General features: G+C 54.3%; 213 protein-coding genes, 2 pseudogenes and 2 riboswitches (2 of these 217 running past the window's edge). Of the genes and pseudogenes, 174 read left to right on the top strand and 41 right to left on the bottom strand.

The genetic code is table 11. The features are described 5' to 3' along the window. From ACI48J_RS09785 to ACI48J_RS10105, 65 genes are all read left to right on the top strand, one after another. Positions 1–787: the 3' portion of a FapA family protein gene (locus ACI48J_RS09785; RefSeq protein WP_326055837.1), read on the top strand. 626 nt of this gene lie to the left of the window's left edge; the window shows 787 of its 1,413 coding nt (coding positions 627–1,413); its start codon lies off the left edge, out of view; its stop codon occupies positions 785–787. Positions 788–838: 51 nt separating this feature from the next. Beyond that, positions 839–1,159 carry a hypothetical protein gene (locus ACI48J_RS09790; RefSeq protein WP_326055839.1) on the top strand — a complete coding sequence of 107 codons (321 nt, stop codon included), beginning with the start codon at positions 839–841 and terminating at the stop codon, positions 1,157–1,159. Positions 1,160–1,190: 31 nt separating this feature from the next. After that, on the top strand, positions 1,191–1,814 hold the full coding sequence (locus ACI48J_RS09795; RefSeq protein WP_405082610.1) for a DUF6115 domain-containing protein: 624 nt from the start codon (positions 1,191–1,193) through the stop codon (positions 1,812–1,814). Continuing rightward, a complete protein-coding gene (locus ACI48J_RS09800; protein ID WP_405082611.1) occupies positions 1,801–2,313 on the top strand; it encodes a hypothetical protein in 513 nt (170 codons plus the stop codon). Before ACI48J_RS09795 ends, ACI48J_RS09800 begins: the two co-directional genes overlap by 14 nt. 291 nt (positions 2,314–2,604) lie before the next feature. Further along, positions 2,605–3,303, top strand: coding sequence for a 30S ribosomal protein S2 (rpsB, locus tag ACI48J_RS09805; protein ID WP_009676777.1), 699 nt, complete (start codon positions 2,605–2,607; stop codon positions 3,301–3,303). A 101-nt stretch (positions 3,304–3,404) separates the two neighbouring features. Beyond that, the gene (tsf, locus tag ACI48J_RS09810) at positions 3,405–4,061 is read left to right on the top strand and encodes a translation elongation factor Ts (RefSeq protein WP_009676775.1); all 657 of its coding nucleotides are present in this window, start codon (positions 3,405–3,407) and stop codon (positions 4,059–4,061) included. 108 nt (positions 4,062–4,169) lie between these two features. Beyond that, positions 4,170–4,895: a UMP kinase gene (gene pyrH / locus ACI48J_RS09815; RefSeq protein ID WP_009676779.1), complete on the top strand. Its 726-nt coding sequence runs from the start codon at positions 4,170–4,172 to the stop codon at positions 4,893–4,895. A gap of 4 nt (positions 4,896–4,899) precedes the next feature. Then, positions 4,900–5,454 (top strand): ribosome recycling factor, encoded by a 555-nt coding sequence (frr, locus tag ACI48J_RS09820; protein ID WP_326055846.1) that lies wholly within the window; start codon positions 4,900–4,902, stop codon positions 5,452–5,454. 63 nt (positions 5,455–5,517) lie between these two features. After that, complete coding sequence (locus tag ACI48J_RS09825) at positions 5,518–6,288, top strand: isoprenyl transferase (protein ID WP_217557507.1); 771 nt, start codon at positions 5,518–5,520, stop codon at positions 6,286–6,288. A gap of 24 nt (positions 6,289–6,312) precedes the next feature. After that, complete coding sequence (locus ACI48J_RS09830) at positions 6,313–7,110, top strand: phosphatidate cytidylyltransferase (protein ID WP_326055849.1); 798 nt, start codon at positions 6,313–6,315, stop codon at positions 7,108–7,110. Positions 7,111–7,167: 57 nt separating this feature from the next. Then, positions 7,168–8,313: a 1-deoxy-D-xylulose-5-phosphate reductoisomerase gene (locus ACI48J_RS09835; protein WP_405082612.1), complete on the top strand. Its 1,146-nt coding sequence runs from the start codon at positions 7,168–7,170 to the stop codon at positions 8,311–8,313. Between the two features lie 198 nt (positions 8,314–8,511). Beyond that, on the top strand, positions 8,512–9,762 hold the full coding sequence (gene rseP, locus ACI48J_RS09840; protein WP_326055853.1) for an RIP metalloprotease RseP: 1,251 nt from the start codon (positions 8,512–8,514) through the stop codon (positions 9,760–9,762). Between the two features lie 109 nt (positions 9,763–9,871). Then, positions 9,872–11,320, top strand: a complete 1,449-nt coding sequence (proS, locus tag ACI48J_RS09845; RefSeq protein WP_405082613.1) for a proline--tRNA ligase — start codon at positions 9,872–9,874, stop codon at positions 11,318–11,320. Between the two features lie 117 nt (positions 11,321–11,437). Beyond that, positions 11,438–15,742, top strand: coding sequence for a PolC-type DNA polymerase III (locus ACI48J_RS09850; protein WP_405082614.1), 4,305 nt, complete (start codon positions 11,438–11,440; stop codon positions 15,740–15,742). 203 nt (positions 15,743–15,945) lie between these two features. Next, complete coding sequence (gene rimP, locus ACI48J_RS09855) at positions 15,946–16,404, top strand: ribosome maturation factor RimP (protein WP_009672012.1); 459 nt, start codon at positions 15,946–15,948, stop codon at positions 16,402–16,404. Positions 16,405–16,452: 48 nt separating this feature from the next. Continuing rightward, complete coding sequence (gene nusA, locus ACI48J_RS09860) at positions 16,453–17,550, top strand: transcription termination factor NusA (RefSeq protein WP_009672008.1); 1,098 nt, start codon at positions 16,453–16,455, stop codon at positions 17,548–17,550. 26 nt (positions 17,551–17,576) lie between these two features. Continuing rightward, positions 17,577–17,888: an RNase P modulator RnpM gene (rnpM, locus tag ACI48J_RS09865; RefSeq protein ID WP_042233058.1), complete on the top strand. Its 312-nt coding sequence runs from the start codon at positions 17,577–17,579 to the stop codon at positions 17,886–17,888. Further along, the gene (locus ACI48J_RS09870; protein ID WP_016423451.1) at positions 17,854–18,180 is read left to right on the top strand and encodes a YlxQ family RNA-binding protein; all 327 of its coding nucleotides are present in this window, start codon (positions 17,854–17,856) and stop codon (positions 18,178–18,180) included. The genes rnpM and ACI48J_RS09870 overlap by 35 nt, the downstream gene beginning before the upstream one ends. 13 nt (positions 18,181–18,193) lie before the next feature. Then, positions 18,194–20,947 carry a translation initiation factor IF-2 gene (gene infB / locus ACI48J_RS09875; protein WP_405082615.1) on the top strand — a complete coding sequence of 918 codons (2,754 nt, stop codon included), beginning with the start codon at positions 18,194–18,196 and terminating at the stop codon, positions 20,945–20,947. A 6-nt stretch (positions 20,948–20,953) separates the two neighbouring features. Continuing rightward, the gene (rbfA, locus tag ACI48J_RS09880; RefSeq protein ID WP_009672009.1) at positions 20,954–21,310 is read left to right on the top strand and encodes a 30S ribosome-binding factor RbfA; all 357 of its coding nucleotides are present in this window, start codon (positions 20,954–20,956) and stop codon (positions 21,308–21,310) included. Beyond that, positions 21,307–22,320: a bifunctional oligoribonuclease/PAP phosphatase NrnA gene (locus ACI48J_RS09885; RefSeq protein ID WP_405082616.1), complete on the top strand. Its 1,014-nt coding sequence runs from the start codon at positions 21,307–21,309 to the stop codon at positions 22,318–22,320. The genes rbfA and ACI48J_RS09885 overlap by 4 nt, the downstream gene beginning before the upstream one ends. Beyond that, positions 22,317–23,252 carry a tRNA pseudouridine(55) synthase TruB gene (truB, locus tag ACI48J_RS09890; RefSeq protein WP_405082617.1) on the top strand — a complete coding sequence of 312 codons (936 nt, stop codon included), beginning with the start codon at positions 22,317–22,319 and terminating at the stop codon, positions 23,250–23,252. The genes ACI48J_RS09885 and truB overlap by 4 nt, the downstream gene beginning before the upstream one ends. Before the next feature lie 86 nt (positions 23,253–23,338). Further along, positions 23,339–24,283 carry a bifunctional riboflavin kinase/FAD synthetase gene (locus tag ACI48J_RS09895; RefSeq protein ID WP_016423449.1) on the top strand — a complete coding sequence of 315 codons (945 nt, stop codon included), beginning with the start codon at positions 23,339–23,341 and terminating at the stop codon, positions 24,281–24,283. Between the two features lie 153 nt (positions 24,284–24,436). Next, on the top strand, positions 24,437–24,706 hold the full coding sequence (gene rpsO / locus ACI48J_RS09900) for a 30S ribosomal protein S15 (protein ID WP_009674959.1): 270 nt from the start codon (positions 24,437–24,439) through the stop codon (positions 24,704–24,706). A 251-nt stretch (positions 24,707–24,957) separates the two neighbouring features. Continuing rightward, entirely contained in the window at positions 24,958–27,063 is a 2,106-nt protein-coding gene (pnp, locus tag ACI48J_RS09905) for a polyribonucleotide nucleotidyltransferase (RefSeq protein WP_405082618.1), read from the top strand. A 160-nt stretch (positions 27,064–27,223) separates the two neighbouring features. Further along, entirely contained in the window at positions 27,224–28,285 is a 1,062-nt protein-coding gene (locus ACI48J_RS09910) for a polysaccharide deacetylase family protein (protein ID WP_405082619.1), read from the top strand. A gap of 90 nt (positions 28,286–28,375) precedes the next feature. Further along, positions 28,376–29,632, top strand: a complete 1,257-nt coding sequence (locus tag ACI48J_RS09915; protein WP_326052358.1) for a pitrilysin family protein — start codon at positions 28,376–28,378, stop codon at positions 29,630–29,632. A 67-nt stretch (positions 29,633–29,699) separates the two neighbouring features. Further along, positions 29,700–30,101, top strand: a complete 402-nt coding sequence (gene dut / locus ACI48J_RS09920) for a dUTP diphosphatase (RefSeq protein ID WP_231392056.1) — start codon at positions 29,700–29,702, stop codon at positions 30,099–30,101. Positions 30,102–30,413: 312 nt separating this feature from the next. Then, on the top strand, positions 30,414–31,313 hold the full coding sequence (gene dpsA, locus ACI48J_RS09925) for a dipicolinate synthase subunit DpsA (RefSeq protein WP_326052361.1): 900 nt from the start codon (positions 30,414–30,416) through the stop codon (positions 31,311–31,313). Beyond that, positions 31,310–31,906 (top strand): dipicolinate synthase subunit B, encoded by a 597-nt coding sequence (locus ACI48J_RS09930; protein ID WP_009674970.1) that lies wholly within the window; start codon positions 31,310–31,312, stop codon positions 31,904–31,906. The genes dpsA and ACI48J_RS09930 overlap by 4 nt, the downstream gene beginning before the upstream one ends. A 35-nt stretch (positions 31,907–31,941) precedes the next feature. Continuing rightward, positions 31,942–32,979, top strand: a complete 1,038-nt coding sequence (locus ACI48J_RS09935; RefSeq protein WP_405082620.1) for an aspartate-semialdehyde dehydrogenase — start codon at positions 31,942–31,944, stop codon at positions 32,977–32,979. Positions 32,980–33,073: 94 nt separating this feature from the next. Continuing rightward, the gene (dapG, locus tag ACI48J_RS09940) at positions 33,074–34,291 is read left to right on the top strand and encodes an aspartate kinase (RefSeq protein WP_405082621.1); all 1,218 of its coding nucleotides are present in this window, start codon (positions 33,074–33,076) and stop codon (positions 34,289–34,291) included. A gap of 29 nt (positions 34,292–34,320) precedes the next feature. Continuing rightward, the gene (dapA, locus tag ACI48J_RS09945; protein WP_405082622.1) at positions 34,321–35,181 is read left to right on the top strand and encodes a 4-hydroxy-tetrahydrodipicolinate synthase; all 861 of its coding nucleotides are present in this window, start codon (positions 34,321–34,323) and stop codon (positions 35,179–35,181) included. A 189-nt stretch (positions 35,182–35,370) separates the two neighbouring features. Further along, on the top strand, positions 35,371–37,047 hold the full coding sequence (locus ACI48J_RS09950) for a ribonuclease J (protein WP_372007756.1): 1,677 nt from the start codon (positions 35,371–35,373) through the stop codon (positions 37,045–37,047). Positions 37,048–37,751: 704 nt separating this feature from the next. Then, positions 37,752–38,426: a ClpP family protease gene (locus ACI48J_RS09955; RefSeq protein WP_170318685.1), complete on the top strand. Its 675-nt coding sequence runs from the start codon at positions 37,752–37,754 to the stop codon at positions 38,424–38,426. After that, a complete protein-coding gene (locus ACI48J_RS09960; RefSeq protein ID WP_326052367.1) occupies positions 38,423–38,653 on the top strand; it encodes a YlzJ-like family protein in 231 nt (76 codons plus the stop codon). Before ACI48J_RS09955 ends, ACI48J_RS09960 begins: the two co-directional genes overlap by 4 nt. Positions 38,654–38,717: 64 nt before the next feature. Then, positions 38,718–41,315: a DNA translocase FtsK 4TM domain-containing protein gene (locus ACI48J_RS09965; protein ID WP_405082623.1), complete on the top strand. Its 2,598-nt coding sequence runs from the start codon at positions 38,718–38,720 to the stop codon at positions 41,313–41,315. A gap of 135 nt (positions 41,316–41,450) precedes the next feature. Then, on the top strand, positions 41,451–42,239 hold the full coding sequence (gene sleB / locus ACI48J_RS09970) for a spore cortex-lytic enzyme (RefSeq protein ID WP_326052369.1): 789 nt from the start codon (positions 41,451–41,453) through the stop codon (positions 42,237–42,239). A 135-nt stretch (positions 42,240–42,374) separates the two neighbouring features. Further along, on the top strand, positions 42,375–43,661 hold the full coding sequence (yfmF, locus tag ACI48J_RS09975; protein ID WP_405082624.1) for an EF-P 5-aminopentanol modification-associated protein YfmF: 1,287 nt from the start codon (positions 42,375–42,377) through the stop codon (positions 43,659–43,661). After that, positions 43,658–44,944, top strand: coding sequence for an EF-P 5-aminopentanol modification-associated protein YfmH (gene yfmH, locus ACI48J_RS09980; protein WP_405082625.1), 1,287 nt, complete (start codon positions 43,658–43,660; stop codon positions 44,942–44,944). The genes yfmF and yfmH overlap by 4 nt, the downstream gene beginning before the upstream one ends. After that, positions 44,941–45,696 carry an elongation factor P 5-aminopentanone reductase gene (gene ymfI, locus ACI48J_RS09985; RefSeq protein ID WP_009674962.1) on the top strand — a complete coding sequence of 252 codons (756 nt, stop codon included), beginning with the start codon at positions 44,941–44,943 and terminating at the stop codon, positions 45,694–45,696. Before yfmH ends, ymfI begins: the two co-directional genes overlap by 4 nt. A 124-nt stretch (positions 45,697–45,820) precedes the next feature. Further along, on the top strand, positions 45,821–46,072 hold the full coding sequence (locus ACI48J_RS09990) for a DUF3243 domain-containing protein (protein WP_326052372.1): 252 nt from the start codon (positions 45,821–45,823) through the stop codon (positions 46,070–46,072). Between the two features lie 80 nt (positions 46,073–46,152). Next, positions 46,153–47,019: a hypothetical protein gene (locus ACI48J_RS09995; protein ID WP_405082626.1), complete on the top strand. Its 867-nt coding sequence runs from the start codon at positions 46,153–46,155 to the stop codon at positions 47,017–47,019. A 91-nt stretch (positions 47,020–47,110) separates the two neighbouring features. Beyond that, the gene (locus ACI48J_RS10000) at positions 47,111–47,875 is read left to right on the top strand and encodes a DUF3388 domain-containing protein (protein WP_326052375.1); all 765 of its coding nucleotides are present in this window, start codon (positions 47,111–47,113) and stop codon (positions 47,873–47,875) included. 53 nt (positions 47,876–47,928) lie between these two features. Next, positions 47,929–48,813, top strand: a complete 885-nt coding sequence (locus tag ACI48J_RS10005) for a helix-turn-helix domain-containing protein (protein ID WP_405082627.1) — start codon at positions 47,929–47,931, stop codon at positions 48,811–48,813. 45 nt (positions 48,814–48,858) lie between these two features. Beyond that, entirely contained in the window at positions 48,859–49,350 is a 492-nt protein-coding gene (locus ACI48J_RS10010; protein ID WP_042233112.1) for a YajQ family cyclic di-GMP-binding protein, read from the top strand. 127 nt (positions 49,351–49,477) lie between these two features. Continuing rightward, on the top strand, positions 49,478–50,806 hold the full coding sequence (gene rimO, locus ACI48J_RS10015) for a 30S ribosomal protein S12 methylthiotransferase RimO (protein WP_326052378.1): 1,329 nt from the start codon (positions 49,478–49,480) through the stop codon (positions 50,804–50,806). After that, on the top strand, positions 50,806–51,393 hold the full coding sequence (gene pgsA / locus ACI48J_RS10020) for a CDP-diacylglycerol--glycerol-3-phosphate 3-phosphatidyltransferase (RefSeq protein ID WP_326052379.1): 588 nt from the start codon (positions 50,806–50,808) through the stop codon (positions 51,391–51,393). The genes rimO and pgsA overlap by 1 nt, the downstream gene beginning before the upstream one ends. A gap of 244 nt (positions 51,394–51,637) precedes the next feature. After that, positions 51,638–52,891 carry a competence/damage-inducible protein A gene (locus ACI48J_RS10025; protein ID WP_405082628.1) on the top strand — a complete coding sequence of 418 codons (1,254 nt, stop codon included), beginning with the start codon at positions 51,638–51,640 and terminating at the stop codon, positions 52,889–52,891. A gap of 286 nt (positions 52,892–53,177) precedes the next feature. Continuing rightward, a complete protein-coding gene (gene recA / locus ACI48J_RS10030) occupies positions 53,178–54,239 on the top strand; it encodes a recombinase RecA (protein WP_326052381.1) in 1,062 nt (353 codons plus the stop codon). Positions 54,240–54,348: 109 nt separating this feature from the next. Further along, positions 54,349–55,008, top strand: a complete 660-nt coding sequence (locus ACI48J_RS10035) for a RecX family transcriptional regulator (protein WP_405082629.1) — start codon at positions 54,349–54,351, stop codon at positions 55,006–55,008. A gap of 312 nt (positions 55,009–55,320) precedes the next feature. Then, complete coding sequence (rny, locus tag ACI48J_RS10040; protein ID WP_009674960.1) at positions 55,321–56,865, top strand: ribonuclease Y; 1,545 nt, start codon at positions 55,321–55,323, stop codon at positions 56,863–56,865. Positions 56,866–56,949: 84 nt separating this feature from the next. Continuing rightward, positions 56,950–57,744 carry a TIGR00282 family metallophosphoesterase gene (locus ACI48J_RS10045; protein ID WP_405083201.1) on the top strand — a complete coding sequence of 265 codons (795 nt, stop codon included), beginning with the start codon at positions 56,950–56,952 and terminating at the stop codon, positions 57,742–57,744. Between the two features lie 152 nt (positions 57,745–57,896). Continuing rightward, on the top strand, positions 57,897–58,157 hold the full coding sequence (locus tag ACI48J_RS10050; protein WP_005550495.1) for a stage V sporulation protein S: 261 nt from the start codon (positions 57,897–57,899) through the stop codon (positions 58,155–58,157). 118 nt (positions 58,158–58,275) lie between these two features. Continuing rightward, a complete protein-coding gene (locus ACI48J_RS10055; protein WP_405082630.1) occupies positions 58,276–59,214 on the top strand; it encodes a dipeptidase in 939 nt (312 codons plus the stop codon). Between the two features lie 223 nt (positions 59,215–59,437). Next, positions 59,438–61,189 carry a 2-oxoacid:acceptor oxidoreductase subunit alpha gene (locus tag ACI48J_RS10060; protein WP_405082631.1) on the top strand — a complete coding sequence of 584 codons (1,752 nt, stop codon included), beginning with the start codon at positions 59,438–59,440 and terminating at the stop codon, positions 61,187–61,189. Continuing rightward, positions 61,177–62,043 (top strand): 2-oxoacid:ferredoxin oxidoreductase subunit beta, encoded by an 867-nt coding sequence (locus tag ACI48J_RS10065; RefSeq protein WP_042233129.1) that lies wholly within the window; start codon positions 61,177–61,179, stop codon positions 62,041–62,043. The genes ACI48J_RS10060 and ACI48J_RS10065 overlap by 13 nt, the downstream gene beginning before the upstream one ends. A 121-nt stretch (positions 62,044–62,164) precedes the next feature. Next, entirely contained in the window at positions 62,165–62,734 is a 570-nt protein-coding gene (gene pduL, locus ACI48J_RS10070; RefSeq protein ID WP_326052386.1) for a phosphate propanoyltransferase, read from the top strand. Positions 62,735–62,888: 154 nt separating this feature from the next. Beyond that, entirely contained in the window at positions 62,889–64,373 is a 1,485-nt protein-coding gene (gene miaB, locus ACI48J_RS10075; RefSeq protein WP_009674948.1) for a tRNA (N6-isopentenyl adenosine(37)-C2)-methylthiotransferase MiaB, read from the top strand. 32 nt (positions 64,374–64,405) lie between these two features. After that, complete coding sequence (locus ACI48J_RS10080; protein WP_405082632.1) at positions 64,406–64,822, top strand: RicAFT regulatory complex protein RicA family protein; 417 nt, start codon at positions 64,406–64,408, stop codon at positions 64,820–64,822. A gap of 141 nt (positions 64,823–64,963) precedes the next feature. Next, on the top strand, positions 64,964–65,734 hold the full coding sequence (locus ACI48J_RS10085; RefSeq protein WP_405082633.1) for a DUF2087 domain-containing protein: 771 nt from the start codon (positions 64,964–64,966) through the stop codon (positions 65,732–65,734). An 88-nt stretch (positions 65,735–65,822) separates the two neighbouring features. Beyond that, positions 65,823–66,176 carry a four-helix bundle copper-binding protein gene (locus ACI48J_RS10090; protein ID WP_326052391.1) on the top strand — a complete coding sequence of 118 codons (354 nt, stop codon included), beginning with the start codon at positions 65,823–65,825 and terminating at the stop codon, positions 66,174–66,176. A 382-nt stretch (positions 66,177–66,558) separates the two neighbouring features. Next, positions 66,559–67,341, top strand: a complete 783-nt coding sequence (locus tag ACI48J_RS10095; protein ID WP_326052392.1) for a glycosyltransferase family 2 protein — start codon at positions 66,559–66,561, stop codon at positions 67,339–67,341. After that, complete coding sequence (locus tag ACI48J_RS10100) at positions 67,338–67,700, top strand: SMR family transporter (RefSeq protein ID WP_405082634.1); 363 nt, start codon at positions 67,338–67,340, stop codon at positions 67,698–67,700. Before ACI48J_RS10095 ends, ACI48J_RS10100 begins: the two co-directional genes overlap by 4 nt. A gap of 10 nt (positions 67,701–67,710) precedes the next feature. Then, complete coding sequence (locus tag ACI48J_RS10105) at positions 67,711–69,138, top strand: ArnT family glycosyltransferase (RefSeq protein ID WP_405082635.1); 1,428 nt, start codon at positions 67,711–67,713, stop codon at positions 69,136–69,138. A 191-nt stretch (positions 69,139–69,329) separates the two neighbouring features. Here ACI48J_RS10105 and ACI48J_RS10110 read toward each other — a convergent pair whose 3' ends face one another. After that, complete coding sequence (locus ACI48J_RS10110; protein ID WP_326052395.1) at positions 69,330–69,764, bottom strand: universal stress protein; 435 nt, start codon at positions 69,762–69,764, stop codon at positions 69,330–69,332. Between the two features lie 190 nt (positions 69,765–69,954). On the opposite strand from ACI48J_RS10110, the gene ACI48J_RS10115 reads away from it, so the two are divergent. From ACI48J_RS10115 to ACI48J_RS10130, 4 genes are all read left to right on the top strand, one after another. After that, positions 69,955–71,352 carry an LCP family protein gene (locus ACI48J_RS10115; protein ID WP_405082636.1) on the top strand — a complete coding sequence of 466 codons (1,398 nt, stop codon included), beginning with the start codon at positions 69,955–69,957 and terminating at the stop codon, positions 71,350–71,352. A gap of 153 nt (positions 71,353–71,505) precedes the next feature. Next, entirely contained in the window at positions 71,506–71,940 is a 435-nt protein-coding gene (locus ACI48J_RS10120) for a hypothetical protein (protein ID WP_405082637.1), read from the top strand. Between the two features lie 31 nt (positions 71,941–71,971). After that, on the top strand, positions 71,972–72,478 hold the full coding sequence (locus ACI48J_RS10125) for a type 1 glutamine amidotransferase domain-containing protein (RefSeq protein WP_405082638.1): 507 nt from the start codon (positions 71,972–71,974) through the stop codon (positions 72,476–72,478). Between the two features lie 105 nt (positions 72,479–72,583). Further along, a complete protein-coding gene (locus tag ACI48J_RS10130) occupies positions 72,584–73,198 on the top strand; it encodes a rhomboid family intramembrane serine protease (RefSeq protein ID WP_326052399.1) in 615 nt (204 codons plus the stop codon). Between the two features lie 153 nt (positions 73,199–73,351). Here ACI48J_RS10130 and ACI48J_RS10135 read toward each other — a convergent pair whose 3' ends face one another. Then, positions 73,352–73,915 carry an NAD(P)/FAD-dependent oxidoreductase gene (locus ACI48J_RS10135; RefSeq protein WP_405082639.1) on the bottom strand — a complete coding sequence of 188 codons (564 nt, stop codon included), beginning with the start codon at positions 73,913–73,915 and terminating at the stop codon, positions 73,352–73,354. A 270-nt stretch (positions 73,916–74,185) separates the two neighbouring features. On the opposite strand from ACI48J_RS10135, the gene ACI48J_RS10140 reads away from it, so the two are divergent. The 4 genes from ACI48J_RS10140 (at position 74,186) to ACI48J_RS10155 (ending at position 80,743) form a co-directional block, all read left to right on the top strand. Beyond that, positions 74,186–75,277: a M24 family metallopeptidase gene (locus tag ACI48J_RS10140; protein WP_405082640.1), complete on the top strand. Its 1,092-nt coding sequence runs from the start codon at positions 74,186–74,188 to the stop codon at positions 75,275–75,277. A gap of 130 nt (positions 75,278–75,407) precedes the next feature. Continuing rightward, positions 75,408–76,193 (top strand): TspO/MBR family protein, encoded by a 786-nt coding sequence (locus ACI48J_RS10145; protein ID WP_405082641.1) that lies wholly within the window; start codon positions 75,408–75,410, stop codon positions 76,191–76,193. A gap of 265 nt (positions 76,194–76,458) precedes the next feature. Continuing rightward, positions 76,459–79,467, top strand: coding sequence for a glycoside hydrolase family 10 protein (locus ACI48J_RS10150; RefSeq protein ID WP_405082642.1), 3,009 nt, complete (start codon positions 76,459–76,461; stop codon positions 79,465–79,467). Between the two features lie 223 nt (positions 79,468–79,690). After that, positions 79,691–80,743, top strand: coding sequence for a metallophosphoesterase family protein (locus ACI48J_RS10155; RefSeq protein WP_405082643.1), 1,053 nt, complete (start codon positions 79,691–79,693; stop codon positions 80,741–80,743). 129 nt (positions 80,744–80,872) lie between these two features. Here the strand turns inward: ACI48J_RS10155 and ACI48J_RS10160 are convergent, their stop codons facing one another. Next, positions 80,873–82,444 carry an FAD-dependent oxidoreductase gene (locus tag ACI48J_RS10160; RefSeq protein WP_405082644.1) on the bottom strand — a complete coding sequence of 524 codons (1,572 nt, stop codon included), beginning with the start codon at positions 82,442–82,444 and terminating at the stop codon, positions 80,873–80,875. Positions 82,445–83,054: 610 nt separating this feature from the next. On the opposite strand from ACI48J_RS10160, the gene ACI48J_RS10165 reads away from it, so the two are divergent. Both ACI48J_RS10165 and ACI48J_RS10170 read left to right on the top strand, forming a co-directional pair. Then, positions 83,055–83,915 carry a MurR/RpiR family transcriptional regulator gene (locus ACI48J_RS10165; RefSeq protein ID WP_042233173.1) on the top strand — a complete coding sequence of 287 codons (861 nt, stop codon included), beginning with the start codon at positions 83,055–83,057 and terminating at the stop codon, positions 83,913–83,915. Positions 83,916–84,259: 344 nt separating this feature from the next. Continuing rightward, on the top strand, positions 84,260–84,766 hold the full coding sequence (locus ACI48J_RS10170) for a hypothetical protein (RefSeq protein WP_405082645.1): 507 nt from the start codon (positions 84,260–84,262) through the stop codon (positions 84,764–84,766). Positions 84,767–84,870: 104 nt separating this feature from the next. Here the strand turns inward: ACI48J_RS10170 and ACI48J_RS10175 are convergent, their stop codons facing one another. The 3 genes from ACI48J_RS10175 to ACI48J_RS10185 form a co-directional block, all read right to left on the bottom strand. Beyond that, on the bottom strand, positions 84,871–85,842 hold the full coding sequence (locus tag ACI48J_RS10175) for an electron transfer flavoprotein subunit alpha/FixB family protein (RefSeq protein WP_405082646.1): 972 nt from the start codon (positions 85,840–85,842) through the stop codon (positions 84,871–84,873). 76 nt (positions 85,843–85,918) lie between these two features. Further along, on the bottom strand, positions 85,919–86,680 hold the full coding sequence (locus tag ACI48J_RS10180; protein WP_405082647.1) for an electron transfer flavoprotein subunit beta/FixA family protein: 762 nt from the start codon (positions 86,678–86,680) through the stop codon (positions 85,919–85,921). 54 nt (positions 86,681–86,734) lie between these two features. Beyond that, positions 86,735–87,319, bottom strand: a complete 585-nt coding sequence (locus ACI48J_RS10185) for a TetR/AcrR family transcriptional regulator (protein ID WP_326054541.1) — start codon at positions 87,317–87,319, stop codon at positions 86,735–86,737. Positions 87,320–87,588: 269 nt separating this feature from the next. On the opposite strand from ACI48J_RS10185, the gene ACI48J_RS10190 reads away from it, so the two are divergent. The 12 genes from ACI48J_RS10190 to ACI48J_RS10245 all read left to right on the top strand — a co-directional run bounded on the left by ACI48J_RS10190 (position 87,589) and on the right by ACI48J_RS10245 (position 102,824). Then, positions 87,589–89,757, top strand: a complete 2,169-nt coding sequence (locus ACI48J_RS10190; RefSeq protein WP_405082648.1) for a heterodisulfide reductase-related iron-sulfur binding cluster — start codon at positions 87,589–87,591, stop codon at positions 89,755–89,757. A 45-nt stretch (positions 89,758–89,802) separates the two neighbouring features. Then, complete coding sequence (locus ACI48J_RS10195) at positions 89,803–92,202, top strand: 3-hydroxyacyl-CoA dehydrogenase NAD-binding domain-containing protein (protein WP_405082649.1); 2,400 nt, start codon at positions 89,803–89,805, stop codon at positions 92,200–92,202. A 27-nt stretch (positions 92,203–92,229) separates the two neighbouring features. Then, complete coding sequence (locus ACI48J_RS10200; protein WP_405082650.1) at positions 92,230–93,414, top strand: acetyl-CoA C-acyltransferase; 1,185 nt, start codon at positions 92,230–92,232, stop codon at positions 93,412–93,414. A gap of 220 nt (positions 93,415–93,634) precedes the next feature. Further along, on the top strand, positions 93,635–95,416 hold the full coding sequence (locus ACI48J_RS10205; protein ID WP_326055153.1) for an acyl-CoA dehydrogenase family protein: 1,782 nt from the start codon (positions 93,635–93,637) through the stop codon (positions 95,414–95,416). Between the two features lie 30 nt (positions 95,417–95,446). Beyond that, complete coding sequence (locus ACI48J_RS10210) at positions 95,447–97,135, top strand: long-chain-fatty-acid--CoA ligase (RefSeq protein ID WP_405082651.1); 1,689 nt, start codon at positions 95,447–95,449, stop codon at positions 97,133–97,135. A gap of 106 nt (positions 97,136–97,241) precedes the next feature. Further along, complete coding sequence (locus tag ACI48J_RS10215) at positions 97,242–97,655, top strand: PaaI family thioesterase (protein WP_326055150.1); 414 nt, start codon at positions 97,242–97,244, stop codon at positions 97,653–97,655. 174 nt (positions 97,656–97,829) lie between these two features. Then, positions 97,830–98,171: a bacillithiol system redox-active protein YtxJ gene (gene ytxJ / locus ACI48J_RS10220; protein ID WP_326055148.1), complete on the top strand. Its 342-nt coding sequence runs from the start codon at positions 97,830–97,832 to the stop codon at positions 98,169–98,171. 264 nt (positions 98,172–98,435) lie between these two features. Further along, the gene (locus ACI48J_RS10225; protein WP_326055147.1) at positions 98,436–99,422 is read left to right on the top strand and encodes a DMT family transporter; all 987 of its coding nucleotides are present in this window, start codon (positions 98,436–98,438) and stop codon (positions 99,420–99,422) included. A 305-nt stretch (positions 99,423–99,727) separates the two neighbouring features. Beyond that, the gene (locus ACI48J_RS10230) at positions 99,728–100,456 is read left to right on the top strand and encodes an amino acid ABC transporter ATP-binding protein (RefSeq protein ID WP_405082652.1); all 729 of its coding nucleotides are present in this window, start codon (positions 99,728–99,730) and stop codon (positions 100,454–100,456) included. A 60-nt stretch (positions 100,457–100,516) separates the two neighbouring features. Continuing rightward, entirely contained in the window at positions 100,517–101,380 is an 864-nt protein-coding gene (locus tag ACI48J_RS10235) for a transporter substrate-binding domain-containing protein (protein ID WP_326055144.1), read from the top strand. Positions 101,381–101,458: 78 nt separating this feature from the next. Beyond that, a complete protein-coding gene (locus ACI48J_RS10240) occupies positions 101,459–102,115 on the top strand; it encodes an amino acid ABC transporter permease (protein ID WP_326055142.1) in 657 nt (218 codons plus the stop codon). Between the two features lie 55 nt (positions 102,116–102,170). Then, positions 102,171–102,824, top strand: coding sequence for an amino acid ABC transporter permease (locus ACI48J_RS10245; RefSeq protein ID WP_326055140.1), 654 nt, complete (start codon positions 102,171–102,173; stop codon positions 102,822–102,824). Positions 102,825–102,958: 134 nt separating this feature from the next. Here the strand turns inward: ACI48J_RS10245 and ACI48J_RS10250 are convergent, their stop codons facing one another. Beyond that, positions 102,959–104,131, bottom strand: coding sequence for a M20 family metallopeptidase (locus tag ACI48J_RS10250; RefSeq protein ID WP_326055139.1), 1,173 nt, complete (start codon positions 104,129–104,131; stop codon positions 102,959–102,961). Positions 104,132–104,355: 224 nt separating this feature from the next. On the opposite strand from ACI48J_RS10250, the gene ACI48J_RS10255 reads away from it, so the two are divergent. Next, positions 104,356–104,667, top strand: a complete 312-nt coding sequence (locus ACI48J_RS10255) for a hypothetical protein (protein WP_326055138.1) — start codon at positions 104,356–104,358, stop codon at positions 104,665–104,667. A 70-nt stretch (positions 104,668–104,737) separates the two neighbouring features. Then, positions 104,738–105,400: a GDSL-type esterase/lipase family protein gene (locus tag ACI48J_RS10260; RefSeq protein ID WP_405082653.1), complete on the top strand. Its 663-nt coding sequence runs from the start codon at positions 104,738–104,740 to the stop codon at positions 105,398–105,400. A 28-nt stretch (positions 105,401–105,428) separates the two neighbouring features. Here ACI48J_RS10260 and ACI48J_RS10265 read toward each other — a convergent pair whose 3' ends face one another. Further along, complete coding sequence (locus ACI48J_RS10265) at positions 105,429–106,064, bottom strand: hemolysin III family protein (protein ID WP_405082654.1); 636 nt, start codon at positions 106,062–106,064, stop codon at positions 105,429–105,431. A 324-nt stretch (positions 106,065–106,388) separates the two neighbouring features. On the opposite strand from ACI48J_RS10265, the gene ACI48J_RS10270 reads away from it, so the two are divergent. The 5 genes from ACI48J_RS10270 to ACI48J_RS10290 all read left to right on the top strand — a co-directional run bounded on the left by ACI48J_RS10270 (position 106,389) and on the right by ACI48J_RS10290 (position 110,516). Beyond that, a complete protein-coding gene (locus ACI48J_RS10270; RefSeq protein WP_326055134.1) occupies positions 106,389–107,204 on the top strand; it encodes a transporter substrate-binding domain-containing protein in 816 nt (271 codons plus the stop codon). Between the two features lie 147 nt (positions 107,205–107,351). After that, a complete protein-coding gene (locus tag ACI48J_RS10275) occupies positions 107,352–108,041 on the top strand; it encodes an amino acid ABC transporter permease (RefSeq protein ID WP_326055131.1) in 690 nt (229 codons plus the stop codon). After that, on the top strand, positions 108,034–108,756 hold the full coding sequence (locus ACI48J_RS10280; RefSeq protein ID WP_405082655.1) for an amino acid ABC transporter ATP-binding protein: 723 nt from the start codon (positions 108,034–108,036) through the stop codon (positions 108,754–108,756). Before ACI48J_RS10275 ends, ACI48J_RS10280 begins: the two co-directional genes overlap by 8 nt. Positions 108,757–108,803: 47 nt before the next feature. Further along, positions 108,804–109,652: a DegV family protein gene (locus tag ACI48J_RS10285; protein ID WP_405082656.1), complete on the top strand. Its 849-nt coding sequence runs from the start codon at positions 108,804–108,806 to the stop codon at positions 109,650–109,652. A 15-nt stretch (positions 109,653–109,667) separates the two neighbouring features. Then, complete coding sequence (locus tag ACI48J_RS10290; protein WP_009672769.1) at positions 109,668–110,516, top strand: DegV family protein; 849 nt, start codon at positions 109,668–109,670, stop codon at positions 110,514–110,516. 149 nt (positions 110,517–110,665) lie between these two features. Here ACI48J_RS10290 and ACI48J_RS10295 read toward each other — a convergent pair whose 3' ends face one another. Next, positions 110,666–112,858, bottom strand: a complete 2,193-nt coding sequence (locus tag ACI48J_RS10295) for a HelD family protein (protein WP_405082657.1) — start codon at positions 112,856–112,858, stop codon at positions 110,666–110,668. A gap of 291 nt (positions 112,859–113,149) precedes the next feature. Between ACI48J_RS10295 and ACI48J_RS10300 the strand changes: the two genes are divergently transcribed. The 4 genes from ACI48J_RS10300 to ACI48J_RS10315 all read left to right on the top strand — a co-directional run bounded on the left by ACI48J_RS10300 (position 113,150) and on the right by ACI48J_RS10315 (position 117,967). After that, positions 113,150–113,680 carry an MOSC domain-containing protein gene (locus ACI48J_RS10300; protein ID WP_405083202.1) on the top strand — a complete coding sequence of 177 codons (531 nt, stop codon included), beginning with the start codon at positions 113,150–113,152 and terminating at the stop codon, positions 113,678–113,680. A 33-nt stretch (positions 113,681–113,713) separates the two neighbouring features. Beyond that, positions 113,714–114,217: a metallophosphoesterase family protein gene (locus ACI48J_RS10305; RefSeq protein WP_009672688.1), complete on the top strand. Its 504-nt coding sequence runs from the start codon at positions 113,714–113,716 to the stop codon at positions 114,215–114,217. Positions 114,218–114,484: 267 nt separating this feature from the next. Further along, entirely contained in the window at positions 114,485–115,528 is a 1,044-nt protein-coding gene (locus ACI48J_RS10310; RefSeq protein ID WP_405082658.1) for a LacI family DNA-binding transcriptional regulator, read from the top strand. A 3-nt stretch (positions 115,529–115,531) separates the two neighbouring features. Continuing rightward, positions 115,532–117,967 carry a TIM-barrel domain-containing protein gene (locus ACI48J_RS10315; RefSeq protein WP_405082659.1) on the top strand — a complete coding sequence of 812 codons (2,436 nt, stop codon included), beginning with the start codon at positions 115,532–115,534 and terminating at the stop codon, positions 117,965–117,967. A gap of 240 nt (positions 117,968–118,207) precedes the next feature. Here ACI48J_RS10315 and ACI48J_RS10320 read toward each other — a convergent pair whose 3' ends face one another. After that, positions 118,208–118,555 (bottom strand): hypothetical protein, encoded by a 348-nt coding sequence (locus ACI48J_RS10320; protein ID WP_326055118.1) that lies wholly within the window; start codon positions 118,553–118,555, stop codon positions 118,208–118,210. 193 nt (positions 118,556–118,748) lie between these two features. Between ACI48J_RS10320 and ACI48J_RS10325 the strand changes: the two genes are divergently transcribed. Genes ACI48J_RS10325 through ACI48J_RS10350 form a run of 6 tightly spaced genes read left to right on the top strand, consistent with a single transcriptional unit; the run spans position 118,749 to position 123,150 of the window. Beyond that, positions 118,749–119,132 (top strand): FixH family protein, encoded by a 384-nt coding sequence (locus tag ACI48J_RS10325; RefSeq protein ID WP_405082660.1) that lies wholly within the window; start codon positions 118,749–118,751, stop codon positions 119,130–119,132. Then, entirely contained in the window at positions 119,129–120,496 is a 1,368-nt protein-coding gene (locus tag ACI48J_RS10330) for a nitrous oxide reductase family maturation protein NosD (protein WP_405082661.1), read from the top strand. Before ACI48J_RS10325 ends, ACI48J_RS10330 begins: the two co-directional genes overlap by 4 nt. After that, positions 120,493–121,059, top strand: a complete 567-nt coding sequence (locus ACI48J_RS10335) for a nitrous oxide reductase accessory protein NosL (protein ID WP_326056961.1) — start codon at positions 120,493–120,495, stop codon at positions 121,057–121,059. Before ACI48J_RS10330 ends, ACI48J_RS10335 begins: the two co-directional genes overlap by 4 nt. Further along, a complete protein-coding gene (locus tag ACI48J_RS10340; protein WP_405082662.1) occupies positions 121,056–121,874 on the top strand; it encodes an ABC transporter permease in 819 nt (272 codons plus the stop codon). The genes ACI48J_RS10335 and ACI48J_RS10340 overlap by 4 nt, the downstream gene beginning before the upstream one ends. After that, positions 121,867–122,607 (top strand): ABC transporter ATP-binding protein, encoded by a 741-nt coding sequence (locus ACI48J_RS10345; RefSeq protein ID WP_326056965.1) that lies wholly within the window; start codon positions 121,867–121,869, stop codon positions 122,605–122,607. Before ACI48J_RS10340 ends, ACI48J_RS10345 begins: the two co-directional genes overlap by 8 nt. Positions 122,608–122,613: 6 nt before the next feature. Then, entirely contained in the window at positions 122,614–123,150 is a 537-nt protein-coding gene (locus ACI48J_RS10350; RefSeq protein ID WP_405082663.1) for a peroxiredoxin family protein, read from the top strand. 162 nt (positions 123,151–123,312) lie between these two features. On the opposite strand, the gene ACI48J_RS10355 is transcribed toward ACI48J_RS10350, so the two are convergent. Continuing rightward, positions 123,313–124,302 carry a BadF/BadG/BcrA/BcrD ATPase family protein gene (locus ACI48J_RS10355; RefSeq protein ID WP_405082664.1) on the bottom strand — a complete coding sequence of 330 codons (990 nt, stop codon included), beginning with the start codon at positions 124,300–124,302 and terminating at the stop codon, positions 123,313–123,315. 296 nt (positions 124,303–124,598) lie between these two features. Between ACI48J_RS10355 and ACI48J_RS10360 the strand changes: the two genes are divergently transcribed. The 7 genes from ACI48J_RS10360 to ACI48J_RS10390 all read left to right on the top strand — a co-directional run bounded on the left by ACI48J_RS10360 (position 124,599) and on the right by ACI48J_RS10390 (position 131,574). After that, positions 124,599–127,064, top strand: coding sequence for a DNA topoisomerase 3 (locus tag ACI48J_RS10360; protein ID WP_405082665.1), 2,466 nt, complete (start codon positions 124,599–124,601; stop codon positions 127,062–127,064). 16 nt (positions 127,065–127,080) lie between these two features. Continuing rightward, the gene (locus ACI48J_RS10365) at positions 127,081–127,752 is read left to right on the top strand and encodes a uracil-DNA glycosylase (protein ID WP_405082666.1); all 672 of its coding nucleotides are present in this window, start codon (positions 127,081–127,083) and stop codon (positions 127,750–127,752) included. 342 nt (positions 127,753–128,094) lie between these two features. Next, positions 128,095–129,012 carry an alpha/beta hydrolase gene (locus ACI48J_RS10370; RefSeq protein ID WP_405082667.1) on the top strand — a complete coding sequence of 306 codons (918 nt, stop codon included), beginning with the start codon at positions 128,095–128,097 and terminating at the stop codon, positions 129,010–129,012. 251 nt (positions 129,013–129,263) lie between these two features. Further along, complete coding sequence (locus tag ACI48J_RS10375) at positions 129,264–129,809, top strand: TetR/AcrR family transcriptional regulator (RefSeq protein WP_405082668.1); 546 nt, start codon at positions 129,264–129,266, stop codon at positions 129,807–129,809. Positions 129,810–129,920: 111 nt separating this feature from the next. Further along, positions 129,921–130,400, top strand: coding sequence for a hypothetical protein (locus ACI48J_RS10380; RefSeq protein WP_405082669.1), 480 nt, complete (start codon positions 129,921–129,923; stop codon positions 130,398–130,400). A gap of 142 nt (positions 130,401–130,542) precedes the next feature. Then, positions 130,543–131,139, top strand: coding sequence for an NAD(P)H-dependent oxidoreductase (locus ACI48J_RS10385; RefSeq protein WP_405082670.1), 597 nt, complete (start codon positions 130,543–130,545; stop codon positions 131,137–131,139). Between the two features lie 54 nt (positions 131,140–131,193). Beyond that, entirely contained in the window at positions 131,194–131,574 is a 381-nt protein-coding gene (locus ACI48J_RS10390; RefSeq protein ID WP_405082671.1) for an ArsR/SmtB family transcription factor, read from the top strand. Positions 131,575–131,634: 60 nt separating this feature from the next. On the opposite strand, the gene ACI48J_RS10395 is transcribed toward ACI48J_RS10390, so the two are convergent. Together ACI48J_RS10395 and ACI48J_RS10400 are read right to left on the bottom strand one after the other, a co-directional pair. After that, positions 131,635–133,038: a hypothetical protein gene (locus ACI48J_RS10395; protein WP_405082672.1), complete on the bottom strand. Its 1,404-nt coding sequence runs from the start codon at positions 133,036–133,038 to the stop codon at positions 131,635–131,637. 258 nt (positions 133,039–133,296) lie between these two features. Then, positions 133,297–133,548, bottom strand: a complete 252-nt coding sequence (locus ACI48J_RS10400) for a hypothetical protein (RefSeq protein WP_405082673.1) — start codon at positions 133,546–133,548, stop codon at positions 133,297–133,299. A 196-nt stretch (positions 133,549–133,744) separates the two neighbouring features. On the opposite strand from ACI48J_RS10400, the gene ACI48J_RS10405 reads away from it, so the two are divergent. Further along, positions 133,745–134,821 carry a DUF3900 domain-containing protein gene (locus ACI48J_RS10405; RefSeq protein WP_405082674.1) on the top strand — a complete coding sequence of 359 codons (1,077 nt, stop codon included), beginning with the start codon at positions 133,745–133,747 and terminating at the stop codon, positions 134,819–134,821. Positions 134,822–134,888: 67 nt separating this feature from the next. Then, entirely contained in the window at positions 134,889–135,266 is a 378-nt protein-coding gene (locus ACI48J_RS10410) for a PH domain-containing protein (RefSeq protein WP_405082675.1), read from the top strand. Positions 135,267–135,350: 84 nt separating this feature from the next. On the opposite strand, the gene ACI48J_RS10415 is transcribed toward ACI48J_RS10410, so the two are convergent. Next, positions 135,351–135,482 (bottom strand): hypothetical protein, encoded by a 132-nt coding sequence (locus ACI48J_RS10415; protein WP_009672691.1) that lies wholly within the window; start codon positions 135,480–135,482, stop codon positions 135,351–135,353. Positions 135,483–135,700: 218 nt separating this feature from the next. Here ACI48J_RS10415 and ACI48J_RS10420 point away from each other — a divergent pair, with 218 nt between their 5' ends. The 3 genes from ACI48J_RS10420 (at position 135,701) to ACI48J_RS10430 (ending at position 138,477) form a co-directional block, all read left to right on the top strand. After that, entirely contained in the window at positions 135,701–137,422 is a 1,722-nt protein-coding gene (locus tag ACI48J_RS10420) for a L,D-transpeptidase family protein (RefSeq protein WP_405082676.1), read from the top strand. Between the two features lie 180 nt (positions 137,423–137,602). Beyond that, the gene (gene infC, locus ACI48J_RS10425; RefSeq protein WP_405083203.1) at positions 137,603–138,091 is read left to right on the top strand and encodes a translation initiation factor IF-3; all 489 of its coding nucleotides are present in this window, start codon (positions 137,603–137,605) and stop codon (positions 138,089–138,091) included. Positions 138,092–138,327: 236 nt separating this feature from the next. Then, positions 138,328–138,477: a hypothetical protein gene (locus ACI48J_RS10430; RefSeq protein ID WP_405082677.1), complete on the top strand. Its 150-nt coding sequence runs from the start codon at positions 138,328–138,330 to the stop codon at positions 138,475–138,477. 223 nt (positions 138,478–138,700) lie between these two features. Here ACI48J_RS10430 and ACI48J_RS10435 read toward each other — a convergent pair whose 3' ends face one another. After that, the gene (locus ACI48J_RS10435; RefSeq protein ID WP_405082678.1) at positions 138,701–139,816 is read right to left on the bottom strand and encodes an aminopeptidase; all 1,116 of its coding nucleotides are present in this window, start codon (positions 139,814–139,816) and stop codon (positions 138,701–138,703) included. A gap of 261 nt (positions 139,817–140,077) precedes the next feature. Here ACI48J_RS10435 and ACI48J_RS10440 point away from each other — a divergent pair, with 261 nt between their 5' ends. Then, entirely contained in the window at positions 140,078–140,626 is a 549-nt protein-coding gene (locus ACI48J_RS10440) for a hypothetical protein (RefSeq protein ID WP_405082679.1), read from the top strand. Positions 140,627–140,715: 89 nt separating this feature from the next. After that, positions 140,716–141,912, top strand: coding sequence for an MFS transporter (locus ACI48J_RS10445; protein WP_326052952.1), 1,197 nt, complete (start codon positions 140,716–140,718; stop codon positions 141,910–141,912). 271 nt (positions 141,913–142,183) lie between these two features. On the opposite strand, the gene udk is transcribed toward ACI48J_RS10445, so the two are convergent. After that, entirely contained in the window at positions 142,184–142,813 is a 630-nt protein-coding gene (gene udk / locus ACI48J_RS10450) for a uridine kinase (RefSeq protein WP_326052953.1), read from the bottom strand. Positions 142,814–142,935: 122 nt separating this feature from the next. Then, positions 142,936–143,253 (bottom strand): hypothetical protein, encoded by a 318-nt coding sequence (locus tag ACI48J_RS10455; protein WP_405082680.1) that lies wholly within the window; start codon positions 143,251–143,253, stop codon positions 142,936–142,938. Between the two features lie 667 nt (positions 143,254–143,920). On the opposite strand from ACI48J_RS10455, the gene ACI48J_RS10460 reads away from it, so the two are divergent. From ACI48J_RS10460 to ACI48J_RS10510, 11 genes are all read left to right on the top strand, one after another. Beyond that, the gene (locus tag ACI48J_RS10460) at positions 143,921–144,904 is read left to right on the top strand and encodes a metal ABC transporter solute-binding protein, Zn/Mn family (protein ID WP_405082681.1); all 984 of its coding nucleotides are present in this window, start codon (positions 143,921–143,923) and stop codon (positions 144,902–144,904) included. 21 nt (positions 144,905–144,925) lie between these two features. After that, a complete protein-coding gene (locus tag ACI48J_RS10465; RefSeq protein WP_405082682.1) occupies positions 144,926–145,693 on the top strand; it encodes a metal ABC transporter ATP-binding protein in 768 nt (255 codons plus the stop codon). A 27-nt stretch (positions 145,694–145,720) separates the two neighbouring features. Then, on the top strand, positions 145,721–146,671 hold the full coding sequence (locus tag ACI48J_RS10470; protein WP_405082683.1) for a metal ABC transporter permease: 951 nt from the start codon (positions 145,721–145,723) through the stop codon (positions 146,669–146,671). Continuing rightward, positions 146,664–147,551 (top strand): metal ABC transporter permease, encoded by an 888-nt coding sequence (locus ACI48J_RS10475; protein WP_405082684.1) that lies wholly within the window; start codon positions 146,664–146,666, stop codon positions 147,549–147,551. The genes ACI48J_RS10470 and ACI48J_RS10475 overlap by 8 nt, the downstream gene beginning before the upstream one ends. Positions 147,552–147,720: 169 nt before the next feature. Beyond that, positions 147,721–148,569, top strand: a complete 849-nt coding sequence (locus ACI48J_RS10480; RefSeq protein ID WP_405082685.1) for a patatin family protein — start codon at positions 147,721–147,723, stop codon at positions 148,567–148,569. Between the two features lie 74 nt (positions 148,570–148,643). After that, a riboswitch (TPP riboswitch) is annotated at positions 148,644–148,756 on the top strand. Between the two features lie 69 nt (positions 148,757–148,825). Further along, on the top strand, positions 148,826–149,863 hold the full coding sequence (locus ACI48J_RS10485) for an ABC transporter substrate-binding protein (protein WP_405082686.1): 1,038 nt from the start codon (positions 148,826–148,828) through the stop codon (positions 149,861–149,863). Positions 149,864–149,953: 90 nt separating this feature from the next. Next, the gene (locus ACI48J_RS10490) at positions 149,954–150,247 is read left to right on the top strand and encodes an MTH1187 family thiamine-binding protein (protein WP_009672780.1); all 294 of its coding nucleotides are present in this window, start codon (positions 149,954–149,956) and stop codon (positions 150,245–150,247) included. After that, entirely contained in the window at positions 150,244–151,005 is a 762-nt protein-coding gene (locus ACI48J_RS10495; protein ID WP_405082687.1) for an ABC transporter permease, read from the top strand. Before ACI48J_RS10490 ends, ACI48J_RS10495 begins: the two co-directional genes overlap by 4 nt. Before the next feature lie 13 nt (positions 151,006–151,018). Further along, positions 151,019–151,786 carry an ABC transporter ATP-binding protein gene (locus tag ACI48J_RS10500; protein ID WP_405082688.1) on the top strand — a complete coding sequence of 256 codons (768 nt, stop codon included), beginning with the start codon at positions 151,019–151,021 and terminating at the stop codon, positions 151,784–151,786. 82 nt (positions 151,787–151,868) lie between these two features. After that, positions 151,869–152,777, top strand: coding sequence for a TatD family hydrolase (locus tag ACI48J_RS10505; protein ID WP_405082689.1), 909 nt, complete (start codon positions 151,869–151,871; stop codon positions 152,775–152,777). 34 nt (positions 152,778–152,811) lie between these two features. Further along, positions 152,812–153,381: a DNA-3-methyladenine glycosylase I gene (locus ACI48J_RS10510; protein WP_405082690.1), complete on the top strand. Its 570-nt coding sequence runs from the start codon at positions 152,812–152,814 to the stop codon at positions 153,379–153,381. 192 nt (positions 153,382–153,573) lie between these two features. Here the strand turns inward: ACI48J_RS10510 and ACI48J_RS10515 are convergent, their stop codons facing one another. Continuing rightward, positions 153,574–153,873 (bottom strand): hypothetical protein, encoded by a 300-nt coding sequence (locus ACI48J_RS10515; RefSeq protein ID WP_326052965.1) that lies wholly within the window; start codon positions 153,871–153,873, stop codon positions 153,574–153,576. A gap of 443 nt (positions 153,874–154,316) precedes the next feature. On the opposite strand from ACI48J_RS10515, the gene gnd reads away from it, so the two are divergent. The 6 genes from gnd (at position 154,317) to ACI48J_RS10545 (ending at position 161,413) form a co-directional block, all read left to right on the top strand. Continuing rightward, positions 154,317–155,219: a phosphogluconate dehydrogenase (NAD(+)-dependent, decarboxylating) gene (gene gnd, locus ACI48J_RS10520; protein WP_405082691.1), complete on the top strand. Its 903-nt coding sequence runs from the start codon at positions 154,317–154,319 to the stop codon at positions 155,217–155,219. A gap of 184 nt (positions 155,220–155,403) precedes the next feature. Continuing rightward, the gene (locus ACI48J_RS10525; RefSeq protein ID WP_405082692.1) at positions 155,404–156,078 is read left to right on the top strand and encodes a GntR family transcriptional regulator; all 675 of its coding nucleotides are present in this window, start codon (positions 155,404–155,406) and stop codon (positions 156,076–156,078) included. A 149-nt stretch (positions 156,079–156,227) separates the two neighbouring features. Then, positions 156,228–157,589 (top strand): GntP family permease, encoded by a 1,362-nt coding sequence (locus ACI48J_RS10530; protein WP_405082693.1) that lies wholly within the window; start codon positions 156,228–156,230, stop codon positions 157,587–157,589. Between the two features lie 73 nt (positions 157,590–157,662). After that, positions 157,663–159,231, top strand: a complete 1,569-nt coding sequence (gntK, locus tag ACI48J_RS10535) for a gluconokinase (RefSeq protein ID WP_326052969.1) — start codon at positions 157,663–157,665, stop codon at positions 159,229–159,231. 212 nt (positions 159,232–159,443) lie between these two features. Then, positions 159,444–160,505, top strand: coding sequence for a Gfo/Idh/MocA family oxidoreductase (locus ACI48J_RS10540; RefSeq protein WP_326052970.1), 1,062 nt, complete (start codon positions 159,444–159,446; stop codon positions 160,503–160,505). Positions 160,506–160,534: 29 nt separating this feature from the next. Beyond that, positions 160,535–161,413: a sugar phosphate isomerase/epimerase family protein gene (locus ACI48J_RS10545; RefSeq protein ID WP_326052971.1), complete on the top strand. Its 879-nt coding sequence runs from the start codon at positions 160,535–160,537 to the stop codon at positions 161,411–161,413. Positions 161,414–161,489: 76 nt separating this feature from the next. Here the strand turns inward: ACI48J_RS10545 and ACI48J_RS10550 are convergent, their stop codons facing one another. From ACI48J_RS10550 to ACI48J_RS10560, 3 genes are read right to left on the bottom strand one after another with little or no spacing between them, the layout of a single operon-like run. Further along, positions 161,490–162,341 carry a MetQ/NlpA family ABC transporter substrate-binding protein gene (locus tag ACI48J_RS10550; protein WP_405082694.1) on the bottom strand — a complete coding sequence of 284 codons (852 nt, stop codon included), beginning with the start codon at positions 162,339–162,341 and terminating at the stop codon, positions 161,490–161,492. Positions 162,342–162,376: 35 nt separating this feature from the next. Continuing rightward, positions 162,377–163,036 carry a methionine ABC transporter permease gene (locus ACI48J_RS10555; protein ID WP_405082695.1) on the bottom strand — a complete coding sequence of 220 codons (660 nt, stop codon included), beginning with the start codon at positions 163,034–163,036 and terminating at the stop codon, positions 162,377–162,379. Further along, complete coding sequence (locus ACI48J_RS10560) at positions 163,023–164,051, bottom strand: methionine ABC transporter ATP-binding protein (RefSeq protein WP_326052974.1); 1,029 nt, start codon at positions 164,049–164,051, stop codon at positions 163,023–163,025. Before ACI48J_RS10560 ends, ACI48J_RS10555 begins: the two co-directional genes overlap by 14 nt. Positions 164,052–164,133: 82 nt before the next feature. Further along, a riboswitch (SAM riboswitch) is annotated at positions 164,134–164,254 on the bottom strand. Between the two features lie 126 nt (positions 164,255–164,380). On the opposite strand from ACI48J_RS10560, the gene ACI48J_RS10565 reads away from it, so the two are divergent. Continuing rightward, positions 164,381–165,160: an alpha/beta hydrolase gene (locus tag ACI48J_RS10565; protein WP_405082696.1), complete on the top strand. Its 780-nt coding sequence runs from the start codon at positions 164,381–164,383 to the stop codon at positions 165,158–165,160. 91 nt (positions 165,161–165,251) lie between these two features. Here ACI48J_RS10565 and ACI48J_RS10570 read toward each other — a convergent pair whose 3' ends face one another. After that, positions 165,252–168,401 (bottom strand): alpha-mannosidase, encoded by a 3,150-nt coding sequence (locus ACI48J_RS10570; protein WP_405082697.1) that lies wholly within the window; start codon positions 168,399–168,401, stop codon positions 165,252–165,254. A gap of 192 nt (positions 168,402–168,593) precedes the next feature. Here ACI48J_RS10570 and ACI48J_RS10575 point away from each other — a divergent pair, with 192 nt between their 5' ends. The 6 genes from ACI48J_RS10575 (at position 168,594) to ACI48J_RS10600 (ending at position 178,706) form a co-directional block, all read left to right on the top strand. Continuing rightward, positions 168,594–170,429: a sensor histidine kinase gene (locus tag ACI48J_RS10575; RefSeq protein WP_405082698.1), complete on the top strand. Its 1,836-nt coding sequence runs from the start codon at positions 168,594–168,596 to the stop codon at positions 170,427–170,429. Beyond that, positions 170,426–171,982 (top strand): helix-turn-helix domain-containing protein, encoded by a 1,557-nt coding sequence (locus tag ACI48J_RS10580; RefSeq protein WP_405082699.1) that lies wholly within the window; start codon positions 170,426–170,428, stop codon positions 171,980–171,982. The genes ACI48J_RS10575 and ACI48J_RS10580 overlap by 4 nt, the downstream gene beginning before the upstream one ends. Before the next feature lie 240 nt (positions 171,983–172,222). Then, on the top strand, positions 172,223–173,152 hold the full coding sequence (locus ACI48J_RS10585) for an ABC transporter permease (protein WP_405082700.1): 930 nt from the start codon (positions 172,223–172,225) through the stop codon (positions 173,150–173,152). 39 nt (positions 173,153–173,191) lie between these two features. Further along, positions 173,192–174,148, top strand: a complete 957-nt coding sequence (locus tag ACI48J_RS10590; protein WP_326052980.1) for a carbohydrate ABC transporter permease — start codon at positions 173,192–173,194, stop codon at positions 174,146–174,148. Between the two features lie 88 nt (positions 174,149–174,236). Further along, positions 174,237–175,730: an ABC transporter substrate-binding protein gene (locus ACI48J_RS10595; RefSeq protein WP_405082701.1), complete on the top strand. Its 1,494-nt coding sequence runs from the start codon at positions 174,237–174,239 to the stop codon at positions 175,728–175,730. A gap of 318 nt (positions 175,731–176,048) precedes the next feature. Next, positions 176,049–178,706 (top strand): endo-beta-N-acetylglucosaminidase, encoded by a 2,658-nt coding sequence (locus ACI48J_RS10600; RefSeq protein ID WP_405082702.1) that lies wholly within the window; start codon positions 176,049–176,051, stop codon positions 178,704–178,706. A 313-nt stretch (positions 178,707–179,019) separates the two neighbouring features. Here ACI48J_RS10600 and ACI48J_RS10605 read toward each other — a convergent pair whose 3' ends face one another. From ACI48J_RS10605 to ACI48J_RS10615, 3 genes are all read right to left on the bottom strand, one after another. Next, the gene (locus tag ACI48J_RS10605; protein ID WP_326052983.1) at positions 179,020–179,742 is read right to left on the bottom strand and encodes a DUF6483 family protein; all 723 of its coding nucleotides are present in this window, start codon (positions 179,740–179,742) and stop codon (positions 179,020–179,022) included. Between the two features lie 57 nt (positions 179,743–179,799). Beyond that, positions 179,800–180,789, bottom strand: coding sequence for a YpdA family putative bacillithiol disulfide reductase (locus tag ACI48J_RS10610; RefSeq protein WP_405082703.1), 990 nt, complete (start codon positions 180,787–180,789; stop codon positions 179,800–179,802). Between the two features lie 259 nt (positions 180,790–181,048). After that, positions 181,049–182,503 carry a SulP family inorganic anion transporter gene (locus tag ACI48J_RS10615; protein ID WP_405082704.1) on the bottom strand — a complete coding sequence of 485 codons (1,455 nt, stop codon included), beginning with the start codon at positions 182,501–182,503 and terminating at the stop codon, positions 181,049–181,051. A gap of 341 nt (positions 182,504–182,844) precedes the next feature. Here ACI48J_RS10615 and ACI48J_RS10620 point away from each other — a divergent pair, with 341 nt between their 5' ends. Continuing rightward, positions 182,845–184,074 carry an aminopeptidase gene (locus ACI48J_RS10620; protein ID WP_326052988.1) on the top strand — a complete coding sequence of 410 codons (1,230 nt, stop codon included), beginning with the start codon at positions 182,845–182,847 and terminating at the stop codon, positions 184,072–184,074. Between the two features lie 82 nt (positions 184,075–184,156). Here ACI48J_RS10620 and ACI48J_RS10625 read toward each other — a convergent pair whose 3' ends face one another. Then, positions 184,157–184,330 (bottom strand): hypothetical protein, encoded by a 174-nt coding sequence (locus ACI48J_RS10625; RefSeq protein WP_405082705.1) that lies wholly within the window; start codon positions 184,328–184,330, stop codon positions 184,157–184,159. A 206-nt stretch (positions 184,331–184,536) separates the two neighbouring features. On the opposite strand from ACI48J_RS10625, the gene ACI48J_RS10630 reads away from it, so the two are divergent. After that, on the top strand, positions 184,537–184,812 hold the full coding sequence (locus ACI48J_RS10630; RefSeq protein WP_326052992.1) for a Fe-S cluster assembly protein HesB: 276 nt from the start codon (positions 184,537–184,539) through the stop codon (positions 184,810–184,812). A 40-nt stretch (positions 184,813–184,852) separates the two neighbouring features. Then, a complete protein-coding gene (locus ACI48J_RS10635; RefSeq protein ID WP_405082706.1) occupies positions 184,853–185,554 on the top strand; it encodes a PIG-L deacetylase family protein in 702 nt (233 codons plus the stop codon). Positions 185,555–185,640: 86 nt separating this feature from the next. On the opposite strand, the gene ACI48J_RS10640 is transcribed toward ACI48J_RS10635, so the two are convergent. After that, positions 185,641–188,265, bottom strand: a complete 2,625-nt coding sequence (locus tag ACI48J_RS10640) for a PAS domain S-box protein (RefSeq protein ID WP_405082707.1) — start codon at positions 188,263–188,265, stop codon at positions 185,641–185,643. A 148-nt stretch (positions 188,266–188,413) separates the two neighbouring features. Further along, positions 188,414–189,937: an MDR family MFS transporter gene (locus tag ACI48J_RS10645; protein ID WP_405082708.1), complete on the bottom strand. Its 1,524-nt coding sequence runs from the start codon at positions 189,935–189,937 to the stop codon at positions 188,414–188,416. A 210-nt stretch (positions 189,938–190,147) separates the two neighbouring features. Between ACI48J_RS10645 and ACI48J_RS10650 the strand changes: the two genes are divergently transcribed. Continuing rightward, positions 190,148–190,636 carry a MarR family transcriptional regulator gene (locus ACI48J_RS10650; protein ID WP_326053092.1) on the top strand — a complete coding sequence of 163 codons (489 nt, stop codon included), beginning with the start codon at positions 190,148–190,150 and terminating at the stop codon, positions 190,634–190,636. Then, positions 190,623–190,916, top strand: coding sequence for an AzlD domain-containing protein (locus tag ACI48J_RS10655; RefSeq protein ID WP_405082709.1), 294 nt, complete (start codon positions 190,623–190,625; stop codon positions 190,914–190,916). The genes ACI48J_RS10650 and ACI48J_RS10655 overlap by 14 nt, the downstream gene beginning before the upstream one ends. A 112-nt stretch (positions 190,917–191,028) precedes the next feature. On the opposite strand, the gene ACI48J_RS10660 is transcribed toward ACI48J_RS10655, so the two are convergent. Then, positions 191,029–191,454 (bottom strand): Rrf2 family transcriptional regulator, encoded by a 426-nt coding sequence (locus ACI48J_RS10660; RefSeq protein WP_405082710.1) that lies wholly within the window; start codon positions 191,452–191,454, stop codon positions 191,029–191,031. Between the two features lie 104 nt (positions 191,455–191,558). Next, the gene (locus ACI48J_RS10665; RefSeq protein WP_326053003.1) at positions 191,559–191,873 is read right to left on the bottom strand and encodes a winged helix-turn-helix transcriptional regulator; all 315 of its coding nucleotides are present in this window, start codon (positions 191,871–191,873) and stop codon (positions 191,559–191,561) included. A gap of 147 nt (positions 191,874–192,020) precedes the next feature. Here ACI48J_RS10665 and ACI48J_RS10670 point away from each other — a divergent pair, with 147 nt between their 5' ends. Next, on the top strand, positions 192,021–192,788 hold the full coding sequence (locus tag ACI48J_RS10670) for a DODA-type extradiol aromatic ring-opening family dioxygenase (RefSeq protein WP_405082711.1): 768 nt from the start codon (positions 192,021–192,023) through the stop codon (positions 192,786–192,788). Positions 192,789–192,858: 70 nt separating this feature from the next. Next, on the top strand, positions 192,859–193,275 hold the full coding sequence (locus tag ACI48J_RS10675; protein WP_405082712.1) for a DoxX family protein: 417 nt from the start codon (positions 192,859–192,861) through the stop codon (positions 193,273–193,275). A gap of 204 nt (positions 193,276–193,479) precedes the next feature. Here ACI48J_RS10675 and cdaS read toward each other — a convergent pair whose 3' ends face one another. Then, the gene (gene cdaS / locus ACI48J_RS10680; RefSeq protein WP_326053008.1) at positions 193,480–194,097 is read right to left on the bottom strand and encodes a sporulation-specific diadenylate cyclase CdaS; all 618 of its coding nucleotides are present in this window, start codon (positions 194,095–194,097) and stop codon (positions 193,480–193,482) included. 172 nt (positions 194,098–194,269) lie between these two features. Continuing rightward, positions 194,270–194,476 carry a DUF1657 domain-containing protein gene (locus ACI48J_RS10685; RefSeq protein ID WP_326053010.1) on the bottom strand — a complete coding sequence of 69 codons (207 nt, stop codon included), beginning with the start codon at positions 194,474–194,476 and terminating at the stop codon, positions 194,270–194,272. A gap of 203 nt (positions 194,477–194,679) precedes the next feature. Here ACI48J_RS10685 and ACI48J_RS10690 point away from each other — a divergent pair, with 203 nt between their 5' ends. The 5 genes from ACI48J_RS10690 (at position 194,680) to ACI48J_RS10710 (ending at position 200,591) form a co-directional block, all read left to right on the top strand. Then, on the top strand, positions 194,680–195,540 hold the full coding sequence (locus ACI48J_RS10690; protein ID WP_405082713.1) for a DUF421 domain-containing protein: 861 nt from the start codon (positions 194,680–194,682) through the stop codon (positions 195,538–195,540). A gap of 166 nt (positions 195,541–195,706) precedes the next feature. Beyond that, positions 195,707–196,807: a lactonase family protein gene (locus ACI48J_RS10695; RefSeq protein ID WP_405082714.1), complete on the top strand. Its 1,101-nt coding sequence runs from the start codon at positions 195,707–195,709 to the stop codon at positions 196,805–196,807. 264 nt (positions 196,808–197,071) lie between these two features. Beyond that, positions 197,072–198,328, top strand: a complete 1,257-nt coding sequence (locus ACI48J_RS10700) for a multidrug effflux MFS transporter (RefSeq protein ID WP_405082715.1) — start codon at positions 197,072–197,074, stop codon at positions 198,326–198,328. 175 nt (positions 198,329–198,503) lie between these two features. After that, positions 198,504–199,100, top strand: coding sequence for a nitroreductase family protein (locus tag ACI48J_RS10705; RefSeq protein ID WP_405082716.1), 597 nt, complete (start codon positions 198,504–198,506; stop codon positions 199,098–199,100). Between the two features lie 207 nt (positions 199,101–199,307). Beyond that, positions 199,308–200,591 (top strand): N-acetylmuramoyl-L-alanine amidase, encoded by a 1,284-nt coding sequence (locus ACI48J_RS10710; protein ID WP_405082717.1) that lies wholly within the window; start codon positions 199,308–199,310, stop codon positions 200,589–200,591. 110 nt (positions 200,592–200,701) lie between these two features. On the opposite strand, the gene ACI48J_RS10715 is transcribed toward ACI48J_RS10710, so the two are convergent. The 5 genes from ACI48J_RS10715 to ACI48J_RS10735 all read right to left on the bottom strand — a co-directional run bounded on the left by ACI48J_RS10715 (position 200,702) and on the right by ACI48J_RS10735 (position 205,340). Further along, the gene (locus ACI48J_RS10715) at positions 200,702–201,811 is read right to left on the bottom strand and encodes a GerAB/ArcD/ProY family transporter (protein WP_405082718.1); all 1,110 of its coding nucleotides are present in this window, start codon (positions 201,809–201,811) and stop codon (positions 200,702–200,704) included. A 20-nt stretch (positions 201,812–201,831) separates the two neighbouring features. Then, positions 201,832–202,044 (bottom strand): hypothetical protein, encoded by a 213-nt coding sequence (locus ACI48J_RS10720; RefSeq protein WP_326053016.1) that lies wholly within the window; start codon positions 202,042–202,044, stop codon positions 201,832–201,834. Then, the gene (locus ACI48J_RS10725) at positions 202,041–203,234 is read right to left on the bottom strand and encodes a Ger(x)C family spore germination protein (RefSeq protein WP_405082719.1); all 1,194 of its coding nucleotides are present in this window, start codon (positions 203,232–203,234) and stop codon (positions 202,041–202,043) included. Before ACI48J_RS10725 ends, ACI48J_RS10720 begins: the two co-directional genes overlap by 4 nt. Further along, positions 203,235–204,857, bottom strand: coding sequence for a spore germination protein (locus ACI48J_RS10730; RefSeq protein WP_405082720.1), 1,623 nt, complete (start codon positions 204,855–204,857; stop codon positions 203,235–203,237). It abuts the gene before it with no gap. A 144-nt stretch (positions 204,858–205,001) separates the two neighbouring features. Beyond that, positions 205,002–205,340, bottom strand: a complete 339-nt coding sequence (locus ACI48J_RS10735; RefSeq protein WP_405082721.1) for a YrdB family protein — start codon at positions 205,338–205,340, stop codon at positions 205,002–205,004. 196 nt (positions 205,341–205,536) lie between these two features. Between ACI48J_RS10735 and ACI48J_RS10740 the strand changes: the two genes are divergently transcribed. Further along, positions 205,537–206,058 (top strand): DNA topology modulation protein, encoded by a 522-nt coding sequence (locus ACI48J_RS10740; RefSeq protein ID WP_405082722.1) that lies wholly within the window; start codon positions 205,537–205,539, stop codon positions 206,056–206,058. Positions 206,059–206,175: 117 nt separating this feature from the next. Beyond that, on the top strand, positions 206,176–206,415 hold the full coding sequence (locus ACI48J_RS10745) for a hypothetical protein (protein ID WP_326053021.1): 240 nt from the start codon (positions 206,176–206,178) through the stop codon (positions 206,413–206,415). A 336-nt stretch (positions 206,416–206,751) separates the two neighbouring features. Here the strand turns inward: ACI48J_RS10745 and ACI48J_RS10750 are convergent, their stop codons facing one another. Beyond that, a complete protein-coding gene (locus ACI48J_RS10750) occupies positions 206,752–207,591 on the bottom strand; it encodes a helix-turn-helix transcriptional regulator (protein ID WP_405082723.1) in 840 nt (279 codons plus the stop codon). 122 nt (positions 207,592–207,713) lie between these two features. On the opposite strand from ACI48J_RS10750, the gene fabF reads away from it, so the two are divergent. Further along, positions 207,714–208,952 (top strand): beta-ketoacyl-ACP synthase II, encoded by a 1,239-nt coding sequence (gene fabF, locus ACI48J_RS10755; RefSeq protein WP_405082724.1) that lies wholly within the window; start codon positions 207,714–207,716, stop codon positions 208,950–208,952. 121 nt (positions 208,953–209,073) lie between these two features. On the opposite strand, the gene ACI48J_RS10760 is transcribed toward fabF, so the two are convergent. Further along, positions 209,074–209,967, bottom strand: coding sequence for a DUF2268 domain-containing protein (locus ACI48J_RS10760; RefSeq protein WP_405082725.1), 894 nt, complete (start codon positions 209,965–209,967; stop codon positions 209,074–209,076). Positions 209,968–210,303: 336 nt separating this feature from the next. Between ACI48J_RS10760 and ACI48J_RS10765 the strand changes: the two are divergent. From ACI48J_RS10765 to ACI48J_RS10800, 8 genes and pseudogenes are all read left to right on the top strand, one after another. Then, positions 210,304–211,739, top strand: a pseudogene (locus tag ACI48J_RS10765) (FAD-dependent oxidoreductase). Next, the gene (locus ACI48J_RS10770; protein ID WP_326053027.1) at positions 211,740–212,297 is read left to right on the top strand and encodes an MFS transporter; all 558 of its coding nucleotides are present in this window, start codon (positions 211,740–211,742) and stop codon (positions 212,295–212,297) included. It begins immediately after the preceding pseudogene. Positions 212,298–212,364: 67 nt separating this feature from the next. Then, a complete protein-coding gene (locus tag ACI48J_RS10775; RefSeq protein ID WP_405082726.1) occupies positions 212,365–212,634 on the top strand; it encodes a hypothetical protein in 270 nt (89 codons plus the stop codon). A gap of 13 nt (positions 212,635–212,647) precedes the next feature. Continuing rightward, a complete protein-coding gene (locus tag ACI48J_RS10780) occupies positions 212,648–213,034 on the top strand; it encodes a VOC family protein (protein ID WP_326053029.1) in 387 nt (128 codons plus the stop codon). 86 nt (positions 213,035–213,120) lie between these two features. Further along, on the top strand, positions 213,121–213,378 hold the full coding sequence (locus tag ACI48J_RS10785; protein ID WP_405082727.1) for a hypothetical protein: 258 nt from the start codon (positions 213,121–213,123) through the stop codon (positions 213,376–213,378). Between the two features lie 160 nt (positions 213,379–213,538). After that, positions 213,539–213,922: a (2Fe-2S) ferredoxin domain-containing protein gene (locus tag ACI48J_RS10790; protein WP_405083204.1), complete on the top strand. Its 384-nt coding sequence runs from the start codon at positions 213,539–213,541 to the stop codon at positions 213,920–213,922. A gap of 272 nt (positions 213,923–214,194) precedes the next feature. After that, entirely contained in the window at positions 214,195–215,337 is a 1,143-nt protein-coding gene (locus ACI48J_RS10795; protein WP_405082728.1) for a zinc-dependent alcohol dehydrogenase, read from the top strand. Between the two features lie 209 nt (positions 215,338–215,546). Beyond that, positions 215,547–216,266 carry an AAA family ATPase gene (locus ACI48J_RS10800; protein WP_326053096.1) on the top strand — a complete coding sequence of 240 codons (720 nt, stop codon included), beginning with the start codon at positions 215,547–215,549 and terminating at the stop codon, positions 216,264–216,266. Between the two features lie 92 nt (positions 216,267–216,358). On the opposite strand, the gene ACI48J_RS10805 is transcribed toward ACI48J_RS10800, so the two are convergent. After that, complete coding sequence (locus tag ACI48J_RS10805; RefSeq protein WP_405082729.1) at positions 216,359–217,618, bottom strand: WD40/YVTN/BNR-like repeat-containing protein; 1,260 nt, start codon at positions 217,616–217,618, stop codon at positions 216,359–216,361. A gap of 255 nt (positions 217,619–217,873) precedes the next feature. On the opposite strand from ACI48J_RS10805, the gene ACI48J_RS10810 reads away from it, so the two are divergent. The 4 genes and pseudogenes from ACI48J_RS10810 to ACI48J_RS10825 all read left to right on the top strand — a co-directional run. After that, the gene (locus tag ACI48J_RS10810; RefSeq protein WP_405082730.1) at positions 217,874–220,318 is read left to right on the top strand and encodes a heavy metal translocating P-type ATPase; all 2,445 of its coding nucleotides are present in this window, start codon (positions 217,874–217,876) and stop codon (positions 220,316–220,318) included. Positions 220,319–220,568: 250 nt separating this feature from the next. Continuing rightward, positions 220,569–223,919, top strand: a complete 3,351-nt coding sequence (locus ACI48J_RS10815) for a DEAD/DEAH box helicase (protein WP_405082731.1) — start codon at positions 220,569–220,571, stop codon at positions 223,917–223,919. Between the two features lie 45 nt (positions 223,920–223,964). Continuing rightward, entirely contained in the window at positions 223,965–224,753 is a 789-nt protein-coding gene (locus ACI48J_RS10820; protein WP_405082732.1) for a MerR family transcriptional regulator, read from the top strand. 92 nt (positions 224,754–224,845) lie between these two features. After that, positions 224,846–225,211 (top strand): annotated as a pseudogene (locus ACI48J_RS10825) (zinc-binding dehydrogenase); the annotation flags it as partial. Between the two features lie 275 nt (positions 225,212–225,486). On the opposite strand, the gene ACI48J_RS10830 reads toward ACI48J_RS10825, so the two are convergent. Continuing rightward, positions 225,487–226,089, bottom strand: a complete 603-nt coding sequence (locus tag ACI48J_RS10830; RefSeq protein WP_326053039.1) for a nitroreductase — start codon at positions 226,087–226,089, stop codon at positions 225,487–225,489. A gap of 328 nt (positions 226,090–226,417) precedes the next feature. Here ACI48J_RS10830 and ACI48J_RS10835 point away from each other — a divergent pair, with 328 nt between their 5' ends. The 5 genes from ACI48J_RS10835 to ACI48J_RS10855 form a co-directional block, all read left to right on the top strand. Beyond that, complete coding sequence (locus ACI48J_RS10835; protein WP_405082733.1) at positions 226,418–226,591, top strand: hypothetical protein; 174 nt, start codon at positions 226,418–226,420, stop codon at positions 226,589–226,591. Positions 226,592–226,852: 261 nt separating this feature from the next. After that, on the top strand, positions 226,853–227,548 hold the full coding sequence (locus ACI48J_RS10840; protein WP_405082734.1) for a response regulator transcription factor: 696 nt from the start codon (positions 226,853–226,855) through the stop codon (positions 227,546–227,548). Further along, the gene (locus tag ACI48J_RS10845; RefSeq protein ID WP_405082735.1) at positions 227,539–228,939 is read left to right on the top strand and encodes a sensor histidine kinase; all 1,401 of its coding nucleotides are present in this window, start codon (positions 227,539–227,541) and stop codon (positions 228,937–228,939) included. The genes ACI48J_RS10840 and ACI48J_RS10845 overlap by 10 nt, the downstream gene beginning before the upstream one ends. A gap of 145 nt (positions 228,940–229,084) precedes the next feature. Then, positions 229,085–230,083, top strand: coding sequence for a TolB family protein (locus tag ACI48J_RS10850; protein ID WP_405082736.1), 999 nt, complete (start codon positions 229,085–229,087; stop codon positions 230,081–230,083). 30 nt (positions 230,084–230,113) lie between these two features. Then, positions 230,114–230,686 carry the 5' portion of a hypothetical protein gene (locus ACI48J_RS10855; RefSeq protein ID WP_405082737.1) on the top strand. The gene runs 450 nt beyond the window's last position, so 573 of the gene's 1,023 nt are visible here — the first part of the coding sequence; it begins with the start codon at positions 230,114–230,116; the stop codon falls past the right edge of the window.

A 230,686-nucleotide genomic window follows, 5' to 3' on the forward strand; every position in this document is an offset into this window, starting at 1 on the left:
CGTCGGAACTGTCGTCATTCGCGGAAACGTGAGTCCCGGTTTCAAGATCAAAGCTTCCGGAGATATCCGCATAGTCGGCGGCGTGGAAGCGGCCGAACTCGAAGCGAGCGGTTCCGTTGAAATAACCGCCGGTATCGTGGGCAGGAACAAAGCCGTAATCCGGGCCGGGAAGAACGTGAAATCTTCCTTTATCCAGGACGCGACAGTAGAAGCGGCGGACACGATTACCGTTTCCCAAAGTATTCTTCATTCGACAATACGCGCAGGTAAGACCGTCGCTTGCAACGGGCCCAAAGGGCTGATCGTGGGCGGGATCGTTCAGGCCGGGGAAAAGGTTATCGCCAGAACGATCGGAAACTCCCTCTCCAATGCGACTGCAATCGAGGTGGGAGTGCTGCCGGAGCTTCGCAATGAATTGATTCAGCTTCGTTCCCAGCTCAAAGCGCTTGCGGATAATCAGTCCAAGACGGACAAAGCCCTTATTTTGCTGGACCAGTTGGCAGCGTCCGGCCAGCTCGGACCGGACAAAGTAGCGCTGCGAATTAAGCTGAATCATACAAAGCGCCAGGCCGGAGAAGAACAGCGTGAGCTTCGTGAACGGATTTTTGAAATGGAGAAATCGCTCGAAGACAGCGAACGCTCCAGCGTAGAAGTGATCTCTACCGTATACGGAGGAGCCAAAATCGTGATCGGCCGCTACACGAAGTTCATCAAAGATCCGATGAGCCATGTCGTGTTCCAGCTTGTTGCAGGCGATATCGGGCACAGTGCCTATATGCCTAAGTAAAGGCTTCCCGGTCAAGCCAATAACCAGCGATAATGACGAGGTGGAACTTTTATGGATATGAAACCGGTCGATTTGCAGTTCGCGGTTCACAAGAACGATCAGGCCGGCATCCGGCAGCAGCAGTTGAACCACAAACCCGAGATGGATCAAGTCCTGTTGGGAGCGGAAAATGAGAAGACCGCCGAACATAACCGGAAGGCCAGCGAGAAAATCGGAGAGAGCGAAGAGGCTCAAATCCGTAAAGAGGGCCGGCAGAACGGCGGTCAGGGCGGTCAGGGCCGGCAGCAGAGGAAGGCCCCTTCTTCTCATGAAGCGGAGCCGCCAAAGGCGGTTCACCCTTTTAAAGGCTCGCATATCGACTTGAGTCTATAAAGGAAGATTTGAAAGTACAGGTGATGTTAAAATGGAACCTTGGCAGATGATTGTTCTCCTCGGCCTCGTTATTGTGGTGTTTGCGGGAGTGATTCCCCGATCGGCTGCAAAAAAAGGCGGGCAGGCGCCTTCGGCCCAGCTCGTGAAAGAGCTGGAAGAGAGCATGGCTCACTTTGCGTCCGATCTTGAGCTGCAGAACCAGGCGCTCATCGACCTGTTCAAAGAAACGCAGAGGGAGCACAAGCTCGAGGTCGCCAAATTGACCGCCAGGCTTGAAGTGCTGGAGCGCCGCAGCGTGGACGGAAGCGGGGCGGCGGAGCAGGCCGGCCGCCAGTCCGCGCCGGATCTTTCCCGGCACGGGTCCCGGAGCGCGGAACCTGCCGTTCAGGCGCACGGATCTGCACGGTCAACGCCCCGTCCTTCGCAGACGGAGGAGTTCCCGGCCCCGGATGCCGCCGCATCCGTTCGGCCGCAGGAAGCTCCCCGAACGGAGCCGGAGCTCTCCGTGCGCGCCCGGTATGCCGCTCTTTTTGAGCTGCATGACCAGGGAAAATCCACGGAGCAGATCGCCAAACAGCTCGGGATGAACAAAGGGGAAGTCATGCTGATCATGCAGCTGGCCAAACGGGAGGGACATTCCGATGAAAGTAAATAAAACGCTGCTGGCCGGAATCGGCATCGGCATGATCGCGGGCTCGGCTCTTCTTCAGTTGATGATATCGGCCGCCCAGCCCGTTCAGCCGTTGTCGCAGAATTCGGCCGTTTCCATCGAACAGATGGACATGAACAAGCTGAAAACCGAAGCCGGGAAGTACTATCAGGTTTTTGACAAAAACCAGCCCGTCTTCACGAAAGAGCAGCATGAACAGGAACTGCAAAAGCAGTTGGAGGCGGAGAAAGCGAAAGCGCCGTCCGCCCAGCCCGCTCCTTCGGCGCAGCCCCAAATAACCGCCGTCTACATCGCACCGGGAATGAGGTCCAGCCAGGTGGCCAAGATCGTTTCCGTGAGCGGGTTAGTCGAAAGCCAGGAGCAATTCGAGCAGGCGATGGCGGCTAAGGCGGCAACGGGTAAGATCAAGTCGGGCGTTCATAAATTTACAGGCAAACCGTCGCTGGACGAGATCATTCAGAATCTGACCAGTAAGCCGGAATAAAAATAGGGCTCTTGCATTGCGCGAGGGTCTTATTTTGCGTGCGGAAGGGAATAATGATAACGCCCGGCCGGAGCCTTTCCGCGGATTAAAAATGTTGCCGAAAGTTGTCTCCAAACGCTGTTGCATCCCGCATGCGACTTGTGGTATAGTTATTGACGGTGTTAAAAACACACGACAGTTAATTCGTATAACGGTGCTTGTCCGGGCCTTGCGCACGGCGAGTTTTATACGAAGATGCGGCTGTCGGAGGAGCATTACACTAAAACCATTTTATTGAGGAGGTGTGTGAGGATGGCAGTAATTTCCATGAAGCAGCTTCTAGAAGCTGGGGTACACTTCGGTCACCAAACCCGTCGTTGGAACCCGAAAATGGACAAATACATCTTCACTGAAAGAAACGGCATTTACATTATCGATCTACAAAAAACGGTTAAAAAGGTTGAGGAAGCTTACAACTTCGTTAAATCGGTCTCTGCTGAGAACGGTACGATCATGTTCGTAGGCACCAAAAAACAAGCTCAAGACTCCGTTAAAGAAGAAGCGGAACGTTGCGGCATGTTCTACATCAACCAACGCTGGCTCGGCGGCACGCTGACCAACTTCCAAACGATTCAAAAGCGTATCAACCGTCTGAAAGAGCTTGAGAAAATGGAGCAGGACGGCACGTTCGAACTTCTTCCTAAGAAAGAAGTTATCATCCTGAACAAGGAAAAAGATCGCCTCGATAAATTCCTCGGCGGCATCAAAGGCATGAAAGGCCTGCCTAGCGCCCTGTTCATCATTGATCCACGCAAAGAGCGTATTGCGGTTGCAGAAGCTCGCAAACTTGGTATCCCAATCGTAGGTATCGTTGATACGAACTGCGATCCGGACGAAATCGACTATGTTATCCCAGGTAATGACGACGCGATCCGCGCTGTTAAATTGCTGACCGGTAAAATGGCCGACGCTGTGATCGAAGCTAACCAAGGCGAACAAACAACGGCTTAATCGACATAAACGAACGTAACAGGAAAAGGGTGGTCTGAAGGCACTTAAGCCTATCACCGCCCTTTTTTTAAAATACTTACACTCTTAGGGAGGTCCCTATTATGGCAGTAACAGCTGCAATGGTAAAAGAATTGCGTGAAAAAACAGGCGCAGGCATGCTTGATTGCAAAAAAGCGTTGGACGAAGCAAACGGTGATCTGACGAAAGCAAGCGAAATCCTTCGTGAGAAAGGCCTTGCCGCTGCCGCTAGCAAAGCGGGCCGCGCAGCTACCGAAGGCGTTGTAGAATCTTACATTCATGCCGGCGGACGTATCGGCGTTCTTGTCGAAGTTAACTGTGAAACCGACTTCGTTGCCAAAACGGACAACTTCCGCGATTTCGTAAAAGGTATCGCGATGCAAATCGCCGCTGCGAACCCTTCCTACGTTCGTCGTGAAGAAGTTCCGACAGAAGAGCTTGATAAAGAAAAAGAAATTCTTCGCAACCAAGCGCTGAACGAAGGCAAACCTGCTCACATCGTGGACAAAATGGTTGAAGGCCGCATCAGCAAATACTACGAAGAAATTTGTCTGATGGAACAATCCTACATCAAAGATCCGGACAAAACGGTATCCGTCCTGCTGAACGAAATGATCAGCACGATCGGGGAGAACATCTCCATCCGCCGCTTTGCTCGCTTTGAGCTGGGTGAAGGTCTCGAGAAGAAAGTCGACAACTTCGTTGAAGAAGTAATGGCACAAGCTAAAGGCAACGCCTAATACCGAACGGACCAAAAGCGGGAACACATTGTGTTCCTTCTTTTATAAACAGAAACGGTACAAGAAAGATAGAAGCACGCTGATTTGTCAGAACGGAGGGTACCAAAGTTGGAGCGACCTTTGTATAAAAGAGTAATCTTAAAGCTGAGCGGTGAGGCTCTTGCCGGACAGCAAGGATTCGGGATCGAATCGGACATCATTTCTTCTATCGCCCTGCAGGTGAAAGATGTGGTCGATCTCGGGGTGGAAGTTGCTATCGTCGTGGGCGGAGGCAACATCTGGCGCGGGATTGCAGGCAGTGCCAAAGGCATTGACCGGGCTACGGCAGACTACATGGGCATGCTTGCAACGGTCATGAATTCCTTGGCTATGCAGGACGCGCTGGAGAATATTGGCGTGCCGACCCGTGTGCAAAGCTCCATTTCCATGCAGCAGGTAGCGGAGCCGTACATCCGCAGAAGAGCGATTCGTCATCTGGAGAAGGGCCGAGTCGTCATCTTTGCCGCAGGAACAGGTAACCCTTATTTTTCCACGGATACGACGGCTGCGCTTAGAGCAGCCGAGATTGAAGCGGAAGTTATCTTAATGGCCAAGAACAAAGTAGACGGAGTTTACTCCGCGGATCCTTTCAAAGACGAAACGGCCGAGAAATACGAGACCCTCACTTATCTAGAGGTGCTTAACAAAAATCTCGGCGTGATGGATTCAACCGCTTCCTCGCTGTGCATGGACAACAATATCCCGCTTATCGTATTTTCGATCACAGAAAATGGCAACATTAAACGGGTAGTCCTCGGCGAAAAAATCGGTACCATTGTCAAAGGGAGTGTATAATCGTATGCCGCAATCGATTAAAAAGAATGCAGAAGAGCGGATGAGCAAGGCTATCGACGCACTCAAGCGCGATTTGGCCACTCTGCGTGCAGGCCGCGCAAACCCTGCGCTGCTGGATAAAATCCAAGTGGAATACTATGGCGCGATGACTCCGGTTAACCAGTTGGCTAACATCTCCACGCCGGACTCCCGCACGCTGATTATTCAGCCATGGGATAAAAGCTCCATGGGAGCTATTGAGAAAGCTATTCTCAAGTCCGAACTGGGCTTGACTCCGGCTAACGACGGTACGGTGATCCGACTGGTCATTCCGCCGCTTACGGAAGAACGCCGCAGCGAGCTGGTTAAACTGACCCGCAAATACGGGGAAGAGGCCAAAGTTGCGATCCGTAATATCCGCCGCGATGCCAATGAGGACATCAAGAAGCTGGAGAAAAACGGTATTTCCGAAGACGAGTCCCGTCGTCACCAGGACGATATTCAGAAATTTACGGACAAATTCACGGCTGAAGTCGAGAAAGTCCTGACAGGTAAAGAAAAAGAAATTATGGAAGTGTAAACGGCTATCGTCGCCCCCTGAAATACCGGGGGCTTTTCATCTTTCCATAGTGGGGGAAAAGAGATGTTCAATCAACTGAAAAAATGGCTTGGAAACGAGTCTGCACAGGACGAGAAGTCTCCCCATTTGGAGTTGGACAACGTTCCGTCTCATATTGCCATTATCATGGACGGAAACGGACGCTGGGCGAAACAGCGCGGACTTCCCCGTGTGGCCGGGCACCATTCCGGTATGAAGAATGTGAAGAAAATCACCATTGCAGCCGACAGCATCGGAGTCAAGGTGCTGACGATGTATGCCTTTTCCACGGAAAACTGGAAGCGCCCTAAGGAGGAAGTCGAATTCCTCATGAAGCTGCCCCAAGAGTTCTTTCCGCTGGAGATTGAGGAACTGATCGAGCGTAATGTGCGGATCCGCATGACCGGCTGGAAAGAAAGCCTGCCGGATTATACACTGAATGCCATTGAAGATGCAATCGAGCGTACAAAGAATAACACAGGCCTCATCCTTAACTTTGCTCTGAATTATGGTGGCCGCAAGGAACTGCTCGCCGGCGTTCAGGATGTGCTGAGGGATGTCCAGGAAGGCAAACTTCGTCCGGAAGAATTGACGGAGGAAACATTTTCTTCGTATATGCTCACTTCCGGGCTTCCTGACCCCGACCTGCTGATCCGGACGAGCGGAGAGCTGAGGCTTAGCAATTTTCTGCTGTGGCAGCTCGCCTATACCGAATTATGGTTTACGGAAGCTTACTGGCCTGAATTCTCGGAAGAGCATTTTTACCGGGCCGTTGCCGAATACCAACGACGGGCAAGACGATACGGAGGCTTGTAAGCATCGGTTTGGAGGAATGAAGCGTTGAAGCAGAGGATTCTGACGGGAGCGATAGCCGGAGCCGGATTTTTGGGACTGCTGGCTGTCGGCGGCAACTGGTTTGCCGCCCTGATCGTACTAATGGCCATAATCGGCTATGATGAGTATGTGCGAATGAACAAGTTGAAAGACCACCGGATCACATGGCTGGTCGGCATGATCGCCTTGATTCTGCTTACACTACCATGGGAAATGCACCGGTTTACCTATGAGCTCAATGAGGTCGGCCTGATCTGGGGAGCCGTCTTCGTGCTGATGGCCGCTACGGTCTTGTCCAAGAACAAAATTACCATCGACATGGTGTCGCTTCTTTTTCTCGGAATCGTGTACATAGGTGTCGGATTTCATTATATGATCATGACGCGGTGGATACCTGAGCATGGTTTGTTTTGGACGCTTCTTATTTTTGTCTGCATTTGGGCGACGGATTCCGGCGCGTATTTTGTCGGATCGAAATTCGGCAAACATTTATTGTGGCCGGTAATCAGCCCTAAGAAATCGGTCGAGGGAGCCCTCGGCGGAGTACTGATTGCTATTGTAGCGGGACTCTGTTTTTCCCTGGCTCGTCCCGAACTTCTGTCTCCGGCTCGAGCGGTGCTGATCGGCGTCGTTATTGCCGTGTCGGGGCAGCTCGGCGACCTTATGCAATCCGCCTACAAGCGGGTGAAGGGAATTAAGGATACGGGAACCATCCTGCCGGGTCATGGTGGAATTCTCGACCGCGTGGACAGCTGGCTTATCGTTTTTCCGCTAGTCCACTGGCTTGCGTTGATTCCTTCCTAAATCCGTGTACCCGCCCATCAGACACAATCGGCTCAGGCTCATCCAACGGGGGAGAATATGAATAAACGAATAGCGATACTTGGCTCCACCGGATCGATCGGTACGCAAACGCTTGATGTCATTGCCCATCATCCGGATCAATTTACCGTAGAGGCTCTTGCCGGCGGACGGAACGTGGAGCTTCTGGCCGAGCAAATCCGCCGATTTAAGCCGAAGCTGGCTTCCGTGGCTACCCGGGAACTGGCGGATCGCCTGTCCGCTTTAATACCCGCAGGTACGCGTATTCTGTTCGGTGAAGAGGGTCTCCTGGAGACGGCAGCCGGAACCGATGCGGATTTTGTCGTAACGGCCGTAGTCGGCAACCAGGGTCTGGAACCGACGATCGCCGCGATTGAAGCGGGCAAAACGATCGGCCTTGCGAATAAAGAGCCGCTTGTGAGCGCGGGGCATCTGGTCACGGAAGCCGCGAGACGCAAAGGAGTGCGGCTGCTGCCCATCGACAGCGAACATTCCGCGATTTTCCAGTGTCTGAACGGCGAACGCCGGGAAGAGGTCAGGAAAATTACGATCACGGCTTCCGGCGGTTCTTTCCGGGATCGTACCCGGGGGGAGCTGGAAGGCGTTACGGTCGAGCAGGCGTTGAACCATCCGAACTGGTCCATGGGTGCTAAGATTACGATCGACTCGGCCACGATGGTCAACAAAGGGCTCGAAGTCATGGAAGCCCATTGGCTTTTTGACCTGCCCTACGATCAAATCGGCGTGCTTTTGCATCCGGAAAGCATTATCCACTCTTACGTTGAGTTCAAGGATAGCAGCATCATAGCCCAGCTCGGAAACCCGGACATGCGCGTGCCGATCCAATATGCGCTGTCCTACCCGAATCGGCTGCTTTCACCTGCGAAATCCCTGGATTTGGCGGAAATCGCTACACTGAATTTCCGGCCCATGGATTTCGAACGGTTCCCCTGCCTCCGGATGGCTTACGAAAGCGGCCGGACCGGAGGCACGGCGCCAACCGTGTTCAACGCGGCTAACGAACAAGCCGTTGCAAAGTTTTTGCAGGGAGAGATTCCTTTTCTCCGCATTGAAACCATCATAGAAGAATGCCTGCAAAGACACTCGGTCATGAGCAGTCCGCAGATCGGCGATATTTTGGAAGCCGACCGGTGGGCGCGTGAAACCGCGTCTCTGCTCGGCTGAGCCTTGATGAAGGATAAACCGACCGCTCTGGAAATTTTCCGGACGGCCGGTTTTTTAGTCTATGAGCTCCATGTTCCTGCGTATACTGACATAGGCGATTGCTTGTATTAGTCCGCTCAATAATGGTACATTAGGAACATACGTAAGCATAAACGAGACGGCTTTCAGAGAGAAAGCGCCGGAGGAGGCAGATGCGGGTTGGGAAGCATTGAGACAGGACTGAAAATCGTCCTTATGTTCTTCGTCCTCGTTACGATTCACGAGTGGGGACATTTTTATTTTGCGAAACGGGCCGGAATTTTGGTGCGTGAATTCGCTATCGGGTTCGGACCAAAATTGTTTTCATATAAAAAGGGCGAAACTCGTTACACGTTGAGACTGCTCCCGTTCGGCGGCTATGTCCGCATGGCGGGCGAGGATCCGGAAATCGTACAAATCCAGGACGGACAGACGATAGCCGTAAAGCTAAACAAGGACAATCAGGTCACTAAGCTTTATTTGGACCAGCTTGACCAGCGGGCGAATGTCATTCAAGGTGCCGTGCAGCAGATCGATCTGGAAAAAGACCTTTTTGTAAAGCTTGAAGTGGGAGACGAGCAGGTCCGTTACCCTGTTCAGCCGGATGCCCTCATGGTTACCCGCGGTGTGGAGACACAGATTGCGCCGCTTGACAGGCAGTTTGGCAGCAAGACGGTGGGGCAGCGTTTCCTGTCTATCCTGATGGGGCCGGTTATGAACTTTTTGCTGGCCGCGGTGCTGTTTCTAACCCTCGTTATTATGCAGGGAGTTCCGACGAACGTAAAAGTCGACAAACTGGAGCCGGGCCGTCCGTCCGAGAAAGCGGGACTTATGGCCGGAGACGTCATCGTTTCGGTGAACCAGGAAACGATCGGGGACAACCGCGAAAAGTTTATGAAAGTGGTCGGTTCCTCCCCCAACCAGAAAATGAACTGGGTGATCCAGCGGAACGGCGTAGAGAAGAAAATCGAAATCACTCCGGATGAGAACGGCAAGGTCGGGGTTTATATCACGGGAGACAAGCGCTCGGCTTCCTTCGGTGAAACGTTGAAGGGCACCTACAACTACGTTTCGACCTCGACGGTAGGTATTCTCGATGGGTTCAAGAAACTTGTGCTGGGGCAGTTCAAAATGGACGACCTGGGCGGTCCGGTGCGCATCGTGCAGGTAACCGGCGAATTCGCCAGCCACGGCAGCGAATCGTACATTTACTGGGTCGCGCTGCTCAGCCTGTATTTAGGGCTCTTTAATCTGCTACCGTTTCCCGCGCTGGACGGAAGCAGGCTCGTATTCCTCGCCATCGAAGCGGTTCGCGGCAAGCCGGTCGATCCCAACCGAGAAAGCATGGTTCACTTTATCGGGTTTGCCATGCTCATGCTATTGATGGTCGCCGTGACCTACAACGATATTTTACGTTTAATTAAAAGCTAATCTGTATTATGATAGATAGATGTAACCGTTAGGTGAAACGATGCCTGTCCGCCTGCGCGGGCGAACCTTGCGTTTGCCCCGCCGGACGGACTTCCGTAGGAGGATCCGTATGTCCAAAGATAAACAATTTGTCCGGGAAATCACGCCGCAGGGTGAAGATTTCTCCCAGTGGTACATTGATGTCATCAAAAAAGCCGACCTTATGAGCTATTCCCCGGTTCGCGGGTGCATGGTCTTCAAGCCGGACGGCTACGAGATTTGGGAAAACATCCAGCGTGAGCTGGACAAGCGGTTCAAGGAAACCGGTCACCGCAACGCCTACTTTCCGCTTTTCATCCCGGAGAGCTTTTTCCAGAAAGAGAAGGAGCACGTGGAAGGCTTCAATCCGGAACTTCCCTGGGTGACCGAAGCGGGAGGAGAGAAGCTCGAAGAGCGTCTGGCCATCCGTCCGACTTCCGAGACGATGATCGGCCATATGTACGCGGAATGGATCAATTCTTACCGTGATCTGCCGCTCCTTATCAATCAGTGGGCGAACGTCGTCCGCTGGGAGAAACGTACCCTGCCGTTCCTTCGTACGACGGAGTTTTTATGGCAGGAAGGGCATACCGCTCACGAAGACGAGGAAGATGCTCGCCGCGAAACGATGCAGATGCTGGAGATTTACAGAGACTTCGCCGAGAATTTCCTTGCCATGCCGGTCATTATCGGCCAGAAAACACCTTCCGAGAAGTTTGCCGGAGCGGTGGATACCTTCTCGATCGAAGCCATGATGAAAGACGGCAAAGCGGTACAAGCGGGTACCTCGCATTACCTCGGCACCAACTTTGCGGTAGCTTTCGATATCAAATATTTGAACCGGGAAAATCAGCACCAGTTCGTGCACACCACCTCCTGGGGAGTAAGCACACGTCTTATCGGCGCGACGATCATGGCCCACGGGGACGACCGCGGACTGGCACTCCCGCCTAAAGTAGCACCTACACAAGTGATCATGATCCCGATTGGTCCTCCTAAAACGAGGGAGCAGGTCGTGGCCCGCACGGACGAGCTGTTTAACGAATTGAAGCAGGCGGGAGTCCGGGTAAGAGTGGACGACCGTGCGGATCTGAGCCCGGGCTGGAAATTCAACGAGTACGAAATGCGCGGCGTTCCTATCCGTGTCGAGCTGGGACCGCGCGATATGGAGAACGGTCAGATCGTTCTCGTTTCCCGGATTACCGGAGAGAAGAAAATCGTCCAGCAGGTCAACTTCGTTCAGGAAGTTCAGCAGCTTTTGGAAGAGATACACCAGGAGATGTTCAACCGTGCGAAGCAGCACCTCGAAGAGCATTTGATCGCGGTAGACACGCTGGATGAGTTCAAACAATACTTGGAAACGAACCGCGGGTTTGCGCTTGCAGGCTGGTGCGGTTCGGAAGCTTGTGAAGCCCAGGTCAAAGAAGAGGCGGGAGCAACGAGCCGTAACATTCCGTTTTCGCCGCGGGAATCGAAAGAAACCTGTCTGGTTTGCGGAGATAAAGCTAAGCACACCGTCGTTTTCGGTAAATCTTATTAAGCACGATTACAATGAAGGGCAAACGAGATTACTTTCTCTCTTTGTCCTTTTCTTTTTCCGGCCGGGCGAGAGTAAGGTGGCCATCGGAGCAAACCGGAAGCTTGGGGGAGGGAAGACATGAGTCAGACACCGGATAAAAGGCAGCGGTTCGAGCTTCTGATGAAGCAGGCGGACATACCGCACGAGATGTCAACGGTTCATTTTGCGGACGGGTATATCGACAAAGTAGAAATCAGTCGGAAAAACCGGGAGTGGACCTTCCACCTTGTAAAGCAGGAGTTGGTTCCGCAGGACGTATACCGGTCTTTCTGCCGGAACGTTCAAGAAAAGTTCGCTCATATCGCCAAGACGCGATTTGTCATACACATGGAGAATGCCGAGCCGGGCAGGCTCGTGGAAGAATATTGGAGCCTTTTTCTGGAGTGGGTCCAGCGCGAAGCCGTTACGGTAAACGGGTGGCTGAGCAAAGCCAAAACCGAAGTGCAGGGAAATCAGCTTACTTTGATTTTGCTGGATCAGATCGGTTTCGAACTCGCGAAGAAAAAGAACATGGATAATTGGGTGAAATCCTTCTTCCAGGATTATTTTAAAACCGAGTTTACCGTGAAGTATGCGCTCAGCGAGAAAAGCACCGAGGAATTCGAACGGTTTGCCCAGCAGATCGTCGAAGAGGAGAAGCTTGTTACACAGGAGATTATGCAGTCCATCGAACAGGAGCTGCAGGCTTCGGCAATCCCGGATGCGGATGTCCGGCTGATGATCGGCTACGATATCAAAGATGCGCCCGTGCCGATTCAGGATATTGTGGAAGAGGAGAAGAAGGTCACCATTCAAGGGGCCGTCTTCAATCTGGAAGTGAAAGAACTGCGGAACGGCAGCACCCTTTATTCGTTTAACGTCACCGACTACACCGATTCCATTATGCTGAAATCGTTCGGGAAGACGAAGGAAGACGTGCGCATTCTCAATCTGCTCTCCAACGGCTGCTGGATACGTGCACGCGGACGCGTGGAATACGATCGTTTCATGATGGTGCCCGAGCTTGTCATGATCCCGTCGGATATCAACGAAGTACTGCCGCCCAAGGGAAGAACGGATGACGCCGAAGAGAAACGCGTCGAATTCCATCTTCATACGACGATGAGTACGATGGACGGAATCACTCCGGTGGACCAGTACATCAAGACGGCTGCAAAATGGGGCCACAAAGCGATCGCCATCACGGATCACAGCGGGGTGCAAAGCTACCCGGATGCGAACAAGGCGGGCAAGAAAAACGGCATCAAGGTGATTTACGGCGTTGAAGCGAATGTGGTGAACGATTCCGTTCCGATCGTCTTAAACCCGATTGATGCGGATTTGAAGCAGGCCACTTACGTCGTTTTTGATATCGAGACTACGGGACTGTCCGTTCTGAACAATAAAATTATCGAGATCGCCGGCGTGAAGGTACAGGAAGGCAAAGAAATCGACCGCTATTCTACATTTATCCAGCCGCATGAAAAAATTCCTTATCACATCCAGCAGCTCACCAATATCACCGACGAGATGGTAAAAGACGCGCCGGAGCTCGCGGACGAGCTTCCCAAGTTTATCGATTTTATCGGCGATTCCGTCCTTGTCGCTCACAACGCGCGGTTTGATATCGGCTTTATCCAAGCCAACTTGAAAAGGCTGGGCCACCCGCAGATGACGAATGCGGTTCTCGATACGCTGGAAATGGCCAGGCTGCTTTTCCCTTCCATGAAAAACCACAGGCTGAACACCTTGTCGGACAAATTTAAAGTAAGTCTGGAAAACCATCACAGGGCGATTGACGATACGATTGCGCTGGGACATGTTCTTCAGCATTTGATTAACGAGGCCTACGACCGGAATATCACGAATCTTGGACGTATGAATGATTTTGTCGGGAAAGACTTGTCCAACCAGCGTCCGTTCCACTGCTGCATTTATGCGACGAATGCGGTCGGAAAGAAAAATCTGTTCAAACTGATTTCCATTTCCCATACGGAATACTTCAACAAAGTGGCGACGATTCCGAAAAGCAGGCTCATCGAGCTTAGGGAAGGGCTGCTTATTGCTTCGGGCTGCGAGAAAGGCGAGTTTTTCGAGACAGTTCTGAACAAATCGCAGGAAGAGGCCGAGCAGGTTGCCGAGTTTTACGATGTGCTGGAAATCCAGCCCGTCAGCTACAACATGCATCTGGTGGATAAAGGGCTGGTCGGCAGCCGCGCGGATCTGGAAGACGCCGTGAAGCGGATTGTCGCCATCGGTGCCAAACAGGGCAAACCCGTTATTGCGACGGGGAACGTCCATTACCTGGAGCCCCGTGATAAAATCGCGCGCGATATTACGATCAATGGCATCACCGGCTTTAGTCCCCTCAAAGACATGAAGAAGCCGGACGCTCATTTCCGCACGACGCGCGAGATGCTGGAAGAATTCCGTTTCCTCGGTCAGGAAAAGGCCCACGAAGTCGTGGTGCGCAATACAAACGATCTGGCCGACCGCTTTGAAGAAATCGAGCTGTTTCCGACCAAGCTGTTCACGCCGATCATCGAAGGAGCGGACGACGAAATCCGCAACAAATGCTATGAAACGGCCCGTCAGATTTACGGGGATGAAGTTCCTGAAATCGTCGTGCAGCGGCTTGAAAAAGAACTGGTGCCGATCATCAAATACGGATTCTCGGCCAACTATCTCATTTCGGAACGGCTCGTTAAAAAATCGAACGAAGACGGCTATCTCGTCGGTTCCCGGGGATCGGTCGGCTCCTCCGTTGTCGCCACATTCCTGGGCATTTCGGAAGTTAATCCTCTTCCGCCGCATTATATTTGCCGCTCATGCAAATTCAGCGAATGGTTTACGGACGGCAGTATTCCGAGCGGGTTCGACCTGCCGGATAAGACCTGCCCGACCTGCGGCGACAAGCTTAAAGGCGAGGGCCAGGACATTCCGTTCGAAACGTTCCTCGGATTTAAAGGGGACAAGGTTCCCGATATCGACTTGAACTTTTCCGGGGAATACCAGCCTGTCGCTCATAACTACACCAAGGTTCTTTTCGGCGAAAAAAGCGTGTTCCGCGCAGGCACCATCGGTACCATTGCGGATAAGACAGCCTACGGTTATGTCAAAAAGTATGAGGAAAGCCAGGGCAAAAAATGGCGGAACGCCGAGATTGTAAGGCTGGCCTCCGGCTGTACCGGCGTTAAGCGAAGCACCGGACAGCATCCCGGCGGTATTGTCGTCGTGCCGGATTATATGGAAGTGGACGATATCACTCCCGTTCAATTTCCGGCCGACGATAAGAATTCCGAGTGGAAAACGACGCATTTCGACTATCACGCGTTTGACGCCAACCTGCTCAAGCTCGATATACTGGGGCACGACGATCCGACCATGATGCGTATGCTTCAGGATTTGACCGGCATTGATCCGACGACGATTCCGATGAACGACCCTAAAGTTATGAGCATTTTCCATTCGACGGATGCGCTCGGAGTTCCGCCGGAAAAAATCCGGACGCCTGTGGCCACCTATGGAGTTCCCGAGATGGGAACGAAGTTTGTCCGCCAGATGCTTCAGGAAACTCATCCGAGCAGCTTTGCCGATCTGCTGCAAATTTCCGGTCTTTCACATGGAACCGGCGTATGGCTGGGCAACGCGCAGGAACTGATCAAGAAAGGCATTTGCAACATTAAGACCGTAATCGGCTGCCGGGACGATATTATGCTCTATCTTATTTATAAAGCCGGCATGGATGCGGGCCTGGCCTTCAAAATCACGGAGAGCGTACGTAAAGGGAAGGGCCTTACCGATGAGTGGAAGGAAGACATGAAGAAGCACAATGTGCCTGCCTGGTACATTGAATCCTGCGAGCGGATCGAATATATGTTCCCGAAAGCACACGCTGCCGCTTACGTTATTTCCGCGGTGCGTACGGCTTACTTCAAGGTTTACCACCCGATCGCGTACTATGCGACCTACTTTACGGTCCGTGCGGAGGACTTTGATCTGGAGCTGCTCTGCCAGGGCTACGATGCGATCATGAAAAAGCTGATCGAAATCGAGGATAAAGGGTTCCAGGCTCTTCCGAAGGAAAAAGCGATGATTTCCATTCTCGAGATGGCGCTGGAAATGACCGCACGCGGGTTCAGCTTCAAGCCTATCGACTTATACCGCTCCGACGCCACGAAGTTTATTATTGACGGGGATTCGCTTATTCCGCCGTTCTCGGCCGTACCGGGAATCGGGGAGAATGCGGCCCGCAACATTGCCGCTTCCAAGGAAAGCGGGGACTTTCTTTCGATCGAAGATTTCCAAAACCGTTCGAAGGCTTCGAAGACGGTCGTCGAACTGTTGAACGGCATGGGCTGCTTCCGGGGACTGCCGGAATCCAATCAGCTGTCCTTGTTTTAGCGGGCCCGAAGCGTAGGGGTGACAAGGTGAGTAACTTTTTCTTACTATTGTCAACCTTTAGACGGTTATGGTATAATTTTTCTTGGCAATAATGAGGATATCGACTGTGAACCGGAGAGTGGGGAAACCCACTCTTTACATTTTGCTAAGACTTTTTGGCAGGTTCACCGGGAAGGTCATACAGGAGGGTAGAGAGAAAACATATGAATTCACCAATTAAATCCGTCGTGGAAGATATGCTGCTGGATTATTTCAACGAGCAAGGCTTTGAGCTTGTCGACATCGAATACGTCAAGGAAGGAAGCAACTGGTTTCTCCGTGTATTCGTAGACAAAGAAGGCGGCATCGATATCGACGATTGCGGCCGCATCAGCGAATTCTTAAGCTCGAAACTTGATGAGAACGATCCGATTCCGACGGCTTATTTCCTGGAAGTCTCTTCACCGGGTGCCGAGAGGCCGCTAAAAAAACCGGAAGACATTAAGAAGGCTGTTGGCAAACATGTATTTGTGACTACATACGAGCCAATTGACAATAGCAAGGAATTCGAAGGTGAGCTTCTATCGTTTGACGACGAGGAGCTTGTTGTGCAAACCCCGAAGAAACGCAGCGCCATTCCATACAGCAAAGTGGCCAGCGCGAGGCTTGCCATCGTATTCTGACGCGGTTAACCGCGTCTGCGAACCATTGAAAGGGGGAACTCGGTTCAAATGAACATGGATTTTATCGAAGCGTTGGCTGAAATCGAAAGAGAGAAAGGCATTTCCAAGGATCTGCTGATTGATGCGATTGAAGCCGCGATGATTTCCAGCTATAAACGCAACTTTAACACAGCGCAGAACGTGCGCGTGGATATTAATCGGCAAACCGGCACCATCCGCGTCTACGCACGCAAAACCGTCGTGGAGGATGTGCTGGACCCGAGGCTGGAAATCACGCTGCATGCTGCGCGGGAAATCAACCAGAATTATACGATGGACGATATTGTAGAGATTGAGGTTACACCGCGAGACTTCGGACGCATTGCGGCTCAGACCGCCAAGCAGGTTGTGACGCAGCGTATCCGCGAAGCCGAGCGTGGACTTATTTACAATGCTTTTATCGAGAAAGAAGAAGATATCGTTACGGGTATCGTACAGCGCCAAGATCAGCGCCACTATTATATCGATCTTGGCAAGGTGGAAGCGGTTCTTCCTCTCACCGAGGTCATGCCCAACGAGAAATTCAAGCAGGGCGAGCGTGTTAAAGCGTATATTACCAAAGTGGAAAACACGACAAAAGGTCCTCAGATCATTTTGTCCCGTACACATCCGGGGCTTCTCAAGCGCCTTTTCGAGCTGGAAGTTCCAGAGATATACGAAGGCGTCGTAGAAATCAAGTCCGTTGCCAGGGAAGCCGGATTCCGTTCCAAGATCGCCGTGCACTCCCGCAATACCGAAGTGGACCCTGTCGGTTCCTGCGTAGGTCCCAAAGGACTGCGTGTCCAGACGATCGTCGGCGAACTCCGCGGCGAGAAGATCGACATCGTGCGCTGGATGGAGAGCGTGGAAGAGTACGTCGCTAACGCGCTCAGCCCTTCGAAGGTATTGGAAGTCAACGTGTTCGAGAACGAGAAGATGGCCCGCGTCATCGTTCCGGATTATCAGCTTTCGCTGGCAATCGGGATCAAGGGTCAGAACGCGCGTTTGGCCGCCAAGCTTACCGGCTGGAAAATCGACATCAAGAGTGAGGCGCAGGCGGAGCAGGAATACGGCCGTCCGAGATCGCAGATCGAGGAAATGCATCAAGATTCCGTCAGCTTTGACTGACGCCGGCGGGGCGAGGTGAGGATGACGTGAAACAGCGGAAAATACCTTTGCGCAAATGTGTGGCCTGCCAGGAAATGATGCCGAAGAAAGAATTGATTCGGGTCGTTCGTACCCCCGAAGGGGAGATCCAAATTGATCTGAAAGGCAAAAAATCGGGCAGAGGCGCTTATTTGTGCGGCAAGGTGGCTTGCTTCAGGCTTGCCAAAAAATCCAAAGCGCTGGACCGTGCGTTGAAGCAACCGGTGGGCGCTCCCATTTACGATCAGCTTGAACAGGATTTTATCCAGGTGGAAGAAGAATTCCATGCGGGCAAAGATGGGATGGACGATGACGAATAAAAATTATTTTTCAAACTTAGGTCTCGCCATGAGAGCCGGCAAGCTTGTCACCGGAGAAGAGAGCGTGCTGAAGGCTATCCGCTCCGGTGATGCGAAGCTGGTCATTATGGCGGAAGATGCGGCTGACAATACAAGCAAGAAGTTTCAGGACAAATGCCGTTCATACGACGTACCTTTGCTGGTCCTGGGCAACCGTGAGGAACTCGGTTCCAGCATAGGGAAGGAAGCTCGAGTCACGATTGCCGTCGTTGACGACGGCTTCGCCAGGATGCTGAAAAAGTATCGGGTATAACCTCCGGAGGTGAATGGGTTTGACAAATAAACAAGATCCTAAGGATAAACTTCGGGTTTATGAATATGCCAAATCTTTGAATATGAGCAGCAAGGAAATTATAACGATCCTGAAGCGTTTGAATATCCCCGTGAACAACCACATGAGCGTTATGGAAAACAATGCAGTCAGCAGCGTAGAAAAGTTTTTCCGTGACATTAAAGCGAATGCGGCTGCCAAACGGGCAGGATCAGATGGAGGTAACGTGAGTCCAAATTCAAATCAACCCAAACAAGACAAACAGTCCAACCCTAAAGCAGAGGTAAGCGCTAAGCAGCCTGTGCAACAAGCGGGGTCCGAGCAAGCGAAGAAAGAGGAGCGTCCGGCTGCGGAAGCACGTCCGCAAGGCTCCCAGGATAACCGTGCACCGCGTCCGAGCGGTGACGGAAGAACGGGCGCGCCGCGCGGCGACCGTCCGCAAGGCCAAGGCGCACCGCGCAGCGGCGGCCAAGGCGGCGGAGCACGTCCGCAAGGCGGCCAGGGCGGATACAACCGCGGCCCGCAGAGCGGCGGCGGTCAAGGCCGTCCGCAGGGCGGTCAGCGTCCGCAGGGACAAGGCGGCGCTCCACGGAGCGGCGGTCAAGGCGGCGGCGGAGCACGTCCGCAAGGCGGCCAGGGCGGCGGTTTCAACCGCGGACCTCAAGGCGGCAGCGGCGGCGGCCAGCGTCCTCAGGGCGGCGGCGGTCAAGGCGGCCAGAACCGTGGCGGATCGGCCGGTGCCGGCGCAAGACCGGGCCAAGCGCCTCGCAGAACGGACGGACGTCCGGCTGCGGGTACGGATGCAGGCCGCAGCGGCCAGCGTACGGGCGACAACAGACAGGGTAACCGCGACGACCGCAGCAAGTCCAGCCGTTACGACGACGGACGCGGCGGACGCGGCGGCGCAGGCAACCGTGGCGGCAACAACCGCGGCGGGCGCAATAACGGGCGCGGACGCGGTCAAGAGCCGATGGTTAAGAAAGAAAAGATCGACAACACACCGAAGAAAATTATTGTGCGCGGCGCAATGACGGTCGGTGAACTTGCGAAACTTCTCCACAAGGACGTTTCCGAAGTCATCAAGAAGCTCCTGTTCCTCGGCGTGATGGCTACCATCAACCAGGAACTCGATCTCGATACGATTCAGCTCGTAGCCGGGGAGTATAACGTCGAAGTGGATCTGAAAATCCGTATCGAAGACGACCGTTTCGAGCTGGAAGAAGAAGTCGACGATGCGGCGGATCTGAAAGAACGTCCTCCGGTCGTTACTATTATGGGTCACGTTGACCACGGTAAAACAACCCTTCTTGACGCAATCCGTCATACAAGCGTGACGGAAGGCGAAGCGGGCGGCATTACCCAGCATATCGGGGCTTACCAGGTTGAAGCGAACGGCAAGAAAATTACGTTCCTCGATACCCCTGGCCATGAAGCCTTCACGACTATGCGTGCGCGCGGCGCTCAGGTGACCGACATCACGATTATCGTCGTAGCGGCGGATGACGGCGTTATGCCGCAAACCGTCGAGGCGATTGCCCATGCGAAAGCGGCAGGCGTGCCGATTATCGTGGCGGTCAACAAAATCGATAAGCCGGAAGCCAATGTGGAAAAAATCAAACAAGCTCTTACCGAGTATGAACTCGTACCGGAAGAATGGGGCGGTGACACGATCTTCTGCGAAGTTTCGGCTAAACAGCGGATCGGCCTGGAAAACCTGCTCGAAATGATTCTTCTCGTGGCTGAGGTTCAGGAATATAAAGCAAATCCGGATAAGCGCGCCAGAGGTACGGTAATCGAAGCGGAGCTGGATAAAGGACGCGGTCCTGTAGCCCGCATTCTCGTGCAGCACGGTACGCTCAAAGTCGGCGACAGTTTTGTTGCAGGCGTATGTTTCGGCCGTGTCCGCGCAATGGTAAATGATAAAGGCAAACGTCTTAAAGAAGCGGGTCCTTCGACTCCGGTTGAAATCACCGGCCTCACGGAGGTTCCGCAAGCGGGAGATCCGCTGCTTGCCTTCGAAGACGAGCGCAAAGCGCGCGATATTGCCGATAAGCGTGCTATCACGCTCCGCCAGTCCGAGCTTACGGCGAATTCCCGCGTTACGCTGGATGATCTGTATAAGCACATCAAAGACGGTGAAATTAAAGACCTGAACGTCATTATCAAAGCGGACGTTCAAGGCTCTCTCGAAGCGCTGCGCGGTTCCCTCGAGAAAATCGAAGTGGAAGGCGTACGCGTGAAGATGATTCACACGGGCGTAGGCGCCATCACCGAGTCCGACATCATTCTGGCATCGGCTTCCAATGCCATTATTATCGGCTTCAACGTTCGTCCGGAGCCTGCCGCTCAAGTAACGGCGGATCAGGAGAAAGTAGACATTCGTCTGCACCGGATCATCTACAATGTGATTGAAGAAATTGAACAAGCCATGAAGGGTATGCTCGATCCGATTTTCAAAGAAAACATTATCGGGCATGCGGAAGTCCGCAACACCTTCAAAATTACGGGCGTGGGCACCATTGCGGGTTGTATGGTTACCTCCGGCAAAATCGCGCGTAACGCGGAAGTTCGTCTGCTTCGCAGCAACATCGTAGTCTACGAAGGCAAAGTGGACGCGCTGAAACGCTTCAAAGACGACGCCAAAGAAGTGGCGCAAGGCTACGAGTGCGGTATTTCCCTGGAAAAATACAATGATATTAAAGAAGGGGACATCATCGAAGCCTTCGTCATGGAAACAGTAGAGAGGTGATCAGCTATGGCTAGAGTTCGTGTAGGCAGAGTGGGGGAGCAGGTCAAGAAAGAGATCAGCCAAATTTTGCAGAGCGAAATTAAAGACCCCCGCATCGGATTTCTTACGGTAACCGGGGTTGACGTAACGAATGATCTGTCTCAGGCCAAAGTTTATCTCAGTGTGCTTGGTACGGACGAGCAAAAGGAAGGAACTTTGAAAGCCTTAAGCAGTGCGAGCGGGTATATCCGTTCCGAGCTGGGCAAAAGAATCCGTTTGCGCAAAGTACCCGAGCTTATCTTTAAATTCGACACATCGATTGATTACGGAAGCCGGATCGAAAGTCTGCTTCATGATCTTAACGATGGGAAATCCGCTGAATGACGGCGGGCCAGTTTATAGGCGGCGGCGCCTCCGGCAGCTACTTGGAGCAGTTGGAGGCGGCAAAGCAATTCATGCACGATCATAATGATTTCCTGGTGGTATCCCATGTCCAGCCGGACGGGGATGCCATTTCCTCTACTTTAGCCATTGCTTGGCTGCTTGACCGGATGGGAAAGCGCTATACGCTTGCTAACGAGGGGGACATACCGGAGAAATTCGGCAGGCTTTGGGGGTTTGACGGCATTCGGACTTTGTCCCAACTGCCCGATCACCTGTCCTATGATACGATCATAAGTGTGGATTGCGCCGATTTTTCAAGAATTGGCCGGGTCAGCGAGAAATTCACCCCCGATGCCAAGCTGCTCAATATCGATCATCATGCGACTAACGACCGCTTCGGGGAATGTTCCGTCATACAGGCTTCCGCCGCGGCAACCGTTGAAATTATTTATGATTTATCCAAGCACCTTCAAATGGAAGCGGACACCGATTTCGGGACCTGTATTTATACGGGCCTGCTGACCGATACGGGAGGTTTTCGGTATTCCAGCACGACACCCAAAGTGATGAAGACAGCGGCAGACCTTTTGGAATGGGGAGTAAAAGGATCGGAACTCGCCGAAGCTTTTCTGGAGAGAATGACCTTCCAGCAGATTCGTATTCTTCAGCAGGGGCTTGCGACGCTTGATTTTCATAAAAACGGACGGATATCGACGATTGCGGTATCCACCGAAGTGATCGAAGCGACGGGAGCCACCAACGAAGATATGGACGGGCTGGTCAATTACGCCCGCAATGTCGAGGGAGTCGAAGTCGGGCTCTTGTTTAAACAAAGAAATGCATCGGCGGTTAAAGTGAGTCTGCGCTCCGCAGGTGCGGTGGATGTGGCTCAGATCGCACAGTCGTTCGGGGGCGGGGGTCATGTCCGCGCCGCCGGCTGTACGATTAACGGCTCCATTGAGGAAGCCATCCGACGGGTTGTAGAGGAAGTAGGGAATAAACTGCCATGACGATAGAAGGAATACTTCCAATCCTCAAGCCAAAGGGAATGACTTCCCACGATGTGGTAGCGAAAGCGCGCCGTTTTCTTGGGATTAAGCGGATCGGTCATACCGGTACGCTTGATCCTGAGGTTACCGGCGTGTTGCCGCTTTGTATCGGCCGTGCAACCCGCATGGTCGAATACATCCAGGAGCTGCCGAAACAGTATGAGGCAGCCATGGTTTTTGGATTGGCCACAGACACGGAAGATCTGAGCGGGAACGTGCTGGAAGAAGTTCCGATCGTTCAGCTTGCGGAGGACAAGGTCCGTTCCGTCATCCAGTCGTTCGTCGGAGAGATCAGCCAGGTTCCCCCGATGTATTCCGCCGTAAAGGTCGACGGAAAACGGCTTTACGAACTGGCGAGAGCGGGCGTGGAAGTCGAGCGTAAAGCCCGCAACGTAACCATTTACGAGATCGAGCTGCTCGAACTGGACCTGAACCGGGATCACCCGGAAGTCCGTTTCCGCGTACTCTGCTCGAAGGGCACCTATATCCGTACCTTGTGTGTGGATATAGGAAGAGCCTTGGGCGTTCCGGCGGCGATGAAAGAGCTGGTCCGCTCTTCCACCGGACGGATCGGACTGGAGCAATGCGTGGCACTGGAAGACCTCCCTCGTTTGCGCGAGGAGGGTCTTCTGGATACAAAAATTATTCAGGCGGACCAGGCTGTCGATTATTTGCCTTCTCTCGTGCTGAATGAGCAGCTGTCCGTTTTTGCCCTGCAGGGACGCAAAGTCCGTCTCCATGAGACGCCGGCTCTGCACGGCAGCCACGACAGCGAAACCGGAGTAGAGCAGACGGGAATTATCCGTGTCTATGATCCTCATAAACGGTTTATCGGTCTCTTCTCTTGGAATGAGACCGAAGGACATCTTGCTCCGGTCAAAGTTTTTAATTAGGATGTAAGTAAGCCGGCCCTCGGCCGGAATCTTCTAACCCCTGGCGGTATAAAGCGGTTCAAGGAATAGTAGGTGAACTCGTACCCATGCAAACCATTCATTTGTCTTATCCCATCGAAAATGCGGAGCTTCTTCCGCTGGCCGGTAAAAAGGTCATCGCCATCGGCGATTTCGACGGTGTGCATCTCGGACACCGTGAAGTTATCCAGCGCGCTGTCGAGAATGCCCGCGAGCTGGGAGTACCGGCCGCGATCATGACGTTCGATCCGCATCCGCGGGAGCTGCTCGGCCAGGAGAAGTATGCGCGGCTTCTGACGCCGACCTCCTACAAGATGGAGCTCTTCGAGAAGCTTGGCGTAGACTGCACGTACGTGCTCAAGTTTGATACGGCGCTGATGCAGGCCTCTCCGCAGCAATTTGTCGATCGTGTCCTCGAGGCGCTTGGCGTTGAAACCGTCGTAGTCGGATTCGACTTTACGTTCGGCTACAAAGGCCGGGGAACGCCCGATACGCTCTGCGAGCTGGGACATGGCCGTTTTGCGGTGGAGGTGATCCGCCCGTACCGGATGAACGGCGCCAAGGTCAGCTCCACGGCAATTAGAGAGGCGTTATTGACCGGCCATCCGCCGGCCGCTTCCGAACTGCTCGGCAGAGGTTACGGAATCCGCGGTGTGGTCGTATCGGGCGATAAGCGCGGACGTCAGCTCGGATTTCCTACGGCGAATCTGCAGATGTCCGAGAACTTTCTCGTGCCCGCTTCCGGCGTTTACGCCGTCCGTGCGTTTGTGGGAGGAAGCTGGTACCGGGCTGTTATGAACATCGGAACGAAGCCGACCTTCCACAGCGGTGAAGTCATGTCGCTCGAAGTGCATCTGCTTGACTTCGACCAGGACATTTACGGCAGCACCGTGTTTGTCGAATTTGTCGATTATTTGCGCCCCGAGCGCAAGTTTAACGGCATCGATGAGCTGATCACCCAGCTCAAAAGAGATGTAGCGACGGCTGAAGCGAAGTTTGCGCAGATTCTGTAGGCGTTGGCATTTACTTCTGTCCATCATGTATGCTATACTGATTTACGTTGCTTCGGCTTTGCCGTAAGCTTCAATTACGAACCTTGGCGCGGAGCCGCGCTTCACCGACGCACTCTGGGCCATAGGCGATTATATGAATAGGAGGTGATTGGGATGGCATTAACTCAAGAGCGTAAACAGGAACTGATTCAAACGCACAAAACGCATGAAAGCGATACGGGATCTCCCGAAGTGCAAATTGCTATCCTGACGGAAAACATCGTAAACCTTACGAGCCATTTCCGTACACACAAGAAAGACCATCATTCCCGTCGCGGACTTCTTAAAATGGTTGGTCAACGCCGCAAGCTGTTGGCATACCTTAAGAACAAAGACGTTAAACGCTACAGTGCTTTGATTGAAAAGCTCGGTCTGCGTAGATAAAATCCGCATTCAGAAAGCAACCCTGCTGTTCTCTGTGGTGGGCTCCGAGCCGAGCTTCCGCAGCGGCTCCGGGTTGCTTTTTGTGTATTTTAAATCGTTGCAAAGAAGGAAATACTGTACATACGCAGAATTATTAGGTGATGCGGGAGGCACGAGTTCCCGCAAATCCTGCCGTTTTTACCGAATCGGAACCATTTTGCGCGGTATAGTTCGATTCCCGCGTGTTTTGAGATAAAATTAGGAGGTTTAGTATGGAAAAACGTGTGCAAATGGACTTGGCCGGACGTCCGCTTATCCTTGAAACCGGTCGTTTAGCCAAGCAAGCCAACGGCGCGGTACTTGCCCGCTATGGCGATACAGTTGTGCTCTGCACCGTGACCGCTTCCAGCGAGCCGAAAGATCTTGATTTCTTCCCGCTGACGGTCAACTATGAAGAGCGCTTATATGCGGCAGGCAAAATTCCGGGCGGATTTATCAAAAGAGAAGGACGTCCGAGCGAGAAAGCGATTCTCTCCAGCCGTCTGACTGACCGTCCGATCCGTCCTCTGTTCCCGGAAGGATTCCGTAACGACGTACAGATCGTCGCGGTAGTCATGAGCGTGGATCAGGAATGTCCGCCGGAAATTACGGCTATGATCGGTGTTTCCGCGGCTCTTTCGATCTCCGACGTGCCGTTCAGCGGTCCGGTGGGCGGCGTCATTGTAGGCCGCATCGACGGTAACTTCGTCGTGAACCCGACGCCGGCGCAGGAAGACAAGAGCGACGTACATCTGGTTGTGGCAGGTACCAAGGATGCCATTATGATGGTAGAAGCAGGCGCCGCCGAAGTTCCGGAAGACGTTATGCTGGAAGCGATTATGTTCGGGCATGACGAGATCAAGAAAGTGATCGCCCTTCAAGAGCAGCTCGTTGCCGAAGCCGGCGTTCCTAAAATGGAAGTGAAGCTTCATACGGTGGCAGGCGATATCAACGCAGCCGTGCGCGAGTTTGCCGAGGCCCGTCTCGTTGAAGCGATTAAGGTACAAGAGAAGCATGCGCGCCAAGAAGCCATCGACGCGGTCAACGCGGATGCCGTTGCGCATTTTACGGCGCTCTATGAGGAAACGCCGGAGAAGCTGAAAGACGTCAAGGAAGTGCTTCACGATATCGTGAAAGACGAAGTCCGCCGCCTCATCACGCATGACAAGGTAAGACCGGATGGACGCGCACTGGATGAAATCCGTCCGATCGACGTGGACATTAATCTGCTGCCTCGCACGCACGGTTCCGGACTGTTTACACGCGGACAAACGCAAGCGTTAAGCGTATGTACGCTCGGGGCGCTCGGCGACGTTCAGATCCTCGACGGTTTGGATCTCGAAGAAACCAAACGCTTTATGCACCACTACAATTTCCCGCCGTTCAGCGTAGGGGAAGCAAGACCGCTTCGTCCGCCGGGTCGCCGCGAAATCGGACATGGCGCTCTCGGAGAACGCGCGCTTTCGTACGTGATTCCGAGCGAAGCCGAGTTCCCGTATACGATCCGTCTCGTTTCGGAAGTTCTGGAATCCAACGGTTCGAGCTCCCAGGCAAGCATTTGCGCTTCCACGCTGGCTATGATGGATGCGGGTGTTCCGATCAAAGCTCCGGTTGCGGGTATCGCCATGGGTCTTATTAAAGAGGGAGAGCATTTCTCCATTCTGACGGATATTCAAGGGATGGAAGATCATCTCGGGGATATGGACTTTAAAGTGGCAGGTACATCCAAAGGGGTTACCGCTCTTCAAATGGACATCAAGATTGACGGAATCAATCGCGACATTTTGAAGCAGGCCCTGGATCAGGCTAAGGCAGGCCGTACGTTCATCATGAACAAAATGCTCGAGCGCATCTCGGAACCTAAGAAAGAACTTTCCGCATACGCACCTAAAATTGTCGTGATGCAGATCAACCCGGATAAGATCCGTGACGTGATCGGAGCAGGCGGCAAGATCATCAACAAAATTATTGAAGAAACCGGCGTTAAGATTGACATCGAGCAGGACGGCAAAGTCTTTATCGCTTCGTCCAATGCGGAGATGAACGAACGTGCCAAGCAGATTATCGAAGGTATCGTACGCGACGTCGTTGTCGGCGAAACTTACCTCGGTACGGTAAAACGCGTGGAGAAGTTCGGAGCTTTCGTAGAAGTGCTGCCGGGTAAAGAAGGACTCGTCCACATTTCCCAGCTGTCTACCGAACGGGTTGCCAAAGTGGAGGATGTCGTTAAAGTCGGCGATACGATTACCGTTAAAGTCACGGAAATCGACAATCAAGGACGCGTTAACCTGTCCCGCAAAGCAACGCTCGTGAACAACGAAGTTTCCACTCAATCCTAATAACCGAATCGCAACAAAACATACAAAGAGCCAGATCATTCTGTCTCTTTTTTGCATGTTTAAACCGAATTTTTACGTGCGCGGCCGTATCGTCCAAGTCATAACCCTGTCCGGCTTTGCATAAACTCTGACATAATCTTTACGGAGGAGTCGGAATCTCATGCAAAAAAAGAAGCTGGCGCTGCTTGGCGGTATAACGGCCGGGTGTATATGGATACTGCTGCAAAGCGAAAGTGTACATACCTTTGTGGGAGAGATCCGGCAAGGAAAGCAGCCTTCCATCCAAACACAGACGAAGCTTTCCAATAATGCGGAAGGACCTGAGAATAACGGCAAGACCGCACAGCAGGCAGAGGACGCTTTGCTCGCAAGGATTAGGGAAGAAGCGAAAGGTTTGTACATCGCCCCGATCAATGCGAAAGTGGACAGAGTATGGAAAGCGGTGCCGGGTTATAACGGGTTGGAAGTCGACATCGACAAGACCTACGAGGCGGCCAAAAAGAATGGGGCGGGAGACAAACTGCCTTTCGTTATGAAGCAAGTTTCGCCTCAAGTCAACTTGAACGACCTTCCGCCGGAGCCTATTTACAAAGGCAACCCCAAAAAACCGATGGTTTCCTTCATGATCAATGTGGCCTGGGGGGAGGAGTTCCTTCCGTCAATGCTGGAGACGCTCCGCAAAGAAAATGTGAGAGCCACATTCTTTTTCGATGGAAGCTGGCTTAAGAAGCATGTGGACATTGCCAAAGAAATTCAGAAACAGGGACACGAATTGTCCAATCACGCGTATTCCCACAAAAATATGAGCACGCTCAGCCGCTCCAAAGCGTATGAGGAAATTGTGAAAACCGAGGAGCTGCTGAAAAAGGAACTTGGTGTCACCAATGTTCTTTTTGCTCCCCCCTCGGGAGACTTTGATGCCGAAACGGTGAAAATAGCCGCGGAGCTTAAGCTAAAGACCGTTATGTGGACGCTCGACACGGTTGACTGGAAAAACCCCGGCGCCCCCGCGATTCTTGCCAAAGTCCGCAAAAATATAGAGCCGGGCTCGCTCATCCTGATGCATCCGACCCAGTCTTCCAGCAGCGCGCTGCCCGAAATGATTTCAATTATCAAAAGCAGGGGGCTGCAGCTGGGATCGGTAAGCGAAACGCTGTCTCCGCAGCGGATATCGGCCCCTGCTCCGGGAGCGGGCCAAGCGGGTGACGAGCGGTCAGGTTGAGTCACTTCGACATTTTTGTTAAAATCAAAGTTGAACTTAAGGGCTCCTAAGCGGACCCCATTGTGCGTACATTTGAGGAGGAACAGCTTGGTGAATAAAACCCATTTAAATAACGGGCTCAGAGTCGTGACCGAGAAAATTCCGACCTGCCGTTCGGTAGCGATCGGAATCTGGGTAAAAACCGGTTCCCGGAACGAAACTCAGCTGAATAACGGAATCTCCCATTTTATCGAACATATGCTCTTTAAAGGCACAGAGCGTCATAGCGCGAAAGACATTGCGGAAGTGTTCGACGGGATCGGAGGGAATGTGAATGCTTTCACATCCAAAGAATATACATGCTATTACGCCAAGGTGCTTGACGAGCATCTCGGCATTGCGGTAGATATTTTATCCGATATGTTTTTTAATTCTGTCTTTAATGAAGAAGAGCTGGAGAAAGAAAAGAACGTCATTTTCGAAGAAATCGCCATGTATGAAGATACTCCCGATGATCTGGTTCACGATCTCGTTGCAAAAGCGGCCTACGGCAGCCACCCGCTGGGGTACACCATTTTGGGAACGCAGGCGCATTTGTCCGGGATGAAGCCAAACGATCTGCGGGCTTATATGAAAGAATGCTACACCATTGAGAATACCGTCATTGCCGTGGCGGGGAACATCGACGATAGCGTGTTCGAACTGCTGGAGAAGCATTTCGGTCATTTCAACGTTTCGGGTACGCAGCAGAACCAGGAAGAGCCCGCGTTTATGAGCGAGCGTGTTTTCCAGTCCAAGACGACGGAACAGAATCATATCTGCCTGTCGCTCCCGGGTCTTTCTCTTCGTGAAGAGAACCTCTACCCGATGGTGCTGCTCAATAACGCGATCGGCGGAGGCATGAGCTCCAGGTTGTTCCAGGAAATCCGCGAGAAGCGGGGACTGGCCTATTCGGTGTATTCCTATCATTCTTCTCATATCGACAACGGGGTATTTACGATCTATACGGGAACAGCTCCGAAACAAACGGAGGAAGTTCTGAAGGTGACGATCGAAATGCTGCACGATATCGCGGAGAAGGGCATGACGGATGCGGAGCTGAGAAAAGGCAAGGAACAGCTGAAAGGCAGCCTGATTCTCAGTCTGGAAAGCACCAACAGCCGGATGAACCGGATCGGCAAAAACGAGCTGATGACCGGAAGGCATTACACGCTCGACGAAATGATCAACCGGATCGAAAGCGTTGAAATGGAGCATATCCACGCCTTGACCCGCAAGCTGTTCTCCAAGCCATTCGCCATTGCGATGGTCGGCAGCCGCGACGAGGCTTTGCAGACAATCAGAGGAGATGAGCTTCTTGGAAAATAACATACCTGCATTCCCCGTCCGCATTAAACGCCTGCCCGGCAGCGAAGGTCTTCCGCTGCCGGAGAAAATGTCCGCCGCGGCGAGCGGCTTCGATCTGCACGCGGCGAATATCGAACCCCTCGACCTGGCCCCCGGCGAGCGGGCGCTCGTTCCGACGGGGTTCGCGCTGGCGATGCCCGTAGAGCTTGAAGCCCAGATCCGCCCGCGGAGCGGACTGGCCTACAAGCACGGCATCACCACGCTGAATTCGCCGGGCACGATCGACGCGGACTACCGCGGCGAAGTCAAAGTGCTCCTGATCAATCATGGTCAGGAGACATTCACGATCCGGCGCGGCGAAAGAATCGCGCAGATGGTGTTCCAGCTCGTGCCGGCCGTCCTATTGACGGAAGTGGACGAACTGGATGATACCACGCGCGGCGCCGGAGGCTTCGGGCATACCGGGCTGACCACCGAAGCGCGGAAATAACCTGCGTTCCTGCCGGATTACAGGCGGGAACCGGGAACGGTCCAGGCTTGGCCGCCACCGTTGGCGGACCGCGGATGTTCTTATCGGTCTAGATCATTAACCTTGCAAGGTAAAACTTTAATGAAGAAGAGCCTCTATCAGTTTGAAGCTGATATGAGGCTTTTTTTTTATGTCCGTTTGCCGGAGTGCGCCTTGAAAAAAGGGATAAGCCGTAAGGTGCGGATGCCCGGCAAGCGGATGTCACCCTTCGGTAGGCGGCGGCATACTGTATGTTATCGAGACGGATGCACGTAAGGGAGGAACGGAAACAGTATGCTCACCGGAGCGGAAGTAATTTTTATCGGCGGCGATGCCCGTCAGCTTGAAGTGATCGATAAGCTGATCGAGCTCGATGCGTCCGTGACTTTAATCGGATTCGACAATTTGCAGAAGCCATTCGCGGGAGCGGCAACCAAGCAGCTTTCACCCGAAGCGCTGGAGAAAGCCGACGCGCTCGTTTTGCCGGTTGTGGGTACGGATGAACAAGGGCGTGTGGAAAGTATTTTTTCCGGCAATGAACTGACGCTCACGCCGGATCTGCTGGGCGCACTCCCAAAACATGCCGTGATCTATACGGGTATGGCGAAAACTTATTTGAAGCAGCTTTGCGCATCGCAGGGTCTTAAACTGGTCGAGCTTCTCGAGCGGGATGACGTGGCGATCTACAATTCGATTCCGACGGCGGAAGGCGCTTTGATGTTTGCCATTCAGAATACGGACATTACGATTCACGGTTCGCAATCGATGGTTTTGGGGTTCGGAAGAACCGGTTTAACGATGGCTCGAACCCTTCAAGGACTGGGAGCAAAAGTGAAGGTCGGAGTGCGAAAACCGGAGCATTTTGCCAGAGCTTTGGAGATGGGTTTTACGCCGTTTTATACCCGCGAACTCTATCAGGAAGTGGCGAATATTGACTTGCTTTTTAACACAATTCCGACTATGATAGTCACAGCGCAAATAATAACGAATATCCCGCATCGCGCGGTATTAATCGACCTAGCTTCCAAGCCGGGCGGAATGGACTTCCGTTTTGCCGAGAAGAGGGGGATTAAGGCGATGCTCGCTCCAGGCCTACCCGGGATCGTCGCACCGAAAACAGCTGGTCGGATTTTGGCGAATACGCTGAGTCAGTTGATGGTGGAAGACATCAGGAATGGGAGTGGTCCGGAATGAACTGGAACGGGATAACGGTAGGGTTTGCGTTGACAGGTTCTCACTGCACCTTGGAAGAGATTATGCCGCAGATTCAAAGATTCATAGACGCGGGCGCCGCGGTTGTACCGATCGTCTCCCAATCCGTTTTGACGACGGATACGAGATTCGGCAAGGCCGTCGATTGGCAGAAGCAGCTCAAAGACATGACTGGCAGCGATCCCATTACGACAATTGTCGAAGCGGAACCGCTCGGGCCTTCCAAGAAGCTCGACGTCATGGTAATCGCCCCCTGCACGGGCAATACGACAAGCAAGCTCGCGAATGCAATGACGGAAAGCCCAGTCCTAATGGCCGCTAAAGCACAGATGCGCAATCATCGTCCGCTTGTACTGGCCATTTCTACTAATGACGGGCTCGGACTGAATTCCGCGAATATTGCGAAATTGCTCGTTACGAAGAACATTTATTTTGTCCCGTTCGGCCAGGATGCGCCGGAAGCGAAGCCGAATTCACTTGTCGCCCGAATGGATTTGATTTCGGAGACATGCGAAGCGGCCCTGAATGGCAAACAGCTCCAGCCGATGATTATTGAGCGATTTCAATATTCTTAATTATAGATCATTTAAATAATGGGGGAGCAAACGACATGTCTAATGAAAAAACTTTTAACGTAGCAGTAGTCGGCGCAACCGGCGCCGTCGGAGAACAAATTATTCGCTTACTCGATGAACGCAATTTCCCCATTAAGGAATTAAAATTTCTTTCGTCCCCGCGCTCCGCGGGTACGAAAATTCGTTTCAAAGACAGAGACATCACGGTTGAAGCGGCAACGCCGGACAGCTTTAAAGGGGTAGACATCGCCCTGTTCAGCGCAGGCGGCGACGTGAGTAAAGAACTCGCTCCGATTGCGGCTGCCGGCGGTACGATCTGTATCGACAACACGAATGCCTTCCGCATGGATCCGGAAACACCGCTTGTCGTGCCGGAAGTTAACATTGAAGAGGTTCACAAGCATAAAGGCATTATCGCCAACCCTAACTGCTCCACGATTCAAATGGTGGCTGCCCTGAAACCTCTCTATGATCGTTTCGGCATCTCCAAAATCATCGTATCTACATACCAAGCCGTATCCGGAGCAGGCAGCAAAGCGATTGATGAGATGCTTCGCCAATCCCGTGAATCGTTGGCGGGCAATCCGGTGAACCCGGACATTCTGCCGGTCGGTTCCCTTCCCGTTAAACATCAGATTGCGTTCAATGCGATCCCGCAGATCGATAAATTTCTGGATAACGGGTTTACGAATGAAGAAATGAAGATGATTAACGAAACGAAGAAGATTATGAACGACGAATCCCTTGAAGTTACGGCAACCTGCGTACGGATTCCCGTCGTATACGGTCACTCCGAATCGGTTTACGTGGAATTGAAGGAAGACTTCGAGCTTGAAGAAGTGCGCAGCCTTCTTGCGGGCGCACCGGGTATCGTACTCGTTGACAACCCGCAGGAGCAGCAGTACCCGCTTGCAACCGAAGCGGCCGGTAAACTGGAAACGTTCGTAGGGCGTGTACGCCGTGATCTTCACAACAAACGCGCGCTTAACCTGTGGATCGTATCCGATAACCTGCTGAAGGGCGCGGCCTGGAATGCGGTACAGATCGCGGAATATTTTGCACAGAACAAGTAAACTCACACAATCGGCATCGTCATCAGACGGTGCCGATTGCTCGCATCATGATTAAACATCGACAAGAAAAGCGAATAGGAAAAGAGGGAAGGATATGCGTATTCGAGTTCAAAAATTTGGCGGCACTTCCCTGTCCACGCCTGAAGCCAGAAAACATGTGCTGGAACATATCCAAGCTGCGCGCAGCGAGGATTGTCAGCTTGTCGTGGTTGTATCTGCGATGGGGCGGCAGGGAGAGCCTTATGCTACCGATACTCTGCTCGGTTTGATCCGGCAGAATGGAGACCTGCTCCCTGCAAGGGAGAGGGATTTGTTGATGTGCTGCGGAGAATGGATTTCCGCAGCCAATTTGTGCAGCCTGATTCAAGCGGAAGGCATTCCGGCGGTCGTTCTGACAGGCGGCCAGGCGGGGATCGAAACGAATGACGCCTACGGCAATGCCCAGATTGTTTCGGTTCAGCCGAAGCGGATTCTGGAGCATCTGGACCGGGGCGAGGTCGTAATTGTCGCCGGGTTTCAGGGACAGACGGCCGATCATGAGTTTACGACGCTCGGACGCGGAGGAAGCGACACGTCCGCTACCGCGATCGGCGGGGCGCTCAAAGCCGAAGTCGTGGACATTTTTACCGACGTTAACGGCATTCTGACGGCAGATCCGCGTATCGTTGAAGACGCCAGACCTTTAACGCGTGTAAGTTACGCGGAAATTTGCAACATGGCCCACAACGGGGCCAAAGTGATTCATCCTCGCGCGGTGGAAGTGGCGATGCAGGCGAACGTCCCGGTCCGGGTACGTTCGACTTTCTCCAAGGAGGAAGGCACGCTCGTGACCAACCCCGACTCCTTGTACGGGGCGGAGAAACGGGTCGAAGACCGTCATGTGACGGGTATCGCCCATTTCGGGAACATTACACAAATTCAAGTGCCTGCGGCGGAAGGCCAATACGATCTTCAGCTTCAAGTATTCAAAACGATGGCGCAGCACAGCATCAGCGTCGATTTTATTAACGTAAATCCTTCGGGGGTTGTTTATACGGTCTTCGATCACGTGGCAGAAAAAGCGCTTGAACTGCTGCGCGAGCTCGGCTATAAGCCCACTTCACTGAGTGGATGCGCTAAAGTATCCGTCATCGGAGGCGGTATGAACGGGGTTCCGGGCGTTATGGCCAAGATCGTCGAGGCGCTTACGGAAGAGAACATCCGTATCCTGCAATCCGCGGACTCCAACACTACTATCTGGTGCCTGGTGCACGGGGAAGATATGGTTAGCGCGGTAAGAGCACTTCATAAATCGTTCCAACTGCATAAATAGGCAAAAAGCACACGTAGGAGGCGGGAATTTTGGACTTCGGAAGAGTAATTACAGCAATGGTAACTCCCTTAAACGAACAGCTGGAAATCGATTGGGAGCAGGTGGGCCCCCTGGTCGATTACCTGATTGACGAGCAGGGCAGCGAAGGGCTGGTTGTTTGCGGAACGACCGGCGAATCGCCGACCCTGACGGACGAAGAGAAGCTAAGAATGGTTGAAGCCGTCGTTAAGCATGCGAACGGGCGGTGCAAAGTTATTGCGGGAACCGGCAGCAACAACACGAACCACACGATCGAGTTATCGCGGGAAGCGGCAAAGCTCGGCGTCGATGCGATCCTGCTCGTCGCTCCTTACTATAACAAGCCCAGCCAGGAAGGCTTGTATCAGCATTTCAAAGCCGTCGCCGAAGCCGTCGATGTGCCGATTATCCTGTACAACGTTCCCGGCCGCTCGATCGTCAATATCAATGCGGATACGACCATCAGGCTTTCCCACGTGCCGAACATCGTGGCTACCAAGGATTGTTCCGGTACCGACCAGCTGACGATCGTAGCCGCCGGAGCGGCCGAGGGTTTTACGGTATACAGCGGCGACGACAGCATGACACTTCCCGCTCTGGCTGTCGGCTGTCACGGCATAATCAGCGTAGCGAGCCATGTTGTCGGCAGGGAGATGCAGGAGCTTGTTGAAGCGTATACATCGGGTGATGTAAAACGCGCGGCCCTGCTCAACGCGAAACTGCTCCCGGTATTTACCGGTTTATTCTGCGCCCCGAGTCCCGCTCCGGTTAAGTACGCCCTTAATCTGAAGGGCGTGAACACAGGCAGCGTCCGCCTTCCTCTTGTCGATTTAAGTGAGCAGGAACAAGCTTTCGTGGCGTCGTTATTCTAATTCAATCGCAAAAATTTCCTTATTACGACCGGTGCCGCCTGGCATCGGTTTTGTTATTTTAGGAGAGACTACAAATCATATACGCACCAACTTGTAATCGGGTAGATCTTTCCTGTATAATGGTGGCAAGTGACTGGTTCGGTTTCATTATAAAAATCGTCGTCAAATGAATTCAAGGAGGTTACTTTTTTGTCTAAGAAAAATAACGATAAAGTTCTGATTTTTGCCCTTGGCGGCGTGGGCGAAATCGGTAAAAATATGTATGTGGTGCAGTATGCGAATGATATTGTGGTTATCGACAGCGGTTTGAAGTTCCCTGAAGAAGATATGCTTGGAATCGACATTGTCATTCCGGATATCAACTACCTGCTCGAGAATAAGGACAAAGTCCGCGGCATTTTGCTGACTCACGGCCATGAAGACCATATCGGAGGGCTGCCTTACGTACTGCGGCACTTAAATGTGCCTGTTTACGGTACGCGGCTTACCCTTGGGCTTGTGGAAAATAAGCTGAGAGAAGCCAATCTGCTTGGCGAAACCAAGCGGATTCTGATCAATGCGGATTCCGAGCTTAATTTGGGAACGATTACAGCCACGTTCTTCAAAACCAACCACAGCATTCCGGATTCCGTCGGGGTTGCTCTTGAAACCCCCGAAGGAGTCGTCGTGCACACCGGAGACTTTAAATTCGACCAGACACCGGTTAATGATCAATATGCTGACCTGCACCGGATGGCCGAAATCGGAAAGAAAGGCGTACTGGCCCTTCTTTCCGACAGCACAAATGCCGAGAAACCCGGGTTTACGGGTTCTGAGAAAAGCGTCGGCGTTACTATCGAGGAAGTATTCCGCAAAGCCAAGCAGCGCGTAGTTATCGCGACTTTCGCTTCGAACATTCACCGTGTTCAGCAGGTTATCGACGCAGCTGAGGCTACCCGCCGTAAAGTTACGGTAATCGGGCGGAGTATGGTTAACGTGGTGTCGATCGCTTCGGAACTCGGATATCTCCGCGTTCCGGACGGCATGCTGATTGAACCGGAAGAGGTAAACCGTATGGCGGCCGACCGCGTGGTCGTTCTCTGTACGGGCAGCCAAGGGGAGCCGATGTCGGCTTTGACCCGTATGGCTCGCTCCACTCATCGTAAAGTGGACATTCTTCCAGGCGATACGGTAATCATTGCAGCTACTCCTATTCCGGGTAACGAGCGCTATGTCGGCCGTACGGTAGACGAACTGTTCCGTTTGGGTGCGGACGTCATCTACGGACCGGGCTCCAAGACGGGCGTACACGTTTCCGGACACGGAAGCCAAGAAGAGCTCAAGCTTATGCTGAACCTCATGAAGCCGAAATATTTTATTCCGATTCACGGGGAATACCGCATGCTTCGTCTTCACGGTCAACTTGCCGAATCCGTCGGAGTGGACCAGGAAGATATCTTCATTCTGGATAACGGGGACACCGTTGAAATCCAGGGTGGTGTAGCTCGTAAGGGTGCAAGAATCCAGGCAGGCAACATTTTGATTGATGGACTGGGTGTCGGAGATGTAGGTAACATCGTCCTGCGCGACAGAAAGCTTCTTTCTCAAGACGGCATTCTGGTCGTTGTCGTGACACTAAGCAAACAGGATGGGACCATTCTTTCCGGTCCGGACATCATTTCCCGCGGCTTTGTATATGTCCGCGAATCCGAAGGTTTATTGGACGAAGCGAATCGTATCGTGACGAGTACGCTGAATAAATTAATGAATGATAACGTAAACGAATGGGCGTCTTTAAAAACACATGTGAAAGACGCGCTTGGACGATTTTTATATGAACAAACCAGAAGAAGACCAATGATTCTTCCGATTATCATGGAAGTTTAGTCTCTCAAACTAGTCACTTAACCCAACCGAAACCAAAGCTCTCTCCATTGCCGGAGAGGGCTTTTTTAAATGCTTCCGGACCTCATTCATTGCAGCCTGAGAAGAGGGGTGAATAAAGTAATAGCGTTCCTGCCCACACTAACCTCGATGATCAATTAGGAGGAATAGCCATGGGAAACGGAAATCGATATAAAGGACAACAGAATAGACCCGCCTACACGGGGGCGGATGTATCCTCGGAGCGCTATGCAGGCAGAAGCGAATATCCGTTTCAGCAAGCGAACGCGAATGTTTCAGCGGGCAGCGGCGGCTCTTTCAACAGAGGAAACGGATACAGAGGTCAACAGGGTGCCGGACAGAGTGCATTTTCTCAAGGCGGCAACACGAACCACACCTATACAAGCGGTGCTCCAAGAGGCTCTTACGGGCAGGTGACTGCCCATACAATTAGCCCGGCACCCTACGGCCTCAGACAAAGCGATTCCTCCTATACAGCGGAAGAAACGGCTAACGAAGCCGATAACGTTACGCTGCAGCAGGTTCATTTTGAAGAACCGGGAGAAGCTACGGCTGCGCTTAGAGCCGACGCTTCCGTTACAAGCGACTACAACCCGCGTCCTCAGGCGCCGTTTCCCAGCCCGGCTCCTTTTAACGAGCCGCCCGCTTTCAGAAGCGAAGAGCAGCCCACGGAGGAACAGAAGAAGCTGGCAGCGGTAGAAACAATCCAGCAGCTCGGGCAAATCAACACGCCGGCCGGTGAGTCGAATATCTACTGCATGAGCATCATCGGTCAGGTAGAAGGGCATATCGTACTGCCGCCGCAAAACAAAACGACGAAATACGAGCACCTGATTCCTCAGCTGGTAGCTGCCGAACAAAATCCGAAAATCGAGGGAGTTCTCGTCATTTTGAACACGGTTGGCGGCGACGTGGAAGCGGGGCTTGCTATCGCCGAGATGCTTGCAACGATTTCGAAACCTACGGTTACCCTTGTACTGGGCGGCGGGCATAGTATCGGTGTGCCGATCGCGGTAAGCTCGAACCGTTCTTTTATCGCCGAGACGGCTACCATGACGATTCATCCGATCCGGCTGACGGGACTTGTCATCGGTGTGCTGCAGACGTTTGAATACCTGGAGAAAATGCAAGAGAGGGTAACCCGTTTTGTCACGAAGCATTCCAAAATCTCCGAAGAGCAGTTCAAGGAGCTTATGTTCAAAACGGGTGAGCTCACCAGAGATATCGGAACTACGGTTATCGGCCAAGACGCCGTTAAATACGGATTGATCGATGAAGTGGGAGGGATCGGGCAGGCAATCGCCGAACTGAACCGCAGAATCGAGGAACGCCGAGGTTCCCGGGGAGGCGGAACGGCATGACCCACTACACGATCCTGCCGGATGAAGTCGTTTACGAAGGCTGGGATGAATACGAACCCCGCTTCCGGGATGTTGAAATCAGCGGCATCCTGATGCAGGTGGAAGCTGTCGACGAGAGCCGGGTGCGGATTGTGCGGCTTTACAGCCCGGAGCCAAAACATTACTTAAATCCGCTTTTTACGCCAGGAAGTCTGATTAATTACGTGCCCGGCCTCCAGGGGATCTAGGCACTGCCGCCCGTGTTCCGCCTACCGAAACTGTGGTATAATGATTTATCGGAGGTGGAATAGAGTGGCAAAACGCCGTAAGAAAAGCAAGACGGTCAAGACTAATCTCATGTTTGAACTGTACGGTATTTTAATCCTGATTTTCTCGGTGATTGCGCTGGCCAGAGAAGGTCATGTGGGACGTTCGTTTCATTACGTTTGCCGCTTTTTCATCGGTACGTGGGATTTTCTGATCCCGCTGATCTGCATATACATAGCACTGCATGTTATGGTGAAGCGTTCCTGGCCCTCACGATGGACAACCCGCAAAACCGGGGTTTTGTTAATTGTGACGGGTCTTCTTGTCATGAATCATATTAATTTATTCCAAGCTCTTTTTCCTGAAAAAAACTACGAAGCGACCACGATTCTATCCGTGACATGGGAAGCTCTGAAGCAGGGTCTGCAGCCCGCAAACGGCAAAATTCTTTTGAACGATGTGGGCGGAGGGATGATCGGAGCGATCGTCTACAGCCTGCTGTATTTTTTGTTCGACAACATGGGTGCGCGCCTTGTACAGTTCGCTTTATTCGCCATCGGGCTTATTATGGTTACGAACTTGTCTTACGTGGAAGCCGTTCAAAAGCTGCGTGCGCGCGTGAAACGCTTTTTTACGTTGCTGGAAAAGAAATTCCAAAATATGCAGCGCGGCAAAGGCAGAACTTCCTCTGCGGCTAAAACAAAGGGGAAGGCTGCCGTTTCCGCGAGCAAAAGCGAACGAACCTACAAAGAGCCTGACTTTCCTTATGACGACGAATTCGACGAGGAAGTATACCGTCCGGATCCCAAGAGGAAGAAACCCCGTTTCCTTCAGCTGTTAAAACAGCCCGGTCCGCAGCAGGAAGACGATCAGGACGAGGACGATTTGGCGGTTTCCGGCGGCGCCGGCGGTTATTCCGAGGAGAAGGTCGTATATAAGGTCGATTCCGATAGAGATCCTGCAGCGCCGGACAAGGACGATGAACCTCAAACCGACCGGGAGTTTTCCACCGTTTTCAGGGACTTTCAAGAGCAGGTGCAGAAGGAAGAAAAGGTCGTACCCTCCTCTTCGGTAACGGAAGGTGCCGTAGGACCCGCAGCTTTGGCTGTGAACGCTAAAGCGGCCCCTTCCGCAAGCGGAGAGCAGATTCCGGCCGATGAGCAGCTTGAAGCTGTGGATGAACTTCAACTGGTCGACACAGCCGTGCCGCCGGTTCTCCCGCCTTACGACCTGCCGTCTTTGACGCTTCTTACGAAACCGGCGGCGGGCAAGGGCTCCGAGATGGCGGATTACAAGGCCAACGCCCGCAAGCTCGAAGCCACGCTGGAAAGCTTCGGCGTGCGTGCGAAGGTGCTGGAAGTCGTCCGCGGACCTGCGGTGACCCGGTATGAAATTCAGCCCGACGTAGGGGTGAAGGTGAGCCGGATCGTCAGTCTGACGGATGACATCGCGCTGGCCCTGGCCGCCAAAGATATCCGGATGGAAGCGCCGATTCCCGGCAAATCCGCCATCGGCATCGAAGTGCCGAATTCCGAAGTATCCGTCGTTACGATGCGCGAGGTGATGGAAACATCGGCCTTCCAGGAAGCCAGCTCCAGATTATCCGTAACCTTGGGCAGGGATATTTCCGGACAGCCGATTGTCGGCAACCTGGCGAAGATGCCCCATTTGCTCGTAGCGGGCGCTACGGGTTCCGGTAAGTCCGTCTGTATCAACGGGATTATTACGAGTATTCTTTACAAGGCCAAGCCCAACGAAGTCAAGTTTCTGATGGTCGACCCTAAGATGGTCGAGCTCAATGTGTATAACGGCATTCCGCATCTGATGGCCCCGGTCGTCACTGATCCGCGAAGGGCATCGCTTGCCCTCAAGAAGGTCGTCGTCGAGATGGAGAAGAGGTACGAGCTTTTCTCCAAGAGCGGTACGCGGAATATCGAGGGCTACAATGCCATGCTGATCGAAAACGGTACGGAAGCGCCCCTTCCGTACATTGTGGTCATCGTGGACGAGCTGGCCGATCTGATGATGGTGGCTGCCAACGATGTGGAAGACGCCATCTGCCGGCTGGCTCAGATGGCGCGAGCGGCAGGCATCCATCTGATTATTGCGACCCAGCGCCCGTCCGTGGATGTCATCACCGGCGTTATTAAAGCCAATATTCCTTCGCGGATCGCCTTCGGGGTATCTTCTCAGGTAGACTCGCGGACGATTTTGGACATGGTGGGGGCCGAGAAGCTTCTCGGCCGCGGCGACATGTTATATCTGCCTGTCGGAGCCTCCAAGCCCGTCCGTGTTCAGGGAGCTTTCCTTTCCGATCAGGAGGTCGAGACGGTAGTCAATTTCGTTCGGACTCAGCAGGAAGCGAATTACCGCGAAGATATGGTGCCTCAGGTGGAAGATCAGCCGGAGCAGCAGGACGAGTTCGGGGACGAACTCTACGATCAGGCCGTTCAGATTGTCATCGAAGCCAAGCAGGCTTCGGCTTCTCTGCTTCAAAGGCGGATGCGCATCGGCTATGCGCGCGCGGGACGGCTCATCGATTCGATGGAATCCAATGGAATCGTCGGGCCGCATGAAGGAAGCAAGCCGCGTGAAGTTCTCATTTCATTGGAGCAATTCCAGCACAATCGCATGAGTTCCTGATCCAAGTTCAAGGACGCCCTGCCGGGTTTACGGCAGGGCGTTTTTCTTGCATAGAACGTTTCCTCCTTTCTCATAATAATCACTAACAGCCAGTCATCATGAGAGAAAGGTTGATAATGGAGCATGAATAAACGCATGAACAAACGTTTGATCGCCATCACGGTTTGCGTCGTATTTACACTGTTTGCGGCTCTGCAAATTAAGCAGAACTTCACGACTGAAGCCACATTCAGCAAGAATCTTATCAGTTATGGAGCCAAAGGCTCCGATGTCAATGAGCTGCAGGGAAGGCTCAAGTTTCTCGGATTTTACACGGGGAATGTAGACGGCGATTACGGCTGGAGAACACTCCGGTCTGTAAAATGGTTTCAAAGCGAGTTCGGTTTGAAAGTGGACGGCCATGTGGGCCCCAAAACCAAGCTTAAGCTGTGGGAAGCCACAAAGAACTGGAAGCCGACCGCGGCTGAAGCCGGCAACACAGGCAATGCGGCAGGACAAGCTAACCAGGGCAATCAAGGCGGCACGGCCGCTTCCGGATCGAATCTGACGCCGACGACGCACAAAGGATTTTCCAAATCCGACCTCGATCTGATGGCTAACGCCGTTTACGGCGAATCCCGCGGCGAGCCTTATATCGGTCAGGTGGCCGTTGCGGCGGTCATTCTGAACCGGGTGGATTCGGCCAGCTTCCCGAATACCGTTTCCGGCGTCATTTTCCAGCCCGGTGCGTTTACCGCTGTTGCGGACGGTCAAATCTGGCTTACGCCAAATGAAACCGCCAAAAAAGCAGTCCGGGATGCCATCAACGGCATGGACCCTACCGGCGGCTGCGAATATTATTTTAACCCCGAAACGGCTACGTCCAAATGGATTTGGACACGCCCGCAGGTGAAAACCATCGGCAAGCATATTTTCTGCAAATAACCTCAACTGAACAGAACGACAGAGGAAGTGACCGCTCGGTTGCTTCTTCTGTTTATCAAGGAATATAATGGGTATAGCCATTTGGAGAACCGAATAGTTTAGACCCAAGACGGTTGTGAAGGGAGAACGACAGCATTGAGCACCCAACAGTTTGAACGGAGTACACTGCGTCAGATAAGGCTGCATGTCCTGCCTACAGATCGCTATAAAACATTCGCCATATCCGCTTACATAGGACGTCCTCTTTCCGAGGAAGACGTAACGCAGACGGCATTGGTCCCTTTTGTTCTGAGAAGGGGAACGGAAAGTTATCCCGAAACGAAGCAGTTCCGAGAGCATCTCGACGATCTCTATGGAGCGGGCTTCGGTTTTGACATTTACAAGCGAGGAGACTACCAGATCGTTCAATTCCGTATGGATGTAATTAACGACCGGTTTGTATCGTCCCCGGAATCTCTTTTGGAGAAAGCCCTTTCGTTTCTGGGTGAAGCCATTACGAAGCCGGCAGCCGAAGGAGACGCTTTCCTCTCCAAGTATGTGGAGTCTGAGAAGGAAACGCTGCGCAAACGGATCGAATCCATTATTAACGATAAAATCCGCTTCGCCGCCGAACGCTGTATTGCCGAAATGTGCAAAGGGGAGCCGTATCGGCTGCATCCGCTGGGCGAGCTGAAGGATATTCCCGCTTCCACCCCGGAATCCCTGTTTGCCTATTTCAAAAAATGGCTGGCCGAAGCGCCTATCGATCTGTATGTGGTCGGCAATACGACGCTCCAGGAAGTCGAGAACATCGTGAGCCGTTCTTTCCGTCTGGAGAGGGAAGAGAATCCCGTCTACACGCGAACCGCGCCTCAGCGCCGGACAGGGGAGACCAACGTCGTGGTGGAACGATTCCCCGTCACGCAGGGCAAGCTGAACATGGGCCTGCGCACTCCGGTTACGTACGGAGACGATGCGTATCCCGCCGCGCTTATGTACAACGGCATTCTGGGCGGATATCCCCATTCCAAGCTGTTCTTGAATGTGCGCGAAAGGGCGAGCCTCGCTTACTATGCTTCTTCCCGCCTTGACGGGCACAAAGGCATCCTGACGATCCAATCGGGCATCGAGATGCAGAATTACGAGAAAGCGGTTGACATTATCCGCAAACAGCTGGAAGACATGAGAACCGGTTTTATCAGCGATATCGAGCTCAGTCAGACAAGAGCGATGATAGCCAACCAGCTGCGGGAAATGCAGGATTCCGCCTTCGAACAGATCGCGTTTGATTTCAATGCCGTTCTTTCCGGCAAAGAGCGCACTGTTCAAGAGCTGATCGACGGAGTGACGAACACAAGCATCGCAGAGATTCAGCAGGCCGCCGAGGGAGTATTCCTGGACACCATCTATTTCTTGAGGGATGAAAAGGAGGAAGCCAAGTGAATGTCATTCCCTATCCTCACTTAAACGAAACTTTATACGAAGAAAAGCTTCCGAACGGCCTTCACGTATACGTGCTGCCCAAGGAAGGCTTCCAAAAAACGTACGCGACGTTTTCCACCCGCTACGGGTCGATCGATAACCATTTTCAAGTGGAGGGCGGGCCCGAAATCCGCGTGCCGGACGGGATTGCCCATTTTCTGGAGCATAAAATGTTCGAGGAGCCTACCGGCGACGTTTTCGCCACGTTCGCATCCCGCGGAGCTTCCGCAAACGCGTTTACGAGCTTCGAGAGAACGGTCTATCTCTTTTCGGCTACGGGCCAGATTATGGAGAACATCACAACTCTGATCGATTTTGTTCAGAATCCTTATTTTACCGAAGAAAACGTCGAGAAGGAAAAGGGCATTATCGGGCAGGAAATCAACATGTATCGCGACAATCCGGACTGGAGAGCGTACTACGGCCTGATCGAGGCTTTGTACAGCAAGCACCCGGTGCGGATCGATATCGCCGGCACCGTCCCGTCCATTACGGAAATTACCAAGGATATGTTGTACGACTGCTACCACACGTTCTATCACCCGAGCAACATGACGGTCTTTATCGCGGGCGGCGTGAATCCCGAGGAAGTGATTTCGCATATCCGTGCGAATCAGGCGGCCAAAACATTCAAACCTCAGGGGGAAATCCGCCGGTTTTTCGAACCGGAGCCGGAAGCCGTGGAGACGGAACGCAAGGAAACGCTCCTGCCGGTATCGCTGCCTAAATGCCTGTTCGGTTTTAAAGAAAAAGCTCTGCATGAAGAAGGGGACGCGATCCTCAAACGAGAACTTACGACGAAACTCGTGCTGGAAGTCCTGCTGGGATCAAGCTCCCCGATCTACCAGAAGCTGTACAATGAAGGGCTTATCTCGGACAATTTCAGTCATGAGTACAACTCGTCTCCGGAGTACGCGTTTTCCGCGATGGGCGGGGATACGAAAGATCCGGATCTTCTGCTGAGCAGAATCCGTGAAGAGCTGGACCGTGTGATAGCGGAAGGGCTCGACGAAGAAGCTTTCGAAAGAAGCCGCAGAAAAAAAATCGGCGGATTTCTGCGGATGCTGAATTCCCCCGAGGCGATCACGAATGAATTTACCCGTTACCTGTTTAAAGGCGCCGATATGTTTGACATTTTAAAAACGTACGAATCCGTCACCAAGGATGAGGCGGAGTCCAGACTCCGTGAACATTTTGACTGGAGCCGCTTTGCCGTTTCGCTCGTGCGAAGCGAGCGTCCGTGACGGGGCTCCGGCCGTTTACCGAGCAGACGGTCCTCGTAACGGGCGGCAGCCGCGGAATCGGAGCGGCCATCGCCGAGCGGTTCGCCAAGCTGGGCATGAACGTGGTGATCCATTACCTTCAGTCCCACGAATCCGCCAACGAAGTGGCGCGCCGCTGCATGAATCATGGAGCGAAAGTCATGACGGTGTGCGCGGATCTGAATTCGAAGGAACAGATTGTGGCTATGCGCGACAAAATGGAGCAGCGGGGCTTTATGCCCGATGTGCTGGTCAATAATGCGGGGATTTCCCACTACGGTCTGCTTTCCGATGTGACGGAAGAGGAGTGGGACCGCGTTATGAACATTAACCTGAAGGGCACGTTTCTGTGCAGCCAGCTCTTCATGGACGGTATGATCTCCCGGAAATACGGCCGCATTATTAACGTCTCTTCCATCTGGGGAATTTCGGGCGCGTCCTGCGAGGTCATTTATTCAACGGCAAAAGGCGGCATCAACGCGTTTACGAAAGCATTGGCCAAGGAATTGGCTCCGTCGGGCGTCACTGTAAACGCCGTTGCGCCCGGAGCGGTCGATACCGATATGATGTCCGGCTTCGACCACGCGGAGAAAGAAGCGATCGCGAGCGAAATACCGGCCGGCCGTTTTGCGGCGCCCGACGAAATCGCCTCGCTGGTGTATTTTCTGGCTTTGCCCGAGTCCGGCTACATTACCGGCCAGATTATCAGCCCCAACGGGGGCTGGCTGACTTGAACGGAACTGCGCTATTCCCTTAATTACCAAGGGTTTTGAATAGCTTCCGGGGAATATTTGATTGTTCGGATGCAGATATTACAGGTGTTCCTCTCATCCTAACAAATCAAAGGAGGCCCGACCCATGTCTACGGTACTTACAGTGTTTGACAGATGGAAAGAATTTTTGGCTGAACGGGTGGACCAAGCCGAGAGAGCAGGCGTGAACGACGAGAAAATTTCTAAGCTTGCATTCCAGATCGGTGAGTTTCTGTCCGATAAAGTGGATCCGGAAAATCGCGAAGAGCGCCTGCTCAAAGAACTCTGGGACGCAGGTGACGAGAACGAGCGCAAGGTTATGGCACGTTTAATGGTCAAACTGGTGAATAAAGAGTAGAATAGATGATGTACATGCGAAAAGCCCCACTTCACTGCGGGGCTTTTCCATGCCATCATTTCAGGAAAGGATTCGGTATCATGAGTTTCTCGCGGGTAAAACTTGCACTTTTCCTGCCAGTCATCACGGTCATGCTTTCTTCATGCGGGACTCGCGGGCTTCCGACGATCACCGAACAGCAGCTGGCGTCCAAACATTCCGTTCTGGTCGTAACGGCCTCGGATGTATCACAGGACACGAAAACGAGCGTAGCGGCGGCACTCGCAAAATGGAGAAGCGCCAGCGGACTCACTTCGGAGTGGAAACAGGACGCGGCCTTTGACAGCGCTCTGGGCAAACAGCTGGAATCGAAACGCTATGATTATGTCGTTGTAATCGGCAGCAGTCTTGCTCCTCAAGCCTCTGCAGAGGCGGTCAGGCTCAAGAATCAGAAATTCGTCGTGCTTGCGGACCGTCTGGAAGATCCCGGTATGCAGGCAGAGAAGACGGCCCCTCCGAATACCGTTCTTCGCGGTGTAGATCATGCGATGATCGAACAGGCGATGAGCGGCTGGGTCAAAGAACAGGCGGACAAAAGAAAATCCATCGAATGGGTAACAAAATCTTCGGTTCCCATACCCTCAGGTTTATCCCCTTCCGGCTTATCCGGTCACACCGTAAATACGGACAGCAATCCCGAATGGTTCGACCAGCTGAAAAAACAGGCCGCCGAGCATCGTTCAAGCTGGATTATCCAGTATACGGCTCTTCAGAAGACGGAGCAGCAGAAAATCAAATCGCTCGGGATTCCCGTTGTGCCGCTGGATCAATCTTTTGCCGTACAAGTGAATTGGGAAGCCGTTATGGCGCAGGAGCAGAACAGGATGATTCAAGGGGATTGGAAGCCGGGTATACAGACCTATTCTGCGGAAGAAATGAAACAAGTCGAATTTCTAAAAAAGTCGTAGTTACAAAGAAGTTGGCAGGACTTTGTCAAACGTTGTAGAATAATAACTCGGAATGTCTAATTCGTGCCATGGCAAATGAGGTGCTTACGTTTTGGAAATTAAAGAATGGTACATGGAATATCGAATACATAAGAACCGTCCGGGGCTTCTGGGGGATATCGCTTCCCTCATGGGGATGCTCGATATTAATATTGTGACGATCAACGGGGTGGAGGACCGCACACGCGGAATGCTTCTTCAAACCAACGATGATGAAAAAATCGAGTTAATGGGTAAAATGTTAAAAAAGGTGGATAATATCACCATAACCGCCTTTAGAACCCCAAAACTGGTTGATATTCTTGCCGTAAGACACGGCCGGTACATAGAACGCGACTCCGACGACCGGAAAACGTTCCGTTTCACAAGAGACGAACTCGGACTCCTGGTCGATTTTCTGGGCGAAGTATTCAAACGCGAGGGCAATCAGGTGATCGGACTCCGCGGAATGCCGCGCGTAGGCAAGACCGAGTCCATCATTGCAGGCAGCGTATGTTCGAACAAACGCTGGACATTTGTTTCGTCCACGTTATTGAGACAGACCGTCCGCAGCCAGCTTTCGGAGGACGAGATGTCTTTGAACAACGTTTTTATCATTGACGGAATCGTTTCAACTATCCGTTCCAATGAGAAACACTTCTCGCTGCTGCAGGAGATTATGGCTACGCCGTCTACCAAAGTAATCGAACATCCGGATATTTTTATCAAAGAGTCCCATTACACGTATAACGATTTCAATTACATCATCGAACTTCGCAACAGCCCGGACGAAGAAATCAACTATGACAGTTTTACGTATAACACAGAACCATTTTGAGGTTTTGTTCGTCTAAAAGGGGAAGGACCCACTGAATTTACGGAGGTGAGAACATGTCGGAACTCGGTCAGCGATTGAAGCAGGCCCGATTGGAAAAGAGAATGTCTCTGGACGATTTACAGGAAGTTACGAAAATCAGAACCAGATACCTCGAAGCAATTGAAGAGGAAAATTATAAAGTTTTGCCCGGCAGTTTTTATGTGAGGGCTTTTATCAAAAGCTATGCGGAAGCGGTCGGTCTCGATCCGAACGAAGTTCTGAACATGTATCAGGGCACGGTTCCGGCAGCTCCGCCGGAGCCGACGGTCGAAACGATCCGCACACCCCGCCGGAGTTCAGCGAGAAGCACGGACAGACTCAGCAAGTGGGCATCCACCATTATGGTCGTTTCGTTCGTGCTGTTGATAGCGGCCATCGTGTATTACTTCGTCGTGGTCAACAACAAGGGAGACAGCTCGGGCGCGATCAACGAACCCAACAGGCTGACGGATACGGCGGATCCCAACGCGACGGCCGCTCCGAGCCCTGCTCCGGGCAACGGAGGGGGCACGGCGGCCACAACTACGCCGTCTCCTACACCGACGCCTAGCGCTACCCCTACGCCGACTCCGACGCCTGCAGGCGCATTGACGCTTGTGAACAGCAGCAGCAGTCTGGACAATTACACGGCAGTGGGCGGCAAACTCGACATTACCGTGACGGCGGCAGGGACACAGTGCTGGTACAGAGTCGACAGTTTCCCGAACAACAGCAAGAAAATGGAGAAGCAGGGAACTCTGAAACAGGGTGAATCGGAAACGTTCTCCCTGACGACTACCGCACAGATTCGTGTAGGCGCGGCCAACGCCGCTAAAATCACCGTAAACGGGCAAGAGCTCAACGTCGGAGATGCCTCCAACCCCAAAAACATTAAAATTACGCTGCAGCCGCAGCCTTGACCGTGAATTTAATCGTGTAAATACGCAGGAGAGGACGAAGCCAAAATGAGTTCGGAAAGCTCTTTCGATATCGTATCCAAGCTGGATATGCAGGAATTAAATAACGCCATTACGCAGGCCAAGAGAGAAATCGAAACCCGTTTTGATTTCAAAGGCAGCAAGAGCGAGATCACATTGGAAAAAGAAGAACTCGTTCTTCTTTCGGACGACGATTTCAAGCTTCAGAACGTGATTGACATTCTTCACGCCAAGATGGCTAAACGAGGCATTGCCCTTAAAAATCTCGAATACGGCAAAATCGAGTCGGCTTCTTTAGGCACGGTCCGCCAGCGCGTTAAGCTGAAACAAGGAATCGAAGCGGATATCGCCAAAAAGATTAACATCATGATCCGTGATTCGAAGCTGAAGGTGAAGAGCCAAATTCAAGGAGATTCTATCCGTGTAACCGGCAAAAGCAGAGACGATTTGCAGAAAGTGATTCAAATGCTGAAAGGCGCCGATCTTCCTATCGATCTGCAGTTTGACAATTTCAGATAAATAAAGACAGCCCTCCGGAATCCCGGTTTTCCCGCGGATATCGGAGGGTTTCCCTATTTTGACACTCGGATTAACGTTGTATTATACTTGTAACAATGGCTTTGCTACGACGTTTGGAGGTTTCAGCATGACGGAAAAGGTAAGGGTAGTAACGCTTGGATGTGAGAAAAACTTGGTGGATTCCGAGATCATGTCCGGACTGGTCGATCAGCGAGGGTACAGCGTGGTCGAGAACAACGAAGAAGCTACCGTGATCATTGTAAATACGTGCGGATTTATCGATGCCGCCAAAGAAGAATCGGTTACTACCATTCTGGATATGGCCGATCTTAAAAGAACCGGGAATTTGAAAGCGCTAATCGTTTCGGGGTGTCTGACACAGAGGTACAAGGAAGAACTGATGAAAGAAATGCCTGAGATTGACGGGATTGTGGGAACGGGCGATTTTCACAACATCAATGCCATTATTGACGAAGCCCTGAAAGGCAAAAAACCGGTCTATGTCGGGAATCCGGTGTTTAACTATGAGCAAGCGCTTCCGCGCAAGGTTTCTACCCCCCGGTATACCGCATACGTCAAAATCGCGGAAGGCTGCGATAACGCCTGTACGTTCTGCTCCATTCCGATTATGAGGGGAAAATTCCGCAGCCGTTCGATGGAGTCCGTTATTTCGGAAGCGCGGCAATTGGCGTCGCAAGGGGTCAAGGAGGTCAGCCTCATCGCCCAGGATTCCACCAATTACGGAACGGATCTGTACGATAAGTTCATGCTTCCCGAGCTGCTCAATCGGGTGAGCGAAGTGGAGGGCATCGAATGGGTCAGGCTGCATTACGCCTATCCCGGATTTTTTACGGATGAGCTGATCGAAACGATGGCGGCCAATCCGAAGATTTGCAAATACATAGATATGCCGCTCCAGCACAGCTCCGATGCTATTCTCAAGCGGATGAGACGTCCCGGAAGAGATAAGGACGCCAGGGAACTTATTCTCAAAATACGCAAAAGAATGCCGGAGGCGGCTTTGCGTACTTCGCTTATCGTCGGATTTCCGGGTGAGACGGAAGAAGATTTCGAACATCTTGTGCAGTTCGTAAAAGATGTTCAGTTCGACCGGCTCGGCGTCTTCACTTATTCGATGGAAGAAGACACACCGGCGTCACGCCTTCCCGGACAGGTGCCGGACGAGGTAAAAGAATACCGCGCCGCAGCTCTGATGGAGCTTCAGCGCGAAATATCCAACCGCCGCGGGGGCCGTAGACTGGGCGAAGCGGTGGATGTGCTTATCGAACGCTACGACGGCCGCAACGACGTGTATATCGGCCGTTCCCAATACGATGCGCCGGAAATCGACGGGGAAGTTTTCGTAACCGGCAATAATATCGGAATAGGCGGCGTTGTAAAAGTGCGGGTTACCCACTCCTTTGAATTCGACCTCTCCGGGGAGGTAATCGCATAATGAATTTAGCGAACAAGATTACACTTGCCAGGATTTTCCTGGTGCCGATTATTATGTTTTTCCTTCTTGTGAACATCCAGTTTCCACATATTAAAATTCAAACGTTTTCCATCACGTATAACCAGATTATCGCGGCGCTAATTTTCATTATTGCGGCGAGCACCGACAGTCTGGACGGATACATCGCCCGCAAAAACAAACTGGTTACGAACCTCGGAAAGCTGCTGGATCCGCTGGCCGATAAATTGCTTGTAACCGCCGTTCTGGTGTCCCTCGTTGAAATGGATAAACTCGGCGCATGGATCGTAATCGTGATCATCAGCCGGGAATGGGCCGTGACCGGACTCAGGCAGATTGCTTTGCTGGAGGGGGCTGTTATTCAGGCGAGCAAATGGGGTAAAGCTAAAACAGCGGCACAAATCACGGCGATTATTGCGCTGCTCATCAACAACTTCCCGTTTGCGTTTATCGACGTTCCGTTCGATTTGATCGCAAGCTGGATTGCCGCGATCATCACGGTGTACTCCGGGCTCGATTACTTCATTAAAAATAAGCATGTGATTGATTTTTCCGAGAAAACACAGTAGATACTGTGTTTTCTTCGTCTCCGGGAACAAGCCGGGGGAGGTTTAGGGATAAATGCGGCAGTGAATGTAACCGGTATGTTCACGCCAACTATATAATGAGTAGGGGTGTTCGCGGGACAAGCGTACTATCGGACAAGAGGACGGATTTGTCCGGCGTTCATTTTTCTGAAGTAAGAGAACAATCCCACCGGCAAAATGCAGTTCACATCATGCAAGTTTACATAAGTGAAGGAGGATCTATAGTATGAAAGCAGAATTGATTGCCGTCGGAACTGAGCTTCTGCTGGGGCAGATTTTAAATACGAATGCTCAGTACTTGGCGCAGGAATGCGCGATGCTGGGCATCGACTTGTACTTCCAGACCGTCGTAGGCGACAATCCCGCCCGTATCCGGGAAGCGTTGGAACAGGCCGGGAAACGGGCCGACCTGGTTATCACGACGGGAGGGCTCGGTCCGACGCTGGACGATTTGACGAAGGATGTTTTGGCCGATATGACCGGCCGCCGGCTCTATATCGACGAGATTTCCATGGCCAAGATCCGTGAGCTGTTCGATTCGCAGGGCCTTCATATGGTCGAGAGCAATTCCAGGCAAGCGAACATGATCGAAGGAGCGGAGCCGCTTCCGAACGATACGGGATTGGCCGTGGGGCTGGGCCTGGATCATGAGGGGACCCGGTATCTGCTGCTTCCCGGCCCGCCGAAGGAAATGAAGCCGATGTTTGAGCGTTACGCCAAGGACTGGCTGAGCGGCCTTATAACCGATGAGATGCCTTTGTATTCGAAGATGCTCAAGTTTGCCGGGATAGGCGAGTCCTCCCTCGAGCATAAGCTGTTTGACCTCATCGAGAAACAGACCGATCCGACAATCGCCCCATATGCCAAGGAGGGCGAGGTGACGATACGTCTGGCGACGAAGGCGCACACGGAAGAAGAAGCTCTCCGCAAGATGGAACAGGTTGAGAAGGAAATCCGCAGCCGCGTAGGGGAACATTTATATGCGGAAGAGGATATTCCGATCGAGGAAGCGGTGCTCGCGATACTTCAATCCAGAAATCAGACCCTGACGACGGCTGAGAGCTGTTCCGGCGGACTCCTGAGTGATTTGATCACATCCATTCCGGGGCGTTCCTCGGTGTTTCTGGGCGGTGTCGTCTCATATTCCAACGAAATGAAGCACAGTATGCTCGGCGTTCCTACGGAGCTGCTGGAAGGGGAGGAAGCTCCCGGAGCGGTGAGCGTCGAAACGGCGGAGGCGATGGTGCGGGGCCTGCTGGAGCGCACAAATGCGGATTATGCCGTATCCGTAACGGGAGTTGCCGGACCGACTACCTCCGAAGGCAAACCGATCGGGCTTGTCTATGTCGGAGTCGGCTGCAAGGACGGAGATATTCATGTTCAAAAGCTCCAGCTCCCCGGGCTGCGGGAGACGATCAAGTTGCGCGCGGCCAAAACGGCTCTGCACCAGCTTTGGAAACTTGTAAAAGCGGACGGCTGATCGGCGTTTTTTGTTGAAAAACCGCAAATTTTAAATTATAATAAGGATATGTTAACGGAAGAACCGTAGCGAAGAATTTGTCTTTGCTGCGGTTTTTATTTTTGCCGCGCAATGACCGAAAGGAGCGCGGTTCCCTTTAAATAAGAGAAACTTTCAGTCCGAGTTCCTCACCGGGCGGTGATAGAGGGCTGTCACAAAAAAAACGAATGTATGTTCGAAAAAATACTTGGCAACGGGTGAAAAAGAAGGTATGATATACCTATAACAGTTGAAGGAAGTGAGTGTATTGTCAGATCGTCGTGCCGCATTAGAAATGGCATTGCGCCAAATTGAGAAGCAGTTTGGCAAGGGTTCGATCATGAAACTCGGAGAATCGACACACATGCAGGTGGAGACCATCCCCAGTGGTTCCCTTGCTTTGGATATAGCACTTGGAACCGGGGGTTTTCCTCGCGGTAGAATTATCGAAATCTATGGACCGGAATCTTCCGGTAAAACAACGGTCGCTCTTCACGCAATCGCGGAAGTGCAAAAGTCCGGCGGACAAGCCGCATTTATCGATGCGGAGCATGCTCTTGACCCGCTTTATGCAAGCAAGCTCGGAATCAACATTGACGAATTGCTTCTTTCCCAGCCGGATACAGGCGAGCAGGCGCTTGAAATCGCGGAAGCCCTTGTACGCAGTGGAGCGGTGGATATTATCGTTATCGACTCCGTTGCGGCTCTAGTTCCTAAGGCGGAAATCGAAGGCGAGATGGGGGATTCCCACGTCGGTCTTCAGGCCCGTCTGATGTCGCAAGCGCTGCGTAAGCTTTCCGGTGCCATCAACAAATCGAAGGTTATTGCCATCTTTATTAACCAATTGCGTGAGAAAGTCGGCGTTATGTTCGGTAACCCTGAAACAACTCCGGGCGGCCGCGCGTTGAAATTCTATTCGACCGTGCGTTTGGACGTTCGCCGTGTTGAAACGATTAAGCAGGGCAACGATATGGTCGGTAACCGTACCCGTGTCAAGGTCGTGAAGAACAAAGTTGCGCCTCCGTTCAAACAAGCCGATATTGACATTATGTACGGCGAAGGCATTTCCCGTGAAGGCAGTATCATCGATATCGGAACGGAACTGGATATCGTGAATAAGAGCGGCGCCTGGTACTCCTACAACGGCGACCGACTCGGCCAGGGACGCGAGAACTCGAAGCAATTCCTCAAGGAAAACAAGGAAGTTGCCGATGTTATTGAACAAAAAATCCGGGAAGCGAGCAATCTCACGAATGTAGTTCCTCCGGCAGGCGTGGATGTGGACGATCCGGACGAAGAACTGGCACTCTTTACGGAAGACGAAGAATAAGAACAAGGGCCGCCTCTTACGTACAGCGCAGGATGCGGCCTTGTTTTAGCTCCCTGGGGAGCTTTTCTTTGTTTATGGACCCATAAGGTGTCGAAAGGGGAAAGAGCTTATGAAAGACGAAATAGAAGCTTCCGTCATTACAGGAATAGAACGGCAAAAGCGTAATAAGAAACGATACAATGTTTACGTCAACGATGAGTACGCCTGCTCCGTGCATGAAGATATTTTGATCAAGAACCGTCTGCTCAAAGGGGAACAGGTAGATGCGCAGCGCTTGCGGCAAGCACTGGAGGAAGACGAGAAGCATGAAGCTTACCTAAAAGCGATCCGTTTCGTGGCGGTCAGGCCGAGATCTGTCCAGGAAGTAAAGATGAAGCTTAAGGACCTGGGCTACGAAGCCGATCTGATTGATTGGACGGTAGGCCGTCTATTGGAACAAAAGTACCTGGATGATGCCGATTTCGCAAAGCTTTGGACGGAACAGCGCATTCAATATCAGCGTAAAGGCCGCAATGCGGTCCGCTACGAACTCGCCCAGAAAGGGCTTTCCCGGGACGAGATCTCCAAAGCGTTGTCTGCGGTCGATACCGAGGAAGAAATGGAAGGGGCCCTTATTGTGGGCCGTAAGAAATGGAAAACAGTGTCAGGCGAGAGGATGGACCGCAAAAGAAAAACGATGGCTTTTCTGCTTCGGAGAGGGTATCCGTCTTCGCTTGTTAACGATGTGATGCGCCGGCTTTCCGAAGAAGAGCTCGAAAATGAGGAATAGCTTCTCCGTGAAAGCGCACTCAGTCGCGGTTGACGAAGCCAATAGCTTGACAATGTTCTTTGTGAACAGATAAAATACAATTGTATATTTTCATAAAAAATCATCAGATTTTCTATGAGGTAACGGAAGCGATTTCCGCCAAGATTGCTTCTGCTCCATGCTGTTCCGAACAACCCCCGTTGTACGGACAAACAAACCGAACCATTTTCTAGCACGGAATGTGGTCCATACGGCTTGAACAAACGAATATCGGATTAAAAAAACCGAATCATCCCAAGCTAACACCTTGGAGGAACCAACGAGGAGGTGAACATGATGAATCCAATTATCTGGGTCCTGATCATTCTCGTTGTTGGCGTTATTTGCTTAGGGATTGGTTATTTTATCCGCAAGTCTCTTGCAGAAGCGAAAATTTCCAGTGCTGAAACTGCCGCTGCACAAATTGTAGAAAATGCCCGCAAAGAAGCGGAGGCACTGAAAAAAGAAACGGTATTGGAAGCCAAAGATGAAGTTCATAAGCTCCGGGCCGAAGCTGAAAAAGACATTCGTGAACGTCGAAATGAATCTCAACGACATGAAAGACGATTGTTGCAAAAAGAGGAGTCGCTGGATAAAAAATTAGAATCTCTTGAACGCAAAGAAGAGCAAGTCGCCAACAAAGAGAAGAGAATTGAAGAAACGCAGAATCAGATTGATGAGCTCTACCGCAAACAGGTTTCGGAACTCGAACGTATTTCCGGCATGACCATGGAAGAAGCGAAGACCATCATCCTATCCGGCGTTGAACAGGAAGTTCGTCATGAAACCGCACAACTTATTAAAGAAATAGAGCAGCAGGCCAAAGAAGAAGGCGACAAGAAAGCGCGTGAAATCATCACGCTCGCCATTCAGCGCTGCGCTGCCGACCATGTTGCCGAAACGACGGTATCTGTCGTGAGTCTTCCGAATGAAGAAATGAAAGGCCGGATTATCGGTCGTGAAGGCCGTAATATCCGAGCGCTTGAAACCTTGACGGGGATCGATCTTATTATCGACGATACTCCGGAAGCCGTTATTTTGTCCGGCTTCGATCCGATCCGCAGAGAAATCGCGCGGACCTCGCTTGAGAAGCTCGTGGCCGACGGACGCATCCATCCGGCTCGTATCGAAGAGATGGTGGAGAAATCCCGCAAAGAAGTGGACGAGCGGATTCGCGAGTATGGGGAACAAGCTACGTTCGAAGTGGGCGTACACGGTCTGCATCCGGATCTGATCAAAATTCTGGGACGTCTCAAATTCCGTACAAGTTACGGACAGAACGTTCTCAAACACTCGATGGAAGTTGCTTATCTTTCCGGTTTGATGGCTGGAGAACTCGGCGAAGACGTGACATTGGCGAAACGTGCCGGGCTTCTGCATGACATCGGTAAAGCGCTTGACCACGAAGTGGAAGGGTCACACGTTGAAATCGGTGTTGAAATCGCCAAAAAGTACAAGGAACATCCTGTCGTTGTGAACAGTATCGCTTCCCACCACGGAGACGTGGAAGCGACCTCGGTTATCGCCATGCTCGTCGGAGCGGCGGACGCATTGTCTGCGGCTAGACCGGGTGCACGCCGGGAAACGCTGGAAACCTATATCAAGCGTCTCGAGAAGCTTGAAGGCATCTCCGAATCGTTCGAAGGTGTGGAGAAATCGTACGCCATCCAGGCCGGACGCGAGGTTCGCGTCATGGTTCAACCGGAGAAAATCGACGATGCGGAAGCATTCAGACTTGCCCGCGATATTACGAAGAAGATCGAGAACGAGCTTGACTATCCCGGTCATATCAAAGTTACGGTCATTCGTGAAACCCGCGCGGTTGAATACGCCAAATAAAAGAAGTATACTTGTGAAAAGTGGCTGCGTAAGCCACTTTTCCTTTTTTTAGCCGAAAAGAGAAAGAGGCAGGAGTGATGGGTTATTAAGATCGTATTTATCGGAGATATCGTCGGATCAGTCGGCCGGAATGCAGTAAAAACAATGGTGCCTAAACTGAAATTAAAATATGCGAACGCGGTATTTATCGCGAACGGTGAAAATGCGGCCGCAGGCCGAGGAATTACTTCACAAATTACGAAGGAGCTTTACCAGCTGGGGATTCATGGAATAACGCTCGGAAACCATACTTGGGATCAGAAAGAGATCTTTGATTTCATCGACGATGAGGTTCAGATGGTGCGTCCCGCGAATTTTCCCGAAGGAGCGCCGGGGCGGGGGTATACCGTTTTGAAGGTGCGCAATCAGGAAATCCTGCTTATCAATCTGCAGGGGCGGACTTTTCTGCCTCCGATCGACTGCCCGTTCCGTAAGGTAGACGAGATTCTCGAGGCGGCGAAAGGAAAGTACAAGCATATCTTCGTCGATTTTCATGCGGAGACAACGTCGGAGAAAATTGCCATGGGCTGGCATCTCGACGGTCGCGTTTCGGCGGTCGTAGGCACGCATACGCATGTCCAGACGAACGATAACCGCGTACTGCCGCAGGGAACGGCTTATGTGACGGACGTAGGGATGGTAGGTCCCCGGGACGGCGTACTCGGAATGGAGCGCACAGCCGTTCTGCGTAAGTTTACGACGCAGCTGCCGGTAAGATTCATCGTAGACGAAGGGCAGTGGCATTTCCATGCGACCGTCATCGATCTCGACGATACGACAGGCAAAGCGAGCAAGATCGAACTCATTCGGATTAATGAGGAAGATCTTCTTTTCGAGTAAATGGGCTCAGCAACCGGCTATCTGCTGCAGATTTAACTTGTACCTCCCGGTTATGCAGGTTCAGGAATGTTTGATCACCTGTCCGAATAGGATGGAAAGAGGAAACCTTTATCCTTAATCCTTTATCCATCAACCCAAGGAGGTACTTTTCCATGGAAGTATTAAAAGTTTCAGCAAAATCCAATCCAAACTCCGTAGCAGGGGCGCTTGCAGGCGTGTTACGGGAGCGCGGGGCGGCAGAGCTTCAAGCCATTGGCGCGGGTGCTCTGAATCAGGCAATCAAAGCGGTAGCGATCGCAAGAGGATTTGTGGCGCCCAGTGGAGTCGATTTAATTTGTGTACCCGCCTTTACAGACATCGTCATTGACGGGGAAGACCGCACGGCGATCAAACTCATCGTAGAACCGAGATGATACACGAGCGCTCCTCGGGTTGTACATACATGAACGGACCTGTTTACATACTCTGTAGACAGGTTTTTTTCGCATCGTGCAAGAAAGGCAAGGTCCATTAAAGAGCCTGGAGGTAACCATGATTATCGATGCTCACTGCGATGCTTTGATGAAGATGTACCGGAATCCGCTGCTTGATTTTAACGCGGCCGAGCCTGTTTTGGACGTAAGCTATCCGCTTATGAAGCAGGGGGGAGTCAAAATCCAGTTTATGGCGGTCTACCTGCCGGAAGAAATCAAAAATCCGGATGTGGGACACATTCTGGAGTATGTGGACATTTTGTATAGAAGAGTGCTTTGCAATCCGGATATCGTCCTGATCCAGAGCCGCTCGGATCTTCAGCACGTGCTGACGACGGGAAAACGGGGTGTACTGCTGACTTTGGAAGGAGCGGAAGGGCTGAGGGGCAGCCTCGCTCAACTGCGTATTCTTTACCGGCTGGGGCTTAGAAGCATAGGACCCGCCTGGAATTTCGCCAATTGGGCGGTAGACGGGGCCATGGAGACCCGAAACGGAGGTTTTACCCTGCGGGGACAGCAGCTGATAAAAGAAAGTAATCAGCTCGGGCTGCTGCTCGATGCTTCTCACCTGTCGGAAAAAGCTTTTTGGGAAGCGGCCGACGTACCCGGCCTGCATCTGTTCGCTTCCCATTCCAATGCCAAATCGGCATGCTACCATCCGCGGAATTTAACCGACGGACAAATCCGCTGCCTTATCGGACGGAAAGGAATGATCGGCATCACCTTCGTTCCCTGGTTTGTGAAGAAGGCGGGTTCGGTTTTTATTACCGATCTTTTCCGGCATATCGATCATATCTGCTCGCTGGGCGGTGAAGACTGTATCGGCTTCGGATCTGATTTCGACGGGATAGACAAATATATCCGGGGACTGGAGAACGCCGGCATGTACGCGAACCTGGCCAATGAACTGTACAAGCACTATACGCCCGTCCAAGCCCAGAAATTTCTCTGGCAGAACGGGTACGCCTTCTTGGAACGAAGTCTGCCCGTGTCCTAGCGAGCGATCTCTTTTTGATATGGGTATGATCTAAAAAAGCTATCTGTCCCTTTTACGGAAAACCCTTGCAATTTGCGGGGTCTAGGAATAGAATTTGGATAGCTTGAAAAAATTTTTTTATATCCTACAATCTATCATACAAGCATCGTTCTAAGCAGGGCTCGTTTTGCAAAATGGTTTGCAAGAGGCGGAGCAGCTCACCATCAAAAGGAGTGGACGCAAGGTGATTAGTCAGTTATCGTGGAAGATCGGGGGACAACAAGGGGAGGGTGTAGAAAGTACGGACCGTATTTTCTCGACGGCGCTTAACCGTCTCGGATACTATTTGTACGGCTATCGTCACTTCTCTTCGCGCATCAAGGGAGGACATACGAACAACAAAATCCGTATCAGTACGAAACCGATTCGCTCGATTTCGGATGATTTGGATATTCTGGTTGCTTTCGACCAGGAGACGATTGATTTGAACTCTCATGAGTTGGGAGTCCACGGCGTGATCGTCGCGGACGCGAAGTTTAATCCCACCCTGCCGGAAGGCGTTAACGCGCGTCTGTTCCCGGTGCCGATTACGGCGATTGCGGAAGAGCTTGGAACTTCCCTGTTTAAAAATATGGCGGCTTCCGGCGCTTCTTGGGCGCTGCTGGGGCTGCCTTTAGACGTATTCAACAAAGCGGTCGAAGAGGAATTCGGACGCAAAGGCGCAGCCGTAGTCGAGAAGAATGTCGAAGCGGTGCGCAAAGGTGCGGAATCCGTGCTGGAGCTGGCAGGCGGTCCGATCGCGGAACTGCAGCTGGAGCCTGCGGACGGCGAGCAGAAGCTGTTCATGATCGGCAACGACGCCATCGCTCTCGGTGCTGTAGCGGCCGGCTGCCGCTTCATGCCGGCTTATCCGATCACACCCGCTTCGGAAATTATGGAATACTTGACGAAGGTGCTTCCCAAATTCGGCGGAGCCGTTATCCAGACAGAGGACGAGATATCGGCTTGTACGATGGCAATCGGCGCCAGCTACGGCGGCGTACGCGCCATGACGGCCTCGGCGGGTCCCGGCCTGTCCCTGATGATGGAAGCGATCGGTCTGGCCGGCATGACGGAAACGCCGGTCGTGATCGTGGATACACAGCGCGGCGGCCCGAGTACGGGACTTCCGACCAAACAGGAACAAAGTGACGTGAACGCCATGATTTACGGCACGCACGGCGAGATCCCCAAAGTCGTGCTCGCGCCGAGCACGATCGAAGAATGCTTCTACGATACGATCGAAGCGTTTAACATCGCGGAAAAACTACAGCTTCCGGTCATTCTGCTGACAGATCTCCAGCTTTCGCTGGGCAAGCAGTCTTCGGAAGTGCTGGATTATAATAAAATCGTTATTGAACGCGGCAGCCTCGTCGCACAGCCGGAGGAAGTCGAAGACAGCAAACAGCTTTTCAAGCGTTACGAGCTTACGGAGAACGGCGTATCGCCGCGCGTGCTGCCGGGCGTGAAGTTCGGTCTGCACCACGTGACGGGCGTTGAGCATGACCAGGAAGGCCGCCCGTCCGAGAGCCCGGTAAACCGGAAGAAAATGATGGATAAGCGCCTGGAGAAGCTCAAGCACGTGGAAGTAACCAATCCGATTCTCGTCAATGCGCCTCACGAAGAGCCGGATGTTCTGATCATCGGCATGAGCTCGACGGGCGGCACGATTGAGGAGGCAAGAGGAAGACTGGAGAAGGACGGTCTTGCAACGAACCACGTTCACGTTCGTCTTCTGCATCCTTTCCCTGCCGAAGAGCTGAAGCCTCATCTGGAGAAAGCAAGAAATGTAATTGTCGTCGAAAATAACGCGACTGCGCAGCTGGCGAATCTGATCAAGCTGAATGCAGGCAGTGCCGATAAAATCAAAAACATGCTGAAATACGACGGAACCCCATTCCTGCCGTCCGAAATTTATCAAGAATGCAAGGAGCTGACTGTAGCATGGCAACGTTAAAAGATTTCCGCAACAATGTAAAGCCTAACTGGTGCCCGGGCTGCGGAGATTTCTCCGTTCAGGCCTCCATTCAGCGCGCTGCCGCGAACGTGGGGCTGGAACCGGAGCAGCTTGCGATCGTATCCGGTATCGGCTGTTCCGGCCGTATCTCCGGCTATGTGAACTGCTACGGCTTCCACGGAATTCACGGCCGTTCCCTGCCGATTGCCCAAGGGCTTAAAATGGCGAACCGCGAGCTGACCGTTCTGGCTTCCGGGGGCGACGGCGACGGATTCGCGATCGGTATGGCTCATACGGTCCATGCGATCCGCCGTAACATCGACATGACCTATATCGTCATGGATAACCAGATTTACGGCCTGACTAAAGGCCAAACGTCTCCCCGTAGCGGCGAAGGCTTCAAAACGAAGAGTACGCCAAGCGGTTCCATCGAAACGCCTCTGGCGCCTCTTGAGATGGCGCTTGCTGCCGGCGCGACTTTCGTGGCGCAGTCTTTCTCCAGCAACTTGAAGCAGCTGACACACATCATCGAAGAAGGCATTAAGCACCAGGGCTTCTCGCTGATTAACGTATTCAGCCCGTGCGTCACGTTCAACAAAGTGAACACGTACGACTGGTTCAAAGAGAATATCGTGGATCTGGAGACGATCCCGGATTACGATCCGAGCAACCGGATCCAGGCTATGACGAAGCTGATGGAAACCGACGGCATGCTGACCGGTATTATTTATCAGAACAAAACGAAGCCGAGCTACGAGAACCTCGTTACAGGCTTCAAAGCAGAAGGTCTTGCCAAGCAGGATATGAAGCTGAGCCAAGCCGATTTTGACAAATTGGTTGCAGAATTCAAATAAGCCCGACAGAAAGGCGCGCAGAGTACTCTGCGCGCTTTTTTTTTCTCCGCGTAGAGGTTAAACTGAGGGGGAGAGCCTGCTATAGAGACAGAGAATGGACACAGGAAGGGATGAAGACACAATGAAACAGATACCTATCGGGATTTCCGCCCGTCACATTCATTTGAAGCCGGAGCACATTACCCGCCTGTTCGGCGAGGGCTATGAGCTGAGTGTTCTGAAGGACCTGTCCCAGCCGGGACAATTCGCCGCGGGCGAAACCGTAGCGGTCGTCGGTCCCAAAGGCCGGTTTGACAAGGTCCGCATTCTTGGGCCGGCTCGGAATATTTCCCAGCTGGAAATATCGCGCACGGATGCTTTTGCACTCGGCGTTAATCCCCCGGTACGCGAATCCGGAAATATCGAAGGGACGCCGGGAATCAAGATTGTGGGTCCCAAGGGCGAAGTGGAGCTGGAAGAGGGCGTCATCGTTGCGGCCCGCCACATCCATTTTCATACGGAGGATGCGAAGAAATGGGGCATCGAGGACAAGCAGCGCCTGCGTGTTCGCGTGGAGACGGATCGTCCCGTAATTTTCGAGGATGTTATTGCCCGTGTGTCGGACCAGTTCGCCTTGGATATGCATATCGATACGGATGAAGGCAACGCCGCAGGGCTTAAAACCGGCGATGTCGGAATTATTGTAGATTAGGAAGCGGGCCGGGACAAGTTGTCCCATGCACGCAGGGAGCCGGGTACGAGGAGCTGATTTCCTCTGTCCGGCTCTTTCTTCTTTTGTCCGGGGACCAGGCATGGTATAATCAGATTTATGAGTCTAGCATGGAATATTCAGGAGGAATGGCGAAATGACGGTGAAAACCGCTAAATCCGATAAGGATTTTTCGATCTATTTTCAACCTCCTTCTTATAAGGATGCGAAAAAACGCGGCAAGGAAAACATTGAAGTGCTGTATGATTTCAACATTCCGGAAGAGATGAAGGAGTTTGGCCAAGGCAAGCGGTACATGATCCGCACGTACGGCTGTCAAATGAACGAACATGATACCGAAACGATGAAAGGCATGCTCGAGGAGCTGGGCTATACCTCAACGGAAGAGAAGCAGGAAGCGGATGTGATCCTTCTGAACACCTGCGCGATCCGGGAGAACGCGGAGGATAAGGTGTTCGGCGAATTGGGGCATCTGAAGCACCTCAAACTGGAGAAGCCGAATCTGGTGCTCGGAGTCTGCGGCTGCATGTCGCAAGAGGAAGGCGTCGTTAAGCGGATCTTACAAAAACACGGGCATGTCGATCTCATATTCGGCACCCACAATATTCACCGGTTACCGGCCCTTCTGCAGGATGCTTACTTAAGCAAGGAAATGGTCGTGGAAGTGTGGTCCAAAGAAGGGGACATTATCGAGAACTTGCCCAAGAAGCGGGAAGGCATGCGCGCCTGGGTAAACATTATGTACGGCTGCGACAAGTTCTGCACGTACTGTATCGTGCCGTACACCCGCGGCAAGGAACGGAGCCGCCGTCCGGAAGACGTATTGGCGGAGGTGCGAGATCTGGCCCGTCAAGGGTTTAAGGAAATTACGCTGCTCGGACAGAACGTCAATGCTTACGGCAAGGATTTCGAGGATATCTCGTATTCCTTCGGTGATCTGATGGCGGATATGCGTAAAATTGATGTGCCGAGAATCCGGTTTACCACTTCGCACCCGCGTGACTTTGACGATCATCTGGTCGAGGTGCTCGCGCACAAAGGCAATTTGATGGAGCATATCCATCTGCCGGTCCAATCGGGAAGCACAGAAGTGTTGAAAAGAATGAGCCGCAAATACAGCCGGGAGCTGTATCTGGATCTTGTGCGCAAAATCAAGACGGCTATACCCGATGTGGTGCTCAGCACGGATATTATCGTCGGTTTCCCGGGAGAAACGGATGAGCAGTTTGAAGAGACGTTGTCTCTCGTGAAGGAAGTCCGGTTCGATTTCGCCTATTCTTTCATTTATTCTCCTCGTGAAGGAACGCCGGCTGCCGCAATGGAAGACAACGTTCCCGAGGACGTGAAGAAAGAACGTCTGTACCGGCTCAATGAGGTGCTCGGAGCTTTCAGTAAGGAAAGTAACGAGAAGCTTCGCGGTGAAGTGGTCGAAGTTCTTGTTGAGGGAGAGAGCAAGAAGAATTCGGAGGTCCTCTCCGGACGGACCCGGACGAATAAACTTGTTCTTTTTAGAGGATCCAAGAATCTCATCGGATCTTTCGCCCATGTACGCGTGACGGAACCGCAAACCTGGCTGGTAAAAGGCGAGCTGGTCGCGGAGCCTCTGCAAATGTTAAGCTAAGAACGCCATAATGAAGAAGCGGAGTGTGCAGGATGGAGCATTACACGAATACCGAAATGATCGTAAGAGAAGATATTTTGACGAAAACGAAAGAGCTGGCAGAGCTTCTTACCACATCTTCCGAGGTGCAGTTTTTTCAACAGGCCGAAAAACAGATCAACCAGAACGAGCACATTCAGTCTCTGATTCAAGCCATGAAGAAAAAGCAGAAAGAAATTGTCGCTTTTGAGAAATTCGACAACGAAATTATGGTCAAAAAGATCGAGAAGGAAATCGAGGACCTGCAGGATGAGCTGGACAATATTCCGATCGTCAGTGAATTTCAGCAATCCCAGGCGGATATTAACTACCTGCTTCAACTCGTTATGGGCGTGATCCGGGATACTATTGCGGACAAAATCACGGTGGAGTCCGGTTCGGCACAACCGCCTTCCAGTTGCAGCGAATAAGGCGTCCTTGTTACAGAAAGGCCGTTTCCGGTTGCGGGAGCGGCTTTTTTGCCGTGCATTCCTTTGAAAGTCAGTTGACAAAAAGTAAACAATACTATAAATTGTTTATATAAATACAGACGAAGATTGAAGGTGTTTGATTTGAAAGATGTTTCGGAACTTTTTTGGAATGCGTCGACGGATGAAATCAAACGGGGATATATTTTCTCGGATCAGGAAGAAGCTTATGTGTGTCTGGTTTGCGGGAAATCGTTTACTAAAGGGATCGTTTACCGCGAAGACGAGACGTTTTACGAAGCCGAAAAGTTTGCGTCCCGCCATATCGCCGCCGAGCATGGGTCCATGTTCCATTACCTGCTCAACTTGAATAAGAAACTGACGGGGTTGACGGATCTGCAGAAGCAGCTGCTCGGTTTTTTTTACGACGGCTTGTCCGACAAAGAGATTGTGGGAGAGCTTGGCGGTGGAAGCACCTCAACCATCCGTAATCATCGATTTACGATGAGGGAGCGGGAGAAGCAGGCTAAAGTGTATTTGGCGCTTATGGGGCTCCTGGACCAGCGGCCGGATGCCGGTAAAGCGCCCTCCTTTATTGCCGTTCCGAAAAGCGCTACGGTGCTTGATGAAAGATTCGCGATCACGGAGCAGGAGAACGAACAGTTTTTGAAGCTGTACTTTTCGGAAGGGATAGACGGGCCGCTCAACAAATTTCCGAAAAAAGAGAAGCGTAAGATCGCAATCCTGCGGCAGCTGGCAACAAGATTTGAAGCGGACCGGAAGTACACGGAAAAAGAAGTGAACGAGATTCTGGAAGAAGCGTGGCACGATTACGTGACCATCCGCAGGTATCTTATCGAATACGGTTTTATGAAGCGCCACGACGACGGAAGCGCGTATTGGGTAACCCGTTAAGACAAGCAGGCAGCATGGGTTGGGTCAAATTCACCCAAAAAGGTTAATATCCGTATAGCGACAGCTAGAGACAAAGGAGGATATAACCATGCCCTATGATATGACCCATGAAGGCGTTAACGAAGAAATTCAACGCTGTATCGAAGAATGTATAAATTGTATCAAAACTTGCAACTATTGTTTCGATGCCTGTCTGAAGGAAGACCACGCTTCCCATATGGCAACGTGCATCAGGCTGACCCGTGAATGCGCGGACATTTGTACCTATGCGGCATCGGCCATGACCCGTCAAAGCCCGTTCACTGTGGAAATTTGCAATCTATGCGCGACGGTTTGCGAAATTTGTGCCAAAGAATGTGCCGAGCATGAACATGAACACTGCCAAGAGTGCGCCAAAGTATGCCGCACCTGCGCGGAAGCTTGCCGCAGAATGGCTGCTTAATGCGTTTAAATAAACGGTCGGCTTGAAATGCGGTACGTAAAGCAAGCAAAGTACGGCTCGAACGGAAAATCGTTAGGAACATACGGATATTAAAATCCCGATAAAAAGGAACCCCGCATGGGGTTCTTTTTTAGTTGCCGCAAGTGAGGAACGAAGCAAAACAAGATGTAAAAACAATAAAGATATTCTAATAATTGGGTGACCGGAAAACGGAGGTTAAGGTTATAATTAGGTGAGAAGTCCCCCAAAGTGCAACCTTCCTTCCCGTATTACGTCTATGACTGAAAGCCTGTTTCAATCTGCGCTTATTTGGGTAAATGTTGCTGATGTGCCTGTAATCATAGAGAAGACCTAATTTTTGTTGCCTGAGGAGTTATCGTTTATGAAGGAAACTATTATTGTGGGCCTCCCGGCCTACAACGAACAGGATGCCTTGCCTAAACTGCTTCCGAAGATGGAACAATTGTCGGTGCAGTTTGGGGAGGCTTTTCGCGTGGTCGTGGTCAACGACGGAAGCTCGGACGGAACGGCCGGGTTCTTGAAGGAAGCATGCCGGACCTACGCATGGCTTCAAGTTATCGACCATGAGCGCAACCGGGGACTCGGGGAGGCCATGAATACCCTGGTCCGATTTGTAACTAGCGAGTACCAGTCGAGCGATGTGCTTGTGACGCTGGACGCGGACAATACGCATAATCCGAACCTGATTCCGGCGCTCGTCGCGAAACTGAAGGAGAACAAGCTGGATCTGGTTGTGGCGTCCCGTTTTGCCAGAGGGGGACAAGAGCTGGGCTTGTCGTTTATCCGGAGGCTCTACAGCCGCGGGGCGATGGTGTTTTTCAAGCTCTTTTTTCCGATCGAGGGGGTGCATGATTATTCGAGCGGCTTTCGCGCATACCGGATCGGGTATCTCAACCAGGCTATGAGCCTTTACAAAGAAAGACTGATCACGACCAGCGGTTTCGATTGCATGGCCGAAATGATGGCCCGGTTCAGTAAAATCGGAATTAAAGCGGGGGAGTATCCGCTCGTGCTGGAATACCATTTAAAAGTCGGCCGCAGCAAAATGAACGTAAAGCGGACGATTGCGGGCTATTTCCGCCTGTTGATGAAAGTTAAACCCCCTGTGCAGGGGACGCAAAAGAAAGTGAAGGGTACCGTATGAGCGCACTTTGGGTCATTCTATTATCGGTCGGTATGGGAGCGGTCGGGCAAGTTCTTCTCAAGGCGGGGGCGAACCGTCTGGGCGAACTCTCGCTGGCTCCGGCTACCTTGATTCCGGATATATTCCGGATGGTCAAAACTCCCGAAATCCTGATCGGACTTATTTTATTCGGAACGAGCTTTCTGCTGTGGGTCAAGGTTCTCACCAAGGTAGAACTGAGCTATGCCTATCCGATGATGAGCTTGAGCTACGTGATCGTGTTCGTCATGTCGTTTCTTTGGTTCCAGGAGACGTTTACGATGCAAAAGCTGGTCGGTATGGCCGTGATTATAATCGGAATCATTATCATTAATAAATAAGGAGAAGCGCATGGAACATAAGACGCGCATTCCTGCGTGGCTCATAACCGCCCTCTTGTTTATTGCGATTGCTGCGCTGAGAATTCCATACATAACCAATTCACCGTATGAAATCGATTCATGGAGACAGTCGGATACGGAATCGATCGCACGCCATTTTGTGGAGACTAAATTTAATCTTTTCTATCCGCAGTTCAATTATCAGGGGCCGCTTCCCAATTATGTGGAGCTGGAATTTCAGATTACCCCGTTTCTGATTGCGATTTTGTACAAACTGTTCGGGTACCAGTACTGGCTGGCCAGGCTAGTGCCTCTGGCATTTTTTATGGGCTCGGCATGGTTTCTATACCTGATCGCCCGCTCGTTCTATACGAAACGGACAGCCTGGATCGCGGTTTTGCTGTACGGGATCTTACCGGTTGCGGTGACGTATTCCCGCGCCATTATGCCGGAAGCGGCATCGCTGTTTTTTTACCTCGGCGCGTTCTATGCGTTCACGGTGTGGATTCGCAAGGGCGGCACCGCTTTTGTGCTTACCGCGGCGCTGTTTACGGCGCTGGCGATATCGCTCAAGGTCCCGACGATCTTCGTCGGCATTCCCATGCTTTTCATGGCGGCGGCGAAGTTTAAGGGGAAAATGGTCCTGAACTGGCGCTTGTGGCTGTTCGCGGTTCTGGCTCTCGGCCTTCCCGCGCTGTATTACGCCTGGGCCTCGTCCATAGCGGAATTCCAATTCGTATCGGGGATAGCGACGAAGCACATTTTCCCGAAAATGGCGACGGCTCTGTTTACCCCCGAAACCTGGGACTTTTTCCTGCGGGAGCTGCCGAAGGCCTTTTCCTGGCCGCTTCTGGCCCTGGCGGCCGCCGGTCTGCTTGCCGGTTTCCGGCAGAAGGATATCCCCGTCCGCGTGTGGGGGTGGGCGATGCTTCTGGAGCTGGCCACAATCGTGGCGGTGATCAAATTCGATTATTATTTGATCTTCTTTGCTCCGGTGGCGGCTTTGCTCGCCGCGAAAACGATCGGACGGCTGGCGGAGCTCCGGTTCGGCTGGATTCCCGCCGCAGTCGTCGTTGCGGGAATCGGCTGGGCCTGCGCCCTTATGATGAATCCCGATTACGGGAAGGAGAAAACCGTCATTCTGGAGCAGGCCCGGGCGGTCGAACGGCTGACAAAGCCGGGCGATCTCATTGTCGTCGGCACCGACGACCCCTCGCTCCTGAACGCCAGCCACCGGGTAGGCTGGAGGGTGCTTAACTCCATCCCGGACGATCCGGTGAAAGAGCTGGAATATTTCCGGGCGGGCGGAGCGGCCTATTTTGTTCCGCTCAAAGGGCAGATTGACGGAGATAAGGCCGGGGAGCTGCGCCGCTATCTTAACGCGAAGTTCGAGAAAATTCCCGTAGAGGGCGGCTATGACATTTACCGGCTGAACTGAAAAAGAAAGCAGGACCTGCATGCAGGTCCTGCTTTCTTTTGGTTTGCCGCTTAACGCAGCCGCTTAACGCAGCCGCTTAACGCAGCCGCTTAACGCAGCCGCTTAACGCAGCCGCTTAACGCAGCCGCTTAACGCAGCCGCTTAACGCAGCCGCTTAACGCAGCCGCTTATGTACTGCCGGCAGCCGGCGACTACTTGATCACGAGCACCGGAATTTGCGCATGCTGGACGACATAGTGGCTGACGCTTCCGAGCACCCACTCACGCACTCCGCTCAGGCCGCGGCTGCCGATTACGATCAGATCCCGCCCGGTACGCTCGGCATGTTCGAGAATGGCCCGGCCCGGATTTCCGTTCAGCAGATAAACTTCGGCCGGCTGGGAAAGTGAAACCAAACGCTGCTTGGCTTCGTCTTTAATTTGTTCGGCCAATTCGTAATATTCTCCGGACATGCCGGCAGGGGTGGAAATGAGGGCTTCACCGACGACAAGGTTAGGCATGTTTGCCACATGGACCACTTCAAGCTTGGCGGACGGGTTGCTTTTTGCAAGTCCGACGGCTTTCTCCAGCGCTTTTTTGGATACTTCAGAACCATCATATGCGCATAAAATATTCAAGAATTGCATGATCGTCACCTCTTTGGCATAATGAATTAGGGAAGCTGTCGAATTTTTAACTTATTTGTAACTCTTTACTTCGTATTTCTCACTATAATTATACCGTCTACCGAACTATAATGATATCGTCCGCATCATACTCCTGTCTATACAATTCCATGGAACTGTATACCATACTCAAGAATTGAGGTTTTTAATTATGTCCGACCCTATTAATCCGAATTCAACCCCCGTTTCCGGTACTGATTCACGTAAATCCAAACTTAAAAAGAAAGCCAAATGGCCCCTATGGAAAAAAATAGCCGTAACCGGAGGCATTATCGTTCTGCTTCTTGTCATCGGCATCGGGACCTACGCCAGCTTTCTCATCAGTAAGGCCAATAATATCATCGACACGGTAGGAACGAAGGAAGTCGTCGCTCCGAAGGATTCCGCCAAAGTCAAACCGATCAGCATTTTGCTGATGGGTGTGGATTCCCGGAAAGAAACCGGCTCGCTGAACAGCGACGTGATGATGGCCATTTCGATGAATCCCGAGACGAAGTCCGCAACGATCGTCTCCCTGCCGCGCGACCTTGAAATGAAGCTCAAGAAGAACGGCGATTCTCATAAGGCTAACTATTTTTACCCGCATTTTACGTTAACTGAACCGGAAACCGCGATGAAAAAGACGAAGGAGTTTTTCGGCAACTTTTTTGAGATTCCTTTCGACTACATGGTTACCATTGATTTCGAAGGATTTAAGCAGGTTGTCGACCAGCTCGGCGGCGTGACGGTCGATGTGGACCAGGATATGTACTATGTCGACAACTGGGACGGCACCAGAATCGATCTCAAGAAAGGCGTTCAGAAGCTGGACGGTAAAAAAACGCTCGACTTCGTGCGTTACCGGAAATCGAACCCGGGTTCGAAGTTCGAAACCCCGGAATCCAGCGATCCCGCGCGTAACGCGAGACAGCAGCAGGTTTTGAATGAAATTCTTAAGAACCTGAAAAGTCTGGGTGGCGTCACGAAAGCTTCCGGTATTCTGGAAGCCGTTGGGAACAATCTCAAAACGGATATCCCTTCCAGTCAGATTCATGATATGATTTCCCAATATATCACAATCGATACGCAAAATATCGAACTCATCCATATGGACGGAGATTGGATCAGCCCTTATATCGTGGTGAAGGACGAAGAAATTGCACAAGCCAAAAACGCCTTAAAGCTCCGCCTGGATCCGAATTGGGTGCCGAGCAGCAGCCCGAATTCCACAAATTCGTCTAAAAGCACGGATAATAGAGAAAACAATAACGATTCGGACGGGAAAATTACGCCGACGCGCACGCCGAAGTCGACGGGTGTCCCGACTCATACGCCGAAGGCGACGATCAAACCGACACCGACACCAACGCCGAAATCGTCCGTAAGGCCGAACCCGACTCCGGAAGACGATGATGTTGTACCGGGCTTGACACCGGAGCCGACCCGCAAACCGGGCGGAAGCGTCCCCCCGGTGCCGAGCACAAAGCCGACGACCACACCGAAAAATTCGGAGGTCCCTAAACCGACGCCGACTCCGCAAAACCAGGAAGCGGTACAAAAAGCAGGCTAACATCTTAAATCCCCGCACTTCTCGCTACGAGAGCTGCGGGGATTTCTTTTTCCGCGCAGAAGATTGTGAACTTTTTCCCCAGAGCTTGTGTAGGAAAAGAAAGTTGCGGGTAATATCAACAGGAGAGAAACTAAAAAGGATGAGGTGTTCGTGATGAGCAAACATATTCAAGCCTATTTCCGCACGGAAAACGATGCGGAGGATGTTCGTATCCGGCTTCAAACCTATTCCGTCGAGCAGCTTGAAGTCGGGGAGACTCAGGGACGCGTCTCACGGACCGGTCTGATTGCCCCTCCGGCCTTTGCTGGCGGGACGTCGGGAGCCGTTGGCGTACCGGGTGCTACGATCGGCACCTCTCCGAGTCCGGGCGGTTTCATACCGGTCCGGGCGGCGGAGGATCGTCACGATCCCGACCGAACCATCCGTGGCGAAGACGATGGGCCGCTGGGGGATCTTATTTTTGGCAAAGGCGACGATGACGCCGAAAATCTGCGTTATGTGCTGACGGCCAAGGTGCCGGATTCCGACTATACGGAAATCGTGGAGATCATCCGCAGCAACAAGGGATACGTTGAATCGATAGATTGAAACCGGATAAACGAAAAGGAGTGGAACAACCATGAGTAAAATCGCATTTTTGCTGGCACCCCAATTCGAGGATTCTGAAATGCAGGAACCGTATGAAGCCCTAAAGGCCGACGGACACGAAGTCGTCATTATCGGGTTGAAGCAGGGGGAACTGCTTACCGGTAAAAACAAGAAAGCCGAATATACGGCCGATCAGGGCATCAAAGAAGCCAAACCGGACGAGTATGATGCCGTCGTTATTCCAGGTGGTTCTTCGCCGGAAGGACTGCGTCTGGATGCGGACATTCAAACGTTCGTGAAAAAAATCGACGAGGCCGGGAAGCCGGTGGCCGCCATCTGCCACGGACCGCAGATTCTGATCAGCGCCGGTCTGATCAAAGGCCGGAAGCTTACGTCCTACCCGCCGCTTCAGGACGATGTGCGCAACGCCGGAGGGGAATTCGCCGATCAGGAAGTCGTGGTCGACGGCAACCTGATTACGTCGCGGACTCCGAAGGACGAGCCTGCGTTTATCGCCGCTATCAAAAAGGCGCTGTAAAAGGTGTTTCTTTCATAGAACAAGAACGTCTGCCGCGCAAGCTTGCAGGCGTTCTTGTTTTTCCTATATGATGGGGGTATCTCATCCGAAGGAGAAGGTACTGTTATGCTGTTCGTCCGTCAAGAAAGCTTCAAAGAGTACATACGCCGGTACCCGGTGACGAGTCTTCTGGTCCTTATCCATGTGGTGCTGTTTGTGCTGATGGAGATAAGCGGCTCGTCGACAAGCACGAGAACGCTTATCGAGTATGGAGCCTTATTTTCCGCTCCGGGTTTTGTCCCCGAGTGGTGGCGCTTTTTCACCGCCATGTTTTTACATATCGGCTTGTCTCATCTGCTGTTTAACAGCTTCGCCTTGGTTATTTTCGCGCCGCCGCTGGAACGGCTGCTGGGCAGTGTCCGGTACGCGGTCTTTTACTTAGCCAGCGGGGCGCTGGGCAGCGCGTTTTCCTATTGGCTGCACACGGACGCTTATGTCGCGGCGGGGGCCTCCGGCGCCATTTACGGAATTTATGCGGCCTATCTTTATCTGGCCTTATTCCGGAGGCAGCTTCTGGACCAGCAATCGAGACAGACGGTCATCATTATTCTAGTGAGCGGTCTGCTGTTTTCCGTGATTGTGCCGAATGTGGATCTATACACGCATCTGGGTGGTTTTCTGGCCGGTTTTATCTTGTTTGCCTTGTTCGTGGAATTTATCAAACGCAGCGGCAGGAGATAGAACGAGCCTCATTCGAAGGCAGTGCCGGATAACCGACAAAAGGAATCGGGATTTCTGACGCCCCGCTTCCGCTGAAACCGAAAGAAGACTCCTGCAAGGTTCCCTAGAACCGGACAGGAGTCTTTTCTATTTGCTTTTAAAGGATAAAATCAATCAAGATTTCAGCACATCGTGGTCCACATAACGCTCGCCGTTCAGCTCGCTGACGATATTAATGGCCGCCTTGGCGCCGTCGCCCGCCGTTATAATCGTATGTACGCTCATGCCGGCAATCGTGCCCGCCGCCCAGATGCCTTCCACGCTCGTTTTGTTGTTCGCATCCGTCTGAACGATCGTTTTGATCCGCGGCTCTGTGCCTGGAATCGTCGTGACTCCGATTTTATCGGCAAGATCGGCCAGGGCTCCGGTCGCGAGTAGGACGTGTCTGGCTTCGTAGCTGCCCTGATCCGAAGTGACGAGAAAGCCGTCGTCCTGCTTGTCGACAGATTCCACTTTGCCTTCGGCAAGTTCCGCTCCGAACTTGGCCGCTTGTTTCTTGCCCAGCTCCACCATGTCGGGACCGCTGATTTCGGCGACTCCGTAATGGTTTTCAATCCAGGCGCGTTTCGTCATGCTCTGCCCGCTGTCGATCAGAAGCGTCTTTTTACCAGCTCTGGCGGCAATCAGTCCGGCACTTGCACCCGCAGGGCCCGCTCCGATAATAACAAGATCGTACATGCTCTTCTCTCCTTCGTATGGCAAAATAAAGACTCTAATCCAGTATAGCGGATCGGCAGAAGGAAGAAAAGCAGGCGCTTACATCGTAAATAGGGCCGAGTTTCCGAGAAGCACGCCAACCTATTGAGGAGTTATACAGCCCTAGGGCAGACCCCAGACAGACCCTGAGGCAGTCCCGGAATGTGGGTTTTTATCTCCCCGCATGTTATGATAGGAAGAGGATTCATCCACAGTAAACAGCGAAAAACCTTGAAAAGAAAAGGTGATTAAATGAACAACCGGCTCAAACAAATCAGCGATCATATGGAACAAAACAACCTCGATGCCGTTATCATTACGGTTCCACGGCACGTGTATTATTTGACGGGATTCGCCTCCGACCCGCACGAGCGCTTCTTGGGGCTCATCCTTCCGAGAGGAGAAGAACCGTTTCTGCTCGTACCGGCTCTAGATGCGGAAGCGGCCGCGCAGGCCTCCTCGGTACAGCGGATTCATACGCACAGCGACACGGACTCGGCTTATGAAGTGCTTCGCGGATTGCTGCCGGCTTCGCTTGTCAGCATCGGCATCGAAACCGAGCACTGGACCGTCAGCCGCTTTGAAGAACTGAAGAGCTGCATGGGCGTCAGCCGGGTTTCTCCGGTAGACGAGCTGCTGAGGGATATGCGGGTCATCAAATCCGAAGGCGAAATCGGCCTGATGAAGGAGGCCGTAACGCTTGTGGAGGAAGTGCTGAGGCGCGGCCTGCAGAAGGTGGCTGTCGGGGTGACGGAAATCGAGCTGGTCGCGGAACTGGAGTTCCAGATGAAAAAACTCGGGGCCCAGTCTCCCTCTTTTTCAACGATGGTCCTGACCGGTCCGGCTTCGGCGCTGCCGCACGGCGTTCCCGGAACGCGTAAAATCAGCCGCGGGGATCTGCTTCTATTCGATCTCGGCGTTTATTTGAACGGCTATGCGTCCGATATTACGCGCACCTTCGCGGTGGGTGAAGTGTCGGAGGAACAGCGCCGCATTTACAATGCGGTCCTGGCCGGCAACGAAGCGGCCATTCAAGCCGTCCGCCCGGATGTTACCTGCGCGTCCGTAGACGCAGCGGCAAGAACCCGGATCGAAGCGGGCGGCTACGGCACTTATTTTAACCACCGGCTCGGCCACGGACTCGGACTCGACGTTCACGAGTATCCGTCTGTCCACGGAAGAAACGAGGCGATTCTGAAAGCCGGCATGACGTTCACCATCGAGCCCGGTGTTTATGTGCCGGGTGTGGGCGGCGTCCGTATCGAAGACGACGTTCTGGTTACAGCCGGAGGAGTCGAGGTGCTGACTTCCTTCCCTAAACAGTTGACGGTTCTCGGAGGCTGATCTGCTTCGGTGAAAGCCTGCCCTAAGTATTCCTAACGGAATAACGGGGCAGGCTTTTTTTGCATTCGATTAATTCCAGGCCCATGAGGTTAAACATACATAATGAACAAAAGGAGAGGATGTGACAGCCATGCATATATGGCGTAAAACCATGAATATTGCCGGCCTCCTCCTGGTTCTGCTCGTGAATACGCTGGCTCAAGTGCTGCCTATTAACGGAGTGACCACCGGGGAAATATCGGACCGACATCATACATATGTTACTCCGGCCGGGTATGTTTTCACGATATGGAGCGTCATTTATCTGGGGCTGATCGGGTTCGTCATTTACCAGGCCCGCAAGGAGACGGGGGACCGCCCGGCGGTGGAACGGATCAGCTATTGGTTCGTCGTCAGTTGTCTGCTGAACTCGGCCTGGATCTTTCTGTGGCATTATGAAAAAATCGGCTGGAGCACGCTGGTCATGGCCGCCCTTCTGCTGACGCTTATCGCCATCTACCAGAGAATCCGCTACGGCCGGGAATCGCGGGCGATCGGGGAGTACAGCTTCGTGCAAGTTCCCTTCAGCCTGTATCTGGGCTGGATCTGCGTGGCTTCCATCGTAAACGTCACGGTATGGCTGCAGGACTTGGGCTGGAACGGATGGGGGATCGATTCCCGGATGTGGGCCGTCATGCTGCTGACGGCCGCAGGTGTGATGGCTGTCGCTTTCAGCTACGGAAAGAAAGACGTGCCTTTCGCGCTGGTTTTTGTCTGGGCCTTCATCAGCATTGGCGTCGAACAGCAGGCAGACATATGGGTACGCAACGCGGCTTGGTCACTCGCCGCCATCGTCGGAGCGGCAACCTTATGGCTCCTGGCCAAAGTGATCCGGGACCGCAAAAGATGGGATCAGTCCTATATCAGCCGGTCATGAAAACCTATTTGGGGAGCTTCTCTTGAAAAAGAGAGCTTCTTTTTTTTGCAATCTGTCGAAATAAGATGAAAAAGGAGGTAATATCCAAAATAATGTAACATATAAGAAGAATATTCCAAAACGTCCAAAATGGTGCTACAATACGTGTAATCGGATTGGCAAACAGGGGAGAAAATAACAGGAGGTGATTAGCGGCTCAGCTTAACCTGCTCGGATGTTCTCCGTTTTTGTATGTCTGGAGCTAGTTTACACCTGAAGGAGGAAGATGACGGTGAAAAGATCTCTTCGCTCAAGCGGGCTGCTCCGCAGAACGCTGTTTGCTGTCCTGCTTTTGTCCGTTGCGGCTGCGGGCTGCCTTCCGCTGTACGGGACTGCCGGGGCCGCTTCCGGCTTGGCTGCGGCCCAGCCCTATTCGCAGCGTTCCGGACCTTACGGAGGAATCGCGGTTCCGCCAGACAGCCCGAAATCCGGGCCTGCCGATCAGGACCCTTTTCGTTCGGCGAACGGGCCCGGAACCCCTCTGCTTCCGCAGGCTTCTCTTGACGTGACGGTAAATGAATCCGTTTACGGTCCTCACATCAAGCTTCCCGACGGAACTTTGCACCCGGTAGCCGGAATGGATCAGGAGCGCAAAGAAGACGCTCTGACAGTGTATACAAGCACGTACGGAACGTATACATCTCCTTTCGATGACCGGACGATCGAGCTTATTGTGACGGAAGGCATTATCGTTGACAAAATCTCAGACGGCAAAAAAGGAACCTATCTGCCTCCAAACGGATACGTTCTTTCAGGTACCGCAAGTACCAAGGCGCTTCTGCAGCAGCTGAATGTGGGAGACAGCCTTACCGCCGTGAACATAAAAATTCCAGTCTTGCCGACGAAGTATGTGAAGGTCGGCGATTTAATTATCCCCGTGGACCGGGTTAACGGGCCGCGAAATCAGGGCGAAGCGGTGCTTTTCGACCCGGGATACGGAGCCTCCACCCGCACGAATCCTTGGGGAATCGAAGTGACTTTCCAGAACGGCCGGGTCACGGGAGTTAAAGGAATACTGATGGATTCCGGCGGAAAATTTATCGACAACGACTCGCCGATCCCCAAGGGAGGTTACGTTCTTTCCGTGCAGGCGGCAAATCCTTATTACGCCGATCTGCTGGCTCTGGCGGCTCCGGGACTGGCCGTATCGATGGAGCTGAATGCCTACCCCATGTATTTTGCGTCTAAAATGGCTTATGACGCGTTTAATCCCCGGACGAGGGAAGACAATCCGGCAGGATGGGACGATACGAACGACAAGCCGTATCCCGGGCATCGCGGAGCGGAGCAGCTGATCGTGTACGACAGCAGCTATGGTGCCGCCACCGGCACGAATCCGTGGGGAGGGGAGGCTGTCGTGAACGCGGACGGCAAAATCATAAGCAGCGGAGGCAACAACCGGCCGATTCCCGCAGGGGGATACGTCCTTTCCGGACACGGCTCCAAGATGGCCTGGCTCTCGCGTTATGCGGCGATTGGGGCGACCGTGAAGATCAACCGGACGGAAAAGCAGGTGCTGCTTATTTTTACGCCGCAGTCTTATCTGGATAAGGCGCGATTAACCGCCGGCTCTGCGGAGCAGGCAATGGAAGAATCCAAACGCCGGTTTATGGATGTTCCTTACGAGGAAATCTCCAAAGAAATTCGGCAGGTGAAGCAGCTGGAGATACAGGCGGGCAAGCATCTGGAGGAAAAAGGTGTCGAAGGGCTGACGGAAGTGCTGGCCGAACTGGATGGAAAAGCAACACGCGTTCACTACATGAATGTGGAGTCCAGAACCGTTGAAAACCGGGGAATCTGGATTCGGCCCAAAGAGAAGTCTCTTGAGGAAGTTAAACGGGCGCTGGATAAGATTAAGGCGGCTCACCTTAACTCCATATATTTGGAAACGTTCTGGAACGGATACACCATCTACCCGACCCAAAACAACATAACGGCTCATAATCCCATGTACGGCGGATTTGATGTGCTTAAAGCTTATTTGGAAGAAGGGAAAAAACGGGGCATCGAAATCCATGCCTGGGTCGAAAACTTTTTCGTGGGAGGGCCGGAACCCGGGCCGATCGTGGAGCGCAAGCCCGAATGGTCGCTGCTCAGCCGGAAAGGCCAAAATTATCAGGAAGATGCGTCCAGCGGATTCCGTTATTATTTTATCAATCCCGCTTTGGATGAAACGCACGATTTTCTGATCGACGTCTACAAGGAGCTGCTCTCCAACTATGACGTAGCCGGTCTGCACCTTGATTATGCGCGCTATCCCGGTTCGGGAGATTTTACGAACGATTTCGGATATGACGGATACACCCGAAGCTTGTTTCAAAAGAAATACGGAACTGATCCGCTCCTTCTGCACCCCGGTGATGCGCTGTGGGCACAGTGGGTGGATATGCGTGTCGGGTTCGTCGACAAATTTGTGTTCCGCCTGGCCAAGGAAGTGAAGAAATGGAAACCCCAAGTGAAGCTAACCGCCGCGGTATGGCCCGAATATGAAATTGCACGCAGAGACGTGCTGCAGGATTCGATGAACTGGGTGAGGCATAACCTGATCGACAACGTGTTCCCGATGTCCTATAAACTGGACACATCGCTCGTTGTGGCGGATGCGCGCAAAACGTTCGAGATCGCAAAGGATAAATCGTATGTGACGATCGGCGTCGGCTCTTTTATCGATCTGACCAAGGACGCGTTCATCGATCAGATCATTGCGAGCCATCAGCTCGGAATCAGCGGCAGCGCCGTGTTCGAGTATGAATCGTTTTTCGATCAGGGCTATGACAAAAATACCGTTCTCGGCGTGTACCGGAATGAAGCGGTCGTTCCCGACAGCGATCCTGCCCGGTCGATTGCAGCTGTACTTGCAGGACAGAAACGGAAAATAAAGGAGCTGTATCTCCCTCTTAAAGGGATGGATGCCCGCAAAGCCGGCCGGTATACCGATGAGATCGAAGAAATCGTTAAAAAACTGGGCGGCGAGAAAAATCCCCGGCTGAATCCCGGCCGTTTGAAGCAGGTAAAGAAATCGCTGGCATCCCTGGTTAAGGATATTTTGTCCGATAGCCGTCTGAATGCCGAAGTCAAAGAACGGATGCTGTACGATTTGAAGGGAGCCCTGCGGATTGCCGAAATTACGGCGGCCAAATCGGGGAAGGGCGGTAAAGAGGCCGATGAAGCGGATGAATTCAATGAAACCGGGGTGACTCATGCGGAAGATGAGACCGGTGAGGCACATGAGTAGGCAAGGGCAGCAAGGCGGGACATGATCTGATAACAGCGGCAAACTGCCGGATCGGGCTTTCGAAGAAGAATGAAGTCAGGCAGTGGATGACGCCGTTTTATCCGGATGCGACAACCGGAAGAACCGGAAGAATCGGAAGGTTAAACAGACCGTATGTGGTTTCAGAAAAGGCTGCAGACAGAAGCTTTTCAATCCTTTAGAGGAAGAGAAGAGGTGCAGATCCATGAAATTTACGTTTGCGGTATTGTCCGATATTCATGTGGTAGCATGGGACCCCGAGTCCCACCGCCGTTTGGAAGTTTGCCTGAAAGATTACGCATCCATGAAGCATCCGCCCGAGTTTATCGTGATTAACGGGGATTTAACCGAGGGATTCGCCGAGGATTATACGGTGTTAAAACGTATTCTGTCCGAACATGCCCGCGTTCCCGTCTATATGACGAACGGAAACCATGAATATTACCGCATGTGGTATAAGGACGGGAGTTTTAGCGTGGATACGTTCCCGAACGGATGGTCGACGGCGGAAGCGATGGCAAGGTTTCTCGGCTTTCTGGGAAGGCCCCTGCCCTATTACGACCTGCGCCTGAAGGGGCTGCGCTTTGTCTTTATGAGCGCCGAGCGCTACCGCGACACCGATCCGGTTATCCTGGAGGACGCCTGGATCAGCGACGAGCAGTTCGCCTGGCTGGAGCGGATTCTGCGGGAGGAATCGGGTCCTCGCCATGCCGAAGCGCAAAGCCGGGCCGAAACGGCCTCTGCGTCCGGGACGGACCTGGCAGCTCTTGAAGCCGACGGAGCCGCAAGCAGAGAAACGGGGACTGCGGCTTCCCCGGCAGAGGAAGAGGCCGGGCTGCAGCCGTCGGATCCCGCGGGGGAAGAAGCATACCGCCCGCATGGCCGGGAGCGGCCGGTGTTCGTTTTCCTGCATCAGCCGCTTCCTCACACGGTGGCGGGAAGCTACGATCCCGGCGAGAAGGGGGTCGTGCAGGATGTGCGGCTTAGAGAGCTGCTGGGCCGACACCCGAACGTGTGCTTCTTCTCCGGGCACACCCATTACACGCTCGCCAGTCCGGGGGTTTATTTCCAGGACGGCTGCTCTCATATGGGCACCTCCTCTGTCCGCAGGCCCATCGGAGACGGCATTGAACCTGCCGCGCCCGTTGAAAGCGAAAGCGTCCTCGTCGAGGTGGAGCCTCATTCGGTAACGATCCGCGGACGCAGGCACAATACGGGAGAGTGGCTGTCTTCGGCACGATTTGTTAAGCGATACTGACTAACCGCGGAGCCGGCCTGGAAATTCGGGAAACGGGCTGCCGCCGGGAAAAGGGGAAAAGCCGCCTTTATGCAGAACGCTCTGCTAAAGGCGGCTTTTCGGTTCAAGCCCGGGCTATTTCAAGGGAGGTTACAGCGGAGTGATGGTCGGCCATGCGAGCTCTACGCCGTTCCAGGACAATATATTTTGCAAGCCTTCCAGTTTCGTCTTGTCAGCATGCACTTCACGGGGCTGATACCCGTTCTGTATGCAGTAGCCGGCAAGGAAGCCCGCCGCTTCTCCGATATTCCATTCCACCGGATGGAGACGGTAGCAGCCGTTCGTAATATGAGTCGTGCCGAGGTTCTTGCACGCCGGCAGGAGATTGTTGACCCGAACGGGAATGAGGCTGCCGAGCGGAATCTGGAACGGAAGGGAGGACACGTCCAGATAGTTCCGTCCCGTCATGCTCGGATGGAGGTCGATCCGGTAAGCGCCGATCCCGACGGAATCGGGGAACACTTCCGCCCCCTTGTCGCCGCGGATCGCCGTGCTGACGTGCTGTTCCTTGACGGTGAATTCCGCCTTGATCCGGCGGGATTCCCGGATATACGGCGCTTGGGCCATACCGTCCTCGGTGCCGACGACGTCGGGACGCAGACGCAGACCGGGATAACCGGCTTTGCCGTCCGGACGCGGCGCTTCGGTCTGGAGCCAGTAGAGCAGAGAATAGCTGAGCTGCTTGGCCTGCTCGAGATTTTTCTTCGCTTCCGCTTCGGGAACGTCATAAATATTGCCGAGCCAGTAATCGTTCTGCGGCCAGTTTACGAGGGAAATATCGCTCGGGAACGTACCGGGCATAAAATTCGCCTTATCGATTACCCGGCGGTAATTGAACAGCGGATATTTCTCGGTGCCCGGAAACAGGGTATCTTCGGCAGGCTCAAGCGTAACCGGGTTCGGCGAAATCCAGCTGAGCTGCTTGTCCGGCCAGAAGTCCGCCTTATAATTGCGCCAGAAATTGTAATCTTTCGGTTTGTCGATGACATGATTCTCGCCTTCGAAATAATCCATCGCAAAACAGACGGTAAACGCCTGGATATCCTTCGGATCGGCGACTTCCGGCGCGCTCGGCTCCCCCGTATCTTTCCGGGATTCGGCACCTGTCACATACTCGACCTTGGCGAGAGGAAGAACGTCTCCGCACTCCGTCGCGTCCAGGAAATACGGAGCGGTTAACGTATGTTTATGACCCAGATCCAAGTGCTTTACTTTGACTGCCCTTATTTTATCCCCGTCTGTCTCGGCCGCTGTAATGCGGTGGCGCGTGAGAATAATCAATTTGCCGCTGTTTACGTAAGGAGCAAGCATCTGCTCAAGGACCGCAAGCATGGCTCTCGGTTCCGCGCACAGGCGGCTTACTCCGCCGTTGCCCGGATTCAGATTGACGATGGCGCGCGCCTCCGCCGTTAACGGGAAATAATCGCGGTAGTAAGAGCGCACACCGTTGCGGAACTGCCGGAAACTGCGGGTGCAGCCGAATTGCTCGATCCACTTGTGCTCGTCCGGCGGTACCGCCTGGCTGGTCAATTGTCCGCCGATCCAATCGGTTTCTTCCGTCATAATCACTTTCAATCCCATTTTTGCGGAAGCCAGAGCGGCCGCACAGCCGCCGACACCTCCGCCGATAATCACGACATCTGCTTTCAGTTCACGGTTCATAGTCGAATCCCTCCACAGTCTATATATTTTCCTGATATTGGAATCCTCTTTATTTTAGCAAACATATGTTCTTATTTTAATGCGCCCAAAGTCTCATTTTGAAGCAGGGCATGTGCGGATAAAAGGATGAGACCCCTTTTTTCCGGAGCCTGTTTACGTTTTTCCGCAACCTATTTCAAAAAATTTTTACAGCGGTCTTAAAAAAATAAAAGGACCTTTTAGTTTCTATGCGGGAACAAGAACGGCTATGCCTGCATGTCCTTCCGTTTGTTAACCGAAATAAAAATCAAGCATTAAAATAAGAGTTATTTAGGTCTTTATGCCCATATTAATTGTATAATATATTTCTGAAACTAGTAAATTATAGTAAATATAAGTTAAAATATAGTTGGGCTATCCATCCAAAAATCGACGGTTCTCAGCATGAAAAACCCTTTGTGTGACAGGAAACTACAGAAATCGACCGTTCGGGGGTACAGGCAAACTTAGAAAAATATGGAGATGCACTAGGCAAATCGCCTAGTTTCAAGTACTATTCATGTAGAGACTAGAAAAGAAAACCGTGAACTGATTGTCTGACCGCGCAGAATGACGAAAAGGAGTCCCATCTATGAGCAAAATCGCCGATTTGAACAATTCGCTGCTGCTCCTCAACAGTATTTATTCCTCGCTTACCAAGTCCGAGCAGAAAGTGGCCGACACCGTATTAAAGGATCCTGAAGCTACCGTTTTCTATACGATTACGGACTTGGCGGAAAAAGCGGAAGTAGGCGAAACCTCCGTCATCCGTTTGTGCCGCAAGCTCGGCTACAAGGGATATCAGGAATTTAAACTATCGCTCGTCCAGGTGCTGGCTACGCCAAGCGAGCAGGTGCACGGCAAGATTGAGGAAAGCGACGATCTCGACCAGATTATGAAGAAAATGACCTCCCAAAACTCGCAGGCGGTGCAGAACTCGACATCTTTGCTTAACGTCCAGGAGCTGCAGCAAGCGATCGACGCTATTCTGGCGGCACGAAAAATTTTGTTTTTCGGAGTAGGATCCTCGGGGATTACCGCGCAGGATGCCAAATACCGGTTCATGAGGCTCGGGTTTAATGTGGACGCCGGTTCCGACGGCCATATTATCGCCATGAACGCGTCTTTGGTGGAGAAAGGCGACGTCGTCGTCGGTATTTCTTCGTCGGGAAGCACCAAAGATCTTGTCGACGCTGTCCGCTTGGCCAAGCAGAAAGGCGCTTACATCATCTGCCTGACCAACCACGCCCGCTCGCCGATTGCGAATCAGAGCAATGTCGTTCTTCTCGCTACAGCGAAAGAAACACCTCTGCAGGGCGGAGCCTTCTCCTCGAAGCTGGCGCAGATCCATCTGCTGGATATTCTATCTACGGCCGTTGCCATGCAAATGAAGGATCAGACGTACCGGGCTTTGGAACACACGGCGAAATCTGTTCTGGATAAACTGTACTAATCGCTACTCCTGCGCGCAGCCGGGGCCTACGGGTCCCGGCTTTTTGCTGCTTCCGGAAGGATTGAAGCGCCAGGCGCATCCCGGCCCGGAATTATTTCCGGACACGCCTGTCCATCGGTCGGCTAGGCTCCGGCGGGTAATCCGGAATTTTTAAATCGAATCAAACAATCGGTCGGCAAAAAATACGGTAAGCTTTCTTCTTCAGTTTATAGCAGGATGGAAGGGGTGGCAAATGTTGTAAGGTGAAGTTGAGGTAAACCGTCGCTTGTCCTTATCAGACATGTTTCATGCAAAAAATCCGTATAGTGGTAGCGGAACCCTATTTCTTAGGCGGGGAGGAAACGATGTTGCCGGCTGAAAAACGGAAAGAGGCAGAGAAATGGAGGAACCGCATTTTTTCTTCGCTCCGGACAGACCGGATTATGAAAAGCAGGGCGTACCGGACGGCGGTCCCGGTCATACTGCTGATCGGATTGGCCGAACATGCGTATTGGATCTATCATCTGGGCAAAAACGAGCCGGCGGGCTTTGTTTCCAGGCAGGAGTGGGCTGCGGTTCTTCTTCTGACGGTGATCCTTTTTAGCGGCTGTATACGTTATATGGGCTATAAAAGAGCGGAAGGATTCGCGGAAAGCCTGAAAACGCTCCTGTGCATGCTTTTATTCGTTCTCTACGCTTTTTACTGCGGAGCGGGCTGGTCATCGGCAGCTGAAGCCGGGGGAGGTCCGGAGGCCGGCCAATCGTATTTGCTGGAAGCCCGGACAGCGGCATTTGCCGCAGCGGCGGGGACGGCGCTATATGCGATCTGGAAGTGGCTTGGGGCAAAACTTACACGTGAGCGCCGTGAATAACGCAAACCCGGTACGGCAGGCGAAAAGCCCCGGACACAGCCGGTTTACCGGCATGTTCGGGGCTTTTTTTGACGCTCCTAAGGGCGGGTTTCCGTGCCGCAAAGCTAAAGCGCTTTGCGGAATTCTTCCGTCAGCAGCGGCACGACATCGAACAGGTCTCCGACGATCCCGTAGTCGGCGACTTTGAAGATCGGCGCCTCCGGGTCCTTGTTGATCGCGATAATGACCCGCGATCCGCTCATCCCGGCCAGATGCTGGATGGCGCCGCTGATGCCGCATGCGATGTAAATCTCGGGCGTGACCACCTTGCCGGTCTGCCCGATCTGCATCGCATAGTCGCAGTACCCGGCGTCGCAGGCTCCGCGCGACGCTCCGACCGCTCCGCCGAGCACGCCGGCAAGCTCCTCGAGCGGCTTGAAGCCGTCGGCGCTCTTGACGCCGCGCCCGCCGGAGATGACGACCTTGGCTTCGGCAAGGTCGATTTTGCCCGAGGTCTTCTGAACGACCTCGCGGATGACCGTACGAAGGGATGGAGCTTCGTACGCCACGTTTTCGACCGCTGCCGAAGCGCCTTCCACAGCTGTGGGAGCGGCGATGTTGTTGGGCCGGACGGTGACGACCCACGGGAACGCGGTAAACGCTTTCTTTTCAAGCGCTTTACCCGCGTAGATCGGGCGAGTAAACACGGCCTTGCCGCCGTTCGATTCAACGGCCGTCACATCGGATATCTGCCCGGCCCCGAGCAGGGAAGCGATTTGCGGGGCAAGGTCCTTGCCGATGGCGGTGTGGCCGAACAAGACCGCGTCGGGCTCCGCTTGCCGGATAATGTCGTGAAGCGCTTTGCCGTAAGCTTCGGGGTTGTAGTCCTTAAGATCGGTATGGTCGGTCACGTAAACTTTCTGGGCGCCGTATGCGGCCAGTTCATCGGCCAGGCCGGACACGCCGGAGCCGATCAGAGCGGCGAGAACGGAATCCCCTTCGGCGGCAGCCGCCTTCGCCGCGCCGATCGTTTCGAAAGAGACCTGGCGAAGAGCGCCGCCTTTAGCTTCAGCTACAATCAGGTATGTGTTGGACATGATTCAGTCGCCTCCTATATGGACTCATAAAAGGAATAAGTGCGCAAAATGACCGCGGAAAAAATCAAAGGACCAATCAGATAACCTTTGCTTCCGTACGCAAAAGCCGTACAAGCTCCGCGGCCGTTTGAGCTGGCTCGCCTTTGAGCGTTTTTCCGGCTTTGCGCGGCGGCGGCAGGAACAGATCCACGCGTTCGGTGCGGGATTCCACCGTGCCGAGACCGATATCGTCCAGTGTGACTTCACGGAACGGCTTCTTCTTGGCCTTCATGATTCCCTGCAGGGAAGGATAGCGCGGCTCGTTTAATCCCTGCTGGGCCGTAAAGAGCGCCGGAAGCGTCACTTCCGCCACTTCCAGGTCCCCTTCGGCGTCACGGTGTACATTCGCTTTCCCGCCGGCAATCTCAAGCTTCGTAATCGAGCTGACGTGGGGGATGCCGAGCAGCGTGGCGAGACGGACGGCCACCTGGCCGGCGCCGTTGTCGACGGAGAAGTTTCCTCCGAGCACAAGATCGTACGCTTCCCGGGACAGGAAAGCATGAAGCGCCTGGGCCACGGCATGCTCATCGCCGCCGATGCGCTCATCGTTGATCAGGACGGCTTCGTCGGCTCCCATCGCGAGCGCGCTCCGCAAAGCCTCGGCGGAACGCTCCGGACCGGCGGAAACGACGACGACTTTGCCTCCCTGCTCGTCGCGGAGCTGAATAGCCTGTTCCACTGCATATTCGTCGTAGGGATTGATGACAAACTTGACGCCATCCTCCGAAATTTGTCCGTTCTCAAACACGATTTTTTCCTCGGTATCAAACGTTTGCTTCAGCAGCACGAAAATGTCCATCGCTGGTGTCCCCTTCCTATTTTGAAATGAGTATCCTCTGTGGATAATCGGCTTTTAAGCCTGAATTCCCTGAAGAAAGAACTGTACGGTGCCGTCCACCTGAGCGGACAACGAATATTTGCGTCCGGAAATGAGCCAGGAGGTGACGACTTCGTCCATCGCCCCGAACAGCAGCAGGCGGGTCAGCTTCACATCGAGATCGGCCCGGAACAATTTCTCCTCGACGCCCCGTTCAAGAAGTTTCTCGATTAATTCAATATATGGCTTAACGGCTTTTCCTATTTCTTTGCGCAGCTCAAGCGAACTTTGCCGAAGCTCGATCTGAGTGACGAAGGCGAGATCGACGTTATTTTCCAGCTCCGTATAATGGATCTCGCAAACTTTGCGAAGCGCTTCCTTAACGCCTGTGGTCTGCTCGATATGCATATGGAACTTGCCTACAAGCTCACCGAGCTTCTCGCGGAACAAGGAGATGAGAATATCCTCCTTTCTTTTGAAGTACAAATAAATCGTACCGTCCGCGACGCCGGCCGCTTTGGCAATCTTGGAAACCTGAGAGCGGTGAAACCCGTGTTCGGCGAATACTTTCAACGCAGCTTCGAGAATTAAATCATATTTTTCTTTTTTTTTACTTGTCATGGAATCACCTCGGTGCTAAAATACGAATTAAATAGTGAATGAATACTCATTCATTTTCTACAGCCATCATAAAATAGATCCAGGGCAATGTCAATGACTGAATGACCCGCTGTTAAGGCGAAGTTCCGAGGTTGTGGCACCATGAGAAAAGCATGTTTGATCCGAACGTTAGTCAGGAGAACCATGCTTTTGTTTGCCTGGGTCATGTAAACGCTTTATATGGTGGAAGTGATAAAAGATGTTAGCATCCGAGAAAGGGGTTGTTTCCGATGCCGGGAGCGATCGTGCAGTTGATTCTGTTTCTGGGCGTGACGGGATTCGGCGTTTACCTGTTCGCCAAAGCGGTGTACCACCGTTACCTATATGTGAAGCTCGGACAGCCGGTCGATTGGGGCGGGCAGATCGGGGAAAGGCTGAAAGATTTCACCGTTCAAGTGTTCGGCCAAACGAAGCTGCTCAAGGACAAGAAAAGCGGCATCATGCACATTGTCATTTTTTACGGGTTCATTATTCTTCAGTTCGGCGCGCTGGATATTATCGTCAAAGGCCTTGTCGGGCACGGCCTGCCGATTCCCGGCTACGAAGCTTTCGGTCTGATCCAGGAAATCACGGTAGCGGCTATTCTGATCGCCATGGGTTACGCCGCATACCGCCGGTACGGAGAGAAGCTGAAACGGCTGAAGAGAGGATGGAAGCCGAGCCTGGTCGTCTATTTTATTTTCAGTCTGATGGTTTCGGTGCTTCTCACGCTTGCTTTCGACCGGATTCGGGAAGGGCTGGAGCCTTCGGCCATGGCACCGATCTCGTCCGTACTGGCAGCTGCGTTCGGGTGGATGCCTCTAGGAGCGGCCGCCGTTCTGTATCACGTGTTCTGGTGGGCGCACCTGCTCATTCTGCTGGCGTTCCTGGTCTATGTGCCCCAGTCCAAGCATTTTCATCTCCTTACGGCTCCTCTTAACATTTTGCTGAAAAGACGGGAACCTGCCGGACGGCTGCGGAAGCTGGATCTGGAAGACGAGGAAGCGGAATCTTTCGGACTCAGTAAGATCGAAGATTTGACGCAGAAGCAGATGCTTGACCTCTATGCCTGCGTGGAATGCGGGCGCTGCACCAACGTGTGTCCCGCCTCGGGTACCGGTAAAATGCTTTCGCCGATGCACATGATCGTGAAGCTGCGCGATCACTTGACGGAGAAGGGGGCGGCGGTTACGAGCAAATCCCCTTGGGTGCCGGCTATCGCTTTCTCGGGAAGTTCGGTGCATGAGATGAACGCCGATGGACATGAGCTGGGCGCATGGAACGGCTCGGGCATCACCGATATCGGTCCGACGATGAACGCGCAGAAGCACTCCTGGGTGACGACGGGCAAAAAGCCGGAGGAGATGGAGCTGGTCGGCGATGTCATGACCGAAGAGGAAATCTGGTCCTGCACGACGTGCCGCAACTGCGAGGACCAGTGTCCGGTAGCGAACGAGCATGTGGACAAAATCGTCGATTTGCGCAGGCATCTCGTTCTGATGCAGGGCTCTATGCCGCATGACGGCCAGCGGGCGATGCAGAACATCGAGCGCCAGGGCAACCCGTGGGGAATTTCGCGCAACGACCGGGCCAAATGGGTGCAGGAAATCGATCCCGAAGGCGAACTCCGCGTTCCGACGGTCAAAGAAAACCCGGAATTCGACATCCTGTTCTTCGTCGGTTCGATGGGCTCTTACGATAACAGGAGCCGCAAAATCACGCGTTCGCTCGTGCGCCTTATGAATGAAGCGAATGTCAATTTCGCGGTTCTGGGCAACGAAGAGAAGAATTCCGGCGATACTCCGAGGCGGCTGGGAAACGAATTTTTATTCCAGCAGCTTTGCGAGGAAAACATTAAAATTTTCCGGAAATACGGGGTGCGCAAAATCGTGACCGCCTGCCCCCATACGTACAACACCTTAAAGAACGAATATCCCGAATTCGGACTGGAAGCCGAGGTTCTTCATCATACGGAACTTCTGGATGAACTGGTCCGCACCGGAAAGCTGACTCCGAGCCATGAGGTGAACGAACGGATCACGTATCACGATTCGTGTTACCTCGGCCGTTACAATAACGTTTACGATCAGCCCCGCAATGTGCTCAAAGCGATTCCCGGCGTGGAATTGGTTGAAATGACCCGCTCCCGTGAGAACGGAATGTGCTGCGGCGCGGGCGGAGGCATGATGTGGATGGAGGAAACGGCCGGCAAGAGAGTCAACCTGGCCCGGACCGAGCAGGCGCTCGAGGTTAACCCGACGGTGATTTCATCGGCTTGTCCGTACTGCCTGACCATGATGGAAGACGGTACGAAAATGAAAGAAGCCGAAGAAACGGTCAAAGCCCGGGATATCGCAGAAATACTCGAAGAATCCGTATTTGGTGCCAAGGCACCTGCGCCGTTCCAAACCGTTTCGTAAGAAAAAGCGGCCGGACGGCAGACGAAGATCAGGAGGGAATCCGACATGGTGAATCAGATTCAGAAAGCGGCCGTTATCGGCTCCGGCGTGATGGGGGCGGCCATTGCGGCACACTTGGCGGGTGCGGGTATTTCGTGCCTGCTCCTGGATATTGTTCCGACGGTTTTGACGGACGAGGAGACGAAAGCGGGTCTGACTACAGAGCAGCCGAAAGTGAGAAACCGCCTGGCGGCGGGAGCGATTGAGAGGCTGAAGAAAACGAATCCGGCACCGCTGTACAGCGAAGCGTTTGCGGCGCTCATCACACCCGGAAACCTGGAAGACGATCTGGCCCGATTATCGGGCGTCGACTGGATTGTCGAAGTGGTCGTGGAACGCCTGGACGTAAAGAAGCAGCTTCTGGCCCGGATCGAGCAGGTCTGGAAGCCGGGAACGATCGTTTCCTCTAATACGTCCGGTATCTCTATTCAAGCGATGGCGGAGGACTGCGGTCCGGAATTCAAGCGGCACTTTTTAGGCACTCATTTCTTTAATCCGCCGAGATATATGAAGCTGCTTGAAATCATTCCGGGAGAATCTACCGATCCCGAAATTCTCCGCTTCATGGCTGACTTTTGCGAGAAGAGGCTCGGCAAAGGCGTTGTAACGGCCAAGGATACGCCGAACTTTATCGCCAACCGGATCGGCACGTACGGGCTGCTCGTCACTCTCCGGGAAATGCTGGAGAAAGGTTATACCGTGGAAGAAATCGATGCCGTGACGGGCCCCGCACTTGGACGTCCGAAAAGCGCCACGTTCCGCACGCTGGATCTCGTCGGACTCGATACTTTCGTTCACGTAGCAAGGAATGTTTACGACCTGGTCGATAACGAAGCGGAGAAAACGATTTTCGACGTTCCTGCGGAACTGACCGGCATGGTGGAGCGGGGGTGGATCGGCGAGAAGAAGGGGCAGGGTTTTTATAAGAAGATAAAAAATGAAAAAGGAAAAGAAATCCAGGCCCTCCATCTCGGGACCATGGAATACTCGCCGTCGCGGAAAATTTCCTCTGCGTCACTGGAAGCGGCCAAGAACGCCAAAGGCACGGCCGGTAAAATCAAAACGCTGCTTTCTACACCGGATAAATATTCCGAGCTGGCCTGGAATGTAATCAAACCCGTTCTGCTTTATTCGGCCGGCAAACTGGGAGAAATCGCGGATTCCATCGTGGAGATCGACAATGCGATGAAGTGGGGCTTCAACTGGGATCTGGGGCCTTTCGAGCTGTGGGACGTCATCGGTCTGGAGCGCTCGGTCAAAAGAATGGAACAGGAAGGGGAGAACGTTCCCGCTTGGGTGAAGGAATGGCTTGCGGCCGGGCATACCGGCTTTTACGAAAAGCGCGAAGGCACGACGTTCTACTACAACCGGGGCGCGTATAAGGAAGCCGACACGCGTCCGGAGCATATTTCGCTAAAAGCGCTTAAGCAGCAAAATAAAGTGATTTTGAGCAACAGCGGCGCGAGTCTGATCGACATCGGAGACGGCGTGGCGTGCCTGGAGTTCCATTCGCCGAACAATGCGATCGGCGCCGATATTTTGACAATGGTGCAAAAAAGCACGGAAGAGGTGAGGCGCAATTACCGCGGACTGGTCCTCGCCAATGAAGGCCGTCACTTCTGCGTGGGAGCGAACGTGATGATCCTGCTTATGGAAGCGCAGGACGGGGAGTGGGATGAGGTGGACAGCATCATCCGGCTGTTCCAGAACTCCATGATGGCCCTGAAAAAGCTGGAGAAGCCGGTCGTCGCCGCGCCTCACAGCATGACGCTCGGAGGCGGTGTCGAAGCGTGCCTGCCTGCCGACCGGATTATTTTCTCTCCGGAAACTTACTTCGGCCTGGTCGAAGTGGGGGTCGGCGTCATACCGGCCGGAGGCGGCTGCAAGGAAATGGCGCTGCGGAGCAGCCAGCTTGCCGCGGGCGATCCCGAGGTGGACCTCCAGCCGTACATCAACCGTTACTTCGAAACGATCGGGATGGCGAAGGTGTCTACCAGCGGCTACGATACGAAGCGGCTCGGCTATATGGGCCCTAGAGATTCCGTCGTTCTGAACGGCGATCACCGGATTTATACCGCCAAGCAGGCGGTGCTGGCCATGGACCGCGAAGGCTATGTGCTTCCGCAGGAAGAGAAGATCCGGGTCGTCGGCGACAGCGGTAAAGCGGTGCTGCAAATCGCGTCGTATACGATGAAGCTGGGCGGTTACATCAGCGACCACGACCAGCTTATCGCGAACAAACTGGCGCACGTGCTCGCTGGAGGAGACGTTCCGGCCGGAAGCCTGGTGTCGGAACAGTACATGCTGGATTTGGAGCGGGAGGCGTTCCTGAGCCTGTGCGGCGAACCGAAAACCCAGCAGCGGATGCAGCATATGCTGTCCAAAGGCAAGCCGCTGCGCAACTAATTCAGGACGAAGCGAGGGGAGAACACAATGAAAGAAGCGGTCATTGTATCGATAGTGCGCACTCCGGCAGGCAAAGCGAAGAAAGGCAGTCTTGCCCAGACGAGGGCCGAAGATCTCGGGCGCATCGTCCTGGACGAGGCGGTCAGACGGGCGCCGGGACTGCGCAAGGAGGACGTGGAGGACATCATCATCGGCTGCGCCATGCCGGAAGGCGAGCAGGGGCTGAACTTCGCCAGGACGATGGCCCTGTACGCGGGCTTCCCGGCTGAGGTTCCGGCCGTCACGATCAACCGGTTCTGCTCGTCCGGTCTACAGTCCATCGCCTACGCGGCGGAAAGGATCATGCTCGGGCATGCGGACGTGATCATTGCCGGCGGCGTGGAAAGCATGAGTCATGTGCCCATGACGGGATTCAAGCTGTCGCCGCATCCGAAGCTGGCCGTGGAGATGCCCGAAGTTTACATGGGCATGGGACACACGGCGGAGAACGTCGCGCAGCGGTTCGGCATCTCCCGCGAGGATCAGGACGCCTTCGCGGCGGAGAGCCACCGCAAGGCGGCTGCCGCGATTGCCGCGGGCCGGTTCAAGGAGGAGATCGTTCCCGTCGAAACGAGCGTGAAAGGGGTGGATGCCGGCGGCAAGCGCTGGGAGAAGCCGGTCGTGCTCGACACGGACGAAGGCGTCCGTGCCGATACGACAACCGGCGTGCTCGCGAAGCTGCGTCCCGCCTTTGCGCTTAAAGGCAGCGTAACGGCCGGCAACGCTTCGCAGACGAGCGACGGCGCGGCCGCGGCTGTGCTGATGAGCCGCGAGCGCGCGGAGGAGCTGGGCTTGAAGCCGCTCGCGGCATTCCGTTCCTTCGCCCTGGCGGGTGTAGCGCCCGAGATCATGGGCGTCGGGCCGGTCGAAGCGATTCCGAAGGCGCTGAAGCAGGCCGGGATCACGCAGGATCAGGTTGAGTTGTACGAGATCAACGAAGCATTCGCTTCCCAGTGCGTGCACATTATCCGCGAGCTGAAGCTGGACGAAGCGAAGGTGAACGTAAACGGCGGCGCGATCGCGCTCGGTCATCCGCTGGGATGTACGGGCACGAAGCTGACGGCCAGTCTGGTTCACGAGCTGAGACGCAGAGGCGGCGGGTACGGTGTCGTGTCGATGTGCATCGGAGGCGGAATGGGAGCGGCCGGCGTGTTTGAGGTTTACGGAGAATAACGGGTCCCGGTCTTCCGGGCGTCAAAGCACGGTTTGCCGGCTCACGGGTCCGCGGATGAAGGAGCCGTGAGCCGATCTTTTCGAACCTTCGCGGCTCCAGAGACCGGCTTCGTCCTTGCGAGGGTTAACCGAACCATCCACCGGTCAGCCGGAGGCGGCGGAAACCGGAAATAAAGCAAGCTTATCTTCGCATATGAATCCATAAAAGGAGAGATTGTATATGATTGAAACGAGAAAGTTGACCAAAGGCGGAAGTTTTGTAATCGAAGATTTGGATGTAAACGCTCTCGTAACCCCGGAGGATTTCACCGAAGAACAGCGAATGATGATGGAGACGACCCGCGACTTCGTAGAAGGAGAAGTGCTGCCGAGAGACGAAGAAATTGAGAAGCTCGACTACGAGCTGACCGTCAAACTGATGCGCAAAGCCGGAGAAATCGGTCTGCTGGGCGCGGATGTGCCGGAGGAATACGGCGGACTCGGGCTCGATAAAATCAGCTCGACCGTCATTAACGAAAACTTGTCCAAAGCGTCCGCCTTTGCCTTATCCATCGGCGCCCACGTCGGAATCGGTACCCTGCCGATCGTCTTCTTCGGTACGCCGGAGCAGAAGCGGAAGTATTTGCCCGAGCTTGCCACGGGCGAAAAAATCGCGGCCTACTGCCTGACGGAGCCTACTTCCGGTTCGGATGCGCTGGGCGCGAAAACGACGGCAAAGCTGTCGGATGACGGACGGCATTATATTTTGAACGGTTCTAAGCTGTATATCACCAACGCGGGCTTCGCGGATATTTTTATCGTGTACGCCAAGGTGGACGGCAAAGATTTTACCGCCTTTATCGTGGAACGCGATCTGAAAGGGTTCTCCGTCGGACCGGAGGAGAAAAAAATGGGCATCAAAGGCTCGTCCACATGCCCGCTCTATTTTGAAGATGTGCATGTGCCGGTCGAAAACCTGCTCGGGGAGGTCGGACGCGGCCATATTATCGCATTTAACATTTTGAACATTGGTCGATTCAAGCTTGGAGCGGGCTGCCTCGGCGCCAGCAAGGAAGCCATCGAGCTCAGCGCCAAATACGCCAATACCCGTACGCAGTTCGGGCAGCCGATTTCTTCCTTCCCGCTGATCGGCAAGAAACTAGCGGAAATGAATATCCTCACGTATGTAACGGAAAGCATTGTGTACCGCACATCCGGCATGATCGACACGGCGCTTCAGAATCTCGACCACAATAGCGCGGAAGCGGGACAGCAGTCCGCCAAAGCGATCGCCGAGTATGCGCTGGAATGCTCCATTAACAAGGTGTTCGCATCGGAAGCGCTTGATTTCGTGGCCGATGAAGGCGTACAGATTCATGGGGGTTACGGCTTTATTCAAGAGTATAAAATCGAACGGATTTACCGGGATTCGCGGATCAACCGGATTTTTGAAGGAACGAACGAAATCAACCGCCTTCTCATTCCGGGAACGCTGCTCAAGAAAGCGATGAAGGGCGAGCTTGATCTCATGGGCAAAGCGCAGGCTCTGCAGTCCGAGCTGATGCAGCTTATTCCGGGCCAGACCTTCGACGAAACGCTGGAGCAGGCAGCCCATCTGACCGCTATGGCGAAAAAAGTATTCCTGATGGCGGGCGGCTCCGCCGTACAGAAATACGGCATGAACCTGGAGAAGCAGCAGGAAGTGCTCAGCAACCTCGCGGACATGATGATTCAGATTTACGCCATGGAAACGACGCTGGTGCGTACGCGCAAGCTCATCGCGAAATCCGGCGAAGAGAAAGCGAAGAACGCGATCCAAATGACGGACGTCTTCGTTCAGGAAGCGTTTGCCGAGATCGAGCGTCTCGCCAAGGATACGCTGGCCGCCATGGAAACCGGCGACGTGCTGCGCACTCAGCTCTCCGTTCTGAAGAAGCTCACGCGCAGCACACCGGTCGATGCGGTCGGACTGAAGCGCGAAATTGCGGCTCGTGTCATAGCTGCTGAGAAATACGTCATCTGACGATATGGCCCGCGAAAGGGATGATCTTGTATGGATTCGGCTAAGCCATGGCTGCATCACTACGAAAGTGAAGTCGCCTCGACTTACGAGTATCCCAGGCACAATTTAGCGTACTTCCTGGTGCAGGCGGCCGGGAAAAACCCGGAGCTGCCCGCCCTTTATTTTATGGGCAAGAAAATCAAGTACGGCCAGCTGATGGAGGCGTGCTACCGGTTCGCGAACGGACTGAGGCAGCTCGGCGTCAAGAAAGGGGAGCGGGTGGCGATTATGCTGCCCAACTGCCCCCAGAGCGTCATCGCCTATTACGGTGCCCTGCTTGCCGGCGCAGTGGTGGTCCAGACGAACCCGCTTTATATGGAGCGGGAGCTGGAGCATCAGCTTCTCGATTCCGGTGCCGTCGCGATCGTTACCCTGGATCTGCTGTACCGAAGAGTCGCCGCGGTTATGCCGAGAACACACCTGAGGCACATCATCGTTTCTTCTTTAAAAGACTATCTGCCCTTTCCGAAAAATATCCTGTACCCGATCAAAGCGAAGCGGGACGGGGCGGATCTGAGCGTTCCGTGGAGCGAGTCCGTCCGTTCCTTCCGCACCTTGCTTGACGCGTCTTCGGCGATACCCGTCATGGAGGAAGTGAATGCGGCCGAGGATGTGGCGCTGCTCCAATATACCGGGGGAACGACAGGGCTTTCCAAGGGCGTCATGCTCACGCACATGAACCTCATCGCCAACACGCTGCAGACGAAGTATTGGTTCTATAGGGCGGCAGACGGGCAGGAAATCTATTTGGCAGCGCTTCCTTTTTTTCATGTGTTCGGCATGACCGTGCTCATGAATCAGGCGGTCGTCCGCAGCGGCATGATGGTACTTGTGCCGAAGTTTGAAGTGGGCGAAATCCTGAGCCTCATTTCAAAGCTGAAACCGACGGTATTCCCGGGCGCGCCGACCATGTATATCGCCCTTATTAATCATCCCGACATCCGGTCGTACGATTTGTCTTCCATTAATGTGTGCATCAGCGGGTCCGCTCCGCTGCCTCTGGAAGTGCAGGAAAGATTCGAAGAGCTTACGGGCGGACGCCTGATCGAAGGCTACGGCTTAACGGAAGCGTCTCCGGTGACGCACGCGAATCCCATCTGGGGAAGAAGGAAGACCGGCTCGATCGGCATTCCGTTTCCGGATACGGAGGCTAAAGTCGTGGACCCCGCAACCGGAGAGGAGGCGGGAATCGGCGAAATCGGCGAGCTGGTCGTGAAGGGACCGCAGGTCATGAAAGGGTACTGGAACCGTCCGCATGAATCGGAGGCGGTGCTCAAGAATGGCTGGCTCTATACCGGAGACATGGCCCGCGTGGACGAGGAAGGCTATTTTTCGATCGTGGACCGGAAAAAAGATATCATTATCGCAGGCGGTTTCAATATTTATCCGCGGGAAATCGAAGAAGTTCTTTTCGAACATCCGTCCGTCAAGGAGGCGGTCGTGATCGGAATACCGGACCCTTATCGGGGAGAGACTGTGAAAGCCTTCGTTATCGCAAGGGAAGGAGAAATCCTTACGGAACAGGAACTCAATACGTGGTGCCGGGAACGTCTGGCGGCTTTCAAGGTTCCGCGCCGGTACGAATTCCGCACACAGCTTCCGAAAACGATGGTCGGCAAAGTTCTGCGCCGCAGACTGCTTGAGGAAGAACTCCAGCAAATTTCCGCCGCGAAGGAATAAGGGAACCGCTTTTCCGGCCCGCTCCATCGCTAAAGCCCCGCAGCGGGGCTTTTTCTTTCCGGAACATCCCGGTATAATGGCGCTAATAGAGAAGGGAGGGAACCCGATGGAACCAAAGAATGCAGTCAGCCCGCAGTTTCAGCATCTGATGGAACGTGCCCGAAACACGTTTTGGGAGTATCTCGGCTGTGAGATCGTGGAGGCCGCCGCGGACAAAGTCGTGGTCCGGCTTGTCGCCCAGCAGCATCATCTCAATCTGATCGGAATTGTTCATGGGGGAGTCACCTCTTCCATGCTGGATAACGCCATGGGTGTCGTGCTCATGCTGGCGAGACCCGACGACAAAATCGTAACGACGAATCTGAATGTGCAGTTCGTCGCGCCCATGCAGCCCGGCGAATTGTACGTGACGGCGGAAATTGTCCACCAGTCGCGGAAAATGCTGACGGCCATCGGCCGGGTCACGGATGCGGAAGGACGTCTGGGCACCTTAGGAACCGGAACCTTCCGGGTAATCTGAGAGAGCGGATTTAGTTGTAAAAGAACCTGAAGAGGCGATCTCTTCGGGTTTTTTGCATAAACGGAGGAGCACCGGCCGTTTGCGGAAGCGGGATCCGGTTGTGTACAATTGAAACATTCATTATACTGTTTATAATCCTTATAAACAGGAAGTATGGAAGGGAGCGAAATCAACATGGCAAATTGGACTGAAGTCACTACATTGGAACAATGGAACGAGATTTTCGATCAATCCGCGGAGAAGCCTTTCGTCATGCTTAAGCACAGCACAACTTGCCCGGTCAGCGCCAGCGCACTGGAAGAATTCGACGAATATTTGGGCAAGAACCCGAACGAGAAGGTAAACTACTACCTCGTCAAGGTAATCGAATCCCGTCCGGTCTCCAATAAAATCGCCGAGGATGTCGGCGTGAAGCACGCTTCCCCGCAAATTATTTACGTGAAGGACAAGTTTGCGGAATGGAACACTTCCCACTGGTCGGTAACGTCCAAGCACATTTCCGCCGTATTGGACTAACCGGATCAAATGGAAGTGCGGATGTATCTGCCTATTTAGTCAGACTGGTAATATATACACGTATATATACGAAGTGGTGTACGCTATACTGGTCTTACGGACGGGTATCGTGGAAAGTAGCCGTCCGTCGGATCTTTTTTTCATAACCTTTGCCCCGGCGGGCTCAGGTTATTTTTTTTGCTCCGAAGGATAGCCCTTCTTTTGCAAATCAGGTATACTGATCCGAGTACATAAATTGACCCTTGGTAAAGGAACACAGAAATCATGACGACACAATCGAACGACAAACCTTTGATTCCGGTGCCTCTCGCATTTATCGTCGGCATTATCGGCATCTCTTTCTCTGCCATTTTCGTCCGCTGGAGCGAGGCTCCCGTGGCCGTGACCGCCATGTACCGCCTGCTGCTGACCAATCTGATTATGCTGCCGTTTCTGTTCAAATACACGGCCGAGATCAAAGCGATCCGCTGGAAGTCGGTGTTCGGCCTGGTCGGCTCAGGCTTATTCCTGGCCCTGCATTTTCTGCTCTGGATGGCGTCTCTCAGCTATACGACCGTCGCTTCTTCAACGGCGCTGCTTACGCTGGAACCGATCTTCGTGATGATCGGGGCGTACTGGCTGTTCCGCCAGAAGAACAGCTGGGGCACGGTGATCGGCATGCTGATCGCGATGATCGGGGCCGCCATGATCGGCTGGGGGGACTTCCGGTTCTCCGGGGAAGCCCTGAAAGGCGATCTGTTGTCCATCGTCAGCGCCGCGGCCGTTGCCGTTCATATGCTGCTCGGCAAAACGATGCGGCAATCCATGTCCGCATTCGTCTACAGCTTCTTCGTCTTCCTGGCGGCCGCCGCCGCTCTCGGCGTCTACAATCTGGTGCAGGGCACGCCCCTTACGGGCTATTCGCAGAAGGACTGGCTGATGTTCCTGCTGCTCGCTATCGTGCCGACGATGTTCGGCCACTACCTCTTCAATTGGCTGCTGAAATATGTGAAGGCCGCGACCGTATCCATGAGCGTACTCGGTGAGCCGCTCGGCTCGACGGTGCTCGCATTCTTCCTGCTCGGCGAAGCGATAACCGGCATCCAGATCGGAGCGGGCTGCCTGCTGCTGTTCGGCATCTGGCTGTTTATTCGCAGTCAGGGCAGGAAGGGGAAGGACGAAATGGTGGCGACTCCCGCCGTGCCCGCGCCCCTGCCTGAAATGCCGGAGGAACGGACGGGCTCTTCCCGGCCTTCTCTGACCGACAGCTGAACGATCACGATTCCTGCTTAATAGAATTGAAAAAAAAGGTATAAAAATACGCCAGTGCGTAACCGAAAGTCCCTACAAAGGGGCTTTTTTTCGTATAAAACCGAATTTAGGTCATTTTGATCTTGTTTTGGTCATAAAGATTTCTTATAAAAGTTCCTAAATTTGGAGAATCCAGCTGTTTCAAATTTGTAAAATTAGTATAATGAATAGCAAACTACCCATATAAAAATAGCGGGTAATGTTAGGCGTTCCTATCGGTTCCTACATTAGAAGAAGGACGCCATGCTGACAAAGAGGGGGATGCCATGATTAATTTTACGAATGTCGACAAGTATTATGGATCATTTCACGTGCTGCAGAACATCAACCTCGAAGTGAAAAAAGGCGAAGTCGTCGTCGTCATCGGTCCTTCGGGATCGGGTAAAAGCACGATGCTGCGCTGCATTAACCGGCTGGAAACGATCCAGCAGGGGGAGCTGACGGTAGAAGGCGTTCGGGTGAACGACAAGAAAACCGACATCAACAAGCTCCGGCGGGAAATCGGCATGGTTTTCCAGCATTTCAATCTGTATCCTCACAAAAAAGTCATCGACAACATCACGCTGGCTCCCATTAAGGTGCTGGGGCTCTCCAAAACCGAAGCGGAGAAGCGCGCGATGCTTTATTTGGAAAAGGTAGGAATCCCGGATAAAGCGCAATCTTTTCCATCTCAGCTTTCCGGAGGGCAGCAGCAGCGCGTGGCGATTGCCCGCGGACTTGCCATGGAGCCGAACATCATGCTGTTCGATGAGCCGACTTCCGCGCTCGACCCCGAGATGATCGGAGAAGTTCTCGACGTGATGAAGACGCTGGCAAAGGAAGGGATGACGATGGTCGTCGTAACCCACGAAATGGGCTTTGCGCGTGAAGTGGCGGACAGGGTCGTTTTTATGGACCAGGGCCAAATCGTCGAGGAAGCGCTTCCGAAACAATTTTTCGAGAATCCGCGGGAAGAACGGGCCAAATTGTTCTTGAGCCGTCTGCTTGCGCATTAACTGATTAAGGGATATACGGTTTAACCCAATACAGAAGCGAGAAAAGGAAGGGGTCTACTTATGAAAGTTTGGAAGCCTTTTAAAATCGGCATGATTCTGCTTACCTTTATTCTGGTGCTCGGCGCCTGCGGCAAAGCCAAAGATTCGGGCGGATCGACAGGCGGATCGACCCCTGGGGGATCAAGCGCACCGACAACCGAAACGAAAACGCTCGATGCGATCAAGCAGCGCGGCAAATTCGTAGTCGGCGTCAAATTCGATACAAACCTGTTCGGTTTGAAAGATCCGGGAACCGGCCAAGTCAACGGTTTCGATATCGACATCGCCAAAGCGATCGCCAAAAAGCTGCTCGGCGACGAAACGAAAGTGGAACTGAAAGAAGTGACTTCCAAGACGCGGATTCCGATGCTCCAAAAAGGAGATATCGACGCCATCATCGCAACGATGACGATTTCGGAAGAGCGCAAGAAAGAAGTGGATTTCACCGACGTCTATTTCAAGGCCGGCCAATCTCTGCTCGTTAAAAAAGGCAGCGACATCAAGTCCATCGACGACGTGGTGAAGAAGAAGGGCGTTAAAGTCCTGGCCGTAAAAGGCTCCACTTCCGCGAAAAATATCCGTGCCAAAGCCCCGGACGCGCAAGTGCTGGAGTTTGAAAACTACCAGGAAGCGTTCACGGCTCTGAAATCCGGCAAAGGGGAAGCTTTGACGACGGATAACGCCATTCTCTACGGCATGACGAAGCAGGACACGGGCTATGAAGTCGTAGGCGGCACGTTCACGGATGAGCCGTACGGCATCGCGGTCCGCAAAGGCGACGCCGAGTTTACGAAAGCGGTCAACGACGTTCTGAAAGAACTGAAGGACAGCGGTGAATACGCGAAGATTTACGAGAAATGGATCGGCGAGAAACCGGCCGAGTAAAACGGAGCGGGATAGGCGGCTAGCCGGCCGCTTGTCCCGTTTTCTTCCAGGATAAGTTATCAGAAGGAACAGATCGGGGTGCTGCCGGTGGATTTAAGCGTAATTACAGAGAATTGGGACAGATATATCGAAGGATTCGGCAATACCGTGATGGTCAGTCTGCTTTCGCTCGTGCTCAGCTTTGTGCTGGGGACGCTGGTGGCCGTCCTTCGGATTTCGCCCTTTAAGGCGCTGCGGGCGATCAGTGCGGTCTATGTGGAATTCGTGCGGAACATTCCGCTGCTGCTGATTATTTTCTTCTTTTATTATGGATCGTCCGAATTCGGCCTGTCCCTGGACGGGTTTACCGCCGGAACGATCGGCCTGACGATTTACACGTCCGCGTTTATTGCGGAGGCGATCCGGGCCGGCATTCTGGCCGTTCCCGCGGGCCAGTCGGAGGCGGCTCGTTCCTCGGGTCTTTCCTACGGGCAGACGATGATTCACGTCGTTCTTCCCCAGGCGATCAAGATTGTGATCCCGCCTCTCGGCAACCAGTTTCTGAATTTGATCAAGAACTCTTCCATTCTTGGGGTTATCGCGGGTATGGATCTTATGTATTTCGGGGATCTGATCAATTCCGATACGCTTGATACGTTTAATGTGTATATCGGGGTCGCGCTTTTCTATCTGATCCTGACGATACCGCTCAGTCTGCTGGTGCAGTATCTCGAAAGAAGAATGGCGCGTGCCTAATCGGTTCCGGACTGGACAAGATCCGATCCGGTGAATGTCAAAGTGGGGTGTCGGAATGGATTTTTCAGGTGCTTACAGCGCGGATAATCTGATGTTTTTGCTCAAAGGTTTTCTTGTTACGCTGGAAATGGCCGTTATCGCCATTATTTTAAGTTTTGTCATCGGCAGTCTGGTCGGGGTCATCCGTTATGCGAAAATCCCCGTGCTCAGCCAGCTCATGGTGATTCTGGTCGAAATGATCCGGAACCTGCCGCTGCTGCTCATCATTTTCTTCGTTTATTTCGCCGTGCCGGAAGTGACGGGGATAGAAATGAGCATTCTGACGTCTGCGATCATTTCCTTGACGATTTTCGAATCGGCCATGATCGCCGAAATCATCCGCGGTGGACTTAACTCCATCGACAAGGGACAGATTGAGGCGGCACGTTCCTCGGGTTTAACCTATGTGCAGACGCTTTGGCACATCGTGTTCCCGCAAGCGGTGCGCCGGATGATTCCGCCAATCGTCAGCCAGTTTATTTCACTGCTGAAGGACACGTCGCTTACCGTTATCATTGCGGCGCCGGAGCTTATGCACAACGCGCAGATCATCAACGGTTCTTCCCAGAAGTTCATCGTTCCGATTTTCCTGCTCGCCGCGTTGATGTACTTCGTCGTCAACTACTGCATCTCGCTGTTCGCTCAGCGCTTCGAGCTGAAAAGGACGTGACGACGCACATGCCTTATGAGGCTCCATGCCTCGCATAGTTCCGGTTCCTGCCGGACGGCAAAGAACCCGCTGTACCGGTCCCGGACCGGTTTACAGCGGGTTCTTAGGTGTGCAGGCGGACGAACTGTCGGAGCTTAACGCGCCGAACGTGTGCGCTCGAATTCGGCTTTGATCTCGGCCAGCAGCGCCGGGTCCGTGATCACGTCGTAGGCGGTGGCCGCGAGCATTTTGGCGGCCAGAATCATGCCGTCCAGTGCCCGCTGCCGCATCGCGAGATCGCGGAACTCAGGCGTGTGAAGCAGGTGCTTCTCTTCAATGACCTTCATATACGGGTGAATCGTCGGGCAGTGAAGAGAGACGTTCCCGAGGTCGAGGGAGCCGTGGTCCTTGCCCGTCTGAATCATCTCTTCGGTAATGCCTACGGAAGCCAGGTTGCGGTTGAACACAGCGGACAGCGTCTCGTTCGTGTTCAGCTCGTCATACGAGTATTCGTAGTTCGATGTGGTGAGGGTGCAGCCGGTCTGCAAAGCGGCCCCTTCCGCGCATTTCAGCACCTTCGCCGCGACTTCGTTCGTGTACGCGCGGGAAGAGGAGCGGACATAGAACTGGGCGACGGCGTAGTCGGGAATAATGTTCGCGGCCTGACCGCCTTCCGTGATAATCCCGTGAATGCGCACATCGCTGCGGAGCTGCTGGCGCAGCGCATTGACGGAATTGAACAGCATGAGCACGGCGTCCAGAGCGTTCACGCCCTCGTAAGGGGAAGCGGCTGCGTGGGCCGCCTTGCCGAAGTATTCGAACTGGATGGCATCCAGCGCAAGGGATTCGCCTGATCGCTCATACGTATAATAAGGATGCGCCATCAGAGCGAAGTCCACGTCATCGAACAGCCCCGCGGCCGCCATGGGAACTTTCGCCCCTTTGGTTTCCTCGGCAGGCGTGCCGTAGACGCGGATAACGCCTCCCGTCTCGTCGATGACGGATTTAAGCCCGATGGCCGCGCCGATGCTCATCATGCAGATGAGATGATGACCGCAGGCATGGCCCAGCTCGGGGAGAGCGTCGTATTCCGCCAGGAAGGCGACAGTCGGCCCGGGCTTGCCCGAGTCGTACACGCCGAGGAAAGCGGTCGGAATGTCGAGCACGGCCCGTTCCACCGTGAAATCGTGCCGCTCGAGCTCTTCGATCAGCCGGGCGCAGGCCAGAAATTCTTCATGGCCGAGCTCGGGATTTTGCCCGATATAAGTTGAAATCGCTTGAAACTCCTGCGTGTGGAAATCGATGGTATTAAAGATACGTTCCTTCATGGCGCTTCTCCTTATGTATGTAATTGGTAGGGGCGGTGCCCCGTCGTTATCTTTCGGATGTAAGTCCATTGTAATACAAACTCGAACCCGCTACCACTTCCGGCTCCTTTGCGTTACAATAAAGCTCGGATAGCGCAAAGTCCGCGTTTACTGCAATTACTGCATCTTCCGAAGGGAAATTTCATTCGGCGAAGATGTTTACATAGCCCAGGAGGAGGATGTTTATGAATAAATACGGATCGGATAACTGGCAGGATCACCGCTTTACGCTGGCCTTCGAAGAAGTCGAGCGCAGAGGGCAGTGGCTGGACGTTCATCTGGAGCTTCACCCGGAAGAAGGAGAAACCTTGCCGGAAGAACTGCACGATCCCAGCGTGTACGTCATCTGTAATCTCGGAGGAGCGATCGTGCAGATCATCCTGCTGGATGAAGGTTGCGACTGCGAATACCAGTTTACCCCGGGCGAAAAAGAGAAAATTGCCCGTTTTCTCGAAGAGCATGGCTCGGCGGAAATGGATTCTCTCCTATTGCGGTAGAAAAGTAGAGACCGGCAGGCCGGCTCCGGAATATACTGTCTTATAGACGTAAGCGACAGGAGGGGCCGCCATGGGAAGAGCATTACGCTACATCGCGTTCGGAGATTCGCTGACCGTCGGTACGGGCGATCCGACGCGGGAAGGCTTCACCGCAAGATACCGCGGCATGGCAGAAGCGGCGCTGGGACGCGGCGTAGTTCTGCGCAATGCCGGCACGAACGGCGCCACATCGGGCGAGCTGCTGCAGTTCTTGCGCAACGAGGGCGATTTGCGGCGGGGGCTGGCGACCGCCGATATCGTGACGATTACGGCCGGAGGGAACGACCTCATCCGCTCGGCCATGCCGTATCTGAACAGCCGCGATACGGGCGTGCTGAAGCGCAGCCTGCGCACGTTCGGGGGCAACCTGCGCCAGATCGTGCGCTATACTCAGCTTCAGACTCCGGACGGCAAGTCGCCGCTGGTGATTCTCGTCGGATTGTACAATCCGATTTCCATGCTGCCGGAGGCGCAGTTCTGGATCAAGCGGTTCAACCAGCAGATGGTGAGGCTCCAGTCGCGCACGGTCCGGTACGTGGACGTGTATCCGGCTTTCAAGGGAGCGGAGAGCCGCCTGATTTCCGACGATCTTTTTCACCCGAATGCGGAAGGGTACAAGCGGATAGCGGAATGCATCGCTCAGAGCGTCCCGCTCACTTCCCTTGCGGAAGGCGCGGGCATTAAAAAACAGTGAAGCGGCCGCTTCACTGTTTTTTTTCGGTTTACGCGGGGACAGGCAGGACCTGCATCACAGCGAAGAAGTGACAGACGCTGCCTCCGATGACGAACGAATGCCAGATCGCATGGTGGTAGGGAATGCGCCGCCACAGATAGAACACCGTTCCGACCGTGTAGAGCAGTCCGCCCGCGACGAGCCAAATGATGCCGTTCGCCGATAATTGCTCGGTCAGGGGTTTAAAAGCCAGGACGATCAGCCAGCCCATGCCGATGTAACAGACCGTCGAGAGGACGATAAATCTTTTGACGAAGAAAATTTTGAGCACGATTCCGAGAAGGGCGAGCCCCCATACGATGCCGAGCAGAGTCCATCCCAGCACTCCCCGCAGCGTAACGAGCATAAAGGGGGTGTAGGAGCCGGCGATCAGTACATAGATAGCGGAATGGTCCATGATTTCGAAAATGTCTTTCAGCTTTCCTCCCGGAGCGCTGTGAACGAGCGTGGAGCACAGATAAAGCAGAATCAGGGAAGTGCCGAAAATGCTAAAGCTGACGATATGCCAAGTGTTTCCGTATGTGGTCGCCTGCATGAGAAGAAGGACCAGAGCGGCGATGCTGAGCAGGGTGCCGATTCCGTGCGAAACGGCGTTCGCGACTTCTTCGCGCGGTGAATATTCCATAGGTAATTCCTCCATGCTATCCGGGACTGTGTGCCCAATTTACTGGCTTCTGTACACTTAGACGCATTTCCTCGACAAAGCCCTTCAACGTTATTACCCGTTTTTGTGCCAATTTAGATGGAACTTTTAACCAACGGGCCTTTCCGGGTAAACCTGAAGACTCAGAATCTGCATAAATATACAGGTTTATTGCCCTACATGCGGCCGATAAAGCATTTTAATAAAGCATCTTGCATAAAAGAAACGATTTCGGTATACTAAAGCATGTTCTTTTTCGAATTGACCCTTCGTTAATAAACCACTTTGCATAAAGGAGCACACGACATGAAAAAATGGGGACTGACACTTATCGCCCTTGTACTGACTATGAGCCTCATAGCTGCATGCGGCAAAAAAACCGAAGCACCGAAAGACGCGTCCGGCGGCGCCCAGACAACGGCACCTGCCAAGAAGCTTATTCTGGGGACGAGCGCGGATTACCCGCCGTATGAATTCCACAAATCGACGAACGGCAAAGACGAAATTATCGGTTTCGACATCATGATCGCCAAAGAAATCGCGAAAGACATGGGAGCCGAGCTTGAAATCAAAGACATGAAGTTCGACGGCCTGCTGCCTGCGCTTCAATCCGGCAACGTGGATATGATCCTTTCCGGAATGACGCCTACCGAAGAGCGCAAGAAGAATGTTGATTTCTCCAAAACGTATTACACCGCCAAGCAGATGATCGTGGTCCGCGCGGAAGACAAAGACAAGTACAAGACGATGGACAGCCTGACAGGCAAACGGATCGTCGTACAGAAAGCTTCCATTCAAGAAACGGTAGCCAAAGAACAAATCAAGGACGCCAAAATCAAAACACTAAGCAAAATTACCGACATCGTGCTTGAGCTGAAAAACAAAAATGCCGACGCCGCGATTATCGAGCTTCCGGTTGCGACTTCCCACGTAAACCGCGACAAGAGCATCGTGATCGCCGAAGCGACACCGACTGTTGAAGAAGCCGGTTCCGCGGTTGCTTTCAAGAAAGGCAGCCAGGATAAGATCGATCTGGTAAACAAGACGATCGACCGTCTGATCGCGGAGAAGAAGATCGAGCAGTTCGTAACCGAAGCCTCCAACCAGGTGGAAGCCGAGTAAGCTCAGGGTTATCGGACCGGTAACTGCAATAAATGTGAGATAGCGGAGAACCCTCCGCTATTTTCTTTTTTCAGGGATGGTCACAGGGTGTATAGAAATTGTATAATTAGCGGTGTCCATCCGCACTTAAGGAGGAGTTAGCAGCCCATGAATTTTTCATTTTTAAACGAATACGGGCATTATTTTGTGGACGGAACGAAGGTCACGCTTCTTCTGTCCGTGATTACGGTCATTTTAGGCGCTATTTTCGGAACAGGGATGAGCTTGCTCCGTTTGTCGGGAATTTGGCCGCTCCGGTGGCTGGCTACCGCGTATATCGAGTTTTTCCGGGGAACTCCGATCATTATTCAAATTTTCCTCGTGTATTATGCGCTGCCGCAGTTTATCCCGGACTTTCATTTCCCTCCGTTCCCGTTTCTGGAAGAGTACGGCGGAGAATTTACCGCAGCCGTCATTACGCTCGGACTTAACAGTACGGCCTATGTGGCTGAAATTATGCGCGCGGGCATCCAGTCCGTGGACAAGGGACAGATGGAAGCGGCCCGTTCCCTCGGAATGAAGCCGTGGATGGCGATGCGTCTCGTCGTGATTCCGCAGGCGTTCCGCACCGTACTTCCGGCGCTCGGTAACGAGCTGGTCGTCGTCATCAAGGAAACGTCGATCGTCTCGGTCATCGGCCTCAACGAACTGATGTTCAACGCGGACACGGTCAAAGGAAGCCTGTCGCTTCCGTTCGAGCCGCTGATCATCGCCGCTTTTATTTATCTGATCATCACCCTGACGCTGTCCAAGCTCGTCGGAATGCTCGAAAGGAGGCTGACGAAGTCGAATGCTTAAAATCACGAATCTTCACAAACATTTCGGTAAGTTAAACGTGCTGAACGGAATCGACATCGAGATCGAAAAAGGCGAGGTCGTCGTTGTCATCGGGCCTTCCGGCTCGGGCAAAAGCACGTTCCTGCGCTGTCTCAACCTGCTGGAAGTGCCGACCGACGGCGAAATCCTCTTCGAGGGTATTTCCATTACGAACAAGAAAACGGATATCAATTCCGTCCGGCAGAAGATGGGCATGGTGTTCCAGCAGTTCAACCTGTTCCCCCATCTGTCGGTAAAAGATAACATTACGCTTGCTCCGCGCAAGCTGAAAAAAATGTCGGCGAGCCAGGCGAGTGAAACCGCAGCCGATCTGCTCCGTAAAGTAGGATTGGCGGAAAAAGCCGACGCTTATCCGGCCCAGTTGTCCGGAGGGCAGAAGCAGCGGATCGCGATCGCGCGCGCGCTTGCGATGTCCCCCGACGTCATGCTGTTCGACGAGCCTACCTCCGCGCTAGATCCCGAGATGGTCGGCGAGGTGCTTGACGTCATGAAAAAGCTGGCGAAAGACGGCATGACCATGGTCGTCGTCACGCATGAAATGGGATTTGCCCGCGAAGTAGGCGACCGCGTCGTCTTCATGGACGGGGGCGTCATCGTCGAACAGGGCAGGCCGGAAGAAGTGTTCTCGAACCCGCAGCATGCCCGGACGAAGGAATTCCTGGGTAAGGTGCTGTAAGCGAGATCGAACGCGAAATTGTTACTGCAGAGCAGGGAGGAAGTCTCGTGGCGCCCATTAAAATGTTTACGGACAGCACGAATGATTTAAATCCGCACTATTTGAAGGAAAACGAAATTGGCGTCGTTCCCCTTTATGTCGTCTTCGGCGACGATTCTTACCGGGACGGGGTGGACATCACACCGGAAGTCCTGTACCGGAAAGTCGAACAGTCGGGCAAGCTGCCCAAGACGGCGGCTCCGTCGCCGGCGGACTTCGAGAAAGCGTTCCGGCCTCATATCGAACAGGGCTTCGATATCGTCTATATCGGGCTTTCTTCCGAAGTTTCTTCGACTTATCAGAATGCCGTGTTAACGTCCGACCTCTTTCCGGAAGGACGGATAACCGTTATCGATTCCCGCAACCTGGCTACCGGCATCGGCATTCTGATCTGCAAAGCCGTGGAAGCGGCCAAGCAGGGACGCAGTGCGGCGGAGATCGAAGCCATGGTAAAATCGTTCATTCCGAAGGTGAGCACGGAATTCATTATCGATACGCTGGATTATTTGCATAAAGGCGGCCGTTGTACAAGCTTACAGGCTTTTTTCGGAAGCCTGCTCAAAATCCGCCCGGTCGTGCAAGTCAAGGACGGTTCCATGATTCTAACTTCCAAAGTGCGTGGTAAGAGGGAGAAAGCGCTGGAACAGCTGGTGGACAACGCGCTGGCCTTCAAGCACGAGATGGACCCGGATGTCCTGTTCGTCACGCATTCCATGGCGCAGGAGGAAGCGGAGCTTGTACGTGCCCGCCTTCTGCAGGAAACGGGTGTCAAACGGATTGAGATTACGGAAACCGGATGTGTGATTTCCAGTCATTGCGGTCCTCAGACAGTGGGCATCGTATTTATTAAATCTTAGAAATGAGGGTACTTCTTGACGATCAAGATTATTACGGATGGAACTTCCGATTTGCCTCAGGAGCTGGCCCGGGAATTAGACATCACAGTCGTTCCCCTGCTCGTCCGTTTCGGCGACAAGGAAATGACTTCAGACATGAGCAGGACTTTATTCTATGAGCTGATGAGGCAGGAGCCCAAGCTTCCTCAGACCGCGAGTCCCGCCCCGCATACTTTTATGGAAGAGTACCGCAAGGCTTCACAAAGTGACATTCTGGTAGTCTCTGTTTCGTCTAATCTCAGCAGTACCTATCATCATGCCCTCATGGCAAGGGAACAACTTATGGAGGACGGCTATACAGGCCGGATCGAAGTGCTGGATTCCCGCACGGCTTCTCTGGGACAAGGTCTTCTTGCCGTAAAAGCGGCCAAGCTCGCGAAAGAAGGCTTGCCGTTTGAAGAGCTGGTGGCCCGGATGAAGGAAGAAATCAAAAGCCATCATACGTATTTTTTCCTGGACACGCTTGAAAATGTCATAAAAGGAGGCCGCCTCGACCGCGTCCGCGGAGCTGTGGCTTCCGTGCTGAACATCAAGCAGATCATGAAAGCGAGCGAAGAAGGCACCCTGGAGCCTTTCGAGAAAGTGCGCGGGACCCAGAATGCGATCAAGCGTCTGATCGAACGGGTAAGCGAGAAGGTGAGCGAAACCCGCCACGATCTGGAGCGGTGCATTCTCGGCATTGCGCACAGCAACTGCGAGGACCGCGCCCGGGACGTGAGAGATCAGCTGCTCCGGCTGTTCCCGTTCGGTCAGGTCGTCATAACCGAGATGGGGCCGGTTATCGGCACCTACGCGGGAGAGGGCGGCATCCTTATCAGCTGCTAACGGCTGATAACAGCCGCTCCCGGCCGATGGTGCGAGCAGTTTCGGCCGGCTGACCGGTGCACACATACAGGCATGGACATACAAAAGGCTGTCTGCCGGTCCGCTGGACCGGTAGACAGCCTTTTTTTGTGCGCGTATGCGTGGATGCGTTATTCTGCCTGCCGGTCCGCGCTTTCTTCCACGGGAAGCTCCCGTGTGACAATCTCGGGATCGTCGACGTTCACGAGCGGGGAAGGCTCGCCGTCGTAGAGCACCCACAAATCGTGCAGGGCGCGGGTACAGCCCACGTAGAGCAGCTTGGCGTCCTGAGCGTCGGCCCCGTAGCGGAGCGGGTCCGCATCCGTCAAGATGGCGGCGTCGAACTCGAGCCCTTTCGTCAGGTAGACGGGCACGACCGAGATCCCGCCGGCGTACTGCTTCTGGTCCGCGGTGATTCTGCTGGCCGCAAGGCCCAGCTCTCCAAGCTGCGCGTGCAGCCGCACGGCGTCTTCCTCGGTGCGCGTGATAACCGCCACCGTATCGTAGTTCCGGCGGAGAAGCCGCTCGACCGCATCGCGGAGGAAGGCGCTTTCCCGCTCCTTCTCTACCCGGAGCACCTTGACCCGTTCGCCGGACCGGAATACGGGAACGGCCAGGAGACCGGCTCCGACTCCGGCGGAGAGGACGTGGTTCGCGAAACGGATAATTTCCATCGTGGAGCGGTAGCTCCGCTCCAGTTCGAAATATGCGGTTTCGTCTTCCCCGAAAAGCGATGTGAGCTCGGCCCAGTCCTGCGTTCCACGGTAGGCGTGGATCCCCTGGGACAGGTCGCCCAGTATCGTGAAGGAATGCTGCCGGGTGTATTGGTCGAGCACGGCAATCTGGAAAGGCGAAGCGTCCTGCGCTTCGTCGATGACCACGTGGTCGAACCGCTCCGAGCCTTCAATGCCGTGCAGGGAGGCATGGATAAAGACGAGCGCCGGAAGATCCTCGTGGCGCACCTTCTTGCGGCGGAAGGAGGCCAGCGTATCTTTCGCCACGGCTTCGGGAATCCGGCCGCGCAGTTCTTCCGTCATCCAGACGGGCCCGGCTTTGGGATCGAACACGGCTTTATAGAACGACAGCGCATCGAGCTCCGGCCAGCCTTTCAGGTATGCTTTCAGCCGCTGGGTCGATTTGGTTTTCCGTTCTTTTTTCTGCTTGGCGTCCCACACTTTGTCCAGTTCCATCGTTATCCATCGTTTGATACGGGCGACGACCCGCTCTCTGCGCTTGGCGGGAGGGAGATGTTTGTATTCTTCGTTGTACCAGACGCCGATCGTTTCGGCCGGGAGCGTTTTCCCGTCCCAAGGGTGAAACGGTTCCTGCGGAAGACAGGTCCGCGCGTAGCCGTCAAAGCAGCTTTCCAGGAAGCTCCTGAAGGCGACGGAGCCTTTCCAGCGGCCGGAAACGTCGTCGTTCAGCGGCGGGCGCTTGGAACCGAGGGCAAACCAGACGGCACTTTCGTCGGCGGGATTTTCCAGCGCGAAGGAAAGTCCGGTCAGCTCAATGGCCCAATCCGCAAACGTGCTCTGCCGGATATGTCCGACGCCGAGCTCCGGGAGAACCCCGGATATGTAATCGAGAAACATGGAGTTCGGTGCGAAAATCATCATATTTTCCGCTTTAACCTGGTCGCGGTATTGATAGAGCAGAAAAGCGAGACGGTGGAGAGCGACGGTCGTCTTGCCGCTTCCCGCGACGCCCTGGATAATAAGGGCCGAGTTTTTGGCCGAACGTATAATTTTATCCTGCTCCGCCTGGATCGTGGAGACGATATCGCGCAGCTTATTGTCTTTGTTCTCGCCGAGCCGGTACAGCAAAAACTCGTCTCCGCCCGCTCCGGACAGAAGATCGCTGTCCCGCTCGTATGTATCGACGACCCGCTGGAGAATCCGCTTGCGGATGACCAGGTTTCTTTTTAAATACACCAGACCTTCGACAAGGCCGTCGGGAGATTCGTACGACGCTTTCTCGTCCCCGCCCGTATAGGAATAAAACATGCTGGCCACCGGCGCCCGCCAGTCAATGACGTGAGGTTCTCCGCCGTTCTCGTCGTCGACGCCGAACTTGCCGATGTATAAAGCGGACTTGCCGGCAGCGTTTTCAGATTGAAAGTCGAGACGGCCGAAATAAGGTTCGTCCGATGCCAAGGCAAGCGACTGCCGGCTGCTTTCGCGTACGGCTTCCAGCGCCTGTTCCGTGAAATCCGGCCCCCGGTATACGGGAACGGCCTGCAGCTCCGCGAGTCTCCGGTTGACGTCCGCCAGGATGGCGTCCAGCCGGTTTTGTTCCTCTTGATAGGCACTTTGATTCTTATCCAAGATCAGTTACCCCCTAAGATCAGATTTTGAGCATGAAGAAACAATATATCATATCCGGCAAACAATGGCAACAACACCGGGCATGGCGGTCAAGTCTCGGCGCGGTCTATGCTGAAGGGAAAGAAAACGGACAGCCGAAGGCGGTAAGCCCCGAGTTTCTGGCAGGATCATCCTTGTGGTATAATGACTGCATATTTTCAGAGAACCGCATCATCTAGGATGAAGTTTAAGTTCTCCTAACCGAACCTGGAGTGAGCTGCCGTGAAAAAAGGAAACGAACAACAGGCCGTCATGACCGGCCTTCTTATTGCGGACAAGTCCGGGACGTTTATTACGCGTCATCTCGATTGGGCCGAGCTGCAGTTCGGGGGATTGGCCGGAGACCGGCATTTCGGTCTCATAAGCAAGGCCGACGTACGTCAGCCGATGTATCCGCGGGGAGCCGAAATCATGAACCGGAGGCAGATCAGCATCGTGTCCGAGGAGGAATGCGAAGAGATTGCGGCCGCTCTCGGCATTGAACGCGTCGCGCCCGAGTGGCTGGGAGCGAACATGGCGCTCAAGGGGCTGGAACGTCTGACCGCACTGCCACGGGGAACGAGAATTTTGTTTCCGAGCGGAGCGGGACTCGTGTGCGAAGGAGAGAACGAACCGTGCGTCCATCCGGGTAAGGTGATCGCCGAGCAGACGGGGAATCCCAAGCTTGCGGGCAAGTTCGTCAAAGCCGCCTGGAACCGCAGAGGAATCGTGGCTTCGGTCGAAAGACCCGGCATCGTTTCCGCCGGGGACGAGGTAAGGATTCTTTTTCCGGACGAATTGTAAGCTGATACTTGCCGTTTGAAAGGAGTTTTGCGCATGAAAATAGGAGTATTGTCCGATACGCATATGAGACCGAAGGCAGGCAAGCTGCCCGACGCCGTTCTGAAGGGTCTGGAGGGGGTCGATCTCATTCTTCACGCAGGAGACTGGACCAGCCCGGAAATTATCGGGTGGGTGGAGAAGATCGCCCCCGTGGAATCCGTCGCAGGGAACAATGACGGTCCGGACATCGTAAACAGATTCGGATACAGCAAGCTGATCGAGGCCGGCGGGCTCACCATCGGGCTCGTCCACGGGGACCGCGGCCGGGGAAGATCGACCGAGCAGCGCGCCCTGTTCACTTTTCAGGACGACAATCCGGATGTGATCGTGTTCGGCCATTCGCATATTCCGTACTCGGAGCGGATCGACGGCCTGCTTCTTTTTAACCCCGGCTCGCCTTGGGACAAGCGCTGGCAGCCCCGGTTTTCGTTCGGGTTGATCGAGACGGACGGGGAAAAAACCGAAGCGAGGCACATTTTTTTCGATTCCCGGGAATAGCCGGGCAGTTAGTGTGATTGAACGGCAGGGAGCATGACAAACGGATAGGAAAATAAGGACGGCTGCGGAAGATGCGGCTGTCTTTTTTTTGCGGAAACCGGGTATCTTAAACCGGATGGTTAAATAGGATGAAACGTTTAATCATTGATCTATCAAAACATTCCGGAGTACAATCATTTCGTAAGAAATACAAAGCAAGATCTACTTTACTTTTAGTTGTAAAACGATTAATCAATTTTCTGACAAATCGGCCGATTTGGGGGAACGATGAACAAAATAACGATTAAAGATATTGCGGCGTTGGCAGGCGTATCCATCGCGACCGTATCCAACGTGATGAACGGCACCGGAAGAGTCTCCGGTGAAACCGCCAAGAGAGTGCTCCAGGTTATCGACCGGCACGATTATGCGCCCAGCACGGCGGCCCGTTTTCTGAAAGAAAGGCGCTCCCAGCTCATCGGGATTCTAGTCCCGACCGGCGAGAGGGGACGGCTCGAAGACAACCCGTTTTACTGGCAGCTCGTAATGGCCGTCGAAGCGGAAGCGAGGGAAGAACGCCTGCATGTGATCGTTTCGGGCGTGACGGAAGAGGACCCGCTCACGTTTGTGCAGGAGCGGCAGCTCGACGGCATTATCGCTATCGGGATAACCGGCGATTCGCCGCTGCTGGGGCGCATCGCCCAGCTCGACGTTCCGTGCGTGTATCTGGACTGCTACCTCGCCGGAGGGGAGAACCTTCAGGTCGTCAACATGAACGACCGGATGGGCGGTTACCTCGGGACGAAGCACCTGCTTTCGCTCGGGCATGAGCGGATTGCCGTCATCGCGGGCGACATCGTCACTTCGGGCGTCTATGAAGAACGCTGGCTCGGTCATACCCGGGCGCTGGAGGAGAGCGGCATCGAAGCGGACCGCGCTTTGCTCGTCGAGACGCCGGTCTCTCTGCTCGGCGGCTATCACAGCGCCCAGCAGGTTTACATGCTCAGCCCGAAGGTCACCGCCGTATTCGCTTTTTCCGATGTGGCGGCAATCGGGCTGATGAAAGGGCTGCAAGAGCTCGGCGTACGCATTCCCGACGATCTCTCCGTCATGGGATACGACGATATCGACTACGCGGGCTTTCTGACGCCCTCCCTGACCACGATCCGGCAGGATATCGGCACCAAGGGGAAGACGGCGATACGCCGCATTCTCAGTATGATCCGCGGAAGCGTTCCGGCCGAGCTTTCGGTTACGCTGCCCGTTGAACTTAAACGCCGCCAGAGCACCGCCCGGCGTTTCCAACCCAACTCCATTCAGAAAGAGGAATAGGCCATGCAAACGAGCGAAACCATTCATCCCGACAAATCCATCGATACGGTGCTGGAAGTGGCCCCTAAAGCACCCGGACGCGCTACACACGTAACGGAGCTGGACGATTCATATCTTATTCACGGCCAGCACGCCAATGTGCTGCTGACTTTTTTGGAAAACGGGCTGTTCCGGATCAAATTGTTCCACGGGAATAAGCCGGAATTTAAGGCCGCGACCGTCGCTGTACTGGCGGAATCGTTTCAACCGGTTAAAGCCGACCGGACGGAAAGCCCGGAAGCGTTCGAATTCCGCACTTCCGCGCTGCGCCTGATCGTCGAGAAAGAAACGTTCGCTTTGACGGTTCAAACGCCGGAAGGCGAGCTTCTGATGAAGCAGCCCACGCTTTCGTGGACGACACGCGGTTCGCTGAGCGGCTCCTATGTGATGGGGACGGACTCTCATTTTTACGGCCTCGGGGAGAAAACGAGCTTCCTGGACAAGCGGGGAGAGCGCTATGCGATGTGGAACTCCGACGTGTTCGCGCCGCATGTGCCGGAAATCGAAGCGCTGTACGAATCGATCCCTCTGCTCATTCACATGCATCAAACCGGGACGTACGGGCTGTTTTTGGACAATCCCGGCCGCACTGATTTCGATATGCGCACGCATCCCGATCTTTTTACGATTCAATGCACGACCGGGGAGTACGATCTGTACTTCATTTTCGGTCCTCAGCCCAAAGACGTCGTCGGCCGTTACACGAAGCTGACGGGCCGCATCTCCATGCCGCCGAAATGGTCCCTTGGCTATCATCAGTCCCGTTACAGCTATATGAACCAGCAGGAAGTGCTGGAGCTGGCACGCACCTTCCGCGAGAGAAACATCCCGTGCGACGTCATTCATCTCGATATCCATTACATGGATCAGTACCGCGTCTTTACGTTCGACAAGGACCGTTTCCCGGACCCGGAAGGAATGATGGCGGAGCTGAAAAAGCTCGGCATGCGCATCGTGCCGATTGTCGATCCCGGCGTAAAAAAAGATCCCAAATACCCGATTTACCGGGAAGGGATCGAGAACGGCTATTTTTGCAAAAAGCTGGAAGGCGAGCTGTTTATCGGAGACGTATGGCCCGGTAAAAGCGCGTTCCCCGATTTCACCGAAGACGCCGTGGGCAAATGGTGGGGGGAGAAGCACAAGTTCTACGTGGACCTCGGCATCACGGGAATCTGGAACGACATGAACGAGCCGGCCGTGTTCAACGAATCCAAAACGATGGATCTCGATGTCATCCACGGCAATAACGGAGACAGTAAGACGCACGAAGAACTGCATAACTTGTACGGCATGATGATGTCCAAAGCGACATTCGAAAGCCTCCGGGAGCAGCTGGGCGGAGAGCGGCCGTTCGTTCTGACACGCGCGGGCTACAGCGGAATACAGCGTTATGCCGCCGTATGGACGGGCGACAACCGCAGCTTCTGGGAGCATATGGCGATGGCGATTCCGATGGTGCTGAACCTGGGGTTGTCCGGCATTCCGTTCACGGGTCCCGATATCGGCGGCTTCGCGCATCACTCCACGGGACAGCTGCTTGCCCGCTGGACGCAAATGGGGGCGCTGTTCCCTTTCTGCCGCAACCACAGCGTGATCGACTCCGTCCGCCAGGAACCGTGGTCGTTCGGCGAAGAGACCGAGGCCATCTGCCGCACCTATATCGAGCTGCGCTACCGCTGGATGCCGGTATTATACACGCTGTTCCACGAAGCATCTTTGACCGGGATGCCGATTCTGCGGCCGCTTGTGCTGGAATATCCGCGCGATCCGCAGGTGACGAACCTCAGCGACCAGTTCCTGCTCGGCAGCAGCGTCCTCGTCGCCCCGGTTTACCGTCCCGATACGGAGCACCGCGCCGTGTATATCCCGGAGGGCGAGTGGATCGACTACTGGAGCGGGGAGAAGCATGCGGGACCGAAGCATATCCTCGCCCACGCGCCGCTCCACATTATGCCGATGTATATCAAAGCGGGAGCTATTCTTGCGGAAGAGCCGCTTAAACAGCATGCGGACGAGGAAGCGGCACCGGCTCTGACGTGGAACGTTTATGCGTCCGGCGGCAGAGCCGAGGGAACCGTGTACGAAGACGACGGGATCACTTACGGGTACGAGCAGGGAGCGTACAATAAGATCCGCATGTCTACGGAAGCGGCGGACGGAGGCATGAAGCTGGCTTGGGTTTACGAGCACAGCGGGCTGCCAATCGCGGACCGCAGCTTCCTGATCCGCATCATGCACGCGGGATTCGCCCCTGCGGAGGTAGAAGGCCTCCAGCGTATGGATGCCGGCATGATCGGCGGAGACCGGGCCGCAAACGGCTGGGCTTACGACGAAGCTGCCGGAGAGATCCTGATCCGGACGGCGGACACCCCGCAGCAAGTTGTGCACATCCGCGCCTGATCGTTCAGCGCACGGTCAGACCGCTTCCGGCGCTAAAGCTCCGGCCCCTTCAGGGGTCGGGGCTTTTTAGTGCGCCCGTGTGTATGACCGCTGTATCGCGAATGAGCTGACGGGGCGGAGAGCAGCCCGGCAGCATCTGAGGCAGCTGTGCACAAAACAGGCGGGGATAAGCCCGAATCCACCCGCTTCTGTCCGATTCGTGCGGACGGTCCCTCTGCTGCTTAGTCCGCTTCGGGATCGCTATTTCAGCTTGGTGATCACAAAGCCGCCGACCACGATACCGAGGCCGACCCACGTTTTCCAGTTCGGAATTTCTTTCAGGAAGATGTAACCCATCAGCACGCAGATAAAAATCTCGATGCCTTTGGATATGCCTAGGGACAAGGTCAGGTTGCCCGTCGTCTTGTAGCAGAACTTCACGCCGTATCCGATCATGACATTGGCCGCAAATACCAGCGGGATCATTTTGCACTGAAACCACAAGGTTTGCCAGAGCGAAGGATCAATATGTTTGCTCTGGTACGAGAAGATGCTGTTGATCGTCAGAAGCCCCCCCAGAAGGAGGGCGATTCCGTAAACCATAAACATGTGCAGGTCTCCTTTGTCTGTTTCTTCCCGTTTAATGTTTCCGGCGCGCAACAAATTAACCGCAGTAAAACTTATTTGTTCCGGACAAAATAAACTATTCACACAATGTTAACGAGAATAGCCCTGTTGAGTCATATTAAAAAGGGCAGCCGCGTGTAAGAATAATGGAAGCGAAAGGAAAGGAGGCCTTGCCTTGCTAAAACCGATCAGCCGATTTCTGCTGGCCGTTCTTCTGGTGTTTGCCGTCACGGGTTGCTCGTCCGAACTTAAGGGACAGGACCCGGCCAAAGTCAAAGTCGATCTCGTCACCGATCCTTCACCGGTCAAAACAGGCGAGAAAGCGGTGGTCACGGCGCAGATTACCGGATTAACCACACAAGAGGGGGCGAGAGTCCAGCTCGACGTCCGCTTGGCGGACAACAGCGGGCTTCCGGAACTGCTGGATGCGAAAACAAGCGGGGACGGAAATTACTCGATAGAGAAAACGTTCGATCAGCCCGGCAAATATGCCATTTACGTGCATCTCTACCAGGGAGTGCTGCACATCACCAAGAAAAAGGTGCTTGACGTTTCATGAAGCCCCGGCTGATTCCCCTGTGGCTGTGCGTCTGTGCCGCGCTGGCCGCCGGGGTATGGCTGCCTCACCAGCGGGCGGAAGCGGCTCCGCCGGACGCGGGTGGGGCCCGGCCCGCCGCGCTGCAGCAGCTCATCGACCGTACGCCTTCCGGCGGTCTGCTCCGGCTCCCGGCAGGCTCCTACGAGGGCCCGGCCGTTATTGCCCGCCCCATCGCGATCGAGGGGCAGAGCGGCGCCGTCGTCAGGAACAAGGACGGTAGCGGAAAGCCCGCTATCACCGTCCGGGCGGACGATGTTTCCCTGAAAGGCCTGCAGATCGAGCAGGACGGAGAGGGGGCGTCTTCCGACATGCCCGCGGTGCTGGTCCAGGGAAGCGGAACCTGGCTTCATTCGCTGGATATCCGCACGGATGCTTTCGGCATTCTGCTGCGGGATACGGGGCATAACCGGATCGAGAATAATTCCGTCGTCCGGACCGGAAGCGGAGCGGCCAAGCTGTCCGAAAGACGCAATGGCATCGATCTTTTCAACGCGCACGATAACGTGATCTCGGGCAACCGAGTAAGCTCCATGAACGACGGCATTTATCTGGAAAGCAGCCACCGGAATATGGTGGAGGCCAACTCCGTCGAACGTTCCCGGTACGGGATCCACTGCATGTACACGAAGGGGACGGTCGTCCGGGGCAACACCGGCATGTACAACGTCACGGGCGCCATGATCATGGGCGTCAAGGAAGCCGAGGTATCCGGCAATTCTTTTACGAAACAAAGCGAGAGCGTCAACTCGCAGGGACTGCTGTTCTTCGACGTACATAACTCGAAAGTAACCGGCAACAAAGTGGAGGGCAACCGGGTCGGCCTTTATGTCGAGCAATCGGGCTCCAACGATTTCGCTAACAACGACGTGCTGCAAAATTTCGTGGGCGTCCAGTTTCTGGAGTCGGAAAATAACCGTTTCACCGGAAACCGCTTTATCGGCAACGTAATCGAGGCGGAAGCGGATGAGAGCGAGAGCAACGCATTCAGCGGCAACTTCTGGGAAGCATTCCGCGGTCTGGACAGCGACGGGGACGGAAGCAGCGAGCTGTCGTATGCGCTGAATCCTTTTTTTCAAAGATTGACGGGGGAGGTTCCCGCTTACCAGCTGTTTTTTCAGTCGCCGGGGATGCAGTTTCTCGAAAGTATGTACACCTCCGACCGTGAAGGCTGGACCAAGGACGCAGCGCCTATGATGAAGCCCGGAACAGGGCCGGAACAAAAGCCGCTAAGCGGAGAGGCGGGGAATACGACTTTAGTGTTCGGGCTTCTGCTGCTGCTGGCTTCGATCAGTACAATTTATTATGTGGGGGTTAGACGGGTATGAAAAGAAAAGGTTTGTTTTTGCTGAGTGTTCTGCTGATTTTGACGGTTTTGTCCGCATGCGGGAAAGCGAAGGATCAGGCGGAGCCCATCAACGAAGAAACGGATAAGTGCGCGATCTGCAACATGCAGATCAAAGACGACGCGTTTGCCGTCCAGCTCAAAACGAAAGACGGGAAAACCTACAAATTCGACGATCTCGGCTGCATGAACGAATGGAAAGGGAAAAATGCGGCGGACTCCATCCAAGTCCAGTTTGTCCGGGATTACAACAACAAAGAGTGGATCAAGTATGAGGATGCGACTTACGTGTACGATCCTTCCTTCAAATCCCCGATGGCTTACGGCATTTATTCGTTTAAGGACAAAGCGGAAGCCCAGAAATTCGCGGACAGCCAGAAAAAAGGCAAAGTGATGACGGCTGCGGATCTCGGCAAGCACACGTGGGAACAGAATAAAAGCATGATGAACATGGGCGGAAGCCATGATCACAGCGTCACGCCGGAAGGCGGAGATAAGGACGCTCACGGCGGCAAAGCCGGCGACCAGGGAATGCACGGCAAATGAACGTGCTGACGATCGCGCTGCGCGAAGTGAAAGTCGGGTTTAGAAACCCTTGGGCCTATTCGTTTATGGCCCTCTTTTCTTTATTCAGCCTGTCCTTGCTTCTTATTAACGCTCAAAGCTTCGTACAGGGCTATTCAAGCTCCACCTCTTCCATGCTCAATCTGATCTTATATTTACTTCCGCTTATGACGCTTCTGCTGGGCTCGTTTTCGCTAACGGCGGAGAAGGAGGAAGGAAGCTGGCAGCTTCTTTCCACGTATCCGCTCGCTACCTTTGCGTTTATTGCCGGGAAATATACGGGTTTGACCGTGGTCATGCTGACCATCGTTGCCTTCGGGTACGGCCTGACGGGCGTAGTCGGAGCGTTGACCGGAAGAGGGCTGCAGCCGGCCACGCTCGGATTGTTTTTCGCCTTTTCCACGGGGCTCGTTCTGCTGTTTCTTGCGATCGCGCTTGTGCTGGGCACGTTTGCCAGAAACCGCTGGCAGGCGCTAACCGCAGGTGTGGCGGTGTGGTTTTTCGCGGTGATCGGCTGGCCGACGCTGCTGATTGCCGTTCTCGGTCAGCTTCCTTACGTCTGGATCAAAAGCGCGCTTGTGGTGCTCACGTTTTTGAACCCGGCAGAGCTTGTCCGGCTGTTTGTCGTCGTGAAGCTCGGCGGCGGCGCGGCGCTGGGGCCCGAATATTACGAGTGGGTCCGCTGGATCGGCCGTCCGGAAGGATCCCTGGTATTTATGGGCTTGTGCCTGGTCTGGATCGCCGTATGCGCAGGCTTGGCCAACTGGATCTGGGAAAGGGGGCGCTCCCGTGGCTGAGAATGTCCTGCACGTGTCGGACTTGCACAAAAAAATCGGCAAGCAGCCGATTATCCACTCGGTCAACCTTCGAATAAGCAGGGGACAGGTGCTGACCCTCTGCGGCGGCAACGGAGCCGGGAAAAGTACCATTCTGCGCATGATCGCCGGTATTACGCAGCCCACTTCGGGGGTTATCGAGGTGAACGGCCGCAAGTGGAAAGAAAACCGCACGGCGTACGCGCAGCAGATCGGATACATGCCGGACGACTATTTGTTCGGACAAGGGTTGTCGGCGGAGGAAACCCTTCAATTCTGGGCTTCGCTGCGGAAGGTTTCCAAAGCGAGAGTGCTGGAAACCCTGGAGCTGGTCGGGCTGGCCGAGGTGAGACGCAAGCCGGTCAGTTCCTTCTCCAAAGGCATGCGGCAGCGGCTGCTGTTCGCCCAAGCGCTGCTGGCCAAGCCGGCGCTGCTCATCATGGACGAACCGACCAACGGACTCGATCCTTACTGGATGGACTCGTTCGTTGAGCTTGTCCGCTACGCGAAGCGGGAAGGTCATGCCGTTCTGTTCTCCACGCACCAGCTTGGCGTGGCGGAGTCGGCCGCCGATCATGTCGTGTTCCTGAAAGAAGGGCGCATAGCCGAAGAGGGAACGGCCGAGTCTTTCCGGGAAGCATACGGTCCTCAAGGGCTGCAGGCGGCCTTCTCCAAACTGTTCGGCTATCGTACCGGCGGGGACGGCGGGATTTAGCGGGAGGTGGGAGATTTGACACATAAGCTGCGGCGAGGAGCCGTCCTGCTGATCGCGGGGCTGATCGCGGCCGCTCTGGCGTACACCCTGTTCCATGCGGATTCAAAGGAGACTGCCGTTGCCGTCCGGGCCGGTGCGATGGCGCCGGATTTTACCGTTACCGGTTTGGACGGCCGTTCCGTCGCGCTTTCCGACTACCGGGGTAAGGGCGTGCTGCTTAATTTCTGGGCCTCCTGGTGCGGCCCCTGTACGCATGAGATGCCCCGTATGAACGAAGCTTACCTCGAAGGAATTCCGGACGTGGAAATAGTTGCCGTCAACGTAGGCGAATCGAGAGGAACGGCGAACGAATTCGCCATGCAGGGAAACCTTGCATTTCCCGTGCTGCTCGATCCGAGCGGCGAGGCCGCCCGGAAATACCGGGTCGTCGGCCTTCCGGCCACCTTCCTCATCGATCCCGACGGCAAAATAGCGGCGGTTCGTCCGGGTGAGCTGACCAGCTCTGCGGAAGTGAAGAAGCTGCTGCAAAGCCTGAGCAGATGAATGAAGGCTGGCTTCGGGTTAAGCCGGGAAGCCGTCCGTATATTTTTACAGCCGCCGCTAAAAAACTCCGGACCGCCGTAGGTCCGGAGTTTTTCGTTCATCCGCTTTATATCGCCGCTGTATACCGTCCGGCGCAGACCACCGGGGTGTCCGGCATCGGCATCAGCATCCGCAGGCGGGATGCCGCCGCAGATTATCCAGCAGCTCCTCCGTCAGGGGAATACCGAGGCTCCGGTAACCCATCAGGAGAGCACCGGCTGCGGGGGAGAAAGCGGACGGCTGCCAGCGGTAGGTCTTGCGGTTGCCGCCGCTTAATTTTTCCGCAAGTTTTTGCTTGAAATAAGAGCTGTTCACGACACTTCCGGCAGCCGCCACCGAAACCGTCTCTCCGTTAAAACGGGAACCCAGCAGCTCGATGCCGACCGAAATCTGGTGAACCGCGCGGTCGCAGACCGTCCGGGCCAATCGGCTGCCCTTCACAGCCTCTCCGGTGATCAGGGGAGCCAGTTCACCGAACTTTTTATTGCGCGCCTTGGTGTCGGCAATGAAGCCGGCGCACGCGAGCTCGGAGTAACTTTCCAGCGTTTCCAGCCCCCAGTGATCCAATATGCCGGCGATCAAATCCGCATCCGACTCGTCCGAATTGCCCGCAAGTGCCTCGTATGTGACGTCATAGCCGAGAAAACGCGCCGCGCTTGCCGAGTAATGATGCAAATCGTAATTGCGGATGTGCCTGTTGTCGTCCGTAACGGCCAGAATGATCGATCCGGTCCCGGAAATAACCATGATCCCCGGTTCGGACAACAAAGCGCCGCTGTGAGCGACAACGGCGTCGTTCACAAGCTGCCGGGGGCAGCTTAACCCTTCCACGTCGGTTAGCCCGCGAACCCAGGGAAGATCGGATTCGGAGTCGTATCCGGCCATTCCCGCGGTCAACGAGGCCGCTTGATCCAAAGTCCTGCCGGCTTGTGCGACCGCTTCCAGAATTGCACCATGGACATGTTCCCGCGCACGGTCGTCCTTGTGGACGGACGAAGCGCCTTTTTCCGCGTAGGCCAGCACGTTACCGGCCAGATCCGCCGCAAGAACCCGAGTATGCGTGCCGCCTCCGTCCATTCCGAGAAGAAACGTTTTCGTCGTTAATCCGGTCATGTTAACCCCCCCGCCGATAATAATCGTTCAGAAGGATCATAACCCAGATTCCAGACCCTGGAAATATGCCTTTATAAAATTTTTTTCCAGGACGGACAAGACCTGCCGCATACCATGATTTCGGAGGAATTTTCATCCCGAACATCCTTCTATCCCGTCTTCCGTTCTTGCAGGGATTCTCCCGGGCCGATATACTGAAGTGTACGAGAAACAAGAACCTGGCGCCGGAACGACAAAAAGATGGATGTCTTGCACTGCGGGAAACGCGGCGAGATACATAGATAGGAAGATAGCCTTTGAAAACACTTGTGATTGCCGAAAAACCGGATATGGGCCGGACGATTGCCGCTGTCATCGAACCGAAAGCGGCGAACAAACGCACGTATATCGAAGGATCGGATTATATCATCACCTGGGCCATTGGACACCTTATAGAGCTTGCGGAACCCGATAAATACGATGAAAAGTATAAGAAATGGCGCTTCGAGCATCTGCCGATTATTCCCGACGAATTCAAGCTGCTGCCGAATCCCCGGACGAAAGATCAGCTCAAAGTGATTAAGGAAGTCGCCAAACAGTGCGACAAAATCGTCAACGCATGCGACGCGGGGCGGGAGGGACAGCATATTTTCTCGCTCATTCAGCGTCACTTGAAACTGAAGCAGCCCGTCAAACGTCTGTGGATCTCCGACTTGACCGCGGAAACGATCCGCAGCGGCTTTCAGCAGCTGAAGGACGGCTCCGATTTCGAAAATCTGACCAGAGCCGCGCGAGCCCGGAGCGAAGCCGACTGGATCATCGGCATGAACGGATCACGGGCTTTTACGACCAAGCATAATGTGCTCTTATCCGTCGGGCGGGTTCAGACTCCCGTGCTGGCGCTCATTTACGACCGCCAAAAGTTGATCGAAGAATTCTCCTCCTTGAAGTTTTACGAGGTGGAGGCGTTCTTCGCCCAGGAGCAGACGGAATACCGCGGGTTGTGGCAGGGTGAGCGCATCACGGACCCGGCCAAGGCCGAGGGCATTGCGGCGAAAGTAAAAGGAAAACCGGCCCGCATCGCGTCTTACGAGGTCAAAGATACGAAGGAATATCCGTTCAAGCTGTATGATTTGACGCTCCTTCAGCGGGAGTCCAATGCCAAGCTCGGGTTTTCGGCGAAAAAAACGCTGGACGTGGCCCAGGCGCTCTACGAGAAGCACAAAGTCATTTCGTATCCGAGAACGAACTCGAATTACGTGACAGAGCAGAACATTCCCGAAATGCACAAAACGCTTTCGGCCCTCCAGGGAACGGCCTACGACGAGTGGGTCCGCCAGGCCAACCGGAATCTGGTCCACAAAAACAATAAAGCGATTTGCAACCCGGCCAAAGTGGAAGACCACCACGCGATTCTCCCGACGGGCAAACGGGCAAACGGTCTGTCGGCGGATGAGCAGAAGGTGTACGATCTGATCGTGCGCCGGTTTTTGTCGCAGTTTTATCCGGCCGCCGAGTATAAGGTGCACACCGTTCTGACGGAAGTGGAGAAAGAAACGTTCAAGACGACCGTCAAGGAGCTGCTGCAGCTCGGATGGAAAGTGCTGTACCCCGAGTCCAAGAAAGACGGCAAACGCGCAAAAACGAAGGACGATAAGGGAAAGGAAGAGGAAGAGGCCGAGGAAGAAGAAACGTCCGAGCCGTTTTCTCTGAACGCTTCTCTCGGCGCTCACTGCAGGGATGCGGCGGCCAAAGAGAAGGAGACCCAGCCGCCGAAAGCTTTTACGGAAGGCACGCTCCTGAAGGCGATGGAAAGCGCCGGCAAGCAGATCGAGGATGAAGAGCTGCGCGACGCGATGAAAGACTCCGGTCTCGGAACTCCGGCTACCCGCGCGGCGACCATCGAGCGCTTGAAGCACGTCGGCTATGTCACGATGCAGGGCAAGCGCATCACGCTGACGCCCAAAGGCCGGACGGCCGTGGAGCTGATCCGCGCGGCGGGCGTGGAGCTGCTTACTTCGCCGGAGATGACGGGCCAGTGGGAACGCCGGCTCAATGAAATCTCACGCGGACAAGCGTCCGATGAGACGTTTATGCGAAATGTCAAAAAATTCGCCACGCTCATCGTTGACAAAGTCCGCGTCCAGAACCGCGCGGCGAGAACCGCCTTCGAGGGCGACGAGCCCGCCGGGAAAGCGGGCGGACGGGCCGCGGCCGGCAAGACGCGCCGGAGCGCCAAAGCCTCCGGCACGGAAGGCGCAGCCGCGGGAACGGCGCCCAAGGCGCGCGCAGCCGCACGCAACGCGGCCCGCGGAAGCGGAGCGCCGGCAGGCCGGGCGTCTTCGGCCCGGAGCGATGCGGCCGGCGTCACAGCGGCACAGGCGCCCGGGCGAGCGGCTGCGGAAGCGGAGGCAGCCGCGCCGAACTCCCGGGCTGCCAGGGGGCAGACTTCCGGCCGGAGCTCCCGCGGGGCATCCGCCGCACAGGTTGCCGCTAGACCGGCGGACGGGCCGCGCGTGGTCGGCGGTTGTCCTCGGCCAGGCTGCGGCGGAACCATTTTTATGGGTAAGAAAGGATATGGCTGTTCCCATTACAAGACCGGCTGTACCTTCGTGATCTGGAAGGAAAGCTTCGGACGGAGCCTGACGGATGCCCAAGTGAAGGCGCTTCTGGAAAAAGGCAAAACCGCCAAGCTCAAACTGGAACGGCAGGGCGGAGAGGAAGTTTCCGCCAGACTTGTGCTTGCCGATCCGTCGACCGGAAGACTGGAAACGGAGGAATAGGAAGGAGAAGTAAGCGATGACGATCTTGAAAAACGACTGGGCAGAGTTACTGTCGGAGGAATTCGAGAAACCATACTATCTGAAGCTGAGAGAGTTTTTGAAGCAGGAATACGCGGAGCGGACGATCTATCCGGAGATGCACGATATCTTTAACGCCCTGCACTATACGGCGTTCAAGGATGTGAAGGCGGTTATTTTGGGGCAGGACCCTTATCACGGCCCCGGTCAGGCGCACGGCCTGAGCTTTTCCGTCAAACCGGGCGTACCCGCCCCGCCTTCCCTTAAAAACATGTTCAAGGAAATGAAGGAAGATATCGGTTGTCCGATCCCGAAAACGGGGTATTTGAAGCACTGGGCCGACCAGGGCGTGCTCCTCTTGAACACCGTGCTGACCGTAAGGGCCGGTGAAGCGAATTCCCACAAGGGAAAAGGATGGGAGCTATTTACGGATAAAGTCATCGAGACGCTGAACCGCAAAGAAACACCCGTTATTTTCATTTTATGGGGCAGCCACGCGCAATCCAAAACGCAGCTGATCGACTTGAACCGGCACGGCGTCATCAAAGCTCCTCATCCGAGTCCGCTTTCCGCCCACCGGGGATTTTTCGGCAGCAAGCCTTATTCCAAAGCCAACGCATGGCTTCGGGAACAGGGAATCGAGCCGATTGACTGGTGTCTGCCGGAATAATAGGGATCGGTATGAAGCACGGCACTTTTAGATTTATTTGTAAATAGGGCAAGTTTATCCGACTAATCCGTCATTCGAAAGCCGTGCGCATGCGCGGTTTTTTTTGTTTGTTCCGAAGGGCTGCATCTCTCGTGCCGTTTTACGGGCTTTCTTGAAAATAAGTACACACTTTTGCGTCGTTTGTGCGTTAGTGCACGAATCGCAGTCGATTAGCCATTGAAGATCTCCTACTTCCGATTATAATTAAACACAGGTGTTCCTTAATGCACAATAGTGCGATTACTTTTGTGGAATTATCTCATTGTTGTACGGAATACCAAAAAAACGAAAAGGAGAAAAAACATGAGAAAAACAGTATCCTTTAAACATAATCAGATCAATATGGCGGGGCATCTTTACCTTCCGGAAGGATTTGACGAGAACAAATTATATCCGGCCGTTGTCAGCGTACATCCGGGCGGGGGAGTAAAAGAGCAGACTGCGGGGCTGTATGCCGCTAAGCTTTCGGACCAAGGTTTTGTCACGCTGGCGTTTGACGCGTCTCATCAGGGAGACAGCGGGGGTGAGCCGCGTTTGCTTGAAGACCCGTATGCGCGGGTGGAAGACGTGCGCTGCGCGGTCGATTATCTGAGTGCTCTCCGGTTTGTCGATCAAGAAAAAATCGGAGTGCTCGGTATTTGTGCAGGCGGCGGCTATGCCGTAGCCGCAGCTCAAACCGAACGGCGCATTAAAGCGGTCGCGACTGTCAGCGCAATCGATATCGGTGCGATGTTCCGGGGGGAAGAAAGCATAGAAACACAATTGCAGACGCTTGAGGCGGTTGCGAAGCAGCGCACCGCAGAAGCGAACGGAGCGGAAGCGCATCTGCTTAATTGGGCACCCGATACGCTTGAGGACATGGATGAACATACCCCTGTGCTGATGCGTGAAGCTTATGGCTACTATAGAACGCCGAGAGCACAGCACCCTAATTCCACGAACCGGTTCCTGTTCACGAGTGTCGGCAAGCTCTTGTCGTTCTCGGCATCGAGTCAAATTAGCACATACCTGACTCAACCGATGTTAGTGATTGTCGGTACCGAGGCTGACACACGCGTTTACAGCGACCAATTCTACGCCTTGTCGAACGGACCGAAAGAAATGTTCCTGGTAGAGGGGGCCACGCATATTGCGATGTACGATATCCCGAAATATGTAGGCCAAGCCGTAACTAAGTTAACGGATTTTTTTGGTCAAAATCTGAAAAATTCAACGAAGTAATACGCAATGCGTTTCTAAAGAACAGCGATTATATCGGTTATCGTTAATTACAGAGCCGTTTTCCGAGAAGAGAACTTGGGAAACGGCTTTGTTTTGATTTCGGATCACGCGGGGAACCATACATCGAGTAAAAGTTGACGTCATCTAGTCCAGGATCCAGGATTTACATCCGGCACAATGTTTGTAATAATCAAAAAGAACAGGATCATTTCCTCCTTTTACAAGGTTTTTAGAAAGTCTGGTGACGCTTCGTGACTGTAGTGGACAGAAGAATACTCAAATCTCAAGAAGCCATAAAAAAGGCTTTTATTGAATTGTTGTCAGAAAAGAATTTAGATCACATTACCATACAGGATATTGCCGACCGGGCAAATGTAGGCCGAAGAACCGTCTACTCTCATTACTTGGATAAATATGATCTTTTGGATAAGCTCATTGACGAACATATCAGCGAATTGGAGAAACTCTGTAAGTCAACGGCCGAAATGAGTTTTGTCGATGCTTTTCTCGTATGGTTTGAATACTTTGAAAATCATTATTCCTTCTTTTCGATCATGTTGGCAAGCAAAGGCTCCCCGTATTTCCGCAGCCGGTTTCTTGCGCTTGTCATCGACGAGTTGAAGCGGGAAGTGGATGTGAAAGCGGGGAAAAATAAAGGCTTAAGTCAAGTGGTGCTTGTTCAATTTTTTGGAGCAGCTATAGTAGGAATCATTGAATCCTATTTCACGAACGGGATACCTGATCCGCCTCAGGTCGTCGCGGAACAAGTGGGAATTTTGTTGGAGCGGAATTTATAAGTGAAGGGGGCCTAAGTAAAGGCCGCCTTTTTTCTCGCGACAAATCCCTCAAATCCGCGTATATGTAAATAGATGGTTAACTAAAAGGCGAAGGCCGTAAAGGGGTGGAGCATGGTTAAAAAAATCGGGCTCGTGCTTCTGCTTGCGATTGCCGCTGGTGTCATTTTTTACAACTGGAACGAGTACAGGGAAAAAAGTATGACGGATGTAATTCCGCTTCATGCCGGTGAATGGACTTGGATGGCTTTTAGCAAGAACCGGCCTGCGCCGGATGCCAAACCGTTTGAATGGGAAACGAAAGAGAAGGAGCCGATGGAGGAGCTGCTCGCGTTTTTAAGCCAATATAGAGTGAAAAGAAAGCATGTCGGCTACGAAGCGCTGAGTCAAGAGGTTACCGCCTTAAGGAACTCCGGGTCCGCTTTCGAATTTGAACTCGTTCGCGATAAATCCGAAACGGTCTTGATTTATGCAAATAACGATACCGTTTATGTTTTGACGGACCGCTTGTACGAAATTAAAAACGGGCCGATTAACTCGGAGTGGATCGATACTTTCAATGAAAAATACCGGAAAATTTACGGGAATTCGTAAGCCTTCGCATGAAGGCTTTTTTTGTTGCGGATTTAGCGGCCGTAGTTTTGGGTTGACAAAAAGAGGAAGGGGAATTATCTTTGGATTAAAGGTTTAAAAGTTTAAACATATAAACCTAAAGATTATACGGAGGTTTTTTCTTATGACAACACAGGCACCGTCACGCGTTTTAATCATTCAAGGACATCCCGACCGGGAGAGCTACTGCACCGCTTTGGCGGAATCGTACCGCAAGGGGGCAACCGCCGCCGGAGCGGAAATACGTTTCGTCCAGATCAGCGATCTCGATTTCAATCCGAATCTGGCTTACGGGTACAGAAAGCGGACGGAGCTGGAGCCCGATCTGCTTGGAATCCAGGAGTCGATCCGCTGGGCCGATCACGTCGTGTTTGTGTATCCGACCTGGTGGTGGTCCATGCCCGCTCTTCTCAAAGGGTTGATCGACCGCGTATTTCTTCCGGGCTTCGCTTTTAAGTACAAAAGCAAGGATTCAATCACCTGGGAAAAGCTGCTTAAGGGGAAGAGCGCCCGCCTCATTGTGACGATGGACACTCCGGTATGGTATTATCAGACTATAGGCGGAAGTCCCGGCCACAAGGTGATGAAGAAGGGGACCCTCGAATTCAGCGGATTTAAGCCGGTACGCGTAACAACGCTCGGATCGCTCAAATTATCTACGGCGGACAAGCGGAAATCCTGGCTGAACAAAGCCGAGAACCTCGGCCGCAAGCTGATCTAGACGTCCTCCTCCGACATCCGCTTGGGCCGCATCGATGAAGAAAGATGTGATCGTATGAGCGGAACAACTGAACGGACTACGATGGAATACTTCGAGCAGTGTACGAATCTGTTCCGGACGTTGGGAGACCCGGCCAGACAGCAGATTATTCTGCTGCTCGGCAAGCACGGGCCCATGAACGTCAAAAGCATCACGGAACATTCGCACCTATCTAGACCGGCCATTTCCCATCATCTGAAACTGCTCAGGCAGGCGGAGATCGTAACGATCCGTCAGCAGGGCACGGAAAAATATTATGCGCTGGATGCGGGATCGGCCATGAAGCTCATGAAAGATCTTATCGCGGCGTTCGAAAAAGAATGCCCGCCGGAAGCGGGGGGCGGGGAAGAAGGGGAAGGGCAGCCTTGCGAAGGCGGCGCCGCTGCCGAACGTTAGATGCCGTCATGCTGCCGAAGGATGCCAAGAGTATTCCGGAGCGACATGTTCTCCGCCGGATCAGATCAAGAACATCGCGACGACGGTCGTGACGGCCAGGCCGAGCATTACCGGCTTCAGGTTCCGCCGGGCCAGCTCGAAAGGATCGACCCCGCAGATGGCGGCGGCAGGAATAAGCGCCCACGGGATGAGCGTGCCGCCTCCGACCCAGATGGCGGCCACTTGGCCGAGAGCCGTCAAGGTAGCGGCTCCCGCGCCGAGGGCGGATGAGAACAGGTGGGCGACCGAGCCTGCCAGCGAGATGCCGGAGAAGCCGGAGCCGTCCAGCCCGGTGATAGCCCCTACGGCTGTCAGGGTGACGGCGCTTGCGGCCGGATGGACGGGCACGGACTGGGCCAGCGCCAATCCGAGATCGTTCACGATCCCGTGTGAAGCGGCCGGGAGGACATGCCCGTACAGCTCGGTAAGAGCCGCGTCGCCAAGGTAAAAGAAGGCCGCGATCGGAATGACGGGACCGAACACCTTGAAGCCGAAATGAAACCCGTCAACCAGGTAAGCGGTCGTTTTACCGAACCCGCCCCGGCGGTGGGCCATGAGCGAGACGAGCAGCAGGATCAGGGCTGCCGTCCCGCCGATCAGAGCGGTCGCTTCCCCTCCCTGCAGGTTCAGCCGGAACATGGCCGCAATGTCGGCCGCGAACAGCAGGGGAATCGCGACCGCGAGAACCAGGCGCCGCCTGCCGGACAGCAGCTTCCCGCCCGAAGAAGCGCTCCCGATGAGGGGCGCCGGCGGCTTGATGGCGCTTTCCGGCTTCAATGCGCCGCTTCTCAAATCTCGCCGCAGGAACCAGAAAGCGGCCGCGGTCGTGACCGCTCCCATCACGGCGACGAGCGGGATGGAAGCTTCCATGACGCTGCCGACGGGAAGTCCGGCGGCGTCGGCGGTCAGCTTCGGGGCGGCCTGGATGACGTAGTCGCCGGAAAGCGCGATGCCGTGGCCGAACAAGTTCATGGCAACGGCCGCCCCGATGGCCGGCAGACCGGCCCGGACCGCCGCCGGGAGCAGCACGGCCCCGATCAGCGCAACGGCCGGCGACGGCCAGAAAAACCAGGAAACGGTCATCATAACGATGCCGATGATCCAGAAGGCCGCTCCGGGGCTGCGGATGAGCTTCGCCGCGGGTGAAATCATCGTGTCGCTGACGCCGGACAACGAAAGAACCTGGCTCATGCCGACGATGACCGAGATAACGAGTATGGTCGGCAGAAGCTCTTTCATGGCATAGATGAGGCTCGTGAAAATGCCTCCGACCGATTGGGGAAGAGAACCGGTAGCGGCGAGGCCAAGCAAGAAAATGCCGATCAGGCAAACCGGCGTCGTGTCTTTACGAAACAGCATAAACCCGATAATAAGGGCAATAAAACATACATAAACGACATGCAGTCCCACCAGTTCCACGCTCACGGGAATCCCTCCGTCTTGGGCTTACATCCTGTACTGCTACAGCTTATGCAGGTCCCGTACGAAGGTTCCGGGCCGATCCGGCCCGTCCGTGCAGCAAAAAGAAACCCCCTCGCCCGAGGGGGTTTTTAGCAGTTAATAAGAATAGTTATTTATCATCTAAAGGTTGTTCCTGCTATTTAAATAGGTGCAAATTTGTAAGGTATAGGTATGTAGGGTCGGCTTCATTTCATCTCTATTTATACGGGTTTGCTGGCTTGCTTACTTAGGCTGCTCCTCCGCGCTTTCTGTTTTGGCGCTGAATTCGCATTTTTCTCTGGAGTAAATCATTGTACAGCTATTGAGGCTCGAACGGATTTTCACCTGGTCCTGGTTGTATTTCTCGATAAAACCTCGTCCGATTTGGACATACACATCGTTGTGATCCATTCCCCAGATGTAGACTTCGGTCTGCGAAAGCGCTGCGGCGAACAATTCGATATCCATTTCCAACAACTTCGTTCCATAAATCATCTCATCGTACACCCCAACTCCATAGTAAATCGTTTTTTCTATCGTTCCTACCAATATAGACAGGTCGAGGCTTCCAATAATCACACGGCCTGGCAGTTTTTTTTGTCCGGAATCAGTTTCTTTTGTCAAAAATCGCGGGATTCGCTACAATCAGAGAAGGTTAGACAGCAGGTTAACGGATAAAGGGGAAAAAAGCATGAAATTCGAAGTGAAATTTATCTCATTTTTTGTCATACGCGAAGAAGGGACGGGCAAGGCTTACCGTCATTTTCAGACTTTGGACGGGGATGCCTACGAAGGCAGTGCGCTCGAACAGTTTCTGGGTGGCGAGTTTGCCCGGCTGGCCAAACGCAAAGTGGAGCGTAATCCGCAGTCGGAACAGGTTCCGACCAAAATCGGACGATTTATAACGGAACCGGGGTGCGGACTCGAAACGAATCCGAACTACAATATGTTCGCGAGACTTCGCAGTGCCTCGTCACGAGACGATTTTCTGAAAGAAAGCGACGAGCTGGCAAGAGCTTACATCCAGACGAGTTCGGTGCGCAGCGGAGCGTTCATTACGGCCAGCGCCAAGCTGCCGCAGTATTTCGACGAGCCGTTCGTATTCGTAATGAAATGCGATTTCGAGCCCAAAATAGCCCGCATTACGGATGAATCCAGTCTGCTGCATGAAGTGGAAATGGCCATCAACGCGAAAAATATGAAAGCGATCCAGTATCCGTATATGCCGGAGGTCGGCATGCTTGAGGACTGGGAGCTGAAAATTCATCAGCCGTCGCACGCCAAATATTTCGAGGATCTGCTTAAATTCGTGGAGTATGAAAAATCGATGCCGGAGCTGCTTAATCATCAGGTTGTCAATCTGGTTCAGCAGCATATCGAGCAGACGCTGGAAGCACATCCCGAGCAGAAAGAAGCGGAGGAGAGGGACCTTGAACTTTGGGCGGCAAGCGAGAAGCGCGAGCTGCAGGAGAAATGGGCGCCTGAGCTTGTCATGGAGGCTGCCAACTTTCTGGTGGAGCAGCAGCCGGATCTGGGCATGACGTTTAAGCTCGATCATTTGACCGTAAAAGGGAAGCTCGCGGATTACGGGAGAAAAGTACATTTTGCTAAGTTCGGCGATCAGTATGTCGTCCTGCTGAGCGGAAGCTCCCTCCATTTCGAGAAGGGAGTTTCACCCGTGGAGCTGCTTCAGCCCGAAGATATCCAGTCCGTTCTGGCACGGTTGGAACGCGAAGCCGCGCAGGACGCAGACGGCGGAGATTTTTAAAAAGGCGGCTCCTCCCCGGTACGGGGTGTGCTAAAATAAGAATTATGGGCAAGGGAGCTGATGAGCTGTGGGGATCTTGGACGGTTTATTGGGAAACGCTTCGGAAATGTCTCCGGAGAAGCTTCAGAAGGAACTGGAGCCGTTTCTTATTCCGGGCGAGCAGGTGCAGATCGCGTACAAAATCATCCGGGACGGGTTCGTTTTTACGAACAAGCGCCTCATTCTGATCGACAAGCAAGGGGTGACGGGCTCCAAGGTCGAATACATGTCCGTTCCTTACAAAAGTATTATCCGGTTCGCGAAAGAGAGCGCGGGAACGTTCGATCTGGATGCCGAGCTGAAAATCTGGCTGTCGAGCACCCACGAGCCTATCGTCAAGAAATTTAACAAAAGCGCCAACATTAACGACGTGTACGCGATGCTCAGCCGCTATGTATTGGGATAAAACGCATAAACAAAGAAAGCCTTCGGACCGAAAGGACCGGAAGGCTTTTTTCGTGTGAAGACGGAATCCTGCGGAGAAAAGAAGTTACTCCCCTAAAACGTTTTCGGGCTTCGGTTCTGGACCTTTGCCGTCGGCCAGCTTGTCGCCGAACTGGTCGAGTCTGCCCGGATGACTGGCCGGACCGCGATTTTTGGGCTTGCTGTTTCTTCCTGCCATGGAATCCACCTCCGGTTGTTAGTTTGCTTGCACGGTGAACAATTCATGCACCGAACGAAGGCGGAATAATGAGAAAAATAGCGAAGAACCGCGCGCAAAAATTGGCGTACGATTCTAACTATACAAATTGTATTTATGTTGATACAATATGTATCGAATAGCCTATTCATCTCTCATCAAAGCAAACAGGAGGAGCGACGAACCGGTTTTCGCATCCTTTGGAACCGCAGCTGGTGCGGGTCAACAAAAATTTGTACATCAGCCGGGGAGACCCGCAGTATTTCGATAAAGTGATCCGCTATGCCGATAAAACGTCTCCCGAAGCACATTTTCGCATGGGAGAGCGGGCAAGGGAGCAGGGGAACCTGCCCAGGGCGCTTTTTCATTATCAAGAGGTGATGAAAACGTACCCCTCCCCGTTTTACTCCGACGCCAACCGGGCTGTGCACGAGCTGGCGAAGCGGGAGGAAAACGATCTGGCGGGAGTCCGCAAAGAGCTGGAAGCGGCGACGGGAAGCAAATTCAACAAATTTTTGCGGACTTTCCTCTATGCGCTCATCGTCATCAATTTGGTCCTGCTGGTCGTTCTCCTCTCGGGAGCAGGAAACAAACAGACCGCTTCCGCCGCGGAAAACGGAACGCCCTCAAGCTACGAATCGCATGCGGTACAGCCTCAAGAAAGAAGCAGCTTCTCGCCGGAAGCTGCTTCTTTACGCCCGGAGGAATTTTCCGGCGTGAAACCGGATGAACGGCCTTATCTTCTGAGGGTTGCCCCTGACACGGACAACGCCCGGACGGAGACGATTCTCCGGGAGGAGATGGAGCTTCTTATCGGGCGGAATCCGCAGAAAAGCCGGGTTATTTACGTCGTCCGTCTGACCGGACAAGAGGCTTTCCCGGGTAAGGACGGGCAAGCGGTCCCGGTCAAGGACCCCGCCGAAGTGAAGGGCGCTTTCGCGGCGGCGGAATATGCGCCGACGCTCCGTAAAACCGCAGAGATCACCTATCTGGATGAAGGCGCGCCGCGCGCTCAGGTGCTGACGCGGGTAGGCGCCCAGCTCATCCGCACGGCGCTCGGGGCCTACGCGGCGGACCACGGAGGGGAATTTCCGGCAAGCCTGGACGAGCTGGTCCGCGATTATCCCGGAAATTACCTCAGCTTCGTGCCGCGGGAAGCCGTGACGGGCTCAACCCGGGTGAGCCCGTCTTACGACGGCGGAGGCGGGTGGGTCTACCGGCCCGCCGCCGGAGACGCGGGTTCGGCTTTGACGCCGAACCTGCCGGGGGCTTCGCTTGCGGGTATCATCCTTCCCGCAAGCGCTGCCGCACAGGCGAACGTCCCGTTCGAGCCTGTGCGGGTGACCGTGAGCAAGCGGGAGCACCGCTTGCTCTTAACTGCCGGAGGCGCGGTGCTGGAGGCCCGCGCCGGAATCGGCCGTCCGGAGTCGCCGACGCCGGACGGCACGTTCGCCGTGCGGGAGCGGGTCCTCGCTCCTGCGGGCAGGACGCCGGGCGTGTACGGCGCTGCGGCGCTGGGTCTGGGCGCCATCGCGGTGCACGGCACGGCCGATGCCGCTTCTGTCGGCGCCGGGCGCTCGCTCGGCTGCATCCGGGTCGGCGATGCCGACATGCAGGCGCTGTTCGCGCTCGTGCCGAAGGGCAGCGCGGTCCGCATCGCCGATGCTGCGCCTGCGGTCGGCGGATTGTCCGCGCCCGGACCTGCGCCCGCCGCCGATGCCCTGCACGCATCTGGGGCTGCGCCTGCGGCAGGAGCCGGGCCCGCAGCCGTTGCCGCCTCGGGCGGGGCGCCTGTAAAGGGCACGGCGTCCGTCGCCGGCGGGCTGGAACTCGCGGCGGCTGCCGAGGCGCTGCGCCCTCCGGGAGCGCCTGCCGTGCGGGAGCGAGCCCCGGCGGGGACCGTGTTCCACTGGCTCGGCTGACTGCATCCGCTATTTGATTACAAGCGTCCGGAGAGGGGAGTTTCCCTGCCGGGCGCTTTGTATTTCCTTCCCGTATCCCCTACAATAGGAAGAAGGAGAATACGGAAACGAACCGGTTCTATAGCGCAGCAATATAACGGCGGAAGTTTCCGGACACACAACATCCGGGAGGAACTTATGATGCTTATAATGAACGAGAAAATAAAAGCGGCCGAGGTGGAGCTTACGGGCTTGAACGGGGAAAAACTCGGAGTAATGCCGAGGGAAGAAGCGCTGAAACTGGCGAAGGCAGCGGACGCCGATCTGGTCTGCACGTCTTTGATGAGCAGCCCGCCCCCCTGCAAGCTTGCCGCCCGCGGCACGGCGAAACAGGCGGTCCAGAAAGACAAGCAGGCTGCCCGCCGTCAGGACAAGCCTCTGAAAGTGAAGGAGCTTAGACTCACCGTTCACATCGAGGACCACGACTACGAAACGAAACAGAGGCAGGCCGAGAAGCTTCTGGCTTCCGGGAACGCCGTACAGCTCGTCGTCCGCATCCAGGGCAAAGAAGGACCGAAAGCGAAGGAGCTTCTGGAACGGCTCGCTAAGGACTTGTCCGCCGCCGGCACGAAGGAGACGAACATCCAGGTCAGCGGCAAGCAGGCAGCAGTACGCGTCAATCCGTCATAGAAATTGCCTCCGGTATCCGGCTCAGAAGTGAACGCATGGTTTCCGGGCACTGAGTCAGGCACGAAAACTAAAAGCGCGGGATTGTCCTGTGACGAACCCCGCCATGCGGAAGCCGTACGTAAAATTACGCTGCATTTGCAGCGCAGACGGCGTCCCGCGCAATCCGGCGTGTTCTCTGCGTCCCGGCAAAAAAAACAAAAGAGCAGTCTCCCTTTCGAATCAGGGAGACTGCTCTTTTGCCGTTCACATCGCCCGATCCGGTCGTGACGGGCAATTTCCTTCCGGCGAGCGCGGATCGTTTCCGGTTCTCCCCGCGGAAGCGGGACCTGCCCGGCCGGGCGTTCTGCACCCAGCGGTCCGGTTTGCTCGTGCCAACGGCCGTCTAGCCGCCGGGAACCGACAAGATGAAGCCAAGCGCTTTTCGATTGGATTCTCCATCGCTTGATTGTGACGCCCAGGCCCCTTTGGGCCGCCGGGAGGCTGCTCCTTCCATCCTTTTGCATGTACGGGTTCAAAAAAACAGCTCCAACCCGGATGGGTGAAGCTGTCTCGTAATGCGCTGCGCAATCGCCGTATCGGCGCGTTTCGCCGCTGGGTTAAAGGTGCTGCTTATTTCAAGTTTTCGGGGTTCAGACACTCCAGCTCGGGAATAACGAAACGTCCGTCTTTGCGGATAAGCACGTCGTCGAACCAGATTTCGCCGCCACCGTATTCGGGACGCTGGATAAGCACGATATCCCAGTGAACGGAAGAGCGGTTGCCGTTGTCGGCGATTTCGTAAGCTTGTCCCGGCGTGAAGTGAATGGAGCCGTCGATTTTTTCATCGAATAGGGTATCTTTCATCGGGTGCAGAATGTACGGGTTCACGCCGATCGCAAATTCACCGATATAACGTGCGCCTTCATCCGTATCCAAAATTTCGTTCATGCGGACGGAGTTGTTGCTCGTCGCTTCTACGATTTTTCCGTTTTCGAATTTCAGGACGACGTTCTCGAAAGAAGTTCCGGAGTAAACAGTCGGCGTGTTATACGAAATGATACCGTTTACGGTGTTGAGCACGGGAGCGGTGTACACTTCGCCGTCGGGAATGTTGCGCTTGCCGCAACACTTGATCGCCGGAATGTCTTTGATGGAGAACGAAAGATCGGTGCCCGGAGAAACAAGGCGTACCTTGTCGGTCCGGTTCATGAGCTGAACGAGAGGTTCCATCGCCGTTTCCATTTTGCTGTAGTCAAGGTTGCACACCTGGAAGTAGAAGTCTTCGAACGCTTCGGTGCTTGTATTGGCCAGTTGGGCCATGGAGCCGTTCGGATAGCGCATGACGCACCATTTCGTATGGTTGACACGCTGGTTGGTCACCGGTCTGGAGTACACGCTCATGTACAGCTTCAAGCGGTCTTCCGGAACGTCCGCGGTTTCCGTCACGTTGTCGCCGGCGCGCACGGCCACGTAAGCCTGCATTTCTTTCATGCGGCTTAGTTCGATCTCGGCTTTTTTCTCGAGCGTTTCGCGGGTAGCACCGAGCATCATGCTGCGGTTGATCGCGGGATCGCGGAGTTCGACGATTGGATTGCCGCCGACCGCGTACACTTCTTCGATAAAGCACTTCGCGAGCTCCGGATCTTTAACGCCGATCAACTCGATCAGGATATTTTCGCCCTGCTGAAGTTCAACCGAATAGCGGATAATGTTGCGTGCAAATGTAACCATTCTTGGATCTCTCATGGACAGGAACTCCTTCTATGTAAAAAATGTCAGTACAGGGTACTGAAAGCATGCTTCTTCCCATTATAGTACATTTTGGGGATGTGTAGAAGACGGCTCCAAAAATAGTGTGAAATATGGAACATACATTCTTCTGGTGGTCAATTATTTCGTTAAATCTGCCGTGCGCCTGAGATTACAGTGTGTTCAGGGACCGTTTCGGGTAAAATGAAAGCAACCACGCAAGGCTAAACGAAAACGGCCACAAGGAGGCGTTCGCAAATGGCGAGAGGCAATACGATGGTGCCTTTTGGATACGAAGAAGAGCCGCCCGCTCAGCGCGGAACACTGCTCATTTTTGAAACGTTTGAAGACTGGTCGGAACACGAAGCCGGTATGGTGGAAGCGATCGCGGACGAACGCAAATTCCGAAAAGTCGTCTTTTATCCCCAGCATGAAGAAAGCTTGAAGCGGATGGGCGTACCCTGCGCGGCCGCGTATCACAAACGGGTAAAGCTGCTGGAAGAGCTGCTCCGGGACTTGCCCGCCGAGAGATACACGGTGGACACGTGGGAAGGCAAGCGCAAGAAATATACGCCCGTCGACACGTCGCTCCGGTTTCTGACCGACAAATACGCCAGCCCTTATTTTATCATGATGAACGATCGTTATGCAGCCATGTTTGCGGGGTACAAAGGCTTCGACGAATGGATCCGGAAGGTCCGGCTGCTCGTCTGGAGACGGTTCGGCGTACCGCTTCCGGGCAAGCTGCTGGCTTACGGAGACCGACTGGACTTTATCGGAGAAAACGGGGAAAGCGTTGAAGTCTAAAAAAAATTAACCGCAGGTCAATTCACAAGCGTCCCAGCCGATGGTACAATAGTCGAGGTGTTTTTCATTAGGCTGGGAGGTTTATCATCATGAACGTATCGTCGGTAAAGACGATGAGTCCGACACGCCGCCTGGTGCTTCTGCTGCTGGTAGTCATCATTTCAGGTTTAAGTCAAGGACTTCTGCTCCCGCTGCTTACCATCCTGCTGGAACAAACAGGGGTATCTTCGGGAGTAAACGGGTTTAACGCCGCCGCCATGTATATCGGCAGCTTCGCGTCCATGTTCGTAGTCGAACGGATTCTGCTCGCGCTCGGTTATAAGAAAATTTTAATTCTTGGAATCGCTATGGAAACAGTGGCTATTCTGCTGATCCCTGTATGGGGGAATCTTACGTTCTGGTTTATTTTGCGGTTTATTATCGGATTCGGAAATTCCATCCTGCATTACACGACGCAGCTTTGGATTCTCACCTCGGCTCCCCCGGAACGACGGGGCCGCTATATTTCTTATTACGGCATGGCCTACGGAGTCGGATTCAGCATCGGACCGGCGGGCATCAATCTGCTCGCGCTCGGTTCCTACGCGCCGTTTTTGACGGTCGCGGTGTTCTACACGGTTGTTATTTTGCTGCTGCAAAGGCTTCCCGACCAGCAGGTCCAGTCGGAAGGAAAGGAATCGCCCGCCCAGAAGCGGTACGGCACAGCGGCCAAAATCGCCTGGTTCGCGCTTATCCCGACCTTCCTGTACGGCTACACCGAAGCGGTGCTGAACAGCAGCTTCCCGCTCTACGGTCTCCGGCTCGGACTCAGCGATACGTCGGTATCCATGCTGCTTCCGCTTGTCGGTTTCGGCGGACTGATTCTGCAGCTGCCGCTCGGCATGCTGAGCGACAAAATCGGCCGCAAGCCCGTGCTTCTGGCGGCCGCCGCAATGGGAGCCGCGGCTTTCCTGGCCGTACCGTTCGCCGGGAGTTCCGTATGGGGAATCGGCCTTCTCCTGCTGACGGCAGGGGGGATGATCGGGTCCTTCTTCTCGCTGGGACTCGCATATGCGGCCGACCTGCTCCCGCGGGAGCTTCTTCCGTCAGCCAACGTGATCGGCTCGATTCTGTTCAGTATCGGCAGCGTTGTCGGGCCTAATCTGGGGGGACTGGGCATCCAGTATATCTCCCTCAGCAGCCTCTTCTTCCTGCTTGGCTCCGTGTATGTCTTGTTCGTTCTTACCGGGCTTGCGGTCCGGACCCGGAGAAAGGGGAGAGCCGACGGAGGAATCGGGCAAACGTAAACTGTCCGAGGTATGCCAGGCCGGTTTTGAGCCGCGGACAACCCGCAGCATCTATCTATCCGCTCGGCCGTCCGCCAGCAGCGTCTATCTATCCGCGCGGTTGTCCGCGTGTACTTGCAGCCTGCCGGCCGGATATGCCTGCTTATAGCAGTAAGCAGACATCCGCTTGCGAGGCAGAGATCCTTCTCCAACTTAAAAAGACCTGAATGCAGCCGAGGCTGTATCCAGGTCTTTTTTATGCGTCTGCGGGTTGCAGCCGTTGCTTAGGGAGTTAATGAAGATCCGTCAGCAGGGTATCCATGTAGCTTTCCGTTAAAGTGGTGAGCAGGCGTATGCCGATCTCGTTTTCTCCGCCTTCGGGAATAATGATGTCCGCATACTTTTTGGAAGGCTCGATAAAGGCGTCATGCATCGGTTTTACCGTCGTGATGTACTGATCGACAACCGATTCCAGAGAGCGGCCTCTTTCGTTCGTATCCCGCATAATGCGGCGCAAAATTCTGACGTCCGGGTCCGTATCGACAAACACTTTGATGTCGAGAGCTTTGCGCAGGTGCTCGTCCGTCAGGACGTGGATGCCTTCGATCACAATGATCGGCGTGCCTTGAATGTGCAGTGTTTCCGAGGAACGGGCGTGCTGTGTAAAATCATATATCGGGACCTGAATCTCACGGCCTTTCCGAAGTTCGCCGAGATGCTTCAGCAGAAGTTCATTTTCAAACGCGTTCGGATGATCGTAATTGATTTTGGCGCGTTCATCCATGGACAGCTCGCTGCGGTCCGCATAGTAATTGTCCTGGCAAATGAGTGTTACGTTTTTCGTTCCGAGCTCGTCTATGATCGAACGGGCGACCGTTGATTTCCCCGAACCGGTTCCCCCGGCTATCCCAATGACTAACATAAATTATGAAGGCCCTCCCTGTTCAGCGCCCTTTAAGATAAGGCCGGCGCTTTATATACCCTGAATAGTTTATCATACTGTAGAATTTTTTCAAAAAGAAAAAGCTCCTTTCGGAGCGTAATTCACCGGACTTGCTTCGGCGTATGGTAATGATCTTCGCTTACTTCCAAATCCTGCTTGGCTTGCTGCAGTTGTTCGATCGTCTGTTGGAGCTGCTGACCGTACCGGTCCCCGTCGAACGACCGGATTTGGGCGGCCGCTTCAGCTACCTGACGTTTGGCCGAGTCCAGTTTGGCCTGTGCCCGCTGGATCGCATTCGGATCGGCCTGTGTAATGGCCCCCTGGAGCTCGTGCTCCGCTTCCTGCGCCGCCAGAATGGCCGCGTCCGCCGCCTCGACGGCATGCCGGATAAACTGCTGGTGCTGCTGGCTTTCTACCATGCGTAACAACCTCCTTTTTCTATACGATGTACATTTGCGGACAGATTCATTCGGTTATTTCCTTGGCGGAACTATATTTCCTGGGTAAGCGCAAAACTCGATAAACCTGCCGAAATTTCGACATAATATTCTGACAATTCGAAAGATAATCTGTAATCGTTAAACAACCCGTTATGGAGCGACGCGATTTGGGCACCCTACGAAAGATAACGACAGCGGAGGTGAATGTGCGAATGCCGTTCAACAAATCGACCAAAATAGATGACAAACAAAACAAAAGCCGGTTGAAATCGGAAGCAGTAACCTTAAATTCACGCAAAGCATCGGAGTATCCGCCGAACTTAAACGAAATTAATAAAAACGAATCGTAAAACCTGAGGAGAGTTCGCCCGCTTGTTAAAATTCTCATGAATAGACTTGATCCGGCGCTGTTTCCGATAAGGGCAGCGTCTTTCTTTTGTGCGGCACCATATATTTTTCTTTTGGTTAAAAAAGTTTCCCTATTGCAATATTTATTATTTTAGGGAATAATAACAGGGAAAAGAGAACTTTTTTTTTACTCATTAACTTTCCCTAGGGAAACATATTTTCCTTACGGAAAGAATGTGTCTAATGAGGGGCAAACCGTTGAATAAGTTCGCTTACCAATGATCAGGAGGAGAACAAAATGAATCGATTGCATGAACGGGCTGCGAAAAGGCGCGGGAGATGGAAGCGCGTATCCCTGGTGGTTTTGATCGTCGGAAGCGTGATGGCTCTGTCGGCCTGCAATTCCAAACCCGCATCAGTGGCCGAGGATAAAGCCGGAGACGCAGGCAAGGTCCGCATTACGACCACGATCGGTATGATTGCCGATATTGCGCGCGAGATAGGCGGGGAACATGTAGAAGTAACCAGTCTGATGAAATCGGGGGTCGATCCTCATCTGTACAAAGCTTCCCAAGGCGATATCTCGAAGCTTGACAAAGCGGACATCATTTTTTATAACGGTCTGCATCTGGAAGGGAAAATGACGGAGATTCTGCAACAAATGGGCGGCAAAAAACCGACGGTTGCCGTGTCTGATCCCATTGACCGCAAGGAGCTCCGTTCGGGAGACGATGTCGGTACCCAGTATGACCCCCATATCTGGTTTAATGTGAAACACTGGATGACCGCTTCGGAAAAAGTCCGGGATGAACTGATCCGATTCGATTCCGCACACGAACAGGATTACCGCAGCAAGTCCGACGCTTATTTGGCGAAATTAAAAGAATTGGATACCTACACCCGGTCCGAGATTGCCTCCGTATCCGAAGGCGCCCGGGTCCTCGTTACCGCGCACGACGCCTTCGGCTATTTCGGTGACGCATACGGCATCAAGGTTATGGCCCTTCAAGGGATGAGCACGGCTTCCGAATACGGGTCCAAGGACGTGACCGATCTGCGCGATTTTCTGGTGGCCAACAAAATCAAAGCCGTTTTTATCGAAACCAGTGTTCCCCAGAAAGCGATAGACGCCGTTATCGAAGGCGCGAAGCAGAAAGGCCATGAGGTCAAGATCGGAGGTACTTTGTATTCCGACGCCATGGGTGAGGAAGGCACGAACGAAGGGACGTATATCGGAATGGTCCGCCACAATGTCGACACGATCGTGAAAGCTTTGAAATAAACGAACCAAGGAGGATGCATCATGCAGATTCAGCATCTCGCGCAGGAGAACCGGCATACGCCGCCCCTGCTCATTGAAGGAATGACCGTCGCTTACCGGAAGCAGCCGGTGCTCAGGCAGGTCACTTTCGCGGCTCCCGAAGGAAGTCTGGTCGGCATAGTCGGACCGAACGGCGCGGGAAAATCGACCCTGATCAAGGCTGCGCTCGGTTTAATCCCGCGGGTAGAGGGGCGGGTGTCCATTTACGGCAAGCCGTACCGGGAACAGCGCAAACGGGTCGGTTACGTTCCGCAGCGGGAATCGGTGGACTGGGATTTCCCGACGAACGCGCTTGATGTCGTCACGATGGGGACCTACGGCCGGCTCGGCTGGTTTCGCAGACCCGGCGGGGCCCAGCGGAAGCTGGCGCTGGAATGCCTGGAAAAGGTCGGGATGGCCGACTTTGCCTCCCGTCAGATCAGCCAGTTGTCGGGCGGGCAGCAGCAGCGCGTTTTTCTGGCAAGAGCTCTGGCTCAAAACGCGGACTTGTATTTTATGGATGAGCCGTTCGTCGGTGTGGATGCCGCAACGGAGCGTGCGATTATTACGCTGCTGGAAGAGCTGAAAAATCAGGGGAAAACGGTGCTGGTCGTCCATCATGACCTGTCGACTGTGGAAGAATACTTCGATACGGTCATGCTGCTGAATGTCAGTCTGATTGCCGCGGGTCCCGTTTCCGAGGTATTTAACCGAAACAATCTTCAAAAAACTTACGGGGGTCGTCTGGCTCTGCTAGACCGGCGTTTGTAGAAGCTAACGGAAAGGAGAGGGGTTGCTTTGCTGAATTGGTTAGAAGCCTTGAAGGATCCCAATACGCAGTGGATTCTCTACGGCAGTTCGCTCCTGGGACTCAGCGGCGGTGTGCTGGGCAGTTTCGCTTATTTGCGGAAGCAGTCTTTAATGGGAGACGCGCTGTCTCACGCGGCGCTGCCCGGCGTGTGCGCGGCTTTTATGGTGACCGGGTCCAAGTCCATCCTGGGCTTCCTTGCGGGAGCCGCTATCTCGGGTTTGTTAGCTACGTTAAGTATCGGCTGGATGACCCGGCACTCCAAAATAAAGCAGGATACGGCTCTAGGCATCGTTTTATCCGTCTTCTTCGGATTCGGCATTGTTCTGCTGACTCAGATTCAGCACAGTCCCAGCGGCAATCAGAGCGGACTGGATAAGTTCCTGTTCGGGCAGGCGGCATCCATGGTCATGAAGGACGTCTACACCATGGCGGGCGTCTCCGTCCTGCTTCTGCTCGTTTGCTCGCTGTTTTACAAAGAGTTGAAGCTTACCAGCTTCGATACGGGATTTGCCAAAGGAATCGGTTATCCGACCGCGCTGCTCGACCAGTTTGTCCTGCTGCTCATTCTGGTTGCCGTCGTTACGGGCATTCAAGCGGTGGGGGTCGTTCTGATGGCGGCGCTGCTCATCACCCCGGCGGTCGCGGCAAGATACTGGACGGAAAAGCTCGGAACCATGGTCGTTCTGTCCGGCTTGTTCGGTGCGATAAGCGGTGCGCTGGGCACACTGCTCAGCACGATCGGCAGCAATATGCCGACGGGTCCGCTCAGCGTTCTCGCGGCAACGGCCTGGTTCCTGGTTTCGCTCGTGTTCGGCACGCGCAAGGGACTCATGCCCAAACTTCTGCTGAAATGGTCGGTATACCGTTCGGTTCAAAAGGCGAAACTCCCGTATGGGGGCAAGGGAGCGCAGAGGGAAGGGGTGAGTTTCGGTGATTAGCGGATGGATTATTTTAACCGGCGTTCTTGTCGCTTGCGCCTGCTCTCTGGTCGGGTGTTTCCTGGTACTGAGGAATATGGCGATGATCGGCGACGCGATCAGTCATTCCGTTTTGCCGGGTATTGTGATCGCATTTCTGATCAGCAGCTCCCGGGATTCCTTCATCATGATGCTGGGGGCATCCGCGGTCGGCCTGCTTACCGTTTTTTTAATCCAGTTTTTTAAGCAGAGCGGAGTACAGGCCGATGCTTCCATCGGTGTCGTCTTTACGGCGCTTTTTGCGGTGGGAGTCGTACTTGTCAGCCTTTATGCGGGTCATATCGACCTGGATTTGGATTGTGTTCTGTACGGCGAAATTGCTTACGTGCCCTGGGATACCCTCACGATTTCCGGAATAGCCGTGGGGCCCAAAGCAGTCTGGGCGGTCGGCCTGACTTTTCTCCTCAGCCTGCTGCTTATCGGAATGTTTTTCAAACAATTTAAACTTTGTTCCTTCAATCCGGCTATGGCTGCCGCTTTGGGAATTCCCGTGGCGTTGTTTCATTACTTGCTCATGGGGCTAGTTTCGATGACGACCGTAGCTTCGTTCGAAAGCGTAGGCGCTATTCTCGTTGTCGGTATGCTCGTCGTGCCGCCCGCGACAGCCTATCTTCTGACGGAACGGCTGAGTGTCATGATTCCGCTCAGTATGGGGATCGGAGCGGCAAGCGCGGTTTTGGGTTACGGGTTAGCCTACCTGCTGGACGCATCCATAGCGGGCTGTATCATTTGTGCCGCGGGAGGGCTGTTCGTCCTTGCTTTTCTGTTTTCTCCCGGTCAAGGCGTCGCAGTCCGCAAGTGGAGCCGGCCCCGCCCTTCTGATATCCGGAAACCCGCATAAAAGCGGGTTTTTATTTTGCGTTCAGGAAGCGGATTTGATAGGGAAAGCTCGGGACGACCTCCAAAAGTAAGAAAATCCCCGTAAAATCACGATGCATACCGTTTTGTTTAGCGGTAAAATTGTAGTATGCTAATCATACTGGAACGATAGATATAAGGGAGGGGCGGAAATGGCTTCACTTGGTTTGGTGCTTGAGGGCGGAGGAATGCGCGGCGTTTATACCGCGGGGGTCCTCGAGTATTTAATGGAGAAGGACTGGTACGTTCCTTACGTAATCGGCGTTTCTGCCGGCGCATGCAATGCGGCATCGTATCTTTCCCGGCAGCCGGGGCGCAATAAGAAAGTCACGATCGGGTTCGTTACCGACCGCAGATATATCAGTTACCGTAATCTGATCCGGGAAAAGAGCATTTTCGGGATGGATTTTATCTTCGACGAAATCCCGAATAACTTGGTTCCTTTCGATTTTCAAACCTTTTACGGAGAAAGTCATGAACTTGTAATCGGAACGACGGATGCGCTAAGCGGAGAAGCGGTCTTTTTCCGGAAAAACGAAGCGCCCGAAATGTCGCTGTCGCTTATAAGGGCATCAAGCTCGCTGCCGTTCGTCTCCCAGCCCGTGCTGTATCAGGAGAGAACGCTGTTTGACGGCGGCATCACCGCGCCCATTCCGATTCATCAGTCGATGAAAGACGGGAACGAACGCAATATCGTGGTGCTCACCCGCCCGAAGGGCTATAGGAAGAAACCGTTCAAGCAGCAGTGGCTGGCTCAGCGGTTTTATCCGTCTTATCCGGGTCTTGTCCGCGCAATGGTGGAGCGCAGCCTGGTTTACAACCGGACGCTGGATGAAATCGAGCGGCTGGAACGGGACGGCCAAGTCATCGTGATCCGTCCGTCAGCCCCGTTCAAGGTAGGGCGGATGGAGAAGGATGCGTCCAGGCTCGAAGCGCTGCACGATCTGGGCTACAAAGATGCCTCGGAAGCGAAAGAAAAATTGCAGGAGTGGCTGTCTTAGCGGACAAGCTCTGCCCTTTACCTGGACAAACGGGGACCGTATGCTATAATAGACCCAGAAATGCACGACAACCGAATAAGACGCAGGGGTGCTGGAATCGGCCGGCTGAGATTGTATCCCATAAAGATACTGACCCTTACACCTGATCTGGATAATGCCAGCGTAGGAAACCGTACGGATACTATCGACTTTATGTGCGCTCCCGATCAGGGGGCGCTTTTTGGCTTGTCTGCAAGATAAAGAAGGAGAGAAGACAATGAAACGGGTCATACGTACAACAGCGCTTGCCGCGGCTTTTGCCGTAGCGCTTGCCGGATGCGGCAAATCAGGGGGAAAAGAAGGGGCGCAATCGTCGCCGGAAGCGGCTCAGACGCCTGCAGCGGTTCAGAAAACGGACATCAAAGTCGTTCTGGACTGGTCGCCCAACACGAATCATACCGGCCTCTACGTCGCTAAAGCCAAAGGCTATTTTGCGGAAAAAGGGTTAAATGTAGACATCATCCAGCCGGGAGCGGGAGGCGCGGACGCCATGGTCGCTTCGGGTGCAGCGGACTTCGGCGTAAGCTACCAGGAAGGGATTACGCAGGCCCGTACGCAAAGCGTGCCGATCGTTTCCATTGCGGCGATTATTCAGCACAATACGTCGGGTTTCGCCTCTCCGGCCGCTAAAAATATCAAGAAGCCCAAAGATTTCGAAGGTAAAACATACGGCGGGTGGGGATCTCCGGCCGAGAATGCGATGATCGACTCGCTGATGCAGACCGATAAGGCCGATCCGTCGAAGGTGAAAATCGTCAACATGGGCGACGCGGATTTCTTTACCGCCGTGAAGCGCGATATTGATTTCGCCTGGATTTATTACGGCTGGACAGGCATTGAATCCGAGCTTCGCAAGGAGCCGTTGAATATGGTGTATCTTACCGACTACTCGAAACAGCTCGATTACTATACACCGGTCCTCGCCACCAGCGAGAAAGTGATCAAAGACAAGCCCGAGCTCGTCAAATCGTTCCTGGAGGCGGCTTCGAAAGGTTACCAGTTCGCGATCGACAAGCCGGAGGAGGCGGCGGGAGTATTGTCCGAAGCGGTACCGGAGCTGGACAAAAATCTCGTGCTCGCCAGCCAGAAATGGCTGAGTCCGAAATACAAGGACGATGCTCCGCGTTGGGGCGAGCAGAAAAAAGAGGTATGGGAAAATTACGCGAAATGGATGCTGGATCACAAGCTTCTGGAGAAAAGCCTGGAAGCCGATAAGGCATTTACGAACGACTTTCTGCCCGCTGCCGGCAAGTGATGGCCAAAGCGGTGAAATTTTTCATCCGGTTTGCTTTATACGTTCATAGATGATGGCCGTTCTGCCAAGTGCGGCGAGGAGGATTTTCTTATGGCTAATGCACTCGTCAGTATTCAGATTATCCCGAAAACGAAAAACGGGGAAGATGTGATCCCTTATGTGGACCGCGCAATCGAAGTGATTCAGCAATCCGGTGTCAAGCATGAAGTTCATCCGCTGGAAACGACGATGGAAGGCGATTTGAACGAACTGCTGGACGTGATCCGGAAAATGAACGAAGCGATGATCGAGTTCGGCAGCCCCAATGTCATCTCGCAAGTGAAGATCTATTTCAATCCCGAGGGCGCATCGATGGACAAGCTGACGGAGAAATATCGTCCATGATCCGTTCCTTATGGAAGAAAGGATGGCCGCCTTTACTGACGGCCATCCTTCTGCTGCTTTTATGGCAGCTTGGCGTCACTTGGGCCGGCACGCCGGCCTGGAGGCTTCCGGCGCCCCTGCAGATCGTGGAGGAAGGCATCCGGCAGGCGCCCCTGCTGGGCAAGCACGTGAGCTTCACGGTTTCCATTACGCTGCTGGGCTTTGCAATCGGCTCGGCGCTCGGGCTGCTTATCGCCTGCCTGCTTCATGTGATCCCCGGAATGAAAGCGGCCTTCTATCCGCTGCTGGTCTTGTCCCAGAACGTTCCGACGATCGCGCTGGCGCCCCTCTTGATGATCTGGTTCGGCTTCGGACTGCTGCCGAAGCTTATTGTCATCACGCTTGTCTGTTTCTTCCCCGTAACGGTAGCGGCGCTCGGAGGGCTGTCAAACCCCGATCCGGGCATGCACCGTTACCTGGAAATGATCGGAGCACGGCGCAGCCAGCTGTTCTGGAAGCTGGAGCTTCCCTACGCGCTGCCGTCCGTCTTCTCGGGGCTGAAAATTTCCGCCACCTACAGCGTCATGGGCGGAGTTATCGCCGAATGGCTCGGTTCCGACAAAGGAATCGGCGTTTTTATGCTGCTGGCCAAGTCTTCTTTCCGCACGGACCGCGTGTTCGTGGCCATCTTCCTTATTGTCGTTCTGAGTCTCCTTCTGTTCGGAGCCATCGTGCTGCTGGAAAGATGGACCGTCCGCTGGAAACCCGATAAACATTAGGAGGAATGAAGCGATGAAAAAGCTGGAATTAAAAGAGATTTCCAAGTCGTTCTCCACAGGCGGGAGCGACACGAAAATTCTTAACGGGATTAACCTTTATGTAAACGAAGGGGAATTCGTCTCCCTGATCGGTCCTTCCGGCAGCGGGAAAACGACGCTGTTTCACCTCATAGGCGGATTGATCCGGCCTTCGTCGGGACAGATTGTTATGGAGGGCAGCGACGTGACCGGCAGGAAGGGGCTCGTCAGCTACATGCCCCAGCAGGCGTCTTTGTTTCCGTGGAGGAATGTGGAAGAGAACGTGATCCTCGCCCGGGAAACGGCAGGCCTGCCTAGAGCGGAATCGCTGGAGCTGGCCAGGGAATGGCTGTCTAAAGTGGGTCTGCAAGGCTATGAGAAGGAGCATCCTCATGTCTTGTCCGGGGGAATGCAGCAGCGTGTGTCATTTCTGCGGGCTCTGCTCAGTCCTCAGGAGCTGATGTGCCTGGACGAGCCGTTCGGTGCGCTGGATGCGTTGACGCGTGAGGAAATGCAGCACTGGCTGCTTAAAATATGGGAACAGAATAAGCGCTCCGTACTCTTCATTACGCATAGTCTGGAAGAGGCTCTACTGCTTTCGGACCGCATCTATCTGCTGTCGGATAAGCCGACCCGGATCGAAAGAGAGGTCATCGTTCCTTTCGAGCGTCCGCGTGCGCTCACGATTACGGAAGATCCGGCGTTTATTTCGATGAAAAGAGAACTGATCAATCTGATGAAGTCCGTAGGAAGCGGAAGCTGAAACATTCAGCTCCTCTGCCTGCGGGCTGTCTTGTATATCCGTACGCAAGTCACGTAGTAACCGGAAACGGAGGCCCGAAGAAATGAACAAAACGATGAGTGAATCGATCAAGGAACCGATGAATGAAATGAAGAGGGACGAACCCGGAGCCGTCGGTGATCGTAAGGTGCACGGTCCGGAAAAACTTCGCTATATCGATGCTCACATCCATCTGGAACAGTATGGAGAGCAGGAACGTTCCGTGATCTTCCAGGATATTGCGGACGGTATTCCCGTATCCATGCTGCTAGCCGTGTCCATGAACCTCCCTTCATGTCAGAGAACCCGGGAGCTTTACCGCCGGTATCCCCACCTAGTCCGGCCCGCTTACGGATTTCATCCCGAGCAGCCGCTTCCCCCGGAGGACGAGCTTGTGGAGTTGCTGGCTTGGATGGAGCAAACCGTTCACGAAGCCGCGGCAGTAGGGGAAGTCGGTCTGCCTTATTACATGCGGACGGAAGTTGAGCAGGCCGGGCAAGCCTTTTATTTACAGCCTTACATTGATTTGCTGGAGCGCTTTATAGCTTTTGCCGCTAAACACAACAAGCCTGTCGTTCTGCACGCCGTTTACGAAGACGCGGATCTTGTGCTTGACCTGCTGGAACGGTACCAAATAGAACACGCTCATTTTCACTGGTTTAAGGGTTCTGAAAAAACAGTCGAACGTATGATCGGTTTAGGGTATTATATATCTATAACCCCGGATATTTCCTACGAAGAGGAAATCAGACGGTTGGCGGTCCGCTATCCGCTGGAGCTAATGATGGCCGAAACGGACGGTCCATGGCCGTTCGAAGGAGCGTACGACGGCAGAATGACACATCCCCTGATGGTGGCTGACGTTGTGCGACATATTGCCGGGATTAAATCGGTAGCGGTAGAAGAAGCGGCTGCGCAAATATACGGCAACACATGCACCTTCTATAGGCTGCAGCCGCAGGCTTCCGGGTGACAGATCATGCAGGAAACGGGAGGAGTACATACAAATGGAGCTTGTACGATGCGGTTGGGTCAATCAGGACCCGCTCTACGTGAATTATCACGATCACGAATGGGGAGTTCCGGAGAGGGACGACCGGAAATTGTTTGAAATGCTGTGTCTCGAAGGCGCTCAGGCGGGTTTGAGCTGGTATACGGTGCTGAAGAAGAGGGAGCATTACCGGAACGTTTACGACGGGTTCGACGCGGAGAAAATTGCGGGCTACGGCGAGGACAAACTGGCCGAGCTGCTTCAGGACCCGGGAATCATCCGTAACCGGCTGAAAGTAAACGCGTTTGTCCGCAATGCGCAGGCGTTTCTGAAGATCAGGGAGAAAACCGGCAGCTTTGCGGACTATATCTGGAGTTTTGTGGATGGGCAGCCCGTACAGAATCATTGGGGTTCGCTGCAAGAAGTACCTGCAAGCACACCTCAGTCGGACGCGATGAGCAAAGCGCTAAAAAAAGACGGATTCACTTTCGTGGGCTCGACGATCTGCTACGCGTATATGCAGGCATCGGGGCTTGTCAACGATCATTTGACGACATGTATGTGTCATCCGGCCAACCGGAAATAAATGGGCCGTTCTGAAGCGGGCGGAACAAGCGGTGCTCGGCGTCACATGACGGTGATGATGCAGGGGAAAGGCCGGGTTATAAGCGGAATCATGCATAGTTTGGGGAAATCAGGATAAAGTACGAGAAGAAACAAAGGGAACCTCTAAAACCGGGGTTCCCTTTTGGTTTGTAAAGAGGGGATATCGGGCGGTTCAGGCGTACATCAGGATCTTCTCCTGCAGGCTCGAACGAATGAATTCGATGCGCTTGCGGATATAAAAATCGAGTGCCGCACCTTGAAGCTCTCGGGGAGAAACTCGGGTGTCCGTATCGTTATCTATAATGGTGACGGAGCCGTCATCAAAAAATTTAAAAGTCAAGTCATCCCATTGAGCATTCGTTTCGCCCAGCAGGTCGTCGATCTGCCATGAATGAAGAGCTTCCGTATCATTCAACATTTTCTGAAACCAAAAATCGCGTTCGATGAAGCGGACATTTTTCCACAGACTCACAGCAAAACCCTCCTTGGGTCGCATACGATAAGTATGCGAACGAATGTTTGTTTTTAGTATATCAAACGTTTGTTCCCGTGTGAAGTAGTTTTGCCATATTTTTTCTGAAAATGGCAATCATTTTTGTGAAAAATCCGTCATTTTCTATCCGAAAGCGGGAATAATAAGGCAAATGTCTGAATGGATCAATTGGAAAATACTTAAACCGCCTCGTAAATGACGCTTAAAATGGCGAAAACGGAAGCAGTCGGAAGCAAACAAGGCGTTCTGCAAAGCGGAAGGTTGAACAATAAGGAATTATTTTCAATATAAAACGTCCTGAAAAAAGTACAATTTTCCGTATTATAGAGCGCTTTCAAAAAGAGTATTTACAGAATCCGTGAACGGAGTTATGATAAAAACATATCTTGTATACAAGTATACCAGAAGGGAAATAAGACATCATGAGAATTGGTATGGTCGGTCTGGGTAAGATGGGTTACAATCTCGTTCAAAATTTGCTCCGTCACGGACATGAGGCAGTCGTATTCGATAAAGATCCCGCTCCGGGAAAGCGGCTCGCCGGGCTTGGCGCCGTTCCTTCGGAAAACTTGGAGGAATTGGTAGCTAACCTTCCCGCTCCCAGAACGGTGTGGATGATGGTACCCGCAGGGAAAATCGTCGACAGCGTAATTGATTCGCTGCTTCCGCTTCTTCAAGAGGGTGACGTGCTTATCGACGGCGGAAACTCCCACTATAAGGAATCGGTGGCACGTTCCGAAAAACTCGCCGCGCACGGGATTCATTACATGGATGTCGGAACTTCCGGAGGAACGGGAGGAGCCGAGCACGGCGGCTGTTTCATGATCGGGGGAAACAAGGACGCGTTCGAGAAAATCGAGCCCCTGTTCCGCGACATGGCCGTCGATAAAGGGTACCTTTATGGAGGCAAAAGCGGTTCGGGCCATTTTCTCAAAATGGTTCACAACGGAATCGAATACGGGATGATGCAGGCGATCGCGGAAGGCTTCGAAGTGCTGGACAAAAGCGGCTTCGACTTCGATTACGAGAAGGTAGCCGAAGTATGGTCGAACGGTTCCGTTATCCGGGGCTGGCTGATGGAGCTGGCCGGACAGGCTTTCTCCAAAGATCCGAAGCTGGAAGGAATCCGCGGCGTTATGCAGAGTTCCGGCGAGGGCAAGTGGACCGTGGAGACGGCGCTGGATCTCGGAGCGAATGCGCCGGTGATCGCGATGTCTTTGTTCATGCGCTACCGTTCGCTGGAAACGGACACGTTCCACGGCAAGGTTGTGGCCGCGCTGCGCAACGAGTTCGGCGGACATGCCGTCGTACGCAGCGGCGATTGAGACGAACGCACACGGCCCGCAGGTCGGCTGACCTGAAGCTTGTCCGGCATGGATGCTTCGGCTGAAGATATGCTACAATTGACATGACTTCGGAAGGCGGGAAAAGAAGGCTCTTTGGCCGGCTTTTCAACCGCCGGACAAGGTCAGCGTACCTTTAGCCCATCGGTAAGGAGAGTTGTGCATCATGCGTTATCCGTCTGCGTGGCTCAGAGGCGTTTCTTTGGGAGAGTCCATCGCCAGCGAATTAAGGCTGCAAATTATTAACGGGAGCATCAAGCCCGGTGAAGTGATTTCCGAAAACCGCATAGCATCCGATTTCGGCACAAGCCGTTCGCCCGTCAGGGAAGCCCTGAAAGCGTTGTCCATCGAAGGTCTGATCCGTCTGGAACGAATGGGAGCCGTCGTCCTAGGGCTAAGCCAGACAGATGTGCAGGAGTTATACGATGTCCGTTTTATCATCGAGAGCTTCGTGCAGGACAGGCTCGCACAGACCAATCAGGCATCTCTGATCGGTAAACTGAATCAGATTATCGACAGGATGGAGCTGGCGGTCAAGCATGGGGACCCCGAGGATTTCGCCTTTCAGGACATCACGTTTCACGAAACGATTATCGAAGCGGCCCGTCATAAAAGGGTGCTGCACCTGTGGACCAGCATCCGGCAAATCGTCATCACGGTTCTGCTGATTACAACCGATGAAATTTTTTCGCAAGGGGAAGAGAAGCTCCTGGACGTAATCGAGAAGCACCGAGCCATCGTGAGAGGGCTTGAAACTCATGATCCGGCTGTCATCGGGCAAGTGGTCCGCAATTATTTCGCCGATTCACGGCAAACTCTTGAAAACAGTTTACCTTCTTAAAAACAGAGGAAAATGTAAGCGGCCGGTAAAGGACGCTTGCACACGAACAAACTTGTCGACATGTATACAACACGCTTATGTCGGCGTTAACCAAATGAAAGCGCTATTAGACGATAAAAATTTTTGATTCAAACATCTGGAGGTCAGTCATGAACAGTATTTTCGGACTTAGTCATTCCGTCACGTTATTAGTCTGGACTCTGATTTCGATTGTATTTTTAGTGGTGTTTATCGCTAAATTCAAATGGAATCCGTTCGTTACGCTCATTATTTCGGCTCTCATGCTCGGCCTCTTGTCCGGGATGAAAGCTCAGGATGTCATTAAGGCGGTCACCGGCGGGTTAGGCGGCACTTTGGGCACGATCGCGATCGTCATCGCGCTGGGCACCATGCTCGGCAAAATGATGGCGGAATCCGGCGGCGCCGAAAAAATCGCGACGACCCTGGTCGACCGGTTCGGTGAAAAACGCGTCCACTGGGCCATGATGGTGGTCGGTTTTATCGTCGGAATTCCCGTATTTTTCGAAGTGGGGCTGATTCTGCTCATTCCGATCGTCTTTACCGTGGCACGCAAAACGAAAATGCCGCTTCTGCAGATCGGGATTCCGATTCTGGCCGGTCTTTCGACGGTGCATGGCCTAGTTCCGCCCCATCCCGCGCCGATGATCGCCATCGATGCGTACAAGGCGGATTTGGGCAAAACGATTCTTTACTCGCTGCTGCTCGGACTGCCGACGGCGATTATTGCCGGACCGCTGTTCGGTAAATTTATCGGGAAACGGATTCAGGCCGAACCGCCGGCCAAATTGGCCGAACAGTTTGCCGTAAGCGAGAACCGGAATCTGCCCGGCTTCGGCATTACGCTGTTTACGATTCTTCTGCCGGTCATTCTCATGCTGATCGGTTCCGTTGCCAACATTGTCGATCCGAAAAGCACGAGCGGCCTGACTGTTTTCTGCGAATTCATCGGGCATGAAATTATCGCACTGCTGATTGCCGTCGTGTTTTCTTTCTTCTCTCTCGGCTTTGCCCGCGGCTTCAAAAAAGAAGACATTTCACGCTTCACGAGCGAATGTCTGGCGCCTACGGCGACGATTATCCTCATTATCGGCGGGGGCGGCGCGTTCAAGCAGGTTCTGATCAGCAGCGGCGTGGGAGCCGCAATCGCCGAATTCGCCACGCAGGCGAACGTTAACGTGATCCTGTTCGCGTGGCTCGTGGCGGCGCTGATCCGGGTTGCCACCGGCTCCGCTACGGTAGCGATGACGACCGCGGCCGGTATTGTAGCGCCGGTGCTCGCGCAAACGCCGGGCGCCAATCTGGAGCTTGTCGTGCTTGCGACGGGCGCCGGCTCCATCGTCCTGTCCCACGTTAACGACGCCGGGTTCTGGATGGTGAAAGAGTTTTTCAACCTGACCGTTCCGCAGACCCTGAAATCATGGACGGTCATGGAAACCCTGCTGTCCGTTATCGGGCTGGCTTTTATTATGATGCTAAGCGTGATTATCTAAGAAACCGTTCCACAGACAGCCCGGACTCATGCGTCCGGGCCGTCAGTCTTAACAGAGAAAGAAGGAGTAGGAAATGAACAGCATGACCCGCTATATGATCGGAGTCGATATCGGAACAACGAGCACTAAAGCGGTGCTTTTCGAAGAAAACGGAAAGGTCGTCGCCAAAGCGGGCGGCGGCTATCCTTTATATACCCCGACCTCGTCTACAGCCGAGCAGGACCCGGATGAGATCTTCCAGGCCGTCCTGAAATCGGTGAGAGGCGTCATGGACCGAGCCCGGGTACTGCCTGGCGAGGTTCTTTTCGTTTCTTTCAGCTCGGCCATGCACAGTGTGCTTCCGGTAGACAGGGAAGGAAAACCGCTCATGCGCTGCATGACATGGGCGGATAACCGGAGCGCGGAGTGGTCGGAGCGGCTCAAAAAAGACCTGGGCGGCCACGAGCTTTACCTGCGCACCGGCACGCCGGTCCATCCGATGTCTCCGCTGACCAAGCTGATGTGGCTCCGCCACGAACATCCCGAGATTTTCGGCAAAACGGCCAAATTCATTTCGATCAAAGAATATGTATTTGCCAAGCTGTTCGGGACGTATCTCGTCGATCACTCGGTCGCTTCGTCCACGGGCCTTTTCAACCTGCAGGCGCTGGACTGGGACGCGCAGGCGCTCGAGCTTGCCGGGATCACTCCCGACAGGCTGTCCAGGCCCGTATCGACGACTCACATCGTCGAAGGCTTGAGCGCGTCTTACGCGGCCGAGATGGGACTTGCGCCGTCCACGCCGTTTGTCGTCGGAGCGAGCGACGGCGTCTTGTCCAACCTCGGCGTAAACGCGATAGAGCCCGGAGTCGTCGCCGCGACGATCGGAACCAGCGGAGCCATCCGCACGGTCGTGGACCGGCCCGTAACCGATCCGAAAGGGCGCATATTCTGCTATGCGCTGACGGAGTCGTACTGGGTGATCGGGGGGCCGGTCAACAACGGGGGAATGCTGTTCCGCTGGGTGCGCGACGAGCTGGCCGCCTCGGAAGTGGAGGCCGCCAAGCGGCTCGGCATCGACTCCTACGATCTGCTGACGCAGATCGCCAGGCAGGTTCGTCCCGGGTCCGACGGGCTTCTTTTCCATCCCTACTTAAGCGGGGAGAGGGCCCCGCTGTGGAATCCGGACGCGCGCGGGTCTTTCTTCGGCCTGACTTTGCACCACAAAAAGGAGCATATGATCCGTGCGGTGCTGGAAGGGGTCATTTTCAACCTGTACACGGTGCTGCTGGCCATGGAAGAGAAAATCGGACGCCCGGCGAGAATACACGCCACCGGCGGCTTTGCGCGTTCGGCTCTCTGGAGGCAGATGATGGCCGACATTTTCGATCAGGAGGTCATCATTCCCGAAAGCATCGAGAGCTCCTGCCTGGGGGCGGCCGTGCTGGGCTTGTACGCGACAGGCCGCGCGGATTCACTCGGTGTCGTTTCCGGAATGATCGGAGCAACGCATAAGCATGAGCCGGATAAGGCCAATGCTCGCATTTACCACAAGCTGCTTCCGATTTTCATCGGCCTGTCACGCAAGCTGGAGGATGAATATTCGGCGATCGCCGCTTTCCAGCAGGAAGTTTTTAAGGATAAAAACGGACCCGTCAATTAGATGGTAAAAATCTCTATAAAATTAAAGCATAACGGAAAATTCCGTTATGCTTTTTTGGTTTAAATAACTATTATTTTGATGTTTGATAAATATATTTAATCAATAGAATTAAAAAAGTGTTCACCTCTTCTTCAAATAAGCTTGAAGACGCTTCCTTTTCATGTAAGAATGGAATAGATTCAACCTTATAGATGTGGAGGAGAAGGAGAAGCATGTCAAAACTTAAAATCGGCGTTATTGGCGCCGGCTCGATTTCCGAACTGCATTTCGGCGCGTATGCCAAAAATGAGCAAGTCGAAATTCATGCCGTTTGCGATTTGAACGAAGAGCGGGCCAAAGAGAAAGCTAAACAATACGGTGCTGTGAAAACGTTTACCGATTACAAACAACTTCTGGCCGATCCCGAAATCGATGCCGTCAGCATCTGCACTTGGAACAATACGCACGCGGAAATCAGCAAAGCGGCCGTTGAAGCAGGCAAGCACGTGCTCGTCGAGAAACCGCTGTGCAAAACCGTGGAAGAAGCGCATGCCGTGCAGGAAGCCGTCCGCAAGTCCGGCAAAGTGCTGCAGGTCGGTTTCGTACGCCGCTTCGGCACGAATACGAAAGTTGCGAAACGCTTTATCGATTCCGGTGAGCTCGGTTCCGTTTACTATGCGAAAGCTACCGTGCTGAGACGCCTGGGCAATCCCGGCGGATGGTTTTCGGACGTGGAGCGTTCCGGCGGCGGCCCGGTTATCGACATCGGCGTTCATGTGATCGACCTGTGCTGGTACCTAATGGGCAAACCGAAGGTGAAATCCGTCTCCGCCGTTACATATGACAAGTTAGGCAACCGTTCACATATCGAGAATTTGAGTTTCTATAAAGCTGCGGATTACGATGCGGCCAAAAACACGGTCGAAGACATGGCATCCGCCCTGATCCGTTTCGAAAACGGCGCGGCGCTGTCCGTTGAAGCCAGCTTCACGCTGCATGCGAAGAAAGACGAGATTTCCGTTAAGCTGTTCGGAGACCAGGGCGGTGCCGAGATCGAGCCGGAACTGATGCTCGTAACCGAGAAGCACAATACCATTCTGAATGCGACGCCTCAGATCGATCATCTGACGTTCGACTTCGAAGCGGGATTCCGCCGTGAAATCGAGCACTTCGTGGACTGCTGCTTGGGCAAGCATGAAACGATTTCGCCTGTGGAAGACGGTCTGGAACTGATGAAAATTCTTTGCGGAATCTATGAATCCAGCGCAGCCGGCAAAGAAATTCAAGTGAATTAATTTATAGTTGAGGGGAGAACTCCAATATCATGAGTATCCGCGTTCCGAACCCGATCGGGGTTATCGTAGACAGCTTCGGGCTTCCCGTCCGCGAAGGCCTTCAGAAAGCGAAGGAAGTCGGCGCCGACGGCGTGCAGATTTATGCCGTTAAGGGCGAGATGTACCCGGACAACCTGACTGCCGCGCAGCGCAAGGAGCTTAAAGCTTACATCGATTCGCTCGGGCTGCAGGTTTCGGCGCTCGTAGGCGACTTCGGGGGACACGGCTTCCAAGTCCGGGCCGAGAACAAAGAAAAAATCGAGAAATCGAAGCGCGTCCTGGATTTGGCTCTGGAGCTCGGCACCAATATCGTGACGACTCATATCGGGATCGTTCCGTCCGAGAAGGACGACGTTTACGAAGCGATGCAGGAAGCGTGTGAAGAGCTGGGCCAATACGCCAAGAGCGTGGACGCTTACTTCGCGATCGAAACCGGTCCTGAGCCGGCCGCTCATCTCAAGAGCTTCCTGGATACTCTCAGCACGAACGGAGTATCCGTGAACTTCGACCCGGCCAACATGATTATGGTGACGGGCGACGACCCGGTTCAGGGCGTCTATACGCTGAAAGACTATATCGTTCACACGCACGTAAAAGACGGCCTGCGCCACAAAGAATTCGATCCGCGCATCCTATACGGTGCGGTCGGCTTCGAGCCGATGGCGCACGAGCGCATTGCCGAAATGCTGCGCGAGGGCGAGCTGTTCGAAGAGCTGCCGCTCGGAGAAGGCAAGGTCGACTTCGACCGCTACTTCCAAGCGCTGCGAGAAATCGGTTATGAGGGCTACCTGACGATTGAGCGCGAAGTGGGCGACAACCCTGCAGAAGATATCCGCAAGGCGGTCGAATTTATCAAGGCTTATCGTTAAACCGGCACGATGCCAATAAAAAAACCTTTCCGGCCGGTTATCCGGCGGAAAGGTTTTTCGTTCCTGTTCGTCGTTCTTAGAACGCAGGCAGGACGGAGCCCTGGTATTTATCTTCGATGAATTTCTTCACTTCAGGCGTTTGCAGAGCTTTGATCAGCTTCTGAATCGCTTCCGACTTCGCATTGTCTTCGCGAGCGGCGACAATGTTGGCGTAAGGGGAATCTTTGTCTTCTACGAAGAGAGCGTCTTTGGCAGGCACGAGCTTCGCTTCAAGCGCGTAGTTCGTGTTGATCAGAGCGAGATCGACTTCATCCAGTACGCGGGGAAGCATAGCGGCTTCGAGTTCTTTGATTTTGAAATTCTTCTTGTTTTCTACGATATCTTTCGCGGTTCCGGCAATGCCGACGCCTTCTTTCAACTTGATCAGGCCGTTCTTCTCGAGAAGAGCCAGCGCGCGTCCGCCGTTGGAAGGATCGTTCGGGATGGCGATCGTTGCGCCGTCTTTCAGTTCGCCGAGCGATTTCACTTTACGGGAGTAGCCTCCGAACGGTTCGATATGAACGGTGCCTACGCTGACAAGTTTAGCGCCTTTGCTCTTATTGAATTCTTCCATGTAAGGAACGTGCTGGAAGAAGTTGGCATCGAGCTGTTTTTCGTTAAGCTGCGTGTTCGGCAGAACATAATCCGTGAACACTTTAATGTCCAGGTTAACGCCTTCCGCTTTCAGCTTGTCCTTAACGGACTCCAGAATTTCGGCATGCGGTACGGCAGTAGCGCCGATTTTCAGTGTAACGGCGGCTTTCTCGCCGGTGCCAGCGCCGGAAGCCGGAGTAGGCGTAGCCGTTGGTTCGGCTTTTTGTTTGCCGCAGGCCGCAAGAGCCGTCAGCGCGACGATCAGAAACAAAACGAGCAGTGAACGTTTTTTCATCAGGGTTTCCTCCTTGGATTGGGTTATCTATCGCATCATTTGCGCGTGAAATAGAGAACGAGACGGTCTCCGATCATCTGCAAAATTTGCACGAGAATAAGCAAAATAACGACGGTCGCGATCATGACTTCCGTCTGGAAACGCTGGTAGCCGTATCGGATAGCCAGGTCACCGAGGCCGCCGCCGCCGACCATACCGGACATGGCCGTGTAGGATACGAGCGTCACGGTGGTGATCGTAATGCCGGCGATGAGGCCGGGAAGAGCTTCCGGCAGCAGAACGCGGCGGACGATCTGGAACCGGCCCGCGCCCATGGACTGGGCGGCTTCGATAATGCCGCGGTCCACCTCGCGCAAGGCCGTCTCGACGAGACGGGCAAAGAAAGGCGCGGCCGCGATGACAAGCGGCGGAATCGTTCCCTTGACGCCGATGGAAGTGCCCACGAGAAGCTTCGTCAGCGGGATCGCGGCGATCATCAGAATGATGAAAGGGAAGGAACGCAGCACGTTGACGATAAACGAGATGACGATGTTGAACGTGCGGTTTTCCAGCAGACTTCCTTTCGAAGTCAGATAGAGCAGCACGCCGACCGGCAGCCCGATCACGAACGTGAACAGGGCCGAAAGGCCGAGCATCATCATCGTGTCGTTCGTGGCGGTTCCGATTTCGCTCCAATCGATTCTAGACCAATCCATTCGAATACACCTCCACGTCCAGGCCGTGCTCGCGGAGGAGACGGATCGTATTCTCAGCCGCATCCCGCGGGCCCTGCAGACGGACAACGAGCTGTCCGTAAGGCGTGTTTTTCATCCGGGAAATGGTTCCCTGCAGGATGGAGAACGTCACGCCTGTCTGCTGAACCGTTCTGGATAAAATCGGCTCGTACGTAGTTTCACCGAGAAAGGTGATTTTCAGCACCGTGCCGTCCTGGGCGGGAACTCCCGCAGTATCCGGCTTGTCGATCTCAACCGAATCCGCAACCTGTTCGATGAACTGCCGGGTTACGTCATGCCGCGGCTTCAGGAAAACTTCCGCCACCGGCCCCTGCTCCACGATCTGGCCTTCATGAATGACGGCAACGCGGTCGCAGATGGAGCGGATGACCTGCATTTCGTGCGTAATGAGCACGATGGTGATCTTCAGCTTGCGGTTGATGTCCAGCAGCAGATTGAGAATAGAATTCGTCGTCTGCGGGTCGAGTGCGGAAGTCGCTTCGTCGCACAGCAGGACGTGCGGATTCGTCGCCAATGCGCGCGCGATGCCGACACGCTGTTTCTGGCCCCCGGACAGCTGGGCCGGGTACTTCTTGCCGTGCTCGGTCAGTCCGACCAGGGCCAGGAGCTCGGCAACGCGGCGCCGTGCTTCCGATTTGGCCGTGCCGGCCAGGCGAAGCGGGAATGCGATGTTCTCTTCCACCGTCGCGGAGGAGAGAAGATTGAAATGCTGAAAGATCATGCCGATCCGGCGGCGCTGATCTTGAAGCTTCTTCGTACTGAGTGCCGTCAGGTCAACGCCGTCCACGACGACGCTGCCCTCGGTCGGGCGCTCCAGGAGATTAATCGTCCGGAGCAGGGTGCTTTTGCCGGCGCCCGAGTGGCCGATAATGCCGTAGATCTCGCCTTTATCAATCGTGAGATTAATTTCTTGCAGGGCGTGTGTTATGCGGGATCCGCTGCCGTACTGCTTGCGCAGCTTCCTGATTTCGATCAATTGCTTCACCTTCTTTGCTTGAAAATAAGAAAAAGCCCATTTTGTAAAGACAAAAAGGGCTTTTCCGATATCGAAAACGACCTTCTCATCTGCCAGAATCCGCCTGGATCCTGAAGGAATTGGCACCATTGTCATCGCGCATATTGCTGCGATCGGTTGCCGGGCTTCGCAGGGCCTTGTCCCTCCGCCACTCTTGATAAGAATCGGTATAGTATGAGGTTGTCCTAAATTAGACGGTAAAACGACAATTCCGAGTATAACCTAAGGTTTTTTTGAAGTCAACGGTTATTTTACCCCTGGTAAATATAAACAAGTGGGAGATGTGCAGCATGGCTTTCATTCAATGTGATTTTTATTCCGAAGTACTCGGCATGTCAACTTCTATCCAAGTGATTCTGCCTCAGCAGACGACCGGTCAAATCGGGTTGGAAGGCAGTGCAGGGGGCCGCAGGCACCCGACCTTGTATCTGCTGCACGGGTTGTCGGACGACGATTCGATCTGGATGCGGAGGACGGCTATCGAGCGGTATGCCGCTCCTCTCGGGCTGGCCGTCGTGATGCCGAATGCGGCCCGCAGTTTCTATACGGACATGGAGAACGGGTACGATTACTGGACGTTTCTGTCCGTAGAGCTTCCTCAGGTATGCCGTTCCTTCTTTCCGCTGTCGGACCGCCGGGAGGACAATTTCGTGGCCGGTCTGTCGATGGGAGGCTACGGAGCTTTCAAATGGGCGCTGAAAAAGCCGGATCAGTTCGCGGCCGCCGCCAGTTTGTCGGGCGTCACGCAGGTGAAGGAGATTGAAAAACGGTTCCCGAAAGATTTCCGGCTCGTGTTCGGAAATAACCGGGAGCTGCTGGGAGCAAGCGATCTGTTTGCGCTGGCCCGTCATGCGGCGGAGAAGAAGACGGAGCTGCCGGCTCTTTACCAGTGCTGCGGGACGGATGATTTTCTATACGAGGAAAATATCGCCTTCCGCGACTATGTGCAAAGTCTGAATATTCCCCTCCTTTATGAAGAGGAAGAGGGGAGAATTCACGACTGGAGCTATTGGGATCAGCAGATCAGCCGGGTTCTGGAATGGCTTCCGCTCCAGCGTCAGACCGAATAGAACGCGTTGCCGCTGCACGGGCTGCGTGCCGCAACCGACAAAAAGCTTCCCTGCCGTATGGCTGGGAAGCTTTTTGTTTCACGCCGGACGCTTATGCTTCGAGTTCAATCTCGAACGTTTTGATTTCATAAGGCTGAAGCAGGAAAGAAATCGTTTCTTCATGGACGACAGGCCCATCGGGCTTCTCCATCAGGTTCGTTTCCCGCCACGAAAGGATGCGGAAATCGCTCGTCAATTGAAGCGCGTTGCGGCTTCCGGAGTAGTCGTGAACACGCACGATGACTTTGCCGGAATCCTCGGCTTTTTTGACGGCGGAGATCATGGCGGTGTCCCCCGATAAAGTGAACATCGAGCGGGACGGAACTTCCGCGGTTCCCGCCGAAGCCCGGAGCGGGCTGTTCAGCATCCAGGCCTGCTTTACGGTCTGGCCATGCAGCCAGTCTCCCCGGTGGGGCAGCAGGGAATAGGTGAAGGCATGATGCCCCTGGTCCGCATGGGTATCCGGATGGGTCGCGCATTTGATCAAGGTGAGGCGCATCACGTTCCCCTTGATGTCGTACCCATACTTGCAGTCGTTGAGCAGGCTGACGCCGTAGCCCCGGTCCGAAAGATCGGCCCACTGGTGCCCGACAGTCTCGAACCGCGCCCAGTCCCAGCTCGTGTTCCAGTGATTCGGACGCTTCACGTTGCCGAACTGGATGTCGAAGGTCGCTTCCGTTGTACGGATATCGACGGGGAAGGCCGCTTTCAGCAGCTGCTTCTGTTCATGCCAGTCGGCTTCCGTCACGAAATCAATGCGCGGGTGGCTTCCGTACACCACCAGATCTTGGCTGATCGACGAATTCCGGTACACCCAATAGAAGCGGATCACGGCACGCAGAGGCCCTTCCTCGACCAGTTCGGCGCCTTTGAAATCCCGGATTTCCTGCATGTTTTCCTGATAAAAGAGGTCGATGTCCCACGCCTCGTGAGCGAGCGGCTTATCCTCGAAAAGCTGAAGCACGTTGCCCCTTGCGCCCGGCGCCAATACTTCACGCCGCTGAGTTTTATCGTAGATGCGGGTCAATTGACCCTGCGCGTTCCATTCCAGCACATAAAACGGCGTCTCAATCCCGCTGGGATTCCACGCGAAAGGACTCGGTGATTCGGCTTGTTCGGAACCCGCCGCGAACTTGACAGTGGTGTAGCCCATCGGCGGAATGTTTGCGACTTCCACGGTCCACACCTCTTCGTGAAACTGCGCCTGAAGCACGCTGCCCTGCAGGTCGAGCCACTGCCCGGATGTTCCCTGCTGCGGAGCCGCAATCGTCACGAGCTCCGTTACCGCCCAGGGAGACGAATTCCAGACGGTGTAGACAGAAGCTCCGGAAGGGTCCTTGCCTGCCGCGATCGCTTCAACGGCCTGCGTGTCGACGGCGCGGCCGATCGCTTCCGCTTCTTCATACTCGATAACGCTGTCCTCGTACACTTCACGGATAGAAGAACCGGGAATGATGTCGTGGAACTGGTTGCGGAGAATGATTTTCCAGCCTTCGGTCAGCTCCTTGCCTTTGTACAGGCTCCAATCGTTATGCAGAACGCTCTGCATGGCATTCAGCCACTCCGCCTCGCGGTAGGCGAGCTCCAGCTTGCGGTTCATCCGTTTGTTGTAAGCCTGGCTTGTGTAAGTGCCCCGGTGATACTCCAGGTACAGTTCTCCATCCCACGTGTGCACGTATGCATCGGTGTCCGCCGCAGTTTCCTGCAGCCTTTCAAAGTAGGCGTCGGCGCGTCCCGTCTCCACGTTAGGCAGGCCCGGCAGGCTGTTCAGTCTCCGGCGCATCTCCAGCATATCGCGGTTGACACCGCCGCCTCCGTCTCCGTAACCGTAAGAGAGCAGAAGTTCCTGGTTCATTTCTTTATCGCGGTAGCCGTCCCAGATTCCTTTCACGGTTTTCGGGATAATCTGACCGTTGTATGTGTAGAACCAGGAGTCGGGCCCGGACCACGGCTCCGGCGTCGTAATGAAGTGAGTGAGCACCTCGGAACCGTCGATCCCGCGCCAATGGAACGTGTCGAACGGCATCCGGTTGTACTGGTTCCAGCTGATTTTCGTCGTCATAAACGTATGAATGCCGGATTTCTTCAAAATTTGCGGCAGGGACCAGCTGTAGCCGAAAACGTCCGGAAGCCACAAGTATTTGCATTCCGTGCCGAATTCGTCCGCGAGGAAGCGGGTGCCGATCAAAAGCTGCCGGACCAGCGATTCGCCGGAAGTGAGGTTGCAGTCGGCTTCCAGCCACATGCCGCCCCCGGCTTCCCAGCGGCCTTCCGCCGCACGCTCCTTGATCGCTTCGTACAGCTCGGGGTAATCCTCCTTGACGTACTCGTACAGCTGAGGCTGGGTCTGCAGGAAGGTGTAGTCCGGGAACATCTCCATAAGCCGCATCACGGTGGAGAAAGAACGGGCGCATTTCTCCCGGGTATGCTTAAGCCGCCACAGCCAGGCCACGTCGATGTGCGTATGGCCGACACAGGTGACGGTCACATCGGATCTTTTGTCCATCCGCTCGATCCGTGTATTCAGTTCGGTTCTCGCGGCATTTACCGACACGTAAAAATCTTCGGAACCGGGCTCGGTCCAGTCCATGAGCTTGAACGACTGATTCAGGGCATGAAGCAGCGCCGTTCTCTCGGGAGCGTTGGCATCCAGAATGCGGACGGTATCGAGTGCCGCCTGCGCGGTGAAGTACAGGTCGTCCGCGGCCTCGTCCAGCCAGCAAAATTCGGCCTGCCGGATGGTGTGCGTCTGATCCTGGGGCTGCCCGCCTCCCTCCAGTCCCGACCACAGGCGGAACAGGAGCTGACGGGAGGTGCCCGCCGCATCGTCCGGGAGGAACACTTCCTTGTGATTGGAATCGACGCCTTGATACGGCTTGCCGTTCCAGTAAAACAAGGATTCGAACCCGGAGTTGTTGCCGCCTCCCGTATCGCCGAAATCGAAGCGGCCGAGAATGCGTTTGCCGGACCAGTCTTGCGGGATATGTATTTCAGCGGACAGCCACAAATAAAGATCGCGGCCCGTCCACGTATTTCCGACGTTCATCGTCTTCCAGTCCTCAGCGGGAGCGGGAAGGCTCGGATTGATTTCTTTGCGTTTGTCTTCAAGGGAAAGAAAAGACGGAATGGGATGCTTATCCCGGTAGCGAAGCTCGGATAGTTCACGGATACGTGACTGTAGTTTGTGTTCGGTGAGGAACATGTCGAAGAAACCCCCTGTTGGAACCTGATTATAGGGAGCGAGTAAAGGAGGAAAATCCTGTTCTATGGAGCTGCGGATGATTATAGGGTAGCTCTATTATAGTCCGCGGAGGGAGGGGAATGCAATTGCCTAATTTCCCCCATCGGTGATAAGCTTATACGCGAATTGACCGAAAGTGACGGTGCCGACCTCATGCCGAGCTTAAAAACGTTTTACCGGATTCACCTGAAAAAACGGATGTTTAACAAAATTCTTCTTTTTTACTCGATCGTCATGGTGCTGCTGTTTCTGGGCGTGTCCATCCTGGCTTACCAGTACTATGAGCAGCGCAGCATGCGGGAGCAGACGGACCGCGTCCTTAAAGATCTGGATATTGTAAGCGTTAACTTGAATCAGCTGTACGAACGGATGTATTCGGCCATCCAGCAGCTGTACACGGACGCGGCGGTTAACGAGGATTTGACTTATTTTTTATCGCACGAGTATGAGGATTATTTGAAGAGGCGGCTGAACCAGTACATCCGGAGCAGCGGAACGGAGTCCAAAAATTTCGACAGCCAGCTCCGGTCGCTTCTCAAAGACGAGCCTTCCATCGCGAATATTCTTTTGTACAGCAAGGGGGAGCGCTTTTTTTATTTTATGAATCCCGGCAGCCAGCGGTTTTATTATCCGTCGGAGATTCCGCAGGACAGCCCCGGCTGGTTCGATTCCACCGTCAATCATCAGTGGCAGCTGACGGATAAACGATCCGTCCTGTGGGAGGCGCGGAAAGAGAGCGGACCGGTCTACTCGTACACCCATATTTTAAAAGATACCGTGTCGCTTCAAAAATACGGGGCCATTGTTTTCGATCTGAATACGGATGCGATCAAGCGCCTGGTAGAAAGCAAGTTGAAGGACCGGGGGGCTAAAATGCTGCTGATGACTTCCGGCGGGCAGGTCATTTACGATTCCGAGAATCGTTATCAGGGGCAGATCTATCCGTACTGGAGGCAGCTTCAGGAGCAGAAAGACTGGGTGGAGCTCGAAGAGCCGTCCAAGGTGAACGTGCTGACCGTCGGGAATACGGGAATGACGATTGCGGGGATTATCCCGAAATCGCGGATCGAGCAGAGCATGCACACAATCCGGCTGAGCCTGATCGGGATTACCGCCCTTTGCATTGCGGTGAGTTTTATGTTTACGTTTACGATCATCCGGCAGTATTCCAAAAAGATCCGCAAAATCGTGACGCACATCCGGCGTCTTCAGGAAGGCGATTTGAGCGCACGCATCGTGCTGACAGGCGAGGATGAGCTCCAGGATATTTCGCAAAATTTCAATTACATGTGCGACCGGCTCGAAACGTACATCGACCAGGTGTACCGCTCGGAGATCAAGCAGAAGAATGCCGAACTCGTGGCGATGCAGGCGCAGATCAATCCTCACTTTCTGTACAACACGCTGGAAAGCATCCGCATGAAGGCCATCACGTCCGGGGCGAGAGATGTCGGGCAAATGATCTATATTCTTGCCGCCCTGTTCCGGGACATGATCCGCAAGCAGACGAACGTGACTCTGGCGGAAGAAATGGAGATGAACGTCATGTACCTGAAGCTTTTCCAGTACCGCTTTGAGAACAGGCTGGAGGTCGAGACGCATCTGGATAAAAACGCGGCCAACTGCCAGGTGGTCAAACTGCTCATTCAGCCGGTGGTCGAAAACTATCTCGTGCACGGGTTCCGGCCCGAATCGGATTCGAACCGGATCGCGGTAACTGTCGTGCGCGAAGAGGAGAACATCGTCGTCCGTGTGGCGGACAACGGAAAAGGAATGCCGCCGGAGAAGCTGGCCGAAATCCGCAAGCGGCTGGCGAGGAAGCCGGATTCCGGTGCGCTTGGCGGCGGTTCGCTGGGCCTTCTCAACGTGAACGAGCGGATCCGGTCCCATTACGGAAGCGATTACGGCCTCACGGTAAACAGCGGCCCGGATCAAGGCTGCGAAGTGACGTTGAAGCTTCCGGCCATACAGGGGGAGATGCTGCCATGAGAAAACTATTTTTTGCCGACGACGAGCCGCTAATCGTCCAAGGGCTGTACAACCTGCTGCCCTGGGAGCAGTTCGGCCTGCAAATCGCCGGCTCCGCCCGGAACGGTCTGGAAGCGCTGGAGAAGCTGAAGGAAGAGCCGGTGGACCTGCTCATCACGGATATTATGATGCCGGAAATGACCGGTCTGGAGCTGCTGCGCCGGGTCAAACTGCTGAATCCGCGGACCAAGTTCATTATTTTGAGCGGCTACGACGAATTCAAATATGTAAAGGAAGGCATTTTGCTGGGCATTGAAAATTACCTGCTCAAGCCCATCAATATCGACGAACTGGAAGCGACGGTCAAGCACGTGTTGCGGGACTGGGAAAGGGAAGAAATCAGCCGCTTCCGCCTGGATGAAGACTGGAAAATATTGCGCAACAATATTTTGCACCGCTGGACGAACGGGACCATCGACAACAAGGAGTTCAGGGAGCGCGCGCGAATGCTCGGCATTCCCATCGACCACGAGGTCTACCGTTCGGCGGCGCTGCGGATCGTGGCGGAAAACGAGCCGGCCTTCCAGTTTTACCGTCTTCCCGGCCTGGCCGAGGAGTGCGAACGGATCGGCACGGAGGAGCTGCCGGAAAACTGCGAAGTGATCGCCTTTCCGGGGGACGGCGATGAAATTACGCTCCTGTTCGCTTTAAGCGGGAGCGAAGTAAAGGTGCTTCCGGCCCTGCGGAGAATGTCGGAGTGGATCGCCGGCTTCACCGGGTTTCGGGTCTGGTGCGCGGCGGGTCCTCCCGAAGAGCTGTACCAGGGCTATCCGGCTAGCGCCCGTGCCGTGCAAGCGTGGTATCGGGCACACTTGATGAACGAGCAGCCCGGTGTGATCGTCGACGACTTGGCGGCTTATGCCTTCCGGGAAGAAGACCGTCCGGCTCTCCAGGAGCCCGCGATGGACCGGTTCGTCAAGCTGCTGGCGGAGGGGAGACGGGATGAGATCGGCGAGTTCGCGGACACGTTTTTTGTCCGGGGCGACAGCGCTCATCCCGTACCGAGGCAGCCTTACTTCAATGCGGCCATCCAGCTTATGCTGGCGGTCAAGGAGATGGAGAAGCAGCCGGATTACAGCGAAGTTTTCGCGGCGCTCTTCCGGATTCAGACGCGGAGCGGACTTGCCTCGCAGGTCAAACGGGTGGCAGCCGGGATGCTGGACAGCCAGTCCGATGCGGCCCGTGAATACAGCCCTCATGTAGCGGCGATGCTGGAGCAGGTGAAAGAGCACTACTCGCGGGAGCTGTCGCTGAAGACGCTCAGCCAAAAGCTGCACATGCACCCGAATTATCTCGGGCAATTGTTCCAGCAGGAGATGGGGACCAGCTTTTCGGATTATGTGAACCAATATCGGGTGGAGCGGGCTACGCACCTTCTTCTCCATACGGACCGGAAGACGGCCGAAATCGCCCAGGAGGTCGGCTATTGGGATTCGTCTTACTTTTACAGGACATTTAAGAAATACGCCGGCGTCTCGCCGACGGAACTCCGTTCCATGTACACTAAAAGGTGAAAAAAGGAAAAAGCATGCGTGCGCAGCTGCACTTGCATGCTTTTTTTTATGATATCGCTAAAGATTTCTTTAATTTCTCCATCTTGGATTAGATTTTTCAACTATACGGGGGAGGCGGTCAGCGGGGATAATGAAAACGGGAGCGAGACGGAAAGTCCCGCGCGAGTTGCCGTTGTTGATTATAGGGGATTAACAACCGCAGAAGACAACCTAAGAAAAGGCAAAGGAGGGAAAAGCGCCGTGCCTGGCATCGTGAAAAGTTTAGTGAGAAACCGGGCGTTTCTCTTGTTGGTGCTGCCGGGAGCGATCTGGTTTATCGTTTTTGCCTACCTGCCCATGTTTGGTACGATCGTGGCGTTTAAAGACTTTCGTATTCATCCGGACGGCTTTTTTGCAAGCGTTTTTAACAGCGAATGGGTAGGTCTGAAAAACTTCGAGTTTCTGTTCTCCACCAATGACGCGTTTATCATCACACGCAATACGATTTTGTACAATCTGGCTTTGATTTTTCTGGGTCTGGTCTGTGCGGTCGGGTTCGCGATCGTTATGAACGAGCTGCTGAACAAACGGCTGACCAAAGTGTATCAGACGGCCATGTTTATGCCTTATTTCCTGTCCTGGGTTATTATCAGTTACTTCGTGCTGATTTTTCTCAATATGGAAAAGGGCGTGTTCAACCAGCTTCTCGCGTATTTCGGAGCCGATCCGGTCAACTGGTACAGCGAGCCGAAATATTGGCCGTACATCCTGATCTTTATGGGCATCTGGAAAAACATCGGCTACGGCAGCGTCGTCTATCTCGCCGCGATTGCGGGGATCGACCGTTCGTATTACGAAGCCGCAATGATCGACGGAGCCAGCAAATGGCAGCAAACCAAGTACATAACGCTTCCGCAGCTCAAACCGCTGATGATTATTTTGACCGTGCTGGCGCTTGGCGGCATATTCCGCTCGGACTTCGGCTTATTCTTCCAGGTGACGAAAAACTCGGGTGCTTTGTATCCGGTTACAGACGTGATCGACACATTCGTTTACCGCGGACTGACGGTTATGGGCGATACGGGAATGAGTACGGCTACCGGACTTTACCAGTCGGTTGTGGGCCTGATTCTGGTCCTGACGGCCAATTATGCGGTGCGGAAGATCGAAAAAGAATATGCCGTTTTTTAAACGTAAAAGCAGCAAGGTTCCGGCTAGGGGGTGCCAGCAATGTCAGACTTGAGCGGATCGGTTAAGGCAGGAACGACGGCGCAAGCCCGGAAGGGCAAGAAGCCGAAAGATTTGAATGCGATTTCGCCGTTCTGGAATTTCGTGTTCTCGACGGGCGTGGGTTTGTTCGCTTTGTCCTGCGTGTTTCCGTTTCTGTTTATTATCATCATTTCGTTTACCGACGAGAAAACACTCGCTATCGAAGGATTCAGCCTGGTGCCGAGCCAGTTGAGCACAGCTTCGTACCGGTTTCTGATGAACTCGGGGCAGCAGCTTCTTCAGTCGTTCGGAGTCACGCTTCTGGTGACGGTGCTCGGCACTTTGATCACGCTGTATCTCGTCGCCACGTATGCGTACGCATTGTCGCGGAAAAGCTTCGAGCAGCGGAGATTTTTCAGCTTTCTCGCTTTCTTCACGATGCTGTTCTCCGGAGGCTTGGTGCCTTCGTATATCGTGATTACCCAGTTTCTGCATCTGCGCGATTCGATCTGGGCGCTCATTCTGCCGTCGGTGCTGAACGCATTCTACATTCTGGTCATGCGGACGTTCTTCTCCACGACGGTCCCGGACGCCATTGTAGAATCGGCCAAAATCGACGGTGCGACCGAATTCGGCGTATTCACGCGGATCGTACTGCCGATTTCACTGCCGGGCATTGCGACGATCGGCTTGTTCAGTACGCTCGCGTTCTGGAACGACTGGTTCAATGCGCTGCTTTATATCGACAAGCCGACGCTGATTCCGCTTCAAACGATGCTGATGCGTATTCAGAACAACATGGATTTTGTCGTTCAGAACAGTTCCAAGGTCGTGTCGTATGATATTGCGGCCTCGCTTCCCACGGAGACGGTGCGTATGGCGATGGTTGTACTGGCAACACTGCCGATTGCGCTCGCCTATCCGTTTTTCCAGAAATATTTTATTCAAGGGCTGACGATCGGTTCGGTAAAAGAGTAGCGTTTACGGCCCTCTCATCCGAAGGGAAGGAAAGGTAACACCAATAAAGAAAGCGTTATCATTATGAGATTGTAAGGGGGAACAAAGCATGTCGGGAAAAAAAGCGCTTGTGTTCATGCTCGTACTGATGCTGGCATTCGGTTCTGTGCTCGCAGGCTGCGGAAGCAAGAGCGAGGGCGGAGACAGCAAGCAGGGGGCCGGCGATTCGACCGAGAAGGAAGTGAAATTGAAAGTGTACCTGATCGGCGGTCCGCAGCGGGATTTGCCTAAAGTCCAGGAAGAGATCAATAAATATGTGAAGGAAAAGATTAACGCGACGCTCGATATCACATTGATCGACTGGGGCGATTACTCCAAACGGATGCAGGTGCTTTCCGCTTCCGGAGAAAACTTCGACATCGCCTTTACGTCTTCGTGGGCGTTCGAGTACCGCACGAATGCGGCGAAGGGCGCGTTTATGCCGCTGAACGACCTGCTCGATAAATACGGCAAGGGAATCAAGGAAGAGCTGGACCCCCGTTTCCTCGAAGGAACCAAAATCGACGGAAAGAACTACGCCGTTCCGGTCAACAAGGAGCTCGGCGAGCAGTGGGTATGGCGCTTCAACAAGAAATACGTGGACAAATACAAGATCGATATGACCCAAGTACGCACCCTTCAAGACCTGGAGCCGTACCTGAAGCAGATTAAAGAAGGCGAACCGGAAGACATTACTCCGCTTGCCGTACCGAAAGGATTCAAGCCGTATATTCCGTACGACTTTATTCTCGGAGACGAATTCCCGGTCGGAATGAAAATCCAGGACAACGCTTCGGACTTCAAATTCGTCAATATTTTGGAGACCCCCGAGCTGAAAGCTTCTCTGGAAACGATCCGCAAATACTACCAGGCGGGATACCTGCGCAAAGATGTCGCCACGCTTGACGGCATCGACAATATCAAGACGGGCAAATGGTTCGTGGACCGCGAAATTACGCAGCCGTACGCGGATCTGGGCTGGTCCCGGAGCGCAGGCTACGACATCGTATCGACTCCGATGCAGGATCCGGTCGTGTTCACCGGCTCGGCTTCCGGCGCGATGCACGCGATCTCGGCAAACTCCAAAAATCCGGAGCGCGCCATGATGTTCCTGAACCTGCTCAACACGGACAAATATTTGCGCAACCTGTTCAGCTTCGGAATCGAAGGCACGCACTATAAGAAAGTGTCCGAAAATGTCATTGAAGACCTGCCTGCGATGAAGGACGGCTTCCAGATGCCGGGCTTCGCGCTCGGAAACATGTACCTGACGTACCTGCACAAAGAAGAACCGGCCGACAAGTGGGAGGCGTTCAAGAAGTTTAACGATTCGGCGAAAGTCTCGCCGACGTTCGGATTCAACTTCGACGTCGATCCGGTCAAAACCGAAGTGGCGTCCATTTCCGCCATCGCCCGCGAGTTTTACCCGGCTATTATGACAGGGTCGGTAGATCCGAACGAGTACTTGCCGAAAGCGATGGAAAAAATGAAAGCAGCCGGGCTTGATAAAGTCATAGCCGAAGCTCAAAAGCAATTCGACAAATGGAAAGCGGAGAAGAAGTAAGCGTACGTTCTCCTTATAGGAAGAAGCGGCCGGACGTGCGGCCGCTTTTTTACATGAATTCCGAACACAGCGAGGACGTGAAGGAAATTTCCGCCAAACGTATTTAATATGTACATGCAACCTTTAATTCGTCCACTAGGAACGGAATTTGTCCGGTTGTTATAATGAAAGCGTAATCATTACCAAGCCGTCGGCAAACGGGAGGGAAATTATTCGAAATTCTCAACCGGCAGGGAGAGTCGGTCCGGCGCCTCAATCTCTAGGCGCGATTGCCGCCCTGCCGAGCGTACAAGTCTCAACTTACATAGGAGGTCACAAATGAAAAAGATTGGCGTTAGTCTGGCTGTATCCGTCACGGCGTTCGCGGCGATGGGGTTATCCGCATCCGCAGCGCAGCCTCATTCCTCGTACTGGTATCCGGAGCAGCTGCTGAAATGGAGCCCCGGGGCCGATCCCGACGCGAAATTCAACCGCGGCTCGATCCCGCTGCAGGAGCGTTTTACGGGCGACAAGGTGAATGCGAACGCGTCCAAGGAGCCCAAAATCGTGGCGCTTTCGGCCCTCAACGCGGGGACGAGCGGCGTTCCTTCACAGGGCTCGGACAAATTCGCAGCCAACACGTTCGGGTATTGGCAGTATGTCGACAAGCTGGTCTATTGGGGAGGCTCGGCGGGTGAAGGCATCATCGTGCCTCCAAGCGCCGACGCGATAGACGCCGCCCATAAGAACGGCGTACCGATCATGGGCACCGTCTTTTTCCCACCGAGCGTGTACGGGGGCAAATACGACTGGGTGAAGCAGACGCTTCAGCAGAAACCGGACGGCTCGTTCCCGGTAGCCGACAAGCTGATCGAGGTGGCGAAAACATACGGCTTCGACGGCTGGTTCATCAACCAGGAAACCGAGGGCGGCACTCCGGCGGATGCCCAGAAAATGAAGGAGTTCCTGACATATCTGGAGGCCCGCAAATCCCCGTCCATGCAGATCATGTGGTACGACTCCATGACCAAAGACGGTGCGATAAGCTGGCAGAACGCGCTGAACGACAAGAACGAGATGTTCCTGCAGGACAAACAGCAGAAAGTCTCGGACAGCATGTTCCTTAACTTCTGGTGGAGAGATCTGGCGGGTTCGGCCGCCAAAGCGAAAAGCCTGGGCCGGAGCCCGTACGAGCTGTTTGCGGGCATCGACGTCGAGGCCAAAGGCTACGACACCGGCATCCAGTGGGACATGCTGTTCCCGAAAGGCAAACCGGCGGCGACTTCGCTGGGCATCTACCGGCCCGACTGGGCGTTTAACAGCGCGGAGAACATGAAGGACTTTTTCGCCAGGGAGAATAAATTCTGGGTCGGCCAGAACGGCGATCCTTCCCGCACGGATACGAATCAAGCCTGGAAGGGCATGGCCAATTACGTGACCGAACAATCTCCGGTCAACCGGCTGCCGTTCGTGACGCATTTCAACACGGGAAGCGGTCAGCAGTACTATACGGACGGCAAACTCGTACGCGACAAAGGCTGGAACAACCGGAGCCTGCAGGATATTTTGCCGACCTGGCGCTGGATGGCGGAGAGTAAGGGAACCGCGCTTAAACCGAGCCTCGACTGGTCGGACGCCTATTACGGCGGCAGCTCTCTTAAGGTGGAGGGGGTGCTGAGTCCGGCCAATGCCACGACGCTTAAGCTGTACCGGACGGACCTGGCTATCGAACCGGCCACTAAACTGTCGGTTACGTATAAAACTTCGTCTAAGCCGAGCATGAAAGTGGCCCTGACTTTTGCCGATCCGAAGGATGAGGCCGTTTATCTGGACGTAAAGGATAATGTTCAGCCGGGCTGGACGACCGAAACGTTTAATTTGACGCCTTATAAAGGAAAACGCATTTCGTCGATTTCGCTCGTGTTCGACTCGAAAGAAACGATCCCGGCCTACGCGATCAACGTCGGCAAGCTTTCGGTCGGCAGCGTGAAAGAGGAGAAGCAGGCGCCTCTGCCGGCCGTCAAGGACCTCAAGATCACCGGTTCCGACTTCCGAGACGGCATCTACGGTGATGCCCGCCTGGAGTGGAAGGCTCTGGACCAAGACGTGAAGCAGTACGAAATTTATCGCGTGCTTCCGGACGGTAAAGAGGAGTTCCTGGGAGCTACTCCCAACCACGTTTATTATGTCTCCGAGATGAAAAGAAGCAATAAAGAAGACACGACCGTGCTTAAGGTGGTTGCGGTCAACGGACAGTACCGGGCAGGGCAGGCGGCAACGGCGGCGATCAAGTGGCCGGCTTATCCGAAGCCGGCGGCCCGTTTTAAAACAGACAAAACGCTAGTCGCTCCCGGTGAGCCGGTAACGCTGATCGACCAGTCGACGGAGGTCGCCGAAGAATGGCTGTGGACGATAGATGGCGCGAGCCCTTCCACAAGTACGGACAAGCAGCCGGTTGTCACATTTGCCGAAGAGGGCGCCTACAGCGTGACGCTCACGGCCAAAAACAGCGCCGGTCAAGATTCCGTGACCAAGCAAGCGCTTATTACCGTCCGCAAAGACGCGGGCGCGGCGGTAAACCTGGCGCTGGGCAAAACCGCTAAAGCGGACAACGCCTGCGGTCCTGCCGAAGGAGCCGCTAACGCGGTGGACGGCAAAGTCACGGGCAACAGCAAATGGTGCGCCTTGGGCAATCTGCCTCACTGGCTTACAGTAGACCTGGGAGCGGAGAAGACAATCAGCGGATTCGTGCTGAAGCATGCCGAAGCCGGCGGCGAATGGTCAGGCTTCAACACGAGCGACTATACCGTGCAGGTGAGTGCGGACGGCGTTGCGTGGACGGACGTTCTGGAAGTAAAAGGAAACCGGGCGGGCGAGACGAACGACGCTGTTGCGCTGGTGAAAGCTCGCTATGTGAAGCTGAACATCGTTAAAGCGAGCCAAGGCGGAGATACGGCGGCCCGGATTTACGAATTTGAGGTGCGCGGACTCCAGTAAGCCGGAGTTTAACGGATTTGCAAAGCGTGCGGAAGAAATTGAGGTAAGTAAAAAGGTACCCGTACACGGAACACTTCCAAAAAAGTGTTTAGCGTACGGGTACCTTTTTGTATATAGGAGATAGCAGGGGGGGCGAACAAGATGAGATGAAACCATTTCAATCAAAACGCACGGAAACGATTAGCGCTGCCCGGTATTTCCGCTCCGGAACGGTTAATTCGCCGGTACGCGGTCAATCGGCAGGACGATCGGGCGTTCTCGGGTCCGCCGCTTTATGCACCGGACGTCCCGGCGCAACCCGCTCGCTCCGCGGTCAACCCGCGCTCTCCGCCCCTTCGGCGGCGGCGCCTGTCCCTCCGGCCGACAGCCGGGGCCAGGCGGCCTGCCACTCGCGGAGGCCCGCTTCGACTTCGTCGCGGGGAAGCTTGCCCGCTTGCAGCTTCTCGTCGCTGCAAGCGAGCAACCGCCTATAGAAGGCAAGGCCCCACTCGGGAAGCTCTCCGTCTCCCGAGGACTCTCTGCCTTTCAGCTCGTAGAGGAGGTTTTCCGCTTCGTCATAGCTTCCGGCAGCGGTGCAGTACTCCATGAGCTTGTACAGGACAGTTACGGGCTGGCGGTACGCTTTCAGCCGGTGGTTCAAGTAGGCGATCTCCGCGTGAAGGGACACGTCGTCCGATTCCGCGCCCAGCTCTGCCGCCGTCAAATAAAAGTACAGCGCATTGACCCTGCGCTGGTACGCCTCGCGATCCCCGGACATTTCTTCGTAAATGTCCGCTTCCTCGCGGAGCAGCTTGCCGGCCGCCAGAAGCTTTTCGCCGCTCAGCGAGGCTCCCGTCATCATCATGCGGAGGGCGTCCTCCTCCGGCACGGAGCCGAGCAGCTTGGACGGCGGAAGCTGCATCCGGCCGTACAGTTCGCCGAGCTCGGCCAGAGCTTCCGCATGCTTCTTCTCTTTGCGCAGCTTGAGGATGCGGGTTGCAATCGCTTCGGTCATCTGCGTGATCATCGTCAATAAGTAATCCTTCCGTTCGAACAAGCGGGTTCCTCCTTATCGCGGCGGCGCATGCTGCCAGGCAGCGGCAGCCGGGTTGATTTAGCTGGATGAAGCGTTTTGCCTCTTCGAGGCGATATGCTGCGCGATGGCCACGCCATGTTTGCGGCCCGTCTCGATGAAAATCTCGTTGGCGTTGTGGCCCGAGGCGATAACGCCGGCGACATACAGACCCGGCACGTTGGACTCCATCGTCTCCGGGTTATAAAGCGGCTTCAGATGCTCGCCCTGCAGCTCTACGCCCGATTCGATCATCAAAGTCCGGTCGGGCCGGAAGCCGGTGAGCGCCAGGACGAAATCGTTATCGAGCACGGTTTGCGTTCCGTTCGTGTCGACCGTTACCGTCAGATCGTCGATCCGGACGACACGGGAAGAGTAAAGCATGCGGATATGGCCCTTGGCGACCATGCTCTCGAAAATCGGTCTCACCCAGGGCTTGATGGACGGGGACATCTGCTCCTGCCGGTACACGACCGTAACTTCCGCGCCGACGCGCATCAGATCAAGAGCCGCATCGATAGCCGAATTGTTGCCGCCGATAATGACGACTTTCATATTCGTATAAGGGTGGGCCTCCCGGTAATAATGGGTGACTTTCGGAAGGTCTTCCCCGGGGATTCCGAGCAGGTTCGGCGTATCGAAATAGCCGGTTGAAATCACCGCATGCTTCGCTTCGGTTACGATTTGCCGCCCGCCGCGGTTCACGGACGTAACGACAAAATGGCCGTCCTTCTTACGGATGGAAGTGACTTCTTCGTAGCTCCGGATGTTCAAATCGTAATGCCGGGCAACGTTCCGGTAATAAAAAAGAGCTTCCTGGCGGCTGGGTTTGTCGCTCGGCGTCGTAAAAGGAATATCGCCGATTTCCAGCAGGTCCGGCGTGCTGAAAAACTGGAGATGGGTCGGGTACAAATAAATGGAATTCACGATACAGTGCTTCTCGATCACGAGCGCGGGGATACCCGCTTTCTTCAATTCGACGGCAGCCGAGATTCCGCAAGGGCCGGCTCCGACAATGATGACTTCTTCCATAAGATGGTGGCCTCCTTCCGTCACGGATGAAGACAGGCGTAAATATTCCTACTTGTGTCTGACAGTAAGCAGCGACGGTTTTTATTCCATAGTAACGCAATCGGAGATAAAAACACAACCTGCCGGCCTGATGCTTGCCCCGTGGTTCTTTACCGCTTAGTGGGCAAGAGCCGTCAGCGGGCAAAAAGAAAAAGCACGTCCCGGCGGGGAACGCGCCCCTGTACATGACAGGGACGGTTCTTACCGGAATATGCTTCTTTTAGCCGTGTCCGCCCGGGGCCGCAAGGCCGACCCGCTCTACGATCCGGCGGCTCTCTTCGTTGAGTCCCGTGATAGACACTTTTTTATGAAGAAGATCGTATTTCAGCATCACTTTGGAAATAGCCGTGACGGCCGAATGGTCCCAAATGTGGGAATGGGAAAAATCAATCGTGATCCGCTCCGGATCGTTCATGTAGTCGAACTGCTCGATGAAATGCGTCATCGTGCCGAAAAACATCTGGCCGGAAACCGTGTAAATCTTGGTTCCGTCCGCACTAACCTTGGATGTCGCACGGATTTTGGCCATTTTCCAGGCGAAAACGACGGCGCTGATCAGAACGCCAGCGAACACGCCCTTGGACAAGTCGTGAGTGGCGACGACAATCGCTACCGTGACGATCATAACGAGCGTATCGGACAGCGGAATTTTCGCCAGCTGGGGGATGGACTTCCAATCGAACGTACCGATGGAGACCATGATCATCACGCCGACGAGAGCCGCCATCGGGATTTTCTCGACGACGGGACCGAGAACGAGGATCAGGAACAGCAGGAACAGACCGGCAACCAGCGTGGACAAACGGGTCCGTCCGCCCGACTTGATGTTGATAACGGATTGTCCGATCATGGCGCAGCCCGCCATTCCGCCGAAGAAGCCGGTCACGATATTGGCGGCGCCCTGACCGCGGACTTCGCGGTTTTTATCGCTTGGCGTGTCGGTCATTTCATCTAGGATCGTAGCTGTGAGCAGCGATTCGAGAATGCCGACGAAAGCAAGAGATAGGGAATACGGGAAAATAATTTTGAAGGTATCCCACGTAAACAGAACTTGCGGCAGATGGAACAAAGGCAGCGAGCTTGTGATCCGGCCCATATCGCCGACCGTATTGACCCCAATGCCGAAAGAAATGGTGATGATGGAAATCAGGATGATTGCAGCAAGCGCGGACGGAACGGCCTTCGTGAATCTCGGCAGAATGTAAATGATGGCAAGCGTTACGCCGACGAGCGCGTACATGACCCAGCTTTGACCGGCAAAATGGGTGAGCTGCGCCGTGAAAATAAGAATCGCCAATGCGTTCACGAACCCGGTCATAACCGATTGGGGCACGAAGCGGACCAGTTTGCCGAGCTTAAGCAGACCGAGAATATATTGAAGGATTCCGGTCAGAACCGTGGCGGCGAACAAGTATTCCAGGCCGTATTCTTTGACAAGCGGAGCCATCACGAGCGCCATCGCTCCCGTGGCCGCCGAAATCATGCCCGGTCTGCCGCCGAAGAAAGAAATGACGAGCGCCATCGTAAACGAGGCGTAGAGGCCGACCATGGGATCGACCCCGGCGATAATCGAGAAAGCGATCGCTTCCGGAATGAGCGCCAGCGCTACCGTAATCCCGGACAAAATGTCGCTGCGCGGATTGGAAAACCAGGTTCTATTCAGTTGTCTAAGCAAGTTGATAATCCTCCTCTGGTATAGGTTCAGCTCATGAATAGGGTGACTTTCCACTCTCAGGAAAGTCGGGGCCGTTGATCACTAAAAGACATTATAACGAAGAGAGGGAAGCGATTCATTTCTTGAAAAGCCGATGATAGCGCTTTAATAACGAGTTTTCTATTGTTTTCTCACTTTTTCTTAAAAATAAGGGCTTCTTATAAGAGAGTTGTACGCAAGACGGCGGAAAGCGGAGAAATTCAAGAAGACTTTACGCAAATGGAGCGGACTTTCTTTTTTGGAGACGGAGGAGTAGAGTAAAAGGGTGCGTCAGTAATCATTTACATAGGGGGTTGTCAATCATGACATCATTCCAGAAACAGCTGGAGAAATATGCCGAACTGGTCGTAAAAGTAGGCGTTAACATTCAACCGGGACAGATTTTGTACATTGAATCGCCGATCGAAAGTGTGGAGTTTACGCGTCACGTCGTAAGAAAAGCTTATGAAGCGGGAGCCAAATTCGTCGAGGTGAACTGGAGCGACGAGCAGACGACACGCATCCGGTACGAATCCGCGCCTGACGAGTCATTTGATTTCTATCCGGAGTGGACGGCGAGAATGATGGAACAGCTTGCCGAAGGCAACGGAGCCCTGCTGAACATCAAGGTACCCGATCCGGAGCTGTTCAAAGGCATCGATACGGGCAAGATTTCACGTGCAGGCAAAGCGGCCTCGATCGCAAGACAACGCTTCCAGGGTTATGTCCGCAACCATAAATTCAGCTGGTGTCTCGTCAAAGCACCGACTAAAGCGTGGGCGGATAAAGTTTTCGCGGACCTGCCCGAGGACGAACGCGTTTCCGTCATGTGGGAAACGATCTTTAAAATGAACCGCGTCGATAAAGACGATCCGGTTGCCGCCTGGAAGGAGCACATTGCGCAATTGTCGGAGACGCATGATCGGCTGACCGCCAAGAAGTACCGCCGTCTGCACTATAAAGCGCCGGGAACGGACCTGTCGGTGGAGCTCCCCGAAGGCCACTTGTGGCTCGGCGGCGGGGGAGAAAACGAGCAGGGCGATTATTTCGTCGCCAACATGCCGACCGAAGAAGTGTTCACCATGCCGAAACGCGACGGAGTCAACGGTACGGTATCGAGCACGATGCCGCTGAATCTGGGCGGCCGTCTAGTCGATAAGTTCCAACTCACGTTCAAGGATGGAGTCGTGGTGGATTACTCCGCCGAAGTCGGACAGGAGCATCTCAAATCCCTGTTCGATACCGACGAGGGGGCGAAACGTCTCGGGGAAGTGGCGCTGGTGCCGCACGATTCGCCGATTTCGAACCTGAACCGGATCTTCTACAACACCGGTATCGACGAGAATGCCTCCTGCCACTTTGCCGTCGGAAGCGCCTATCCGTTCACCCTGGAGAACGGGACCAAGATGAGCCAGGAGGAACTTCTGGCGAGAGGAGCCAACGTGAGCCTGACGCACGTCGACTTTATGGTCGGCTCCGCCGATCTCGACATCGACGGGGAACTCGCGGACGGGACAATCGAGCCGATCTTCCGCAAAGGCAACTGGGTCTAAGGAGTTATTTCATGCAAAGAGCGCCGGGAACTTTTTAGTCCCGGCGCCTTTTTTACTTTTCCTGCCGTATAGGGTCCCGCTCTTACAGATTGCGGCTGTTCTCGTCCTGATGAGTGCCGCTGATCTTGTTGCGTGTGTTCCATTCCTCCGCCTGAGGCTCGATGTCCTGCTTGCGGTCCACCTTATGCTCCTGCTCGGGAGAATTGCGGTCGGGATTTTTCTCGTTGCGCACTTCTTGTCCTTTGGGCTGTTCCATGTCCATTCCCTCCTAAACGTGTGGGTTACCTATACATACCCGTCCTAAAGCCGGGGAAAACAACAGACACTTGCGCGGCACGGGCTCGTACGGTTTATAATAAGGAGGAAGGCGGACCGAAACCGGGTCCGGAACGGGACCGTTTACATAGCCGGACTCATCACGAACACGGGATTCAGAGAGTCAACAGAAGGAGGGGCCTGAGTATGCAAATTAAGATCACGGAAGCCGCATCGAATCTTTTCAGGAAAGATTGGGGGTTTGGCGGCGGGGATCATGTGCGCATTTTTGTGCGATACAGCGGCGGGGGCGAGGATGCCTTTTCATTCGGGATCATTAAAGATGCTCCGCATTATCCGGCCGTGACGGCCGAGGCGGGCGGCGTCACCTTTTTTATGGAAGAAAAAGACGTCTGGTATCTGGAAGGCAAAGATCTCCACATAGACGGCATTGCCGAAGAAATTGTTTTAAAACGGCTGTGATAACGGCTTTGAGTTAAAGACCGGAAGGAGACGGGTACCCATGGCCCCTGTAGTTGCTTTTATATACGCGCATCCGGACGACGAATCGTTCGCGAGCGCCTGTCTGATCCGCTCTCTGGCGGATCGGGGAATACGCAGCGTGCTGCTCTGCGCTACGCGCGGAGATGCGGGGAGACCGGGACCGCTCGGTCCCATGACCCCGGAGCAGTTAGCCGCCGCGCGGGAAATCGAGCTGCAGACCGCCTGCGATCTGCTGGGCGTATCGGCCGTGAAGCATCTCGGGCTGCCGGACGGCAAGCTGGCCGGGATGGACAGGCCGGCGCTGGCGGATGCGGTGGCCGAATTCCTGAACGAAACGGAAGCGTCCGTCGTCGTCACATTCCCGGAAGACGGAATCAGCGGCCACCCGGATCACATCGCCGTCCATCATGCGGTAAACGAAGCCGTTCTCGGCGGACGTTGTCCTCATGTTCAGAAATATTATTACAACCTGCCCTTTGCGGGCGTAAAGGCGGATGCGCCTTCCGTGCTCAGGCTCGAAACCGCGCCCTACTGGAAGGTCAAAGCCCAGGCGCTTCTGGCGCACCGGTCGCAGCGGTTTTCCGTGGAGAAAGCGTTCGGCCGAACCGAAGCGCTCCCGGAGAGCAAAGATTTTCCTTATGAAAACTTCGGGCTCGTCTGGCTGCGCGGCGAGAAGAACCCGGTCCGCAAAGAAGAATCGGTACTGGATGATCTGATTTAGTGAAAAGATACGCACAAAAGCTCCGTACAAGCTGCTGCATGCAGCCTGTAACGGAGCTTTTGTGTGTAAATTGCGCCATGCCGGTGTTACGCCTGCTGGAAGGAGAAAAACTTCTGGATCGTTTCGTTGACGGTCCGGCTGAATATCGGCTTGCTGATATAGTCGTCCATGCCGGCCGCGAGACATTTTTCCCGGTCGCCTTTGAGAGCGTTTGCCGTAACGGCCACGATGATCGGGTATTCTTCGGGCCTGAGCGCTTCCTTAATCATCCGCGCCGCATCCAGTCCGTTTATTTCCGGCATGTGCACATCCATAAACACGAGATCGTACCGTTCGGTCAGTGCCGCTTCGACGACCTCGCTGCCGTTGTCCACCACGCGCACGGTATGGCCCTGGTTGGTAAGCATTTTGACGAGCACGAGCTGATTGATCCGGTTGTCTTCCGCTACGAGGATTTTGAGGGAGTGGTCGTAAGCTTTCTCTGACGCCGTCTTGTCTTTAGGAAGCGGCAAAGCCTCCCGCACCGTTTCTTTCAGAACGACGGTGAAAAGGAAATGAGCGCCGGGTTCTTCCGGCTGCTCTACCCAGATATCGCCTCCCATTAGCTGGACCAGCTTCTTGCAGATGGCGAGTCCGAGCCCGGTTCCCTCCGTTTCGCGCGTCATGAAATTATCCAGCTGATAGAAAGGCTGGAACAGCTTGTCGGCTTTTTCCTTCGGAATTCCGATTCCCGTGTCTTTAACCTGGAACAACAGCTCGACGGTTCCCTGCGAATGAGCCTGCTTTTTGACGGAAACCGTGATGTTTCCCGTATTCGTGAATTTCACGGCGTTCCCGATCAGGTTAATGAGCACCTGCTTTAACCGTTTGGCGTCGCCAAGAAGAATAGACGGCATATTCTGGCTCATGGCGCAGGTCATCTCGAGATTTTTTTCTATCGCTTTGGGCGTCAGAAGATCGACGGACTCCAGGATGCAGGTGCGGATATCGAACGGTTCCTCGATCAGCTCGGTTACGCCCGACTCGATTTTGGAGAAGTCCAGAATATCGTTGATGATGACGAGCAGCGTGTCGCCGCTTTTGCGGATGATATTCAAGTATTCTCTCTGCTCCGAGCTGAGGGAGGTCGTTTCAAGCAGAAGATCCGTCATGCCGATCACCGCATTCATGGGAGTGCGGATTTCATGGCTCATCATGGCAAGAAACTCGCCCTTTGCTTTGTTCGTGGCTTCTGCGCTTTCCTTCTCGATCATCAGTTTTTTCTGTTCCCGGATATCTTTGGCGATAATGTAATACCCGACGTTCACTTCACTGATGATGATGGGGGCGATCGTTGTCAGCACTTCCACGGTGTTGCCGTACTTATCCGTAATTTTGTCGATGCGTTTCTCTGCGGAATTGTCTTTTAAGGAAGCCTCGAGGATATCCATAATCTCCTCCGTTCCGAGCAGCTCCGTGAAGCAGGCGCCGATCATCTCGTGAACCGCATAACCCGTCATTTCCTGGGCCATCAGATTGGTGTTCAGGATTTTTCCTTCCAGATCCAGCGAAAAAACGGCGTCGTGGTTGTATTTTTTCAGGGATGTATAGCGTTCAACCGTTTCCTGAAGCTTGCGTTCAACCAGCTTGCGGTCCGTAATATCTTGAATCGTGCCGTTGATTTTAAGGGGAATTCCCTGGTCCGAGTACGTAACAAGACCGCGGATATGCAGATATTTGTCTGCGCCGCCTTCCTTCCGGCTCCGGTACTCGAAACTGAGCTCCTTGTTCACCAAGGCTTTATCCAGCTCTTCTTTAAAAGCAGAGTGGAGGTCTTCGCTGACCAGGCTCAGGATGCCGTGAACAGCGGTGCTTTCCGGATCAATTCCCGACACCAGGAAGAACTGGTCCGAGAAAAGCATCTCGTTGCTTGAAATGTCCCATTCCCAGCTTCCCATCAGGGCGATGCGCTGAGCTTCCGCTATGAATTGTTCGTTCTTTTTGCGGTCCGAAATTTCTTGGCCGATTTTCAGAGAAAGTTCCTCGCCGTTGTCGCCGAGTATTGTCTTCACGGTTAAATCGAACCAGATGTGGCGGCCGTCTTTGTGAAGCAATTTGACTTGCCGCGTATATTCTTCATTTACGGCGGAAGCGGACTGCTGCGTTTGTAAACTGGGGGGGAAGGAGTAAAGCACATCCTCTGTGATCCCGATGAGCTCGTCCGGAGAATATCCCAGTATCCGCCGGGTGGAAGGCGCGCAGTCCAAAATCGTCCCGTCCGGAGCCGTATAATAGATGAGATCCCGGGAATGCTCGGACATCAGCCGGTACTGCTGCTTGATTCTTTTCCAGGTCCGTACGTCTTCCTGGACAGGCGAGAGCTCGGACGCCTGTAGGACGTAACAATCGGTTGTTTCGGGCGAATTCCCGGCCAGACGGCTTATTGTAAGCAGGACGGGGATTTCGCGCTTGAATTTATGAAAGAAGCGAACTTTTTGTACGTTACTGTCCGGTGCGGGTGCTTCCGGCCGTACATCCTTCCAATCGTCCGGGTGCACAAGGTCTTTTAAAGCCATGCGGGCGAGCTCCTCCGGAGAATAGCCGCAAAGGCGGCACCAGGGATCGTTTACTTTCATCCACACGCCGTCCGGGGAATACAAGGCAAGGCCGTCTGTCGTATGGGCAAATAAGTGGTCCGCTAGGGACTGAGGATTAATTTGCGGGCTGGTCATGTAAGTCACCATCTCCTTGAGACTGAATTTGAAGATTCAAAATTAATCCATTGGGGTTATATACCCGAATTTTAACGAATGAAACAGACAAATTTCAACAAAAAAGATGAACAGCCTTCCGGTTGTTCATCTTCGCATATTTACCCGGTCAGGAAGGCTGGCCGGTTTTTTCTTTGGCGGGTACGACCCGGGCGTTCCCCATAAGGAACACAATGATCACGGCCAGAACGATCGGAATGAGGGCGACCATGAAAGTAAAGGCGATCGACTCGGACAGGGCGTGAATAATTTTGTTTAAAATATCCGGCGGAATCAAGGCGCGTTTGTCCGCCTGGAAAATCTGCTGCGGATTGCTCATATCGATTCCGGCCATCCCGCCGCCGTTCATTCCCTGGAAGGCGGTTTTGATTTTGTCGGTGAAGACGTTCGCTTGAATGCTTCCGAAAATCGTAATGCCGATCGTCATCCCGAACGATCTCAGAAACGAGTTCGTGGAGGTCGCCGTGCCGCGGTACCGCGGTTCCAGGTTGAAGGTGGAAGCGGTAGGCAGCAGGGAGAAGGAGAAACCGACACCGAAACCGGCAATGATCATAAACACGGTCAGGAGAGCTCTGCTCGTCTCGGGCGTCAGTCCCCCGAGCAGGTACATGCCGGCGAGGAACGAGAAGACGGAAATAATCATCAGATTCCGGAAGCTCGTTTTCGTCTGGAAAATTCCCCCTATCGCGCTTCCCGCCACGCTGCCCAGCATCATCGGCGTCAGGATAAGGCCCGCGTTCGTTGCGGAACCGCCGAAGACGGCCTGCACGTAAATGGGGATATACACCGTCAAAATAATGAAGGTAGCCCCGTAAAGCAGCGCCAGAAGCTGGGAGGTCGCGAACAGGCGGCGTTTGAACAGCCAGAACGAGATGATCGGGTCTTTCGCTTTCCGTTCGATGATGAAGAACAGAATGAAGAATACGGCAAAGCTTGCAAACAGGCTTACGATGGGAACGGAGTCCCAGGCGTATTTCTTGCCGCCGAGCTCCAGGGCGAACATGAGGCTGACGACCGCGACGACGAGCGTAGTGGCACCCCACCAGTCGATCCGCTGCTCGACATGCTGCGGAGATTCTTTGTAAGCGCGCATAATAAGGTACAGCGATACCAGACCGATCGGCAGGTTGACGTAGAACACCCAGTGCCAGCTTATGTATTCCGTGATATAAGCCCCGAGCAGGGGACCTAGCACACTCGCCGAGCCAAACACCGCACCCAGCAGGCCGGTCATTTTACCCCGCTTCTCGGGCGGGAAAATATCGAAGACGATCGTGAAGGCGATCGGCAGCAGCGCGCCGCCTCCGATTCCCTGGATCGCCCGGTAGATGCTGAGCTGGACGATGCTCTGGGCAATCCCGCACAGGGCGGAGCCCAGCAGGAAGACGATCAGGCCGAAGATAAAAAAGCGTTTGCGGCCGTACATGTCGGACAGCTTGCCGAAGATCGGCATTCCGGCCATCGTCGTCACCATGTAAGCGGACGTGACCCAGACGAATTTGTCGAAGCCGCCCAAATCGGAAACGATGGTGCCCATGGCGGTAGCGACAATCGTGTTGTCCATGGCCGACATCAGGATAGCCAGCAGCAGCCCGGCTACGACCCGGTTAAGATTGTTGTCTTTCTGAATCAAGGGAAAATCCTCCTCTGAATAAGTTGCGGTTTCAAGTTTTAGCGGTCCTTCTCCGGCTCTGGAAGTCATCTCCTTTGCAAAAAAAGGTTTATTCGTTAAAATAAATAAACAATCCCGTCAACCCTATTATCTTGATTGTCAAGATAATTTCTAGTTTATGAGGAGGAATTTTACTTGTCAAGCGTTTCGCCCGAATCTGAAAAGAAAGTGATGGAGCTGATCGGTCATATGCGTAAAATGTCTACGCGAATCGTTCTTTTTCAGCAAAATGCGGCACATTCCCTAGGGGTCATACATACCGATTTGAAAACGGCGGACATCTTGAACGAAAAAGGTCCGGTTACGGCCGGTGAGCTTGCCAAGCTGACCGGGTTGACTACGGGAACCGTCACGGCTCTGATCGACCGGCTGGAGCAAGCGGGATTCGTGCGCAGGGAAAAGGACCCTCACGACGGCCGCCGCGTCATCATCGTTCCGGTCAAGGAGAATCAAAAGGCTATCGGGGCGCTTTATAAGCCGCTGGGAAATATGACCCGGGAAGTTTGCGAGGCTTATACGCCGGAGCAGCTGGATCTCATCAATACGTTCCTCTCGCGAATGGTCGGCGTATTCGAACAGGCGAATAGCGGCGTGAGCGGACCGAAGCCGGACGACCGGCGCTGTAAGAACGCCCGGTCCGAGAAACATGAATACGAATAGGCCGGTATCGGAAGCGGAGAAGCTTTCGGACGGCGGCAGCTTTTTCCCGGGCGTCGAAGACCGATGGCTGCGGCACGTGCCGGCCGCGGTTATGGCTGCGCTGCCGGCCCGGGAGCTTTTCTTGACAGACGGCCGGCTGTCCGCGGCGGATCATGCGCACAAGCGGCCGGGTGCCCTGTCCGCTCCGGCCGTTGCGGTTTATACGCGCAGCCTGTTCGGAACCGTGATCGCGGGGATGCTGTCGCTGGCCGCATACCGATTTTTTTCTAAGGCACGCTAAAAAGACATCAAGTTCCGCCTAATTGGCTGGTCCGGATGTCTTTTTTTGTTTGCTGAATCCGCTTTCGCGAATACGCAGGGGGAGAAGCCCGCCCGAACGGTCCGCGGGCGGGCTATTCGCAGGGGGCAAGGTCCGCTACGATATCGGCCAGGGTAACGCCGGCAAGCTCCTGCTCCATAGCGAGCTGAGCCCGGTTGAACCGGGTTTCAAGCGTGCTCTGGATGTTCTTGCCGACCGGGCAGTCCGGATTCGTATTCTCGTGCATCGCGAACAGCTCGTCCTGCATGTCCGCCTGAACCGCCCGGTAAATATCGAGCAGAGTGATTTCGGCAGGAGTCCGGCCCAGAGCGGCTCCGGCGACTCCGGGGCTCGTCCGGGTCAAGCCCGCTTTATTCAGCATGCCGGTAATCCGGCGGATAACGACCGGATTCGTATTGACGCTTCCGGCTATATATTCGGACGTGTTGCGTCCTTCTTTATTCAGCTCCAGCAGCGATAAAATGTGAACGGCTACGGCAAAGCGGCTGCTGATGGTCATGGGTCTCACCTCCGTCAAACAGATGCGGACGATAATCATTTACGCGCATGTGTGAACATCTAAATAGTATAGGTACGCGCTTTCCCGCTGTCAATCCTCGTGAGTCATTCGGGCTGAAGCCAGGCGGAAGACCATTGTTCCACTCCGCGGATTATCGGCTCCAGGGCAAGTCCTTTCTCCGTGAGCGAGTACTCGATTCTTACCGGCGTCTCGGGATACACATTCCGCCGGACAACGCCTTCCTGCTCAAGCTCTTTCAATCGTTCGGACAAGATTTTCCCGCTTAAAGGCAGATTCGATTCTATCGTACAAAAACGCTGCGGTCCCGATAAAAGCTGATACACGATAAGACCGGCCCAGCGTTTGCTGATGAGCTGCATTCCTTTTTCAAAGCGGGGACATAAGTTAGATTCTTTCATCAGGCATCCCTCCTTCCTCCAGTATACGCTCATTTAGCTAATAAAAATATAGTAACAGCAAATAAATAAATTGCTTGACATTATAAAGTTACAATCATACACTAGGTTACGAAAAGTAACTTAATAAACTTTAAAGGAGACTCGCACATGATTCCTTCGTTGTTTTTAGCCCACGGTTCACCTGCGCTGGCTATCCAAGATACGGAATATACGACTTTTTTACGAGAACTGGGACAGCAGTGGAAACCGAAAGCGATCGTTATTTTTACGGCTCACTGGGAGAGCGAGATTCTAACCTTGACTTCGACCGACGAGAAGTACGAGACGATTTACGATTTTTACGGTTTTCCGGACGAGCTCTACAGGATTGCCTATCCGGCGAAAGGGTCCGTCAAGCTGGCATCGCGGCTGGAAGGGCTTTTCCGGGAACGGGGGATCGAAGTCGCTGCCGATTCCAGAAGGGGACTCGACCACGGTTCGTGGACGCTGCTCTATAAAATGTTTCCCGAAGCGGACATTCCCGTGATCCAGCTTTCCGTCAATCCCTATCTTCCGCCGGATAAGCAGACCGCTATCGGCGAAACTTTGCGCGGGCTGGGGGAAGAAGATATCCTGGTCATCGGCAGCGGAGTAACGGTCCACAATCTGCGGATGGTTAACTGGGGACAGGAGGAACCGGAACCGTGGGCCGTCGAATTCGACGACTGGCTTATCCGGCACACGCTGGAGCGGGATACGGACACCCTGTTCCGCTATGAAACGCTGGCTCCCCACAGCCGTATGGCCGTGCCTAGAGCGGAGCATTTCGTCCCGTTCTTCCTAGCTCTCGGAAGCGCAAGCGAAGAACGGACGCCAAGGGTGATTTACCGCGGTTACGAATTCGGAACGTTGAGTTACTTGTGCTTGCAGTTTTGATTCTGTTTTCCGGGCGGAGTCCATATGAATAAACCGAAAACCAATTAAAACCATTAATGGGAGGATGTTAATGATGAACGGAAAAACAGAAATCGGTCTGCTGATCGTCAGACTGGTATTAGGGGTAACGTTTCTGGTCCATGGGCTGGACAAATTTCAAAGCGGGCTGGGGAACATCGCCGGCTGGTTTGAGAGCATCGGGCTTCCCGGCATTCTGGCGTATGTAACGGCTATTATCGAAACCGTTGGGGGTGCCGCAATCATTCTAGGCCTCGGAACCCGGATCGCTGCCGCGCTGTTCGGCGTGCTAATGGTCGGAGCGATGTTCAGCGTCAAGTTTTCCGCCGGGTTTACCGGCAACGGCCAATCCGCCGGCTTCGAGCTGGATCTGGCGCTTCTGGCTCTCTCCGTGCTGCTCGTATTGACCGGCAGCCGCTATTTGGCGGTAGACAGTCTGTTTCCGGGCTCCCGGCAGACGGAGAGCTGATGCTGCGCGGGGGCGAACCGGTCCCGCCGAGGAACTGGGCCCGGGCCTGGGCCGCAGCTCGAACCGGGCCGGCCCCTGGCTGCAAGAGCGAGTCCTGGCCATTGGACCGGTCCAGACTATAACGGGCTTTCCAAGCCCGATCCGAATCCGAATCCACCCGGCATCCTGGCGATGCCGGGTTTTTTTGGCGTGCGGAAGCAGTCCTTACCGGGGAACGATTGGGTACAAGTATCCCTTGGAAGCAAAAGAGACGCGCCCCGTTTCTTCCGAAACGACGAGGACAATGGCGTCGCTCAGCTCCGTGATGCCGATAGCCGCCCGGTGCCGCGTGCCGAGTTTAGGCTCGGCCTGGACGATATGGGAGAGGGGAAGGATGTTTTTGGCGGAGACGATCTCGTTGAACTTGATCAGGACGGCCCCGTCGTGAAGCGGCGTTCCGGGATAAAACAGCGATTCCAGCAGAGACTGCGTAACCGACGCCCCGATGGCGACTCCCGGCTGGATCAGCCCGTCGAGCGAGTCGTTGCGCTGAACGACGATCAAAGCGCCGTGACGCCGCTTGGACAAGTTTTGTACACTGACGGACAGTTCCGTATATTTATCGGTAAAAGGGGAGAGGTAGCAGTTCAAGTAAAAGGTGGACGCCCGGGACTCGATGCTCAGGAAATTTTCTTTGATGCCTTCGATTTCGCTCAGCATGCAGTGATTTTCTTCGTCCAAAGTTTGAATGCTGCGATGAAGACGGAGAATCAGCTTCTCCAGATCGTCTTTCAAATTCTGTTTCATCGGTGAAAAATCGCAATCGGCATAAGGGATCGCCAAAGGGTACACATCCTTTTCGCACAACGATAGTTGGTTTCATTGTTTGCAGACTTGCGCAATAATACACGGCAGCTCCGCAGCTAAGTCCTGCCACCCGCCCCGCGTTCCCGTAAACGGAATGACGCAAAAAAAGCTCTGCCGGCCCGAGCCGGCAAAGCTTTTGTGATCACGGTCAGAAGCCTTGATATTGCGGTTCTTCGTTTTCGAGCTGCTCAACGCGGCCTTGTACCTGGGTGACGACTTCCTGGGTGGTTTTGGCGGCATTTTCGAACAGCGATTTCGCTTCCTGGTTTTGTGTGCTCAGAGCAAACCCTTCCAGGCTCGCTTGCGCGCTTTTCAGGGAAGCCAGACAAGTTTTTACTTGGGAGCCGACTGTCATCGTATACACCTCCTTTTCCGTAAAATCCTTTGATGGACAAAAAGTAATCTAACCGGACAGCCCCGGTTTCATTCACGCGCGGGTCTGGAAAGCGGTCGGCCGAAATAGCCCGGCGGAAGAATAAAACGGCCCGGAAAAGGACAACTTTTTTAGGAACCGGAAAGATAAATTTAAGGAGACACGACAGAAGGAGGGACCGGGTCATGCCGGATTGGATCGTGGTTGTTTTACGGACCTTGATGGTCATCGTGATCGTACTGGCCGCAGCCAAGCTGCTCGGGAAAAGGCAGAACAGCCGGTTGTCGTTCTTTGAAGTGACAACGGGGGTCGCCGTAGCCGTCCTGGCCGTCTATATAACGCTGAGCCGCACCGACGATTGGTATTTGGGAATTATAGCTCTGCTCGTGTGGATTCTGGCCGCCGTCGGAATCGGATTTCTCCAGATGAAAAGCAAAGCGGCCCGGGATTTCATCGATAACCGGGAAACGATTCTCATCAAAAAAGGAAAGATTATGGAAGAAAACCTGAAGAAGGAACGGCTGACTACGGACGATCTGCTGCAAAGCCTGCGCAGGAAAAACGTGTTCCAGGCGGCCGACGTCGAATTTGCGGTGATGGAAGCGAGCGGGGAAATCAACGTGCTTCTGAAAAAGGAAAACCAGCCTCTGACCCCGAAGCACCTCGGCATTAAAGTCGGCCCGGCGGAAGAGCCGCAGGCCGTGATCATGGACGGCAAGGCGCTCGACGAGCCTTTGGCCGCCATCGGTCTCAACCGGGGCTGGCTCCAGACGCAGCTGGAAACGATGGACGCGACCATCGACAACGTTTTTCTGGGTCAGGTGGACTCCTACGGGGAGCTTTACGTCGATTTGTTCGACGACAAGCTTCAGGTACCCCAGCCTCAGAAGAAAGCGGCCTTGCTCGCCCTGCTCAAGAAATGCGAGGCCGACATTGAGATGTTCGGTCTTTCCACGAACGATCCGGAAGCCAAACGGATGTTTGAGGAATGCTCCAGGTCCATGGAGGAGATGATTTCCGAAATCAAGCCGCTTTTGTCCCGCTAGCAGGGGAGGAACGAAGGCGAGAAGTGTCCGGGCACCCGCGGGGGTTGAGCTTCCCTGCACGGGTGTTTTTTATTTTGGGGAACAAGTTTGATTTTTACGGCAGGAAGCGTGTACATTTAGAGGAGGAAAACGCAGCACTTACATAACGGTTGTTTCACGCATTTATATGGAGGAGGAATGTGTAGTGTCCGGTCAAGGAGAACGTTTGCTGGTCTTTGTCGGTTCTTATGCGGAACCGGAAGGCCCGGGTGTGTATGTGATGGAATTAAATGAAGAAACGGGTGCGCTTACGAAGCTGGATGAGGTGTCCGGCCTTAAAAACCCCACGTTTCTGAACCTGGATGTCCAGGGACGCAAGCTTTACGCCATTTCCGAGGGAACGACAAGCGAAGGCGCGCGGACCGGGTCCGCTTACGCGTATATCGTTGATCCCGGGCAGGGGAGCTTGACCGAGATGAACCATGCCGTCACCGTAAACGCGCCGACCTGCCATATCCAGAGGGATGCGAGCGGACGCCACCTCGTCGTGGCGAGCTATCACGGCGGCCTTGTCGGGCTTGTCGAGGTGCGAGAGGATGGCACGATCGGCAGACTGCTTGACGTGAAGCAGCACGAAGGCCATGGGCCGAATCCCGAGCGGCAGGAGCAGCCTCATCCGCACTCGGCGTTCTTCAGCCGGGACAACCGGTTCGTGTTCGTACCGGATCTGGGGCTGGACCGCATCGTATCCTACGTCCTGGATACGGAGAACAACGTGCTGAAGCCGCATGGCGAAACCGCCGTTCCTCCGGGAGCGGGCCCGCGCCATATGGCGTTCCATCCCGGCGGCAAGCTGGCGTTCGTCATCAACGAAATGGGCTCCACGGTGACGTCTCTCCGCTACGACGAAGAGACGGGTGTTCTGGAGCCGATCGAAACGGTGACGACGCTGCCCGAAGGGTTCACGGGCGAGAACAGCTGCGCCGAGATCCTGGTGTCGGAAGACGGCGCATATGTGTACGGCTCCAACCGCGGCCACGACAGCATCGTCGTGTACGCGGTGGATCAGGCAAGCGGGAAGCTCACGCTTGTGGAGCATGTGTCCGCGGAAGGCGAGCATCCGCGCAACTTTGCCTTGACGCCGGGCGGATCGTTCCTGATCGCGGCAAACCGCGACACGAACAACCTCGCGACGTTCCGAGTGGACCGCTCCAGCGGCCGGCTGCAGTATACCGGGCAGTCGGCCGCGGTGTCGAAGCCGGTCTGCGTGCGGCCGGCTTATCTGTAAGAGGCGGGGCGCGGCGGGAGTGCATGCTCCTTCCGGCGTGTTTACGCCGAAGGGATCGGCGCGGCGGGCCGCGGTAACGGGAAGGAAAAGAAAAGCGGAACGTCTGCATGCGGACGTTCCGCTTTTTTTGCGGCATTCCCGGAAGGGTGTTGACATCTTGTAACTTTATAAGTTACAGTAAACGTTGTTCTTTTTACGGGAGCTTTCGTTTATAGTAGGAATCGGACAAAGCAATCAAAATTTCACAAGATAGGGTTGAATCGGATGAGTAACCACAGTCTCGCCGCAGCGGAAGGGGCAGGCCGTTCGCGGAAATTTACGCTTGCCGTCATTCTCGGTTCTCTGTCGGCTTTCGGACCGCTGTCGCTGGATATGTATCTGCCGGCGCTTCCCAGGCTGGCGGACGATCTGCATACGACGGCTTCACTGGCTCAGCTGAGCCTGACCTCCTGTCTGCTGGGCCTTGCCATCGGGCAGGTGTTTGCAGGCTCCATCAGCGATATCAAAGGCCGCCGGGGGCCGATTATGATCGGGCTCGCCCTCTATACGGCCGCATCCTTGCTGTGCGCTGTCGTCCCCTCAATCTGGGGGCTTATCGTGCTCCGCTTCATACAGGGGATGGCCGGATCCGCGGGCATCGTGCTGTCACGAGCGGTTGTGCGGGATATGTACAGCGGACCCGAATTGACGCGGTTCTTCTCGCTCCTCATGCTCATTAACGGAGTGGCGCCGATCCTTGCGCCCATTGCGGGCGGGCAGCTGCTCCAGTTCACCTCCTGGCAGGGCGTGTTTATCGTGCTGGCTCTGATCGGCGTGGTCATGCTGCTGGCGTCCTGGAAGGGGCTTCCCGAAACGCTGCCCCCGGACAGGCGGACGAAGGGCGGCGTCAAGCAGACGGTCGCCACGTTCAAAACGCTGCTGCGCGACCGGATTTTCATGGGCTACGCGCTGTCGCAGGGCCTGGTGGCCGCGGCCATGTTCGCTTATATTTCGGGATCGCCGTTCGTGATCCAGAATATATTCGGTGCTTCGCCCCAGATGTTCAGCCTGTTCTTTGCCATCAACGGCTTGGGCATTATTCTGGCGGGTCAGATCGCCGGACGCCTGGCCGGAAGGGTGAGCGAGACGAAGCTGCTGATCAGCGGCCTGATCATTGCCGGTCTCGGAGGCGTCACACTCCTTGCGATGATTCTTGCCGGAGCCGGACTTGCGGCCATCTTGATCCCGCTGTTCTTTGTGGTGTCGAGCGTCGGGATCGTGAACACGGCGGGATTTTCCTTGGCGATGCAAAATTACCGGCATTCCGCAGGCAGCGCTTCGGCTCTGCTCGGCCTGCTGTCGTTTATTTTCGGCGGGCTTGTCGCCCCGCTGGTGGGGATCGCGGGGAGCGGCACGGCCGTTCCGATGGGAATCGTTATCGCGGCTGCGGACGTTGGCGCTATCCTTTGTTATTATTTCATGGTCAAGCGGCATACCGCACGTGCCGGACAGACGGCCGGATCGGCGGCGGACATGCACTGACGATTTACAGACGGTTGAATACTCCTTGCTTCAAACAGTTGAAGCGGGAGGTTCAGCCTTTTTTTGTGCTCAAATCAAACCTGTTCGCTATCCGTAAAAAAAAGATGCTTTTTTATTCGGAATAGGTTACACTATAAAAGTAGGTAACTTACAAAAAAGAGGTGGCTAAGAAATCATGGATTTCAATACTGCTGTAAAAAACAGACGCTCGATCTATGCGATCAGCAAAGACGCCGTCGTCTCGGACGAAAAAATTGTAGAACTGGTAAACGAAGCTGTTAAACATACGCCTTCTTCTTTTAACTCCCAAAGCGCGCGAGTGGTCGTTCTGCTGAACGAACAGCACGACAAGTTCTGGGATCTTACAACGGAGATTCTGCGCGGCATCGTCGGTGACGGCGAGAAGTTCGAAGCGACCGCCCAGAAAATGACTCTCTTCAAAAACGGCTACGGAACGGTGCTGTTCTTCGAAGATCAAGCAGTCGTGGAAGGGCTGCAGCAGCAATTCGCGGCCTATGCCGACAATTTCCCGATCTGGTCCCACCATTCTTCCGGCATGCTTCAATTCGTCGTATGGACGAGTCTGGAAGCCGAAGGTTTCGGAGCTACTCTGCAGCACTACAATCCGCTCGTCGACGAAGCGGTTCGCACCGAATGGAACGTGCCTGCGACTTGGAAACTCGTGGCTCAAATGCCTTTCGGCAAGCCTGCCGCAGAAGCCGGCGACAAACAGTTCCAGCCGCTTGAAGACCGCGTGAAAGTGTTTAAATAAGCTTTTCGGCTCCGCTTTAAAGACCTTCTCTTCCGGGAGAAGGTCTTTTTTGTCTGCCTGCCGGGTTCTGTTGACTTCTTTGCGGATTTATCTCGCGTGTACAAGGCATTTGAGCTATATTGGAGGCAGATGGGACATACACACTTACCGCCGGGAATAACCGGCATATTCTGTCATATCCTACATGATGTTGAAGAGGTGAGGAGAATGGCTGTATCCCAGCATCCGATCATGGGCACTTCAGTGGCTTCGCTTGATGTTATCACAGCATTCATTCGCAAGGTCAATCCGTCCTTCAACCCGGAAATAGCCAGGCAATTTCTAACCGTGGGAGCCAAATACGGCGTCCGCGGCGATGCAGCCGTCGCCCAGTCCATTCATGAAACGAACTGGTTCAGGTTCGGGGGAGACGTCAAACCCGAACAGAACAACTTTGCCGGTATCGGAGCGACCGGGGGAGTTCCCGGCAACAGCTTTCCGACGATCAAGGACGGGGTAACGGCGCAGATTCAGCATCTTTTCGCCTATGCGTCCAAAGATCCGCTTCCGGCAGGGGAAGCGGTCGTCGATCCCCGGTTCACGCTCGTCACGCGCGGCATCGCGCCGAACTGGGAGGATCTTGCGGGCCGCTGGGCCGTTCCCGGCTATGACCGGAACAAATACGCCAGCCTGCAGGCCGCCCTGGAAGCGGGGGAAACCTACGGGCACTCCATACTGAAGCTGTACGACGACATGACCTCGTCGGCTCAGGTGCCGGTGCCGACCGTTAAACCACTTATCGTGATCGACGCCGGTCACGGCGGCACGGATTCCGGCGCTACGGGCAGCGGTCTGCTGGAGAAGAACTTGACGCTTACGCTGGCGCTCCAGGTCCGGGAGAGGCTCGTTAACGAGTATGCGGCTAATGTCAAACTGACCCGGAGCACCGACGTTTTCGTCGCCCTGTCCGATCGCGCAAACCTGGCAAACGGCTGGGGAGCGGCTTATTTCGTTTCCATCCATATCAACGCCGGCGGAGGGGAAGGATTCGAATCGTATGTTTATCCGGGCACTTCCGGCGAAGTGACGGGACAGAAGCGCACGATTGTTCACGATACGATTGTGAAGTATTTGAGCTCGCTGGGAGCCGCGGACCGGGGCAAGAAGGAAGCGGATTTCGCGGTATTGCGGGAGACCGATATGCCCGCGGTGCTGCTTGAAAATCTGTTCATTGATAACGCTACCGACGGCAGTCTGCTCGGAAATTCCGGCGTGCTTCAAAATCTGGCGAATGCCATAGGAGACGGGGTGGCCAAAGCGATGGGACTGAACCCGGGAATTCAGCCGGAAGTGCCGGCTTGGAAAACGGAAGGCGTGGATTGGCTTTACGAGAAAGGACTTCTGACCGATCCGGCGTGGAAAGACAAACTTGACGAGCCGCTTCCTCTGTGGGCGGAGGCCGTTATTCTGAAGCGTTTGTACGATCTTCTCAGCGGAGACGGAACGGATTGACGCAGTGTAAATAAAGGCGGCGAACGGGCCGGTCCGGTGAACGGGCATGGCCTTTTTTTATTGTACGGAAGCAGTAAAGCAGTCTTTCCGGCCGGCGCCATCTCCGGCAATTAAGTGGAAGGTTCCGGGACGGGCTGCCGCTTTTTGAAGCGGGAACGAAGGGCGTCGACCAGCAAATATACGACGGGAACCAGCTCCGCCAGCAGGATCATGGGCACCTCGGTCGCGCCGGCAAACCGGTCCAGCGTCTCGGAGGACTTCACCATCCAGAGGCAGAGGAAAATGACTGTAACGCCGAACGGCAGGGTGAGCGGCCGGGTATCTTTCATTTTCAGGGTCTGGGTGACGGTGATGACCGAGACATACAGGAAGAGGCTGATTTTGACGAGCAGCATAAACAACCACATGAGGATGAGGATCGGGTCCAAGTTCTGGATAAAATTTCCTAGCTGAATGTACCGCGTCATTTCCAAATTGGCGTAGGTCAGATTGGCTGCCAGGGAAGGTCCGAAAAGGAGCACCATCGGGATCAGATTCCCCAGCGTCAGAACTCCGGCGGTGACGATAGCCCATACCAGCGCCTTCATTGTCCGGCCTGTTTCCTTAAACTTGGGGAAAATCAGCGCGATAAACGTCATTTCTCCGAAAAGTCCCGTAATCATAGCCGTTGCGCTAAGAATGCCGCGTCCGTCAAAGTTGGTAACCAGGGAAACGACCGAATAAGGGGCGATATCCTGGCAGGAAGCAACGGCGATAAGCACAATCAGAGCCAGTGTCACGAAAAAAACACCTTGGGTTGAACGGAAAATGTTCGTTACACCCGAGTGGACAAGCCTCGTCGTGCATAGGCCGAGCAGGCCGGCCACGGCCCAGAGGGGAGTGCCCGGAAGGTAAATTTCGACGATAAAATCGGTCAATTGCCTCAGCACCAGCGCCGCCGTAAACATATAGACGAACGTCATAAACAGGACCAACAAATAATGCAGAGGCCGTCCGATAATCTCCTGGCCATACTCCGCCATATAGCGTCCGGGTCTGCGGCAGCTTAATTTGTAAGCCAGGTAGGTGAGAATGCCTCCCAAGAGGCTGCCGGCAATAACAGACATCCAGACCGAATATCCCGCATTCTGGATAAGAGGAGCCGCGAGAAAGCTGACCAGCGTAGACAGAAGATACTGGGTGAACAGCATATAAGTCTGCAAAGGCGTTATTTTGTCCATAGTAGCCTCCTTCACCGGGTTTAAGACGTCACATGCATGGAACCGAATACGTTTTCAAGCCAGATGACTAGCGTTTCGCCGTTTCTCGTATAATGCAGAAGCAGAATGCAGACGCAGAGTACGCCCGTAACGCTCAACGAAAAGGCAAAGGTCCGTTTCTTTTTGCCGCAGCGCACCAGATATCTCCATTGGATGATCATGACAATCGCGTACGTCAGCAGAATCGCAATCATTTTGAAACCTCCTTTTCCCTTTGGGGATCTCCGGTAAACGTTTTCTTGACTACTCCGATCCGCCGGATGGTCGCGTCGGACGTGCATCTGATGTTGACTTTTTTGCTGAATATTTCATTCCACTCTTTACTCATCCGGTTCCATTCCTTCGGGTATTTCCATTCCAAATAGCGGTTCAGCTGAAACGCGTCGGTTCCCATCTGCTGAGTCAGCTGGATCGAGCGCTCGACATCCTCCCTGATTTTGTCTTCTACACTTTTTTCCATTTTTTTGAGCTGGTCGTGATTTTTTAAATCAATGGCGGAGTAAGAAGCGACGATATCCAGGTCCGTTTTGACATGAATGTTGTACGTGAGGGTGCCTCCCGTCAATTCGGGCCGGATTTGGGTCGAATTCCGCTCGACGAGCAGACTGACGACTTTGCCGTCCGTCGGGGAAGGCACCGTAATCTCCCGTGTTTCGGGCTTGCCCTGTATCCACAGCGCTCCTGCGGCTTTTTTGCCCGGCAGTGAACCGACCATCTTGTCCCCTTTGAATACAGCCGCTCCGTCGGGTCCCATCCAATATTCCTCTTTGGATTCGTTCAAAATGCCCATTTTACCGAAAACAAGGCGGGTAGCCAGAAAATCTCCGCCCATGTAATGGGCTTTCAAGATATCTTTGAAATTGATGGTCGTCGCTATTTTGCGTCTGCCGTAGGCATAGAAAATATCGGACGGGAAACGTTCCATGGTCACAGGGAGCTGGATAACCTGATCGACGCTGCCGTGCGTCACGAATAAGTTCGCATTGATGTGTATTCTCGGTTCCCGGGCTATCAGATCCAGCAGCGATCCGATACCTTCCTCGGCGTACCGATTTCCGATAATGACGACGCGAGTCTGTCCGAATGTAATTTTCCGCGAGAGATCGTTCTGGATTTTACGGAAGGCGTCGCTCAGGTTCGAATCGATTTTGGAAAAGTACGTAAACGGCTCGCGCCCCGATTGGGAGGCACCTCCCACTTCACCGGGAATCAACCGGTTCGCCAACGGCATGCCCAGCACAAGCTCGTATCCGTCATCGGTTTTGTCCACCATCACCATCCTCACGAATGCCCGGTCGTTCAGCTCAACCGAGGACCAGCATCCCGGAAGGAGAAGAAGGGAGAGAAGGATCCCCGCTAATCTTGCCGTCATTCGCATGCTCATTCAATCTCCTTCCTCGGCGGGATTCGCCCACTTGCGGCCGTTCGGCTTCTGCCTGTCAAGATTGCGGGAGGAGGTAAACTTGGGCCGCGTGATCATGGTCCACCACGGCGCTCTCACGAAAATGTCTTTCATATCCTTCGGAACCATCGGCACGACCGGAGACAGGTAGGGGATGCCGAACGACTTCAGCTCCGTGAGATGGATATAGATCAGGATCATGGCGCAGGCAATGCCCACCAGCCCGAATCCGCCCGCCAGGATCATGATGGGAAAGCGCAGCAGCCGGAACGAGAGCCCGAGATCGTAATGCGGGATAATAAAAGAGGCGATGCCCGTCAGCGAGACGATAATGACCATCGCCGCCGAGGCGATGCCCGCCTGCACGGCTGCCGTTCCGATAATGAGCGCGCCGATGATGGAGACGGCCTGTCCGACCGATTTCGGGATACGCGTGGCCGCTTCCCTCAGAGCTTCGAAGAAAACTTCCATGATCAGCGCCTCGACAAACGCCGAGAAAGGGACGACCTCTCTGGAGGAAGCGATCGTAATCAGCATTCTTTCCGGGATCGTTTCCGGATGAAACGTCGTAACGGCGATATAAAAGGAGGGCAGCAGCAAAGAAACGAACAGGAACACGTACCGGATCCAGCGGATCCACGAGCCCGCCCAGAAGCGCTGGTAATAATCTTCGGCGGACTGCATCATCATGAACAAGGTTGTGGGCGCCATAACGACAATGGGCGTTCCTTCCACAATAATGGCGATTCTCCCTTCGAGAAGGGCGGCGGCGACGACATCGGGACGTTCCGTATACTGCAGCTGCGGAAAAGGAGAGTACGGGTTGTCTTCGATAAATTCCTCCAGGTAGCTGGAGCCCATAACCGAATCGATCTCGATATCGGCGAGCCGCCTGGCAACTTCCTTGACCAGCGCGGGGCTGCATACGTCCTCCAGGTAGGCCGTGATGACCCGTGTGCGGGTCTTCGTGCCGATGATTTGTTCCGCGCATTTGAAACTGTGCGTCCGGAGCCGTTTTCGGAGCATGGACAAGTTGTCCTGAATACTCTCGACAAACGCCTCCCGAGGTCCACGGATAACGGTTTCGCTGTTCGGTTCGTCGACTTGCCTTTTGACGTAAGAGCTCAGCCCGAACGACATCATGCGGGACTCCCCATCGAGCAGAAGCACAGCGCTGCCTTCCAAAATATCCTGAAGCGCATCCGTCATCGTCAGAAGTGTTTTCTGGCGGTCGGCAGGAAGCATTTTGCGGTCGAAGAGGTTTCCGGCGAGATTTTCTTCTCCTTGTACGAACCGGTCGTCTAGAATCACTTTCAGTACGCTCTGCTGCAAATCATTCCGGTCCACGGACCCTTCGATGTAGACCAGGAGGCAGGGCGTATTTTTCCCGGCCGTAAAGGTGTGATAAACGACATCGGAACAATGGGCGAGCAGCGTTTTCAGCCAGCCCGTTCTTTCCGCCAGCGAAGCGCCGGCCGGTTCTTCTGCGGCGCCGGCCGCTTCGGGGGAACCGGAGTCCGAAGTATCCGGAGACGGCTGCTGCCGCGGCTGCCTTTTGGGAGGACGGTTTGCAAGTTTGGGAAAACCGCGAAGAAAGAATGCCATGGCGTATCCTCTGCCTTTACTCGTGAAGTCTACTTAGTTTGTCTTCAAGCGTTTTCTTTATTCTGGATGCGAAGGAATGAGAAGGAACTAGAAGGGATAAGGAGCAGCCAGGTAGGGGGATCGGATAAAGGGGAAGGCCGCTGTTTATTGCGACCAGACAGCCATCAAAAGGCGGTTTACAACCGCCGAGAACAGGAAGAGGAAACCAAGGCGCGTATGACCTGCCGCAAACAGAGAGGCCGTTCCCATACCGAAGATAGCCGCTTCCATAACCAAGTGCCACGGCTGAGGAAGGGAATAACTTGCTTTAGGAGACATGAACAGCCCCCAAACGACAGCGGTCAACAGCGGTGCCCCGGCACCCAGCAGCGTCTTCGTCATCCAGCCGTCTCCTTTCGTCATTCCCCAATAGCCGACCGCGACGAGAAGACAGCATTCCAGAACAAACCGAATGACCAGGTTACCAGCTAAAACGGCAGCCATAGAGACACTCCTTTCACCAAACTAATCTTGTTAGTTTTATAATAACTAATGACGTTAGTTTTGTAAACGAAAAGGAATTTACTTCCTCGGATCTCTAACTTTTTATTGCGCTCTGTGATCGAACCTGATAAAATTTTTCGGCTGTCTTAAAAAAACGGAAAATAACCGCCTATAGTGGGGAGAACAGGAGGACGGGATGAAATTATTACTGATCGGACCCGGCGGTTCGGGAAAATCCACCTTTGCCCGGGAACTCGGCGATAAGCTGGAGCTGCCTCTTTATCATCTGGACGCGTACTATTGGAAACCGGGATGGGTGCCGACCCCGAATGAAGAATGGGACGAATTCATCGGCAAGCTCATCCAAGAGCCCGCTTGGATTATGGACGGAAATTACGGAAGGACGCTGGATATGCGTCTGAAGGCTGCGGATGTCGTCATTTTTTTCGATCTGCCTTCCTGGCTGGTCGTCTACCGGGTGTTTAAACGCCGGATCATGTACCACAACCGGACGCGGCCGGATCTTAATGAAGGCTGTCCGGAACAGCTCGATTGGGATTTCGTCAAATGGGTGTGGAACTTCCGGAGGCACAAAAGACCGCAGCTCCTGAAACAGCTGGAGAACTGCGGAGACCACGTCCGTGTCTTCATCGTGAAGAACGGAAAGGACAAGCAAAACATTTTGGAAGAGCTGCTTTCCTTTCGTTCTTCCGTCTGACTCCATTAATTTTACGCGGGCAATTCCGGAGCTCTACGGCCGTTTTCGTGCGGATTTTGTTTGAGAATGTTCTGTTTGAGGTACTTATGGTATATCTACCGAAGGAAGGTGAGTCCCATGACGGAACCGAAAAAAACGAGCCATGAATTGGAACGCCAGACTCAGCAAAAGGGCAACCGCGACCATCCGGAGCAGTATCCGACCGAGAATGAAAGCCTGTTCGATCTTCACGAAAGCGAAAAACACGTCGATCCGATTCCGATGGAAGATTTAAATATGGAGCAGAAGGAAGAAAAGGACAAAAGCGCCACGAAGTCCAATTCTTCCAGCCCGGACAAGTATCATTCGGGCTTCTAAAGACGGGTTGCGGATGATTCCGGCAATCCGGACCTGACAAGAAAGCCGGTGTCCGCTTAACGAAGCGGATACCGGCTTTTTCGGCGCCAGGGACCGGTTGAGGGGTGCGCGCGCGGAAAATCCGATGAAACATCTCATCACGGGCGTTCCGGATTGTGCTGAAGGCCCCACCCTTACCCGTCCGCTTCGCACCGCGCTCAGTTCCCCCGGCGCAGTTAGTTAGGCGCAGGCATGAAGGTGGTCTACAGCATCGGTCGTGGGAGCGCTGCCGGCCGATTAAGTGGATGTTACGCCGGACGGTATTGCCGCGCGCAGCCGTTTGGCGCGCAGGGTCCGTCAGCTCCGGTCCATGAGCTGCATCAGCTTCATTTCCGTCGACGATTCCTGCGCGGGAGTATAAATGCTGCAGCGCAAATCCGTGCTGCCGTGCACCTGCAGGGATGTCAGGTCGAACAGCATTTTCCCCGCTTTGGCATGCCGGAACTCGATCAGAACTTCCGGTGCGGAACTCACCTTGCTTTGTTCCCACAGCCGGTTGAATTCGGGATAGGTGAGCTTCATTTCGGCCAGGAACCCGTTATACCACTCGTCTTCGAAATACTGGCCGTAATAGGCGCGGAAAATAGCCAGAAAGCCGCTGACGAAATCTTCCCAGTTTACCGCAAGACGGCGGAATTCCTTGCGCGCAAACAGGAGGGAGATCATGTTGCGCTGTTCGGGCGGAATCTTCTCGAAATCGAGGAATACGCGCGTGGCCGCCTCGTTCCAGCCGACAATCGTACACCTGCGGTCGGAGATGATGGTCGGGCAGTTTTTCAGCTCCTGCAAAATTTTCTGCAGGGAGGGGGAAATTTGCGGCAGCTCCTCCTGGAGCAGGTGAATGCCCGAGCTGGCTTCCAGCGCCAGGGAAGTGAGGTATTTCCGCTCATCTACCGTCAGCCGCAGCGCGGAAGCGATATTTTCCAGCACGGAGGCCGACACTTTAATATCCCGTCCCTGCTCCAGCCACGTATACCAGGTCGTGCTGACCCCCGCGAGCTGGGCCACTTCTTCTCTGCGAAGCCCCGGAGTTCTTCGCCTGGTTCCGGCGGGGAGCCCCATGTTTTGCGGGAGCAGCTTGGCACGCTGGCTTTTCAGAAAAGCCGACAGAGCCTCCAGCCTTTCTTCCTTGTTCATTCGCTCATCTCCTCGAATCCTTATCGTAGTAGTAATTATACTAGAATAAACTACAACTTGTAATAGGATACATCCGGTGACAGGATGAGGATATGGACAGCTTATATAGAGGAGGATCTACGATGGAACGAGTCGTGATAACAGGGATGGGCATAATTTCACCGCTGGGCAACGGGGTGGCCCCGTTTTGGGAACGTCTGGTGCAGGGGCAATCGGGGATCTCCCGGATCGACACCTTCGATACGACCCGCTACAAATCGAAAATTGCCGGACTTGTGCGAGATTTTGACGGAGAAGCGTTATTCGGACGCAAGGAAGCGAGAAAAATGGACCGCTTCTGCCAGTTCGCTCTGGCGGCCGCCGATCAGGCCCTGCTGGATGCGGAGCTGAATCTGGACAGGACGGACCGGGAGCGCGTCGGGGTGTACGTGGGCTCCGGCATCGGCGGGATCGGCACCCTGCTGGCGCAGAACCGGGTGCTGCTGGAGCGCGGGCCGGAGCGGGTCAGCCCCACGCTTGTGCCGATGATGATCTCGAACATGGCGGCGGCCACGATCTCGATCCGGCATCAGGCGCTCGGGCCGACGATGTCGCCGGTCACGGCCTGCTCCATCGGCAACACCGCCATCGGCGAAGCGTTCCGCACGATCCGCACGGGCGACGCGGACGTCATCATCGCCGGGGGCACGGAAGCGGCCGTCAGCGAAATTTCGCTGTCGAGCTTCGGCAATGCCACGGCGATTTCCACGCGCAACGAAGAGCCCGCGAAAGCGAGCCGGCCGTTCGATGCGGGAAGAGACGGCTTCGTGATGGCCGAAGGGGCCGGCATCCTGATTCTGGAGTCGCTGAGCCATGCGCAGCGCCGGAATGCCCGTATCTACGCGGAAGTGACCGGATACGGCGCAAGCTCCGACGCCTACCACATGGTGGCGACTCATCCCGAGGGAAGAGGGGCGCAGCAGGCCATGAAATCGGCCTTGGCGAGCGCGGGAATCGCTCCGGGCGAGGTGGATGTCATCAGCGCGCACGCGACGAGTACGGGAGTAGGGGACAAGTCCGAGACGGTCGCGATCAAAAGTCTCTTCGGAGAGGACGCTTACCGCATACCCGTCACAGCCAACAAATCCATGACGGGTCACATGCTCGGAGCCGCGGGCGGGGCAGAAGCGATCGCGCTCGTCAAAACTTTGCGGGAAGGCATCATTCCTCCGACGATTAATCTGGAGCAAAGGGACCCGGATTGCGATCTGGATTATGTTCCCGGAACGGCGAGAAAAACGGAGCTCGAAATCGGTCTTTCGAACTCGTTCGGATTCGGCGGGCACAATGCGGTCATTGTGCTGCGTAAATACAGGGAGTAGCCGGACGGACATCGGCCTCGGCTTATGGTTAACCACCGTCATGTGACGCCGAGCACCGAGCACCGCGCGCCGGGCTTCGGGCGGTGCGGAATGACAGCGGGCATGTTTCAAAAACAGCGTTTCAAAACAGCCCGCAGTTTTCGAGAATCTCTTCGGTACTCAGCAGAGTCGCTTCACCGATGGTCACATCGTTCGCCCCTAGAAAAGCTTGAACGGCGGCATAGCCGACCGAATACCCCGCGAAAGGGGACACGCCAGCAGGAGCATAACCCTGTTCCCAGGCATACAAGTCCCCGAACATGTAGCTGCTGACTTCGGCAAACCCTTTGAGGGCCAGGGCGTCTTTGAACACATGGAGCGAGTAGTCGAAGTCGTCCGGCTCCATGGAGGTGACCCAGGGGCCCAGCAGCTTCTCGCCGTAAAGCTCGCGGGCAAACGACTCGGCAAGGCCTTCGATGACGAGATAATCGCCCAGCGTCACGTTTCCGTGATCCCAGCCGAAATAGGAAAACCGCAGATTATGATGAAATTCGTGGGCGATGACGGCGGGAAGCCGGGGTAAATTCCATTCGGTCGGATGGAGCGTGACCTGGATGTACCCGGGAATGCCTCCGAACCCGCATGTTCCTCCTTGAAGCTGAAGCTTGAGGGGATCGGCGAGATACAGGCCGAACCGGAGCTCGTCCGCGCGGACCCGCAGCTTTGCCTGCTCGGCAAAGCTCATGCAGCGCCGCAGGGCGGACAGGGCTGTCTCCTCCGCCTTCGCCAGCCGGAGTTTCTCCAGCGCCGCCAGGCCGGTCTCCGTCTCGCGGACGGAGAGATAGCCGAGCATCCCCGAAGCGGTCAGGACGTCATAGCCTCCGGGCTGCCCTGCTTTAAGCGGAACCCCGATGAGGCTCCACATCGTTTCGAAAGGTTTCATCATCGTATAACGGAAATAATTTTCCCGTTTGTCCTCAGGCAGGTCATACAGGCTGGCATAGTGGTTCAATGTCGGTTCTATGGCAAGTTTCATATGAGATAGCCACCTCCTGCCGCCAGTCTAAACGATCACGTAACGTGAGGGTCAAGGGGGAAACGGAAAGAGATCCGGCGTTTAGAGACAGCTCACAGAGCTGTCTTTTATTTATCATATAAAAAGATAAAATCTTACATAGTCTTACATAAAAGGAAAAGGAATAAGATGGAAGTCTGTCGAATACATGGCTAAGGAACAACAGACGTGAGGCTGGAGGGGATTATGCGGGAGAAGAGCAAGACCCGAAACGAAGATTTCACAAGCAGCTCACCGGTCGCACAGGCTCCGCCGAACGATCCGGCATCTCCCGGCAAACGTGCCGTCAGCGGCTCTGTGGTAAGATCGGCGGCTCTTGTCCTGCTGGCTGTCCTCTGCTTACTGGCGTATATCCGGACCGGTACGCCGGACCAGGACCCGTACCTCATTACGGACTACAGCCGCCTGCACCCGGTTAAAGTGGAGCGTGTCGTGGAGGGCCGTGAGGAGGAACAGCTCGTCAAACTGCTGGAGGAAGCGAGGGCGAAGAAGCTGAGCGTATCCGTAGCGGGGCAGCGTCACAGTCAGGGCGGCCACACGTACTACAAAGACGGGATTGTTTTGGATATGACGCCGTACAATCGTGTCCTTTCATTCGATCCCGGGGCGCGCACAATCCGCGTCCAGGCCGGGGCGACCTGGAAAGACGTACAGGATTTCGTCCATCCTTACGGACTGGCCGTCAAAACGATGCAGTCTCAAAACCTTTTCACCGTCGGCGGCTCCGTTTCCATCAATGCCCACGGCCGGGATATCCGCAACGGCTCTATGATCAGCAGCGTCGAGTCGTTCCGGCTCCTTACCGCGGACGGCGTCGTCAAAGAGGTCAGCCGGACGGAAAACGCGGATTTGTTTCCCTTCGTGCTCGGCGGATACGGCCTGTTCGGCGTGATCCTGGATGTCACGCTGACTCTCGCGGAAGATGAGGTTTACCGGATGACCACGGAAGCGACCCGGGTGGATGCGTTCGGCGCCTATTTCAAGGAAAGGGTAAAAGGCAGCCCGGACGTCCGAATGAGCATCGCGCGGATTTCGGTAGCTCCGGAACATTTCCTGACGGAAATGTATGCGACTCTGTACACGGCCGATCCGTCGCTGAAGCTATCCGAATACAACCGGCTTCAAACGCGGGAGTATGGGGTTCTGCCGAGCAAGGTGCTGTTTCACTTGAACCGCGGCTCGGATTGGGGTAAAAATTTGTTCTGGTCGCTGCAAAAGAACTACTTTTCCTACCGTCAGGACGAGAATGTCTCCAGGAACAACGCGATGCGTTCGGAGTCCGCTTTCATGGAATACCGGGAGGCGGGGAAGAACGATCTGCTTCAGGAATATTTTATTCCGGTGGACGAATTTGCCGGTTTTGTGGACCGCCTGCGCAGCGTGCTGCTCGAAGAAGACCTGAATTTGCTGAACATTACAGTCCGGTATGTGAACCGCGATGAAGAAGCCGTGCTGTCCTACGCGCAGGACGATATGCTGGCCCTGGTGTGTCTGTTAACACTTCGCTTTCGGAAGAAGCGCAGACGCGTTTAAAAGCGGGTATCCGGCGAATTATCGACGAGGTAATCCGGAGCGGAGGGACCTACTATTTGCCTTATGCCGCTTATCCGAGCGTTGAACAGTTCCGCGCGGTTTATCCGCGGTGCGAGCAATTTTTCCGTAAAAAGGACGAGGTGGACCCCGGTCATCTGTTTATGAACGAATTTTATGAGACCTACAAAGGGGATAAATAGATGAATATCCAGTGGCTTATCCGCTTCCAAAGCGTTATCACGCTGGCATCCGGCATGATCTATCCGTATTACCTGCTTTTTCTGAAAAATCTGGGAAACAGCTATTCCAAGTACGGGCTTGCATTCGCGGTTTTTACCGTAAGCTCTGCGGCGGTATCCCGGTATTTGGGGCCGCGGCTGGATCGCTTCGGCAGGGAGATTCTGGCCCTCAGCTCGCTGGGGATGATGGCGTCCATGCTGGCTTTTCCCTGGGTCGGCTCTTATGCGTGGGTGCTCGTGCTTCAGGCGGGGATGGGCATATGCGGCGCCATGCAGAGAATGAGCGAGAGGCTGCTGCTGGCCGATTATACGGACCGTGGAGCAAGAGGGCCCGCTCTAGGGAACTATCAGTTCTGGACGTCGGTCTCTTCCGGATTCGCGGTTCTGGCCGGAGGTTATCTCATCGATTGGCTCACGATCGACGTGTTGTTTTATTTGAGCGCACTCTTGTATGCGGCAAGCGCCTGGATGGTCTGGCGGCTTCGCGGCGGAACGTCCCGTAAAAGGGCGGCTGGATAAACAGTTGTAACAGCCCACGATAAACCATATACTGGAAGAGGCTGATTTTTCTTCGGGAGCGAGTCTGATGAAGAAAGGAACTTATTTTGCATTCAGCCGTCTGCTATCGCCGGTGCAGCCGGGCGCTGTCCTGTTCCGAAAAGATTCATGGCTCTTAAACGGTGTCCGTCTTTTCGGATGGAGTTTACTGCTTTACATGAACACGCATCCCCAAGGATTCGGTTTGTACACTTGGTGGATGTATCTGGTTTCAAATCTCGTTGGATTGAATTTATTGGTGTGGATCGTGGGAATCATCCGGGAAAGACGCACAGACAGGCATCTGCGCTCACTATAATAAGGAGAAGAATATGAAGAAATATATTCAGCATCAAGCACCGGTACTGCCCGTTAAAAATGTACTGAAGGCGCTTGAATTCTACCGCGACGTGCTAAAGTTTGACCTGGCCTGGGTTCTGGAGGATACATACGGATCGGTCTACAATGGGAATATCGAGGTTCATTTTACGAAATCGGACAAGGTCGAAGTTCAGACGCTTTATTTTTTTGTCCGAAACGCGGATCAAGTCTATCAATTTTTGAAAACGCAGCAGGTGGATTTCATAGAGGAGATCGAGTCCAAGTCTTGGGGAATGAGAGAGTTCGTGATCCGCGATTTGGACGGGCATCGGCTCCGTATCGGGCACGGGGAGCGCAACAAACACGAGATTGAAGTGCTGTCGAGAGAAATCGGCTGAAAGCCGATAGACCGCAAGGCCGGAAGACGCAAGGACGGAAGCGGAAAGATGCAAGACCGATTAAATGAAACGAGGTCGAACAAAAAATGACGGACACGATCGGGTTCATTTCCTGGGCCAGTGTCATTAACTTGCTTGTTATCTTCGGAATTATCGCTATTTTTATTACCAGCTTATCGATGTTTATCCGGACCAGAGTCAACCGCAAGCTGTTCATGCTGACCAAGCTGCAAAGAATCGAGGAGAAACTGGACCGTTTGCTGGACATGCAGCCGCAGAACGTGCAGAAGAATCAGGATCGGGAGCGTTTAGTCAATGAGCCTGAGAATGAGCGGCGTTACTGAATCGGATATCGAATCACAAGGCCGTCTTCTCCTTGCGGGAAGGCGGTTTTTCGGATGGGTCCGTTGACAGATCCGGAAAATCTGTGTACGATACGTTTTATCGTAATGGTTACGAATAATTAATTATTTTCCAATTCCTATTTAATCAAAGGAGACCATGATGACAACTTGGAATCTGAACGGCATGAAACATCATCTTTTCTTCTGTAACGGGGGCAGCTGTACCAAAAAAGGCGCGGAAGAAGTCGTCGAGGCGATGCGCGATGAAATCAAGCGGCTGGAAGCGGATGGCCGGATCCATACGACCCGGACACGCTGTCAGGGCAGATGCGAAGATGCCTGCGTCATTACCGTGTACCCGGAGGGGGTATGGTACAAAGAGGTGACTCCTGAAATCGGAAGGCGCATTGTCCGTGAGCATCTGATCGGCGGAATCCCAGTGGAAGACAAGATCAGCTATACGTATGAAGACGGACTCACGGCCAGACGGGATACGAAAGAAGGCCAGAGCAAGACGAAACGGAAAGAAGCGCAGACGAAGTAAGCGGAAGCAGCATCGGTGATTCGGAAGCAGCATCAATCGCAGGCAAGCGGACACGGCTCTTACTGGCGAACCGTCCGGCCTGCAAAGTATCCGGCGGATTTTCCACAGATAGGACATCACCGCTGACGCCCTCCTTGCCGTCATTGCGCTATGGAATAGCTAAAGACCGGTTCTGCTCCGCAGAGTCCGGTTTTTTTCGTTTTTTTGGGGATGGATCCGTCATGCGGGGTAAGAAAGAAAGGTAAACTTTTAAACCCGAAAGGAGCCACTCCATGAAAGCCGTAACGTACCAAGGGAAAAAAGACGTGAAAGTCAAAGAGGTTAAGGACCCTATCCTCGAGAAAAAGGACGATATTCTCGTCCGCATCACGACGACTGCCATTTGCGGTTCCGATATTCACCTGGTGAACGGGATGGTTCCCGGCATGCCTGAAGGCTACGTCATCGGGCACGAGCCCATGGGGATTGTAGAGGAAGTCGGTCCGGAAGTGACCCGCGTGAAGAAGGGGGACCGCGTCATTATTCCGTTTAACGTTTCCTGCGGGGAATGTTTCTTTTGCAAAAACCAAATGGAGAGCCAGTGCGATAACTCCAACGATAATCCCGCTAAAGATACGGGCGCTTATCTCGGCTATTCGGAAACCTACGGGGGGTATCCTGGAGGGCAGGCCGAGCTGCTGCGTGTCCCTTACGGCAATTTCATGCCGTTCGTCGTTCCCGAAGATGCGGAGCTGGAGGACGAGCAGATCTTGTTCCTGTCGGACATTTTGCCGACCGCTTATTGGGCGGTAGAGAATTCGGGCGTCAAAAAAGGCGACACCGTCATTATTCTCGGAAGCGGCCCCGTCGGTTTGCTGGCCCAGAAAATCGCCTGGCAGAAGGGCGCCAAGCGCGTCATTGCCGTCGACCACATCGATTACCGGCTCCAGCACGCCAGACAGATCAACAAAGTCGAGGCTTATAACTTCAAGGAAAAAGACGATATCGAAGACTATCTGTTCGATTTGACGAGCGGCGGCGCCGACGTGGTCATTGACTGCGTGGGGATGGACGGCGAAAAATCCGTCGTGGAGAAGGTGGAGACGGCGCTTAAGCTTCAAGGAGGAACGCTTGGACCGATCCAGACCGCAACGAAGATTGTCCGCAAAAGCGGCACGATCCAATTGATCGGCGTTTACGGGATGACGTACAACATGTTCCCGCTGGGCGATTTGTTTTCCCGGAACATCACACTCAAGATGGGACAGGCTCCCGTCATTCATTATATGCCCGAGCTGTACCGCCAGATCAAGACAGGCGAGCTAGACACGACGGATATTATCACTCACCGGCTGCCTTTAACGGATGCGGAGCACGGGTACGATGTCTTTATGAACAAGCTGGAAGACTGCATTAAAGTCGTCCTGAAACCTTAACCGGTCTTGCATGGATTCTGTGTGAAAAAAGAAGAAGAGCTGCGATTCTTGGCGGAATCACAGCTCTTTCGTTTTTTTTGACGGGCGGGATTGCAGGGGATTGCGTGCCGGAAGGAGAAGTAGTCTGCAGGTAAAAAAAGCAGCGGATGAGTTTCTGCTTTGCCGCCGCACCGGCTTCAGATTCATCCGCAACGGAACGGAGCGTTACCATGTACCTGCACGAAGTGATCAAACTGAACGAGAAAATTCGGAATCCGCACGAGTACCCGTTTCATATTCCGGCGATCGACAAGCTCGACCGGCTGAAATTCCATAAAAACGTCACGTTTTTCGTCGGCGAGAACGGCTCCGGCAAATCGACTCTGATGGAAGCGATCGCTTACCAATGCGGGTTCAATACGGCGGGAGGCAGCCGGAACAATCTGTACGAGCTGGATTCGTCGGAGGCAAAGCTGGGCGATTATTTGCGCCTTTCCTGGATGCCGAAGATGAATCAGGGCTTTTTTCTGCGGGCGGAGTCGTTCTATAATTTCGCCAGTCATATCGACGAGCTGGCACGGGAAGACAGCAGGGCTTATGACAGTTACGGCGGCAGGTCGCTTCATGAGCAGTCGCACGGCGAATCCTTTCTGTCCCTGTTCAAGAACCGCTTCGGAAGAAGAGGCATCTATCTGCTCGATGAGCCGGAAGCCGCGTTATCTCCGGCCCGCCAGCTCGCTTTTCTGAGCATTATCCATGAACTGGCCCGGACGTCGCAGCTTATAATCGCCACTCATTCGCCTATTTTGCTGGGCTATCCCCATGCCGATATTTACAATTTCAACGAATCGCCGGTCCGCCTTACCTCGTATGAGGAAACCGACCATTACCGGATTACCCGCCGGTTTCTGGAAAATCGTTCGTTTTATCTCCATGAACTGCTGGATTGATCGGCGAGTTCAAACCTCAAAAAGCAATCCCGTCCGAAAGGAAGGATTGCTTTTTGAGGTTATGCGAGTGCAGCTGCGGGTCATGGGGAAAGCTACAACAAAATCCAATGCCTGCCTGCATCGGACGTCTTAAGCAGTTTCGATTTCTTGCCGTCTTCCGAGCCGAGCAGCAGCCAGCCCGTCTGCGGGCCGGCGAATCCGAGCCGGATCACGTTCGGATTATTTTTGAGCGTATCCGTCAGAACGGGATCGGATGAAACCGGGTTCCAGGTTGTGCCGCCATCCGAAGTGGCATGGAGAACCTTATCCTTGAATCCCCAGCCGTGCAAGCTGTCCGCGAAAGTGAGCGCGTTTTGCATGCCGGTTCGCTTAAAGGACCACGTTTCCCCGCCGTCCTTCGTCACGTAAGCGTCGCGGCTGTCCGTATTGCCGCTCACCGTCCGTACGGGGATCCAGCCTTTGTCCGGTTCATCTTTGAAAAATACGGGAGCCCCGTCCAGTGTGACCGGAGAATTATTCAACTCCTGCGGGATTTTCATCGGAACGTTGTTCCACGTTTTCCCGCCGTCCCTTGTGCGGTACAGGACCGGTTTTTCTTCATGGCCCGCCAGGGCAATCCAGCCGCTGGAGGCGTCCTTGAAAGTCATGCCGGATGCATGTCCCGACAGGGGCAGCGCTCCGGGCACGGGCTTATCCATGGAAACGCTCGTCAGCGGTTTCCAGTCTTGGCCGCCGTTGTCCGTGGCGTACAGCGTTTTCTCCGATTTGCCCATCGCGGCATCGGAAGAAGTGAGCATCCAGCCGTGCAGGGCATCGGCAAAGGAGAGACCGGCGGCATAAGTTGCCTTATCCAGCGTACCTTTGGTCCAGCTCTGCCCGCCGTCCGCGGTAAAAGCGGTCACGGTTTTACGGCCGTCATCCGCTGCGGCCGTCCATCCGTGCCGCGCGTCGAGGAAGTAGAGGGAGCCGCCCGCCACAGGCGCTCCGCTTTTGAGCGTGTCGTCCCAGGGGCTCAGAAGGGTCCAATTCCGCCCGCCGTCATCGGTGCGGTATAAGCGCAGGGAGCCGTTCGTTTCTCCCCAGGCGAAACCCGCCGCATCCGAGATCAGCTGAAAATCGGTCAACCGGGTCTGGATCTGATCCGGCTTAACCGAAGACACAGGCGCTGCGCTTGCCGGAGCAGCCGTTCCGGAAGCGGGACCCGGGCTTGCGGCGGCCGATGCCGCTGCACTGCTGCTGCCGGTCGGGTCCCCTGCCGCCGCAGGACCGATAGAGCTGCAGGCGGTAAGGGATACTGCGGCGAGAACCGCAAGGAAGGCGGTTTTTTTGACGGGAAGGTTCGTCGTGTTCATAGCGATCACTCCGTTTCGATACATGCATGTTCCAACATGCCGTAGTTGGTTCGTCTTTCGTCTTCTCTTCATTATTACCCTTTTGCGTGGTTTAAGGAGCACATTTCGAAGGATTGTTACTTTTTTGAAATAAAATGAAAAGATCTCTTGCTAAATATAGGGTAGGGGGGTATACTATAATTAATCGAATGAAAGAAGAGGGACTTTACTTATCTTATAAACGAAGATTTTCAGTGACGGAAAGAGGTGTTTCGAATGGCGGCAAACGTGAAAGCGGCCGGAGAAGAGGCAACGAAACAGGCAAACTTGCAAATAGCGGGAATGACCTGCGCGGCTTGTGCCAACCGGATCGAGAAAGGGCTGAATAAAGTCGACGGTGTGCAAACGGCTAATGTGAATTTCGCTCTGGAACGCGCGACCGTTACCTACGATCCTTCCCGGGTGAATACGGCTCAATTGGAAGAGAAAATCGGCAAGCTGGGGTACAGCACCGTGAAGGACTCCGTGGATTTTCAGCTGGAGGGAATGACGTGCGCAGCGTGCGCCAACCGGATTGAGAAAGGGCTTGCCAAAATGCCGGGCGTCGCGTCCGCAACCGTCAACTTTGCGCTTGAAACCGCGCATGTCGAGTACCAGGCGGGCGAGGTTACGCCTGCCGATATGCAGCACAAAGTGGAGAAGCTGGGCTACAAGGCTCTCCTCAAGCAGGAACAGGGAGACCCTGCGGTACACCGGCAGGAAGAGCTTAAGCGGCACAAGCGCAAGCTGATTCTCTCGGCTATTCTGTCCCTGCCGCTGCTCTGGTCGATGGTCAAACACTTTTCCTTTATGTCGTGGGTCTGGCTGCCCGACTTGTTTATGAACCCGTGGTTCCAGCTTGCGCTGGCCACCCCGGTACAGTTTTATATCGGACGCCAGTTCTATACGGGCGCTTACAAGGCCCTGCGCAACAAAAGCGCCAACATGGACGTGCTTGTGTCGCTCGGAACTTCCGCGGCTTATTTCTACAGCCTCTATTTGACCGTAGAGTGGGCGCGGCACGGCGGCAGCGATCACCACGGGCCGGAGATGTATTACGAAACGAGTGCCGTCCTGATCACGCTCGTTCTGCTCGGCAAATTATTCGAGTCGTTGGCCAAAGGCCGCACCTCGGAAGCGATCAAATCCCTGATGGGACTGCAGGCTAAAACCGCGCTTGTTATCCGGGACGGCAAAGAAGCGGCGGTGCCGGTCGAAGAAGTGATCGCGGGCGATATCGTCCTGGTCAAACCCGGCGAGAAAATACCGGTGGACGGAGAAGTGCTGGAAGGCAGCTCTTCGGTGGATGAGTCGATGCTGACCGGCGAGAGCCTGCCCGTCGGCAAAAAGGCCGGAGATCCCGTCATCGGAGCGACGCTCAACAAAAACGGCAGTCTGAGAATCCGGGCGACCAAAGTCGGCAAGGATACCGCTTTGGCCCAGATTATTAAAGTGGTCGAGGAAGCCCAAGGCTCCAAAGCGCCGATCCAGCGCGTGGCGGACGTCATATCCGGTATTTTCGTACCGATTGTCGTCGGTATTGCGCTCGCGGCCTTTGTGATCTGGTATTTCTGGGTAACGCCGGGCGATTTCGCGGGAGCGCTGGAAAAAGCGATCGCCATACTCGTCATTGCCTGCCCTTGCGCCCTCGGATTGGCGACACCGACGTCGATTATGGCGGGTTCCGGCCGTGCGGCGGAGCTGGGAATTCTTTTTAAAGGCGGAGAGCACCTGGAATCGACGCACCGAATCGATGCGATTATTCTGGACAAAACGGGAACCGTCACGAAAGGCAAACCCGAGCTTACGGATGTGTTGTCCGCTTCGATGGACGAGAGACGGTTCCTGGAGCTTCTGGGCGCCGCGGAGAAAAGTTCGGAGCATCCACTGGCGGAAGCGATCGTCAGCGGGATTGCGGCAAGAGGCGTCTCTGTTCCGGCTTCGTCCGAATTTGAAGCTATTCCCGGCTTCGGAATCCGTGCGGTCGTGGACGGACAGGAAGTCCTGGCGGGAACGCGCAAGCTGATGAGCCGCTATGAGGTGGAGGCGGGGCCTGCGGGCGAAACGATGGCACGGCTGGAGCAGGAAGGCAAAACGGCCATGCTCGTTGCGGTCGACCGCAGCTATGCCGGGCTCGTTGCGGTCGCCGATACCGTCAAGGAAACGTCGAAAGAGGCCGTTGCCCGTCTGAAGGGAATGGGCATCGAAGTCATCATGATTACCGGCGACAACGAGCGCACCGCTCAGGCGATCGCCCGCCAGGTCGGCATCGACCAGGTAAGGGCGGAGGTGCTTCCCGAAGGCAAAGCCGAGGAAGTGAAGAAGCTCCAAGCCCGGGGCAAGAAGGTGGCGATGGTCGGCGACGGCATCAACGATGCTCCGGCGCTGGCGCAGGCGGATATCGGTATGGCGATCGGCACCGGCACGGATGTCGCCATGGAGGCGGCGGACGTCACCCTGATGCGCGGCGATCTCAACTCGATCCCGGATGCGATCTATATGAGCCGCAGAACGATGGGCAACATCCGTCAGAACCTCTTTTGGGCGCTCGGCTACAACACGCTCGGCATTCCGGTCGCCGCACTGGGCCTGCTTGCCCCGTGGATCGCCGGAGCCGCCATGGCGCTCAGCTCGGTGTCCGTCGTACTGAATGCGCTGAGGCTGCAGCGGGTTAAATTGTAAGTCTCGCGGCTCCCGGTCCGGACGAAAGCACAGCTCTCGTGAGAACGGCTGTCCGCCCATCTACGGGCTGGCAAGGACCTGCTCATACGGGAGCCGGAATAAAAACACTTGTAAAGAGCTTTCCTGAAGTCTATGCGGCTTCGGGGAGCTCTTTCTTTTCTTTCCCGTCCATTCTGGTATCATAAGAGAACACGACGTCCGAACTAGGACGGACAAAAAAGAGATTTTTTTTGCCGGAAAGGAGTACCGGATGAGTTCTGCATTGACACGCAAAGCGATCCAGCTGTTATGCGGCCGGACCGCTTACGATAAAGGAGAGGCGCTAAACCGCTCCGGGAAAGTTGTTTTTACCTGCCATGATCCCGCCCTGCAGAGTGTGGAGGCGACCGTGGACGACCGCGAGAGCTACCTCGTAAAAGTGAGCGTGCTGTCCGGAGGCGGCATCAACGCGGAATGCACCTGCCCGTCGCTTCCTTCTTTCAGACAATCCTGCAAGCATACGGCGGCGGTGCTGCTCAAGCTGCTGGATTCAAGCCGGACGGACGAGGATTCCCGTGGCGCGGCTCTGCTTGAACGTTCGTCCGAAGGCCGGAGCGAAAGCGCAGCGGCGCCTTCCGGATTACCGGAGCCCGGCCGGGCGGGGGGAGCCCCCCTTTATGACACCGAATTGACCAGCAGCATGCTGGGGCTTTTCGGAGGAAGCCGGCGGCCGGGGAGCACCCGGTTTACGCGGGACGAGAGGGAACTGCTGGATCTGGAAATCGTGATCCGGCCTTTCGCCTACGGGTTTCGTAAAGTCATGTTCGCGGCCGAACTGAAAATCGGGCCGAAAAGAATGTATATCGTACAAAAAATAAGAGATTTTCTGGAGCGGCTCGACCGCAGGGAAGCGTACGAATTTTCCAGAGTGTTCACGTATGAGCCGAATCTTCACGGTTTCCGGCAGGAACATGATGACGTTCTGCGGCAGCTTATCAAGATTTACCAGAACGAGAGCTTGTACAGGGAAACCGGGTATTCGTCCGCATCCTCCGCGAAGGCATTTCCGGGAGGCGAGCGGATGCTGCCCATTCCGCCGTTTTCGTGGACGTCCCTGCTGCCGCTGCTGATTCAAGCACCGGGTGTCAAGCTGGAACTTGCGGACGGCGTTTACGACGGCATAAGGATGTCGGAAGAGCCGCTGCCGCTCCGGTTCGATTTTGACCGGTCGGAAACGGACGGCTACCGGATGGACGTAGAGGGCCTGGACCGCATTACGGTGATGGAAACGTACGGAATCGTCCTGCACAAAGGCGAACTGCTGGAGCTTCCGGCTCACCACTGCAAGCGGCTGGCGGAGCTGAAGCGCCTGATGGAGACGGCTCACCGGAACCGCCTGGCCATTACGCCGGGGCAGATGGAGCCGTTCATGGAGAAAGTGGTTCCCGGACTGATGAAGCTCGGGCAGGTCCGGATCGCTCCCTCCGTATCGGACCGGATTTACCAGACGCCGCTCAAGGCGAAGCTGTACCTGGACCGGGTCAGGGACCGGCTGCTGGCGGGTCTGGAATTCCACTACGGCAGTGTGGTCCTGAATCCGCTGGAGGAAGCCGGCCGGCAGCGCGGGACCGACTATATTGTGATGCGGGACACCGAGAAAGAGGAAACCATCATCCGCCTCATGGAGCAGAACTCGTTCGCCAAGACGGAAGGCGGCTATTTCTGGGACGACGAGGAAGCGGAGTACGATTTCCTGTATCATACGGTCCCCTTGCTCGAGAGGATGCTGGATATATATGCGACCTCCGCCGTAAAAGAAAGACTGTATACCGGCTTTCCGCCCCAGATTACGGTAGAAGTGGACGAGCGCACCGACTGGCTCGAGTTCAAATTCGAGCTGCTCGGTCTGCCGGAAGCGGAGATCCGGAATCTGATCCGGTCCATGCAGATCAAAAGAAAGTATCACCGGCTGCCGAACGGCTCCCTAGTTCCTCTGGAAAGCGCCGAGTTCCAGGAGATTATCGCACTGATGAACGAGGCCGGAGCGGGAAAAGGCGACATGACGGATACGGGGTTCCGGCTGCCGGTTAACCGCGGATTGCATTTGACGGACGCGCGGGAAAGAGGCAGCTCCGTTAAACTCGGCAAGTCGTTCCGGCGTCTGCTGGAAAATATGCGGAATCCGGACAACCTGGATTTCCCGGTGCCGGAGCGTCTCTCTCCCATACTGAGGGATTACCAGAAATTCGGTTACCAATGGATGAAAACGCTGGCTCATTACCATTTCGGCGGAATTCTGGCGGACGATATGGGGCTTGGCAAAACGATTCAGAGCATTGCCTTTCTTGTGTCGGTGCTGCCGGATATCCGGAAAAAGAAGCTGCCCGCGCTCATCGTTTCCCCGGCTTCGCTGGTATACAACTGGCTCCACGAACTCAAAAAATTCGCGCCGGAAATCCGAGCGGTTATCGCCGACGGGACGAAAACGGAGCGCAGCCGGGCACTGCGCAAAGGCTCGAAGGCGGACGTCGTTCTTACTTCGTACCCGCTGCTGAGGAGGGACACGGATCTTTACGCGAAAGAATCGTTTCATACGCTGATCCTCGACGAGGCGCAGATGTTCAAAAACTATACGACCCAGACCGCCCGGTCCGTCAAACAAATAAAGGCGGCCTACCGCTTCGCCCTGACCGGCACGCCGGTAGAAAACAAGCTCGAAGAACTGTGGTCGATCTTCGACGCCGTCTTTCCCGGGCTGTTTCCCGCCCGGCAGGCGTTTAACGAGCTGTCTCGGGAGGCGGTGGCCCGGAGAGCGAGACCGTTTCTGCTGCGCAGGCTCAAAACCGATGTGCTCAAGGAGCTGCCGGATAAAATCGAAACCGTGCAGGCGTCGGAGCTTCTGCCGGAGCAGAAGAAGCTGTATACCGCTTTTCTGGCGAAGCTCCGGCATGAGACGCTCAAGCATCTCCATGAAGAAAGCTTCCAGCAGAACCGCATCCGTATTCTCGCCGGCTTGACCCGGCTCCGCCAGATTTGCTGCCATCCCGCTTTGTTCGTGGACGGTTACGAGGGAAGCTCGGCCAAGTTCGAGCAGCTGCTGGAGATCGTGGAGGAATGCCGCAGCGCGGGCAAACGCATGCTGATTTTCTCGCAGTTCACCGAAATGCTCGGCCTCATTTCCCGGGAGCTCGGCTACGAAGGGGTGCCGCATTTTTACCTCGACGGCAAAACGAAGGGAAGCGAGCGAGTAGAGCTTTGCAGCCGTTTTAACGAAGGAGAGAAAGAAGTTTTCCTCATCTCGCTGAAAGCGGGGGGAACCGGACTTAATCTGACGGGTGCGGACACGGTTATTTTGTATGATTTGTGGTGGAATCCGGCTGTCGAGCAGCAGGCTGCGGACCGGGCTTACCGGATGGGCCAGAAGAAAGTGGTGCAGGTGATCCGCCTGGTCAGCCAGGGTACGGTTGAGGAGAAAATGTTCCAGCTTCAGCAGAAAAAGCGCACGTTGATCGAGGAAGTAATCCGTCCGGGGGAAGAATCGGTGTCCACGATGACGGAACAGGAGATCCGCGACATTTTGATGCTGGATGAGAAAATGGAAATAGGCTTAAGCGGGGATTGACCCTCACGTAACGTGATACTGTAAAGTTCATAACGAGGTGATGTTGTGGCGTATAAGGTGAAGGAAGTGGCGGATCTGGTGGGCGTGAGCGTACGCACGCTTCATCATTACGACGAAATCGGCCTGCTTGTACCCGACTCGGTCAACGCCGCCGGCTACCGGCTGTATACGGACCGGAATCTGGAACGCCTTCAGCAGATTTTGTTTTTCAAAGAAATCGGCTTTGCCCTTCAGGAGATTAAGGCTTTGCTGGAGAGTCCCGATTTTGACCGTAAACGTGCGTTAATCGGACACAAGGAGCTGCTTCTCCGCAAGAAGAAGCGGCTGGAAGACATCATCGAAACCGTGGACAGAACGATTGCTTCTGTCGAGGGAGGTATTCCGATGAGAAAAGAAGAGTTATTCGAAAGCTTCGACCGCACCCCGCTGGAAGAGCATAAGAAAAAGTATGCCGCCGAAGCGCGCGAAAAGTACGGAAGCGAAACGATGGACGCCGTGGAGAAACGCGCCGGCTCTTATACGAAAGAACAGTGGGCGGATATTATGGGGCAGTCCGAACGGATTTATGCCAAGGCGGCCGCCGCAATGGAGGCAGGCCCGTCAAGCCGGAAGGCGCAGGAAGCGGCAGCCGAACTCCGGCAGTGGATTTCGGGCCATTTTTACGACTGTACGCCGGAAATTTTCCGGGGACTCGGCGACTTGTACGTCGCCGATGAACGCTTTACGGCCAACATCGACCGGCACGGGGCCGGACTCTCCGCTTTCCTGAAGGAAGCGATGCATATTTATTGCGACCGGCTGGAGGGGGCGGGGGAAGAACGCGCAAACCGTTAAAAAAATCAAAGAGATCCGGGCCCGGCGGGGTTCCGGGTCTATTTTTTTGCCGGGATTCCGGGAGGAAACATGGAAAATACGGGGGGCGCTCAGGCGCGGACCTTATTCTCGATTCCATCGCCGGCCGTGTGTCGGAGAAGAGCCTCGAATGCCTCGCGCCGTACGGGCGGCTCGTCCAATTCGGCAATTCCGGAGGAGCGGCCGGAACGTTCAAGACGGCGGACCTCCACGCGAGCTGCCGTTCGGTTCTCGGCTTCAGCCTGGGTACGACCCGCAGCAAGCGGCCGCATTTGCTCAAGGAGCCTGCCGAGCGGGTGTTCCGGTTCTTGGCCGAAGGCAAGCTAAACATCGCGATCGGCCGCAGATTTCCGCTTGAGGAAGCGGCAGCCGCTCACGCGTGGGTCGAAAGCAGGCAGAGCACAGGCAAAGTGCTGCTCGATGTTTGGGCGCCCCGCTAACGGCCAAATAGCCTCCGTCTGTCCCGGAAGGGGAGACGGAGGCTATTTGAGATGCGGCGCTTCGTTCGCCTGCCGACAGGCGACCAAACCGCCGGTAAAACCGGCGTCCGTGGAACCGCGATGCCGGCCCCAATCGCATGGCCCTGCTTGCCCCGGCTCATGCCCGGTGCATCGTCGTCTTCTTCTGAACCCGGCCGTTAGGCCGGTGTTCACAGGCGCGAAGCTTCCCGCCCGAATCGGGGGGGAAGCTTCGCGCCCGAATCGGGGGGCGCCCGTTATTCTGCCGAGGGCTCGGAACCTTCCGTGATCCAGACGGTTTTCTCCTGCACGGGGTTTCTTTTGCCGGCCTGCGGTGCAATCTGCGGGTAACCCACGTACACGAGGGCGACCATCTCGTCTTTCTCCCGCAAACCGAAAGCCGCTTTCATCCGGGGATGGTACATGGGCTCCCCGGACCGCCAGATGGCGGCAAGCCCCAGCCCGTGCGCCGCCAGCAGCATGTTCTGCACCGCGGAATGGGCGGCGGCGAACTCCTCCATCCGGTTCACGGCCGGGTCCTCGGAGGGAGAGACGGCTACGCCGATGATGACCGGTGCGCGGTACGCCTTGCTGCCCTGCTTGGCCCGCAGCTCCTCCAGCGCTTCGCCGGAAGCGCCGGAGCCTTCGGCCGCGACATCGGCGTAGGCTTCGGCCAGGACGCCGCGTCCGGCTCCCGTCATGACGAAGAAGCGCCACGGTTCGGTGCAGCGGTGGCTCGGCGCCCAGTTGGCCGCTTCCAGCAGCTCCTCGATGGTTTCGCGCGGAATCGGCTCGTCTTTCACTCTTCCGATGGATCTCCGGCCGCTGATAGCGTCGGTCAGGTTCATATCCGTAGGCATGGCTGCCACCTTCCTTTTCCATTGATAAATATTCTCAATGATTCAAGCATAGGCGGGGACGACCGAGATGTCAACCGGGGGTTATTTTGGCCTCACCCGTCGCATCTCGGCCGATGGCTACGGGGAATGCAATCGGGCCGTGGATGCCGTTGCGAGCCAGGCAGACCCATGCAGCCGACCGATGTCGTGTCGCGACGCCGCACCGCCTGCCGGAAGCGCCGCACGGTGTGGAAAGAAGACTCCGCGCCGGGACTGTTTCCCGAATAGTTTTATTCCGGGCCAGGAAAACTATAAAGAAAGCTTTTACAAGCGAAGGGAGAATAAAGAGATGAGTGACAAGCATCCTAAAGGCCGCGTGGAATTCAGACAGCCGCCGGTTAAATTGACGGCCGATCTTCCCGGCGATCCCGAAATGCGCGAGCACCTGGACGAAATGAGAGCAAACGACGGGTACCCGGGGTCCTGCGGGATTGTAAATCCGTCTGAAGGACAAGGGGAATAATCCGCTTCCGTTCCTGTCCAAGAAGCTCTGTCGCTAAGAACTATGACCGCCTGCGGTCATGGTTTTTCTTTTTATACGCAGGGGTAAGGATGTTTAGCTATGAGGAATGTCCGGCAATTCACGCATCTGCTCCGGCGGACGGATAAAGCAATCTTCAGCGGTTTACGGAACGGGTTTCGCAAGGCTGCATCTTCTTGACGTGCCGGGTCGGCTTGCTCGTGTATAATAGAGAAAAGTTCGGAGCGAAATCGGAGGAACGGCATGGACTATAAAATTCTTGTTGCAGATGATGAGCAGACGATTACGAGTGCAATCGCATACGGCCTTAAACGGGAAGGGTTTGTCGTGGAAACGGCCGCGGACGGGGAAGAGGCTCTGCGCAAAACGGAATCGTTCCGGCCTCATGTACTGGTCATGGACGTCATGATGCCCCGGCTGACGGGTTTTGAAGTGTGCAGAAAGCTGGAAAACCGCAAAAACCTCGGCATTCTGCTTCTTACGGTAAAAAACGATATTGTGGATAAAATTCTCGGACTCGAATTGGGCGCAGACGATTATATGACGAAGCCGTTCGACTTAAGGGAGCTGATTGCCCGCGTAAGAGCCTTGTGCAGACGGCTGGATAAAAGCGGCAACGGTGAAGAACCCGCCGTTTTGACGATCGGTGAACTGAGCCTGCATCCCGAACAGAGGCTTGTGAGTTTGAGAGGGACAGCGCTGACTCTTACTCCCAAAGAATTCGATCTGCTTGCCCTGCTGCTCTCGAATTTAAAAAGGGCTTTCTCGCGCGAAGAATTGCTGGATCTCGTATGGGGAATGGAATACGCCGGTGGAACGCGGACCGTCGATATCCACGTGCAAAGGCTGAGAACCAAGCTCGGCGAACCGTACCAGCACGTGCTCCAGACCGTCTACGGAGTCGGGTATAAAGCCATCGGGGAAGTACCATGCGGATAACCTTAAAATGGAAGTTTGCGCTGTTTATCGCCGCGCTGCTTCTTTTTGCCGTCGGCGTGCTCAGCGCGCTCGTATTGAACGGCGTACACAGGTATCAGAAAGAAGAGATGGAGAAGACGCTGAACCGGCAGGCCGAAATCGCGAACAACCGGATCGGACAGCAGTATGTGACGGGGACGCGCTTCGATCCTCTAACATTCATGCAGCTGCAGGGGCAAAATCTGGCCGTCGAAATCGGAACGGCTAGCGGCATGAGGTTCCTGCTCTACGATATGACGGGCGCCAGAACAGGGGATTCGCTTCCGATGGGGGAATCCCCGGACGTGAGCGGCGTGATTTCCCATGCCCTGAACAATAAGCTCGTCTACCGGGTCCTGGGGGATACGGAGGATTATTTGGCGCCGGCGCAAGGTCCCGAAGGACAGATCGGCGTCCTGCATTTTCAGGTATCGCTGGCGGCCCAGAACGCGTTTTACCGGAATTTGCAAAATTCCTTTCTGATAGCGGGCAGCGGCGTCCTGCTGTTCAGTTTTGTCCTCGGTCTCCTGTATATGAACCGTCAGGCAAAGGCGATCCGGCGTCTGAAAGAAGCGGCCGACGACATCAGGGTCGGGGATTTTATCGACGCTCCGCCCTTCCGGCGCCAAGACGAGCTGGGCTCGCTCAGCGACGGCATTTATGAAATGAGCCGCGCCATACAGGGCAGTTTGCGGACGCAGCAGCATTTTATCAACAACATCAGCCATGAGCTGAAAACGCCGCTGACCTCCATCCGGGCCTACACGGACCTGCTTCATATGTACGAGGACGATCCCGGATTGGTCCGGGAGGCGCGGGACGTGATCGACAAGGAAGCGGCGCGGCTCTACGAACTGGTGGAGAAAGTGCTGAAGCTGGCGGCGCTGGAAAAGTATGAATTCGAGCAGCAGCCGGAGAAAATCCGGATCGACTCGCTTTTGGAGGATCTTGTCTCCCGGATGAGAGGGAAAGCGGAGAAGTTCGGCGTGACCATTTCTCACGCACTCGTTCCCGCGGAACTGTGGGCGGACAGGGAAAGCCTGATTCAGATTTTTCTCAATCTGCTGGACAATGCGATTAAGTACAACGTCGAGAACGGGACCGTTCTGGTCCGCAGCCGGATTATGGAGGAAGGCGGAGTTGAGGTCGAATTCACCGATACCGGACTCGGCATACCGGAGGACCGCAGAGAACGGATTTTTGAGCCTTTTTACACGGTGAATAAGGACCGGGCCAGGAAGTCGGGAGGCAGCGGCCTAGGACTGTCGCTCGTCAGGCAGCTTGTAAATAAGCAGCACGGGCAAATCCGGGTGGAACATCCCGTTACAGGCGGGGTTTCTTTTATCGTGACTTTTCCGGCAGGGGACCGATGAAAAGTTTTGCCGAAACATTTACAAGTTCGAAACAAGTTGAAATCTTGCGGAAAACTTTGAGGGTTATATTCTAGGAAGAGCTTGAAAGGAGGACATCATTCTGAAGCTCGGTAGAATCGGTAAGCGGCTGGCCGTATGGGCGGGAATGATGTTCCTGCTTGCAGCCGCCCCGGGATGCGACCGTTCGCCTTCTCCGTCGGTAACCGTTGTGGATCCGCCGGCCGCCGGGACCGGCGAGAACATCGTGCTGGCGGGAATTCAGCGCCTGGAGCAGTTCTATGGGATGGGCTGGAGCCCGCAGGGCGAACTTATCGGCATCTCGGGTGCTTCTCTGGTCGGGGCTCCCCTGGAGTTCCGGAATCTTGCGGGAGACAAGATCCGCGATACGGGGATAAAGGGAGCGACAGGGGCGCAGATGGCGCCGGACGGGAAGAATGCCTGGGTGTATCACCGGTATGAGGGAGCCGCGGATTTGTACAATCTGGAAACCGGCCGGATTATACGCACCGGGGCGCAAACCCGGGAGTTCCTGGGGGCGTGGATAGATAACAAGTCGTATCTGGCTGTGCTCACGGAGCCGCAAGGACGGCTCGTCCAATTCGGAACCGACGGCGAAATGACGCGCGTCGAACACGAGAACGTGGAGTCCGGTATCGTTAAAGCCGCATTAAAAGCCGGGAGGCTGTATGTTCTGAGCGGCGAACGGGAGCTGACCGTCACGGAAACGAATGGGAGCGGCGCCCGGATATGGACCCGGGGCGGCGTGTCCGACTTCGCGCTGTCTCCGGACGGGAAGCAGATCGCCCTGGTCAGCGCGGCCGGACCCGATCAAAGCGCGCTCGTATTGGCCGATGCCGTGCGAGGCGGCAGGGAGAAGACGGCAGCGAGGGGGCGTCTCCTTCAGCAGCCGTCGTGGTCCCCGGACGGAAGCCGGATCGCCTTCTCCGTATTCAGTCCCGATCAAGGGATGACGGGACTTTACGTAATGGACGCGGACTCGGGCCGGATGATTCCCGTCTCGTATAAGCCTAATTTAAAAAGCGTCATTGACTGGAGTCCTTCGGGTACTTCCTTCATGGTCAGCGAAGTTCTGTCCGGCGACATCGCGGACAACATGTTCACGACCATCTATCAATTAAAATAAGCAATCGGAAACGGAAAGAGTGAAGAGAGATTGAAAGCGAACCTAGTCAAACAAGCGGGGGTCTGCGCCCTGCTGGCCGCATTCCTGCTCGCCGGCTGCGGAGCCCCGGAGCAGAATGTTCAAGTCAAAGAGCCATCCCGGCCGGACTCCGTCCGGACGGCTTCACCGAGCCCGGGAGCGGCTGCAAGCGGCAATGTCCTCGACAAGCTCCGGCTGAAAATCTCCCAGGCCAAAGAAGCCAGGGAGGTCACGGCCTTCCTCGACGAGAATATGCCCAAAGCCGATAAAGCGACGGCCGATCAGATGTTTATCGAGCTGCAGAAGTTTTACGACACACATCTGCCCGGTTTGAACGCCAGTTTTACCGAAATGATGGGCCAGCCCGGAACGGCGGACAAAATGAGGGAAATCGGCTATCCCGCGGATTTCAACAAGGTCGTGAACGACGATACGCTGAAGCAGTGGCTGAAAAACCAGGCGGCCGCCAAGCTCCAGCTGTCGGATAAAGAGGGCAGTTATTTCTGGAAAGTCGATTATGACGCGCTGAACAAGACGTATTCACCGTATGTATCGGACGATCTGAAGGCGTATCTGGCCATCCAG

The organism is Paenibacillus chitinolyticus, assembly GCF_045038035.1.
Classification (GTDB): domain Bacteria; phylum Bacillota; class Bacilli; order Paenibacillales; family NBRC-103111; genus Paenibacillus_F; species Paenibacillus_F chitinolyticus_A.

Excerpts from the sequence above, each read along its gene's own strand:
- ACI48J_RS10415 (WP_009672691.1), bottom strand. The coding sequence starts at position 135,482 with ATGGCAGGAAGAAACAGCAAGCCCAAAAATCGCGGTCCGGCCAGTCAT.
- rpsB (WP_009676777.1), top strand. The coding sequence starts at position 2,605 with ATGGCAGTAATTTCCATGAAGCAGCTTCTAGAAGCTGGGGTACACTTC.
- ACI48J_RS10400 (WP_405082673.1), bottom strand. The coding sequence starts at position 133,548 with ATGATTTATGGAACGAAGTTGTTGGAAATGGATATCGAATTGTTCGCC.
- tsf (WP_009676775.1), top strand. The coding sequence starts at position 3,405 with ATGGCAGTAACAGCTGCAATGGTAAAAGAATTGCGTGAAAAAACAGGC.
- ACI48J_RS10785 (WP_405082727.1), top strand. The coding sequence starts at position 213,121 with ATGACGGACACGATCGGGTTCATTTCCTGGGCCAGTGTCATTAACTTG.
- pduL (WP_326052386.1), top strand. The coding sequence starts at position 62,165 with ATGAAACAGATACCTATCGGGATTTCCGCCCGTCACATTCATTTGAAG.
- ACI48J_RS10525 (WP_405082692.1), top strand. The coding sequence starts at position 155,404 with ATGCGTTATCCGTCTGCGTGGCTCAGAGGCGTTTCTTTGGGAGAGTCC.
- ACI48J_RS10265 (WP_405082654.1), bottom strand. The coding sequence starts at position 106,064 with ATGGAATATTCACCGCGCGAAGAAGTCGCGAACGCCGTTTCGCACGGA.
- ACI48J_RS10500 (WP_405082688.1), top strand. The coding sequence starts at position 151,019 with ATGAAAAAGCTGGAATTAAAAGAGATTTCCAAGTCGTTCTCCACAGGC.
- ACI48J_RS10565 (WP_405082696.1), top strand. The coding sequence starts at position 164,381 with ATGGCTTTCATTCAATGTGATTTTTATTCCGAAGTACTCGGCATGTCA.
- ACI48J_RS10595 (WP_405082701.1), top strand. The coding sequence starts at position 174,237 with ATGTCGGGAAAAAAAGCGCTTGTGTTCATGCTCGTACTGATGCTGGCA.
- ACI48J_RS09800 (WP_405082611.1), top strand. The coding sequence starts at position 1,801 with ATGAAAGTAAATAAAACGCTGCTGGCCGGAATCGGCATCGGCATGATC.
- ACI48J_RS10545 (WP_326052971.1), top strand. The coding sequence starts at position 160,535 with ATGAGTATCCGCGTTCCGAACCCGATCGGGGTTATCGTAGACAGCTTC.
- ACI48J_RS10330 (WP_405082661.1), top strand. The coding sequence starts at position 119,129 with ATGAAGCCCCGGCTGATTCCCCTGTGGCTGTGCGTCTGTGCCGCGCTG.
- ACI48J_RS10460 (WP_405082681.1), top strand. The coding sequence starts at position 143,921 with ATGAATCGATTGCATGAACGGGCTGCGAAAAGGCGCGGGAGATGGAAG.
- nusA (WP_009672008.1), top strand. The coding sequence starts at position 16,453 with ATGAACATGGATTTTATCGAAGCGTTGGCTGAAATCGAAAGAGAGAAA.
- ACI48J_RS09825 (WP_217557507.1), top strand. The coding sequence starts at position 5,518 with ATGTTCAATCAACTGAAAAAATGGCTTGGAAACGAGTCTGCACAGGAC.
- ACI48J_RS10065 (WP_042233129.1), top strand. The coding sequence starts at position 61,177 with ATGGCAACGTTAAAAGATTTCCGCAACAATGTAAAGCCTAACTGGTGC.
- ACI48J_RS10600 (WP_405082702.1), top strand. The coding sequence starts at position 176,049 with ATGAAAAAGATTGGCGTTAGTCTGGCTGTATCCGTCACGGCGTTCGCG.
- ACI48J_RS10200 (WP_405082650.1), top strand. The coding sequence starts at position 92,230 with ATGAAAGAAGCGGTCATTGTATCGATAGTGCGCACTCCGGCAGGCAAA.
- ACI48J_RS10270 (WP_326055134.1), top strand. The coding sequence starts at position 106,389 with ATGAAAAAATGGGGACTGACACTTATCGCCCTTGTACTGACTATGAGC.
- ACI48J_RS10170 (WP_405082645.1), top strand. The coding sequence starts at position 84,260 with ATGTTGCCGGCTGAAAAACGGAAAGAGGCAGAGAAATGGAGGAACCGC.
- ACI48J_RS10180 (WP_405082647.1), bottom strand. The coding sequence starts at position 86,680 with ATGGACATTTTCGTGCTGCTGAAGCAAACGTTTGATACCGAGGAAAAA.
- ACI48J_RS10145 (WP_405082641.1), top strand. The coding sequence starts at position 75,408 with ATGCATATATGGCGTAAAACCATGAATATTGCCGGCCTCCTCCTGGTT.
- pnp (WP_405082618.1), top strand. The coding sequence starts at position 24,958 with ATGGAAAAACGTGTGCAAATGGACTTGGCCGGACGTCCGCTTATCCTT.
- ACI48J_RS10255 (WP_326055138.1), top strand. The coding sequence starts at position 104,356 with ATGAATAAATACGGATCGGATAACTGGCAGGATCACCGCTTTACGCTG.
- ACI48J_RS09870 (WP_016423451.1), top strand. The coding sequence starts at position 17,854 with ATGCGGGCAAAGATGGGATGGACGATGACGAATAAAAATTATTTTTCA.
- ACI48J_RS10790 (WP_405083204.1), top strand. The coding sequence starts at position 213,539 with ATGACAACTTGGAATCTGAACGGCATGAAACATCATCTTTTCTTCTGT.
- ACI48J_RS10480 (WP_405082685.1), top strand. The coding sequence starts at position 147,721 with ATGGCTTCACTTGGTTTGGTGCTTGAGGGCGGAGGAATGCGCGGCGTT.
- sleB (WP_326052369.1), top strand. The coding sequence starts at position 41,451 with ATGAACAAACGTTTGATCGCCATCACGGTTTGCGTCGTATTTACACTG.
- ACI48J_RS10355 (WP_405082664.1), bottom strand. The coding sequence starts at position 124,302 with ATGACCGGATTAACGACGAAAACGTTTCTTCTCGGAATGGACGGAGGC.
- ACI48J_RS10210 (WP_405082651.1), top strand. The coding sequence starts at position 95,447 with ATGGATTCGGCTAAGCCATGGCTGCATCACTACGAAAGTGAAGTCGCC.
- ytxJ (WP_326055148.1), top strand. The coding sequence starts at position 97,830 with ATGGCAAATTGGACTGAAGTCACTACATTGGAACAATGGAACGAGATT.
- ACI48J_RS10305 (WP_009672688.1), top strand. The coding sequence starts at position 113,714 with ATGAAAATAGGAGTATTGTCCGATACGCATATGAGACCGAAGGCAGGC.
- ACI48J_RS10005 (WP_405082627.1), top strand. The coding sequence starts at position 47,929 with ATGTCGGAACTCGGTCAGCGATTGAAGCAGGCCCGATTGGAAAAGAGA.
- ACI48J_RS10130 (WP_326052399.1), top strand. The coding sequence starts at position 72,584 with ATGCTGTTCGTCCGTCAAGAAAGCTTCAAAGAGTACATACGCCGGTAC.
- ACI48J_RS10750 (WP_405082723.1), bottom strand. The coding sequence starts at position 207,591 with ATGAACAAGGAAGAAAGGCTGGAGGCTCTGTCGGCTTTTCTGAAAAGC.
- ACI48J_RS10670 (WP_405082711.1), top strand. The coding sequence starts at position 192,021 with ATGATTCCTTCGTTGTTTTTAGCCCACGGTTCACCTGCGCTGGCTATC.
- ACI48J_RS10770 (WP_326053027.1), top strand. The coding sequence starts at position 211,740 with ATGAATATCCAGTGGCTTATCCGCTTCCAAAGCGTTATCACGCTGGCA.
- ACI48J_RS10650 (WP_326053092.1), top strand. The coding sequence starts at position 190,148 with ATGGAGCTGATCGGTCATATGCGTAAAATGTCTACGCGAATCGTTCTT.
- ACI48J_RS10215 (WP_326055150.1), top strand. The coding sequence starts at position 97,242 with ATGGAACCAAAGAATGCAGTCAGCCCGCAGTTTCAGCATCTGATGGAA.
- ACI48J_RS10745 (WP_326053021.1), top strand. The coding sequence starts at position 206,176 with ATGACGGAACCGAAAAAAACGAGCCATGAATTGGAACGCCAGACTCAG.
- ACI48J_RS10435 (WP_405082678.1), bottom strand. The coding sequence starts at position 139,816 with ATGAGAGATCCAAGAATGGTTACATTTGCACGCAACATTATCCGCTAT.
- ACI48J_RS10780 (WP_326053029.1), top strand. The coding sequence starts at position 212,648 with ATGAAGAAATATATTCAGCATCAAGCACCGGTACTGCCCGTTAAAAAT.
- ACI48J_RS10260 (WP_405082653.1), top strand. The coding sequence starts at position 104,738 with ATGGGAAGAGCATTACGCTACATCGCGTTCGGAGATTCGCTGACCGTC.
- ACI48J_RS10775 (WP_405082726.1), top strand. The coding sequence starts at position 212,365 with ATGAAGAAAGGAACTTATTTTGCATTCAGCCGTCTGCTATCGCCGGTG.
- ACI48J_RS10135 (WP_405082639.1), bottom strand. The coding sequence starts at position 73,915 with ATGTACGATCTTGTTATTATCGGAGCGGGCCCTGCGGGTGCAAGTGCC.
- ACI48J_RS10250 (WP_326055139.1), bottom strand. The coding sequence starts at position 104,131 with ATGAAGGAACGTATCTTTAATACCATCGATTTCCACACGCAGGAGTTT.
- ACI48J_RS10505 (WP_405082689.1), top strand. The coding sequence starts at position 151,869 with ATGAACAAAACGATGAGTGAATCGATCAAGGAACCGATGAATGAAATG.
- ACI48J_RS10175 (WP_405082646.1), bottom strand. The coding sequence starts at position 85,842 with ATGTCCAACACATACCTGATTGTAGCTGAAGCTAAAGGCGGCGCTCTT.
- ACI48J_RS10710 (WP_405082717.1), top strand. The coding sequence starts at position 199,308 with ATGGCTGTATCCCAGCATCCGATCATGGGCACTTCAGTGGCTTCGCTT.
- ACI48J_RS10810 (WP_405082730.1), top strand. The coding sequence starts at position 217,874 with ATGGCGGCAAACGTGAAAGCGGCCGGAGAAGAGGCAACGAAACAGGCA.
- ACI48J_RS09885 (WP_405082616.1), top strand. The coding sequence starts at position 21,307 with ATGACGGCGGGCCAGTTTATAGGCGGCGGCGCCTCCGGCAGCTACTTG.
- ACI48J_RS09795 (WP_405082610.1), top strand. The coding sequence starts at position 1,191 with ATGGAACCTTGGCAGATGATTGTTCTCCTCGGCCTCGTTATTGTGGTG.
- ACI48J_RS10160 (WP_405082644.1), bottom strand. The coding sequence starts at position 82,444 with ATGAACCGTGAACTGAAAGCAGATGTCGTGATTATCGGCGGAGGTGTC.
- ACI48J_RS10120 (WP_405082637.1), top strand. The coding sequence starts at position 71,506 with ATGAGCAAACATATTCAAGCCTATTTCCGCACGGAAAACGATGCGGAG.
- ACI48J_RS10225 (WP_326055147.1), top strand. The coding sequence starts at position 98,436 with ATGACGACACAATCGAACGACAAACCTTTGATTCCGGTGCCTCTCGCA.
- ACI48J_RS10730 (WP_405082720.1), bottom strand. The coding sequence starts at position 204,857 with ATGGCATTCTTTCTTCGCGGTTTTCCCAAACTTGCAAACCGTCCTCCC.
- ACI48J_RS10195 (WP_405082649.1), top strand. The coding sequence starts at position 89,803 with ATGGTGAATCAGATTCAGAAAGCGGCCGTTATCGGCTCCGGCGTGATG.
- ACI48J_RS10150 (WP_405082642.1), top strand. The coding sequence starts at position 76,459 with ATGACGGTGAAAAGATCTCTTCGCTCAAGCGGGCTGCTCCGCAGAACG.
- ACI48J_RS10550 (WP_405082694.1), bottom strand. The coding sequence starts at position 162,341 with ATGAAAAAACGTTCACTGCTCGTTTTGTTTCTGATCGTCGCGCTGACG.
- ACI48J_RS10445 (WP_326052952.1), top strand. The coding sequence starts at position 140,716 with ATGAACGTATCGTCGGTAAAGACGATGAGTCCGACACGCCGCCTGGTG.
- ACI48J_RS10050 (WP_005550495.1), top strand. The coding sequence starts at position 57,897 with ATGGAAGTATTAAAAGTTTCAGCAAAATCCAATCCAAACTCCGTAGCA.
- ACI48J_RS10165 (WP_042233173.1), top strand. The coding sequence starts at position 83,055 with ATGAGCAAAATCGCCGATTTGAACAATTCGCTGCTGCTCCTCAACAGT.
- ACI48J_RS10455 (WP_405082680.1), bottom strand. The coding sequence starts at position 143,253 with ATGGTAGAAAGCCAGCAGCACCAGCAGTTTATCCGGCATGCCGTCGAG.
- ACI48J_RS10800 (WP_326053096.1), top strand. The coding sequence starts at position 215,547 with ATGTACCTGCACGAAGTGATCAAACTGAACGAGAAAATTCGGAATCCG.
- ACI48J_RS10080 (WP_405082632.1), top strand. The coding sequence starts at position 64,406 with ATGGAGCATTACACGAATACCGAAATGATCGTAAGAGAAGATATTTTG.
- ACI48J_RS10805 (WP_405082729.1), bottom strand. The coding sequence starts at position 217,618 with ATGAACACGACGAACCTTCCCGTCAAAAAAACCGCCTTCCTTGCGGTT.
- ACI48J_RS10440 (WP_405082679.1), top strand. The coding sequence starts at position 140,078 with ATGGCGAGAGGCAATACGATGGTGCCTTTTGGATACGAAGAAGAGCCG.
- rbfA (WP_009672009.1), top strand. The coding sequence starts at position 20,954 with ATGGCTAGAGTTCGTGTAGGCAGAGTGGGGGAGCAGGTCAAGAAAGAG.
- gnd (WP_405082691.1), top strand. The coding sequence starts at position 154,317 with ATGAGAATTGGTATGGTCGGTCTGGGTAAGATGGGTTACAATCTCGTT.
- udk (WP_326052953.1), bottom strand. The coding sequence starts at position 142,813 with ATGTTAGTCATTGGGATAGCCGGGGGAACCGGTTCGGGGAAATCAACG.
- ACI48J_RS10380 (WP_405082669.1), top strand. The coding sequence starts at position 129,921 with ATGGTTAAAAAAATCGGGCTCGTGCTTCTGCTTGCGATTGCCGCTGGT.
- ACI48J_RS09935 (WP_405082620.1), top strand. The coding sequence starts at position 31,942 with ATGTCTAATGAAAAAACTTTTAACGTAGCAGTAGTCGGCGCAACCGGC.
- dut (WP_231392056.1), top strand. The coding sequence starts at position 29,700 with ATGTCCGCCGCGGCGAGCGGCTTCGATCTGCACGCGGCGAATATCGAA.
- ACI48J_RS10300 (WP_405083202.1), top strand. The coding sequence starts at position 113,150 with ATGACCGGCCTTCTTATTGCGGACAAGTCCGGGACGTTTATTACGCGT.
- ACI48J_RS10310 (WP_405082658.1), top strand. The coding sequence starts at position 114,485 with ATGAACAAAATAACGATTAAAGATATTGCGGCGTTGGCAGGCGTATCC.
- frr (WP_326055846.1), top strand. The coding sequence starts at position 4,900 with ATGCCGCAATCGATTAAAAAGAATGCAGAAGAGCGGATGAGCAAGGCT.
- ACI48J_RS10655 (WP_405082709.1), top strand. The coding sequence starts at position 190,623 with ATGAATACGAATAGGCCGGTATCGGAAGCGGAGAAGCTTTCGGACGGC.
- ACI48J_RS09910 (WP_405082619.1), top strand. The coding sequence starts at position 27,224 with ATGCAAAAAAAGAAGCTGGCGCTGCTTGGCGGTATAACGGCCGGGTGT.
- ACI48J_RS10630 (WP_326052992.1), top strand. The coding sequence starts at position 184,537 with ATGCAAATTAAGATCACGGAAGCCGCATCGAATCTTTTCAGGAAAGAT.
- ACI48J_RS10385 (WP_405082670.1), top strand. The coding sequence starts at position 130,543 with ATGACAACACAGGCACCGTCACGCGTTTTAATCATTCAAGGACATCCC.
- ACI48J_RS10110 (WP_326052395.1), bottom strand. The coding sequence starts at position 69,764 with ATGCAATTCTTGAATATTTTATGCGCATATGATGGTTCTGAAGTATCC.
- ACI48J_RS10735 (WP_405082721.1), bottom strand. The coding sequence starts at position 205,340 with ATGGCTGCCGTTTTAGCTGGTAACCTGGTCATTCGGTTTGTTCTGGAA.
- ACI48J_RS10620 (WP_326052988.1), top strand. The coding sequence starts at position 182,845 with ATGACATCATTCCAGAAACAGCTGGAGAAATATGCCGAACTGGTCGTA.
- rimO (WP_326052378.1), top strand. The coding sequence starts at position 49,478 with ATGACGGAAAAGGTAAGGGTAGTAACGCTTGGATGTGAGAAAAACTTG.
- ACI48J_RS10540 (WP_326052970.1), top strand. The coding sequence starts at position 159,444 with ATGTCAAAACTTAAAATCGGCGTTATTGGCGCCGGCTCGATTTCCGAA.
- ACI48J_RS10090 (WP_326052391.1), top strand. The coding sequence starts at position 65,823 with ATGCCCTATGATATGACCCATGAAGGCGTTAACGAAGAAATTCAACGC.
- ACI48J_RS09790 (WP_326055839.1), top strand. The coding sequence starts at position 839 with ATGGATATGAAACCGGTCGATTTGCAGTTCGCGGTTCACAAGAACGAT.
- ACI48J_RS10695 (WP_405082714.1), top strand. The coding sequence starts at position 195,707 with ATGGAGGAGGAATGTGTAGTGTCCGGTCAAGGAGAACGTTTGCTGGTC.
- ACI48J_RS09850 (WP_405082614.1), top strand. The coding sequence starts at position 11,438 with ATGAGTCAGACACCGGATAAAAGGCAGCGGTTCGAGCTTCTGATGAAG.
- dapG (WP_405082621.1), top strand. The coding sequence starts at position 33,074 with ATGCGTATTCGAGTTCAAAAATTTGGCGGCACTTCCCTGTCCACGCCT.
- rimP (WP_009672012.1), top strand. The coding sequence starts at position 15,946 with ATGAATTCACCAATTAAATCCGTCGTGGAAGATATGCTGCTGGATTAT.
- ACI48J_RS09990 (WP_326052372.1), top strand. The coding sequence starts at position 45,821 with ATGTCTACGGTACTTACAGTGTTTGACAGATGGAAAGAATTTTTGGCT.
- fabF (WP_405082724.1), top strand. The coding sequence starts at position 207,714 with ATGGAACGAGTCGTGATAACAGGGATGGGCATAATTTCACCGCTGGGC.
- gntK (WP_326052969.1), top strand. The coding sequence starts at position 157,663 with ATGAACAGCATGACCCGCTATATGATCGGAGTCGATATCGGAACAACG.
- ACI48J_RS10845 (WP_405082735.1), top strand. The coding sequence starts at position 227,539 with ATGCGGATAACCTTAAAATGGAAGTTTGCGCTGTTTATCGCCGCGCTG.
- ACI48J_RS10115 (WP_405082636.1), top strand. The coding sequence starts at position 69,955 with ATGTCCGACCCTATTAATCCGAATTCAACCCCCGTTTCCGGTACTGAT.
- ACI48J_RS10465 (WP_405082682.1), top strand. The coding sequence starts at position 144,926 with ATGCAGATTCAGCATCTCGCGCAGGAGAACCGGCATACGCCGCCCCTG.
- ACI48J_RS10340 (WP_405082662.1), top strand. The coding sequence starts at position 121,056 with ATGAACGTGCTGACGATCGCGCTGCGCGAAGTGAAAGTCGGGTTTAGA.
- ACI48J_RS10025 (WP_405082628.1), top strand. The coding sequence starts at position 51,638 with ATGAAAGCAGAATTGATTGCCGTCGGAACTGAGCTTCTGCTGGGGCAG.
- ACI48J_RS10125 (WP_405082638.1), top strand. The coding sequence starts at position 71,972 with ATGAGTAAAATCGCATTTTTGCTGGCACCCCAATTCGAGGATTCTGAA.
- ACI48J_RS10720 (WP_326053016.1), bottom strand. The coding sequence starts at position 202,044 with ATGATTGCGATTCTGCTGACGTACGCGATTGTCATGATCATCCAATGG.
- ACI48J_RS10570 (WP_405082697.1), bottom strand. The coding sequence starts at position 168,401 with ATGTTCCTCACCGAACACAAACTACAGTCACGTATCCGTGAACTATCC.
- ACI48J_RS09995 (WP_405082626.1), top strand. The coding sequence starts at position 46,153 with ATGAGTTTCTCGCGGGTAAAACTTGCACTTTTCCTGCCAGTCATCACG.
- ACI48J_RS10365 (WP_405082666.1), top strand. The coding sequence starts at position 127,081 with ATGACGATCTTGAAAAACGACTGGGCAGAGTTACTGTCGGAGGAATTC.
- ACI48J_RS10835 (WP_405082733.1), top strand. The coding sequence starts at position 226,418 with ATGAGTGACAAGCATCCTAAAGGCCGCGTGGAATTCAGACAGCCGCCG.
- ACI48J_RS10275 (WP_326055131.1), top strand. The coding sequence starts at position 107,352 with ATGAATTTTTCATTTTTAAACGAATACGGGCATTATTTTGTGGACGGA.
- ACI48J_RS10205 (WP_326055153.1), top strand. The coding sequence starts at position 93,635 with ATGATTGAAACGAGAAAGTTGACCAAAGGCGGAAGTTTTGTAATCGAA.
- ACI48J_RS10640 (WP_405082707.1), bottom strand. The coding sequence starts at position 188,265 with ATGACCAGCCCGCAAATTAATCCTCAGTCCCTAGCGGACCACTTATTT.
- ACI48J_RS09960 (WP_326052367.1), top strand. The coding sequence starts at position 38,423 with ATGACCCACTACACGATCCTGCCGGATGAAGTCGTTTACGAAGGCTGG.
- ACI48J_RS10280 (WP_405082655.1), top strand. The coding sequence starts at position 108,034 with ATGCTTAAAATCACGAATCTTCACAAACATTTCGGTAAGTTAAACGTG.
- ACI48J_RS10660 (WP_405082710.1), bottom strand. The coding sequence starts at position 191,454 with ATGACCATCAGCAGCCGCTTTGCCGTAGCCGTTCACATTTTATCGCTG.
- ACI48J_RS10390 (WP_405082671.1), top strand. The coding sequence starts at position 131,194 with ATGAGCGGAACAACTGAACGGACTACGATGGAATACTTCGAGCAGTGT.
- ACI48J_RS09835 (WP_405082612.1), top strand. The coding sequence starts at position 7,168 with ATGAATAAACGAATAGCGATACTTGGCTCCACCGGATCGATCGGTACG.
- ACI48J_RS10610 (WP_405082703.1), bottom strand. The coding sequence starts at position 180,789 with ATGGAAGAAGTCATCATTGTCGGAGCCGGCCCTTGCGGAATCTCGGCT.
- ACI48J_RS10665 (WP_326053003.1), bottom strand. The coding sequence starts at position 191,873 with ATGAAAGAATCTAACTTATGTCCCCGCTTTGAAAAAGGAATGCAGCTC.
- ACI48J_RS10155 (WP_405082643.1), top strand. The coding sequence starts at position 79,691 with ATGAAATTTACGTTTGCGGTATTGTCCGATATTCATGTGGTAGCATGG.
- ACI48J_RS10490 (WP_009672780.1), top strand. The coding sequence starts at position 149,954 with ATGGCTAATGCACTCGTCAGTATTCAGATTATCCCGAAAACGAAAAAC.
- pgsA (WP_326052379.1), top strand. The coding sequence starts at position 50,806 with ATGAATTTAGCGAACAAGATTACACTTGCCAGGATTTTCCTGGTGCCG.
- ACI48J_RS10230 (WP_405082652.1), top strand. The coding sequence starts at position 99,728 with ATGATTAATTTTACGAATGTCGACAAGTATTATGGATCATTTCACGTG.
- ACI48J_RS10675 (WP_405082712.1), top strand. The coding sequence starts at position 192,859 with ATGATGAACGGAAAAACAGAAATCGGTCTGCTGATCGTCAGACTGGTA.
- ACI48J_RS10010 (WP_042233112.1), top strand. The coding sequence starts at position 48,859 with ATGAGTTCGGAAAGCTCTTTCGATATCGTATCCAAGCTGGATATGCAG.
- ACI48J_RS10530 (WP_405082693.1), top strand. The coding sequence starts at position 156,228 with ATGAACAGTATTTTCGGACTTAGTCATTCCGTCACGTTATTAGTCTGG.
- dpsA (WP_326052361.1), top strand. The coding sequence starts at position 30,414 with ATGCTCACCGGAGCGGAAGTAATTTTTATCGGCGGCGATGCCCGTCAG.
- ACI48J_RS10235 (WP_326055144.1), top strand. The coding sequence starts at position 100,517 with ATGAAAGTTTGGAAGCCTTTTAAAATCGGCATGATTCTGCTTACCTTT.
- truB (WP_405082617.1), top strand. The coding sequence starts at position 22,317 with ATGACGATAGAAGGAATACTTCCAATCCTCAAGCCAAAGGGAATGACT.
- ACI48J_RS10100 (WP_405082634.1), top strand. The coding sequence starts at position 67,338 with ATGAGCGCACTTTGGGTCATTCTATTATCGGTCGGTATGGGAGCGGTC.
- ACI48J_RS10850 (WP_405082736.1), top strand. The coding sequence starts at position 229,085 with ATGATGTTCCTGCTTGCAGCCGCCCCGGGATGCGACCGTTCGCCTTCT.
- ACI48J_RS10245 (WP_326055140.1), top strand. The coding sequence starts at position 102,171 with ATGGATTTTTCAGGTGCTTACAGCGCGGATAATCTGATGTTTTTGCTC.
- ACI48J_RS10370 (WP_405082667.1), top strand. The coding sequence starts at position 128,095 with ATGAGAAAAACAGTATCCTTTAAACATAATCAGATCAATATGGCGGGG.
- ACI48J_RS10840 (WP_405082734.1), top strand. The coding sequence starts at position 226,853 with ATGGACTATAAAATTCTTGTTGCAGATGATGAGCAGACGATTACGAGT.
- ACI48J_RS10635 (WP_405082706.1), top strand. The coding sequence starts at position 184,853 with ATGGCCCCTGTAGTTGCTTTTATATACGCGCATCCGGACGACGAATCG.
- ACI48J_RS10830 (WP_326053039.1), bottom strand. The coding sequence starts at position 226,089 with ATGCCTACGGATATGAACCTGACCGACGCTATCAGCGGCCGGAGATCC.
- ACI48J_RS09895 (WP_016423449.1), top strand. The coding sequence starts at position 23,339 with ATGCAAACCATTCATTTGTCTTATCCCATCGAAAATGCGGAGCTTCTT.
- ACI48J_RS10580 (WP_405082699.1), top strand. The coding sequence starts at position 170,426 with ATGAGAAAACTATTTTTTGCCGACGACGAGCCGCTAATCGTCCAAGGG.
- ACI48J_RS10715 (WP_405082718.1), bottom strand. The coding sequence starts at position 201,811 with ATGGACAAAATAACGCCTTTGCAGACTTATATGCTGTTCACCCAGTAT.
- ACI48J_RS10625 (WP_405082705.1), bottom strand. The coding sequence starts at position 184,330 with ATGGAACAGCCCAAAGGACAAGAAGTGCGCAACGAGAAAAATCCCGAC.
- ACI48J_RS10495 (WP_405082687.1), top strand. The coding sequence starts at position 150,244 with ATGATCCGTTCCTTATGGAAGAAAGGATGGCCGCCTTTACTGACGGCC.
- ACI48J_RS10795 (WP_405082728.1), top strand. The coding sequence starts at position 214,195 with ATGAAAGCCGTAACGTACCAAGGGAAAAAAGACGTGAAAGTCAAAGAG.
- ACI48J_RS10485 (WP_405082686.1), top strand. The coding sequence starts at position 148,826 with ATGAAACGGGTCATACGTACAACAGCGCTTGCCGCGGCTTTTGCCGTA.
- ACI48J_RS10185 (WP_326054541.1), bottom strand. The coding sequence starts at position 87,319 with ATGACAAGTAAAAAAAAAGAAAAATATGATTTAATTCTCGAAGCTGCG.
- ACI48J_RS10190 (WP_405082648.1), top strand. The coding sequence starts at position 87,589 with ATGCCGGGAGCGATCGTGCAGTTGATTCTGTTTCTGGGCGTGACGGGA.
- rny (WP_009674960.1), top strand. The coding sequence starts at position 55,321 with ATGATGAATCCAATTATCTGGGTCCTGATCATTCTCGTTGTTGGCGTT.
- rpsO (WP_009674959.1), top strand. The coding sequence starts at position 24,437 with ATGGCATTAACTCAAGAGCGTAAACAGGAACTGATTCAAACGCACAAA.
- ACI48J_RS10815 (WP_405082731.1), top strand. The coding sequence starts at position 220,569 with ATGAGTTCTGCATTGACACGCAAAGCGATCCAGCTGTTATGCGGCCGG.
- ACI48J_RS10405 (WP_405082674.1), top strand. The coding sequence starts at position 133,745 with ATGAAATTCGAAGTGAAATTTATCTCATTTTTTGTCATACGCGAAGAA.
- ACI48J_RS10105 (WP_405082635.1), top strand. The coding sequence starts at position 67,711 with ATGGAACATAAGACGCGCATTCCTGCGTGGCTCATAACCGCCCTCTTG.
- ACI48J_RS10555 (WP_405082695.1), bottom strand. The coding sequence starts at position 163,036 with ATGGATTGGTCTAGAATCGATTGGAGCGAAATCGGAACCGCCACGAAC.
- ACI48J_RS10035 (WP_405082629.1), top strand. The coding sequence starts at position 54,349 with ATGAAAGACGAAATAGAAGCTTCCGTCATTACAGGAATAGAACGGCAA.
- ACI48J_RS10725 (WP_405082719.1), bottom strand. The coding sequence starts at position 203,234 with ATGAGCATGCGAATGACGGCAAGATTAGCGGGGATCCTTCTCTCCCTT.
- ACI48J_RS10095 (WP_326052392.1), top strand. The coding sequence starts at position 66,559 with ATGAAGGAAACTATTATTGTGGGCCTCCCGGCCTACAACGAACAGGAT.
- ACI48J_RS10335 (WP_326056961.1), top strand. The coding sequence starts at position 120,493 with ATGAAAAGAAAAGGTTTGTTTTTGCTGAGTGTTCTGCTGATTTTGACG.
- ACI48J_RS10510 (WP_405082690.1), top strand. The coding sequence starts at position 152,812 with ATGGAGCTTGTACGATGCGGTTGGGTCAATCAGGACCCGCTCTACGTG.
- ACI48J_RS10760 (WP_405082725.1), bottom strand. The coding sequence starts at position 209,967 with ATGAAACTTGCCATAGAACCGACATTGAACCACTATGCCAGCCTGTAT.
- ACI48J_RS10740 (WP_405082722.1), top strand. The coding sequence starts at position 205,537 with ATGAAATTATTACTGATCGGACCCGGCGGTTCGGGAAAATCCACCTTT.
- ACI48J_RS10700 (WP_405082715.1), top strand. The coding sequence starts at position 197,072 with ATGAGTAACCACAGTCTCGCCGCAGCGGAAGGGGCAGGCCGTTCGCGG.
- proS (WP_405082613.1), top strand. The coding sequence starts at position 9,872 with ATGTCCAAAGATAAACAATTTGTCCGGGAAATCACGCCGCAGGGTGAA.
- ACI48J_RS09930 (WP_009674970.1), top strand. The coding sequence starts at position 31,310 with ATGAACTGGAACGGGATAACGGTAGGGTTTGCGTTGACAGGTTCTCAC.
- infB (WP_405082615.1), top strand. The coding sequence starts at position 18,194 with ATGGGTTTGACAAATAAACAAGATCCTAAGGATAAACTTCGGGTTTAT.
- infC (WP_405083203.1), top strand. The coding sequence starts at position 137,603 with ATGCTTATAATGAACGAGAAAATAAAAGCGGCCGAGGTGGAGCTTACG.
- ACI48J_RS10690 (WP_405082713.1), top strand. The coding sequence starts at position 194,680 with ATGCCGGATTGGATCGTGGTTGTTTTACGGACCTTGATGGTCATCGTG.
- ACI48J_RS10685 (WP_326053010.1), bottom strand. The coding sequence starts at position 194,476 with ATGACAGTCGGCTCCCAAGTAAAAACTTGTCTGGCTTCCCTGAAAAGC.
- ACI48J_RS10320 (WP_326055118.1), bottom strand. The coding sequence starts at position 118,555 with ATGTTTATGGTTTACGGAATCGCCCTCCTTCTGGGGGGGCTTCTGACG.
- ACI48J_RS10590 (WP_326052980.1), top strand. The coding sequence starts at position 173,192 with ATGTCAGACTTGAGCGGATCGGTTAAGGCAGGAACGACGGCGCAAGCC.
- miaB (WP_009674948.1), top strand. The coding sequence starts at position 62,889 with ATGACGGTGAAAACCGCTAAATCCGATAAGGATTTTTCGATCTATTTT.
- ACI48J_RS10140 (WP_405082640.1), top strand. The coding sequence starts at position 74,186 with ATGAACAACCGGCTCAAACAAATCAGCGATCATATGGAACAAAACAAC.
- ACI48J_RS10315 (WP_405082659.1), top strand. The coding sequence starts at position 115,532 with ATGCAAACGAGCGAAACCATTCATCCCGACAAATCCATCGATACGGTG.
- ACI48J_RS10055 (WP_405082630.1), top strand. The coding sequence starts at position 58,276 with ATGATTATCGATGCTCACTGCGATGCTTTGATGAAGATGTACCGGAAT.
- ACI48J_RS10575 (WP_405082698.1), top strand. The coding sequence starts at position 168,594 with ATGCCGAGCTTAAAAACGTTTTACCGGATTCACCTGAAAAAACGGATG.
- ACI48J_RS10705 (WP_405082716.1), top strand. The coding sequence starts at position 198,504 with ATGGATTTCAATACTGCTGTAAAAAACAGACGCTCGATCTATGCGATC.